Genomic DNA, 230,686 nt, shown 5'->3' with positions numbered 1-230,686 from the left:
TTGAAGGATTTGAAGCCCTCTGTGTTTGAAGATATTATTTCCGTTCTGGCCTTGTACCGTCCAGGTCCGATGGAGTTTATACCTAAATATATTTTTGGAAAGCACGGACAGATGGAGGTCGTCTATCCGCACCCCACGTTAGAACCTATCCTTCGAGATACGTACGGCATTATCGTCTACCAAGAGCAAATTATGCAAATTGCCTCATCAATGGCAGGTTTCAGCTTAGGCGAAGCAGATTTGTTAAGACGAGCGGTGTCCAAGAAGAAGCGGGAAGTGCTGGATGAAGAACGGGCACATTTCGTTTCGGGCAGCTTGCGTCAAGGTTTTAACGCCGATGAGGCTAATCATGTGTATGATATGATTGTGCGTTTTGCTGACTATGGTTTCCCGCGTGCGCATGCAACGGCTTATGGGGTGCTGGCATTCCAAACAGCTTATTTAAAAGCGCACTATCCGATATATTTTATGGCCTCTATGTTAACGGCTGTCATGGGGAATCATCGGAAGGTAGCCGAATATGTGGATGAATGCCGGCGGGTGAAATTGGCTGTGCTGCCGCCTGATGTCAATGGCAGCGGAACGGTATTTACACCGGATCCTGCGGCCGGGGCGATTCGTTTCGGACTTGCTGCGATCAAAAATGTAGGCACTCAAGCGATTGATGCTATTCTTAATGAACGGAAGCAGTCACCATTCGAGAGCTTGCTTGATTTCTGCAGACGTGTTGATTTACGCGTATGTAATAAGCGAGTAATTGAATCGCTCATTCAAGGTGGAGCTTTTGACACACTAGGCGGGCATCGAGCTCAGCTGATGGCTATTCTCGATGAAACCATCGCCTCTGCAACCAAATGGCGCAAGGAACGGGATGATCTGCAGCTTCACCTCTTCGGCTTCGTTGAAGAACCGAACTGGGAGGTTGAGGTTCCGAACATTCCTCCGATGCCGCAAAGTAAACAATTGGAGCTCGAGAAGGAACTTCTTGGCATGTATATATCCGGACATCCGCTTGATGCCTATACGGAGCAACTAGCGGAGATGGAAGCGGCTATGCTTCATCAGTTAGCCGAGCTGCCAGATAACAGTGAGGTTCTTGTAGCGGGGATGATTCTCTCAAATAAGACAATCGTCACCAAGAAGGGGCAGCCCATGGCGTTCATGGAGCTGGAGGATCGCATCGATAAGGTCGAGGTAGTCTTGTTCCCCGAGACCTGGAAGAATACGGCTCCCCTCGTGCAGAAGGGCAGACTCGTCCTCGTCCGGGCGAAGCTGCAGCTTCAGGACGAGGACCCGCCCAAGCTGCTCGCGGAGCAGCTTGTCGCGCTGGACGACCCTGCGGGCGTCCAGCGGCTCCGCCGGCAGCCAGGGGCGCATAGGCGATCAGCTGACGTAGTCAGCGATCCGCCTGCGCGCACGGCTGCCGTCTCAGGCGGCGCACGCAGGGCCGCCGCTGTAACACAGGCGCCCCCTGTGACGGGCCGCCAGGAGTCCCGCGCTGCGGCGCAGCCGGCGCGCGGGAACGCTGCGGAGCCGAAGGCGCAGCGGGTGTTCGTCAAGATCTCGGCTGACTGCGAGCAGCCGGATAAGCTGCTGCAGCTGAAGGCGCTGCTGAAGCTGCATAAGGGAGGGCTTGCGGTTGCGCTTTTCTACGAAAGCAGCAACAAGCTCTTGGCCCTGAGCGACCAATATTTGGTCGATCCTTCGAAGGATTTGTTCCGTATGATTGAGACCATCATGGGTAAAGATTCGGTCAGAGTGAAATAAAGATTGCATCCTCCGCATATGAATAGGAACCCGGCATTTCAGGGGCTTATTACATGCGTAGGAGGAGACTTATGACCGAACAACATATGATCCAGTTGCTGCAAAGACGTGGTGTAACGGTAGAGCAAATCTCTGAAATTGTGTTCAAGCTGCAAAAGCCCTATAATGATCAACTTTCGCAAGAAGAGTGTATCGAAAGTGTGCTGGCTGTTCTCGCCAAGCGGGAAGTGCAGTATACGCTTTATACGGGCATTGCTCTTGATGAATTGGCAGAGAAAAAGCTGTTACCCGAGCCTTTGCAATCGATTCTTGAAGCGGATGAACCTCTGTTCGGCGTCGATGAAACTCTGGCCCTAGGCATTGTTCATGTATATGGGATGATTGGCTTAACTAGCTTTGGCTATTTAGATAAGGAAAAAATGGGTATTATCCGAACATTGAATGATGATCGAAGTTCTGTGCATGTTTTTCTGGATGATTTGATCTGTGGTTTAGCAGCAGCCGCTTCTGCCAGAATCGCTCATCAGAATGAGCATGCGCCTGATTATAGCAGTAAATTACGTCTGGACTAGCTCAAATAGTTCAGACTTCACTTTTTTTAATGATCGTGCTCTGTTGCGGGCAAAAGAGAAATTATGATATCATTATTCCATTGTGTGCGCCTATGCTTATGTAGGATGTTAATGATCATCGTTACTAACTTGCCCTAATCCATGTAGTTGCACGTCATAGGAGGTTTTTTTTTCATGTGGACGGTGATATACATAGCTCCTACCGCGAAGATTGCAGAGCGGATTAAACAGAGGCTGACGGAAGAAGGATTTCTCGTACAAGTTCGGGGTATCTCCTTATCCAAAAATCAGTTCGAAATCGTCGTACCAGAAGGCGAAGTAGAGGAAGTACAGGAAGTGCTCAATTCTATTTTACATAGATAATGAAAAGTAGAAGTAAGTAACGTGGCTTGTCAGAAGTTCAAGATAATAGCCAAGTAGAGGTGGAAATGTGCTAAAGGATTTATTTCAAAAGCGTAAATATGCAACGATTCCTTCTGAGAAAACAAAACGGGATATTCCCGAAGGTTTAATGAATAAATGCCCGAAATGCGGTACGATCCAAACGAGCAAAGAGCTTGAGAAAAATCTAAAAGTTTGTACAGCTTGTGGCTATCATTATCGATTAAGCGCGCCCGAACGTATCCAATTAACGCTCGATGAAGGTCAGTTTTTGGAATACGACGCAGACATGATCTCCGAGGATCCTTTGGAGTTCCCTGATTACGTAGAGAAATTAGATAAAGCGAAGAGTACAACGAAATTACAAGATGCAATTATGACCGGGGAAGGTACGATTGGTGGCTATCCGGTTATTGTTGCGGCTATGAGTTTTGACTTCATGGGTGGATCACTAGGCTCCGTTGTTGGGGAGAAAATAACCAGAGCGATCGAAGCTGCAATTCAAAAGAAAGTACCAATTATCATTTATTCAACATCAGGTGGAGCTCGTATGCAAGAAAGCATTCTAAGCTTGATGCAAATGGCGAAGACAAGCGCTGCTTTGTCCAAGCTCGGCGCGGAAGGCGGATTGTTTATTTCTATTATTACAGATCCGACTTTCGGCGGTGTTTCTGCGAGTTTTGCTATGCTAGGCGATATTATTATTGCTGAACCGGCTGCTCCATTTGGATTTACGGGGCGTCGTGTTATTGAACAAACGATTAAACAGAAACTGCCGGACAATTTCCAGACATCTGAATTCAATCTCGAGCATGGTCAGCTCGATAAGGTCGTAAGCCGTAAGGATATACGTCCTACGTTAATCAAGCTGTTAGACATGCACGGAGTGAAGGGGGAGGCGACTTATGGCGGGTGAAATGCCGTTTGAACAGCCGCTGGCGGAACTAAAGAAGAAGATTGCGGAACTGCGTACTTTTGGCGCTGAGAAGAAAATTGACTTTTCAGAGGAAATCCGCCGTTTGGAAGAAAGATACGTTGAACTCGAAGTTGAGCTTTATGCGAATATGTCTTCTGCTGAGAAAATGCAGTTGGCCCGCCATCCGCAAAGGCCGACAACGATTGATTATATTGGCACCATTTTCACAGATTTCATAGAGTTTCATGGTGATCGCCTTTATGGAGATGACCTTGCGATTGTAGGTGGATTAGCCAAGTTGAACGGCATTCCAGTTACGGTTGTCGGTCATCAAAAAGGGAAAGACACGAAGGACAATATTGCTCGTAACTTCGGTTGTCCGCATCCGGAAGGGTTCCGTAAAGCGCTGCGTTTGATGCGTCAAGCGAACAAGTTCAAGCGTCCTATTGTGACGTTTATTGATACCAAGGGGGCATTCCCTGGGAATGCTGCAGAAGAGCGCGGCCAAGGAGAAGCGATTGCCAGAAATTTACTGGAAATGGCCTCTTTTCGTGTGCCGATCATCTGTATTGTTATTGGGGAAGGCGGCAGTGGCGGCGCACTCGGCTTAGGTGTAGGTAACAAGGTGTTAATGTTGGAGAATGCTATCTATTCGGTTATTAGTCCCGAAGGCGCGGCTTCCATCTTATATAAAGATGCTTCCAAAGCTTTACACGCGGCAGAAGCAATGAAAATTACTGCGGATCATATCTTGGAGCTTAAGGTGATCGACGGTATTATTCCAGAGCCTAAAGGTGGCGCACACCGGGATTTAGCAGCACAAGCAGAATTGATCAAAACAGCTATCTGGGAACAGCTTCAGCATTTGCTAAGTATGAACGAACAGGAGCTACTCGAGGACCGTTACCGCAAATTTAGAGAGATCGGCCGGTTCACATTCACTCAGGAGGGAAACCATGCGTAAAACGAAAATTGTCTGTACCATTGGACCTGCAAGCGAATCACAAGAGAATTTGAAAAAGCTTCTAGAAGCGGGAATGAATGTTGCCCGTCTTAACTTCTCCCACGGAGATTTTGAGGAGCATGGCGCACGTATCCGCAACCTTCGCGCTGCATCCGCTGAGACAGGCAAAGTAGCTGCTATTTTGCTTGATACCAAAGGACCGGAAATTCGTACGGGAAAATTGAAAGAAGAGCCGATTGAGCTTGTTCAGGACAAGCACATCATTTTGACGACAGAAGAAATTTTGGGCGATGCTGACCGTATCTCGGTTACGTATTCGAATCTGCCGCGTGACGTTGCTGTTGGATCTACCATTTTAATCGATGATGGTTTAATTGGTCTTGCGGTTGTTGATGTTCGTGGAACAGAAATCGAGTGCCGCATTGTTAATGGCGGAACGATTAAAAGTAAAAAAGGCGTTAACGTGCCAGGAGTGAAAATCAGTCTTCCGGGTATCACGGAAAAGGATGCCAACGATATCGTCTTCGGTATCGAGCAAGGCGTAGATTTCATCGCGGCTTCTTTCGTTCGTAAAGCAAGTGACGTTATGGAAATTCGTGAATTGTTGGAAAGACACAATGCTTCACACATTCAAATCATTAGTAAAATCGAAAACCAAGAGGGCGTTGACAACTTAGACGAAATCCTTGAGGTATCCGATGGTCTGATGGTTGCTCGTGGGGATCTAGGGGTTGAAATTCCAGCTGAAGATGTTCCTGTTGTCCAAAAACAGATGATCAAAAAATGTAACATCGTAGGTAAGCCGGTTATTACGGCAACGATGATGCTCGACTCCATGCAGCGTAACCCGCGTCCAACGCGTGCAGAAGCAAGTGACGTAGCCAATGCGGTATTCGACGGAACGGATGCAGTTATGTTGTCCGGTGAAACAGCTGCAGGTAAATATCCGGTTGAGTCCGTTCAAACGATGGCCCGTATCGCTGAACGTGCGGAAGAGGCATTGGAATATAAAGAAATTTTCCTTCGTCAAGCTCAAGCACAGCAAGTTACAGTAACAGAAGCGATTTCTCAAGCTGTCGCTAACTCTGCGTTGGAGTTAGGTGCAAAAGCGATTCTTACGGCAACGGAAAGTGGATACACGGCAAGAATGGTATCCAAATACCGTCCGAAATCGCCGATCATCGCGGTTACTCCTAGTGAGCAAGTGATTCGCCGCTTGTCTCTTGTATGGGGTGTTATTCCGGTAATGGGTGTGCAAGCGAAAACGACGGACGAGCTGTTCAACCTTGCGGTAGATAGCAGCATTAAAACAGGTATCGTGTCTCTTGGGGATATCGTCGTTATTACAGCAGGCGTTCCCGTTGGACGCTCCGGAACTACGAACTTGATCAAGGTTCATCAAGTAGGCGAGATGATTGCCAAAGGAACAGGTATCGGCATGCAAACGGCAAGCGGTATCGTAGTAACGGCTCGTACACCTGAAGAAGCCAATGCGAAAATGGTTGACGGTGCTGTACTTGTAACCGTAACGACGGACAAAGAATATATGCCAGCTGTACAAAAAGCTTCAGCGTTGATTACCGAAGTTGGCGGAATCACTTCCCATGCGGCAGTAGTCGCTTTAAGCCTTGGAATTCCAGTCATTGTAGGCGTTGAGAACGCAGTGGAATTAATCAAAGACGGCACAGAAGTTTCGATTTATCCAGAAGTTGGCGTTATCTACTCTGGTCAAGCGAGCGTTCTGTAGGTATAGCAAAGAGTGTAGCGAGATTATTCTCGCTTCACTCTTTTTTATTTTAAACTAGCACCGAACGGAACTTACGCACTCAAACCCGCACTGAGTACACCTTCAGCATTACCCATCCCTAATCCTAGCTGTGCTATAATTGTTCTAAGACTTGTTACTGGAGGAATACATCATCATGACTCAGGAGCGCTGGCATCAGCATCAGTTTCGTGTGAGATATGAAGAAACGGATCAAATGGGGGTTGTGTACCATGCCAACTATTTGACGTGGTTCGAGATTGGGCGGACCGAACTTATCAGGGAGCTTGGTTACCCTTACCGGCGAATTGAGGAGAAAGGGCTATTGCTGCCGCTTGTTGAAGCAGAGATTAAGTTCAAGAAGCCTGCTCGTTATGATGACTTGGTATGCGTGAACACGCGTGTGATTGACAGGAGCAGTATTCGGCTCCATTTTGCCTATGAAATCCGTAAAGTTTCGGAAGAAATGATGGCTCTAACCGCAGATTCTGCTGCACAACCTACCGGGGAATTACTTGTGACTGGAGCAACACATCACGTTTGGGTGAATCCTTCTTGGAAGCCAATACGTATAGAGAAGGAAGCGCCAGAATTATGGCAGCTGTTAGCTAAGTATTCATAAAAGGGGCTGAGCTTATGTTTCGTATCATTCTTGCCATTTTTATTCTAGTGCCTGCCATAGAAGTTACGCTTCTCATCACACTTGGGCATTTTGTAGGGGGCTGGACAACTTTCGCGCTTATTATTATAAGCGGCTTCCTTGGTGCTTATTTCGCCAAGCGGGAAGGACGCAAAGTGCTGGAGTATGCCAAGTTTGAGTGGTCTCAGGGCCAACTGCCTACACAGCATTTGTTGGATGGAATCTGTATTTTCATCGGAGGCATTTTATTAATTACACCGGGGTTCATCACGGATATTTTCGGATTTCTACTTGTATTTCCTTACACGAGACCGATTTTCAAGGTTATGCTGCTTGCACTGATTCAAAAGCAAATCGGCAGAGGCGGAATTAATATCATAAAACGTAGATAAAGAACAAAGGCTCGTTCACTCCGCTTATTTGGGAGGAACCGAGCCTTTTTGTATGTAAGCCGCCATATCATGAAAAATTCTTGCGCGATAGAACGCTGCAATCAGAATGAGAGTCACAGGACCCACAATAAGCCCGAGGAGTCCGAATAGTTTCAATCCAACGAACATGGCGATTAACGTAGCCAGAGGGTCTAATCCTACTGAGGAAGCGAGCACCTTAGGTTCCATGATCTGTCTGGCAATCACGATGACGCCATACAGTACACTGAGGCCGATTCCGAGAAAAAAGTCTCCTTGCGCAAAGAAAACATACAAAATCCAAGGCACCATGACTGCACCTGTCCCCAAATACGGCATTAGGTCTGCTAAGCCTGTTAATAAACCAATGGTTATGGCATAGTCAACGCGCAAGACCAGCAAGCCAATGATGACCACTAGAGCGGTCAGCGAAACAAGAATCAGTTGGGCGCGTATGTAGCCGAAAAGTGCTTTTTGCAAATCCGTCCGAATCAATTGGGTTGTCTTCACAATCATGTCGGAGAAGATTCCTTTATACCGTTTGATAAGCTGATACCAATCTTTACTAATGAAAAAGGTGGCCAGCATTACAATAATGGTGATGGTTGCGATATTCGGCAAAGAAGTTAGAAATCTTTTCAAAGTATCAAATACATAGCCAATAATGAACTTACTCACGTCTGCAATGGAGCCTGCTGTCGAAGATAAATTGTTGTTGACGGTTTCTTGATATTTCGGGTTATTTTCAAAAAACTGATTAATACGTTCAATCCAATCTTGGAAAGCTGTAGAATTAATGAAAACATTGAATTGCTCCACCCAAAGGTTAATTTGAATCTGTAAGGTATCCGCAAGTGAACCTAATTCTACGACTATATTCGCGACTAGCAAGGTTATGGCCGTAACCATGGCACCTAGAAATAACAACATGGATAAGGTAACGGCAAGCCAGCGCGGCAATTTCACTTTGAATTGGAAGAAGTTCACAAGAGGATTGAGCATAAGAGCTAGAATCCAGCCGAAAATAAATGGGTAAATCAGTGGGATTACATAGTAGAAAGCGAGTCCGATTAGAACAATAATTAGCGCCACCCAAATGCCCCTGAAAATCTGGTGAACTAAACGCGGATTCAGGATACCCATGGTTTTTTCTCTCCTTGTTTCAAGTCTTTTCATTGTAACATGATCATGGATAAATACGGAAATAACATCACCTTTACAAAATCTTCATATATTAAAACAGGGGATTCTGCATTGTCGGTGTAGAGCACGCATAGTACAATGATGATATATGGCACAGATAGAAAACATAAGAAAATATAAGTGGAGGCTTTATGAGTATTGCGCGCGAACCTGATTTGAAAGAAGTTAAAGAGCTCAAAGAAGTCAAGGAAGTCAAAGAGATTTCGACCAAGTACTTAAACAGGGATTTAAGCTGGATCGAGTTCAATTGGCGTGTTCTAGAGGAAGCGCAAGATGCGAGCACTCCGCTGCTTGAGCGTGTGAAGTTTCTGTCAATTGTATCCAGTAATCTCGATGAGTTCATGAGTGTTCGTGTCGCAGGACTGAAGGATCAAATCAAGGCTGGGTATACCAAGAAAGACTTCACAGGCTACACCCCTGCCGGCCTTATTAAACGGATTATGAAGCGCACAGCCAAAATGGTAACAGAACAGTACAAAACGTATCGTGAAGTAACGAGACTGTTAACCAAAGAAGGCATTGTGTTTACGGAATTTGAAGATTTGAATACGACACAGAAAAAAGCCATGGATGCTTATTATCATGATATTATTTTTCCCGTATTAACGCCGATGGCCGTGGATCAAAGTCGTCCATTTCCACTTGTACATAATCAATCTGTTTATTTAGCTGTCTTGCTTGTGCGGGAAGGGGATGATCTGGATGATGAGCCTTATTTCGCCATCGTTCAAGTACCTAGCAATTTATCCCGTTATATTCCTGTGCCAACACGGCCAAATAGTAAAAAAACAGAATTTATTCTTCTTGAAGAATTGATCGAGCATCATATAGAATCGCTGTTCAGTGGATACATCCCGATTTCCGTGCATGGGTTCAGGGTGACTCGAAACGCGGATTTAACGCTCAATGAGGAAGGGGCGGAAGATCTGCTAGAGGAGATCGAGAAGGAGCTTAGACGCAGACGCTGGGGCTCTCCTGTTCGACTTGAAGTACAAGAGGGCATTCATCCTTATGCGCTTGCACAACTTCAGGATGAGTTCGAGATTGAAGAACAAATTTTTGAAATTGACGGACCGCTGGACATCACATATTTCATGAAGCTGGCCGGTACGTTGAATGGCTATGAAAATCTTCGCTATCCGCGTATTGCTGCCAAATATCCCATAGAATTTGAGGATACGACTGACTTCTTTGAGGTTCTAAAGCAAAAGGATGTATTGGTGCATCATCCCTATGAAACGTTCGACGCAGTAACAGACTTCATCATCCATGCTGCCTATGATCCGAAAGTGCTCGCGATCAAAATGACACTGTATAGAGCGAGCGGAAACTCGCCAATTATTCAAGCGTTAGCCAGAGCCGCGGAGTCCGGGAAGCAGGTCACGGTTGTAGTTGAACTGAAAGCTAGATTTGATGAAGAGCGAAATATTGCATGGGCAAGAATGCTTGAAAAGTCAGGCTGTCATGTGGTTTATGGACTTGTTGGGCTCAAAACGCATGCCAAGATAACACTCGTCGTTAGACAAGAAGAGCAGACACTCCGCCGATATGTTCATGTGGGAACGGGGAATTATAACGACAGCACAGCCCGTCTTTACACAGACGTAGGGCTATTCACTTCAAATAGTGTGATTGGAGAGGATGCCTCTGCGCTTTTCAATGAAATTACTGGCTATTCCGCGCCTCATGATTGGCAGTCTTTCGCTGTGGCTCCTACGGATTTGAAGGATAAGCTATTCGAGCTTATCGAACGTGAAGCTGAACATGCTAGAGCGGGCAGACCAGCCCGAATTATTGCAAAAATGAACTCATTATCCAATCAAGAGATGGTAGATGCCTTGTATGCGGCGTCGCAAGCAGGTGTGAAGATTGAATTAATTATTCGCGGCGTATGCTGCTTGCGCCCAGGGGTGCCTGGGATTAGCGAGAATATTACGGTTCGGAGTATTGTAGATCGTTTCTTGGAGCATTCCCGCATTTATTATTTCGAAAATGGCGGATTAGTTGATGTATATTTATCTTCAGCTGACTGGATGACACGTAACTTGACACGTCGTATTGAGCTGATGTGCCCTGTTCTTGATCGGGAAATGAAGAAAGTGATGATTCAAATTCTGAATGTCACTCTGCATGATAACGTCAAAGCAAGAGAATTGATGCCCAACGGGATGTACAGTCGCATAAAAAATGAACTGACCCCTTATCGGAGCCAGTTCGAGGCGATGAAAATTACTTCATGGAAAAAACTCCGGCTTGAGTCTTAAGCTTCAGCCCCCAGATTTTTTCGAAATCTTTGCTTATAGCCGCGAGTTCCTTTAGCTCCATAATTGGGTTGTGGATACATAATAGCTTGAGAGTTAAGGTCGATTCGGTTTGCGTTGTTTGCAGCTCTTGAACTGGCTGTGTCTCACTATGATCCAAAGCTATTGCTAATTTAAGCAGCGTACCTAACTTTATAATTAATGCCGCGTCGGATTCCATCAAAAGGTCCTTGTAAGCTAGGACTTGTTGGTGGGTCCGGCTTTTTGTTTTGTAAGAAGCAATGAAAGAGCAAATAACAATTTCTCGATGACTGAGACCGTCGATATGCGCCCCTGTCATCATATATTCTGTATGTTTGAGGTAATGGTAATAATGGACACTGGCTCCAATTCGATGCAAGAGGGCAGCGGTATGCAAGTATCTTTGGCTTCGATCTTCCGATTCGGGCGGAGCGGTGAGTGTATGATAAAGCTGCATGGCAAATTTATCTACATGAGAGACATGTTTCACAGCGGCGTTCGGATGGAGCAAAAGCAAATTATGGATACTTGCTTCAAGAACATCCTCCTTGATTGGGTGTTTAGGATCAAATGTTTCGTAGAAGAGGCCATCACGAAGCCCTGATCCGCTGATAATGCACGCCGATGAACCCGCTGCTTCGAATATGGTGTCCATAATGATCAGTCCCGGAACCATAATATCTGCGCGCTCTTTGGAGAGACCATCTATTTTTTTTCGTTTTTCCAATGGCATGGAGAATAACAATAGGAGGAAATCACGAAGCTCCCCAGGCTTCAACGTGTAGTTGTGGGCAAGCTGAAGCGAGTATTTGCTGCGTTTTTGGCTTATTTTCCCAAGGGTTCGAATCGTTCCGCCTAGACCAATCATAGGCAGATTGGGAGAACCGGCAATCCAAGGATGAGCCAAAATCGCATCTTCAACCATCCGACGAATATCGCCCATTTCCTGCTCGGTCAGATTCCCGTTTTTCATAAATTGGCGTGTGGTGTTCACTGCACCGAATGGAAAGGAAACGCTGTGCAGCAATTTCCGGTTACGAAGCAATGTGACTTCCGTGCTCCCTCCGCCAATATCAATGATCAGGCCGTCCCGGATATCGATTGTATTGATTACACCTAAGTAGCCATAACGGGCTTCTTCGGTACCGCTCAGAACTTCAATACGAAGTCCAGTCTGTTCTTGGAGAATTCGCACAATTTCAGCTGAATTGGCCGCGTTACGTATGGCTGCCGTTGCTACGGCCCTTATTGTCTGAACCTCATGAACTTTGCATAACAGAGCGTAGTGGGATAGAATGGGGACAATAGAAATAATATCTTTGCTATATAAAATGCCATCGGAACCGATGCGCTCGCTGAGCCTAGCGGAATCCTTATGCTCACTGACAACGCGATATGCCCCATGGGCATTAATTTCGTAGATAACAAGTCGAATCGAGTTGGATCCGATATCAATGATGCCGATACTTTTGCTGCTGCTCATGTATTTGCTCCTTTTTCAGAGAGAAATCACTTTTACTTTGCCTACATTGTATCAATCTCAACACGACTCGACAAACTTTTCCTGCTGGGGTGCATAATTCGGGGGAATTAACAAAAACTTGTATCGTGTGTTTAGAAGAGATGGCTCAAATAAACAGTGACGATTTCCGCCAAAAAGATTCTTTATGATAGTGATAATGAAGTTTTATGTCTGCTTTTGTTCACTTACTAAGCAAAATACTTTATTATTAAGTTAGGAAAAAAGCAATTTTTTGCTAATAGAGTAGCTAAGGAGAGATTCCCATGTCTGCAACCAAAGGTTTAGAAGGAATTGTAGCCACGACCTCGTCGATCAGCTCCATTGTAGATGGTGTGCTAACGTATCGCGGGATTGATATTGATGACCTCGCAGAAAATGCGACATTTGAAGAAGTTATTTATTTGCTTTGGTTCGGCAAGTTGCCTAATCAAACTGAGCTTGAGAAACTGCAAAGCGACCTGAACGCTTACAGCAAGGTGCCTGATGCGGTTATCAACCAGATTAAAGCATTCCCTAAAGATGTTAATTCCATGGCTGCTCTTCGTACAGCAGTATCGGCTCTTGCACTGTATGATGAAGAAGCGAACGATTTGAGCCCTGAATCCAATGTGCGTAAAGCAATCAAGCTGCAAGCACAAATTCCTGGCATTATCGCAGCTTTCGCTCGTATCCGTGAAGGTAAAGAACCTTTAGCATCCCCAGGATATGCTTCTGTTGCTGCTAATTTCTTGTACCAACTAACAGGTAACGAACCGGATAAAATCGCTATCGAAGCTTTGGACAAAGCATTGGTTTTACACGCTGACCATGAGCTGAATGCATCCACATTCGCTGCACGTGTTACTGTTGCAACATTAACAGACATCTACTCCGGTATTACTTCAGCGATCGGCACGCTCAAAGGACCTCTTCACGGCGGCGCGAACGAAGCTGTTATGGCGATGCTGGAAGAGATCGGTACTGTAGAGAACGTTGTTCCTTACATCAACGATAAATTAGAGCGTAAAGACAAAATCATGGGCTTTGGACACCGTGTTTACAAAAACGGAGATCCGCGTGCGAAGCACTTGCAAAAAATGTCCCATGAGCTTGGTAAACTAACTGGCAACCTCAAATGGTACGAAATGTCCATTAAAGCAGACGAATTGGTCACTAGCCTCAAAGGCTTGAAACCAAACGTTGATTTCTACTCAGCTTCCGTTTACACAACGTTGGAAATCCCACGCGACCTGTTCACGCCGATCTTCGCGATCAGCCGTACATCCGGTTGGGCTGCCCACATCTTGGAGCAGTACGAAAACAACCGTTTGATCCGCCCACGCGCTGAGTACACAGGTCCGGTTAACCAAAAATACATTCCAATTAGCGCACGCTAATTGTCACTTTAACTCCATGTGCGGGCAGTTCGGTACCCGTCCTCGGCTAACTCCGGGGGAGTACCGCAACTCCCGTCACTTTTTGTGTGTTTACCTACTTACATCTACGGTGACGAGTTAAATTTGCTTTTAAATGTACCTCGTTACACCTAAGTAGCTAAGTGGAGTGCTTGGCAGTGCCTGGAGAAACGTAGTGCCCGCCTTTAGAATCGTGTCCATACCATAAAATCAATTCAATTGGACAGGATGATAACAGCGGTCGGAAGGCATTGCCAAAAGCACGCAACGTAATGCACTACATGTTCTCACGAATCATTTTAAACAAATCTAAGGAGGAACTAATCATGCCACAATTCGAATCCTACGAACTTCCAAAAGAAGGTCAAAAAATCACCATCGAGAATGGTGTTCTGCAAGTACCTAACAACCCAATCATCCCTTACATCGAAGGTGACGGTACAGGTCCTGATATCTGGGCTGCTTCCGTACGCGTTCTGGATGCTGCAGTTGAGAAAGCATACAAAGGCGAGAAAAAAATCGCATGGTATGAAGTTTTTGCCGGCGAGAAAGCTTTTAACAAATACAGCAACTGGCTGCCTAACGATACATTAACAGCTATGCGCGAATACATCGTGTCCATCAAAGGACCTCTTACGACGCCAATCGGTGGCGGTATTCGTTCCCTGAACGTTGCACTTCGTCAAGAATTAGATCTTTACGTTTGTTCCCGTCCAGTTCGTTATTTCGATGGCGTTCCTTCACCAGTTAAACGTCCTGAGCTGGTTGACATGGTTATTTTCCGTGAAAACACAGAAGATATCTACGCTGGAATTGAGTGGGAAGCTGGTTCCGACGCAGTTAAGAAAGTTATTAAATTCCTTCAAGACGAAATGGGCGTTAACAAAATTCGCTTCCCAGAAACTTCAGGAATCGGCGTTAAGCCAGTATCCTCCGAAGGTACTGAGCGTTTGGTACGCGCTGCAATCGAGTACGCGATCAAACACGGCCGTAAAACGCTAACTTTGGTACACAAAGGTAACATCATGAAGTTCACAGAAGGCGCGTTCAAAAACTGGGGTTATGAGCTTGCTGAGCGTGAATATGCTGACAAAACATTTACTTGGGCACAATACGATCGCATTAAAGAAGCTGAAGGCGCTGAAGCAGCTAACAAAGCTCAAAAAGACGCTGAAGCAGCTGGCAAAATCATCGTAAAAGATGCTATCGCTGACATCGCTTTGCAACAAGTATTGACTCGTCCGACTGACTTCGACGTTATCGCAACATTGAACTTGAACGGTGACTACCTGTCTGATGCACTTGCTGCACAAGTTGGCGGTATCGGTATCGCTCCAGGAGCAAACATCAACTACTTGACTGGTCACGCAATCTTCGAAGCTACGCATGGTACAGCTCCTAAATACGCTGGTCTTGACGTAGTTAACCCAGGTTCTGTAATCCTATCTGGCGTTATGCTGCTTGAGCACCTTGGCTGGTTGGAAGCGGCTGAATTGATCTACAAAGGTTTGGAAACATCCATCAACAACAAAACCGTAACTTATGACTTTGCTCGTTTGATGGAAGGCGCGAAAGAAATCAAATGTTCCGAGTTCGCGAACGAAATCATCAAAAACATGGCTTAATTTTTTGCGAAAAAGTGGATCTACTAAAAACTATTAGGAGGTACATCTCAAATGGCAATTCGTCGTAATAAAATTACCGTTGTCGGCGCAGGTTTCACGGGAGCAACAACTGCTCTTATGTTAGCTCAAAAAGAACTTGGTGACGTTGTTCTTCTCGACATTCCACAACTGGAAAACCCTACAAAAGGGAAAGCGCTTGACATGCTCGAAGCAGGTCCAGTTCAAGGGTACGATAGCCAAATCACGGGTACTTCCAACTATGTGGATGCTGCTGGTTCCGATATCGTTATCATCACAGCAGGTATCGCTCGTAAACCGGGTATGAGCCGCGACGATTTGGTAAACACGAATGCAGGAATCGTGAAATCCGTATGTGAGAACGTGAGAGAAGTAGCTCCTGATTCCATCGTTATCATCTTGAGTAACCCTGTTGACGCGATGACTTACGTAGCATTCCAAGCACTTGGCTTCCCAAAAAATCGCGTAATCGGTCAATCCGGTGTACTCGATACAGCTCGTTACCTGACGTTCATCTCCCAAGAGTTGAATGTATCTGTTGAGGATGTTAAAGGTGTTGTTATCGGTGGACACGGCGATGACATGGTTCCACTCGTTCGTTACACATACGCTGGCGGCGTGCCAATCGAGAAGCTGATCCCAGCTGACCGTATTGAAGCGATCGTTCAACGTACACGTACTGGCGGCGGCGAAATCGTTAACCTGCTTGGTAACGGTAGTGCATACTACGCACCAGCGGCTTCCCTTGTGCAAATGACAGAAGCAATCCTTAAAGATAAAAAACGTATCATCCCAACTATCGCTCTTCTTGAAGGCGAATATGGCTACGACAATCTGTTCATGGGCGTTCTAACTGTACTTGGTGCTAACGGTATCGAGAAGATTCTTGACATCGAGCTGACTGAGGAAGAGAAAACAGCTTTGGACAAAACAGCAAACTCTGTTCGCAACGTAATCAAAGTTGTAACGGGTTAATACGCTTTAAGATGAAGGATCAACTACCTATGCGAATAGTGGTTGGTTCTTTTTTTTGTTCATTTTATTGTGGCGATGCACAATTTTTTGTTAATTTTGTAAATTGTTTTCCAACTACTATTCCCAGTTAATGGTCTATGCTACGATAGGCATAGGCCAGCACAATTGGCTAAAAAATCCATGGGATGGTGGGATTTGATGTTGAAGAATAGCTTGCTAGGAACAAGAAACTGGAGAAGATTCTGTTTAACCGCAGCATTATCCGTATCATTGTTAGGCATTGTTCCACAAGCTTTTGCGGAAGGTCCGAATGACCCCGCGCCATCGATAACGCCGACAACGGCGAATGGCAAAAAGGTGCTGTTTGACAATACGCACGGTCAAACGGCAGGTGCGGCTGATTGGGTTATTGACGGCGGTTTCTCTGATTTTGCTAGCGCATTAGGAAATGCAGGCTATTTTGTAAAAGAACTGCGTAAGAGTACAGCGATTACACTCTCCGATTTAACAGCGTATGATGTGTTCGTTATTGGTGAGGCTAACATTCCATACAAGACATCTGAGCAAAGCGCCATGCTTGAGTATGTGCAAGGCGGCGGCAGTATCTTCTTTATTGGCGATCATTATAATGCAGATCGTAATAAAAATCGTTGGGACGCCTCGGAAGTGTTCAATGGCTATCGCCGCGGCGCGTGGACGAATCCAGCTTCAGGTATGAGCACAGCAGAAGCAGCTTCGGCAGCGATGCAGGGTGTTGCAAGCTCTGATTGGTTGTCGGCCAATTTCGGTGTGAAGTTCCGTTATAACGCATTAGGTGATATTACAGCGAATAATATCGTGAGCCCCTCTCAGGCTTTTAACATTACGAGTGGTGTCTCCACGGTCGCTATGCATGCAGGCTCGACTTTAGCGGTTACAGACCCGAACAAAGCCAAAGGTATTGTTTACCTGCCAGCGACGACGACCAAATGGGCTAGTGCTGTGGATCAAGGGGTATACAACGGCGGAGGTGTAGCAGAAGGTCCTTATGTTGCTGTTTCCAAAGTTAGTGCAGGCAAAGCCGGTTTCATTGGCGATTCCTCACCAGTTGAAGATGCGACGCCAAAGTATAAGAGGGAAGAGACAGGCGGTACGAAAACTACGTATGCGGGATTCCAAGAGCAGAATGACGCTTCTCTTTTAGTAAATATGGTGAACTGGTTGGCAACCAAAGAAAGTTATACAAGTTTAACGCAGGTGACAGGCCTTACATTGGATTCAGCAACTACACTCTACTCATGGGAGCAGCCGGCTAATACAACAGAGCCGCAGGCCGAGCCTTGGGCAGCACCTGCAGCTGGTTATAAGTGGTGGGATCCATCAACATTTAAAGTAGGATCTTACGGATATAGTACCGCCACGAATACGACAGATCCGTTTGCTTTTGTCCATCAAGCGCAACTGCCTAATCAGGCCGTTTTTCAAGTGAAGATTATTCTAAATGGCTTAACAGCAAATTCAACAACAACCGGCTATAATATTGGCATATATAATAGTTCAGGTACCCAGGTCGCTAAGGTTCAAAATAGCAATGGTACATGGCCATCCACCTACGGTTACAGCACGAGCTTCTCATTAACAGCTGATGCAAGCGGTCATGCGGAGAAGATTGTGAGTATTCAAATTAATCCGAGTATCTCCGGTTCTGCTAATATGCGATTGAGACAGAACACGACTGCCAAATTTACAGAGGCGGTTACGATCGCTAACGTTCCGGCTGAGCCACTGCCTTAAAACGTTATGAGGACAGTTAATCCGGTTTGACTCCATTTACTGAACGAAGTGAAGTACCCCAACGAACTCATAATAATATGAGTTCGTTGGGGTACTTCTATTTTGCAGCTGCTTTTTTGCGGTTTTTTGAAAGAATAAGCTGATTCTTCATAGAAAATATCTACTTATGTGATAGCCTCATCGCTTTTTTATTATTTTCCTGACTGATCATGGGGTACTGTTACTGAAGCAATTGCATCTGTCTTGTTTCCTGCCTTATCAGCAGCTGTATATTTGACCATATAGACAAGGTCCGTTTTCCCACTCGCTTTTTTCGCCAGTAAAGTGAATGAAGTATCCAGAGTTCCATATTGAGCCTCTCCAATGATCTGTCCGGTTCCGTCATCAGGAACGCTCGGCGTAATTGAAGTCAGTACGATCGAATCGATCTGCGACAGATTATCGCTCGAATAAACGGTTGCCGTTACAGTGACAGGTTTATTGTTGGCGGGCCACGGTGTCGTTTTATCCAGTATGAGCTGAATCGATGGTGCCGTTTTATCCAGATGAAGGGAGAGGCTTTTCTTCTCCTCCGCATTACCGGCATGATCCACACTCCAATACACAAGAGTATGAATCCCCTCAGAAGAGATGGTAACCGTATTGCCGGTTTGTGGAGTACTGCCATCGATTTCGTAATAGGTTGCGGCCACACCTGAGCCCATGTCGGCGGCAAGAAAGCTCACCGTTATATCCTTGTTTACCCAGCCTTTCGGAGCATCGTCGATTGTGATCGGTGCCGTTTTATCAATGTTATTGACGGCTGCCATTATACTGCCTGTATTCCCGGCAGCGTCTTCAAACGTAAAGGTAAAGCTTCCATTTTGACTAAATGTATACTGAGTAAGCCCGTTATTGTTCGTTACTAAAACAGATTCACTTGGGATAACCGTCACGACCACATCTTGGTAGGTCGGATTGAGAGCGCTATAGCTGACGGTTGCGGTTGGTGCAACGGTGTCAATGATAAGGCTTCGATAGGCCCATTCCGACCATGCTCCGTGTCTGTCTTTGGTTCGAACTCTCAACGCCCATTCCCCGTCGGTTAAAGCCCGCATTGTATACAATTCGGAAGCATCTGCAATTTCTCCGTTGTCTGCTGAAATCGTGGTCCAATTATCGGAAGAAGCTTGAATCTGAAAGGCGGTTTGGATGTCACCAGCATCCGGATCGTTAAAAGCCCATGTCATTATCGGCGTATTCACATTTAAATACCGGCCGTTGGAGTAAGAAGTGATCACAGTCGTCGGTGCTGTATTCGGTAAGGGAATGGACACGCTTGCTTCAACGGATTTGGCGCTTTCCCCGTAAGCGTTGGACGCGGTTATCACATAGTAGTAAGTTGTTCCTCCATTTAATGCCAAGTCAATAAACGTGTTTGCAGTAATATGATCCGCGATTGCCGCATACGGGCCATCATGACTGATGCTGCGGTAAACGTTGTAGTAATTCGCTCCATCCACTGTGTTCCAAGTTAAAGAAACTTGACCGCTGTTGTCAGTAGAAGTACTAGCCGACAACCCGGTTACTGCCGCTGGAGGCGCAGACTCGATTGGAAGCTCAGTCAACAGCCATTTTTCCTTCGACCAGTTCAGCTTTCCTGCTCCGGCGCCGTTATTAGCCAAAAGCCGGCTTCTCAGAACCGACGGGTCATCGTTGGCATAGCTGTATGGCAAAGTCGTAAACCCGTTCCAAGCGAAAGGAATTATCGGTGCCGGAACCGGCGAAAGCGGACTATTCGATTCATTACTGTTACCTCTAAACGAAGTTCCATCTAACGAGTACATCGTATCCAGCGCAAAAATTTTGCCCGTATATGCCGGATTATTGGGATCGGCTTGGTTGTTCCGCAATGGATAATAAATATCGATAATCAGGGATTTTTCAATAAGGACGGCTCCGCCCTCGGTTGAAATTGCCCCATTGCTGGTTACTCCGAAATGATAACCCTTGGCGCTTATCGCAGCTGCAAGACTATCGGAGATAAGTTTCTTTGCTCCCCAATTGCCCGAACTGTCCATCACAATATTGTAAGCATGGGCATTTCCGCCCCGAAGACGAGGTAAACGATCCTGCATATCTTTATAGTAGTTATGATGCAGAGTCACCTGCAGATTTGCATTATCTGATGCGAATTCGGTGGCACCGACAAGATGCTGTTTCTTTTGTCCGGCAGACACCGCAATAATATCATCCGTACTCAAACCTTGACTACGAAGATAATTGTACATGGCATAAGCCGAGCGATTATTTTCCAAAGCGTTAATTTGCTGGGTGACCCAGCTGTTTGGACTTAGGTCATCCCCTTTAAAAAAGGACCACGAGATGGTTACGCCGGAAGAACCTTTTTTAATATCAACACCGCCATCATAGGACTTATTGAAGGTACAATGATCGATCCAAACCTTCGAATCATCCTCAACGGTTAAGAAATCCCAATCGTTTTTGTCGTAATCTCCTTTGGTAGCTTCATCCCATTCCCACAATTCATCAAACTCCAAGTTGCGAAGGATAGTGTTAGTGCTATGCTTCAAAATAAGCGAAGCATGTTTTAGTTTGGAACCGTTCGCTGAAAAAATGGTCACACCGTTAAGCGTATCGAGATACACTTTACTCACACCGGTTTGAAGCAGAACAGGATGAGTTTTCGGTGCGTTGTGTGCGACCATCAAAGATCCCGCCGTTGTTTTCGCTTCCGCTGAAAGTTCATTCCAGCCAAGATTCAAATCATTCATGATCTCAATTACTTTATAGCCTTTTTTCCTGTTGATGGCATCGGCGAAATCTGTTGCGGTATACACTTTTTTGTAACGAGGGTCAGTCTCGGGAATAGTACCTCCGCCAGTGTTTCCGTAGGAGAAGCCCGTTAAGTTATATTCGTTGTAGGAACCTGCCGGTAAGGGGGACGGTGTAGGATCAGGTGACGGCGTTGGGTCCGGTGTCGGTGTGGGTGTGGGTGTGGGTTCCGGCGTTGGCGTAGGCACAGGGTTCGTTCCGGAAGATCCGATTAAAGCACCGATGTCCATACCGCTAGGCGTGCCGGCCGCCTTTAAATCACTGCTTACTGTAAGTACCAGAAAATTGCCTAAATTAGGGGAACCGTCCGCGTTGCGGCTTACTGCGGGACTCAGATTTACAAAATCCGTATCGTCGGCAAGCAAGCCATTTGCATTGGTGCTTTTATTGTTTTTCCACCAAACGTTTGTGCTTTGAACATCCGTACCGTTTGTTTTGTCACTAGAGGCTCCCTTATAAGATAAATTATTTGTAAAAATATGAGTCCCGATGTCAAAAGCAAAGTTGCTTTGTCCGTTACTATAGGATGTATTGTTTGTAATGGTTATGGTGCCTGGATTGCTGTTGTAGGTAAATCCATGCTTTTTGTTTTGGTAAGCGACCGAATTGATCACAATGTGATTTACGGCAATTTGTTCCCCGCCAAGCTTGAAGCCGTTGCCGTCGCTGTTTGTTGTCGAGCTTCCTTCCGATGTTTGACCATTATGGTGGGCAATACTGTTTCGGATGGTTACAGGACTAATCGGGCCGGTTTCGGTTTTGCTGTAGAGATCCCACCCGTCATCGACGTTATAGGCCGAAATGCATCCATCAAACACATTTCCCGGACCTACAGTCAGTTTGGCCGCAAAACCATCGGCATCTTCACCGTTGTCAGGATCAAAGTTATCGCGGGAATATACGTTGACTATTTCGTTGTAGCTGGGCCACTCGCTTTGTGGAGCGGTTGAAGCATATCTGCCTATTTGCAAGCCTGTGTCCCGGTTGTGGTGAACCTCCGAATTTTCTATACGGTTATAATTGCCTGCAACATAAATTCCGTTATCAGCCGACCCTTTTACTTCTAATTCTTTCACATACCAGTAGTTCCCGTTGATTTGCAGACCTCTCGCGTTGCTTCCGACATTGGCTGCGTCGTAGGTTTGAGACGAGAAATCAAGCACCGGTTTTTCGGAACCAAAAGCAAAAATTTGTTTTTTTGCAGTAGGCGTACCGCTGTTATTGCGGTCAATTGTAATTTGAGCAGAATAAGAGTAAGTCCCTCCACGCAAATAAATGATTTCGCCCGGGGCCACATTCGTTATAGCAGATTCAAGTGTGGTCGGACTGCCAATCGTTCCCGGATTGCTGTCCAAACCACCCGGAGCAACATAGATGACGCCTTCCTCCGGGGTTGATGATACAGCGGTCGGTGTTGCGTTTACTACATTCGAGTTCGTACTCTCTCCGGCTTCATTCATTGCGGAAACAACGTAATAATACTTTGTCTCGTTGGTTAATCCATTGTCCGTAAAAGAGGTCGACGTTAAACCCGTTTGTATGTTCGCAAACGATATTCCGTCTGTACCGCGCTTCACATTATAGTGGGTTGCGCCACTTACGGCTGTCCAGGTCAAGTCGACTTTACTATCCCCTGCAGCGGCGAACAATCCGGTCGGCGCTGACAGAGGCGTAGTCGCGGCAGCTTCCACAGACATCCCGCTCTCTATGCTGCCGGCCTGAGCGCTGACTGTGTAAAAATATGGTGTATTTCCGGCAGCATTCGAATCGGTGTAGCTGTTAATCATGCTTGTGGCGATTTTGGAATACCCGCTGCCGGATGCCGTGCTGCGGTAAATGTTGTAGCTGCTCGCACCGCTTGCGGCCGTCCATTGCAGGGTCACGCCACCTGCGCCGGAAGATGCCAACAAATTCGTCGGAACGCTCGGAGCTTGGACGCCGGCGTTGGAGTCGTAAACAAGTCCGTTTTGATAAATTTTGACGTCGGTGAATTCGGCGCTGGCTGCCGCAACCGCTAACCCGACATAAACGCTTCCGGATAACAAACCTGCAGTGTCGGAGTCCGTCTTGAGAGGGTTTGTCGTCGTGCCATTTCCAAAATTAATTCCGTCTTTCGAATAATATGTTTTAAAGTCTGATCCTGACCGTTCCAATTTCATGTAGAGAGCGGCATTTGGATCCGGAACCGTAAAAGAACTGGAGCCGGTTGTCGACAACCGCCGATAGGAAATCAGGGTATTGGCGGAGCTATTGTAGCCCAAATTATATCCAGGGGATGTCGCTCCGTTGTTAATTGGATCCTTCTTGACCATCAGTAAGGCCCGGTTATTGCTTGTGTTAATTGCAGTGGAAGTCACTTTTGCCGTTATGGAAAAGTCCCCCGCACTTACAGGATAATAAGTATAAAGTGCGTTATCGTCGGAGCTCTGTATTTTACCACCTGTGGCGGAAAGCGCAAATTTACCGTTGCTGAAACCGTAACTGATGGTGCCTAGTGAGCTTGAAGCGGAAACATCCGCCGCTTTCCATCCGGCGGGTAGTGTTCCATCCGGCAGCATACCCGCTGCAGCTGCAATTTGGTGTATAAAAACATTTGGAAATAGAGCGAGAATCAACGCATACACCAAAATCGTACTTATCCGCTTCTTTAGTGAATTCCTCATGTAAACCCTCCTTTTAAAATCGAAAGATTGCCAATTCCATTCTGGTTGGACAATTCAATATCACTGTTACTGCGGAAAACCTCCTCTGAGTTGATATATAGAAAGGGCAAGAAGCCCTTAACTATCCTGGAATTGGTGTTTTCGACCAAGTAATGGATGCGCTTACATAATGGCCATGCGTTTTTAAACCATGACCATTTCATTTGTTATCGTAGCTTAGAGAAAAACATTCATCAATAATCAGTGGCTTAGATTCAGTGCTAAAAGGCACTTTTCATTAAGTAACTGAGATAATGATTATCGCCGAACGTTATAAAATGCTTATGTGGATAAGCAGCATATCGAGAAGCCTAATCATGATAATCATTGCAACACATTTTTTGAATTACGTCATTATTGACACAGCATCAGAGACAGTGATTATTTACATAATAGTCCTTCAGTCCTTATGATCAAGTTATGATTTGAAAGTGCTATGACGAAGAATCTCCCATAAAAGGAGGGGGTTAAAAGCGTATATTGAAAGCGTCACCATTTTCGATGGTGGGAAGCAAAATTGCAGAAAGAATGATTACTCAGGAGGTTGATGGTAGTACATGAACAAGAAACTTATTCGAAATAATTTGGCCAAGCTGCTAATCCGCATGATGTTGTTCACAACGCTTGTACCGTTTAGCGGTACGGAGAATGTTGAGGCGGCCACTGCTTTGCCTATTGGCTGGTCAAATGTTGATATGGGAAGCCCGTCTTCTGCTGGTTCAAGTTCTTATGATAAATCGACAGGAACCTTAACTATAACAGGTACAGGTAACGGAATAGCAGGAGTCGGTACACCACAAATGCAATACGCTTATACAGAAGTCAGCGGTGACTTTACGATGATCGCACGTATTTCCTCATTGACTGCAGCAAGCGGAACTCTACAAGCGGGTATAAGGATTCGTAAAGATCTAGATACCGCTAGCCCTTATCTGGCAGGTCTACTGACATCAAGCGGAGCATTATACTTTAATGCTAGAAAGAGTGATGGTGCTAGCGCCGGGACCTCAACACTTGCGTCATCTGGTTTCAGCGCCCCACAATATATAAGAATTCGAAGACAAATAAGAACGGATGTAACTCCAATCAGATCTGATATCTATATGGCCTACGGTACTCCTAGTGGAGATATAATAACTTGGACAGAACCCAAAGCAGATCAATTCCCTGGACTTTTGAACACAGTTTATCTTGGATTGATTGTAGGTGGAATAGGAACAGCTTCATTTGATAAAATGACAATTCTCAAATCGAATAACAATGCTTCTACCACAAGTATTTCGTCTTTAACTCAATCATTGCCGGTATCACCTTCCTCGCCTTCGGGTTTGAATACAGTCAGCGGAGATGCGCAGGTGAGCCTTACCTGGGGCTCGGTATCAGAAGCTACTTATTATAATGTAAAGCGAAGTGAAATTAGCGGGGGATCATATTATCAGCTCAATACTTCGAATATTACCGACACTAACTTCACTGACACGACTGCTGCAAATAGCCATACTTACTATTATGTCGTGACAGCAGCTAATGCCGATGGTGAAAGTACGGTTTCAAATGAGGCCGTAGGAAAACCCTTGGCACCGGCGGCATTATCTTTCCCAACCAATTTAAGTTCATTGTCTGGTAATAATCAGGTTGATTTGACATGGGACAGCTTAACTGATGCTGCTTATTATAATATATATCGAAGCCAAACAAACAGCGGACCTTACACGAAAGTGAATAATGCGAATGTGATAGGTACCCGTTTTACCGATACAACCGCTGTGAACGGCAATACGTACTACTATGTGGTAACAGCAGCGAATACGACGAAAGAGAGCGGATACTCGAATCAAGTAACTGCTGCACCTATAGCTCCAGTATTTCCATCTACGCCAATTTTGGCTGCTTCGGCTGGAGACTCTCAAGTCAAACTTTCTTGGAGCAGCGTGTCCGGGGCCACTTCTTATAAAGTAAAACGAAGCCTGACAGCAGGCGGCCCGTACGAGATGATTGACGCTAACGTGTCAGGAACCAGCTTCACTAACACCGGATTAACCAACGGAACCACCTATTATTATGTGGTGAGTGCCATTAACTCGGTTGGAGAAGGTGCTAACTCCAGCGAGGTTTCAAGCAAACCGGGTGTTTTCCTGATCAATGACAACTTTGAAAACAGTACGCTCGGCGATGTGCCGGCAGGATATACGCCGATTGCCAATGCAAGTGATGCGAATATTAATAATGTGACGGTTATTAACAATAGCAATCTGACAAACAAATATTACTCGCCAACAGAAGTTTCACCTGCAAAGAATATTTCACCTGCGATTCCGGGAAATTCGACCAATGTATTATGGATTAATGACAATGCAAATGCTAGTCGCAGAGGCGGCTATACGAATGCCTTTGCTTCGGTATCGGGCAATAACGGTGTAACTGCCCAACTGGATTTTATGCAGCCGGTTATTATCGGCGATTCCTATCCGCTAGAATTGCTCAATAGCACGAGTAATACGCCGGTACTTTCATTTAGTGTTACTAATCTCAAAACGCTTGCGACTATCAATGCAGGAACCTGGTATAATTTGAAATTTGTTGCTGATACAGGCACGAATTCTGCGGAAGTTTATATTAACGGAGTATATAAAGGGAACTTCAAGTTCAGTATAACAGACACCAACATCTCCAAAATTCAGGCAAGAACAGCCGGTTCGTCCACAGGCAGTATGTATGTTGATAATGTTAAGGTATACAAGCAAATCGTGACAACACCGCAAAAACTGACGACCGACGGCGCAAACAATACCACTGTGTTGAATTGGAACGCGGCAAGCGGAGCAGATTCATATAACGTATATCGAAGCGAAACAACCGGTGGTCCCTATGCTTTCATTACCAATGTAACCTCGCCTATATATACGGATACGGGTCTGGTGAATAAGAAAAATTACTATTATGTGGTCACAGGCGTGAATGCTAATGGAGAGAGTGATTTCTCTAACGAAGCTCTTGGCTATCCGAATAACGTGAGTGCGCCTGCAATAGCACCAGCATTCCAGCAAATGGATATCAGAGACAGCCAGCTTACCTTGAACTGGACCTCTGTGTTAGGCAAAGACGAAGATGGCAGCGCCGTTCCTTCTTACTATACGCTTGTTAGAAGCACGACACCGAGTGGACCTTTTGAAACAGTAGCCCAGAAGCTTACCGGCACTACGTATATGGATAAAAACTTGACTAACGATACGGAGTATTATTATCAAGTAACCGCCGGAAATATGGGCGGGCTAAGTCCGGGCTCCGAGCTTCTTAAAGTAGCTCCTGCCGAGCCGCTAGGAACGCCGACGTTATTGAAAGCAACAGCTGGCAATAACATGGTTGACTTGAGTTGGTCTTCGGTTGCGAAGGCAACCACTTACACTGTAAAAAGAAGCACGGTGAACGGTGAAGCTTATACGAAAATAAAAGAAGTTACCGGAACCAGTTTTTCGGATACGGAAACGGTCAACGGAACGACTTATTATTATGTAGTTTCCGCAGCCAATGCGCCCCAGGAAAGCATGATCTCCAATCAGTTGAAGGCGGCGCCTTATACTCCTGTACCCGGTGCACCCAATAAACCATCAGGCTTAAATGCGATTGCTAACGAAGGCAGCGTAAGCCTTTCCTGGAACACGGTATCTGACGCAACTGCTTATCATGTGAAAAGATCGACTGCTATCGGAGGTCCATATGATCTGTTATCTTCAAGCAGTTCAGCATCCTATGAAGATACGAATGTAACAAATGGAACCACATACTATTATGTTGTTTCCGCTGTAAATGCGAGTGGCGAGAGTCCGATTACGGATGAAATTATTGTGCTTCCGGCAAAAGTACTTACCGTTGATAAGAATGCCACTGCGAATGGTACAACAGTATTCAACACCATACAAAGCGCTGTCAATGCGATTCCGGCAAACAATACAGCGAGAACGATCATTTATATCACTTCTGGAACATATACAGAAAAGCTTACAATTAACCGCAAATACGTTAGCTTGATTGGGGCGGGAATGAATGAGACCAAGATCGTGTATGGTGATTATGCCGGAACCTCAGCAACGACCGGTCAGCCAGGCCACACGGGAAACACGTTTCTAAGTCAAACGGTCGAAGTTAATGCAGATTATTTTACTGCTTCTAATTTGACGATCGAGAACAGCTCATCTCCACGATCTGCTGTTGCGCAGGCGGTAGCTCTGTCACTCAAAAGCGATAAGGCTGTCTTTGAGTCGGTCAAATTAGTAGGCTATCAGGATACTTTGTATACCGGTTTGAACAGTGCTAGTAAAGGTCGTCATTATTTTCATAACAGCATCATTCAAGGTGATGTCGATTTCATTTTCGGAGAAGCACCAGCTGTTGTATTTGATAATGTGCAGATGGTTCTTGTCAGCAATTCTGGCGGTGGTGGACATATCACGGCAGGAGCGCAAAAAAATAGTACCGACATGGGTTATGTGTTCCTGAATTCTCAAGTCATTGATGATCCTTCTGCGCTTGGAACCTATGACTTGGGACGTCCATGGAAAGATAATGCCAAGATTCGCTTTATCAACACCATGATCGACTCTGAGAAATTCCTTCCCAGCGGCTGGGTTGCTGCTTGTGCAGGAAGTTGCCTCTCTTACTCGTTTGCAGAGTATAACAGCTACGGTCCGGGAGCGAACCCATCTGAACGGCAAATAGCTACACAGCTGACAGGTTCGGAAGCAAGCCTGACGATTCCGCAAATTTTTAGCGACCCTACAAATACAGTAGTCGCGGATCGAACATGGGATCCTTCCATTCCGGTCATGATGCCAAAAATCAATTATTTGCCAACCATATCCGTCACGTCTTCCACCTTTGATAAAAATAGTACGAAGCAAGCAGATATGAATATGACAGTACAAAATAAAGGGTACGCTTTGACCACTATTAAGAACGGTGCAGAAACTCTTGGCTCGTCAGATTATTCCGCTTCGGGCAACGTTGTTGTTCTTACCAAAGCTTACCTCGCTGGGTTGCCAGAAGGTACAACAACGCTAAGCTTCAACTTCGGTTCCATCTCAGTACCATTAACTGTCTACATCATCAATTCAGACGGATCGGATATTGGTAAACAGGTACTTGCGGTTAATGATGGCTGGGCTTCCTTTACAACGGGAACCAAAGGCGGATCTGCTGCTGCACCGTCGAATATATATACAGTGACTAAGCGCAGTGAATTGATTCAAGCGCTCGGCGGAGATAACAGCAAGAATGCTGCGAATTCCACACCGAAGATTATTTACGTAAAAGGTACGATCGATATGAACGTGGACAATGATGACAATCCGGTAGGATTCGATTATTACAAAGATCCGGCTTATGATTTCAATGCCTACCTGGCAGCGTACGACCCTGCTGTATGGGGTAAAACAACAGTACCTTCCGGTCCATTGGAGACGGCTCGTGCGGCTTCAGAGACAAAGCAGGGTAACCAAATCAAAATTAATGTCGGGGCTAATACGACGATAGTAGGGTTACCTGGTTCTAATGCCAAAATTCTCAGCGGTAACCTGATGGTTCAAAACGTGGATAATGTCATTATTCGGAATATTGATTTCCAAAACGCGTTTGACTATTTCCCGCAGTGGGATCCAACAGACGGAGATGTCGGCAACTGGAACTCTGCTTTTGACAATATTACGGTTAAAAGCGCTACGCATATTTGGATTGATCATAATACGTTTAGTGATGGAAGCAACCCGGATGACTACAGCATTAAATACTTCGGACGTCACTACCAGCAGCATGACGGAGCTATGGATATAACGAATGCATCTGATTTAGTCACCGTCTCCTATAACTACTACCATGATCATGACAAGACAACTCTTATTGGTGGAAGTGACGGGTTTACCGGCGATATCGGAAAAGAAAGAATTACGTTCCACCATAACTATTATAAAAATATTGTACAGCGCGCACCACGTGTAAGGTATGGTGAAGTGCATATGTATAATAACTACTATGAAGGTACTGTCAATCATGCGAGTTATCCATTCCTTTACACCATGGGTGTAGGGTACTCCTCGCAAATTTATGCGCAAAACAACTACTTCAAAGTAGATCCAGGTACAAAAGAATCTGCTTTAATAGGCGTATTTACAGGAGGAACGACTTTCACCGATATTGGATCTGTTCTCAATGGTGTTGATGTGAATATTGGACTAAATATGAGTATTAGCCCTGTTAGTTGGACACCTACATTGTTTAAAACGATGGATCCGACAAGATCTGTACCTAGTGTTGTATTGTCTAGTGCCGGTGCAGAAAATACGGTAACGTTGCCCCCAATTGACAATACGGTACCTACGACTATGGATAATGCTCCTGCTGGCTGGGTAAACAATGACGTTACAGTCACGTTCACCGCCACCGATAGCGGATCCGGTGCAGCTGAAACCTACTACACGGTAGACGGCGGGACCCAGGAACAAGGCACTTCCGTTGTTATCACGACAGAGGGCAAGCATACGATCTCCTACTGGAGCGTTGACAAGGCAGGTAACGTTGAATCTCCACATACAGTGTTTGTGCAAATTGACAAGACGGATCCAACGCTTAAAGTTGATTTGGATAAAACAACTTTGGGGCCGCCAAACCACCAATGGATTACAGTGCATGCTGCTGTCAATGCTGATGATAGCCTTTCCGGAATTGCGTCCGTCGTTCTAACATCCATTACCAGCAATGAACCGGACAATGGGTTAGGTGATGGAGATACGGAAAGTGACATTCAGGGAGCGCAAATCGGTACATTGGATACTGAATTTATGCTTCGTGCTGAAAGATCTGGTAAAGGTAGTGGACGCATTTACACCATCACCTATACGGCTATAGATCAAGTAGGTAATAATACGACCAGATCAGCAATCGTTAAGGTTCCTTATAACCAATCTGGTAAGTAATTAGGATCATGCAGCTTTCAACCGCTTACATTTGTAGAAATGGTGAACTGATCGAATGTATGGGATCGCTTTCTTGTCGGGACTGTTCCAGTTCGGTTATACTTAGGAAAACCATTACATAAAATTGCGGAGGTTGTCCAAATGTATCCAGTTATGATATTTTTACATGTCGTTAGTGCTTTACTGCTTGGTGCGTATGTCATGTTCCCATTCTTAGTTGGACGAGTTGCAACTTTGTCTGGAGCTGCCCAAGAGAGTTTTGTCGGGGTGATTGCTACGATCAATCGCATCGGCCAATTTTCATTGATTGTGACCTTCCTTACAGGTGGCGCAATGGTAAGTCAAGTAGATCCGATGCCTTCCGTCCTATGGATGATCTCTTCCGTTGTTCTTCTTCTGATCGTAGGAGCAATCACGGGTATGATCGGTGGTAGAATTAAAAAGCTGATTGCGAATAGCAAAGCAGGTAAAAGCACGGCTTCTGATGCTGCCAAAATTAAAACATTCAGCTGGATCGCAGCCGTCGCTGTTATCGTGGCCGTATTGATTATGACGAATCCGCAGCTACTGTCGTAATTATTGGAAATTGAAAGAGCATGCTCATCATTGATGATGGCATGCTCTTTTTTACGTCGATTCATCCAATGTGATTTCATCTAATGTTTTCTCGAACGATGCACTCATATGCTCGAGGAAATAATCAACTTCAGGCATGTTCATTTTCTGTAAGCTTTTCAGAACTTGCTGCTTCGCGACGACGAATTCACGATTGCCTGTGGAGAGCTCGGTTAAGCATTTGATATAAGCTTCGAGCAAGTCGGCGGCTTTCACCCAACGGTAGAGCTCGGGGTCAGGATCTTGAATTAAATTGCGGTAGATGCCGCTGATTTCAGGTGGAATAGTTTGAATAAGTCGTTCGACTGCGACATCTTCGATCTCACGGAAGTTTCGCAGTATTTGCTCATTGTTATGCTTCACAGGCTGAGGAATGTCCCCTGTTAGTACTTCGGAAGCGTCGTGGAACAATGCAATGGATACCACGCGATCCGTTGGCACGTTGCGTCCATATACTTCGTTGGCAATGGTGCATAACATATGCGCAATCGTAGAGACATAGAAAGAATGCTCTGCTACGTTTTCTCTGCGCATGTTCCACATGAGACTCCATCGATCAATATATTTAAGTCGATATAAGTAAGCGAAAAAGTGATGATTCATCGGGTTAACTCCTCTTCGTTCTAATCCTTAAAAGTAAATAAAACGGCTTATTTGACGCTCGGTGTTACCCTCAAAGCCACCTTCCCGGTGGCTGGAGTGTAGACGAGCGGTTGCCCGATCATCGCGCTAAGATCATCCAGCGCGATTGTGACCAGCCCGTGCTCGCGCAGCACGGGCTGCCGCAGCGTGACGCGCGCATTCCCGCGCGTCGCTGCTTTCGCATTCACCTGCAGGGTGAATGCCTCTTGCCCGAGGCGGAGGCGAAGCACTCCGCCATCCACATCAGCGCTGCCGCCGAGCTGCGCTGCGGCAGCAGCCGCGTCCACGCGCAGCGGGGCGCTGCCCGGCTGCGCCAAGACCCGGCGCTGGATCGAGCGGTGCAGCAGCTCCGGCGTGATGCCGGGGCTGCCCGCGTTGATCCGCGGGATCAACAGGTGATCGGCGCTTCGCGTCGCCATCTCCGGTGAAATCGTGAAGGCGTAGCGGATGCCCGCCTTCGCTACTTGCTCTGTCGCCGCCGGCGACGTGATGCCGAATGGGTACGCCATCGTGTCGAGCGGCGCATCGGATAAGCCTGCAAGCTTGCCGATGCAAGCTTGCGTATCTTTGTAAACGCGCTGCGTATAAGCATCATCGCTCTCCGCATCTAATTTTCCTACCAGCGCTGCTTCACCACTTGGAAGCTTGTGGTGAAGATTGTTGGTATGGCAGCCGATATCAATGAAGTTCGTGGCATGCGTCATCTCACTGATTTGCTCCTTCGACATGGAAGGGATGTAGGACCCTAGCGGATTCGTTAAGTCATTGGTAATAACGAAGTTCACAGCGGGAATTCGCAAGCTTTTCAAAATCGGATAGGCCGCTGTGTAGAAGCTTTGATAGCCATCATCAAACGTAACCAGCACGGCATTGGATGGAACGGTAGCGCCCTCCATATACTGTTTGAACTCTTCTAAGGAAATGAAATGATAGCCTTTGCTTAGTAGGGATTGAAGCTGATTTTGAAAAAGCGAGCTTGTAATTGTGCTAGAGCTGGTGTCCTTTTCATGCACATGATGATACATAAGAACGGCCACTTGGTCCTGGTAGTAAATATCCCCGGAGCGCTTAGCCTGCAGTGGCGTAAGCAAAAGGGTGAGCCCAATCAGACTAACTAGAATCGAAATAGCGATTCTTTTGTACATGTCAGCGAATCTCCTTGTTTTCCTCACAAGAACCATCGAACTCTTCATGGGAGGTATGTTATAATAGTTTGTAATTATTATTATGTGTGTATTTGAGAGAGGAGCCAGACCTAGTCATGCAGCATTTTTATCAAAGCGTCTACGATTTGATTGTCGAAACTTCCACAAACCTTCCCGGTGATGTGCGCCGTGCGGTACAAGCCGCTCAGGAAAACGAGGACAAAGGCACGCGTTCTGCGTTATCTCTATCTCGCATTGCGGATAACATCCATATGGCGGAATGCAATGTATCCCCAATTTGTCAGGATACGGGTATGCCAACGTTTATTATACACTGTCCGGTTGGGGCAAACCAAATTATCATGAAGAAGCAAATCCTAGAAGCTGTTGCTAATGCTACGAAAGCTAGCAAGCTTCGTACAAACTCAGTAGATTCACTTACAGGTGCCAATAGCGGAGATAATCTAGGCCCTGGTACGCCAGTTGTTCATTTTGAACAATGGGAGCGTAACGATATTGAAGTGAAGTTGATTCTAAAAGGCGGCGGCTGTGAGAACAAAAATATTCAATACAGTTTGCCTGCTGATCTTGAAGGTGTAGGTAAAGCAGGACGTGATCTTGACGGTATTCGCAAATGTGTGATGCATGCGGTTTACCAAGCGCAAGGTCAAGGATGCAGCGCGGGTTTCATCGGCGTAGGTATTGGAGGCGACCGTACAAGCGGGTACGAGCTGGCAAAGCACCAATTATTCCGTCATGTTGACGATGTGAATCCAAATCCAGAGCTGCGCAAGGTTGAAGAGTACGTCATGGAGCATGCCAATACGCTTGGTATTGGAACAATGGGCTTCGGCGGTCAAGTGACATTACTTGGCTGTAAAGTTGGCGTAATGAACCGTTTGCCAGCAAGCTTCTTCGTTTCCGTTGCTTACAATTGTTGGGCGTTCCGTCGTCAAGGCGTGGTCTTGAATGCTGAGACTGGCGAAATTAATGGGTGGTCCTACCCAAGAGGGACAGAGGTTTCTTTCCAAGAGGCTTTTGAAGCAAGTGCTGAAGAAGCTAAGAATACACCAAAAGAAGAGCGCCGTGAGATCGTATTGACAACGCCAATATCGGAAGAGCAAATCCGCAGCCTCAAAGTCGGTGATGTCGTCGTCATTAATGGTACGATGCACACAGGACGCGATGCGCTGCATAAATATTTGATGGATCATGATGCGCCGGTAGATCTGAATGGGGCTGCTATTTATCATTGCGGACCGGTGATGAGTAAGGATGAAGCTGGCGAATGGCACGTTAAAGCGGCAGGACCGACGACAAGCATTCGCGAGGAGCCTTACCAAGGTGATATTATCAAGAAATTCGGTATTCGCGCAGTCATCGGTAAAGGCGGAATGGGACCGAAAACGTTAGCAGCTTTGAAAGATCATGGCGGCGTCTATTTGAACGCTATCGGTGGTGCTGCGCAATACTACGCACAGTGCTTTAAGAAGGTTGAAGGCGTTGACTACATGGAATTCGGAATTCCGGAAGCGATGTGGCACTTGGAAACAGAAGGATTCGCTGCAATCGTAACGATGGATTCACATGGCAACAGCTTGCATGCTGACGTAGAGAAGAATTCACTCGAGAAGCTGGCAGCTCTGAAAGAGCCTGTTTTCAAATAATTTTCTAGGCATGCACTTAACCTTCATCTTTACTAAAAAAATACTGGATTAGGCACGGAAGAAAGGGTTACTATGTAGAGTAGCTCTTTTCTTTTTGTTTTTAATCATGAAAATGGACAGACTGAAACCATCGGAGGCTTAGAATCAGATGACCAAATTCCGTGCCAAACTAACTTTTATTTTGATTTTATTGATTGGTTGTTCGATGCTGATTGCGGGCATTTTCATGGCAAAGGTGCTTGAGAATTCTCACATAAAGTCTTTACAAGACAATATGGAACGAGAGCTCCAAGTTATTACGGCAACTGGTGATTGGAACCGAAAAGGTACCGATGCAGAGTTGATATCTTACTATTCTGTTCAAGCCAAACGCCTTAAAGAAGCAACGAATGAGAGATTGACGTATGTTCGAGCGGATGGGAAAGTACTAGGGGACTCCGATCAAAGACCCGAACAGATGGACAATCACTTGAATCGACCGGAGATTGTGTCGGCAGCAGCGAATGGAATCGGCTACATTACGCGTTACAGCGATACGTTGAAGGAAAATATGCTGTATGCCGCTATTCCAGTGAAGAATGAAGCACAGGAGACAACAGGGTTTTTACGTATATCCATGAGCTTGGAACAGGTAGGGAAGTCGATCCGCAGCTTATGGTATTTCCTGATTTCTGGGTTAATCATTTTGTTCCTGATTGCAGGAATCGTTAGTTATCGGATTGCGAAAGGGATCACTCATCCTATTGAGAAGATGACGAAAGTAGCCCAGCAAATTACGAATATGAACTACGAATCTCGCGTTCCGGCTTACAGTAATGATGAGGTTGGACAGCTGGGTCAGGCGATTAATCGCATGTCCGAAAGTTTGCAGCAGCAAATGGCACGAATTCAGGAAAATGAACGCAGGCTTCAAGGCGTTATGGAAAATATGATGAGCGGAATTATGATGATTGACCGTGAAGAGCGGATTATGCTTTTAAACCCTGCTGCGGAATACATCTTAGGTTTCTCCTCACAGGAGCTTCTGGGGAAGAAATATAATGAAGCCAAGCAGCAATATGAGTTTACAAAGTTAATACAAGAATGCATAGAGACACAAGATCCAATTCGCGATGAGATGGTTTTCTATTATCCGGCAGAGCGAATTCTCGATATTCATTTGAGTCCAATTGCCCATGAAGATGAGGAATGGTCGGGTGTTCTTATCGTTATTCACGATATTACGGCTGTACGCAGACTTGAACGGATGCGCAGTGAATTCGTCGCGAATGTATCGCATGAATTGAAAACGCCAATTGCCGCCGTTAAAGGCTTTGCCGAAACGCTGCTGGCTGGTGCTCTAAACGATAAGGAAACGGCAGTGTCATTCTTACAAATCATTTTTGATGAGAGTGAGCGGTTGAATCGATTGATTGGGGATATTCTGGAGTTATCCAAAATTGAATCGAAGCGGATTCCGATGAATTTTTCGCCGATCTACTTGCCTGAATTTCTGGAGAGATCGTTAAGTGTGTTGCGAAAAGAAGCGGAGAAGAAGCATATTGAACTGAGTATGCTGGTCGATGACGATATTTATATCGAGGCGGATGAAGATCGATTACGGCAAATTATCATCAATCTGCTTTCCAATGGTATTGCGTATACGCATGATGGAGGCAAGGTAAAAGTGCGGGTAGAACCACTTGATATGAATGCTGATGGGGATTATGAACGGCTGCGGCTAATTGTTTCGGATACGGGGATGGGGATACCTAAGAAGGATTTACCTCGAATTTTCGAGAGGTTCTATCGCGTAGATAAAGCACGCTCCAGAAGCTCAGGCGGAACAGGATTAGGATTATCGATAGTGAAGCATTTAGTTGAGCTACATAAAGGAACGATTCGGGTCGATAGTGAGGTTGGCGTCGGTACGAGGTTCACGATTGAATTACCTGTCATACACTAATTTACACAGCGATGATGAAACATTTACATTGTTTTTACAATCATGTGGTAAAATGAGGTTGTGCAATGTAAATATACTGTAAACGCGGGGGATCCCATGGCACAAAAAATACTAGTTATTGAAGACGAGCCAACTCTAGCTCGATTGCTGTCGTACAACTTATCTCAAGACGGGTATGATACGAAGGTTGTCGATCATGGTGGCGATGGGCTTCAAGAGGCGTTGCAGCAGACTTACGACTTAATTATACTGGATATTATGCTGCCTGGACTGAATGGATTCGAGGTATTGGCGAAGCTAAGGCAGAAAGGAAACAGCACACCTGTAATTATTTTAACGGCACGTAATGCCGAGGATGAAGTGGTGCAAGGTCTTAAGCACGGTGCTGATGATTATATAACGAAGCCCTTTGGGGTAGCGGAATTGCTTGCCCGCGTCTCTGCCGTTCTACGAAGAACACAATCGGAGGACGTGGCAGCGGACAAACTTAAAAGCAATGAGAAAGTGATTCAGGCGGGTGAATTGTACATTTATCCGGAGAAATATGAAGTCGTTCTGAATGGAGATTCCATTCCGTTAAGACCGAAGGAGTTTGAGGTTCTGCTTTATCTCGTACAGCGCCCAGGCGTTGTCGTTACAAGAGACGACCTTATGAATATCGTTTGGGGATTCGACTATATTGGCGGTCAGAGAACCGTAGATGTTCATGTGAGCTCGCTTCGTAAGAAGCTGGAAATGAATCAACAATCTGTTCAAATCGATTCAATCCGTGGCGTTGGCTACAAACTGGTAGCAAGTATGGTCAAAAAATAATGAGCCTTGGGTGCTGGTTAACAGCGGCCCAGGCTCATTTTTGTGCGTAAACAACGTAAATGCTGTTCCCCAATGGCTCCGATTTAACTTGACTTGTGTGAGAAAGTAACCACTCTGTTAGATGGGTATGCGTCATGTAGAGATCGACCTGCTCATGCATCATAGGCAGCTTAGTAGACTTAGACGAGATGAGGTTGGCTAGAAATGCATCTGCTTCATTTCGATCTTGCATCATATAATCGGCTAAACATACGACTCCTCCCGGCTTCAAGACCCGCAGCATTTCACCCCAGGCGAGCTCCCTTTGCGCTTCTGTCAAATGATGAAGGGCAAACGAACTGACAACATAATCAAACGTTCCATCCATGAACGGAATGGCCAGTACATTACCGAGCTTGAGTTCGATGTCAGCATATTTGGCTGCGCAAAGCTTGAGCATTTGCTTGGATTGGTCGATGGCGGACATAGTTAGGCCGATATGCTGCAGCTTGCCGGCTAAGTTGCCGGTGCCTGTTCCTACATCAAGCCCCTTAAGGCCATGAGCGGGGGAGATAAGCTCTGCGATTTTGTCTAAAGCTGCCTCGTAGCTTGTATATACGGGAGGGCTGCTCATATCGATGTCGTTCAGCGGGCCGTTTTCTGTGATATCTACAAACGAGGAAGCAGGCTGCAGCAGTTCATCAAACTGTTGGGCCTTTCGATCGAAATCCCAGTGATCGCGCCAGCTTCCCCTTAGGTCACGCAGCTCCTTGCTTTGCTGGGCTAACTCGTAAAGCAGTTCAGTCGGCAGTATGCTGCTTCCTTGTGCGGCTTGGATCATCTGATCCATTGTTCCAATGATTTGTTTCATTTCTGTCCACTGTTCAAACAGCATTGAACGCTGCATCTGCAGAGCGCTTAGCACTTCCTCTTGTTGATTTAAATCGGTTTGGGCTAAGGTTTGACGAATATCTTCAAGTGTCATTCCGACTTCCCGCAGAGAAATAATGGTTTGTAATCTCCACGCATCTTGTTCCGTATAGGTTCGATAGCCATTCTCTTTCTGCTTCGCAGGCTTTAACAGTCCTTTCTGCTCATAGAAGCGAATGGCTCTGGCCGTGATGCCGAGTTTGCGGGAAATTTCGTTAATAAGCATGTATGATCCTCCATCATGGCACAATTGCATACAATTTTCGCCAGATCAGAAATTTTATTTTTGTAGGTTTTTGTTATACTCTTATATAGTACTAGCTATGAGCAATTGTGAGAAGCCTAACGGTTATACATATCTAAGGAGGATCATCATGTCAAAAACGTATCGTATAGCAATTATTGGATGTGGAGGTATTGCCAATGGCAAGCACATGCCAAGTTTAAACAAATTAAAGAATGTAGAAATGGTTGCTTTCTGTGACATCATTTCTGAAAAAGCGCAGGAAGCTGCTGCTAAGTATGGCAAAGAAGACGCTCGTGTCTATGAAGATTACCGCGAGGTCCTGAGAGACAGTTCCATTGACATCGTTCATGTCTGTACGCCAAATGATTCACATGCGGAAATCACGATTGCTGCATTAGAAGCAGGCAAGCACGTCATGTCAGAAAAGCCGATGGCCAAAACAGCTGCAGATGCACGCCGCATGGTGGAAGCAGCTAAGCGCACAGGTAAGAAGCTGACAGTTGGTTACAATAATCGCTTCCGTGGCGATAGCCAACATTTGCACCAGTTATGCTCGGAAGGTGAGCTAGGTGAGATTTATTTCGCTAAGGCTCATGCGATTCGTCGCCGCGCGGTACCTACTTGGGGCGTTTTCCTTGATGAAGAGAAGCAAGGCGGAGGCCCGCTGATCGATATTGGTACGCATGCACTTGATTTAACCATGTGGATGATGAACAACTATGAGCCGAAGGTCGTACTGGGTACTTCTTATCATAAATTATCCCAACGAGAAAATGCAGCTAATGCTTGGGGACCTTGGGATCCATCCAAGTTCACCGTTGAAGATTCCGCATTTGGTATGATTACAATGAAAAATGGAGCTACGATTATTCTTGAATCGAGCTGGGCGCTGAATACACTTGAAGTGGATGAAGCGAAGTGTACACTAAGCGGAACTGAGGGCGGCGCTGATATGAAAGGCGGTCTTCGCATTAATGGTGAGAAGCACAGCCGTCTATACACGACAGAAGTTGAACTGAATGCAGGCGGCGTAGCCTTCTACGATGGTGAAACAGAAAGTGCACCGGATTTAGAAATGCGCCTATGGATTCAAGCGATCGAGAATGATACAGATCCAGTTGTAACCCCTGAGCAAGCTTGTGTCGTGTCCGAAATCTTAGAAGCTATTTATGAGTCAGCAAAAACAGGAAAAGCCGTTTATTTCGACTAGTTTCGACTATTTCCTGGGAAATGAAAAATCCCTTTCTTCGATATGATTATCGGAGGAAGGGATTATTTGTGCTATATAACGCTCTTGCTAGCTTTGCGATGTTCACCAGGTGTAGAGCCCGTTCTTTTTTTGAACATTTTGGAGAAATGGTGTAAATCAGCAAAACCGCAATAGAGCGCTATAGATTCGAGACTAAGATCTGTGTTTGTGAGCAATTCCTTGGCGTGATTAACCCGCATGTTGATTAAATACTGGTGAGGCGAGATACCGTATCGCTGTTTGAACATGAAGTTGAATCTGGAAACGGATAGGCTGGCTCGATTCGCCATGTCCTCTAATGAAATGGGTTCGCTTAGATGATTGGAAAAGTAAGAAGTAATCCAGTTGAACGAATGTACAGGTGTCCGTGTCGCCTGGAAGTAAGTCTCTAGTAAAGAAATGATAATTTCCGTAACGAAATATTGGGTTTTCAACTGTATGAGCGGATCCTGCTGCTGGGCATACTCAATAACCTGAAAAAGCGTTTCTTTCAATTTAGTTGGGTTAGAGGGATGAACATGAACCGGCATTTGAATCCCATATAGATCATTGATTGTTGGCTGCATCAGGTTCATATAAGCCGATAAATCAATCTGACCGGGTCGGGTAGGGAAGCTGTTTTCACGTTCGGAATTATAACATAAATCAAAATGAATATAAGGCGTAACTGTGTTAGTCAGCCCTTCGAGTGTTAGCAAACTTCCCGGTTGTACGAGGCAGAATTGACCCGCTTGAAACATATACTTCTTATGATCTACCCAAAAACAGCAAGTGCCTTCTTGAATATAAACGAATAGGTAATCAAGCAACCTACGCTCCGGATATATCCACGGCTTACGAACAGCAAACTCACTTTGCCTAACAAAAGGAACAATCGAATGTTGTTTCAATAATTCGGTGAGCATGCCGAATCCTTTCACTTACCAGTAATTTTTTCTTATGTCTTATTGTAGTACTTCATTGAACAGATAATCCAGTTGTTTTTGACAATAATAAAAGCTTGTTTGACAAAGATTTCGAACTATTTGGCACCTATAATAAAGCTGTAATTATACAAAAGAGGTGAGCAGAGTATGAGCATTCAGGAATCATGTAATGTTAATGAGTTACCCTCTATGGAAGACAACTATGAATTGTCTGCACAGCAGAAAGAAAGCTATCAGAAAAAAGGACACATTGTTCTTAGGCAGGTGGCAAGCAAGTCAGAAATCTCTTCCTATGAGCCCGTTATTAGCCACTGGGTGAAGGAGTTGAATAAGCAAGACAAGCCACTTGAACAGCGAGATACGTATGGTAAGGCCTTTATCCAAATTTCAAATCTGTGGGAGAAAAGTGAAGCGATCCAGCGATTCGTGCTAGCTAAACGGTTTGCCAAAATCGCGGCTGATTTAATGGGGGTAGATGGGGTGCGAATTTATCATGATCAAGCCCTGTTTAAAGAACCTCACGGAGGTCATACCCCGTGGCATCAAGATCAAATCTATTGGCCGCTCGATACAGACAAGACGATCACCATGTGGATGCCGTTAGTTCCCATTTCTCAAGAGGTGGGATCAATGACATTTGCATCGGAGTCCCATCTTCTGGGCTACATTAATAAAATGGTCATATCCGACGAATCCCACCGAACGCTTGCCGGATACATTGAAGGCAAAGGCTTCGAAACGGTGTCTCATGGCGCCATGGAGGCAGGTGATGCAACGTTCCACTCCGGGTGGACACTGCACAGCGCGCCTGGAAACCCTACGGACACCATGCGTAAAGTGATGACCGTGATTTATTATGCCGATGGAACGCGAGTAGCCGAGCCAGATAGTAAAGTGCGTGTGAATGATTTGAAAGCGTGGTTTCCCGGTATTCAAGCAGGCGATTTGGCGGTAACTGCGTTAAATCCATTGGTTTACAGCCGTTCCGCAGATTAAAAAAGCTCGCTCCCCCTCATATTTATGAAAAGGGGAGCGAGCTTTTATATAGACGAAGTCACCATCTGCTCCCTTGCGGAGCTGGGCAACGGGCAGCGGTCAGTTTGGCCTTGATGGCCATGAGACAACCGCACCAACGGCATGTTGTTCCAAATTGATAGTCATTGCAGCCCTCGCATATCGTGATCCGCCGATCATACTCCTCTTCCGTAGTCAGCTTAAGATTACGTACTTTGAGCGTTTCGCCGAAAAGCTTGGTTATTTCTTCAGGCGTCACATGTACCGTTGCTGAACAACCTTTGCATGCAGGCATAGCTTCCATTTTGCTATCCGGGCTTTGCATATCGGACATGCTCCTTAAGAAAGACGAAGCGTGACAACAGATTTGGCAGGAAGTGTAACGATGAGCTGGTCATTTTCAAACCTGTAGTTGGTAAAATCCGTTAGTTTTACTGTTTCAGGTTCATCGAATGTGTTATGTGATTGAATGGTGTCTGAGGTTAGAATACGGCCCTCGACTGATCTCACCTGACGCCCACGAACGTCACAGTTTACTTCAATATGGTCCGAATGGTGCAAATTACATAGGGAAATATGCAATTGGTTAGCCGTATCTAAAGATGCGGATACGCTGAGTTGATCGATTTTTTTACCATCCATCTCATAAGAAGGGCTTTCTGCATGAGTGCTAATGAGGCTAGCACCTTGATGAACCTTGTACATGTCAAAGACATGATAAGTAGGTGTAAGAAGCATGTCGGCGCCTTCGGTTAAAATGACGGATTGCAAGACATTTACGACCTGAGCAATGTTGGCCATGCGAACACGATCACTATGCTTATGGAAAATGTTCAAATTAATTCCGGCGACGAGCGCATCACGCATCGTATTTTGTTGATATAAGAAACCAGGATTCGTTCCGGGCTCTACATTGAACCATGTTCCCCATTCATCGACTATGAGGGCAACTCGTTTCTCAGGATCATATTTGGTCATAATGGTATCATGGCGTGTGATGAGTTCGTCCATAAATAAGGTTTTCTCAAGGGTTTGGAACCAGTCCTGCTCACTAAAGTCTGTAGCCGACCCTTTATCCTTCCAATTCCCTGTAGGAATGGTGTAGTAATGAAGACTTAATCCATCCATATACTTGGCGGCTTCTCTCATTAATACTTCCGTCCAGTTGTAGTCGGCACTGTTTGCACCACAAGCGATTTTGAAAATACGGTTATCCCCATAATTCCGTACGTAACACGCATATCTGCGGTAAAGATCAGCGTAGTATTCAGGACGCATGTCACCGCCGCAGCCCCAGTTTTCATTCCCTACACCAAAATAGGTAAGCTTCCACGGTTTTTCACGCCCATTTTCCTGACGCCAGTTCGCCATGGGTGACTCGCCATCGAAGGTCATATACTCGACCCATTCGGACATTTCAGCTACGGTACCGCTTCCAACATTTCCGCTAATGTAAGGCTCCGCTTCAATCAGCTCGCACAAACGTAAGAATTCATGTGTCCCGAAATGGTTGTTTTCCAAGACACCGCCCCAGTGCGTGTTGATCATCCGCTTGCGTTTCTCAGCAGGTCCTACGCCGTCTTTCCAATGATACTCATCGGCAAAACATCCTCCTGGCCACCGCAAAACAGGAATTTGAAGTTTTTTCAAAGCTTCGATCACATCGTTCCGCATACCTTCCGTGTTAGGAATCGGAGAATCCAGACCAACCCAGATTCCCTCATAAATACAGCGTCCCAGGTGTTCAGAGAAATGACCATAAATATTGCGATCGATCGTGCCTTTCGGTGAATCTGCGTTTATTATCAGCTTAGCCATAGTGAGTATCTACTCCTTTAATAGTTTGATATTGGCAACCGACTCGCGACTAATGTAAGCAGCCGAAAGTACGATTTGTTCCCTAGAATCAGTCTGATTGGAAAGGTTCCGATGAATCGCTGAAAGCAGCTCCTCAACTAAATGCTTAGCATCTAAACTAAAAGTCGCAAGTCGTGGAGAAATTTGAGCGGCAAGTGGAATATCATCGCATCCGATAACGGAAACATCCGCCGGGACTTGATAACCATTTTCGCGCAAGCCTTGTATAAATCCAGCAGCCATCCAATCGTTGACGGCAAAAATGGCATCTGTAAGTCCGACTGAGAGCAAAGTGTCGGCTGCTCGCCGCCCGCCTTCCCAATTCATTTTCTCGGTAATGACCTGCACATGGACACCTTGCTGCTGGCAATACTCTAGAAAGCCTTGTTTTCTTAAACGCGACGAGTCGTATTTATCTGGACCTCCGAGAAGAGTGAAGGTACGGTGACCACTATCGTAAAGCGTTTTGGCTGCTTTGCTGCCGATGCGATAGTCATCAAAGTAAATTTGGATAATATCATCGCGATGCGCATAACGTTGAATGGAAAATAACTGGCCGGATGATGCCTTGAGCTCATCTAATGTCTCATCATCGATCTGACCAATGATGACAAGCGGACTAGGAATAGAAGACTCCATAGGATGCTCTGGGTTCACCATAGAGATCTTAATGGCTTGTTTGGCTGCCAAGTTGGTGATTTCAACAAGGAAATTCGTATAAAAGGGGTCATTTCCTTTAATATCCTGAGAGCATAATACATACAACGTGTCTAAAAGGACAGAAGGGACAATATATGTTCCTTTGCCGCGCAGCTGGACTAAGAGACCCTCGTTGACGAGAATTTTAATCGCAGCACGTACGCTGACTCGGCTAGCATCAAAGCTTTCGGCCAAATCACGCTCAGAAGGTATCTTAACAAGTTGATCGGTTTGTAAAGATTGAATTTGATTCCGCAGCTGTTCGATCAGTTTTTCTTTGACAAGCGGAGATTTTTCCATGCAAGCAGGACCACCATTCAATACCAAATTTGAAACTATTTAATACCAATAAGATACCACATGATGCAGAGTCAGTCCATCTTTATTTTGGAGGTGTTAATTGTAATTAGTTATGTCGGTAGTTGGAAGATAAAATGGCATGTACTTGTAACATGAAATGTCGTGTTTAAGAAAGCCTGAACCTACGTGGTTCAGGCTTTTTTGCCTATTATTAATGATTTACCTTAGGTTTAAACTTTTTCACTTCGTGGAATAATTGAGGAGAGAAGGTTAATCAAATATTGATAATAAAATGGCGCTTATAAGGAGGAAGTTACTTGGATTGGAAAAGTAAGAATTCATGGGTTCAAGAGGATTCAATGTACTCACCCAAACGAAAAGTAAATAACAAAGGTAGTAGGGAGCATGAACACATTATTGGTTCGATTCCTAGTCTAAAAATGAATCGGAGTATTGGTTATGAGTCATTCTGGGGAGAGTGCTTGTTTTATTACTTACTTGAAATTGATCCGCTTACAGTAAGGTACTATGAGCAACCAGTAGAAGTAATTTATACGGAGATGAATGCTCAATATGCACTTGTAGAAAAAGAACATGTTCCTGATACTTTGGTGTTCCGTCAGAACTATCGTCCTCATCTGTTTCAGGTGAAAGGAGGAAATAACTTTGTTGAGCAAAAACCTCACTTGTTTAAAGCTTCATCTAAATACGCTCAAGAGCATGGGTGGAGTTACTCAGTTATTTATCCTAAACTCATACCTTCAAAAGTTCAATCAAATCTTATTCTCTTAATGAACTATATGAAGCCGCGCGAATATCACGATGCTTGGATTCAAGAAATTTTGAATAAAATGTTATATCTAAAAAATCCAACTGTTGAGCATTTAGCAAAAAGTTTTAGTGCAAAAATAGATCATCGAGATATCCTACCAATTATTTATCACCTCATCTTTAGAGGGGACTTACGCACTGATATTTTTATTCCAGTAAATAATTGTAGTGTTCTGGAGCTCGGAGATCTATCTAAAGATTTAATTACTTATTTCCATTTGGAGGGTGGTCCATTTGTTGCGTCTATGTAGTCTTAGAATTGATGATTCCTTTTTGTGGTGTGGAACAAAGTTTATCGTGCATAACATCGAACCTCCCAATATTTTAATATTCAAAGAAGATGGGGAAAGGAAAATTAGTAAAGTTAATTATTACTCATTAATTAATGATGATACCTTTGAAATAATTTCTGAAAGTCATAAGAAAGTGGAAAAGAATATCGCGAAAATAGAATCAAATCAGCGATCACTCTTAGATACTTTACCAGAGGATCGACAAAAGTTGGCGACTAAAAAATTAAACTGGATTAAACCAATTTTAACTTTTGAAAGTGCCAAGAGTGGGGATATGTATGCTGTTATTGCTTTTAACGAGCACTATAAAAAGTATCTAAAAGAAGGAGAGACCGTACAAACATTAAGTAAAAAAGAGTTACTTAAGCGGATCTCTGAGGATAAAGATTGTGGTAAATCTACTCGTCAACTTGAAAGATATCTGGCTGCTTATCTTGAAAGTGAAAGTCAACGGGATAATCATGGGGTCGAAGGTTTAGTGTCAAAAGCTCATTTAAATTCCCATGTTCGAAGTGATGACTTACCACTAGAACTTTGCCATCCTAAGAAGAAAGAGCTAATACTTGATACCATTTTTGTTCGTCTTCATAAAGACTATATACCAATTCTTAAAACAGCAATTGAAGATTACTACTTAGGTAAGCGGCGAAAAAATGTTTCAAAGCTTCATACAATAATTCAGCTTAAGTGTATAAATGAAAAAATAGAGCCGCTAGAATATGATACAGTCTACAAGATTGTCAACCGTATCAATCCATATGTTCTTGAGAAATTAGCTTATGGAGATGGGGGTACAGATCCCAAAATTATGAACACAAATGCAAATCAAAGCTTTGCAAAAGTACCCCTACAAGTAATAGAGATTGACCATGTACGATTACCTATTACTGTTATTGACGAAAATACTGGATATAGTGTCGGTGAACCTTGGCTTACTCTAGCAATTGACGTGTACACTAGAAAGGTATGGGGAATGGATTTATCTCTGCATGATCCATCCGGGTTTAAAGTAATGAATTGTATATTTAATGGGATATGTATGAAAAGGACAAAGGAGAAGTATGGAACTATAAATGATTGGGATTTTCATGGAATACCGACGGTTTTTCACATGGATAACGGTTCAGATTTTACTAGTACTTATGTTAAAAGCATGATTGAAGATGTTTTACATTCAGAAGTTCGTTATCGGCCGATCGCTACACCTCGATATGGCGGAATCATTGAGAGATACTTTAGAACAATAAATCAAGAGTTCTTGGAGGATTTACTTGGTTTTCGTTATAAGACAAATCCTGATAAAAATGATCGTAAAGAAGCTGCTAAGGATGCTATTTTGACCTTAAACAATCTTCGTGAATTACTTGTTCACTATATCACCGATATCTACCACCACGATGTGCATAAAGGACTTCCGCTGGAATGTAATACACCGTGTGCAAGATATTATCAGGCCATAGAAATTATGGGTAATCCTCCCTTTATTAAAGAAGAGGATGAGCCATACTACAAGATACAATTGCTTCCTTCAGATATGAAATCGTATAAAAACGATGGAATACGGGAAGAAAATGTGAAATATGCTTCACCTGAAACTACTAGATTTATTAGTAATAAGAGGAAAAAAATTGCAAGATAAAATTTGATATTGAGGATATTTCTAGGATTTATTTATTAGATCCTGAATCCAAGTCTTATATTGAAGTACCCTCAATATATCCACCAGCAGATGAGATTGCTGGAATGAGTAGGAAACTATACCAGATCATTAGGAAACTACTTATTGAAAAAGGTGAAATAACAAAACAACAAATACCAGGATCGGCCAATATTATTAAGGGTAAAGAACTATTGGCAGCAAAATATGACGCCATGGTAAAGACTAATATGCCAATAAGAAGATTGGCTTTAAATTCTGGATTAAATCTCACTGTAAATGTACCAACGTCACATATTGATACCACAAAGCCTCCTTTAAGTAGAAGGCAACAGCTACTTGCTAATTTGAACAACGAAAAGAAAAAAAACGGCTAGTAACATTTTAAATCTCAACGATGTGCATTAATAATTGAGAAGGAGCGTTAGCTAATGGAAGAGAATGAAAACGGTTTAAAAAGCTTTCAAGAACGTGTAATGAACTTGTATGTTGAGCATCCTGAGGTAGTTCGTATTTGGAAACGATTGGATAGGAATAGATGGCTTATGCGAATGGGGGCTGACAGTGACGATTCACCAATTCATTTATTTATTGAAGGTAAACCAGGTGCTGGTAAAACACAGCTCATAAAAAAATATTTACGTCGCAATCCGATTATCATAAAAATAGATGAAGAAGGAACTGAAATCGATACGAGGCCTGTATTGTATATGACATTACCTGTGCCATTTACGTATAAAGGTTTTTATAACAACATATTAAAAAGTATGGTTGTGGTGCAAAGCTCTAATTCATGATAACGTAGTTGATATTGAAGTCATGGGATGGAGCAACTTGCTTTGGAAACGAAATTGGATATATTTAAATGGAAGCAATATGAATCTGCAATCATTTTACTAACGGTGAGATGGTATTTGAAATATAGTTTAAGCTATCGAGATATAGTTGAAATGATGAGTGATCGAAGGATTTCCCATACGACGATCATGAGATGGGTGCATGAATTTGGACCCGAAATCGACAAACGAATCCGCCCTTTTTTGAAGCCTACAAACGACTCGTGGAGGACTGACGAAACCTACATCAAAGTTAAAGGTCAGTGGAAGTATTTATACAGAGCCGTTGATTCTATTGGGAAAACCATTGATTTTATGTTATCTGAAAATCGGGATATGCAGGCAGCTAAGCGCTTCTTTACAAAGGCTTTGTCCTCTCCACATACTCAAATCCCACGTGTAATCACTTTGGATAAAAATCCAGCCTATCCACCTGCCATACAAGAATTAATAAATGAGAAATCCTTAGCAAAAGAAACCTTGATTAGACAGACAAAGTATCTAAACAATATTGTGGAGCAAGATCACCGGTTCATAAAGAAAATCACAAAACCAATGCTTGGTTTCAAATCGTTTCTTACAGCGGATCAGACGTTAAAGGGAATTGAGGCTTTACATATGATAAGGAAAGGGCAGGCCGATGATAATTCGACTGTCCTCACTGCTGTTGAATGGCTAAATAAGATATTTGGTTTAGTGGCATAGACAAAGTATAGTTTGTCAGGTAACTGCGAACTTTTTTAAATCCTTGCACCAGAACCGTTGAATGAACTGTCTGCTTTTATTTGTGTCAGAGGTACTTCAAAACTTAATTGTTTTTTAGTTTTTTGAACACCACAACCACTTCAAAACTTTATTTGTCACCCAACAACAACATCAATCAATTATCGGGTTACAAAACAAATAAGTTTTGAAGTAGACAATAAAGTTTTGAAGGCAGTGGTGTTTTTTTTAATGAAAGGGCAGTTTACTATGATATGTGGTATTAATCATAGAAGCGAAAGACGGCTAAAGTCGTTATATGCATAGGGATATGTCGTCAAAACAGTAGCGAATATATCTAGGAATCCCATATGATTATGATGGCATACTAATGAATAAAGTCGGACTGCTGAGAGGAATCTTGGCAGTCCTTTTAGATTTCCAGAAGGGAGAGACATTGGATGGGACTGCGGCTTCCGCATATATCTTGGAATTCCATTCGGTTCAAGCTGGTAGCCGGGCTGCTCATTGTGACAGTTCCTCTCATCACGCTGCTGATCTACAATAATTTCTACAGCATTCATGTCGTACACAATCAGGTGGCGTCGTCAATTAAAAATTTAATCTCTTTGTATGAGGGGCAAATTGATACCCAACTGCAAGATGCGGATCGAAATTTGCTCAGCTTAGTAACTTCGGATTATGATATCCGTTCGATGAATACTCCTAATTCAGAGGACGAATATCAGCTGGCCAAGCATAGCGTTTCAGTTAAACTATCAAGCGATATTGTTCTTTACAAATCGGTCGATGCTTTTTATGTGTATTCACAGTCAAGACAGGATTTGTTGGACGTTTTCAAAGCATCGGTTACATTTCCGGAGAGGGATCAGGTTGAGCAATATTTACAACGTTTGCTGAGCGAACATCCTAACCTCGCGGAGATTCGCGGCAGCTGGTTCGTTCAGAAAATCGGACAAGACTATTACATGCTGCGCGTCATTCAATCGGGTGATCTCTATATCGGGGCATGGGTCAACGCTAAGACGCTGCTCATACCGTTGAATCTAATTAATTTGGGCAACGAAGGGAGCGCTCTTTTTGTAACAAATCAAGGGGAGTTGATGGTTAGCACCAATCCATTGGTTGATGAAAACATTGATTTCTCGAAAAGCTTTCAGCAGTTTTATATATCGGGAAGCAAGAATAACTTGCTTATTGTCGGGGAGCCCTCGCAAAAAGGTGACTTTAACCTGGTAGCGGTTATTCCGGACAAACAAATTTTACAAAATTTGCCTAGTCTGACGCGTATCATAGAGGTGATTTCACTTGCCTCCATTGTGCTTATACCGATAAGTCTTTTTTTTCTCCGCCACATTCTGCTCGTTCCGCTTAAACGGATGATTGCAGTTATGAGAAGGATCAATAATGGAAACGTGAATGTTCGAATCGAGTCTTATCCGGCTTCTGATGAATTTCTTTTGGTCAACCAAACCTTTAACCGCATGATGTCGCAAATCGAAGAGTTGAAAATCAATGTGTACGAAGAACAGCTTAGTAAGCACAAAGCGGAGCTTCAGCACTTGCAGCTGCAGATTAACCCGCATTTTTTCATGAATTCTTTGAACATCCTGTTTAATCTGGCTCAAGTGAAAAACTACGAATTAATTCAGGAAATGACGTTATGTCTTGTCCAGTATTTCAGATTCATGTTTCGAAGTAATTTGACGTTTGTTATGTTGCGGGAAGAATTGCAGCATGTCCGAAACTATATTCGGATTCAGGAGCTCCGGTTTCCAAACAGCTTAACTTGTACGATTGATTCACCCGATTTCCTGGAAAATATTCCGATCCCCCCCCTGGTGATTCAAACCTTTTTGGAAAATTCCATCAAGCACAGTGTCACGCTGGACGAATCCGTGCATATTTCCGTTGCCATCGATTTGATGGAAACCGGACTGGAGCCCTATATCGAAATCGTCATTCGCGATACTGGCAAAGGATTTTCGGAGGATGTATTAGCCGAGATTCGTTCTGGAAACCGCGTGGTCGACGAACAAGGCGAGCATATTGGTATTTGGAATGTTCGTAAGCGATTGCAACTGTTATATGGAGAGCATGCGGCCATATCCTGTTACAATGGTTTCCCTAGCGGCGCTGTTATAGAAATCAAGCTTCCATATCAATCGGAAAGATAGGAAAGGGGATTCCTAGTATGCTTCAATTATTGATTGTAGACGATGAAATTCATGCTGTTGAAGGAGTCCGGTCGGGAGTCGATTGGCAGAAGATTGGTATAACCTCAGTATTCTCGGCTTTTACCGTAAAACAAGCGAAAGAGCTGTTCGAAAATGAGCGAATCGATATTATGCTCTGCGATATCGAGATGCCGCAAGTATCGGGACTGGAACTGGCGGAATGGGTTATGGAACGATATCCGAGGACGGCGATGATTTTCTTGACCTGTCATGCTGATTTCAAATATGCCCAACAAGCTCTCCAGTTAGGGAGTCTGGACTACATTCTCAAGCCGATTCCTTATGAGGAGTTGGAAAAAACGATCCTCAAAGCGGTTGAGAAAATCAATAAAGATTCGGAATTAGTTGAATTCCGCCAATATGGCCAATTCTGGTTCCAACATCAACCAATGCTGATTGAGCGGTTCTGGCTGGATATCATCAACCAGACGATACCGCCCAGAGCGGAGTCGGTAAGTCGAGCCGCGGCGGATCGCAACATTCCTTATGCCGATAAAATGACATTTGTCCCGGTACTAATTAGCGTGCAGAGATGGCACAAGCATGTGACGATGCGCGAAGAGAAGATATTGGAATATGCGCTAACAAATACGGCTGAGGAAATCATTCTGGGGAACAAAAAAAACGGACAAATAATAACGTTAAACAGCGGAAGATTACTAGCTATCATATCTGCCGAAAGTTATTCCGACATCGAGCTGTTGTTGAAACAATCTTGCGAACGTTACATTGACGCCTGCAGGAAGTATTTTTACTGCGATCTTTCCTGTTATATTGGTGAAAAAGTACACGGTCACGAAATGTTTGGGATGGTAAAACGACTTGGTGAAAATGAGAAAAACAACGTGGCCTATAACAATAAGATTTTCCTGCTTTCCGGGGATCAATTACAACCTGTTAGTAGACAGCTCCCCGACATGAGCACATGGTCGATTATGCTGAAGGAGGGGGAGTTCGCTAAAGTATTGGAAGAAGCAACCTCTTTTTTAGAGCTGTTGTTGCGGCAGAATGGCTTGGATGCAAACCTGCTCCGCCAATTTTACCAGGATTTTCAGCAAGCGATGTATTATATGCTCCAGATGAAAGGTATTCAAGCTCACCAATTGTTTAGCGATACCATCTCGCTGGAGTTTTCCGCAAACGCGACCCGCTCAGTAACCGATCTGATCGCATGGATGAACCACGTTGTAAGCAAAGCGATGGAGTATGTGAATACAGTTGAACAATCCTTCAGTGTTGTCCAAAGAGTTATTAGTTATATTAAGCAGCATATTGCAGAAGACTTGTCGAGGGAAGAGATCGCGAATCACGTGTTTTTGAATCCGGACTATTTGACGCGGATCTTTAAAAAGGAAACGGGCATGGCCGTATCGGATTATCTGTTTCACGAACGGCTCAAGCTTGCCCAGGAACTGCTCGCGAAAACCGATATGCAGATCAGCGCCGTGGCATCGCATATCGGGTATGCGAATTTCTCCCATTTCTCCCGGATGTTCAAGAAGCATACCGACCTGAATCCGATTGAATACCGCCAACTTCATCAACCAGTTCAAAGTGAAAGGTAGTCGGCAAATGCACAGCGAAAAGTCGTGAGCGGAGCAGAGCCGAATCTGCAGTAAAAGTAAAATAAAGATATGCTTGCTGAAGATTTCCGAGTATCGCAAACAGTCTCAGTAGGCAAACGCCAAATTGTAAATGGGGGAGTACCATGAAGAAAAGATTCATGTTGGCAAGCGCACTCATCATCGGGTCAATGCTCTTACTATCCGCGTGCGGCGGCAATAGCGGAGGAGCGGCACCAGCCGGGGATAAAGAAGTTAAGCCGGAGGAAAAACCGACGGAACTGACTGTTGCTTTCCCGATTTTCGGTGCAGTGCCTAAGGATTTGTCCTTGGTGCAGGATTCCATTAATCAAATCGCACAGAAGAAGATCAATGCTACTGTGAAGTTGACGCCGATCAGCTTTGGGAACTGGGATCAGCAAATTAACCTGATGCTGAGCAGCAGCGAAAAGCTGGATTTAATGTATGTAGGAGGCAACAACTACAGCAGCTATGTTTCAAAAGGTCAAATTGTTGCGCTTAGCAAACTTCTCGAACAGCACGGCCAAGGGATTGCAAAAGCGATGGATTCGTCCTATCTCAATGCAGCCAAAATTGCTGGATCAATCTACGCTATTCCTACCATCCGCGACTTTGCCGCGTATAATGGTCTGACAATGCGGAAGGATTTGGTCGACAAGTATCAAATCGATGTTAGTAAAATTCGTACGCTAGACGATGTAGAGGCCACATTGAAAACGATCAAGGAGAAAGAGCCAAATGTGACGCCATTGATTCCAGGCAATATCGGTAGAACGATACTCGATTCGTACCGTACGTTTGACATGCTTGGGGATTCACTTGGTGTTCTTCCGAATTTTGACAATAATCTCAAAGTAGTCAATTTGTACGAAACGGAGGAATATGCTCAGTTTACCAAAAAGATGAGAAACTGGTATACATCTGGCTTGATTCTGAAAGACGCCGCAACTAATAAAACTTCTCAGTTTGATTTGATCAAGTCGAACCGCGGTTTTGCCTATTTCTCCAATATGAAGCCAGGGTTTGAGCAGCAAGAATCGAAGAGCAGCGGTGTGCCTGTGGTCACGGCAAACTTGCTTCAGCCTGTTTCTACAACTACTAACGTCACAGGTGTCATGTGGGGGATACCAATTAACTCCAAGACACCGGAAAAAGCGATGGATTTCCTGAACCTTATGTATTCAGACAAAGATATCGTCAACCTGTTCGATTGGGGTGTGGAAGGGAAACACTATGTCAAATCGGGTGATGTTATCGACTATCCTCAAGGCGTTGACACTAAATCCTCCGGATACAACCCGAATACGGGATGGTTGTTTGGAAATCAATTCCTCTCCTATGTATTTAAAGGAGACGATCCGAAAATATGGGAGAAAATGGACCAATTCAACAAATCGGCGTTGAAATCCAAGGCGCTCGGCTTTACGTTCGACGCAAATCCGGTTAAGGCTGAATATGCCGCGGTAACCAACGTGGTTACGCAGTATAAGCTTCCGCTTGAGACGGGAAGCGTCGATCCGGAGAAAGTCTTGCCAGAGTTTATCTCCAAGCTGAAATCCGCCGGAATTGATAAAATTATCACAGAGAAACAAAAACAGCTCGACGAATGGGCGAAAAGCAGTAAATAATTCATTTCGGCTCCAATTCATTTGCCCCGATCAACATCTCAGTTGGTCGGGGAATTTTTTGACAGGGATTCTGTCATTTCAATCGACACCGAAAAGGGGTATATATAGATGCTAAATATCATGCCATTAAACGATCAATGGACATTCACGAAAAATAATAATCCCGCCTACATACTTGAGTCCATACAAGACGGCCAGTCTGTCACACTGCCTCATTCCTGGAACGATACCGACGGTCAGGGTGGTAGCGAACAGTACTACCGGGGGCAATGCTGGTATCAGCGGATTTTGGATATTACCCAAGAGGATTTGACAAAACGCATCTATCTGGAAATCGGCGCCGCCGGGAATATGGGTCATGTTTATGTCAACGGCAGCTTGGTCGGGGACAGCCGGTGCGGATATGCCATGTTTAGAGTCCCTTTAACCCCATACTTGAAGGAGGGAGAAAATCTTATCGCCATTATGGTTGACAACAGCTACGACAACTCAGTGTTCCCCCTAATGGCCGATTTTACCTTCTATGGCGGATTGTACAGGGAAGTGAAACTTCTTGTTATGGACGATATCCACTTTGACGTCATGGACAATGGACGGGATGGTGTCTATTTGACGCAACGGAAAATCGCACCAGAAACGTTTGAATTGGCCGTACATGGTCAAATCGTGAATGAATCCTCAATTTCCAAAGAAGGAATCCTTCAGATACAGCTTAAGGATGAATTTGGAAAAACAGTCATGGAGGAAAGTTCAGAACTTGCTCTTGGAAATGAAGCAAAATTCAGGATAAGAAGTGAAATCGTAAATCCGATTCTTTGGGACGGCTTAGATCAACCCTATCTGTATACGGTAGAGGTATCCGTGGTCATCGAGGGACAAGTCTGCGATTCTCGGCAAATCACGTTAGGATTTAGGACGGTTGAAGCGACAACGGAGCAAGGCTTGCTCTTGAATGGCAAACCAGTCAAGATTAACGGCGTATGCCGACATCAGGACTTCGCTGGTGTGGGTAATGCCATTACGAAAAAGCATATGGATGAAGATATGGCCTTGATCCGGGAAATCGGAGCGAACAGCCTTCGTCTTGCCCATTACCAGCATGATGACTATTTTTACAGCTTGTGCGACCGTCACGGTTTACTGGTATGGGCCGAGATTCCGTTTATCAGCATTCCTTCCACCCAAGATCCGGAAAACCGCAATGCGGAAGAACAGCTGGAAAAGCTCATTAAACAGGCTTACAATCACTCCTCTATCTATTGTTGGGGTATACAAAACGAGATTACGATTGCCGTAGAAACGGAGCAAACTTATACAACCATCAAAAAACTGGAAGCTTTGGCCAAACAATTAGACCCTAGCCGCTTAACTGTTCAAGCCAATATTAACGGTGTTGAGAATGACAGTATAATAAATAGCTTTACTGACCTGATCGGATACAATTTATACTACGGCTGGTATTATGGTGAAATCAAAGACTTGCAAGTACGCCTAGATGAGTTTCATCAAGTTCAACCTCAAATTCCAATAATCGTATCCGAATACGGGGTGGATACGAATCCCAAGTACCATTCTTATAGGCCTGGGGTTCAAGATTATACGGAGGAATACCAGCTTTTATTCCATCACAATGCCCTGGAAACCTTCGATAAGCGATCGTTTGTATTAGGCGGTTATGTATGGAACATGTTTGATTTCGGCAGCGCAAACAGAAATGAAGGCGGTGAAACAGGAAAGAACTTGAAGGGACTTGTTACCATTGACCGGAAACTCAAGAAGGACGCCTTTTATCTTTATAAAGCTAACTGGTCTAAGGTTCCTTTCGTTCATTTAGCCGGCCGACGATTTGTGAATAGGCACCAAGAGCTCAATGATATTGTGATCCTGTCTAATTTGCACGATGTTAAAGTTTATTTAAATCATACCCTTCTTACCGAAATTAAGAGCGGCGCACCGATGAAAATCATAAAGGATGTACCATTGATCGCAGGGGAGAATTATGTAAAAGTCGAAGCTGCGGATGAATTTGGCGTCATCCATACGGATGAGATTGTGCTTCATCATGCAGCGGAAATTGACCCTAGTTATATCCATGTTAAACCGGAAAAAGCAAAATATGTCGTCAACTGGTTCGAAAAATTTGATCTATCCAATGCTGAGCCCATCGAATTAAAAGACGGATACTATTCTACATTTGACACGATTGAAGACCTCTATAGCAATGAAGAAACGAAAGCGGTATATCTTAAATACTTTGGAGATATGGCCAATAATCCGTTCTTTGAGGTGATGAGAGGGGTTATGTCCATTCAGAAAATGTCCCAACTGGTGCAATTTAATATTGTCCCGGAATTGTTGGCAGTCATTAACAAAGAACTGAATGCGATAAAAAAATGATTACTGTATTGTCCCTGTCAACTTTGCCTGTTGACAGGGACAATTTTTTGAATTAGAGGTGGAAGGCTAGTCGGCAAAGTGCAAACTAGAAGTCGTAGAAACGGTAGTGGGACGAACGGAATTTCATTACTATGAGAGTACAGCAAGATACCATACACCGCGATAATGGAAAGGGGAACTTTCGGAATGACAAAACGTACGCATAGCAATGCCAGGAAGAGAATTTGGAAATACAGCCCGCTCTATCTAATGATGCTTCCAGGAATTGCATACTTGATCATCAATAATTATTTACCAATGTTCGGTCTCACGATTGCTTTCAAGGACATCAATTTCGCTAAAGGAATATGGGGGTCCGATTGGGTTGGTTTTCAGAATTTCAAGTTTCTGTTCCAAACATCTGACGCTTACTTGATTACCCGCAATACGATTCTTTATAACGCAGCTTTCATTGTGATCGGCCTCGTCGTTGCGGTTGGCTTCGCCATTCTGCTGAACGAAATCAAGAGCAAGTTTGCGTCCCGTCTGTATCAAAGCATTATCATTCTACCATTTCTGATTTCGATGGTATTGGTCAGTTATCTCGCATTTTCGATGCTGAGCATCGAGACCGGATTCATGAATAAGACGATCCTGCCGGCGCTGGGCATCGAGCCGATTTCTTGGTACAACGAGCCGAAATACTGGCCGGTCATTCTGACCTTGGTTCATACTTGGAAGGGCGCAGGGTACGCATGTATCATTTACCTGGCTGCAATTATCGGCATTGATCCGGAATATTACGAAGCGGCGAAGCTGGACGGGGCATCCAAGTGGCAGCAAATCCGCACGATTACAATACCGCTGATCACTCCCGTAATCATCATGCTGACGCTCCTGGCGATCGGGCGCATTTTCTACTCCGACTTCGGCCTGTTCTATCAAGTCCCGATGAATGCAGGAGCCCTCTTCAGTACTACGAACGTCATCGATACGTATGTGTTCCGCGGTCTATTGCAGCTTGGTAACATAGGCATGTCATCAGCCGCTGGCTTCTACCAATCGATAGTCGGATTCGTGCTGGTTATCGTCTCCAACTATGTGGTTCGAAAAGTCAACAAAGAAAATGCGCTGTTCTAAGGGGGATATACATGAATAATGAAAATCGTGTTTGGCAGTGGGCCGCACATCTTGTGATGATCTTGTTTTCAATCAGTTGCCTGCTTCCGTTTGTTCTTTTGACAATGTCGTCCATAACAGACGAAAAGACAATCCTGCAGAATGGGTATTCTTTGTTTCCAAAACAGTTCAGTTTAACCGCATACGAATATTTGTGGCAGCAATCTTCGCTCGTTTTTAACGCTTACGGGATTACAATTCTCATAACCATAATAGGGACAACGATAAGTCTATTAATCACATCGCTGCTCGCTTATCCTTTATCGCGCCGCGATTTGCCGGGCGGAACATTCTTCGCCTTTCTGCTGTTTTTCACTTTGTTGTTCAATGGCGGCCTTGTTCCAACCTACTTGATTTATACACAATTATTCCATATCAAGAATACGCTGTGGGCTTTGATTATTCCGGGACTTTTAATGAATGGCTTTAACGTGCTTCTCATGCGAACGTTCTTTATGACGACAGTTCCGGTTCCGGTATTGGAATCGGCCAGCATAGACGGTGCAAGCGAATTTAAAATGTATTACAAAATTGTGCTGCCACTTTCGCTGCCGATTCTGGCCACCGTCGGCTTGTTTCAAGGATTGGCTTACTGGAACGACTGGAATAACGGATTAATTTATGTGACCAACCCCAAATTGTTCAGTCTACAGAACGTACTCAACCGGATTATGAGCGACATCCAGTTCTTGGCTAGTAACAGCGAGATCGGCTCGCAAGCTGGGGAGAGCATTGCGCAGCTGCCTAGCGAAACATTTCGTATGGCGATTGCGGTTATTGCCGTGATCCCGGTTCTGATCGCATATCCGTTCTTCCAGAAATACTTCGTTAAAGGTATGACCATTGGTGCTGTTAAAGGTTGATTACATTACATTAGGAGGATAACCATGAAAAGAAATATTCAAGAATTGATTTCACAAATGACTTTGGAAGAGAAAGCATCTCTCTGCTCGGGACTTGACTTTTGGCAAACGAAAGGGATTGAGCGGCTCGCCATCCCATCCGTCATGATGACGGATGGGCCACATGGACTGCGAAAACAAAGAGCATCCGCCGATAACCTCGGCTTCTTCGATAGCGTGCCGGCAACATGTTTCCCGTCAGCTGCGGGTCTTGCGTCTTCGTGGGACCTCGAGCTGATTGGCAAGGTCGGAATCGCGCTTGGGGAAGAGTGCCAGGCTGAAGATGTCGCAATTCTGCTAGGACCAGGCGCCAATATCAAGAGATCGCCGCTGTGCGGGCGCAATTTCGAATACTTCTCGGAAGATCCCTACTTGTCTTCCGAAATGGCAGCCGCACATATCCAAGGGGTACAGAGTCAAGGCGTCGGCACATCGTTGAAGCATTTCGCGGTTAATAATCAGGAACACCGCCGGATGACGACTAATGCGGTTGTGGATGAGCGTACACTGCGGGAGATTTATTTGGCTAGTTTCGAAGGAGCGGTAAAAAAGGGGCAACCGTGGACGGTCATGTGCGCCTATAACCAGCTTAACGGCGAGTACTGTGGGGAAAATGAGCGTCTACTTACAGAAATATTGAAGGACGAGTGGGGACATGAGGGCTTTGTCGTTTCCGACTGGGGCGCAGTGAACGAGCGTACAGACGGTTTGGCGGCAGGACTTGAGCTGGAAATGCCGTCTTCTGGAGGCGCGGGTGACCGTAAAATCGTCGAAGCGGTGAAAAACGGCAAGTTGTCCGAGAATAAGCTGGACGCGGCTGTTGAACGGATACTGAGCATCGTCTTCAAGGCGGTCGACAGCAAGAAGCCAGAGGCTTCCTATGATCCGGAGGCCCATCATCAGCTGGCACGAGAAGTCGCGCGTGAAAGCATGGTGCTGCTCAAAAACGAGGACGGCATCTTGCCATTGCCGAAGTCAGGTAAAATTGCCGTCATCGGGCAACTTGCCAAGCAGCCGAGATATCAAGGCGGAGGCAGCTCGCATATCAAGCCGACCAAGCTTGAGGATATCAGCGAGGAGCTTGCCAAATCGGCGGGAAGCGGCACGGAGATTGAGTACGCCCAGGGCTATGATTTGAACGGAGACCAAACGGATCCACAGCTTTTGAAGGAAGCGCTCAAGCTCGCAGAAGATGCATCGGTTGTTATTCTCTTCGTCGGTTTGCCTGATCGATATGAATCGGAAGGATTTGACCGCGAGCATATGAACCTCCCGCTCAATCAATCGGAGCTGATTGAAGCGGTGACCGCGGCGAAAAAACAGATAGTAATTGTGCTTAGCAATGGGGCCCCGGTGGAAATGCCTTGGATTGGCAATGTAAAGGCTGTGCTCGAGGCTTATTTAGGCGGCCAAGCGCTAGGCGGTGCGATTGCCGATATACTGTTCGGTGATGCCAATCCTTGCGGCAAGCTGGCCGAGACGTTCCCTGTTCAGTTGAGCGACAATCCATCTTATTTAAATTTCCCGGGTGATGGAGACCTTGTGGAATATAAGGAAGGGATTTACGTCGGTTACCGCTATTATGACAAGAAAAAGCTACGGCCACTGTTCCCATTCGGTCATGGGCTTAGTTATACAACTTTCGAATACGGCGGACTTGTGGTGGACAAAGATACGATGAACGACAGCGATTCGGTGCACGTCTCAGTCAATATAAAGAATACCGGCAGCAGAGTTGGCAAAGAGATCGTGCAACTGTATGTGCGGGATGTGCGCAGCAGCGTGTCTCGCCCGGAGAAGGAGCTGAAGGGATTCGTCAAAGTAGCGCTGGAGCCTGGAGAAGCGAAAACCGTCACCTTTATGCTTGACAAGAGATCCTTTGCATATTTCGATGTGGAAATGAACGATTGGCATGTTGAGACAGGTGAGTTCGAAATTCTGGTCGGAAAGTCTTCAGCGGAGATCGTTCTTAAGAGGACCATTCGAGTGAATTCGACGGTATCGATAGCGAAGACGTATACTCGTAATTCGACTGTTGGCGATCTGATGGAGAACCCGCGAGCCGCTACGATCGTAACGGATTTGCTAAAGCATTCGCCATTCGGCTCTTCTAACGGAGAAGGGGAAGGGATGTCCGAGCTGATGACCGCGTTCCTGAAATATTTGCCGCTTCGAGGTTTAGTTGCATTCAGCGGAGGCGGACTTACGGTTGAGTCTCTTGATTCATTGCTCGAGCGGCTGAATCAGGGAGAAAAGGAGTAGCTTCATACCAAAAGCGGTGGAATAGACATTATAAAGACGTTGCCTATGATCAAGGCAGCGTCTTTTTACATACTTATTGAAAAGAATATCAAACACGGTCAACTATTTTATTACTTCGTCCGGATAGTAGATTACGTTTTTTTTCGGTGAGAGCATATTGATAATCCACTACTTTCCAAAATACAAAGTATAATGGTAGTCAAATGAGACCTGTAGACAGATATTATTTGTAAAATGTTACGTAGAGGAGGAAATGTTATTAATTCTCTAGGAGACAAAATACATAAAATCATTGCAGCATGGGATCCATTTGATTTAAAGATCTACGGTATCGAAAGTTATGAAATACTAAAATGCATTCACTATAGCGGGTCTAGGGATCCTGAGCAAATAGCTGGTTATATTGAATCTATGCTTCGACATTTGGATCCTTCGCGAAAATTAAATAAGTGTGAATGCTTATTAAATGCTAAAAAAATTATTGAGATATTGGAATAAATTTAAGTCATTCCGCTAACTGAGAACGTTAGTGAAATAGCGGTTGCTTCGGCAGCCGCTTTTGTTTTCTAAGCTAACGGGCAGTAGAGCGTGGTGGCAAACGGCTATTTTCACTAGGGCATGAAGGGGAAGTAACAACAGATGTTCAATGAAAATAAAGTATTTGACTGAAAAATAAAGTGTTAACTAGGTTAATATAGTTGTAGACTGAGAAAATAAAGTATTAGACTGCCACCGCGGCATTAAGCTCCCATGGAAATTAAGTCTTAGCCGCTGTAAGAAAGACCGATAAGGAAACCTACATTCATCATCTGTGGTGCGGCGCTTGCGCTGCATGTGTGGACGGGCAGATTAACGCAACAGTATTCTGGAGCAGTAGCCTTAGATTCAGGTTATTTAACGCCCCTAATTTGCAAAGACCTTCAAGATCGAAATACACGCGGTATGTGTGTCCGCAGCAGCAAGAATTGCCCTACCGAACTACGGATGGACGGAGCACCTTAGAGTTAGCAAAAGAAACCCGAAGTCTCATAAAAGACTTGGGGTTCTCGTCAATCTGAGTAGCCTTTAGGACTACTTTTTAGTTACTAATATTAAACCAACCCGGCATGGCTTGAATTACATTCCAAAGTTTTTCTGGAATATTAAGCTGGTCGAGTTTTAAAACGTTCAACTCAGAATCTACCTCGGCTTCACGTCCATTTGCGACCTTTTCAACCCAATTAGGATCCATAATTAACGCATGCCCAATGGCGACTAGCGGCAATCCTAATTCCACAGCTTTAAGAGCATCATCCGGTGTTATTATGGAACCAGCAGCCATCACAGGTACCTTACCGTTTGCTCTTTCAAGAATCAATTCAAGCCGTGTTTTTTCATCTTGACTATCTACTGGCTTTGAAGACACATTATCTAATGAAGCATGTATATAATCTAAATCTTGTTCAACAAGGATATCAATTAATTCATACGTATCTTTCATGCGTAATCCGTCCACTTTGGAGGACTCTTCAGGGGAAAATCGGAATCCTAAAATGAATGGTTTTGTAGCATGTTTTTCAATGACATTTTTGATTTCTTCAATAATCGCCAATGGAAAACGCAAGCGATTTTCAAGTGATCCTCCCCATTGGTCCGTCCGTTGATTTGTCGCTGGCGACCAGAAGTTTTGAATTAAAAATCCATGAGCCCCATGAATTTCGATGCCATCAAATCCTGCTTCAATCGCTCTTCTCGTTGTGTCTCCAAAAGCATGTATAATCGACAGGATTTCCTCATGTGATAGCTCTCTTGTTTCTACAGTTGGGCCAAGAGCAGTAGCCTCAGATTGCAATGCACTCGCACTAACTGCATCCAATCCAGGCAAGGCTTTATTGCCAGCATGGAAAATCTGTAGGATCGCAGGAGAGCCTCCACTTTTCGCTGCCTCAGCTAATTTTCGTAAACTTGGAGTAAATTCATCATTGTACCCAGCGAATTCATTCGTAAAACCCTGCCCATTAGGTGTAACATGAGTACACCCTGTAATTACGAGTCCTACCCCGTTCACTCTTTGTTTGTAATACTTTACTTCGTCATCCGAAATGGTAAGATCGTCATTACTTGACCAGGTTGTCATAGGTGCCATAACGATACTATTCTTTATTGTTATTCCACTTCTGAATGTGAAGGATTCAAATAACCTACTGTATTTTTGATTCATTTCTTTAACCTCGCTATCATATTTTCTTTTCTATTTCAGTGTAATTGGTTACCGTTACAGTAAGTAAAGGATTTATTTTTATATGATTACAAATAGAATAGTTGTCTTATCATTCTCCATATGATATATATTTAGTTACAGTAACTGTAACTAAAGGTGGGACAAGTAGATGTTGTATTCAATGACATATGTAGTGGAGAATTTAAATGTATCTGCAAAGACACTTAGATTTTATGAAGAGCAAGGGATATTACCAAATATATCTCGTGACGAAAAAGGCCGTAGAGTTTATAACAAACAACAAATAGACTGGATTTCTTTTATTCGTTGTCTCAAAGAGACAGGAATGCCTCTTTCAAAAATCAAGGATTACAAGGAACTTTATGAATTAGGAAGTCCTACCTTCTTGCAAAGAGAAGAAATGTTGATGCAGCATAAATTGGAAGTGCAGAAGAAAATTGACGAAAGTCTAAAACACTTGGAAGAAATAAACTATAAAATAGCCATGTATGAACTTCAGAAAGAAGAGGTTATGAAAAATCCCAACTATAACTTTAAATGTCACGGTTACTTAAGCTAACGAGGAACGATAGTTGAATGACGAGGAAGGGGAAGACCCTCTTATGAGTGAATTTACGCAAGGCACTTTGTTAAAAATTGGGCATGTTTCGGACATTTTACGTCTTCGACGTCAATTGGATATGAACTGTATCATTCAAGTGTTGAATAGTAATTGGGCAGTCTTTTTTTATCGCGAGCAAATTTCAATTCCTTATGTTGAACAATTTCACCTGGTATGCTCTCTGTCCTTCCCACTGCTCGCCTTCTATAATTTCGAGGATCACGGTTGGGGATTTACTGTCTATCAAGACGGCCAAACTTACCATAAGTTTGATATATCCTACGAAGAAATCGATGGGAACTTGCAAAAGATCCCACCGAAATTATTCAATTCTTTCGGTTTCACTGCCCAAGAGTTGCTGGAAATAGCGAATTCCCTCAATCGAGCGGATGTTGAGCGCTTCAAGCTTGCAATGGGTTTCCCAGAGATGTCATGGCTTTCTTATGATTATGCTGTGGGAGACATTGAGGATGATGATAGTGAAATAGAGGTGCTTCACGAACCGCCACTTAGTTCACCTAACCCTCCTTCGGACAAGCTTTTCAGAAGCTCAAAAGACACACCTGTTTACGGGCCAAACGATAAAAGTGGCTTGACGCCGTTTCAATCCAAAGGGCTTTCTGGTTTTTTCGATTCACTCGGGGAGGTCGCTATTCTTCCTGTTTTTCAACAAGTCCAATATTTCACTGATGGGTTAGCCGCGTTCAAGCGTGACAACCGATGGGGATTTATCGACGAAGAAGGTGCCGAAGTAATTAGGCCGTCCTTCGACCGAATCGGTTTCTTCTCAGAAGGAGTCGCACTAGTCAGCACGGAACAAAATAGCCTGCTCATAGATCACAGCGGTCAAGTTCTACAGAAATATGAGAATGTATTCGAAGAGAAACCATTTCTTAACTGCTTCGTTGAAGGGCATGCAATCGTCACAGTTAATGGTCAGTATGGTCTGCTGGACCGGAACGGATCGTTTGCGTTAGACCCGGTTTTTTCAGCAATTAGACAGGTGTGCAACGGTTTCGCAGTCGTACAACAGAAGGGGATGCCTTCGTTTCTTTGGCGGACAGACGGTACGCGGATGGAGGCGCCGAAGGGCTACACAATAGCCGGCGGCTTCTCCGAGGGACTCGCCCCTGTGCGGTCAGAAGGAGACCGGCATTATTTCTCTTTCATGGATCTGAATGGCGACATCGTCCTGGAAAATATGCCAATCATGTTGCTTTCTCAAGGCTTCAACAGCGGGCTCATGCCAATCCCTGGCCCCAAAAAGAAGTATGGGTACATGAATACCAAGGGCGAGATCGTCATTGAACCGAAATTCGATACCGCCCTTGGATTTATCGGAGATGCTGCTCTCGTCGAGAACCGTGGTAAAACGAGCTTTATTCGGCTAGACGGCACCCCCTATTTCAAACCTAAGGAACTGCGGAACCTGTCACAATGGAGTATTCGTCTTCACAACCCTTTTGTCGCACTCGATATTTTTAATTCAGAATACATCAGCAAATACACAGGGGAGCTTTTTTTTTCGAGCAAATCTCACCATCAATAACTCAGTAATCGACTATACCTATACTGGAGGACAGTAAGTATCTATAAGCGATTTGTTACAATGATGGATCACGATCTAGAAAAGTGCATACCTACCAGTATCAAAAAACAACCGCTGACAAACATCCATTTCTTCAAATGAGATACCTTCTGAAGCAGTTGTCTGTATTTTATAACTAGTATCATACCTGTTTTGTTTATTTTTGGAATTGAACTAACGGAAACGATAGTGGAAGTGGAGCTGCCTTGAGGTGGCTTCTTTTTGGCTTTCATTCAAGTAACGGGCAGGATACAAAATGTTAAACATATTGCCTTAGGGGCAGTTTACAGTAAATTGGGTTATATTATTCGCTAGAAAGCTTATTTTATTGGACATAAATTTGAAACAATAATCATTTTTCCCAGTAAAAGGAAACCTTTTACGAATTTCTCTGTCTAATTTAATGAATGGGGCGGGGATAAATGACACTACTCAAGGACAGTGAGGATGCTGAGAAGATCAGATTGTTACATAGTGATATGGGGAGGGAAGTTCAATTGAAGCATAAATGGTCTTTGCTCACAATAGTAATTTTTTTAATGGTGGTAGGTTGCGACGTAAGGAATTATAGTACAGCTACACAAGACGGACCTTTAATAGAAGAGTCAAATCTAAATTTATTGACTACTCCTACTGAACCCAATAATTCGGGTCAAATTGGTGAAACAAAAGAACAAGTTAGTGATATCTCAGCAATTATCAATAAACTCCTGGATGTGAATCATAGATACTCAGCTTTAGAAGGAAAGATCGTAATAACATTTGAGGCTACTGGAGAAAAGGAACTAGTTGAACTTGTTATCGAAGAGCCTAGCCGATTCTACGTGAAGCACATATTTGATTCTAAAACACCGGGTCGATTTGAGGAGTCAATAAATGATGGAACAAATGTTCAAATTAAAGGACCTGATGCTAAAATACTTCAATTAAACCCAGCAAATAATGGAACACTTCTACCTATTGGTGGTGTAAACGAATTACTGAATCCAGGAATGTTTATTTACGATGCCATTAATAGTGGTCAAACGATGTTAAAGGGCGGAGAAAAGTTCCTTGATCGTGATTCTACAGTTATAGTTATAAACCGTAAAGAGGGGAAACTAGGAAATAAGCTAACTATTTGGTTTGATAACCAAGCTGGAATTATCCTGAAGATTGTAACTTTGGATGGTGATAAGCCTCTACAAACTATTGCTTTTGACCAGATAAAATTTACCGATAAAGCTAATGAAGAAAAATTTAAGGACATAAAGTTAAAAAACAATAATACGAATTGAAAAAGAGTATATAGTGTGGCAGTGTTCTGCTTGGATGCGAGAAAATAGAGAACATTTCAAAGAAGACTTTGATAAAGGTTGTTTAATGCGTGTTTTAAAGACACCCATATACCGGAGCAGTTTACGTATGAATCTGGCGTATTAAAATGATTCAATTGAATGGGAAAGGAGAGCTCACTAACAACAGGAATAGACAGCCAGTCTAAGTGGATCGGCTGACTTTTCTTAAAATGAGGAATCATTTTCTTCAAGTGTAAAGGAGGGATCATCAATGGTAAAGTTTGTTCGTGCAGTATTGTTACTGTTTATCTCAGTCCAGATTTTAAGCGCTTGTTCAAAAGATACGACTGCAACCACAAAAAGTATTAAGTATGAGAATGAGGAGTATAAATTTATCCTTATGTTACCATCCAAATGGCGCAATAATTATGATGTTGTTGAACTCAAGCATGAAGATATCATGGCCTTCAGATTTACCACAAAAGTTGGAAAGGGCGAATTATTTAGAGTTGAGGTTTGGCCTAAGGATCAATGGGAAACTAAAGGGATCGAATTAGCTAAAATTATTCACATTTCTAAAATTGGTGAGCTAGGTGATGCAGTTTATGCATTTGACACCCCAACGGACGTGCAATACGATCCCAACAACCAGAAAGATAAAGAACAATACACCTTGTTGGAACAAGATGTTGAACAGATAAAAGCTAGTTTTGAGGTTAAGAAATAATCCTTTACATCTATCAGGGTGTTCTCGATACGGGGGTTGCTGCGGCGATGTTCGGTAGTCTCGTTAAGCTAAAGGGCGACCCTAATAATCGAACTATTAAAGTGATAAATGCTTTAAGAGATGATTTAGAGAATGCAATAAGACTGTTTAAGGAGTTGGTGGTTATGAATAAAAAATCGGAAGAATTCTTGAGAATAATGTTAGATTTCTTACCGTCAACTGATGATGCGTATAGAAAATCAATCGCGGATAACGGTGAGGTGCTAGAAACTGTGATAATTGAGGACATCTTCATGCCTGAAATAATTAAACTATTAAGTGAGGAAAGAAACATCGATTTGTTAAAAAGTATTTTTAAATATTTTGAAGAAGTATCTAATGACGAAGATGCTCACATAAAGAACACTTTTTCAATTACGGTGTTGGAAATACTTGGGAACGATAGAGCGATTCTAGGGACTGCACAGAAATACATGGGAACTAAAACGATACAACTTCAAATAGAAGCTGATAGAGCATTAGGTAGAATCTAGTCAGCACAGACTCCTCTGGTCTTCTATTCACCAGCGGAACACTCAAATAAATAAGTCAGTGTTGAGCTAACGGTGAACGATAGTTGAGAGGCTTGTTTCGCGGCAGCTCCTCTTTTGTTTATTAATGTACCGGGAGGACATAATGATCGATCGAAGGAAAAGGAAGCTTTTTAATCATGAAGTTGAAGATGACCTGAAATACTCATTAATTTCAGTAATGCGCTAACTAGCTTGTACCCCTATTTAATTCACGTTAATGCATTTGCCTACGATGCGTGGGATGACATTGTAGTCCCATTATTTTATGAGATGGTTTATCAGTCTTTTTCCTATAAATACGGCATAACATTGACTCCAAAAGATGTACATGCGTATGAATTTACTCTTTCCTCATATCATGGAAAATGCCATATTGAGTGCTTTCCGATCAAGGAATCTTTAGCAGTCTTCACTAATCTTGAGTGGGTGAGTGTAAGTAAGGGAGATTTTGAAGGGAAGCTCTTAATTTTAAAATCATTCGGTGACGGTGTCAACTTTTTAACTGGCGGCATTAAGAAGGAACAAGCAGCACAAGTCCATTTTAATTATGCAGAAATTGAAATTGTGAGAGAGGAAACAGGTAGCAAAAGTGGCAGTGAGTTTGAAACCATGTATATACCAGTAAAAGATCTGAATTTTGTATTCATTGCTGATGATTAACCGAACAACGGACTACGCTAACGAGGAACGATAGTTCAATTAACCGCCTTTTTTCAAGAGGCGGTTTTTTTGTTGAAAACCAAATTTATAGAATAACAAAACCTTGAATTTAAAGGTAGGTCTCGATCTGCTAAACAATAAATTCCTCGAAAACAGGCAAAGAATAAAAAACGCCTCAAGGCGGCGAAGAATACTTACATCAGTTCGCTCGACGATGGTTATGTTTAGCTTTAATGATGCGGTAACAGAGCTTTAAAGGATTCGGAACGGAAAGTGCTTTTTCTAAAAGATAGGAGAACGCTGAACTATTTCCTCGTTTCGTGTTGCATTCAATGCAAGAAGCGAGTAAATTTTGGGGAAGATCTGAGCCTCCTTTGCTTGAAGGGACAATATGATCTACAGTCGTTGCGGGACGTCCACACCACAAACAAGTGTAATGATCCCGTTTTAATGCAGCTTTTCTATACTCTCGAAATGAGAATGGGTTGTAAAGTAATTGGATTGTCTGCTCGTCGATCCAGACGGCACGGGCTCGATTAACTTCCCTCCAAGCCCGGTGAAGTAAACATGGGGTTAGTTTTTGGCCATCCACATTGAGCACTCTTATCATAGTTAATCGCCTCCTAAGGCTAAAGTTAGTATAACCACACACAATTTGATTATTTGATACGTAGATATGTATGTTGAAGACGAGAGGAGTATCGGATATCTTTAATACCTTAACAGTTCGATAACGTCGAACAAGCCTTGTATGGGAAAGCTGAAGTGCACCCTTTAGAATAGACATTGGAAAAACCCTAGGGTTAAACCGATGAAATTCTAGGGGGTGTTTTTTTATGGCTTTGAAAGGGCAAAAGTTTAAGCATTATCCTGAATCACTTAAGATGGAGGCAATTCGTCTTCACACGGTGGAGGGCTGGAGTCAGAGGTCCATTGCTATTCATTTGGGAGTTCAGGATAAAGATCGAATTAAGGTATGGGTGAGGAAGTATCGGGAAGTTGGAGACACCGCATTTAAGGATGGTCGGGGAGATCCAAAACGAACGGAGACCGAACAAGAGCGCGAACTCCGTAGGCTACAATTGGAGGTAGACGTGCTAAAAAAGTGGTTACAAATCTTGAATCAGGAGGTGCATACTGTAAGCACATCGTTGTCGACCAAATGAAGAACAGACAAAGCATAAAAGGATTATGCCAATACCTTGGCATCAGTCGTAGTGGATACTATAGCTATCTGAAAAGAAGCAACCATGATCCTGACGAAGATCTGAAACTGCAAATTACAGCCATATTCGAACGGCGTAACAAGACTGTCGGCTACCGACGCGTACAGGATGAGTTGTACCGCCAGCATGGCCTTGTGGTTAATCACAAGAAGGTATTGCGTTTAATGCAGGAGCTGGGCATTCAGGCTGTTATCCGCCGCAAATATGTTCACCGTACAAGTCAGCAAGCAGCCGTAGAGGATGGCCGAATCGCAGAGAATCTGTTACAACGGAATTTCAATGCAGACGCCCCCAATCTAAAATGGGTAACCGACGTAACCCAGTATCGGGTATTGGATGAAAGAATCTATCTGTCAGCCGTTAAGGATCTCTGGAATAACGAAATCATTGCCTACCATATAAGTAGGAACAACGACAATCCACTTGTTCTAGAGACCTTTAAGAAGGCATTCAAAAAACATAAAGACGTGACTGGATTGATCATTCACAGTGATCAAGGAAGCCAGTACACGTCTCATGCTTATCACGACATGCTGCCACAGGTTGGAGCCCAAATCAGCATGTCACGCCGAGGAAATTGTTATGACAACGCCTCGATAGAAAGCTTCTTCTCTCATCTTAAAGTCGAAGCACTCTATCCCTATGATATACGATCTATTGATGAGGCACAAAGGCGAATCGAGGAATTTATCCAATTTTACAATGAAGATCGTGCTCAACGAAAACTAAACAAGCTGACACCGGTTGAATACCGGCGCCAGCTTGTTGCATAGGGCTTTTTCCAATGTCCACTAAACGGGGTCTTGACCAAGCATCCCTGCAAGGCTTTTTTTGATTTTGGCTCTGTTGAAACTCGATGTTGATTTATCATTAAGCTAAAGGGCAGGATTGCGTGGAGGCAAAAGTGGGTTTTTCGGGCTATTGGGCAGCGTAGTTCAATATTTTTATTCCGTGATATAATGTAACCATAAATTTAGCAGACCTAAAAGGATGGGTTATTCCATGGAAATAAATGAACATCTTTCTTTTAATTCAGATTTTACATTAGTGGATTTTATCCAATTGCTTAGAAAATCCTTAAGTTTAGATGAATTTCAATTTGATTATGAAAATGAAAATAATTGGGGATGGACGTATGATGAAGATCGTATAGAAATCAATGTGTCTAAGCCATTTGAGGAAGATAAATTATATGAATGGGATTCTACTGTACCGAGAGGTTGCAACTTTGGCATATCTCTCATGAGTAATGATAGTAATTTCAATTATGATCCTCATAAGTACCATCACGACTTTGTAATAAATAAACTCATAACTAAGTATATAAGTGCAATTGAACATATAACAAAAACAAAAATCTACTATCATCGAGGCAATCATCACATATAAACCTATTTGTGTCTGAACACTCATTACGTTAACGGGAAACTATAGCTTACACCGCGACAGCCGACCATTTACGATTGGCTGTGTTTCTATGCTAACGGGCAGCATTTGTGATAATAGCTAATTATTTACTTTTGATAGGGTGGCGAAGCAATGATAAACCATGAAGTTTTTGGAGAAATAGAATTCGACCTTCATTGGCATAGAAAAATTGATATAACCATTTTTGGGGTTGAAAAAAATGTGATATTGAGCATCGATGGAACAGAAGAAGGGGATTTCACTAACGATCAGTTTGATGCCTATTTGAATTTTATAAATGAAAAGGATAGATTTATATCCGTGGCTGAAGATGAAATGTATTCCTATTATCAAAGCGTATGTACGGAATACAGGGAGCGATTTGGAGCTGGGCAAGCGAATGTCCTTGCTCCAATAATTTTTGAAAAATCTCAACTAGAAGATTTAGTATCGTTAACCCATGTAGTGATTCGTATGTTCCCAAGAAATAGAAGGACTGTTGGGTTGTTATTTGATTCAAAATGAGAATCCTCACTTGGAGTAGCGGTAAAATTCGAAAATGAAAATCTGTCAGAAGTAGGTTTCCAAGATATCGTGCTTTAGAATTTCTCACTTCATTACGGTCCCTCGGGAAACGTTAGTTGAAAAATAATGGAGCAGTTTGCCGCGCCGGCAGCTGCTCTTTTTCATTGAAATAATGGGCAGTTTAGTGTACCAAAAGTTCCTAAAATCGCGTACTGGGTACATTCTTGATTCAGAAGTATGAAATTTAAGAAAAATTTTATAAATACCCCACTTTTTATTAAACAGTTTTCCTTACCCTTATTAGAAGAGGTAAGGAGGAGTGAAGACGAGAACAATGAATCTAACGAAACTAATGAATCGCCTTGTGGTGCCAGGACTGTTTGCCTTATACTTGCTTACATTATTTAGAGTCATTTTATTTAAGTACGGCTCGATTGATATAGACTTTCTTTGGCATCGACTGCAGAAAAATCTGGAAAATCCTGAGTATAGTATGCACCGAATGCAGTATGGTAATTTTATTCCGCTTAAAACAATTTCCGATACCGTTCTAAGTCCGTCAAGTCATGAAGTAATCAATTTGGTCGGGAATATCTTGGCATTCATGCCGTATGGAATTTTCCTTTTATTATTGTCTAAAAGCAAAACGATTTCGCTTTTTGGAGTATTTATCCAATCACTGGGAATGAGCATACTCTTGGAATGCTTGCAGGTCTTTTTTTCCATTGGAAATTTTGATGTGGATGATCTGATCCTGAATACCTCTGGAGGCCAACTCGGGTACTGTGTTTTTAGGTTGTATGGCAAGTATGTTGGAATTAAACAATTGTAAGGCTCTCGTCTTAAGTCATTAACCTAACGGCGAACTATAGTTCAGGAGCTGCATTAATGCGGCTCCTTTTTATGATTTCATTAAGCTATCCGGCAGGATACTAAAGTAACTTGTATTGATATTAGTATTGGATTTTCAATAGCCAAGACTCCGATTTCCGAAATATGGTAATATAGAAATTGGATAAATTTAAAAGGCGAAAGGAGTTTAAATTTTTGAAAACATCTGCTCGTAAATTCATATGTATATTTAATTTACTTCTCTTCTTGTTAGTTCCGAACGTATATGCGGAGGGTTCCCAGCCAGTGATTACCGTTTTTTTAAATGATGAGCAAATAAAATTTGATCAAGATCCAGTTCTAGTTGATGGGAACACCTTAGTTCAATTCCGACTTATATTCGAAAAACTCGGATACTCAGTTGAATGGGAAGAAACAACTAAAAGAATCACCGCTCAACGTCATGGGAATAAGATTATTATGGTCATTGGAGGTATCACGGCTTCTGCAAATAACATTTCCTATATTCTTGATAAGTTACCGCAAATCATTGACGGTTCTACTGTTGTACCCCTCAGATTTATTGCAGAAGCATCAGGTGCTGTTGTGACTTGGGATCAAGATAAACATCAAATAAATATAAAAGCAGATAGAAACGAAGCACCGGAGCTGAAAATTAATAGATTAATTGAGGGTTATGCTTTTTCAAATAGTACTCACGATTTCGTAGGTGCAATTACAAGAAGTAATGGCACAAAGTGCAACGGATATGAGGTAAAAGGAGTCTCATTTGAGAACAAGGGGAAGGTAGCTATTGTTGATTACACTTTAGATTTTTGGGTTAGTCAACCAAAGCTAATAAATAGTGAAACTACCAATAAAGAAAGTATGAATATAACTGTTGAAATTAAACAAAAAGTCATTTCAGATGAAGATGGTAATTGGCATCTTTCCCCTATAATCAAAGATAGGGAATATCTTGTTGTACCTAAATAAGGATGTTGTAAAAAAGTCATTTTTCGCGGCTTTTGATATTTTCATTTATTTAGTTCTAAATCACGTTACAACATGGGAAATAGTGAAATTGTTTGGAGCGGTGGTGGTAACAATTAGAACGCCTGAACTTTATGAATTAGAGTACTTTTTTGAGTGTGATGCAAAATATGTTGATGAAGGGGTACCTTGGCAATATACGAGTGTTGCAAGTCGATGTGGGGGTTAAGAATGTATCTTGTTAAAAGATTACGAAAGCCTAATTCTTTAATTTGACAATGAGAATTTTGTTGTTCTATTGGAATTACAAACCAAACCGACAATCAAGATTACATGGGGGACATCATTAGAATTACACAGGTAATTATTAAGCTAAAGGAAAACGAGAGTTGAGGAGCTGTGTAAAATGCAGCTTCTCTTTTTCATTTAAGTAATAACAGGATAAAGTAATTATATGGATAATATGTATATAGAACAAAATATCTCTTGGAATGGGAGTATGTTAATGAAAAAAATAGCAGTAATAACCGATATTCACGGAAATAGCCCTGCATTAATGGCGGTGCTTCAGGATATCACTTCCAAGAGTGTTGATCACATTTATTGTTTGGGGGATGTAGTTGGTATTGGACCCGATTCCAACGAAGTTCTTGAATTACTATTGTCACGAACTGATGTTTCATTCGTCGTGGGTAATCATGACGTAGCGGTAATGGCCGCTTTTTATGGAGATGACGCTCCGAAAGGACATCAAAATGAACGGCACCATCACCAATGGTTGGCAGATAGAATTAACCCCGAGTACATCGAAGCGATGAGTAAATGGCCAAAACAATTAATCGTCAATCATTTCAATAAAGAACTGCTATTCACTCATTATCATCTCAATCAAGAAGGCTGGTTTTTGTCTATTGAAAAGAACCCGTCAACGGAGAATTTAGATCAACTCTACAAAGAAACCAAGTATAAGATGGTATGCTTTGGTCATCATCATATGATTCACCATTTTGTTTCTAGCAAAAGAACTTATTTTAATCCTGGTGCATTAGGTTGTCACGATAAACCGCGCGCTAGATACGGCATTGTTTCGTTAACGGAGAAAGCAATCAGCGAAGAGTTAATTGAAGTGCCCTACGACAATAAGGAGTTTCTGCAATCTTATATTCAGTTGCAAGTTCCTGAACGGGAATTTATTCTGAAAATTTTTCACGGTGGGCAATTAACTTATTAGGAACGATTTGTTGAACTAACGCAGAAGTACGACAAGTTCTGCCATAAGCACCAAACAGTGTGAAAAGCAGGAGATTACAACAAGTAATCTTAACTTTACAACCAAGGATGGGAATGACGGATCCATGTATCCCGAAACCATCCCGCCAATACTCCTGCACGCGTCATATTTAACAGAACATGAGGTGTGAAGTACAGGTAGATTCGGCAAAACGAAGGCTGAAGCCATTCTAATAGAAAAAGGTATGCCAACGGATATGTCGCGTGGCTGAAAAACTGAATATGGTGAGAATGCTCGTACAGAAACGATCTGACGAACTTCCGAATGTACAGGTCTAAAGTTAGAGCATGCGGAAACGTATGTACCATCAGACGATGGGGTGAGTGGCGTAAAGTAAACTTTCTGCTATGAAATACGCTATGCCGAACTATGGTGGCATCATTCTCACAGGCTTAGAGGAAGCACCTAAGTTCAGAACGGATAGCTAGGTTGCAAGGGACTTGGAAAACAAGGGACGTTGCAGGAAGGGCTGTTACCCGAAACGGTTGCAATAAGGCACTTGCCGAAATGGATTTATCCTTGTGAGGGCAGGGGCACGACTGATGAAGCCTCTGTAATGGAGGTGGAGGAACAGCCCCAAGTCTAATTGAAAAGAACGATTATTTTCCATACGTGAATTGCACCGATCAGGTAGGAATGTGGGGACATCGCTTCGTCAAGGAGGGGTGCCACAGTGCAAACTTTACGAAATTGGGAGTATTACGGCATGACGGAATCTTTTACGGACTTGTACGCTAGAGCGGTAAACAAGGAAACTTTTTCACATCTCTATGAGATCGTCACATCCAGAGAAAATATTTTGCTTGCTTACCGCACGATGAAGTCCAATAAAGGATCAAAGACACCAGGAACAGATGGACAAACCATCAAAGACATCGAACAACGACCCGAACAAGAACTAGTGAGTGAAATCCAAAGCGTACTTGAAAACTACCGCCCCAAGAAAGTCAGACGGAAGCTTATCGAAAAAGATAACGGTAAAATGAGACCGCTTGGCATCCCATGCATCCTCGATCGCATCATTCAACAGTGCTTCAAGCAAGTCCTTGAGCCCATAGCTGAAGCCCAATTTTACAACCATAGCTATGGTTTCAGACCCCTTCGATCGACACACCATGCCATGGCAAGAATTCAATTTCTCATTAATCAGGCGTCGATGCATTTTGTAGTCGACATCGACATATTGGGGTTTTTCGACAACGTCAACCATACCTTGCTCGTGAAGCAACTTTGGAATTTGGGCATTCAAGATAGAAAGGTTCTAGCATGCATCTCTAAAATGCTAAAAGCTGAAATCGACGGGGAAGGAATACCTTCAAAAGGCGTGCCTCAAGGGGGCTTGCTATCAACACTGCTCTCGAACATTGTACTGAATGACCTCGATCACTGGGTGGCTGGTCAATGGGAACTCTTTCCGCTGACAAAACCTTTCAAATCAAGAACTGGCGAAAGGGCTGCGAAAATACGGTCTAGCCTGAAAGAAGGCTATCTGGTGCGCTACGCCGATGACTTCAAAATCATTTGTCGCGATTGGAAGTCCGCCCAGAGGTGGTACCATGCGGTAGTTTTGTATCTCAAAGACCGTCTGAAACTCGACGTCTCACCAGAGAAATCGCAAATTATCAATCTGCGAAAAAGAGAGTCAGAATTTCTTGGTTTTACAATCCGAGCAAACAAAAAGGGTCAAAAGCGAGTGGCGCATACGGGCATTAAAGCAGGCAAAAGGCGGAAAATCAGAAGCGAAGCCAAGAAACACATTCTCAGAATGAGGACTTCGCCAACGGCTCTAAATGCTGCTCGGTTCAACAGCTTCGTTTTAGGAATTCACAACTACTTCAATCGGGCAACACATGTTAGTGTTGCGTTCTCACGTCTTGCCTACGATCTGCGAGCTTTCATGTACAATCGTCTCAAACAAATCGGGAAATACGAGCATCCTGCAAACCCACCGCCAACGTACAGTAAATTTTACAGCTTGGGTTACAGGACTTTTAAAGTAGCAGATGTCTATTTATATCCTCTAGCGAATGTGAAAACAAAGAATACGATGGGCTTCAGTACAGGGCTTTCGCTCTTTACCACAGCAGGCAGAGAACAAATACACAAAAAGCTTCGACCGGATTTACGTCAGGAAATTTACTTACTAACAAAATCTAGCATCCCGAATAAGAGTGTTGAATATTTGGATAATCGGATTAGTCGGTACATCATGAAAATGGGGAAATGCGAAATTACAGGCATGTATATCTTCGCATCCGATGTTTACTGCCACCACTATATCCCCTTGCACTTAGGTGGAAATGACAAGTTTACTAATTTGCGTATCCTCCATAAAGAGGTCGGGCAACTTATTCCTCAAACACAAAAAGAGACGATTGAAAAAGAGACGATTGACGTACTCAAGAATAAACTGGGTTTAACGGAATTGATGATGAACCAGATCAACAAATACCGTGAAAAATATGCTTTAGAACCAGTTTAACATATCCCAAATCAATGAGTAACGAGGAACTTATGATCTAGTAAATTCATTTAGAGGGAACGCGGAGTACTGGGAAACCGTGCGCCATGTCATTCCTGACCTGGAATTATTCGAATATCGGATCAAAGCTCTTGGAAGTGCTTTGAGAACAACCTCCTTACCTAGACTCGAAAGGGCGAGGGGACAAGAGCATGGAGGGAACGCAGAGAATATTTGAAAGCTGTTTAAGGTATTGCTTTGCTAGTTCTGTACAATATGGTTAAAGCTAAATTGCTTGAACTTCAATCACCAGTGATGGAACAGTACATTCAGGGATACACAGCTTAAATACTCCCTGCCCCAATATACTCAAATACTAGTTTCGTTTGAGGAAATCCAAGATTGAGGGACGTTGAGCAATGAGCTCAATTAAGGTAATGAGTGAAGAACCTAAGTTGTACTAACGTTTCGGATAGGAAGAACATGGGATTCCCTAAGGGAGGCGACTCCTATGGGAACGGAGTTTCCGTAGTACCCAATGTAGGTCTGTAATGGATTCTGCACAGATGGACTGTAATATGTGCCATTGACTCAATTACTGAGTAGGGGAAGGGAGACAGGTAATTATGATATCAATTCTTGGAGGTATGCGAAATGCAGGAAGCCGAAAAAGTTTTGAATATCATCAGCGACAGAGGTAAAAGGAACCTTCCACTTGAAAGAATCTACCGCATGCTTTTTAATCGAGAACTTTATCTAATTGCATACCATAACATCTATTCAAATAATGGTGCGATGACCAAAGGAGTCAACAGTGAGACCGTTGATGGAATGTCACTAAAGAAAATAGATGACATTATATCAAGACTCCAAATGGAAACGTACAAATGGATGCCAGTTAGAAGAGTTTTTATTCCAAAGAAGAACGGAAAAATGCGTCCGCTAGGTATGCCATCATGGTCAGATAAGCTTTTACAAGAAGTTATTCGATTGATTCTCGATGCTTATTATGATCCTCAATTCAGCGACAGGTCGCATGGTTTTCGTAAAAACCGAGGTTGCCAAACCGCACTCGAAACAATTCGAACTAACGGTTGGAAAAGTGTTAAATGGTTTGTAGAAGGAGGATATTAGTGACTGTTTCGGGAGCATAGATCATGATATCCTCATTCAGATCATTGGCGGAAAGATTCTAGATAATCGATTCCTTAGATTAATCAACAACCTATTGAAAAGCGGATACATAGAGGAATTTAAACACCATACCACTTTGAGTGGCGCACCGCAGGGGGGCATTCTTAGTCCATTACTATCTAACATCTATATGGATCGCTTAGACCAATTTGTTGAAACTACGCTAATGCCTGAGTTTACAGTTGGTGTTAAACGTACTGAGAACAAAGAGTACGTACGACTGAAAAACCAAATCAGGAAATTTCAAAGACATAAAGATTGGCAAATGGTAAAGCACATAAGGAAACAGTTTCAGGCTATGCCTTCCAAAGATCCGAACGATCCGTACTTTAAGCGACTTTACTACGTACGGTATGCTGACGACTGGTTATTAGGAATTTCAGGAAGTAAGGAAGAAGCGATAATGATAAAAGAGCGAATTCGTGAATTCCTTATTAAAAACTTGAAACTATCCCTTAGCGAGGAGAAAACTTTGATCACCCACGCTAAGACTGAAAAGGCTAGATTCCTTGGATATGACGTACACGTATTGCATTGTGATGCAAAACATGACGATCGTGGACAGCGTAGTATAAACGGCGCTATTGGCTTAAGTATTCCAGATGAAAAGATTAGAAACAAGGCTAAGAATTATATGTCCAATGGGAGAGCAACACACCGCAAAGAACGAACTATTAACGGGGATTTCGACATTATCAGTCAATACCAATCTGAATTCCGCGGTTTCGTTCAATATTACCTCTTGGCGTACAATGCCCATAAACTCGCGAAGTTAAAACGGACGATGGAACTTTCTCTTGCTTACACGTTAGCTAACAAGCATAGAACCACTATTAATAAAGTCTTTGCTAAGTATGGAAAATATCGCAAGACCAAAGATGGTGAATACAAAGTGCTACAGGTTGTTGTTGACCGTGAAGGGAAGAAGCCATTAGAAGCATACTTTGGAGGCATCAGGTTAGGTTACCAGAAAGACATTCGTATTGAAGATGCCCCATTGATTGGCAAAATCTTTGTGAAGAGAAGCCAGTTAGTGCAGCGACTTCTTAATGACACTTGCGAACTTTGCAGTTCGAAAGGAAACATTGAGATACATCATATTCGAAAACTAAAAGACCTAGCCCAAAATGGTAGAAAAGATAAACCAGAATGGATGAAACGTATGATTGCTATGAGTCGGAAAACACTAGCAGTTTGTGGTACATGCCACATTTTAATCCATTCAGGTAAATACCAAGGAAAGAAAATCGCTGATTTATAATTACTGGCGAGCGGAGTGCATAGGAAACTTGCATGCTCCGTTCTGGGAGGGGATGTTGGAAAAGTGCTATCTTCGGGTGGTAACTCGCTGGCTTCCTACTCTACAGTACGCTCCGTGTGGAGCAGGTTGCGCCTTGAAAGCTCAAGAAACACGTGTTGCCTGAGAAGGCAACCAGAATAAAGCCTAACCAGCAGTTCTGCACCGAGTCTTGCGTGGTGCATGGTAACATGTACGACGAAGCGTAGACAGGAAGTGAGTAGGCCGGAATCAAGTGAAGAGGACAATTAGCCCCGAAATACACGAAATCGAAGCAGCCGATCTTATCCTGCTTTGGAGAAGGCAGAAACAACATTTCCGTTAATGGTGAGGAAATGTTGTTGCTTCCGGGGTTCGTACCTACGGCATGCTACCAACGGGTTTCTTGGGAACAAGGGAGGTCCGGCGGTTTCCGTACCAATGTGCGGATAGGGTTGAACAAGCCTACAAAGCGAGGGATACTTGATGACTTGCCGGAAGTCTTACTGACTGATAGTACTCCGAGGTAGGGAGAGCCTACTACATGGGGAAGCGGTCAGCAGAAATGGAATCTTTCTAAGGCAACATGGGCTCCATATAAAGGGAGGACTCAGGCCTTCATACAACGGAAGGGAATACCTAGTCATGACAACGGGATTGGAAAGAATAACAGCAAAAGCACGAGAAAATGCGTCACTTCAATTTACTTCTCTTACTCACCATATTTCTAAAGAACGAATCTGGGACTGCTTACGACACATTCCCAAACGAACAGCACCGGGAGTAGATGGAATTACTCAAGAGGAAGCTATGAAAACCTTTGAGGTCTGGGGAGATGAAATGCTCACAACCATCCATCGAAAGGGCTACCGCCCACCTGCTGTACGTAGAGTTTGGATACCGAAACCGGGAAAAAAGGAGAAGCGGCCGTTAGGTGTACCGGCTGTAGCTGATCGCGCATTACAGCGATGCACAGCCGAGGTACTATCTGCCATCTATGAACAGGACTTCTTGAATTGTTCCTTCGGAGGTAGACCGGGGAGAGGACAACACAACGCTCTCGCGACGTTAAACGAGATCATAAGCGGAAAGAAAGTAGGGTGGGTACTCGAGGCAGACCTTAAGAACTTCTTCGGAAGCTTAGATCATGAATGGATGATGAAATTCGTGGAACATCGGATCGGTGATCCGCGAATCCTCCGTCTCATTCAGCGTTGGCTTAAAGTCGGTGTTTTAGAAGACGGAGTCATTCATACTAGCGAAGAAGGAACTCCACAGGGAGGCTCGATCAGTGTTCTATTAAGTAACCTATATCTACACTACGTGCTGGATCTTTGGTTTGAGAAAGCGATAAAACCCCGCTTAAAAGGTGAAGCCTATCTTATACGATATATTGATGACTTCATTGTCTGTTTCCAATACCGAAGAGACGCTATCCGATTTCAGGAAGCACTTGAGAGAAGGCTCTGCAAATTCAAACTCCAACTAGAACCGAGCAAAACCAGGCTAATTGAATTTGGGCGGTTTGCAAGCAGACATGCTAAGGAAAGGAGTAAGAGAAAGCCAGAAACGCTTTACTTTCTAGGATTTACGCATTATTGCACGCGAAACCAGAAAGGCAATTTTATGGTGGGACGTAAAACGGAGAAGAAGCGATTGAAGCGAAGTATTGGGAAAGTGCAGGAAACAATGAGGTCAATTCGTCATGAACCTATGAAGACCCAAGCAGCCAAGGTTAACCAAATATTGCGAGGACATTATGCCTATTACGGTATGACAGGCAACATAAGGTGCCTTATCAAAGTGTACCAAGCAGCTGATAACTACTGGAGACGAATGCTAAGCAGTCGAAGCCAGAAAAGTTATGTATCTTGGGAGAAATTCGATCAACTAAAGTTGAAGTTTCCACTGTTGCGACCGAAGATTTTTATCCCGTCTGATCGGATAAAAGCTTACGCCATGCTGTAAAGCCATTTCTGAAGAGCCCGGTGCGGGAAATCCGCACGCCGGGTTCTGTGGGGGTTCGGGCCACCAGTTGGGTGGTCTCTCTACCCGGAGGAAAAGCTGGAGATTACATCAAATGCTTACCTATTGCAACCGATAGTTCAAACACTGGGATCAGATTGCCTTGGCAGCTGCTCCTTTTGTCATTAAGCTATTGGGCAGCTTAGTTCAACGCTCATTTGTGGTAAAATGAGACTGTTGGAATAATGGTTATCACTCGAATATGGAGAGGAGAGGCGATCATGCTCCAAGAAACAGATATTATGCAAAAGGCGCCGCTCTCATGGAGACTGTTTTTTGGGTTAAAGCTTGTATTTGATTTAGCACTGACCGGTTTTTTTTATTATGAAAATTCGATTACGATTTTTTGGAGATTAAGTTTTTTAGTCTTTTCATTGGTTGTTTTTCTGGTAGTTAACCAATTCTACTCGAAATTGAACAAGAGGAAAAATTGGCTTTTTCATCTACTCATCATTGATTTCTTAGTGTCAGCTTCGTATGGTTATGTCTATATTAGCGGGGATTTCCCCAATCACCTATTTGTTGGCATTACGGCGTTGGCCATTTTAATGTTTTTAAAAAAGATCCGCATGCTCATCATAGCTTGTATCATGTTACTCATCATCTATCTTATTACGATGGGCAGCATTGATTGGTATCTATATCAGCAATTGGATAAGACCAGCTATTTTATTACCTGTTCATTTATTGTTTTCGCAGGTATCGTGAGTTCTTTAATTAATTTTTATCAACGCGCACGCAAGGATACGGTGCAGTTGTATGAACAATTGAAGCAATCCCATGAGCAGCTGCAGAAATTCGCCCTCAAGACGGAAGAGTGGGCCGCCGCGAGGGAACGTGTGAGAATTGCACGCGATATTCATGACACGGTAGGTCATAAATTAACGGCTTTGCTGGTTCAAATGCAAGCGGCTCGCAAGCTAAGCCGAGTGGACCCACAACGAAGCGAACAAGCCTATCTGGAGTGTGAGGAATTGATAAGGTCCTCCTTACAAGAGTTACGTCTTTCAGTAAGGGCCATACGAGATGAACCTATACAATCTACTTCTTTAGAAGAACGTCTTCAAGCGCTCGCGGAGGAGTTTATCAAATTTGCAAAGGTGCAGACCGTCTTGGAAGTGGAAGGGAGACCTGTCACACTCCCAGGCGATCTTCAATTAACTGCTTATCGAATTGTACAAGAGTCCCTCACGAATGCCCAAAAACATGGACAAGCGAAACATGCATTCATCGTGTTGACCTACTCTGGTGAAGGATTTACTTTATGCATTCGGAATGACGGTGAGCTGCCTCACGAACTGAAACCGGGATTTGGTTTAATGAATCTGCAGGAAAGAGTGCGGGAATGGCATGGCGATGTGCATTTCCGGATGGATCAGAGAACCGGCTTCGCTGTTGAGGTGCAATTCCCTTATTCTGTAACAGAAATGGAGCGAGGATTCATTGAAAATTTTAATAGTTGACGATCAACGGCTAATGAGAGAAGGACTTGCGACCATCATCGGTTTGGAACCAGATATGGAAGTGGTGGGAATGGCCGTGGATGGGAGAGACGCCTACACCAAAGCAGCCGAATGGCGGCCGGATGTGGTGCTGATGGACATTCGAATGCCTGGAATGGATGGTATTGAAGGATCGGAATTAATCCTCAAGCACTTTCCGGTAACGAAAGTATTGATTCTGACCACATTTGATGATGCGGAGCTAATCATGAAGGTTCTGGAGAAAGGCGTCCATGGCTACTTATTAAAAGATATGCCTTCGGAGGCGATCGTAAGCGCCATTCAAACGGTTTACAATGGCGGGACTGTTTTTCAACACGAGATCACGGCAGTGCTGCTGAAAGAAATTAAAAAAATGACGGTAGAGCATCTGAACAAGGTAGATTCCGTTCAACGTACTGAGCCTGACGAGCTGGCGCTTTTAACGGATAGGGAGAAAGAGGTATTAGCTCAATTGGGTCAAGGCCTAAATAATAAAGAAATTGCGGGCTTGCTTTTTGTTACGGAAGGCACTGTGAAAAATCATGTTTCGAATCTTATCGCCAAGCTTGGGCTGCGCGACAGAACGCAAGCTGCGCTATTTTCAGTTCGTCATCTTTTATAATTAAAAGGGCATGACTTTTGGCATAGAGCATGAATTTTACCATGCTTTATTGATCAAATGTTGTGCCTTTTTTGGTGTAAACACATGACTTTCCACAGGTTTGCTTGCGCGTAATTCTTGTTAAAATCCAAGTAACGAAAAAAGGAGGAGGATAGACGTGAAAAAATTTGCTTTGACGGTGCGTTTCATCCTTGTTGTTGTTATTACATTAGTGGTTGGAACTTTGTATGAAGTAAATTGTTTTCTGAACTATTAAGAGCTAGTGTTCGTGCCATCCCAAGATGTACCGCGGAGGTGAAAGGTAACTTGAAGATAATAAACCGCAAATTATTGTTACTGCCTATAGCGCTGCTTGTCTTTATGGTTTACTCCTTTTTCAGTTCTAATCACAAAAAAGAAATCGTGAATGCTCAAGCTGCGATGACAACAGCGAATGAAGTTTCGAACACGTCCTACGAAACTGCTATTTTTGCAGGCGGCTGCTTCTGGTTGATGGAAGAGGTATTTGAGAAGCTTGATGGTGTGTCAGGCGTTGAAAGCGGCTATACGGGAGGCCATAAGGAAAATCCTACTTATGAAGAAGTAGGTTCTCAAACGACCGGACATCTCGAATCGGTGGAAGTTCGATATAACCCGAATCAGATTTCGTATGATAACCTTCTGCAGGTTTTCTGGCGAAACGTTGATCCAACGGATGCAGAGGGGCAATTTGCTAATCGCGGCAGCGAATATCAAACCGCCATATTTTATAAAAACAATGAACAAAAAGAGTTGGCTGAGGCGTCCAGAGAAGCTTTAGCAGCTTCAGGAAGGTTCAAAAAACCGATTATCACGAAGATTGAATCTGCTTCGACGTTTTACAAGGCGGAAGAAGAGCATCAAAACTTTTTCAAGAATAACCCGATCAGTTTCAAAATCAATTTGCTCGGCTCCGGCCGCGATGCAAGCTTAGATAGAATCTGGGGGAGTGACAGAAACGTGAACATTCAAAAAGGTTTTGATAAGGAAGCAAAGCTGAAAACGCTGACCAAGCTCCAATATGAGGTCACTCAACATGGGGTGGATGAAGAGCCGTTTAACAACGAATACTGGGATAACAATGAGCCAGGCATTTACGTGGATATCGTTTCCGGCGAGCCGCTGTACAGCTCAAAGGACAAATTTGATGCAGGTGTAGGCTGGCCTAATTTCACCAAACCCTTGGAGCCAAATAATCTGATTGAGAAAAATAGCCCTGGTTTTGTGTCGGTAGCTCCCGTGGTTAAAAGTAAGAATGCCGATTCCTTTCTAGGTCATAAGTTCAAGAGCGGCCCCTCACCAACGGGAGTTCGTTACTGCATTAATTCTGCAGCTTTACAATTTATACCCCTGCATGAACTTGAAGAGAGAGGTTACGGTTCGTATGTCAAGCTATTTGATGAGGAGGATTATAAATGAGAGAAGAATTTGTATTCCATTCTTTTAACAAACAACAAGACGCATTTATTGACTTAGTTAACAAATGTCCCATTGACAAACGTAATGTTGTGCCGACAGGCTTTGAAACTAACCTTCTATGGCATGTCGGGCATGTGCTTGTCGTTACTGAATTCCATGTGTTTTGTCTTGCAGACTTGCCTCGAGTTCTTCCGGAAAACTATCAAAACTTGTTTGCATACCGTACCAAAACTTCAGATTGGACAGAAGAACCGCCAACCTGGGAGCTAATAATTGCTCAACTGAAAGAACAACGTTACCTGATACATGAGTTGAAAGATAAACTGGAAGTACCTGTAAAAGAGAACTTTCTGAAGGCGGACAATATTGGAGAGCTAATTCTCTCAACATCTGAGCATTTAGCCACTCATATAGGTGTCGTCTCTGCTATGATCAAAATTCTAAAAGATGAATAGAAAGGGAGAACAGCAGTCCTTGATGGCTGCTGTTTTGCCGTGTTTAGAGGGTTTTTCAAGCTAGGTAGACAAACCTTTCTTGCTTCATTAGCAGGGCATAAATCCAGTGATGCAGTTTGTTAACACTGGCGATGAGGGTAGCGCGACTTTTAGACTTCTAGACGCTAATTCAATGTAAGGGATTCCTCTCCATCTTCTCAGGATAAATCGATGGGAATTAGAGTTACGCTGAAGTAACGGGTAGATTACACGAATGATGCATCGTGATAGAATTAAAAGTATGGGGGATGGATTCCTTCTAATAATGATATGTATAGTCTTACTAATGGCGTTGCCTCGCGTATTGTCGAATACGTAAAGAAGAAGGTGAATGGGAATGAGTAGAGATTTTGAGGGGAGAAAGTTTCAACTTTGGCATTATAAAGTTAGTCATGGTGAATTACTTATCAGAAGCCCAAAGAATGATAAAAATTATAAGAATATCGATATCATGTTTTTTGATGTTAAGTATATAGAAGTACCTAGGTTTTTACCTAATATAAAAATAGAAGTAGTTAATGAAGATGATATCAGCTATGTATGTGATAAACTTACTAAAAATGTTGCTAAGGAAGATATATATATATATCATAAAATCAAATAATATCCGATATATTGTTGTTGCTGGTGCAATTAATATTGTTGAAAATGAATTGGATTTATTTGAGCTTCCGTTTAATTGAGTAGGGTTTTGTCACATCAGTATCTTAACTATTCAGGCTTTATATAAGTGTGAAGGATTGGTATGAAGGACTGCCGAAAGGCAGTCTTTTTTCTAATTTATAGTGCAATGAACACTACTATTATAGGGTGACAAGAACAGTAACTTATTCCCGACGGAGGTACACTGTACGCTTAGTGAAATCCTTTGCCATTCAGCTATTCCAGCTAATAGCTTGTCAATATTTTATTATTAATGGCGGATTCATGAGGTGGTATACTTAAAAAAGTGCATGGGAAAGAACCGTCCCATAAAGCACGGAAAGACATTCCATATATTTCTATTTCTTGCTACTTACTCTAAACGGAACGATTCCTTAGTAGTCAAGATGGCAAAAATCCAGTGGATGAGTTTATTCACACAAGCAATTATCGCTACTTTGAACAGCTTTCCTTCAGCACGCTTCTTATCATAATAAGCTCTTAGTTTTTTATTTCTATTACTACGAATACCACATCGTACAGCTTGATATAGGGCAGTACGAAGCCTCCTGGAACCGTGCTTAGTTATTTTATTTATGGTTGCTGTAAACTTGCCTGAAGAAAAAACACTCGGATCTATACCAGCAAAGGCAACAAGTTTCTTTGCGTGATTGAACCGATCGATTTCCCCGATCTCAGCTAAAATTGTTGCAGCAATTTTAGTGCCAATCCCGGGTATCGATTGGATTAAATCATATTCAAGTAACGCTTCAGCTAGGGCCTCTATCGATTTATTAAGGTCTGCTAGATGGTCCTGGTATTGAAGAAGCAATTTGATGAGCAGCTGCATGGAGATCAAATGGCTTGAAAAAGCCGTTTCCTTAAAGGGGTTTCGCTTTGCTGCAGCCCCTAGGATTTGAGCGCGTTCCAAGCACCATGAGACGGATCTGCCGCGTCCAGTAAGACGCCCGATTGCAGTTGTAATCTCCAACTCGGACATTTCTAGGACTTCTTTAGACGTTGGGTGTAAAGCCAGAAATCGAAGGGAAACCTTTGAATAAAGGTCACCAAACACGCCATGATATTCTGGAAAACTTGATCCAGAATAGCCTGAAACTGTAGTTTTGCTTGGACATACATACCCGTTAAAGATTCATGTTGGCGTGTTAGATAGCGTAAATTCATGAGATGCTGACCCCGCTTTTTGTAAGGTTCAAACTCTTCTTTATAGAACAGCGTCCCTAATAGATGGGCATCAGCGGCATCCGTCTTCAACCGTCGCAAATTGGTTTTCTTGGCGTTATGTGAGATTAAAGGATTAATGACGATGTTCAAATACTGGTGCTCATCCAGAAACTGAACAACGGGGCTAGATAATGGCCTGTTGCTTCCATAACAATGGAGGGACGCATCCCTGCAGCTGATTCCACTCCTCTCATATAATTTAGAAAAGATGCTAACCCTTCAAGATCATGATTAAACCAAAGATCTTCCCATGAGGTACTCCACGGTCTAAAGAAGCTTGTGCATGGCTCTCTCCCTTTGATACATCCAAACCAATGACTGGAATTCATAACTTCACTCCTGTAGTATTTTCACCGGCAACCCCTAACCTTCTTGTCTTCCACACTATCGCATGTGATACGGGATTCATGTCCCAACCAGCCTAACCATGGTTGAACAAGTAGGGGGGATGAACTGAATAGCTCTCGGGATCCAAGTCCCACGGGCAGAATCGTTCGATCCCCGGCTACCGTTATCTTACGGCCTCAAAAAAATGAGGTCGACCAGAAATATCTGGTGACCTCATAATACGAACGGGCAGGTTGGACGACGCGCCTTCTCTCCATTCTAACTGCCCTTTTTTGAAACTAGTTTTCATTTACTACCATTTCCAGATCATACAGTTCTCTGTTCCCTTTTTCATTCCTTCAGCTGCCTTCTAATTCCGAAAGGTTATTAAATGGTAGAGTCGATCACCTTCAGCCCCTCATGGGCTTTCTATGCGCCTATGTTATGTTCTGCGAGTCCTGCAGTTATTCTAAAAATAAGAGGAATGGAAAAGACCATCGAAATGGTCGGGTCGTCCGGTCTGACACGCGAGAGCATTGTGTTTGATGTCGGTTTATTCGAGGGTATCGCGTCATGGGACCGGTGGCCTATATTCGCAAACGCCTTGGAGGTTCAATTCTTAAGAATACTCACTTTATTCTTAAAAAACAGCATATGACTTGCTTCCTCACTTTGTTACTATGAAGTTTGTCGAGGTGTCGCTGAACACATAAGCCACGGGCGGACTGTGCTTGCCCGAAAACGATGCGTTTTGCGTCTGCCTAAATAAACGGTGGAAAGGAGATGTCGTCGGACATCACTTTGCAGGCAGGCGGAACAAGGGGATTGGGAAATTTCCCCGAGTTGGAGCATCCATTCGGGCTGCGCGACGGCGATAATTCGTTTATATGGGCCATGGGCGATTTCTTTCCTTTATCGTGATAACCGATGGCTTGCACCACTTCTTTCACTTCTTCTTCGCTAAGCAACGTTTGCACGAAGTTCGTAAATGGGGCAATCTTTTCATGAGAGGTCATCTTTTCGATTCGTGGTGTCATGATTACCGATTCTACTAAACGCAAAGTCTCTTTTCATATTTTATTCCCTGTTAATGGATAATCAACACACCTGATGTCCGACATCTGTCTGCAACGTTATAGACGAGGGTACCGTCAGCGCGCTCGAGGCGCAGTGAGCGTTATTGACATTCTGTCAACTCGCGGGCATCATCAAGCGAATCCCAATGACCGAGATGAGCGCAAAGGACTTCCGTCAGGTCATCGACGTTGACTTAAACGCGCCGTTCATCGTGGCAAACGCTTTCAAACAGTCGATGATAAAGAAAGGCGGCGGCAAGATCATCAGCATCTGTTCGAGGTTGAGTGAGCTGGGCCGCGAGACAGTCAGTGCCTATGCGGCAGCCGCCCCCCTTCAACCAGTTTATCATCAGCAAGATGCCCGCGGCCCGTTGGGGCACGCCGGACGATTTGCAAGGTCCAGCCGTGTTTCTGGCCTCGCCCGCATCCGATTTTGTTAGCGGTTACATCCTGTATGTAGACGGAGGCATTTTGACTTACATTGGAAATAAGTCACAGAATTGCGTTATTTAAGAAAGGAGAGCGATTATGAAAAAGCATTTGAAACAGGTCTTATCGTTATTGTTATGTGTACCAATAATATGTATGCCGACGCTTGTCCTGGGATCAACAGCGAATGTTGCTGCCGCGGCTGAGAACGTCACACTGGGTGATCCTATTGTGTCTACCGGTCCCAAAGGCTTTACCACAAGGATAGAGGCGGAAGATTTTTATAAACATACAGGCAATATCTATATAAGGGACAACGGAAATACGGTACCGGGATCTGCCGCCGCGGATGATGTCGTTTTAACAGGCGCCTCGGGCGGCAAATTTGTGGATTTCAGCGACCCTGTCGCCAACTATAAAACGGGCAGCGGCTCTAATAATAACACCATTCCATCGGGGCAGGACAAGGCCAGCTGGAGGGTGATTGTACCTGCGGCGGGCGTTTATGAATTAGCTTTTAAATATAACAACCCAGCCACAAAGGTGGGCGGTTACCGAAATGTCCGCGACGAGAGGAATAGCCGCATTATTATCAACGATGATGAACCGGATTTTACGAATACTATGGATCCGCATTGGGCGGGCTGGATGATTTTCAATATGTCCGGATACATTGACAGTTATAATCCGGAGACCAACACATCCCTGACTCCGCAGACGGACAATGACTATGCAAACGTAAAAGGCAATACGGCTTGGAATAACAACTATATGAACGTCTGGCTGGAGAAGGGTGAAAATACCGTTACTTTGGGAATGGAGGCGCCTCCGGGACAGGCGGTTTACGACGGACCCAATTTGGATTATTTCGATGTGACCTATATTGGAGACCAATATGTCAGCAAGGACACGATCCCCTATCTGAGCGACGATTTCGTCTTCCAACATCCGGGCGTCTATTTCACACTGGAGGACCTTGATAACATCAAGGCAAATAAAAACAACTTGGATACAGTATATGGAAAGGGATATCAGGAACTCGTAAGCGCCACTACCTGGTTCGATAACAATAAGGTTAATCTGGCGCCTGTGCTCGATGTGGGTCCTTACAACAGCCCCAATATCGGAGGTACCGAATTTACCCGCGGCGGCAGCAAGGCGCTCTATTACGCTTTACGGTACTATTTGGACGGAGACGTAGCCTACGGGAAAAAAGCGAGAGACGTCCTCAATGGGTGGGCCAACACTCTGAAGACCCTCGGGCTCGGAAACGACTTGAAGCTGCGCATCGCCATCGTGGGGCCGGATTTCGTGAACGCCGCCGAGATCATAAGGCAAGTCTACAATAACGATCCCTCCGTTGCGCCGACGGACAAATGGCAGAAGGCAAGCATGGCCGAATTTGAGACTTTCCTGCACTTGCTGCTGTCCAAGACCTACGATTTTTATCCCCAGGCCAATGGCAACTGGGATGCTATTCTCGGCGACTTCAACATGGCCACAGCGGTCTATTTGGAGGATGTTGGCTTATTTAACGATGCGCTGAAGCAGCGGTATCTCGGCACTTACAGGGAAGGCAACACTGTGTCCATGGGAAGCCTGCCCAGCTATATTTACCCGTCCGGCGAGCAGCAGGAAAGCAGCCGCGATCAGACACACGCCAGGATGGGCATTACGGGTCTTGCTTCTCAGGCGGATATCGCCTGGAACCAGGGTATCGATCTTTACGGGGCCTATGATAACCGCCAGCTTAAAGGCACGGTGTACAGCGCGAGATATGCAGTCGGCGAGGAAGTGGAATCGGCTACGTTCATTTCCGACAAGAACAGAACGCAAAGCGGTATTGAGGCCATCGGATACGAGATCGTCGGCAACCACTATCTCAACCAGGTCGCGGACGTGGCCGCTGAGGGAGAAACGGATTTAATTTATGAAGCGGCGAAGATGCGTCTGCGTACGGGCTCAATAAATAACGAAGCCGGCCGGAAGGCTAACTATTACGGTGCGATGATTTTCACAGATAAGCCTTACGATGTTGCAATGACTTTGAGCGCCAACAAAAACGCGTTGAGCTCCGTAGGCGATGAAATCGTCCTAACGGCCAATGTGCAGACGGATTCCGGCATCAAGCGCGTAAACTGGGATATTCCGGAGTCGCTGAAGCCATACATCGATTACGAGATCATCAGCGACACGATGCTGAAGCTGAAATTGAGGGAGATGCCTGACCTTTATGAGATCGCCGGCGTCATCAAGGCAACATCCGTCAAAAAGGCCACCGTCAGCGCTACCTTCTCCATCTCAATCGACAAGAAGCCGCCGGTGACGACGGCTGCTGTCTCACCAGCTCAGCCGGACGGGCTTAATGGGTGGTATGGACACGCTGTAACAGTTAACTTTAACGCTTATGACAATCTGTCGGGCGTAGCCAAAACAGAGTACAGTTTGGATGACGGACACACATGGCAGGCTTATACATCGGCGTTAATGTTCGACAAAGATGACAAATATACCGTGAGCTACCGTTCGACGGACAACGCCGGCAATGCAGAAGCGGTGAAAACGATCGGCTTCAATCTGGATTCGACGCTACCTACAATTACGGTTACCGGACTTGTGTACGGCACGTACAGCGATTCTATGGATATTACGCCGATCCTTACGTTCAGCGATAACTTGTCCGGAGTCGACAGCAGCAAGACAACGGTCACGATAAGTACAAATGGTGAACCCCAAACCGTGCAGCAAGGAGCCACTATTCCGCTATATACGCTGCCGCTTGGTTCGCACACATTTATCGTAACGGCAAGTGACTTGGCAGGGAATACGAGTAGTCAAACCGTATTGTTCCAAACTACGACAAGCGTCCAATCCTTGCAGGCATTGGTCACACGCTTTATGAATACCGGATGGATCGATAACGCGGGCATTGCCAACAGCTTGCAGAGCAAATTGGCCAAGAACAACCTAGATACTTTCGTGAGCGAAGTGCAGGCCCAAAGCGGCAAGCATATTTCTGCGCAAGCCGCAGGCTACTTGCTTCGGGATGCCCAGTATTTGTTGTCCAAATAGTAAGAGGGTATTGCCTGCTTCCGTTAACTGACGTATCAAAGCTGCATAATTTAATAGCCTATTGTAGATCAGCCCCTCTTGTGCAAACGGAATGTAGATAAACTTCCATAAATGTACAAGAGGTTTTTTTTATCGTGTACCAGGGATGTTTAAGTTAACTAAAGCATACCCTGAATCGGCATGAAAAGTTTCTCTCATGCAGATTTCAATAGGGAAAAAATCTCAAGTATACGGAGAAGGAACGGGCTGTACTCATGGACCATTTCTGGCTTACATAACCACTTTTCAAAATATGTTCTAGATATATATAAATGGGTGTCGGAAAATTTACCTGGTTCGTATGGATTGTTATATGTTCATAACGATGAGGATTTCAAGGGTAAAGACGATAACAGTAACAATTTTATAGTCTGGAAATTAGCAAGGGGTAATTTAACTCAAGAGAAAGACAACTACCTATCACCATATATACCAGTAGTTGAAGATGAATACGATCCAAGTAAGAATGACTAAATAAAATACTGTCACTATGCTTAACGAGAAGCAAGTGCTGAGTAAACAATTACATAAGCTCATTCCGCTAACGGAGAACAAGTGTTAAGTAAATGTAACATGATTGAAATCTTATTTTCATGTGGCATTAATGAATCAAGCCTATAATAAAAGTCGACCCCCCTTTAAAATATAAACTTAGACCCTCAGCCCGTTGCTGTGGGTCTCTTTTTGCTATTAAACTAAAGGGCATTTTAACGCAACATTTGAAAGTTTATTAGTGAAATCTAAACCAAGCGAACCATCCTTTTTCTTTATCCTTTACTACATAAATTTGACCATGAGAGGCATCATATGCTGGCAAAAATTTAGGGAAAAGTATCTCAACAAACCAATAATTTTTTGCCACTTAGGAAATAACTGAAACAAAAACCTATAACCTGTTGTTTGGAACCGTAGATAGCGAGATCGATATTGTTAATATTTACCACCCAATATACAACCGTACTTACAAATCCGTCAACAATAAATATGTTTGTTGTATCAAGAATTTGATAATGTTATACTTGATATATCAACAATATTACAGGTGAAGGATTGATAGGTCATGTCGTTATACGAGAAGATATATAGTCATTTGCTGGATGAAATCAAGGCAGGTAGGCTCAAACCTGGCGATCGCATTCCTTCGGAAAACGAATTGTCTACTCAGTTCAGCGTTAGCCGCATTACGTCGAAAAAGGCGTTGGAGATGCTTGCACAGCACGACTGGATCGAGAGGTTGCAGGGAAAGGGATCGTACGTCGCCCAGAAAATTCTCAATTACCACGAACAGCAGGAAGCGGTTCCTTCCGGCTGGGGGGAACGCGATCACGCTGCGGGCCCGAGGATCGTCAGCCTCATCTTACCCGACTTTGATCATTCCTTTGGACTTAAGATGGTACGCGGAATTGAAGAGCGGTGCTCGAGCTATGGTATCCCGCTTATGCTGAAGCTGACTTATGATAAACAAAACGTGGAGGAGGAGGCGATCCGTGCATCGATTCGGCAGGGTGCTTCGGGTTTGATTGTTTTTCCGGTACACGGAGAGCACTATAACGCCGAACTATTGCGTCTTGTTCTTAACGGGTTTCCGGTCGTGCTGGTGGACCGCTATTTGCGCGGGATTGCCGCAACGGCCGTGTATACGGATAATCGCAAAGCCGCGCAGGAACTGACCGAGTATCTTCTCGATCAAGGTCATCGGGAAATCGCCTTCGTTTCGCCGCCGTCCGAAAACACCTCGACGATTGAGGACCGCATTCAAGGGTACTTGTCGGCATTTACACAGCGCGGGATTCCGGCAAATCCGGACATGATCGTGACGAACCTTTACAGCACGCTGCCGGTCGGCGGGACGAAAGAATACATCTCGAACGATTATGGAACGCTGCAATCTTTTATCGAAAGGCATCCGGGCACGACGGCCTTCCTGGCTTGCGAATATCTGATGGCTATGCGCATATCCGAGTGGCTGAACAGGATGGGCAAGCGGGTTCCGGATAATTATGAAATAGTCTGTTTCGATTACCCTGAAGATTCGTTTGGCCCGCCGGAGTTCACGCATATTCGGCAGGACGAATGGAGTATCGGACAACGTGCGTTGGACTTGCTAGCAGCCAAATGGGCAGGTGAAGTGACCCCGGAAAACCACCTGGTTGAGCACAAGTTGATTCGGCGGCAAAATAAAGAGTTGATATAATAAGATTAAACTTGGTATATAAATAGTATATTGACATTATATTATTCGAGATGTTATATTGATACCATGAAAGGAAGCGATTACAATCTGAATAGGAGAGTGGTTATGTATAGTTCGGTTTATCGGAAAATTGAAGAAACAGCGGTTCGACTTCAGCGGATCGACCCGGGACTTTCTGAAATCTTTCAGAAATGCTATCCGAATACGTTGGAAACGACCGTAGAACTGTTGGACGACGGGACGTCCTTCGTCATTACCGGAGATATCCCGGCGATGTGGCTCAGAGATTCGTCCGCCCAGGTTCGGCCTTATATTCAGCAGGCAGGCGACGATCCGGATGTACAGCGGATGATACGCGGGGTAATCGAACGGCAGGCCCGATACCTGATGCTCGATCCATACGCAAACGCATTCAATAAGGAGCCGAATGGGAAAGGGCATTCGGGAGACCTAACGGTCAAAGGACCTTGGGTTTGGGAACGGAAGTACGAATTGGATTCACTGTGTTATCCTGTTCAACTGTGCTGGGACTATTGGGAAGCTACTCAAGACAGAATGGTATTCAGTGAAACGGTACATACGATGTTTCATCGGATTGTTGAAATCATGCGCGTAGAACAGCGGCACGACCGAGATTCCGAGTACGCTTTCGAAAGAACGGGCTGCCCTCCTTCAGACACGCTGCCTTTCAGCGGAAGAGGCACCCGAACCAATTATACCGGCATGATCTGGTCGGGCTTCCGACCGAGCGACGATGCCTGCAAGTTCGGATTCCTGATCCCTTCGAATATGTTCGCCGTCATCATCCTTCGTTATATTGGACAGTTGGCCAAGGAGATGTATCATGACCACGGCTTATGTGAAAGCGCTTACAAATTATCTGTAGAAATCGAATTCGGTATCGAGACATACGGCAAGGTCAAGCATCCTGAGCACGGATGGATGTACGCTTACGAAACCGACGGCTTCGGCAACTACAATCTGATGGATGACGCCAACGTTCCGAGCCTGCTTTCGATTCCTTACCTTGGTTACCGAGACGCGAACGACCCGGTCTATAGGAATACAAGAAAGTTCGTTCTAAGCCCGGATAACCCGTATTACTCGTCGGGCCTCTTCGCCCAAGGCGTCGGCAGCCCGCATACGCCGCCCGGTCACATTTGGCCGATCGGACTCATCATCCAAGGGCTGACCTCGATCGATCCTATTGAGCGGGACGATCTGGTACGGATGTTAGTTTCCACTACCGCAGGCACAGGCTTTATGCACGAAAGCTTCCATACCGACAGACCGGATACGTTCACAAGAGAATGGTTCGCTTGGGCGAACAGTTTGTTCGGCGAGTTTATTTGCCGATGGCTCGAACAGAAACCCGAATAAAGAAAGGTGGTCGGAACTTTTGATTGCAGCATCCCGCAAGAGGGTTTACCGCCAATGGATCAAGGGTTATTTGTTCATCCTCCCCTCGATTATCGGTTTCAGCGTATTCGTCGCCTATCCGTTAATCTCTTCTCTTTATTATGCGCTTACGGAGTGGGACGGCATCAACAAGCCTAAGTTTGTCGGATTCGATAACTTCACTTATATGTTTACAGTCGATCCGGCTTTCTGGAAGTCGCTCCGAGTGACCTTCTATTTCGTTCTGCTCAATGTGCCTTCATCACTCATATTCGGCCTAGTACTGGCCATGCTTCTCAACCGCAAGCTGCCGGGCATCAAGTTTTTCCGGACTGCCTTTTACTTGCCGACGGTTATCCCAGCGGTGGCAACCTTGACCCTATGGCTTTTCATGTATCATCCGCAGTATGGATTGGCCAATCAGGTGCTCAGATTGTTCGGCCTGCCGGCCGCTCCTTGGCTCACGAGCGAGAATACGGCTCTTCTATCCATCATCCTGTCCGGCTTGTGGCAGGTCGGTTCGGGGATGATCATCTTCTTAAGCGGACTGCAATCCGTACCGCAGGATTTGTATGAAGCTGCGGAGGTGGACGGGGCCAGCGGATGGACGACGTTCTCCCGTGTGACGCTGCCGATGATCACACCGATTCTTTTTCTGCAGCTCATTTTGGGTATTATCGGCTCCTTTCAGGCCTTCACCCAAATTGTTGTCTTAACTCACGGCGGTCCCAACTTCTCGACGATGCTGCTCAATTATAAGATTTATGGAGATGTGTTTAACGGTAAAATGTTCGGATACGGTATCGCTGAGGTTTGGGTTCTGTTCCTCATCATCATGTTCTTCACTCTGCTTACTTACAGGTATTCCAATCGATTCGTGTATTACGAAAATGACAATAGGGGGTGAAACGAATGGCTATGTCCCAGTCTGCGGTAATAGAAAATTCCCGGACAGCCGACCGTGTATCCAAATATCCGTTGAAAGATACGGTTCGTTTCTTGATTCTTCTCGTCGGCTCCATCGCCATGCTGTATCCGCTCCTCTGGATGATTACGATAGCGCTGAAAGGGAATGAAGAAATATTCAAGATACCGCCCGATTGGTACCCGAAGGAGTTTCATCTGGAAAACTTCGTCAAGGGAACGCAGACTATCAACTTCTGGAGGACGTTCGGCAACTCGATGTTCATCGCCGTCGCCAGCACGATTGGGCAAGTCGTCAGCTCGGTCCTCGTCGGATACGGAATCGGCAGGCTTCGTTTTCCGGGACGTAAAATGTGGTTTTCGTTCTTCGTTGGCAGCCTGATGCTGCCGGGCTTCGTAGGGCTCGTTCCGATCTTTCATCTGTTCACCTCGCTCGGCTGGTACAATACTTATCTTCCGCTGATTGTACCGGCATTTCTCGGCAATGCCACCTTTACGTTCTTGTTCATCCAATTCACGAGCACGATTCCGAAATCGTTCGACGAGGCATCCAAGATCGACGGGGCCGGAGACTTCCAAATCCTTTGGTATGTGCTTGTTCCCATGTCGCTGCCAGTCATCGTCACCATGATTATCTTCGCCTTTAACGGAGCATGGAACCAATACCTGGAGCCACTCATCTATATTGCGGATCAAAGCAAATGGACGCTATCGGTAGCTCTTGCCTCCTATGCATCGAATTGGACGACGCAATGGAACTACTTCATGGCCGCAGATTTAATCTATATGCTGCCCATGATCATCATCTTTTTCCTTGGCCAAAAGTATTTTATGCAGGGTCTCGGGTCGGTCAATTCCGCCGGCTTGAAATAAATAATTCAAGGAGGTCCATAGAAATGAAAGCGATTAAATTGGTGAGTCTGGCAGGAGCGTTAACTCTGGCATTGGGGACGGTGGTAGGTTGTTCGGAAAGCACGAGCTCAGGCGGAGGTGCGACCGCGCCGGCAGCTACATCCGGCAACAGCAGTAAAGCGACGTCCACGGAGGTCACGCTGATGACTTGGGAATCCCAAGCGATGAATGATAAGATCATGGCTTCGATGAAGAAGTTCGAGGAGCAGAATCCGGGCATCACCGTTAAGCTGCTTCCGGCACCGCTTCAAGATTACGGCATCAAAATCAACGGGATGATGGCAGCCAAACAGGCTCCTGATATTTTCATGACCGGCAACGACATGACGCTGCAAAACGGCGCGAAAGGCCTTCTTTACGACTGGTCGGCCAAAGCAAGTTCGGATCAGGAGTATATGAATGGATTTTATCCGGGTGTCGTCGACAGTTGGAAATCAAATAACAAGCTTTACGGGTTGCCGGGCCTTCTAAATACGTATGGTGTTTTCTACAACAAAAAGCTGTTCAAAGATGCCGGGCTTCCAGAGCCGAAGCAGGGTTGGACGTATGATGAGTTTTTTGGCGCCATGGCCAAATTGACATCTAATAAAGGCGGCATTCAGCAGTATGGATATTATGGCCGACCTGATGCATTTAACGTATCGCTGTACTCGGTATCGGCCGGAGGCGCTCCTTTTACGGATTCGATCGTAAACCCGACGAAGGTGGAAGTGAGCCCGCAATTTATCGAGGGCGTGAAGAAGTATCAGAAGGCGATTGCCGACAAATCCATGATTCCGCCGACGTTCGACCAATCGGGCGTTATGGCGTCATTTAAGGACGGCAAAGTTGCGATGACGATGCAAGGGCAGTGGGTGGCAGACGACCTGATCCGCAATGCGCCGAACCTGGAATGGGGATATGCTCCTCAGCCTGTCGTGAAGACGCAATCGGAGATTTATGACGCCGTCGGTTGGTGCAGCCCGGCCACTATCAAGAATCCGGATGCGGTCTGGAAAGTGCTGATGTATCTTGATTCGTCAATGTATCAGGAAGTGCTGCCGTCCACACCGGTCGCTCCCGCCGCTTACAAATCGGCCGCAGGCGCTTATTTCGACACGCTCAAGAAAGCGGGGCATCCGGATTTGGCGGACGGTATCGATTATATTCTAAAATCACCGAACATTCAGCCGGTACGGTTCCTTACGACCTGGTCCGGGAAAGCAGGCCCGTTCATCGACGCCGTCTGGAATAATGTCTTGAGCGGCAAAGCCGGCGAAGCCGAGCTGAAGGATACGGCCGACAAGGTGAACAAAGTGATAGCGTCATCCAAATAATCCAGGGAGGTAATGTAATGGTACTGACAAAAAGGAGCCGCTCTAAACTTTTACTGTTGACAACGGCGTTTGCATTAACTTTCACATCATATTCTGCCCTGGGAAGCCCAAAAGCGAATGCATTTACTTCGTCGGACGGAGATACGGCCATACAAGCATTTAACGCGAAATTTTGGGACAGCAGCGCAAAGTTATTTTGGAAAAATTCGAATCGCGGCAGCAACTATATGGACTTTTGGATAGAAGCGGAGCTTTGGGAAATGGTCATGGACGCCTATCTTCATACTTCCGATGCCGGCTTGAAAGCGCAGCTTCGAACTCAGATTGACGACATTTTTGACGGTACGGTAGCGAAATACGGGGAGGATTGGACGAACAATCATTTCAATGACGACATCATGTGGTGGGCGATGGGTTCAGCAAGAGCCTACGAAATAACGAAGAATCAAAAATATTTGGATAAAGCCAAGTATTATTTCGACTTTGTTTACAATACGCAATGGGATGACAGCTTTGCGAACGGCGGCATCTGGTGGATGAATACGGATCACTCTACGAAGAATGCCTGTATTAACTTCCCCGCAGCCGAAGCGGCCGTTTATCTGTATAACATCACGAAGGACGATCATTATTTGGATGCGGCCACCCGCATTTACCGATGGAGCAAGACGATGCTTACGGACGGTAACGGGAAAGTGTTTGACCGCATCGAGATGGAGAAAGGCGCCGTCCCCGATGCGACTCATTACAATCAGGGCACTTTCATCGGCGCAGCGGTAGGATTGTATCAAATAACCGGAAATACCGTGTATCTTGACGATGCTGTGAAAGCGGCGAGCTTTACCAAAGATCATTTAGTCGATGAAAACCGCTTGTTGCGCTATGAAGGACCGAACCACGACCTAAAAGGCGGCAAAACGATCCTGCTTCGCAATCTTGCCTATCTGCAAAAGACCGTCAACGAGCGAAGCGAAAGCACCTACAAGCAATTCGCTGCGGACTTTAATTACTGGGTGGCTTTCAACGCCCAAACGGCATGGAACAATCGAAACGCCGACAACATCGTCGACGGCAACTGGTCAGGGCAGCTGCTTTCCGGAACTTTTGAGGCTTGGGCATCATCCGGCGCAGTAGAAGCATTGTCCGTTTTGCAATCGCAGGACGTCGCACTCGGCGGGTATGCCTCCAAAAATCCTTTTAATAAGGTAGAAGCGGAAAGCTATAACGTCGGTACCGGATTTGTTATGGAAGGTAGCACGGATGGCTCGCTGCAGCTCGGCGGCATACAGCCCGGATACTATGCGGCGTATAAAAATGTCGACTTCGGATCTGAGGGTGCCATTGGCTTTATAGCCAGAGCGGCAAGCGGAACTCGTGGAGGGAACATCGAAATAAGACTCGACTCCTTGAACGGTACAAAAGTCGGAACCTTAAACGTTGAGGGGACAGGAGGATGGAACAATTTTACGGATGCCGTGACCGTCCTTAAAGACGATCAAGGGAACCCGAGCAAAGTAACCGGCGTACATAACGTCTATCTTGTCTTTACGAAGACGAACGATCAATATTTGTTTAATTTGAACTGGTTTAAATTCACAACAACGGATCCGACCAAGTCGGACGCATACGCAAGGCTGAAGGCCGGTCATTTCGACAGCAGCTCGGGTCTAAGCAAAAATGCAGATTGGGGCTTCCTGGACGGCATTAAAAATAACGCTTACGCCTCATATAAAGGCATTGACTTTGGATATGGTGCGGCCGGCGTTACCGTTCATGTGACCAGCGGCAATCAAGGCGGCACGATTGAGGTGAAGCTAGATAGCCTGGACGGGCCAACCGCAGGTGTGATCGGAATTCCGGCTTTGGGAAACTGGAATAATTGGGTGGACTTGATGGCCAACATTGACGACACCAAGGCAGTTGGCGTTCACGATGTGTATCTCGTATTCCATGGCACAAACGGAAGCGATGCGCCCTGCAATTTGGATTGGTTCACCTTTACGACAGTGAAAGGGAAAGCAAGGGATGCTTATGGCAAGCTGGAGGCTGAGAATTATACCAGCGGCGTAGGCTTCGGTACGGAAAACGGCGGCGGTCAAACGTACTTGGCGGGAATATACGGTCCCAATAAGCCGAATGCCATGTACAATTACATTGACTTTGGAACTCAGAGTCCGTCTAAATTTTATGTTAATGCGGCAAGTGCAACCGGCGGAGGAACGATAGAAGTTAGAGTCGATAGCGTGAGCGGCCCGGTTATCGCAACCAGTTCGGTTTCAGGAACCGGCGGATGGCAAGATTTCAAGGTTACCTCGGCGGACGTCACCACTCCTGTGAACGGAAAACATATCGTGTTCATGCTGTTCAAAGGCAACGATTGGTTATACAACTTCGATAAATTTACGTTCGGTGACCCGGCCGTGCTTACGGCACCGACTCCGCCGCCTGTGACTTTGCCTGATCATGTACCTCCGGGAGAGGTAGAGAACGTGCAAGCGATTCGCGGCAACGATGCCATGACATTGTATTGGGACGGCCCTTATGACATCGACGGTCAAAAATCACAAATCGCGGTATTCAGCAACGGCCAACCGGTCGGAAACGCAATCGACGTCGGTCGAGGCATACAAACCGCCGTTTTACCGGGACTTGACAAGAGCCATAACTACACGATTTTAATCAAGAACGTGGATAAATCGGGGAACGTATCGAAAGGAATCACCGTAGACAGCAAAGATTTGCCTTCCTTTGCTCTAACCGCTAACGGAATTATTATAAATGACGGTGATTCTTTTGAAGACGATACCGCTCTGAACTTCAAAGTATGGGATAACTTATCGGCGATCACGACAGCAAAAGTCGCAATTGACGGTAAGGAATATACGATTGATCCGACGACGCAGCAAAGCATTGACATCGATATGGCCGGAAATCTAGGAATGAAAAAGGCCGCTATCACCATTGAGGACGCTTCTGGAAACAGGCTGGAGAACACAAGGAACGTCAGCGTGACGACCAGCGTCTATGCCATGCAGCATTTAATAACCCGCTTCACGAATTCGGGAGAGCTGAGCGGAGCGATCGTCCCTCAGCTGACCAACTCTCTTAAGCAGGTTCAGCATCAGCTTGACAAAGGCAAGCAGGATCAAGCGGTAAAGCATATTCAAGATTTTATCAAGCACTTGAATAATGAAGCTTTAAGCGGCAACGTACAAGCTCGTGCAAAGGCGATTCTGAATACGGATGCTCAATTCCTCATTGATACTTGGCAGAAAAGGAAAGAGGGCTAACCGTAAAAATAGGTAGGTCGACCGCAGGTCGACCTACATTTATACATAGAAGAGGGGTCAAGCGTGATTAGATAGGGGCTACACTGGATGGCGCCAGCGGCGAATTCATTGAATAGGGGTGGGTTATGAAAAAGCTTATCGTCCTGCTTATTCTTGCAGGCATCTTCTGGACGTCCTATGCTGGAAACGCTTTCTCGGCTTCCTCGGTAACTCTTCAGGAAATCAAGGATAGCAGAGCCCGGGATACCGTCGAAATTTCAGGACGCACCGATCTGGAGACGATCACGGTCAAAGTCTTAAGACCGAATCTAAGCATCCTTTATGTGAACGTTTTAAATGGAGGGGAATTCAGCGACTCGTTCACCTTGCCGGATGATTCCGTACCGGGCACCTATACCGTAATTGCCGGAAGCGGCGCCGTGCAGGATGTTAAGAAATTCCAAGTTATCGCGCCGAGCCGTGGAGAAGACGGCGGGAGCTCGGGCGGGGGAACGGTTCCTGCGCCGGCTAACCAGTCGCCAACGCTTAAGCCTGTCATACAGAACGGCATCGCATCGGTTCAGCCGGAGGCGGGCCAAAACACAGCGCTGATAGCTGTTGAGGATTTTGCGAATATGCCGCTGAAGGTGCGATTTCGCGACATTTACCTCACGGTAGGGATGTCCGAAGTGCAGGCCTTACTCAAGCGGACAGCCAACTCGGAGGGGGCGGTATTGCAAGTCAAAGCGGAAGCTACCACAAGCACGGAAATGGGGCGTCTGACCCGCCAGAACGGTGCTCAATTGCAAATGGCCGGCGAGATTTTTGATGTCAAGGTGTCGCTGATTTCGAAGGACGGCACTGAAATTTGGGCCGTTCAGCTTGCAGGGGACATGGAGCTGTCTCTGCCTTACGATCCGAAGGCCGATGAACGCTTACTTGGTATCTACTACCGCAACGATGACACTAAGCAATGGGAATACATTGGCGGCACGGTGGATAAGAACTCGGAGCGGATACAAGTCAAGCTTAAACATCTGAGTTCTTATGCGGCTATCGCGTATAAAAAATCATTCGATGACGTCCCATCCAGCCATTGGGCAAACCGAACGCTGGAATTGCTGGCTGCGCGGCATATCGTATCGGGCAAAACCGAAAACTTGTTCCAGCCTGACGACCATACGACGCGGGCGGAATTCACGGCGATGCTCGTGCGCGTATTGGAGCTGCCGACCGGCAAAGGAAGCACTCCCTTCTCGGACGTAAGCGCTGATGCTTGGTACGCCGATCCCATCCAGAGAGCCTATGCGGCCGGGTTGATCTCTGGGCTAACGGATGCCGAGTTCCGTCCCGATGCCGCCATTACCCGCGAACAGATGGCTTTGCTGCTCGTGAAGGCTTATGAGGCCAAACGCGGGAGCATTCATGCGGGGCAGTCTTCGCTGCCGGTCTTCAAGGATCAGGATCAGATTTCCGGATGGGCCCGGGAAGCTGTGAACCAAGCATGGACCGCGAAGCTGATGCAGGGCATCGGTGAGGGCACATTTGATGCTCAATCCGCAGCTACGCGTTCACAGAATGCTCAAGCGATCTACAATTTGATGCAAAACCTTTTGCCCTAACAGCAGTTGGGCCAAACCATGAATCAGGAGGAGAGTACGCTTGCATAATAGACGCTATTTGCGGCCAATTGCGGCCAAGTTGTTTTTGATGGTTTGCTTGCTGTTTGGCAGCTTGCCTTTCGGATTGCCGGGAACTGTCGTGGCCAATTCCGTGCAGCTTCCATTCACGCACAAGACATTCGATGAAGGAACTGGTACGACGGCAACGAATGCATCGGTGACCGTGGCGACCTATAACGAAAGCTCAACCGCCCTCGTTGTGAGCGATGTAGTATACGCGTCCGACCTGAACTGGGTCAGCATGGAATCGTACTGGAGCGGCGCCAAAAAAGATAAGTCGCTGGACGGCAACACGCTGACCTCGGCGGGGAAAACGTACAATAAGGGCATCGGGGCGCATGCAAATTCCAAAATCGTGTACAATCTCGACCCAGCCTACAAGCGCTTTACGGCGGTTGCCGGGATTGACGACGAGGTCAAATCGAACCCGGATCATGTCAAGGCCAAGACCAAATTTCACGTCAAGGCGGACGATAAGGTCATCGCCAGTTCGCCGGAATTGAAATTTAACGAAACTTATACATTCCAGGTCACGATTCCGGCCGGGGCCAAGACACTGACCCTGATCACCGATGACTTGGGCGACCCGACTTGTGACCATACGGATTGGCTGGACGCCCGGTTCCTGTTGACCGACGGAAATGGCGGCTGGTCGCCTTCCGAGCCTGTCGCTATCGCCAGCCCCGGAGGCCAAGTCATGAGTACGATTGAGCAGATTGACGGACGCTTGACCTATTCCATGAAGTTTAACGGTGCACCTGTCGTTGAAAAGTCGGTGCTCGGCGTCATTGTGGACGGCCACGATATCGGCGAGCGGGTGCTCTGGGACCGGACTCAGGCGGTTAGTGTTTCTCCGGACGCTTTCACTTATCCAATAACCGGCAACCATTCCACAGCCAGGGATCATCACACACTCACAACGATTCCGATTACGGACGTGAACAGCGGCATGACCTACAAGCTCCAAGTCAAACTGTTTGACGATGGAATCGCTTTTCGATATGTGATTCCGCCGGGAACCTCGGACCGCGTGTTCTCGGGCGAGAGCACCAGCTTCCGGCTCCCCGCGGACAGTACCGTGTGGTATCAGCAAAATACAACCAATTATGAAGGTCGCTTCACGAAGCAGGGCGCCCAATCTGTTCCTGTGAATACGAAAATCGGCCCACCGATGACGATTAAGCTGCCGGGCAGCGCCGGGTATGCCGCAATTACCGAGGGAGCGCTCGTTCAATATGTCGGCATGACCTTGAATGCCGAAGGCGGCGCCAACTTCAAAGCCAATTTCATCAACAGCGGCAACTGGACCTTGTCCGGCGAGGTTTCGACGCCCTGGAGAATCGTAACCGTAGCCCGTGACTTGAACGGTCTCGTGAACAACGACATCATGACCAATGTGAGCCCGCCGCAAGCGCCGATCTTTGACAACAACACCGATTGGATTAAGCCCGGCTCTTCCACCTGGTCCTGGGTTGTGGACGGCGATGTCAGCAAACGCAACATGCTGCTCTATATCGACTACGCCGCCGAAATGGGCATTCCGTACAATCTGATTGACGAAGGATGGACGGACTGGGCATCAACGCCTGAAGAGTATTGGGCCGCTGTCAAAGAAGTCGTGGACTACGGCAAATCCAAGCATGTCGAAAGCTGGCTATGGAAATCCGCTTCCGATCGCTTCGGCATCAAAGGCCTCTTCAACCGCGAGGATCGGCTCGCCTTCTTCGAAAAGGCCAAAGCGGCAGGGGTAATCGGGGTCAAGATCGATTTCATCGACGGCGAAGAGCTGTTCAAGATGAATTTCTATAAAGACACGCTGGAGGACGCCGCAAAATATCACCTGATGGTCAATTTCCATGGGGCCAATAAACCGACGGGCATGTCGCGGACTTATCCCAATGAATTGTCCCGCGAGGCCGTGCACGGTCTGGAGCAAGGCGCGCCGCCGGCCGATCATAACGCCACCTTGCCGTTCACCCGCTACCTGGCAGGTCATGGAGACTATACGCCAATGTCGCTCAGCAACCGGATGGGCAAAAGCTCCTGGAGCCATCAGGTGGCCACGGCGCTAAGCCTTACCTCGCCGATTCTTTCCTTCGGGGAGCATCCGGAGAACATGCTGCTGAATCCGGCAGTAGAGCTGTTCAAAAGCATGCCGACGGCCTGGGATGAGACGATTGTATTGCCCGGCAGCGAAATCGGAGAGGTTTCGGCGATGGCCCGCCGCTCCGGTACGACCTGGTATGTGGCTGTCATGAACGGACTGGAGGAGCGCACGATGGGTCTGAACCTGTCGTTCCTCGGCAGCGGGAAGTACAATGCCAGCATCTATGCAGACGATTTTACGAAGCCCAACACTTACAGTCTTGATAAGCAGATTGTATCTTCAGGCGCCGTGCTAACCATGAAGATGCGAGGCAGCGGAGGCTATGTTGCCAAATTCAGCCAGCTTGACATGGAGCCGTTCGGCGGGGGATTTCTGGATCAACGTACGGTTCATTTGAAAACATCGGACAGCTCGAGCGAGATTCATTATACGCTGGACGGTTCCGAACCGAAGGCTAGCTCTCCGAGATACGAGAAGGAAATCGTGATCACCGATTCCGTCGTCCTTCGTGCGGTCATCACGAGCGGGGAAGGAGCCGGCAGCACCGTCACGGCCCGATTCAACAAGACCTTGCCTATCATAAAGATCCTGTACGACGGGGATCGGAACTGGGTCAATCCAGGCGGGAAAGTAAGGATACAGACCAATGCGGAGGGAAGCGACTTCGAAATTCGCTATACGCTGGACGATAGCGAACCGAGCCAATACTCGCTGCTGTATACGGGACCTTTTGCTCTCCCTGTAAGCACGGCTAAATTGAAAGCCAAGCTTTTTGTGAAAGGACAACCGGGCTCAAACGCCGTATCGAAAACGCTGTACACCTTGGAGCATAATGGCCCTGTGCCTCCTCTTCCGTCGGTTTACCTGGACGAACTGAATTGGGTCAGCGCGACGTCCGGCTGGAACAACATACCGAAGAAGAAGCTATCGATTGACGGCAATCCACTGAGAGCGGGCGGTAAAACGTATGAGCGCGGTTTGGGGACTCACGCCAATTCCGATATCGTATACACGATTCCCAATGGGGCCAAAAGATTTGTCGCTATTGCCGCTGGGGACGACGAGGTGAAGGAAGAAGGCGGATACGCAAGCATGCTGTTCAGCGTGTATGTGGATGGGAAGCTTGCTGCCGCCTCGCCGCTCATCGGCAAAGGCATGTTGTGGAACTTCAACGTCACGCTGCCGGACGGAGCCAAGCAGATTCTCCTATCGCTGAACGATGCGGGCGGCAAAAACTTTGACCACGGCGATTGGCTGAACGCCGGTTTCTTGACAACGGCCATGACGGCACGAGAATTGGCGGCGAGCATCAAGCAGATCGCAAATCCTTCACCAATCGACACTCGGCTTAAGCTGCCAATCGTACCGAATGGATTCCGCATCGCGATTCAAAGTTCCAGCGATCCTAGCATCATTGCGCTGGACGGAACGATTCGGGCGCCAAAGGCGCGAACGACTGTACAGGTGGTTCTGGAGATCACCGACTTGTCGGACGGCAGCAAAGCTACGACCGAGGCGATTTCCGTTCTCGTCCCGCAGGCCAGCGGACTGGCGCCATATACACTTACGACCACAGGCGTTCTCAAGCGCCAAGGTGGCATCGAGGCCCAGGTTAGTGTGCAGCCGACTCCGGATGCGGTGAAAGGTCCGGATGAACAGGTCATCGTCTTTCAACTGATGAAGGGCAACACGCCTGTAGGGATCGTGGCTGTGCAATCCGACAGAATCGAAGCCTCCAAAGCCTTTACTGCCTTCTTCAACACGGCAGATTTTGACTCCAGTCTGTACACGGTTCGAGCCATGGTGCTGGATCGCTTCAACAGCGATTTGATGTCTCCCGTCAATTTGGCGGCGTTGGTTCAGCTGAAATAGACTGCGGCGCAAGGAAACCTGTCGACTAAAAACCACAATAACCGTTCTTTCTGACTAGGGAACTTTCTCCCCTGAGAAAGAACGGTTTTTCTGTATGCCTCAGTTGTGCTATAGGGGGGCTCAATGTTTTTGTAGAATTAACTTTCTTCACGTCATAATTAATTCCTAATTTCAGTTAATTCGACAAACATTTTAAAATACAAGTGATAGATTATTCGTGTATTAAATCATAGAAAGGGTGAGCGCATTCACTAGCGTCAGCAAACTGATTTCCATTCGAACTATTCTGCTATCTGTTTTACTTCTGTTTATGATTTCCCCTTTGGTCGTAATTACCTATATTACATACAAAAAGGAAAATAAATTATTTCAAACACAGATGAGCCAGTATTTGTTGCAAACGGTTGCGCAAACTCAGAGGGCACTGGATGCCAATCTGTCAGAGATTGATCGGCTCACATGGACATTGTTATATGAGCAGTCGCTTGATTTTATTAACGGTCCCTTGGATTCCCCGTATCGATTATTTGATGCGAATCAAAAATTTAAAAGCATGGTGTATTCCAATCTGTTTCGGGGCAGGCTGGAGCACATTCGCGCGATTTATTTCGTTACATCGAGTAAAGATGTTCTTTCGACAGAAAATTTATTTTATTCATTTGAGCAAGTTAATCGAGTGAATTATCAATTCATGACGGATCAACTGGAGAAGCAGCCCTTAAAGATGAGCTGGTTCAGCGACAATAGAGCGATATACCGTCCAAAAAATAGCTACGAATCCCCAGTTCGCGCTTCGGTTACAGCATCAAGACGTCTCATTGACAATAATACAGCAAAGCTTCGAGGATATTTGTTTATTCATTTCAACGATCAATTTATTAGCGATTATCTCCGGGAAGTTCAAATTGGTTCAACAGGTTCCTTATTGGTCTCGGACGCGTCGGGAGATGTGATTTATCAGCAAGATCCGCAGCTGGCGCAAAACAACAAAATAAGCGCTGCGATAAAGACACTGCCCTCTCAAGGGCAAGGGCTTAAGATCGTTGACGGAAAATGGATTCTTGCCTCGGATACCTCCCAAATTAGCGGTTGGAAAATGACTGCGGTAGTCCCGATTGATGAACTAATTGGTTCCAATCAAAAAATACTACGCTACCTGCTCATAATGGCGGCAATTGGAGCTCTTATCTCGGTCATTGTCTCGTTTCTGCTGGCTACTGCTATCTCTAAACCGGTTATGAACTTGGCTAGGTTAATGGTTTTCGCTGCGCAAGACAATCTTCATGTCCGTGAAACACTAGGACATATTCAAGAAATCAGCCTTTTACAAGTTAGCTTCAACCGCATGATGGATCGCATTCAAACACTGATCCAAGAGAATGAGAGGCAGCAGAAAGAGAAACGGGAAGCACTGCTTCAAGCTCTGCAAATGCAAATTCATCCTCATTTTCTATACAACACGCTCGACATGATTTATTGGATGGCCAAGAAGCACAACGCTGATTCGATCAGTAAGCTTGTTACTGCGCTGGGACGGTTCTTCCGGTTTACCTTAAATGCAGGACAGGAATGGACAACGCTTGGAAAAGAGCTTGAACACGTTGAAAACTATTTGCAAATTCAGTCCTTTCGCTACAGGGACAAGCTCTATTATGAAATCAATGTAGATCCCGACATTTCATCGGTCATTGTGATGCCGCTTATCCTGCAGCCGCTCATTGAAAATGCTTTGGAACATGGAATATCGAAAAGTCCGGAAGGCGGTACCGTGCAGATCAATGCCCATAGATTCGAAGAACGAGTTTATATCTTCATATCGAATACGGGTAAGCAAATCGATCTTGATCGTGTTCGCCTTCTGTTGCAGGATGATTCCTCCGACCATGTCGGACTTCGAAACGTCCAACAGCGAATACAGACGGCTTTCGGTCCCGAATACGGCATCGAGCTTGTGGCAGGTATGGAGCAAGGAGCGCTGGTCAAAGTGACGATCCCTTATCGGTTATCAATGTCGGATCAGGTCCAAGAGGAGGCGGGGGGCTAACCATGAACTACTTAAAATACAATGGGCTGATGATTATTTCGGTCGTCCTGCTTCTGGTCTGGGCGCTCAGCAGTTTAATTTTATTGGAGCGGGTGACGATTGATCCGCCCAAAGCAATGGCAAGTTCGAAAAAAATTAAAGTGCTAATTCGAACAGGAACGGAATCCTCAGCTATGCGTCAAATTTCGCAGACATTTGAGAAAAACACTGGAATTCAAGTTGAATTTATTGAATTAGGAAGGGACGTGTACTTTACTGCTGTAGGTACACAACTGCTGGCAGGGACCGATACATTTGACATCGTTTCCATTCCCAACACATCGATTGCTCAATTTGCCTCTGTTCATGCGATTCTTCCGTTGGACGGCTTCATGAAGGATACGAATATAACCGATTTGCAATCGTTTGATGTAGACGATTTTTTTTCCATCTACCGGTACCACGGGGCGACATATGCGCTGCCAACCGATATCAGCACCCACTTTCTTTACTACAGGAGCGATTTAATCCCAAGTCCGCCTGAGACTTGGGATGAGTTGTTCGAGGCTTCCAAAAAGTTTTCGAAAAGTAAAAACCCAGCATCCCCAACCACTTGGGGATTGGGGATGCCAGCTGTCGTGCCGGAGGAAAGATCCAAAATCTTTGCCTCGCTGCTATGGTCATTTGGGGGTGACATTCTGAATGAAGAAGACGGGAAAGTATTTTTGGATAATAAAGAGTCGATTCAAGCCGGTCAATACTTGGAGAAATTGGTACAAGAGAAGGTGGTGCCACAGGATTTACTGAGCTGGGATTTTGCGAGAACCCGTGACGCGTTAATTGCGGGGGAGATCGCCATGGCGGCTCCTTATTGGAATGCGGCTTACCCGATGATCAAGCAAAATAGTGACCCCAATAAAGAATCGATTAAAATTGCATTAATTCCAGGCACCAAAGATCAGAATGGACAAATACAGCGCGTCCCGTTTCAGCATGGCTGGACTCTCGCCATTAATGCGAGCTCCAGAAATTCAGTTGATGCCTGGAAGTTTCTCGAGTATGCGACTGGCAAGAAGGGCGGGATGATCTATGCACAGCAAGGTGGTGTGCCGGCAAGACGTTCGATTTTGGACGATCCGTCCTTTTTAGCAACAAGACCGGATTTTGCTTTAATTTTGAAGAGTATGGATATCGCCAAAAATGAACCTTCCATTAGCTATTATCCGGATATGGTCGATATTGAAGAAAGGGCTTTAGCTAAAATCATTACGTCATCTGACAAGCCGCAAGAAGCCTTAAGAGAAGCAGCAATTGAGTTGCGCCATCTGTCTCAAAAAATGAATATGAATTCTCAATAGGATGGAGGATAAATCGATGACTGCTTCCATTTACCGTGCCGTTATTATTGATGACGAAGCCTGGATTCGGGAAGGCTTAAGCATGCATATCAATTGGGAGTTAATAGGAATAGAGCTTGTGCGAGTATTTCAAGACGGTCTTGAAGCAATAGATTATATACAAAATCATCCCGTCGACATCATTTTGTCGGATATTCGTATGCCCAATATGACCGGATTAGAGTTAGTTGCAAGATTACGCGAATTGGAAAATGAAAATCACTTGCTATCAAACATCAAGGTCATATTCCTGAGCGGGTATGGTGATTTTAAATATGCGCAAGAAGCGCTTCGGTTAGGCGCGGTAAATTATCTGCTTAAGCCTACGGAAGTCGAAGATATTGAAGATGCATTACAAAAAGCTAAGCAGATGTGCGCCAAAGAAGCCATGCAAACCAACAAACAACCTGTCGAACCAATAGTATTCGAGGAGCCCAGTTCGTACTTGATTAAAAAAGCGCTGCATATCATGAACGCAAGATTTACGGAGGATATTCAACTCAATCTAATTGCCGAGGAATTGTTTGTTACCTCCAATTATTTAAGCAGGTTGTTTCGTCAGGAAACAGGCAAATCGTTTAGTGATTATTTATCGTACCTGCGCATCGAGAAGGCCTGCGAGCTGCTGGCAGGCAGCACCCTCAAAATTTATCAGATCGGCGAGGCCGTGGGCTACCCCAATCCCCGGTATTTCAGCGAGTGGTTTCAAAAACAGATGGGAATGTCACCTGGCGACTACCGTTCCCGACTTTCCTAATTAATAAGCCCAACGGTGTTTGTGCAAAAAAACGGAAGAAAAGATAGATTTACCTCATTAAATGAATTTCCAATAATAAGTAAAATGATAGATGTAAAGCGGTTTCAAACATAGTGACTGAAAGGGGAAGTACTGTGAAACGCAAATTATCTATCATTCTTACGACGGTAACCGTAACGGGATCGCTTCTTACTGCTTGCGGCACGAGCACAAAGGAGGCGACAAACAACAGCCCGGCTCCGAGTGCGGCTGCAAATACGCCAGCGGCTACAGCAGCTGCATCGGCGACTTCGGCACCGGCGGCGACCAAAAAGCAGGTGGAAATCTTTAGCTGGTGGACGGGTGCCGGTGAAGAAGCGGGACTCCAAGGACTTATTAAATTGTTCAAAGGCAAATACGCTGATATCGAAGTTATTAATGCTGCCGTAGCTGGGGGAGCCGGTACAAATGCAAAAGCAGTACTCGCAAGCCGCATGCAGGGCGGCGATCCGCCATCCGCTTTCCAAGTTCATGGCGGGGCCGAGTTAAATACCGGTTGGGTTGCTGCCGGCAAGGTCAGCCCCTTAAATGATCTGTACGATAAGGAAGGCTGGAAGGATAAGTTTCCGAAGGACCTAATCGACATGGTTAGTAAGGATGGCAACATTTACTCTGTACCGGTCAATATCCACCGTGGAAATGTGATATTTTACAACAAGAAAATTTTTGATCAAAACGGTTTGAAAGCGCCTACTACATTTGATGAGTTCATCAAGGTAGCGGATGCTTTGAAAGCCAAAGGAATTACTCCGCTGGCGCTCGGCGACAAAGAGCCTTGGACGGCGACGATGCTGTTTGAAAACGTTTTGCTGGGTGAGCTTGGCGCGGACGACTATAAAAAATTGTGGACTGGCGAGATTCCATTCGACGATGCGCGCGTGAAAAAATCGCTCGAAACCTTTAAAAAGATGCTGACTTATGTGAATAAGGATCACGCTGCCCGTAACTGGCAAGATGCTGCGCAATTGGTTGCCAAAGGCGAAGCGGCCATGAACAACATGGGTGACTGGGCTAAAGGCTACTTCACGACCGATCTGAAATTGAAAGCGAATGAAGATTTCGGTTGGGCGGCATCCCCGAATACAAACGGAACTTTCATGGTCGTGACGGATACCTTCGCGCTTCCGAAAGATTCTAAGGATCAAGCGACAGCCAAAGAATTCTTGAAGGTTCTTGGCTCCGTGGAAGGTCAGGACGTGTTTAACCCGCTGAAAGGATCTATTCCGGCAAGGGTTGATGCGGATGCTTCCAAATACGATATTTACGGGAAAACGACGATTGAGGACTTCAAAAAGAGCAAGCTGACGCCAAGTATGGCACACGGTTCTGCGGCACCGGAAGGTTTTACAACTCAGGCTAACCAAGCGATCAACATCTTCGTTACACAAGGCAATGTTGAGCAAGCGGCTAAAGCGCTCAAAGCGGCGCAGGATGCCAACGGTATGAAGAAATAAGGAAAAATCGGCAGGGCCAGATGGCAGGTAAGGCATCTGACCCTGTTTCTCTGGAGTGTGAATACATGAATTCATTCCGTTCAAGCGCTCGACTGGGTACTGCGCAATCCAACACCAACACTGAGTTACGCCGGCGCCGCGTATGGAAGTCAGAGAAGTATGTCCCCATCCTCATGCTGCTGCCATCATTAGCGGCGATTGCCATTTTTGTGTATGGATTTATCGCCTGGACCGGATACGTTTCATTAACCCAATGGAACACCCTTGTCAAAAACCTTACATTTGCAGGATTCAGCAATTATCAGTTTCTGTTCAATGATTTCCGGTTTCAATCGGATTTTAGAAATACGATTGTATTTACGGCTCTTTTCATAGCTGGAGGTATGATTATCGGCTTGTTTCTGGCGGTTATGGTAGACAGGAAGGTGCGCGGAGAAGCTTTTTTTCGTAATATTTTTGTCTTTCCTATGGCGCTTTCGTTCATCGTAACAGGTGTTGTGTGGCAATGGATTCTGAACCCGACGACAGGGATCAACCTGCTGCTGAAGTCACTTGGAGTTTCTAACGTACCGAGCTGGTTTGTAAGCACAGAGATTGTACCGAAGATTCATTTCGGTCAAATTGATATGGGTATCCCTGTAGCTATCATTGCCGTGGCAATTGCCGCCATCTGGCAAATGTCCGGATTCGCAATGGCGATGTACCTGGCCGGATTGCGGGGTATATCTGAGGATCTGCGGGAGGCTGCGCGCGTAGACGGCGCGACCGAATGGCAGGTGCTGCGCAAGGTCATCCTGCCGCAGTTGAAACCGATCACGATGAGCCTAATCATTATTTTGGCACATATTTCGCTAAAGATTTTCGATCTGGTCTATGCAATGACAGGACCGGGAGCCATGTTTGTGACAGATGTACCGGGCGTTTATATGTTCGAAACGACGTTCCGTGGGAACCATTATGCGCAGGGTGCCGGTATTGCAATGATCATGCTGCTTCTCGTTTCCTTGCTCATTGTCCCTTACTTGATCTTAAACATGCGCAAGGAGGAGAGTTAAGATGCCGCTGGAGCGCATAAATCGTACTCTGCTGTATGTGGCCCTGATCGTTTTGGCGATTGCTTATCTGATCCCGGTTTACGTGATGATCATTACGAGCGTCAAAGGCCTAGACGAAATCACATTGGATAGAATGTGGGCGCTGCCCGAAAGTTTTAACCTGAAGGGCTATCAAGAGGCGTTCAAGAAGCTGATCCCCAACTTGACAAACAGCTTTTTGTTGGCCATCCCCGCTACGTTGTTATCAGCTTTGTTTGGATCTTTAAACGGGTACATCTTATCCAAATGGAAGTTTAAAGGCGCAGACGTTCTATTTACGCTCATGCTATTCGGGATGTTCATTCCGTACCAAAGTATTCTCATCCCGCTCATTCAATTCTTGCAATCCATTAAACTGTACAACTCGATTCCCGGGTTAATTCTCGTTCACGTCGTGTACGGACTTCCGATCTGCACCTTGATGTTTCGTAACTTTTACATAGGGGTTCCTACGGAAGTGCTAGAGTCTGCCAAAATCGATGGAAATGGATTTTTTGGTATTTATCGATACATCATCATCCCTCTTTCCTTAACTGGGTTTGTGGTTGTTGGTATCTGGCAGTTCACCAGTGTATGGAATGAATTCCTGTTTGCAGTTACACTTACGACACAGAAGCAGCAGCCGATCATGGTTGCCCTGCAGAACTTGTCCGGCAGTCAAATCGTACAGTGGAACGTGCAGATGGCAGGGGCCATACTAGCAGCTTTACCTACACTTCTCGTCTATATTTTCTTGAGCCGATACTTTATCCGTGGCCTACTCGCAGGTTCAATTAAAGGATAACGCTAACGAAAAAGTTATAGCCCACTTCAGTAAATGAATTTATTGGGAAGGAAGAGCATACATGCTGCGCAAACTTTTGACGATGAACTTGGCCTTAACGATTTGTATACTTCTGCTTCCCATATCTGCATGGGCAGCAAGCCAGGCTTCTTACACGCTGACCATTTCTAATGATAAACCAGAGGTAGGTCATGAGGTTCAGATCATTGTAAAGGGACAGCATCTCGAGGATGTATACGCTTATGAAGTCAATTTGGACTATGATCCTAGTCAGCTGAAGTTCAAGGATGCGAAAAGTGCTATAAAGGGATTTTCTATTCCACCCATCGTAAAAAATAACCGGATTCAATTTGCGAACACTAAAATTGGCAAGGAATCCGGGGAAGGCGGAGATGTAACCTTGTGTACACTGACCTTCACGGTTATTGGAAAAGGGCAAGCCATCGTTAAGCTCACGGATGTGAAGCTCGTTAGCAGCAGTATGGTCTCCACTAAGCAGAACGCCGGTGTGCAGATTGCAGCAGAAATCCACGGTGATTTGGCACCGTTTAGCGATATTTACGGTCATTGGGCTAGAGAATCGATAGATAAAGCAGCTAAACTCGGATTTGTAAGCGGATACGAGGACGGCACCTTCCATCCGCAAGGACTCGTCACACGCGCCGAGTTTGCAGCGATGCTGGCGAAGGCACTTCATTTGCCGATTAACGGGAACGGACAGCTTGCTTTTGCAGATCTGGAGCAAATCCCAGACTGGGCGAGATCAAGCATCTCAGCAGTTACGACGGCAGACATTGTGACGGGTTATGAAGATCATACCTTCCGTGCGAATCAAATGATCTCACGCGCCGAAATTACGACGATGATTGTTCGCGCCCTCGGCACTAACGTGAATTCAGCAAGCGTATCGACCTTTGCCGATGTCGATCAAATTCCGGATTGGGCGCAGGCTTTCGTTTCGACTGCAGCTGGGTTGGGTATTATCCAAGGCAAAGGGGATAACCTTTTCGTACCTAATGAAAATGCGACCAGGGCAGAAGCAGTCACGATCATCCTGTCTATGCTTGCTCAGAAGCATTGATTAGAAGTTAGTTATATATACTAATTTATTTCGTGAGAGAGGAAGACAGGCAATGAGAATGAGCAGAAGGAAAAGTGAGTTCATTGTACTTTCCATCCTCATGCTTTTGTTTATCAATCTATTTGCGGAACCGCCGATTGCTTTGGCTGAGCGGACCAAGTCCGGTTCATTGCGATCAGTCAAGGCGAAGCGCATACCGTCAAGAGCGACGAAGATTTGCTGACTCTGCATTGGGCTGCCAAGCAGCTTGCCAGTCCATCCGCAGCTATGGTTTCGATCACTAATCTCGTGATATCTAATGCCGAAGGTGTGGAACTAACCGGGGGCGGCGCTTCGCATACGATTCAAATCACTGTGGGTAAGCCCGGTGATCTGAACGGCGATAACCAGTTCACCATAGGTGATTTGGCCATTGCTGCTAGAGCTTACGGTAAAACCTCGGAAGACCCGGATTGGTCGCAGTACCGGAGAGCAGATGTTAATCATGACGGCAAGGTGCTGATTGAAGATCTTGTGATCATAGCAAGAGCGATTTTTGATCGAGATACGACTGCGCCGAATAAACCGGTTTGGACCTCGGAAAAACGTTTGACGGTAACTAACGTTACGTATTCCGGAATGACATTAACCTGGTCTGGAGCTGTTGATTCGTCCGGTGTAACTGGCTTTAAAGTTTACCAGGAGGGCCGTGAGATCGGTTCGGTTACGGATAGTGTGTATGCCATTAGGCGACAACAAGATCTCTGTAAGCGAGCTGGCGATCATTGCGTCGGCTTACAGCAGAACTTCGAACGATCCAGAATGGGCGAAGTATGTAAGAGCAGATGTCAATCACGACGGTAAGGTGGATATTGAAGATTGTGCTGTCATTGCCGGATTACTTCTTCGTTAAAGGCTCAAATGGGTGAATGTGATACTTTTTCGGAATTGAAAACAAAACAAATAGGAGGTTTTCTGGAATGAGTAACCGGAAAGCTAGGAAGTTTCTGGCAATCGCAACAAGCTTTACGATTCTAACAGGGGCTTTTTACATTCCTTCAAATCAAAGGGCGTCAGCAGCTGGTAAAGCAGCTGATTTTTTCTCGTCATTTGAGGCAAGTGATCCCAGTGTGACCTGGGAGAATACCGTTGAAACAGACGCAGATGGAAACCGTCTGATGTCGGGTATCGACGGAAATACTCCCTTTACCGGGATACCAGGCAGCATTACAAATAAAGTCGTTGAAGTGACGGCAAAAGGAGAAAACGCCGGTGCCGGTGAAGTGCCCATCAATCTGATTGACGCAAACTCGAATTCCAAATGGCTGGATTTTGAGTCGACAAGCTGGTTAAGATTCAAGCTTTCCGAACCAACTGCGGTCGTAAAGTATGCCTTAACCTCTGCCAACGATGCTCCAGGGAGGGACCCTAAAAACTGGACGCTTGAAGGCTCCAGTGACGGCAGCACCTGGACGACGCTGGATACGAGAACGAACCAATCGTTCAGTGAGCGTTTTCAGACCCATGAATATGACTTCGTAAATGAAACCCCTTACTTATACTATCGCTTTAACATTACCGCAAACAGCGGTGATTCCATTATCCAATTGGCAGAGTTCCAACTTTCCAATGGCATTGTGCTCCCGCCGCCACCTCCATCGGAAATGAAGTCGAATGTTTCCAAAGGTCCTTCAGGGCTTTATAACGCGAAGTCAAATGTAGGCTGGACCGGGTTAAAAGGATTCATCTATTCAGGTATCCACAAGGTTGACGGTAGAGCATACTCCTACAATAAGGTTTATGATGTTGATATTCTCGTGACGCCAAATACCGAGTTGTCTTATTATATTGCTCCCGAGTTTACGGATACAGCGAAGATGGATTACGCCAGTACCTATGCAGCGGTTGATCTTGCATTCTCAGACGGCACGTATTTGCATGATCTCGGCGCAGTCGACCAGCACGGCGTTAAGCTGAACCCTCAGGATCAAGGAAATTCCAAAACGCTGTATAACAACCAATGGAATTTCAAAAAAACGAGTATTGGCACAGTTGCAGCAGGTAAAACCATTAAGCGCATCCTCATGTCTTACGATAACCCTACGGCCGCAGCTGAAGCAGGATTTAAAGGAACTATCGACGATTTGAAAATCGAAGGTAATCCCGTTCCTAAAACGTACAGCCGGCTTTCAGAATATGCAAACATCCTGAGGGGCACGCAATCAAACGGTTCTTTTTCCAGAGGGAATACGATCCCTGCCGTTGCCGTACCTCATGGTTTTAATTTTTGGATACCGAAAACAAATGCAGGCTCGGACTGGGCTTATAACTACAACCAAGGTAATAACGCGAATAACCTCCCGACGATACAGGCTTTTGCTTTAAGCCATGAGCCGAGCCCTTGGATGGGCGACCGCCAAACATTCCATATCATGCCTTCCGACATAGCAGGAACTCCAAGTATCAGCCGTACAACACGGGCACTACCGTTCAAGCATGCAAATGAGATCGCGAAACCCCACTATTACGGTGTCACCTTTGAAAATGGTCTCAAAACGGAATTCACGTCAACAGATCATGCCGCCATGTTCCGATTCACGTTTGCAGGAAATTCGTCTAACCTGATTTTTGATAATCAGAGCAATAGCGGTGGGATTACACTCGATGCTGCCAACCAAACCATCTCAGGCTATTCGGATCAAAAAAGCGGGCTTTCCACGGGCGCAACACGCATCTTCATCTATGCGACTTTCGATAAACCGGTCACTGCAAGCGGCAAGCTTACTGGCAGCGGCGGCGGTGGAACGAATGTGCAGGCTTACTACAAATTCGATACTACGACCGATAAAGTAGTGACGATGAAGATCGCTACTTCTCTGATCAGCTTAGATCAAGCGAAGAGAAACCTGGAACTTGAAATCAACCCTGCGGATACGATCGAAACGATCAAAGAGAGGGCACAAACGCAGTGGGATCAGCAAATGGGTGTTATTCAAGTGGAAGGTGCTACAGAAGACCAGCTAGTTACCTTGTACTCGAACATGTACCGCTTATTTCTTTATCCAAACTCAGCGTTTGAAAATGTCGGCACCAAGGAAGCGCCGGTATACAAACATGCCGATCAAACACCTGTTACAACCTGTTCGACGAGTACGGCAACGAATACATGCACTAAAATTGCAGACGGTAAAATTTATGCTAATAATGGTTTCTGGGATACGTATCGAACAGCTTGGCCAGCATACAGTTTATTGTCGCCTACGAAAGCCGGAGAATTTATCGATGGATTCGTTCAGCATTATCGGGATGGAGGTTGGATCTCCAGATGGTCTTCGCCAGGCTATGCCGATTTGATGGTAGGAACTAGCGCGAATGTGGCTTTTGCAGATGCTTACCTGAAGGGTGTCACGAACTTCGACGTTCAAAGCTTCTATCAATCTGCGTTGAAAGACGCAGCCGTCACACCGCCTAATTCGAATGTCGGAAGAAAAGGAATGTCCACTTCCGTGTTCGATGGATATACCAACACAGGTACTGGAGAAGGACTGGCGTGGGCGATGGATGGATATATCAACGATTACGGCATCGCGAATCTGGCTGATGCGTTGGCTAAGAAAAACGACTCAAGCGATCCATACAACACGCACTACAAGGACGATCAACAATATTACATCAACCGGGCGCAAAATTATGTCAATATGTTTAACCCGAATTTGAAATTTTTTAACGGAAGGACTGCAAGCGGAGCTTGGCGTTCAACACCTGAAGATTTCGACCCTAGAGATTGGGGTAATGATTACACGGAAACGAATGCTTGGAATATGGCTTTCCACGCACCGCAAGACGGCCAAGGTTTGGCTAATTTGTATGGCGGAAGAGAGAAGCTGGCCGAAAAGCTGGATCAATTCTTCAGCATACCGGAGCCTGCTTCCACGGATAATGCGGGTTCATATGGCGGTGTGATTCACGAGATGACAGAAGCCAGAGATGTAAGAATGGGACAGTATGGACACAGTAATCAGCCGTCGCATCACATTATTTACATGTATGATTACGCTGGAAAGCCGTGGAAAACACAGGAAAAGGTTCGCGAAGCGCTTGACCGTCTGTATCTGGGCAGCGAGATCGGCCAAGGCTATGCGGGCGATGAAGATAACGGTGAAATGTCCGCGTGGTACATTTTCGGATCCTTAGGCTTCTATCCGCTCAAAATGGGAAGCCCGGAATATGCGATCGGCGCACCATTATTCAAAAAAGCGACGATCAATCTCGAAAACGGCAGTAAACTCGTTATCAACGCACCGAATAATAGCAAATCTAACAAATACGTTCAAAGCTTGAAGGTGAATGGCGATGCGTATTTGAAAACATCTCTGCCGCATGCAGTCCTTGCAGCCGGCGCAACGCTGGATTTTGACATGGGGCCGGCACCATCCGCATGGGGAAGCGGCGAAAACGACGTGCCTGCCTCCATTACTCAAGGCTCGGTCGTTCCAACTCCGCTAAAAGATATGACGGATAAAATGGTTTCTCAAGGATTTGCCAAAGTAGCGGATAGTGCAAACAGCTCCACAATTGGCAATCTGTTCGACAATAATTCTTCTACCCGTGTTACGTTCAACAGTCAAACGCCATGGATTCAATATCAATTCATCGGCTCGAAAAAGCTGGCTAAGATGTATACGCTCACTTCCGGCAATACCGAAGGAGATGCAAAAAGCTGGACGCTGAATGGCTCGAATGACGGACAAAACTGGAGCGTATTGGATGAAAGAACGAACGAAACCTTTGCTTCGCGTTCATTTACTCGTCCATTTACGATACAGCATCCGGATAAATACGCTTATTACCGTTTAGAGGTTAGCACAAACTCCGGCGCTGCTACCACTTCGTTCGCTGAAATCGAGCTCCTTGGCTACCCGGTACCTGCTGCAAGCGATGAAGTCGCCGTAGCGGAAACCCTGCAAAGCCTGGATTTGGGCGACACGAGCGCAGTCACCAAAAAGTTGAGCCTGCCTAACGAAAACATCGAGTACGGTACGACAATTACTTGGGAAAGCTCCAAACCGTCAGTCGTGAGTAAGGAAGGGAAAATTTTGAAACGCCCGGATTTAGGACAGCCGAACGAGAGCCTAACGTTGACGGCAACGGTGCAAAGAGGAAGCGCACATGCAACGAAAACAATAAACATTACAGTGCTTGCGATCACTGCAGCAGATCTGCATTATGGCGCCGGCATTGATTTCAAGACGGGACTGGAACCAGGTGATGTTATGCCGACTTGGGAAAACCATACAATTGATTCCAAGAACATCAGTGAATTCTGCTGTGGTATCGGAGGCATGGAAACGAAGGCCGGCACACCAGGCCGCAATAGCAGCTCAACGGCGATTCTGTATTCAGGCAATGCGACGAATGCGGCTGAGAACTATGCATACAGTCAGATGTTTGATGCTGAGTTCGACATCAAGCCTTCCACCGTGCTTTCATACTGGATCTATCCGGAAGGCAGTGCCGCAACTGTGCTTCCCGGCAATGTAAGAACAACGAGCCAACATTATGCGGTTGACCTGCTCTTCACTGACGGCACTTATTTGCACAATTTGGGTGCCACCGATCAGAATGGCATCGGCCTCAATCCACTGGCTCAAGGAAATGGCGGTAAGCTGATTGCCGATCAATGGAATTTCGTTTCATCCAACATCGGAGCAGTGGCAGCTGGGAAAAGGGTGGATAAAATCCTCATTTCCTTCAACGGTACAGGGAAAACTGGATATTCACGCGGACTTTTCGATGATATCGCGATCGAACACGCTCAAAGCGAGCCTGGTGCAGTAGTATCAGGAAGCTCGACTGTTGTGGCGGGCCAAACCTTTGATTTGATCTATGGACTGGGTAGTGTGACTCAAAGTGTATATGGCCAGGATATCACCGTTACGTATGATGCCGACAAATTTGACTGGCAATCCGGGGAATCCTTGAAAGATAACGACTTTGTTATTGTGGATAAAAAGGCAACGCCAGGCCAAATCCGAATTCTTGCGGTTCATGTAGGACCGAGCGCTTCGAATCCGAATGGAGCCTTGTTGAAGCTTCATTTTCAAGCTAAAGCAGCTGAGCTTGGAGCAACCGGCACAATAGCCGTTCACCATGTTGTTGTGGCGGACGGAGAAGGTGTGGAGGCGGAATTGCCGGGCGCTTCGAAAACGATACGTTTTTCAAGCGTAGATAAAACGGCGCTCAACAGCTTGATTGCCGAAGCACAAGCTTTTCATGATACGGCAGTTGAAGGCAGCAAATACGGCCAGTATCCGGCAGGTTCGAAAGCAGCGCTGCAAACGGCTATCAATGCTGCTAAAGCCGTAGCTGACAGCACGCAAGCCACGCAGAATGAAGTTGACTCGGCGGGCATTCAGCTGAATACAGCGCTGCTAACGTTCAAGAACTCCATCATCAGCACGGTGGACAAAAAGGCGCTTAACGCTTTGATCGCACAAGCGCAATCGGCGCATGACGCTGCAGTAGAAGGCACTGGCATCGGTCAATATCCTGCTGGCTCCAAAGCGATTCTGCTAGCTGCTATTCAAACGGCTAGCCAAATTGCTGGCGATACTGCGGTTACGCAATCGCAAGTCGATCAGACGGTGACTGTATTGAATACGGCCTTGGAAGGCTTCCGTGCCTCCGTGAATACACGTATTCCAGGAGATGTTAACGGCGACGATAAGGTCAGTATCGGTGACTTGGGAATAATGGCCGCCTACTATGGCAAAACATCCGGCGATACGAATTGGAACTTGTACAAGAAAGCGGATCTGAATAACGATGGCGTGATCGATATCGTCGACCTTGCGCTCATAGCAAACAAGATTCTTGGTTAAAGCTTTGCGTCGGGAGGATAGCATCGTTATCGGCGAGAGGCGTTCGTCAGTTACCCGGACCATGTGCTTGTCTACCGGCTCGAGACTGATTGCCCGGCAGGAATGAGACTGCGTGCCCGTTTCGACCGAAAGAAGGGGAAATATGTTGACTATACGGGCAAGCGAGGGGACACCGGACTCGTGATGCGAAACAGCTGTTACGGAACGGGCGGAACCGACTATGCCGTCATGGTTAGAGCTGTTTCGGAGACAGGGACGATAAGAACCGTCGGTGAGCATATCGTCGTAAAAGGTGCCGGAACCGTTGAATTTAGGGTCTCGATTGCTACAACGTTTCGATATCCCGATGCCGAGCAGGCCTGCCTGGACTTGTTGGACGCCGTATCGCAAGTTCCCTATTCGGAATTGTTAGCCCGTCATACGGCCGATCATCGGAAGTTGCTCCAGCGGGTTATGCTTCAATTGCGGGATGAGCACAGGAAGGAGAAGTCAGCCCTTTCAACGCCTGAGAGATTGGAACTGGTGAAGCGGGGGGATGACGACCCGGGGTTGGTTGAATTGTATTTCCAGTTCGGCCGATATTTGCTGATCGCGAGCAGCAGGTCCGGCAGCTTGCCGGCCAACCTCCAAGGAATCAAATTGTAAGTATCTAGTAATTGATAATTCAGAAAATCTATTAAGTTCGCGTAAATTATGTAAAAATCATTTCTTGCTATCTTAGGTGCATAGTTGTTGAAAATTTAAACACGTGCCAATTTGGTATCGTGTTTTTTTGTGTTGAAAAACATAGTTTTGCGACAATTCATCTTACAATAACTATGCGAAACGACAAAACATAATACAGAAGGCGCCAAAAACAAGTTGCAATATCACTAAAATAAGGGCAAAAAAACGACAAAACAAGCTACAATTCACAGGGGAGGAGTGTTATTGTGAGTAAAAACTTACAAACGATTCTTTTCCTGCTGTCGGAACTTGCCTGGTGGTACCTTCTTCTCTTCCATAAAGGTACGAGAAAAATAATGGACAGAAGAAAAGCCGGTCACTTCGGCAATTTCTTTAATTGAAAGCTCGCTTGTCAGAAGCAAGTGGGCCGCTTGGCGTATGCGTTCGCTTCGAATGAAGTCGGTAAAAGTCTCGTGTATGCCCTCAGAGAACAAGCGTGATAGATGACGTTCTGAGACGTTGAGATAACCAGCAACATGTCCAAGATGAAGCGGCTGGGATAAGTTATCACGGATATAAAGCTTGGCGCGCTGCAGCAGAATATGTGTATTTTTACGGTGAAAGTAAGGTTTAGTCATGTCTTTTCCGAATAACGAAAGAAAGGATACTAGAAGTGTGTAGGCAAGCGAGGGAATCGCAGCAGGCGGCAAGCTCCCCTTCCCTTCTCGAATCAAGAGTGACTTCCACAAGTGGGCAGTAGGGTGATGATCGGCTTCATGAATGCAAACCTCGGCATGCTCAGCTAAATCGCTGAAGGCTTCACGCATGGTGTCGTCGCTTTGTGATTCATCTAATTCGAATGCGACAAAAACGATAAATAAACCCTCTTTCGTACGGATTTGATGATTAATTCCCGGTCTCGAACAAAAGTGTGTACCTGCCTTGAGTGGGTAGAGAACCCCTTTTTCCGTATACTCACCCTCACCATCAATGATAAAGCAAACCTCAAAGAAAGAATGCTTATGGGGCTGATTGTCAAACAGGCAAGGGTTAACTCCCCAATATTGAATTTTGAAGCAAGCAGCGGGTCCATGAATGACGTTCAGGACTTCATTAAGCATAGAATCGGTTTCTTTACATAGATACATAGGCTTCATCCTTGATATTGAAATGTCCTTATTCTGCAAAAAAGTGTCCTTTGGAGAAAAAGACAGAATCCATTCACTTTCCTATAATTATAAGTAAGAAAGCGATTAAATAACAACTGGATAAATGGAGGAATGGCCTGTGATCGAACAAAAAGATGTAGATTTTTATAAAGAATATGGGTATTTACTGGTTAAGGGAGTTTTCAATCAACAGGAAGTTGAAGAAATGAGACAAGGCGTAGAGGGGATCATTAGCCGTGCTGCACAATCAAAGGCTGATCATAATTCAGCATGGCAGGGCGACTTTCTTCCGGCAGAGGAGCTGAAAAAGCTCGTCTTAAAAGGTTTTCATGATGTTCATTATCACGATGCCGCATTTATGCGAGCAGTGATTCATCCAAATATGGCTGCTGTGCTGACGCAGATTATTGGTCCTAACGTGCAGCTGCATCATTCCAAAATGCTTGTTAAACCGCCAGAGAATGGCGCAGCTTTCCCGATGCATCAAGACTATCCTTATTTTCCGCACGAAAAGCACACCATGTTAGCTGCAAGTGTGCATCTGGATCATGCAGATGAGGAGAACGGTTGCCTGCGTGTCATTCCAGGTTCGCATCGCACCGGCTCTTTGCCACATGTTGGCTCTTATTATTTGAATCATAAGGAATATCCGATTAAAGAGGGGACGCCTTGCGTGGCTGAAGCGGGTGATGTTCTGTTCTTCAATTACTTGACAATTCACGGCTCAGAGTCGAATAAGAGCTCTAGAACAAGAAGGAATGTATTGTTCCAATACCGCGACGCCAGTGATTTTCCGACCGAAAATACACATTTTGACTGGGGCATGGGTCTTATGGTTAGCGGGAAGAATCCGAATTTCACAAAGGTGAAACCTGATTATAAAATCATCTAATAGAAGGAAGTAGAAGGCGCCCTAGGGTGGCCTCTTTTTTTCTCATTGCTTCTGTTTGGAATCTGTTTTTGGTTCAAAGTTCATACAGGGCTTGCCAGAAGATGAAAGTACACTAAGACTGGGCATTGTCTGTGTTTTGAAGCTGTATGCTTTGCAGCCTCTTGGGAAATTGGCATCCCATGTAATGTAGAAATGTTGGCATTTCATGCAGTTAATACGTTGTGAATCCGTCATATCTGTCCCTCTTATTTTAAGATAAGTCTATTATAACCTATTAAAATGACGAATTTAAATAGGATTGGATCTGTCGACAAGAAGAGGCAAACCTCTCACAGCCATTAGGGTAGTATTATCCATGATGGAAGTCACTGTGAGGAGGGAATGGGAGTTGAAAACGTTTGATGTCATCCTTATTGGGAGTGGCCACAATGCTTTAATTACGGCTGCCTATTTAACACGTGCTGGAAGGAGCGTACTCGTTCTGGAGAAAAATGATCGCCCAGGAGGATTCCTTCGTACGGAGGAGCTTACTTTACCGGGGTTCAAGCATGATGTCTATGCTGCGGCACATCCTCTGCTATTGACAGGTCCGGCTTATGCCGATCTTGGTGAAGCTCTAGAGGCTCGCGGGTTACGCTATTTAAACACGGATCTGCCAACTGGAGTCTCCATGGAGGACGGGCAAACGGCTGTATTCTCGCGATCGTTCGAGGCGTTAATTGCAGAGGCCGAACGGCTTGCTCCTGGCGATGGAGCTGCTTTAGCGGCTATGTTCGAGGCATTTAATCCTTATGCAGCGGATGTTTTTGCTTTATTTAATTTGGATCTATCACGCTCCAAAGCCTCAACGATCATCGAGAAACTATTACATAATAAGGGAAGTAAAGGATACTCCGAATTTGCGGTATCGATCTTCTCGACCGCACGTAATACCGTAAGTTCCTTTCAATCACCTGTACTCCGAGCTATGTTGGCGCCGTGGGTATCTCATCTTGGGCGTACGCCTGATGAAGTCGGCAGCGGGATTTGGGTGCCTCTCACTGCAATGGCATTAATGGGAGGAGGAATGCCAATTCCCGAAGGTGGAAGCGAAAAGCTTGCCCAAGCACTGGCCCAGCTTATTCAGGACCAAGGTGGTATCATCCTCACGGAACAGGAAGCGGAGCGAATTGTAGTGAAAAACGGACGCGCCGTTGGTGTACGGACTTCGAAGGGAGAGGAGTATCGGGCGAAGCAAGCAGTCGTTGCGTCAACAAGTCCAGATCGGCTATATCTCTCACTTTTGGCTGATGCTGAGATTAGTCCTCCGCTGCTCGAACAAGCGAAGCGGTTCCGCTATGGTAGGGGCTGTGTACAGATCCATCTTTCTCTGAGTGAACCGCCGCAATGGCCAGATGCTCGCTTTGCCAAGGTCGGTCAGCCGCATTTAACTGATGGGCTCGATGGATTCACCCAGGCCATTGCACAAGGAATGGCGGATTTGCTTCCAGCAAAGCCAACTTTCACTGTGGATTGTTCCACGAATCTGGATCCGTCTCGCGCGCCTGAAGGAAAGGCTATCATGCGTATTCAGGTGCTCGAAGTACCTTGCCGTCCTCGCGGCGATGCGGCTGGTCTTATCGATGTCGGTGATGGCAGTTGGACGCCGGAGCTTACAGAGCGTTTCACTGATCGAGTACTTACGATTGTAGGAAAGCATATCCCTAATATCCCGAGTGCCATTATTGGCCATGCCGTTGTCACGCCAGACACGATTGCCAGATTCAATCCTAATTCCGGTCCAGGTGATCCATATGGCGGTGCACATGATTTGGCGCAAAGTTACCTGTTTCGGCCACTACCGGGGCAGCCGAGCCATCAAACGGAAATTCCGAACTTGTATATGTTGGGTGCGGCCACCTGGCCAGGGCACGGGATCAATGGAGGATCGGGTTATATAGTCGCCCAAAAGCTGCTGAAATAAAGATAAAAGGCTAAGTCTCCTGTGGGTATTCCGCTATTCTAGTTTCTGCGGTACGATAGGTGGTAAATAAAGTAAGCATAGGGGGAGATAGCTTGTATTGGACGCGTAGAGATTTAAAAATCAGAGCTAAAAATGTTCTGCGGACATCGTATTGGAAAGCTTTTCTGGTTAGTTTGGTATTGGCCGTAGTTAGTGGCGGGGTATCAAGCTGCTCATTTAATTCGGGTGGAAGTACTTCGATGAGTCTTCCTGGGTTTAGCGGCGGAATGGGCGATATCTCCGACGGAGCGGGTCTTGCTATTATCCTTATCTTTGCTTTCTTGGCAGTCGTGATTGGACTCGTGGCGTTAGCTTTTAATATCTTCGTTGTGTCTCCGCTAAAAGTGAGCGTACAGCAATATTTTAAACAGGCTGCACAAGATGATGTAAACATGAACTATCTCGTTTATTCGTTTACGAAAGGCAATTACCTAGCTATTGTTAAAGGTATGTTTTGGAGCGGCCTACTTAATTTTTTATGGTTTTTACTGCTCATTATTCCAGGTATCGTGAAGTCGTATGCATACAGCATGACGCCTTTTATTTTGGCGGACAATCCTGGGATTGGGATGAAGCGAGCTGTTGATCTAAGCAATCAAATGACACGCGGGCAGAAGTGGAAAATGTTTGTGTTGGATCTTTCCTTTATTGGTTGGTTTATTCTAGGAACTTTGGCGCTGGGAATAGGCGTTTTATTCGTACTGCCTTACTATAACTCAACCAAAGCGGAGCTTTACTTGGTCATTCGACAACAGGCGTTGCATGATGGGATAAGCAGCAGCGCGGAGTTGAATTTGCCTTATGTCTAAACAGGGATACTTGTGAGGGAAATAGCAAAAAGGAGCCTGTCGATGAAATCGATAGGCTCTTTTATTTTTATTAAGCAGATTCCATTGGATATTGTGCAAACAAACTAAATATCACCCTTCAAAACACCCAGCAATTCAGGTAATGTAGCGATCTCATAACTTGGGCGATTGTGAATCGGCGCCGTGCGGTTATGATGATTGATCCAAACATTCCGCATGCCAACCCCTAACGCCCCTCTAATATCCGTATCTAAATTATCGCCAACCATGATGGTTTCTTCCACAGTGGTACCAAGCAGATTCAAAGCATGCTCAAAAATAGATGGATCAGGTTTCCCTTTGCCGAAGGAGCCGGATATAAGAATATGATCAAAGTAAGCTGCTAAAGCAGGAATGCTGTCTACTTTTTCCTGCTGCAAGTCTGGAGCGCCATTCGTCATTAGCAGTAATTGATAATTGTGATGCAAAGCATTCAAGACCTCGAACGTTGTCTCATAAACCAAGGGACGCTCTCTTCGCTCACGAGCAAATCGCTTGGCAAGCTTCTCACCTAATAAGGGATCATCGATGCCTAAGTTGAGTAAGCCTTGTGTCCATGAGTTCTTTTGATAGATAGGGGCAAACTGTTCCAGCTCCAGAAAGGATGGATGCTCTTTCGAATCGAAGCGTCCCCAGAGTGCTTCTAAGTGAGTAACCTCAATCATTTTGGCAAATTCATAACAGGCCATTGTACGAAATAGGTGCTCAGATGATTCACGTACTGCACTTTCAAGTGCTTTAGGATCAACGTTGGCTGACTCAGAGGCTGCTTGGCAGGTTACCTGAAAGGCTTCATTAATACTTTTTTCATCCCACAGTAACGTATTGTCTAAATCAAAAATAATCGCTTTGATAGGTTTCATTGCCAATAAACCTCCCCTATGCCCTATATTTAATTTGCTCCATAAATAAAAGGAAGTCAATCGTAAAGTAAGGGGAAATCATTTAAATAATTGTAAACAAACAACTAAAACAAGCCTTGTTGGATGTCATATCCATTATTCTGTCTATGTCATTAGCTATGACATATAATATATGTATAGAGACAAATTTGAGGAGATGATGGGTTTGTCAGTCCTGGTACCAATGCCGCAATCGAAAACGAATATCGGTAATTTCAAGCATACGATCACGATGTTGATGGGGATGTGGCTTATCATTGGTTTGTTTATTGATGGCTTTGCTCATAACCACGGTGCGGTTGAAACTTTTTTTACGCCTTGGCATGCCATTTTGTATTCGGGGTATCTGGCATGTGCGGTGTGGATTTTCTATTTGACTTATCAGAACAAATCTAGGGCCAATCATGCAACTTGGGTGCAGGCAATCCCGACAGGTTACAAGCTTGGCGTGGCAGGGGTGATTGTCTTTTTCTTAGGCGGTCTTGGTGATATGTATTGGCATACGGTGTTTGGAATTGAGAAGAATATCGATGCTCTTCTGAGCCCCACCCATTTGATCTTATTGACAGGTGCACTTATGATCCTGACAAGTCCGTACCGTGCGATTAGTCACGTTGAAGATGAGGTATCACCTGCTTTTCGCCTATTGCTACCTGCTTTGACCTCGGTTGCATTAACTTTTGCTGTCATGGCCTTCTTTCTCATGTATGCTTGGTCATTCCGTCAAAATCTATGGATGGCGAGGGAAGAAGATGCGGTCGCAAGAGCCGTCGTGGATTTCCTGATTACAACGATGCTGTTAGTCCTACCAGTCATGCTGATTTTAAGGAGATGGAAGATCCCATTCGGTACCGCCACTTATTTCTTTGTTTTCCAGGCGGTTCTTATGGCGATACTTGATGGCTTTACTCATTACGGATCTATTGTGATTCTACTGATTAGCGGGATTGCTGCTGATTTGATGTTTAGGTCTATTAAACAGAGGGAAGCGAGCGATTGGCGATATAAGGTTGTTTTCTTTGTTATTCCTGTTTTAATCTGGGGCTTATATTTTGCAGATTTGAGCATTTATCATACATTGGATTGGGCGCCGGAGCTTTGGGGAGGAACGATGTTCATCTGTGGGCTCTGTTCACTGGGGTTAAGCATTCTCGCGGCTCCAATTGTGCAAAGAAGAAAATGATGAAAAAAACGGTAATTATCCATATAGGTATGATACTCCTTTTAACGGCTTGCGCTACGCAACCCACAAAACATGACATGATGGGGATGCCGATTGCGACTTCTTCTCCTTCAACACATGTCCACCAAAATGACGCGATTGCTCATTTTTCAGTCGCGTCAAAGCAATATTTGCCTAATGAGGATGCAACTGTGACGATTCTCATCCAAAATAAATGGAATAAACCGATTGATAAATTCGACATCATGCATGAAAAGCTGCTGCACCTGATCGTTGTCAGTAAAGATCTTACCTATTTTGACCATCTTCATCCCGAATACGTCGGTGAAGGTCGATTTGAAATCAAGACAAAGTTCCCGGCAGGTGGCCACTATCAGCTGATCGCCGACTTCACGCCGCAAGGCATGGGTGAGACGATTCAAACGCACTGGGTAACGATTAACGGGCAGCAAAAAAAAGAAGAAAAGCTTCTACCTGATACGAATCTTACGAAAAGAGTCGGCGACAAAGAAGTAAATCTTTCCTTCGACCATTTGATGGCTGGTATGGATTTAAAAATGAACTTTATCATTAGAAATGCTGTAACGAAAGAGCCTGTAACTGATTTGCAGCCTTATCTAGGCAGTCTAGGTCATGTGGTGGCTATAAGTTCAGATGCCAAGGAGTTCGTCCATGTGCATCCGAATGATTCGAAAGCTTCTGGACCTGATGCAGCGTTCACTATCCACTTTCCCAAAAGTGGCATCTACAAAATCTGGGGTCAATTTCAGCATCATAATGAAGTGTTCATTGTCCCTTTTATCATAAAAGTATAATTTGTAATCAAAAAGAAATGTGTTATTCATCTGGGCTTAATGAAACAGGCTTATAATAGAACTCGACCCCCTTTAAAATATATATACTTTAAGACCCGCGGCCCGTTGCTGTGGGTCTCTTTTTTTTGTCCTGAACTATTTTTTTTGTATTTGTCGGGAATCCGACATTCTATCACGTTATCATGTGGTAATATAACTATAACACATCGGAATACTCAACATTAAAACATAGCGTCATAGGAACTTGGCAAAGGGGTTTTCACTTATGGACCAATTGAATGAACTTGCCGATCTTCAGGAGAAGGACCCTACCAAGGAAGTCATGATTGAGGCATTTCGTAAACATGGGGCTATCCAGACCTACAGGAAAAACGAGTTTGTTTTTCAGGAGAATGATCAACCCAGCGGTGCTTATTATGTCGACTCGGGATTAATTAAGATTTCCCAATCCTCTGAGGAGGGGCAAGGGATTACCTTATTTCTACGCTATGAGGGCGAAATATTCGGTAATGCGGAAATTTTGACGAACATTCGTCGGAAACGTTATGCCAAGTGTTTGGTAGACAGCCAAATCATTACGCTAGATGGGCGGAAATTTATCGAATTGGCCAAGGAGAATGCCGAGTTTTCTTATTCTGTTGCCGTTCTCGGAGCTCGCAGACTTCTGCAAACACAGAAGATGGTTGAAACGCTCATTTCCCGCCCTGTCGCTTGGAGGCTAGCTTGGTTCCTCATGCAGCTTGGCAAACCGACGGACGTTAAGCTTGAGGTTCAGGTGCCGCTCAGTCATGAAGAAATCTCTTATGTCATTGGCTGCAGCAGACAAACCGTCACAGAAACACTCAATAAATGGCGCGATAAAGGGCTCATCGACTACGCCAAAAAGAAGATCGTAGTTTATCATCCGAACCGTTTTTTCACAGACATATGACGGAGATTGGCCTGGAGGGCATTCAAATGATTACGATAAACAATGTGAATAAATCTTTTTCACAGCGGAAAGGCAATTCCTATACGGCGTTGGATCAAGTTTCTCTCACGATTAAGAAAGGGGAGTTCGTCTCCGTGGTAGGCCCTTCAGGCTGTGGGAAGTCAACGCTTTTGAACCTGATAGCAGGGTTTGAAAAAGTGAGCAGCGGAACGATTACCGTGGGTGGGCAAAAGGTTACGGCTCCGGGGGCTGATCGGATCGTTGTTTTCCAAGAGCACGGCCTGTTTCCTTGGCTTACGGTTCTTGATAATGTGGCATTCGGTTTGAAGCAAAAGGGGCTATCGAAGAAAGAACGCTATGCACTCGCTTTTGAGCAGATTAAAGCCGTTCACTTGAGCAAGTTTTTCGATCGTTATCCACACGAGCTATCCGGGGGAATGAAACAAAGAGTAGCCATTGCCAGGGCGCTCGTTATGGATCCCGACATTCTGTTGATGGATGAACCTTTTGCGGCATTGGATGAACAAACGCGATTTATTTTACTGAAGGATTTAGAAGAAATTTGGCTTAAAACAGGTAAAACGATTTTGTTTATTACACATAACATTCGCGAAGCCGTCATTTTGTCAGATCGGGTTATCGTTATGGCGACGCAGCCAGGTAGGGTCAAGAAGGAATTTGCCGTACAAGCAGCAAGGCCTCATCAAAGTGGCGATCCGCTCATCCACGCATTGGAAAATAAAATAATGGAAGCTCTGACGGATGAGCTCGAGAAGGTAGTCAGAGAGGAGCTCGGCCATGAATACAGCCTTAAGAAGAACAGCATTTCTAATTCTTCTGCTGATCATATGGGAGTTGGGATTTAGGGTTTTTCAGTGGGGGTGGAAGTTTCCTTCACCGCTGCAAACCTTCCAAGCCTTCTATGATGGCTTTACGCAAGGGCATCTCCTTAACGCAATTATAGCTAGTCTTCGTCGTTTACTCATTTCATTCGCGATTTCAATTGGGCTTGGGACGATTTTGGGATATTTATTTGCACGTTATCGGTATTTTGACGAAACTTTCGGCTTTGTGGTTGTTGCCCTTCAGACAGTACCGAGTATAGCGTGGCTTCCTTTCGCGATTATTTGGTTTGGACTTAATGACACTTCCGTGATTTTCATAACAACGATAGGTGCGACATGGACGATGTCCATGGCGAGCAGGACGGGGATTTTAAATATTTCACCGATTCATCTGAGAGCTGCGCAAATGCTTGGAACAGGCAGCGGTTACCGATTGTTCTTTCAAGTGCAGCTGCCGGCGGCATTTCCCCATTGGATAACAGGAATCCGAGTAGCTTGGGCCTTTGCTTGGCGGGCACTTGTAGCAGGGGAGCTTATTGCTAAGGGAGTGGGTCTCGGGCAAATGCTGCAGGATGGACGCGGCCTTGGAGATACGGCATCCATTCTGTGCGTGGTCATTATTATCGCCGTTATAGGTACAATTTCGGATCATTTCTGTTTCAAACAGCTAGAGGATAAAATCGTGCTTCGCTTTCAGCTTAAGAAATAAATAGCGTTTCATAGAACAAATAAGGGGGGATTATTTTGAAAAAATTAGGTTGGGTCATGGGTTTGGTGTTAACCGGATCACTGCTATTATCAGCTTGCGGACAGAGTAAAGAAGCACCTTCAAGTGCTGCTAGTACGACGGTGAAAATTGGTATTTTGAAAAATGTTACCCACGCTCCGGGATTTGTAGCACTGCAAAATAACTACTTCCAGCAAGGCTTTGGCCAAAATGCCAAGATTGAAGTCACGGCTTTTGACAACGGAGCGGACTTCGCAACGGCGATTGCGACAGATCAGATTGATCTTGGTTATGTAGGTCCGGGACCGGTCATCAATCAATATTTGAAAAGTAAAAATATCAAGGTGATCTCTGGAGCAAATAACGGTGGAGCGGTATTGGTGGCACGTAAGGATGCTGGCATCCAATCTGTTAAGGATCTCGTAGGTAAAACCGTGGCCGTTGCTGCCAAAGGTGGGACGCCTGATCTATCACTTCGCCTGCTGCTGAAACAGGAAGGATTAAAAGTATCCACAGATACTTCCGGTGTACAAATTGTTACACGTGCTCCGGCAGATACCTTGGTTGCGATAAGGCAGAAAGAAGTGGATGCTACATTAATTGCAGAACCTTGGGGGACACAAATCATTCAAGAAGGTTCTGGAACGATTCTAGTAGATTGGAATAAAATTCCGCCAAAAGACGGGAATTATCCATTAACAATTCTCGTAGCGAGCGATAAATTTCTCAAAGAGCACCGTGATTTGGCCAAAAAAGCCGTGAAAGCAAACAAACAAGCCATCGAATTCATTCAGCAAAACCCGAGCAAAGCCTATGGTCTGATTAGCGAAGAATTAAAGCAGTTAACCGGCAAAGGGATGGATCCGGCGCTCATTAAAGCGGCCATCGATCATTTGAAATTAACGGAAGATATCACCTTAGATGATATTAACGAGCAGGCTAAAGCCTCATTTGAGGCTGGATATTTAAAAGTGAAAGCGGAAGAACTAGACTTCACTAAATTCCTGGATTTAACGCTTTTGAATGAAGTGAAAAAAGAAAAATAAGCTAGCTTACTTAGGAGGTCATTCATTTGCACATACAACCGCAGGAAAACCTATTGCCGGATTTTCATGAGCATATCAAAGTAGTGATACTAGGTACAGGTACACCGAGGGCCTTTTATGGTAGAGCCAAAGCAGGCGTCGCCATTCTCGCAGGGGATAAAACCTTTCTGTTCGACTGCGGTGGCGCGACCGTTGATCAACTAATTAAGGCGGGGATCATGCCGCAGCGGATTTCGGCTATCTTTTTCACCCATCATCATAGCGATCATAATTCCGGATTTTTCGATGTATTCATTACGAGCTGGCGTACACATGTGATCGCGGATCGGGTATTTGAGGGGCGGAAAGGTCCAATGAATGTGTACGGGCCAACGACGACGAAAGCGATTATTAGTAAAATGAGAGAGTCTTTTGATTTCGACGTGAATCTTCGGGTGAATGTTAATTTCTCAGCTGGGGCAGGGGCGGACATTCAATATTTTGAAAGCAACGAAGGTATTGTTTACGACCAGGGTGGTGTTAAAATCACCGCTTTCGAAGTGGATCATAAGCCTGTTTATCCAGCTATTGCTTATAAATTCGAATACAACGGCAAATCGGTTGTCATTTCGGGGGATACGATCCCTGTTGAAAATATGGTTAAACAAAGTCAAGGTGTCGATTTACTTGTGCATGAATCTTACAATAAAACATGGCTAGACGCGCTTATTGCCAAATTTCCAGAGCAGACTATTGGCTTATCCAATCCTGCAAAGTATCATTCAACTACGCTGGAAGTCGCCGAAATCGCACGAGCAGCAGGGGTTGCCCATCTGGTGCTCACCCACCATATACCTGCGCCTGCAGCTAATGATGAGGCTGAGGCCGATTACACGGAAGGCATGCGAGATATCTACTCGGGTAGAATCACGATGGCTAGAGATTTAATGGCATTTGATCTTTCATAGTTAGATTGAAAAGCCGCCTCGAGTATTGACTCGGGACGGCTTTTTCGCGATTTTTGCAAGGCTAAGTGAGATAGTGGATATGCATAATATGTTATACAACAATTTAGCCAGTTTTTAGGCTGTAGAGCTGCCTTAGGCTTGAATTGTTGTATTTTCAAGACCGTCGAATTATTCGGCCAATGAGGTGTCTTATTCTTATCGGTATACATCGTCATACATGCTCTCTTGAGGTTGCAAGATGAATGAATCTATATTTTCGGTTGAAGTGATGTTGTAGAATGTACAACAATTTCTGCCAATATCCCGCCTCTCCCCCTTCATTGTTGCATATTGTACAACAATTGGGCCCGATAAAGGCGATATTGCAATCAATGGGCTCGAAATGTTGTACGGACTTCAACTTCAACTTGCAAAATAGCCTTTAGGCGTGTGAATTGTTGTAGTAATTACAACATTGGTAACCGTTTTAGCCCATACACGGAGAAGCAGGTTAAGCGCATTTTCCGAACTTAATCTGGATGGATGCGCGGGACAGTCTGCCGAGAAGTCGATTTCCGGCTTCTCGGATTCTGTGGGCGAGCTTCGGCTCGCATAGCTCTCGCTGTAAGCACGGTTTTCGCGCTTACAGCGAGGAATCTATTCCTTCCGCTTATAAAATAATCTAGAAATACCAACACCAATGGCTCCAAGTCCGATAAACAGGATAGCGCGAACAGCTGTAGATACATCAGGTAAATCGATGAAAATAATTTTGAGTAAGGTAACAAATAAGAAAATGATGCCCACTAGCCTTGCTTTAGGCTTATGGACAATGAGTCCAAAGACAATGAGTAGAATGGCATAAACAACCCACACTGCTGAAAGTATCAAATGCTGGTAATCGTATATGATCGTTCGCGTCAGGGAATTGGTCAGTTGTGTGAGATAAACAAGTAAGAGAATTAACTCCATCCATAGCAGGATGAGACTAATTTCTGTTCGAGCGCGGCCTTCTTCAATTATGGAACGGTAGAAAGCATACAGACCGCCAATAGTTGCCAAGAGTACAAGCCACGCAAAGGATTCGGCTGATAGTATATCACGTATCGGATGAGTTAGGACGAATAACATCCCTATGAAATAAGTGATAGCCCCGCTGATTTGTTGCAGTTTGCTTTTGAATTTAGCACCTAAACATAGCGCAATTGCACCCTCTACAAGAATGGCGGAGCCGGCTTGATCCGCGTGCAGCACGTAAATGAGCCAAAGGAAAACGCTGAACGTTGCAATGGATAGCTGAACGGAAAAAGCTCTCTTTTGACGATAAAGCCAGAAAGAAGTACCGCTATAGAGAAGCGACCATATCGCTAGCATCCATTCATAGAAGACACGATCTTTGGAACCGCCATATAGGCCGTACGTCCACGCCGCGAGCAGGCCGAAGCTTAGGAATAAGGTGATTCGCTGCCCAATCAGGCTGTCTTTGGAACGGAGAATAGATATCGCAAAGAGGAGCAAATGCTGCAAAATAACGACAGTAAGGATCGCTGGTCGGCTGCCTATGTCATCTACGAACAGAGTTGAAAAGACTAATGGAAGATGTAGAACTCCAAACGCAGTAAAATAAGCGCCGCGAAAGGAATAACGCAACGATAACAAGATCATGACCATTGAAAATAACCCTTCATAGCCTGCAAATACCCAAATATTTGGTTTGGCTGAGTCGACTAGGAAAGGCACTAGATAACCAGCGAGTAGCGTAATGATCATAAGTGCCTGGGACCGGTGACGGACCGCCGTAAATACACTTATAGCAATAGAAACGACGTATAGAACGAACGAAAGTGTGGATGGAATCAATGCGAATAGCATATGTGCTGCGAAAAGAGATAGAATAAGGACCCCGCTGGATCCGCCAAGCAGCACTTGCCCCAGAGCCATGCGTTTCCGGCGAATTTGGATTTCTCCTTGCCAATACATGAAGCCAGCGACGATAACGCCCAGTATGCAGCGAACAGGTTCGGTGATAATCCCCGCATTAACGGCTGCTGTAAAGCCCCATAGGACACCTAACAGGAAGACGACGATGAAAATCCGCGGCAGCCAAACGCGAGCGATCAAATGCTCCCAATCTCTTGGAGGCGCCGGTTGCTGAACCGGTATTGTTACCTCATGTTGAAGAGGCTGCTGCGTCGATTGTAGTTTTTGATCTGATATTGGTTGTGTCGTAAGTACTTTCTGAGCTTGTGATTTGGTTTCTCTTTCAAGCAGGATGCTCAGTTGTTCTTCGAGTTCTTTGACCCTCATTTCCAACGCATCCACACGTAAATCCAAATTCATACAAGCACCCCCTTTTATTTAAAAAATCCTAGGAATGTTTTTCCATCACCTATATGTTAACTATACTTTAAACCTAATCATGATGTGAAACAATTTAGAATCCATATCTTGTTAATGGTTTATGGAAATATGGGAATAGTATCATTAAATGGAATCACTAGGTGAGGGAATTATGTTGAAAGACATTAAAATATCCGTGCGTCAATTTGCTGTACTTGTGATTATATACACAATTGGGACTACAATCTTGGTTATTCCATCGGGGCTTGCTGTTGATGCCAAACAAGATGCCTGGCTCGCAGCTATAATTGGAGTTGGCTTAAATTTGTTAGTCGTATGCTTATACAACAAGGTTGGTGATTATTTTCCAAACTTGACCCTGGTTGAATATAATGAAAAATTATTTGGAAAATGGCCAGGGAAGATGCTCTCACTCGTATTTCTTTTCTTTTCTTTTATCGGAGCAGCCACTGTCTTGTTTTATATGGCAAATTTTATAAACACACACGTCATGCCGGAAACGCCCATTCAAGCCGTCAATAGTATATTTGCCATCGTTGTTGTCATGGGTGTGCGTCTTGGACTAGAAACCTTAGTCCGTGCGGCAGAGATTTTTTTCCCGTGGATCATTATGCTATTTATTATTTTGGTCGCTTGTCTTTTACCTGAGATTCAAGTTGAAAAGTTGCAGCCCATGTTCTCAGTTGGCAGTAAACCTCTGATAAAAGCGGCTTTATCCGTTGCCGGTACTTCTTCACTTCCTTTTATCGTGCTCTTCATGGTGTTCCCTGCTCATGTCAATCATTTTCAAAAGGCAAAAAAAGCTTTCCTGATTGCTACCCTAATAGGCGGAGCTTGTTTCGTAATTATCACCTTTTTATGCATATCGGTATTGGGAACTAAAATGACGGAAAGACATATGTTTCCAAGCTATGTTTTAGCCAAACAGATTAACATTGGTAATTTTTTGGAACGTGTTGAAATTCTTATAGCAGGGATATGGTTTCTAACGGTTTACTTCAAGACAACCTTTTATTTTTATGGTTTCGTTACGGGACTAGCTCAAATTTTGAAGATAGAAGATTATCGCCCGCTCGTTTGGCCCTTAGGGATGATTCTGGTTGTTTTTTCGCTTGTTGTATATCCGAATGTTGCTTATATGGCGGAATTTGATACCAAAGCTTATATCCCCTACGCTTTAACCATTGGACTGCTGTATCCGATCCTCATAATAGGGGTTGCCGCGATCCGAAAGTCAATGATGAAGAACTAAGATCACTTGAAAAGGTGGTAATACCATGAAGTTCATCAAAAAAATTCTTCGGAATAATTATAACAGCGTAACAGACGCACGGCCCAATCAGACTGGCTTATTGATCCCAAAGGAAGCTCTTGAGGAGTCACTAGATCTTAACTTTGACAAAGTCAAAAAAGCCTTTGGAAACAGTAATGATATCATCACTCAGACTATACAACTGAATGAAGCAGATCCAATACAAATTGGAGTCATTTATATCAATGGACTGATTAGTCCAAGTTCTATTCAAACCATGCTAAGCGAAAATTTAAAAGTTGATTCAAGTGAGTTCCCGTTTAATGCATTAAGAAATTCAATGAGCATACTTGGTCAAGTTCGCGAAATTACCGATTTTGAAACCTTATATCAATCTATTTTATCGGGATTAACGGTTATTTTAATGAATGGATATGTACAAGGGTTGGCGGCGAATACACAAGGCGGGGAGTATCGTTCCGTTGAAGAACCAACGACTCAATCAGTTGTAAGGGGCCCCCGTGAAGGGTTTACAGAGCTAATAAGCACAAACACCTCACTCATCAGACGAAAAATAAAAGATCCCAACCTATGGATGGAATCCATGACAATCGGTCGTGTGAGCAAAACGGAAGTCGCCATCATGTATTTGAATGGAATTGTGAATGAGAAGTTGGTGGAGGAAGCAAGAATTCGGCTCGGGCGCATCGATATTGATGCGGTTTTTGAAAGCGGCAATATCGAAGAGTTGATCCAAGACGAAACATTCACCCCGTTCCCAACCTTGTACAATACGGAACGTCCCGATGTTATTGCTGCAGGCATAATGGAAGGGCGTATCGCTATTCTTGTCGATGGCACTCCCTTTGTGCTTATGGCACCTGCTTTATTCACTCAATTTTATCAATCTGCAGAGGATTACTACCAACGAGCGGATTTTGCAACACTACTTCGTTTACTTCGTTACGTATGTTTTTTCATATCTTTGTTGGCTCCGTCCCTATATATTGCCATAACCACCTTTCACCAAGAACTGCTGCCCGCGTCTCTTCTGATCAGTTTAGCTGCTCAAAGAGAAGGGATCCCTTTCCCTGCTTTTATCGAAGCTGTCGTCATGGAAATAACCTTTGAAATCCTTCGAGAAGCCGGTGTGAGGCTGCCGAAGACTGTCGGACAAGCCGTTTCAATTGTAGGGGCACTAGTCATCGGTCAAGCAGCAGTAGAAGCAGGTTTGGTGTCTCCTGCGATGGTTATTATAGTGGCTATCACTGCCATCTCCAATTTTGTCATTCCTTCCTTCAATATGGGGATTACGATTCGGATTTTGAGATTTCTTTTAATGCTTATCGCGGCTTCTTTTGGTTTATTTGGCGTTACAGTTGGGCTTATCGCGATCGTTCTTCATTTGTGCAGTTTAAGGTCCTTCGGAATTCCTTACATGTCTCCAATGGCGCCGTTCATATTAGCGGATCAGAAAGATACGATTTTTCGCTTCCCGCAATGGGCTTTATATGCAAGGCCTCGGCTTATCAGTCAAAAAAATAACATTCGAGAGAACAATGCTTCTTCGAATAAGCCTGAAACCAAGCCCTAGATAAAGGAGTCAATCGTAATGCGAAGATATGGAATGCTGCTCGTCGCCTTGTTCATCATAATTGGATTACTCACGGGATGCTGGAGTCGACGCGAGCTTAATGATCTCGCCATATCGATTGGTATGGGTTTTGATAAAAAAGATGATCAAGTGCAGGTGACGATTCAAATTGTTAACCCCGGTGAAGTGGCTTCAAAAAGAGGAGGGACTGGAATGACTACACCTGTAAGCACATTTCAAGCAACATCCCAAACTATTTTTGAAGCTTTAAGAAAAATTTCCAAACAAAGTCCAAGAAGAGTGTACTCTTCCCATCTTCGGATTCTTGTGATCAGTGAAGAATTGGCCAGAGAAGGGATTACGCCGATTTTGGATGGGATTTCAAGAAATCATGAGATGCGAACTGATTTCTATATCGTTGTTGCCAAAGGAACAACGGCTGAGAATGTATTGAAAATTCTTACGCCTATCGAGAAAATTCCCTCAAATAAATTGTATACCACTTTAGAGTTATCTGAAAAGGTTTGGGCACCTACGGTAAAAGTAAAATTAGATACTTTAGTTTCTGATCTGCAAACAGAGGGAAAAGATCCCGTATTAACAGGCATACAAATTAAAGGTGATCCAAGAAAAGGTAGTGATATGAGTAATTTGGATCGAATAGCCCCTTCTTCCTATTTACAATATTCGGGTGTAGCGATTTTTAAAAAAGACAAACTTATCGGTTGGCTAAATGAAAAGGAAAGTAAAGGCTACAATTATATTATAGATAACGTTAAAAGCACGATCGGACATATACCTTGCCCCACAGGCGGCATTTTAGCAGTAGAAGTGGTGCGAACTAAAACGAGAATGAGAGGAAAAGTGGAGAACGGCAAACCGCAAATCTTTGCTGATGTTTATCTTGAGGAGGATGTGGGTGAAGTGCAATGTAAGATCGATCTCATCGATCCTCAAAGCATAGAGGAACTGGAGAAAGCAGCGGAAAAAGAGGTGCAAAGCATTATGGAAGCCGCTATTCAAAAAGCAAAAAAATACGATGTAGATATTTTCGGCTTTGGTGAAGCGATTTATCGTGCCGACCCCAAGTATTGGAATAAAAACAAAAGTAACTGGAAGGAGCAATTTGTTGATTTACCCGTACATGTGAAAGCAGAAGTCAAGATTCGTCGTTTGGGCACTGTAAGTGATTCTCTGTTACAAAAAACAAAGGAATGATAAAAAATGTGGACAATTGCTGCGATACTTTTGGCCTCTACAGCTATCGCGATACTAGAGATTCCAGCGCTTATAAAGAAAAGGCTGCATAAAGAATTTGTTATTTTCTGCTGTTTATTGTTGCTGGGTACAATACTGAGCATTGCCCAAAGTTTGCAAATGAAACTGCCCAACCCGTTAGATTTCATCACCTTTGTTTTTCAACCTTTCAGCAAGTTCTTACTTGGGCTTTTGAAATAAAATGAGATAGAACGAGAGGAGGGCGTAGCAAGGAGATGGAAAATGGTATTATTGGTATCCGACAATTCACCATTCTCGTTACGCTATTTACGGTAGGAAGCTCGATATTAATAACCCCCGCCGGCCTCGCCGCGGAAGCAAAGCAAGATGCATGGATATCCGCCATTCTGGCAGTATGTCTTGGTTTGCTAACGGTCTATTTATATCATGCATTGGTAAGGCAATTTCCTAACCAAACTTTAGTGGAGATGTGCGAGGGAATATTCGGCATTTGGATAGGTAAAATAGTTTCTTTACTTTATTTCAGCTTCTTCCTCCTCCTCGCTGCGCTTGTATTGCGGAACATCGGTGACTTTATGACAACCCAGGTTCTCCCAGATACGCCGCTTCAGTTTATTATCATAATCTTTCTCGCTGCTGTTATTATGGCAAACTGGCTCGGTCTTGAAACCATTGCACGTGCCGGGGAGATTTTTTTCCCTTGGGTTATGCTATTCTTTTTTGCTATGGTCATTTTCCTGCTGCCGCAAATCCGGCTCATTCAGCTTAAACCTTATCTTGGCGAAGGCATCATGCCTGTTATCAGAGCGAGCTTAACTTTAATCGGAACGCCCTTTATGGAACTTATCGTATTATTGATGGTTATTCCTTTTGTAAATTGCGATAAAAAAGCTATTAAAGCTTTTCTTGTGGGAACGGCGATCGCTGGATTCATATTGATAATCATAACCCTGATATCGATTCTGGTTCTTGGTGCAGCTATGACCGCAAGGCAAATGTATCCAAGCTATAACTTAGCGAAAAAGATCAGCATCGGAGGATTTCTGGAAAGATTGGAAGTCATTATGGCGGGGATCTGGTTTATCACGATCTTCTTTAAGCTTACGATTTGTTTTTATGCTTCAGCCCTTAGTTTCGCTCAAATCATGAAAATGAAAGTAATTCGTCCCCTGCTTCTCCCTTTAGGGATGATTCTGATTGTTTTATCCATTGTTTCATACCCAAATACAAGCTATTTCCTAAATTTCGTTTCCAAAATATGGTTCACCTACGCATTCACATTTGGATTTCTGCTGCCTGTATGCATGATTGGTGTAGCTCTCTTTCGAAAGAGAGTATAATTTAATCACGGACAACACTATGCTACAATAGTCTTAAACAACCATTAGGAGATGACATCACATGACGGAGCAATTAAACGAACAAGAGCTAATACAATTCATAGTAGACAAATCGAAGGCCGATCCTGAGCAAATTCAGCTGGTATTGAAGTATGAGAAGGATTATATTGTCAAAGCGGAAGAAAATGCCAAAGGGGAAGTTGATATTGACAGCGATGAACTGATCGATCATATTCTGGGCAGACCCGATGTGAAATTGACAGAACTGGCGGTAGATACCATTTTGGAAGCTGAGATGGACTATTTAATGAAAAAGGGATTTGCCGGATACATCGATTAAATATGTGGTAAAAAGGAAATGGACACCTCTGAGAAGAGGTGTTTTTGCGTTACTTTTAAGTTAATTAAATAACGCATATTGACATTATGGGAGCTTGATATGATAATAATTAAGAGTTATTTATGTTATTTAGTTAACTTTTAAATTAATTATATGGAGGCAACGATTACTGATGGCCAACCAACCACGAGCTGAGTACCCTAGACCTCAATTTGTAAGAGATAGCTGGATCACCCTGAATGGCGAATGGGAATTTGAATTTGATGATGATCGTGTGGGAAGTAAAGAGAAGTGGCATTTGGGGGATAGAAAGTTATCCAAAACCATTCAAGTGCCATTCGCTTTCCAAAGTAAATTGAGCGGCATTGGGAGCAATGAGTTTCACGATGTTGTATGGTACCGCCGAGATCTAACTTTACCCGAAGCTTTTCAGAATAAGCGGATTCTGCTTCATTTTGGAGCGGTGGATTACGAAGCTTCGGTTTGGGTGAATGGGGTGCTAGTTGCTAAGCACGAAGGTGGACATACCCCTTTCCATGCAGATATCACGGATGCGCTTCGGGTTGGGACGAATAAACTGGTTGTCAAAGCGGTCGATTACAGTAAAGATGTTACGCTGCCGAGAGGTAAGCAATATTGGCATACGGATTCCGCAAGTATTTTCTATACGAGAACGACAGGCATTTGGCAAACCGTATGGATGGAAGCGGTATCTGCCGACGGCTACTTGGACAAAGTAAAAATTACCCCGGATATCGATGAGAAACAAGTGGAATTCCAATTCTTTCTCCAGGGTTTTGACTCAAACGCCAAGCAGCAGCTGAAAGTAGAGATTTCATTTAATGGAGAACTCGTTTCGGAAGATACGTATGGGATGCGCAGCAGCTCCGGGGCGAGAAAAATTCGTCTGAATGATTTCAACGATCATGGACTCGGTGCATGGTGGACACCGGAGCATCCGAATTTATATGATGTCACGTTCACGCTGCTGGTTGATAATAAAGCTGTAGATGTGGTAACTAGTTATTTCGGGATGCGTAAGGTATCCATCGAGGACGGTAAATTATGCTTGAACAACCGCCCTTATTTTTTGAAAATGGTTCTGGATCAGGGATATTTCCCAGATGGCAATTTGACGCCGCCAAGTGATGAAGCGATCAAGCAAGATGTCGAGTTAACGAAGGCAATGGGATTTAACGGCGCGCGCAAACATCAAAAGCTGGAGGATCCAAGATTTCTTTACTGGTGCGATAAGCTCGGATTAGTCGTTTGGAGTGAGGCGGCTAACGCTTATGAATATACGGAGAAGTATGTTAGTCGTTTTACGAATGAGTGGATTGCTTCTATCGATCGCGATTACAATCATCCTTCCATTATTGCTTGGGTTCCCTTGAATGAGAGCTGGGGAGTGCCTAATATTCAAATCGATAAATTGCAGCAGCAGCATGCTCTGACCATGTATCATTTGACTAAATCGCTTGATCCGATGCGTCCTGTTGTGTCTAACGATGGTTGGGAGCTTGTGAAAACGGATCTGTTCACCATTCATGACTATGAATGGCGTGAAGATGTGCTGGAAGAGCGCTACAGTTCTAGCGATAAAGCTGTTCATGCGATGCCAGCGAATCGCCGCTTATTTGTTGAAGGCTTCCCTTATGAAGATCAGCCGATTCTAGTTACCGAATTTGGCGGTATTGCTTACAAGAAAAGCGAATGGGAAGGTTGGGGATATTCCGGGGCGGATAATGACGAGGATTATGAGAAAAAGCTGCGCGCCGTCATACGTCCTCTGCTAAACTCCGGCGTTGTACAGGGTTACTGTTACACGCAGTTAACCGACGTCGAGCAGGAAATTAACGGCCTTCTAACATATGACAGAAAGCCGAAAATTCCAGTAGAAATCATTAAAGCAATTAATGATCGTAAGTAATCTGGCTTACACGGATTAAGATGGGGCTGTCCTAAAAGTAGGTAAAATCTACTTGAGGACAGCCCCTTGCTTGTGAGATGTTGTATGGAGGGAATTTTAATCATGTTGACAGAGGAAAATAAAGGAAATAGAATTTAGTTGTATATGTCTAATGGACATATCTAATAGACATAAATGGAGGTGTCCATCATGCAGGACAAAATCATTCTGGGTTTGCTGCTGGACGGGGATAAGTCGTCCTATGATCTTAAGAAAAGCATGGAGGCAAGCACCGGATTTTTCTATAATTCCAGTCAAGGTAGCATACAGCCAGCCTTAAAGAAACTCGTTCAGAATGGGCATGTTCATTTAACGGAAGTGCGTCAGGGGGGGAGGAACAAGAAGGTTTACTCGATCACCGAAGATGGAGAAAAGGAATTCTTGAGTTGGGCCAGTGAGCCGATCGCATTAGACAAACCAAGGGATCCGGCACTCGTCAAAATGTTCTTCTTCAACTACGTCGAAGATCCCAGAAAACTTGAACTCATTGAAACGTACTTGAATGAGATCGAAACGGTCCGGTCTACTTTGAAGATGTTTCAGCAAATGAATCGGGAACAGCTCGGGAAAAACCAAGAGCTTCTCAACAACCCGAAGGTGAGAAGCAGGCTGGATACTTTGGAATTCGGAAGTGATTATTATGATTTCTTGAAAGCGTGGTACGAGAAGTATGTTCAGAAAATAAAAGAGGAGCTGGGAGCTTGAAAATGAAGGATAACAAAACGCTACGCAACGTGATTATTTTCTCGCTTGTTGCGTTAAGCTGCGGCTGGATCGGACGACTGGTTGATTTGCAGGCCGGAACGGATGAGAATGGCAGTCTGGGGCAATTGATTTGGATTGTGTCTCCCCTCCTGACGATGGTCATTTTGCGCAGTTGGATGGGAGATGGGTGGAAAGATTTCAGCATCAAACCTCGAGTCAAAGGAAACGCATTTCTCTATTTATTCAGCCTGTTATTCTTTCCCTTAATGACCATGGTGATTGTCGGAATCAGTTCAAGCTTGGGGTGGACGAATATGTCCCCAATGTCTTCTCACTATTTGACGGCAGTCGGTTTAGCTCTTGTGCCAAGCCTCATCAAAAACATATTTGAGGAATTTGCATGGAGAGGCTATTTGGCTCCAAAGCTTTATACGCTTGGTTATCATCGTTTTATCGTTCATATTGCCGTGGGGTTAATTTGGGGCGTGTGGCACTTTCCTTATTTATTTCTGTTCGTGGAGACCACGGAAAGCATGATCACCTATATCCCTCGCATGATGCTTGGCGTGATCGTCATGGCGGTTCTGTACGGTGAGATTCTGCTGATGACTCGAAGCGTTTGGCCAGCCGTCTTCATGCACATGGCTGGAAATGCCTTCATTGATACATTGATTCTGAAAAAGTTCGTTCTCGTGAAAACGGAATTTAGTTATTTGGCTATGCCCAGTCCGGAAGGAATCATCGCCATTGTCTTAACGGCACTTGCCGGTGTATGGATGTATAAAAGAAGAAAAAGAACGACACTCCGGCAAGGACCTCCTGGATTCCCAAAACAGCCGCAGTTCCCCGTGTAAAATTGCGCAGGGTGTGGCTTGTTTTTCCCTGTCTGGAAGGGGCTAGAAGCTCAATCGCATTGGAGGATTCTCAGATACGACGGCCCCCAGCAAGCTGAGCGAGCCGAAAGTGACCGCTCAGCTGGAAGAGGCCGCCAGAATGTTCGGAGGCTGTACTGAGAGGTCCTCAAACGACCGCTCAGCGGAAAAAGACGTATCGTCGTCACCTCGTTGAAGAGGCGAACGGCGATTTGTTTTACCCTTTGACAGCGCCAATCATGACGCCTTTGACGAAATACTTTTGCACGAATGGATACAAAATAAGAATAGGCACCGAAGCTACCATGATAGTTGCATATTTGATCGTTTCCCCTATTTGAAATTGCTCGGCCGCATTAGCCCCTGATGACATGGAATCGGTATTATTCGCTATTAATATTTCTCGCAAAGTGAGCTGGAGCGGGTAGAGGTCACGATCCTTTAGGAAGATGGACGCATAGAACCAACCATTCCATTTCTCAACGGCATAGTACAAGATCATTACGGCAATAACGGGCATGGAAAGCGGGATAATGATACGAAAAAGAATCACAAAATGATTGGCCCCATCCATTTTAGCAGATTCCTCCAAGCTTTCTGGGACCGCCATGAAAGCTGTGCGCATGATGATCAGATTAAATGTGTTGATGGCAAAGGGCAAAATGGTCGCCCATAGGGAGTCGATTAAACCGACGCCTTTTACAACGAGATAAAGCGGTATAAGGCCACCGTGGAAAAACATCGTTAATACGACAACGAAGATGAATACGCGGTTCCACATGACATTTTTACGGGAGAGCACATAAGCGCCTAAAGCAGTAACAATAAGGTTCGTAATGACACCGAAAAAGAGGATAAACAACGTATTTCGGTAGCCTTTTAGAATAGCAGGGTTATTAAAAACACTTTTGTAAGCTTCTAAACTGAAACCCAGAGGCTTAATCAGGAACCCTTTATGCGTGATCAATTGGCCGGCATCGCTAAACGAGGCAAATGTGACATAGAGAAGTGGATACAGGGTAACGACGACAAGCATGAGTAAAAAGACATGGATTAAAGTGACGAATACTCTGTCCGAATAGCTCGTTTTCATTTCAACACCACCTCCATCACCATAAGCTGTTTTCACTTATCTTTTTACTTATTTTGTTTGCTGCAATGAGTAAGGCTAGATTAATCACAGAATTGAACAAACCAACCGCAGAGCTGTAGCTCCAACCAAATTCTATGAGCCCTTTGCGATAAACGAAAGAAGAGATGACGTCCGCCGTATCGTAGGTGCTGGGGTTATAGAGCAAAATAATTTTCTCAAAGCCAACGTTCAATAAATTCCCCATACGTAAAATGAACATGATCGCAATGGTTGGGAGAATACCAGGTAAGGTAATATGCCAAATTTGCTTGATTCTGTTGGCACCGTCCATTTTCGCCGCTTCGTACTGCTCCTGGTCAATGCCCATGAGTGCGGCAAGATAAATAATGGATTCCCATCCGATTTTTTGCCATATTTCAGATAAAATATAGATTGTTCGGAATAATTCCGGTTTCTGCAGCATAGCCGTATCATTGAAGCCAAAATAAGTCAGAAAGTTATTAATTAAACCGCCGTTATTCGTAAAATCTTTGATCATTCCGACAATAACGATGAGCGAAATAAAATACGGCATGTAGGTGACCGTCTGAACGAAGCGTTGAAACTTTTTATTCGTAAGCTCATTAATAAGAATCGCCAAAATAATCGGAGCTGGGAATTCAAAACATAGCGAGTAAAGGGAAATAATGACGGTATTCTTGAGAATTCGCCAGAAATAATAACTGCTGAAGAAATCATTAAAGTGTTGGAAGCCAACCCACTCACTGCCCAGAATGCCTTTATTGGGGGTGTACTCTTTAAACGCAATCAAGGCTCCATACATCGGCGCATAATGGAAGATAAAGTAATAAGCCAGAACGGGAACCATCATCAGGTATAAATATTTATTCAGCAGAAAATCGCGCTTGAAGCGTATTTGGAAGGTTGCTTCCCCTGCTTTACGCATGATATCTCTCCTTTCGCCGCGGGATTCTAGTAAAGTGGGGAGAGCCGCTGCCCTCCCCCTGGCCTGTCATCTACCTTTTGTTATAACGATCTAAGGATGCCTTTTTAATTTCGAGAGCACGGCTTAGCTTAACGGATTTGAATTTTTCCATGTATTTATCAAAGCTATCCACTGGCTCTGTTCCCAAAATAATTTTGAGCGTCATTTCATCGACTAGTGTATTGAGGTCAGTCATGATTTTGGCAAGCTCTGTGCTTTCTTCCGGTGTAGCTGTAATAGGAGGCAGTTTGTGTTTATCAACATCCGTTTTCTGCCAAGTGGAAACGGCATCGCGTTGTGTTTGCAAAGCCAGATACTGCTCGATATAACGTTTATCCTGAACGAAAGGACCATTATAGTTACCGCGGATGTACAGTGACAGAGCTTGTGCCGGTGCCAATTTATCCGGGTTTTTCATGAGAAGGTCCGTATATTTCGGGTAGCCGTTCTCTAATTTATGAGCAACGCCTTCCGTTCCGAAATTGAAGAACGTATGACCTTCTTCGGAGTAGCCATAGTCAAGAAGCTTCGCTGCGGTTTCAATATTTTTGGAAGACGCAGTGATGGCCACCATACCTCCGGGCGCATTAGCTGGATCCTTCTGGCCGTACATCGCGATGTCGCCTTTCTTGAGAACCGGATATGGAGCCCCGATGAGAACGCCTTTAGGATCTTTAGCTGTAATTAGCGGCTGCCATTTACCGATGCCTCCACCGGCATTCTGTACGGTCACACCTGTCGCGCCGGAAGCCATGTTGGCGTCTAAGGATTTGCCATCTGCTGTTGCGAAGTTTTTATCAATCAGCCCTTCTTCGTACCATTTGTGGAAGGTAGCCAGGAAATCTTTGTAGCCCTTTTCAGCTGGGCCAAACTTAATTGTGCCATTGTCGATGAAGAAATCACGCGTCACACCGAAGGCACCTGCAAAAGCGCCGTTTGCTAACTCGTTGAAAGGTCTGGGAACACTCACGACGGAGAAGGCCGCCGTTGCGCCTTTTTTCTCCTTAAAGGCTTTGAGTGTTGTGTACCACTCATCGATGGTTTGAGGAACAGGTAGACCCAGATCATCCAGCCAATCCTTCCGAATGATAGGACCTTGGAAGACACGCAGGTAATCATCGCCGCGGATGAAAGGGAAGACGTAATAGCTGCCATTGTCGGTTTTTACTTGTTTATCAACTTCTGGATGCTCTTTGAGGAACTTCTTCAAATTCGGTGCAAATTTATCGATCGTATCATTTAATTTTAGAATGTATCCGTCTTTGATCGCTTTTTCAGGACCACCTGGGAATTTCCCCTGCCAATCATACTCGATCATATCAGGTAAATCACCTGTAGCTAATAGGACATTAATAGCTTGATCTGCTTGGTTTGTGGGAGGAGCGCTGAACTTCAGATTAACACCCGTCTTCTTCTGCCAATCTTGGAAAAATGGTACATCTGCGTGGGCTGCTTTTACTCCCGTTAGGTTACCTGAAAGCTCGCCCCAGTAAGTTAGTGTTTTGTCCACTTTTAGAGGATAAGTGACAGCGGCGGCACTAGGAGCGGTCGTTCCACCGGCAGTTGCTTTGGGACTAGCGCTGTTGACTGTAGTCGGGGTGTTGGATGAACATGCAACGACTAAGCTCCCCATCAATGATGTTGTAACCAGCATGGTGAACATTTTTTTTCTGTTCTTTTTCATAGGTTGACCTCCTAAAAGTTTTTCGCCAGAAAAACTGGCAACGAAAGCGATACTGAGTTTTTCGCCAGAAAACTGGAATTGTAAGCATTGCCGAGTTTAGAAAACGGCTATCGAAGCGATACTGAGTTTCCCTGGAAAACTGTTTAAGATTGTGTGAGGTGAGTAGCGGTATGTCTAACCTAACTATATGACAGCGCTTCCATTTTGACTATCTGCAAAATATCCAATTGGTTCTCGAATTCTGTGCGTAGACTCTACAAAATATCCAATTGCTTCATCAATTTAGCCAATATTCGCTTGCAGCCCAAAAATAAATGAGGTGATTGCCTCACCCCATTTATTTTTCAATCAGCTCTTTGTATTTCCCCGGTGTGATGCCCTCCACCTTTTTGAAAACACGAATAAAAGCATTAATATCATTGAAGCCCACCCCGTAAGCCGCATCGCCGACCGATTGCTCTTGCCGCCCTAGCAGCAGCTTGGATTTCTCAATTCTGACTTTATTAATGCGATCGAGCAGCCCCTCTCCCACATAATCCTTGAATAGCTTCGATAGGTAGGTGGCTTTGCGGTTAAAGTGGCTGCCAATCATCGTGACATTCAGATTAGCATCTGTGTAATTATGTTCGATATAGGCCGTCACTTCATTTACCAATTGCTGAAGGGCTTTCTGTCGTGTAAGTGAAATCGTATGCTGCCGTTTGGCTGACGTGAAGACACACACTTGCTCGAGCATATCACTGAGCTGGAGCTGCATATCTTGAACGGTTTTACTGCATAGAAGGCGGTCGAGAAGTTTTGGGTTGCGTATAAAGAAGCTTTCCTGGATATCTCCGGTTTCGCTAATGCTTTTCATCATGGTGGTTACCAGATTGAGCATAAGACACTTCGTTAAGGAAACCGAAATGCCAGGATTATCAAAGTTTTTACTCATAATCTCAGTAAGAATCATCTGCGCTTCTTCAAGCTCCCCTAGCTTCACAGCATACATGAATTGCTGCTCAATCTGCGCCGGATAATAATAGCCGGAATTAGACTCGCAGGTGACATTTGCTTGCAAATCGTCATACGATAGAATCTCTGGTCCACCCATAACAAGCTTAAAGGCCATGGAATCTAGAGCTTCTAAGAAAGCTTGAGGTACATCAGCGATACGTTCATGGATACTGCTTATAGAAATTGTTAAGTTGATATCGTAAGTGGATGAGAGGAAAGTTTGCGCTTTGTCTGCGATTCTAAGTAACTCCAGCTTGGAGCTATATCCATCTTCCATGGTTAAATTGACTAAACAGGCGAGGGTATCATCAATCTCAGCAGCATACCCACGGTGCCTTTCAGATAATAGTTCCTCCACGACATTCATAATAATAAATTGAAGAAGCTTCCATTTATCCCCTTCAGGCGTATGGTTAATTCGTTCAAAGAAGGGTTCACTCTTATCGACAACAAATAGCATGACGGCAAAATCCTGACGGTCTAGCTTCATTTCAAAGGTCGTTAAGGCCTCATCGATAGGAATCTGGCTGTCCAGTTTTCCTTTCAGCAGCTTTTCGATAAAGTGGGAGCGGACAATGTGCCGCTGCTGCTCCATTTTATTTTTGAAATCAGCAATTTCGATTAATGTACTGTCCACGGCTTCTTGTAAGAAATGAAATTCATTGTATCGTTTACTAGATTGTAAAGTCTGTTTTTTGGAAAATGCATGTACCAACCGACGAACGGGGTTGTAATTTCTTCTTAGAAACACATAAGTCAGGATACCTCCGCCAAGCAAACTGATCGCCATGCTCAAATAAGTTAGGTTACGAATGTGAGCGGCTTTTTTCCAATATACGGTGCTGGGCATCATAGACACATATTTTAGTTTGGAACGTGGTGACTGAATGTTGAAAACTTCATATTTCTCGCCACTAGAGTCGGTGTAATAGAAGTTAGACGAGCTATCTAATTGATCAAAAGGAAAATCGGTTGGAAGCGAATCTGTGGAGTTGGAAGCCAAAATTTGATTTTCATTATTTAGGATGAGTACGTGACCTTTGTTGAAAATTTCCATATTTTGAATGGCGCCAATAATACGAGATTGATCGACCATAATGACGTTAGTAGCTAGCGGTTTATTATGCTCTTCGGGGTATGTGCTGATGTAGGCTACCGTTTTTCGCAGCTTATTATCGTCGCCAATCCGGTACATGGGAATAAATCCTTTGAAATTGCTGCGGGTCACAATGGCTTGCCATGATGAGAACGAGAAAGCATCGCTCATATGTAAAGTTTCATAGGCAAAGCTATTTGTTCTAACGGTGGTAGGAAGAATAGCAGATTGATCTTTATTCAAATAAATATAGAAAGAATCGATCAGCGGGTAGGAGGTTTTGTACATAGATAGTATACGTGCGATTTGATAAGCATCATATCTATATTCTTTGGGAAATGCGTCATATTTATTCGAATAGAGCAACTCCTGAACGCTTACATTCCAAGTAATCTCGAAATTCAGCTGTTCCATGGTTTTAAACTGATTATCCATAATTTCCCGAACTTGTTTTAAAAGAGAATCATTGGCTTGCTGAATTTCTTCTTTCAGTGTTTTACTGGATTCCATATACAACAATAAGCCGATTGCCACGGGTAAAAGTAGAATGACGATATAGGAGATCATCCACGTTAAGACGATACTTTGTCCATTAATGAAGATTTTATTCCGCATAAGCAAATCCCCTCACAATCGATCATCGATAATGAGCACCAGGATCTTGAAATGAATGCGCTCTCATTTATTGTATTTCCTTTCCATCGTTCAAGTCAACGATAGAAAGAACCCATTTTTTACCACATAAGAATTTATAAGTTTCCGATTTAATCGGAGAACGAAATTCTTATTGGCGAATAAACCTAATATAGGGATCTTTGGTCGTAGACCAAAGTCTCTCCTCTCTAAGCGCGGTCGCTCATCTTCGAAAGACCTCGATAAAGGTTTATCTCATGCGGATTCATCAACGGGTTTAAACCGATTTTTCCCGAAAAAGAAGTAGAATAAATAGGAGATTACTGTATAGACTACAGCTGTGATGCAGAAAGCATACGCGTAGCCGTAGTAAGAACCATAACGGAAAACAAGGCCCGTACTTATTGGAGAAGCAAGGAACCAGCCTAGATGAAAAACGGCTTCCCCTGAACTGGACGCTAATCCCCGGAGTGATCGGCTCACGTAGCTCATTTTGATCGAATTATAAAAAGGATTAGCGGCGTTCATTAAGGCTTGCCGGAACAAGTATCCACCCGAAGATAAGTAAAAATTAGCAGAAAAAGCGGTTAGGAGGAGAAATGGAATTGAACATAACTGCAGGTATACGACAGATTTAACTTCTCCGAATCTCTTTGCAATCATGGGTCCAATGAGAAAAGCAATCGCTGTTGCGGCTTGACCTAAAGCTACAACGATACCAATTGCGGATTTCGAAGCGTCAAAACGATCTTCAAAATACACATTTAAATAGGGGACAATCATGCCCCCACCCATGGATGACAACAAGCCTAATAAACAAAAAATACCAATAACCTGTAAGGAAGGTTTATGTACGCTCCACACTTGCTTCCACTTTAGTGATTCGCTACGCGGCTGTATTTCTTGCTCACTTTTCTTGAAAAAAGCCATAGGTATAAAACCAAGTGCTGCAATACCGACTCCAATTAATAAGGTAAATCTCAAGCTTCGAATTTCGTCTAAACCGATAATGAATTGAAAAAGATCACAAAGAACGCCCCCCAGTGCAATACCAACGACATTCGCAAGCATGACAAGAGCCATGTTAAAGCTGAACAGGTGAACTCGCTGCTGTGGGGTGGAGTTGTTGGCCATAAACGGTAGAATGGTTGCTGAAACAACAGCAAGAGCCATACCGCCCAAGAATGACGAGATCAGCATACCCTCTTTGGCTTCAATAAGGGAGCGAGCAGTCAAAGTTACGATGGTAAGAATAAGACCAAATGTAATGACACGCTTAGGTCCGAAACGATCATTCATTAAACCCGCGGGAATGAGAATAATGGCCGCTGCCAGTGACGCCATACCAACCATGCTGCCAACAGCCGTTTGGTCATAGCCGAGACTTCTGACATAAAGGTTATAGACGAGACCAAACATACCTAAACCTAAGTTCCATACAAAATTAAACCAAAAAAACAGCAAAATATTTCGGCTGTAGCCATGGAATTGTGACTTCCATTCACGTAGTAAGTTTGTCATTAATTATTCCTGCCTTTGTATTCTGTGTCTAAATTGCAACCACCTTTTCTATTCTACCACCGGTAAATAATTTTGAATACGAGAAAGACTTGATATTCGATCTGATCTGTATAATAATAAGTAGTCTAATCTACGAAGCAGGGAGCACATAATTGAATGTCTACACCAACGAGTACCGTTACGGAAGAACAAAAGCCGGAAGTCGAACAGATTGAAATTTGGAAATGTAAAGAGACAGATTGTAAAGCATGGGTTCGCAAAGAATTCGTTACGGAAGCTTTACCGACTTGTCCATTATGTAAAAATCAGATGGTGCGCAGCTATAAGCATGTGCCTGTGACAGTTAAAAAAGGAAATAAAAAGTTTTTAGTTGGGAAAAAACGATTCTAGTAAAATTCAAAAGACCAATAGCATCTTCGCCCTAGCGTGAAGAGAGATGCTCTTGGTCTTTTTTTTGGAAAGAATAGCAGTGTCCAAGCATACGTTAATAGAGAGGGGGAGTGCCTAATGCAATGGCCTGAACTTAATCTAAGTGACGATGCGATCAAGATACTTTACAAACTTCGGGATAGAAAGCAGGAATGGGATAAGCTCAAAGATACGCAACCTTTATTCGCCATTCTAACAGGTGGATTGATTCTCTATTTCATTATCTCTTTCTATCGAAAGGTAATGATAGTTTCAGGCGGCAATGCGTTAGCCATTCTAGATTTGCTTATTTCTAATAAGCTTCTATCGGGCTCGCTTCTGGCTTGTATATCATTGTTCTTATTTACAAGAAATCGCGTGACTAGGATTGAAAAAGCGAAGACGAAATATGAGAATTTAAGAATGGAAGTCATTGAGAAGTTGGATGCTTCCTGGTTAAAGGACGTGAAGTCGGAATCTCGGGATCAAATTTCTAGCTTTCTACATAACGAATATGATATTAATATTGTATATAAGAGTTAATAGGGAGCGAGGATGACGGACCGAATGAGATATGAATGTCGATATGTAGATGCAGAGAACGGAATATTGAAGTGGGAAGATATTGAGGTTGAGGACCCTTATTTAAGGGATGTTGTAACGGGAGAGAAGCCGCGGCTCAAGACTCGTTTTCGCGCGTGTTGGACAGCTGATGCACTGCATATACGATTCGAATGTGAGGATGATCATGTCGTGGCAACGATGGAACGTCGAGATGATCCTATTTATTTGGAAGATGTGGTTGAGGTATTTATTGATAAAAGCGGTACTGGAGCGGTGTATTACGAGTTCGAAGTGAGTCCGCGCAATGTCGTATTTGATGCATTGATCCACTATAACGGTGGGGATAAAGAAGTTGATGTTGCATGGGATGCGAAGGGAATATATACCCAAGTTTCGGAAGGGGCCGATGGGTGGAGGACTTACGATCTGCGGATTCCTTTTGCTGATTTGGATTGGGAGCGGGGGCAAAACTTTACACCCCATCATGGTGCTGAGTGGCGCTGGAATTTATATAGAATCGATGATGATGTAGAAGGGAATCGACATTATTGGGCATGGTCACCTACAGGTAAAGTCGATTTCCATATGCCGCACCGATTTGGGACACTTGTTTTTGTGAAAGAATAGATAGAGTAGAATAGTTGGGTGCTGTAACGATGTTTTTCATCGCTGGAGTGGCAGAAGTGCGCAAAAGTGGCTCAATAACGATGAAAAGCATTCTTAAAGTAGAAGGAAAAGCCGATGCCCTCAGAAATATGGGCTGAAACGATGTTTTTCATCGTTAAAGTGGCATAGGCGCGCAAAAGTGGCTCAATAACGATGAAAAGCATTCTTAAAACAAAGCCCTCCAGCTTCACAAAAGCTAAAGGGCTTTTTATACTTGATTGCTAAGCTTCTTTCAGCACATCATTTACCTGCTGCCAAGCCCAATCGAGCTCTTCCTTCGTAATCGTAAGAGGCGGAGCCAAGCGAATAATGTGCTCGTGTGTTTCTTTGCACAGTAGACCCTTCGCTTTCAGCTCTTCACAGAACGGACGCGCTGAAACCTTAAGGTCAATGCCAATGAACAGCCCCCGGCCGCGAATCTCCGTAATCTGCGGAGATTGAATTTCTTGAAGCCGCTTCAGGAAATAAGCGCCAAGCTCATCCGAGCGCTCTGCGAGCCGCTCGTTAAGGGTGACCTCCAGCGCCGCGATGGCGACGGCGCAGCCGAGCGGATTACCCCCGAACGTCGAGCCGTGGGAGCCCGGCTCGAAAACATCAAGAACCTCTCGATCACCGGCGACCGCCGAGATCGGGAACACGCCGCCGCCAAGGGCTTTGCCCATGATGTACAGGTTCGGCGTTACGCCTTCCCAGTCGCAGGCGAAGCGGCGACCCGTACGGCCGAATCCCGTCTGGATTTCGTCCGCGACGAACAATACGTTATTCGCCTGACATAGCTCATAACATTCCCGCAGGTAACCGGCCTGCGGAATCACAATACCAGCCTCGCCTTGAATAGGCTCGAACAGGAAACCCGCCGTGTTCGGCCCGATGGCCTCACGCAGCGCCGCCGCATCCCCGTAGGGAATAATGCGGAAACCCGGCGTAAAAGGCCCAAAGTCGCGTTGATATTCCGGCGACGAGGAGAAGGAAGTGATCGTCACTGTCCGTCCGTGGAAATTCCCTTCACAGACGATAATTTCTGCTTGATCGGCGGGGATTCCTTTCACTTCGTAGCCCCACCGACGAACGGCTTTTACAGCGGTTTCGACCGCTTCGGCCCCAGTATTCATCGGTAAAATCATCGGCTTACCGGTGTAACTCGCTAATTTTTCATAAAACGAACCTAATGTCTCGCTATGGAAAGCTCTAGATGTCAGTGTAACCTTCTCGGCTTGCTCATGAAGCGCTCTCAGAATGTGAGGATGACGATGTCCTTGATTTAAGGCGGAGTAAGCGCTAAGCATATCCATGTAGCGGTTGCCTTCCGGATCCTCGACCCATACGCCTTCCGCTCTCGATATCACGATAGGCAGCGGATGGTAATTGCGTGCCCCGTATTTTTCCGTTTTTTCAATAATCATCGAACTCGTCGTATCCATAAGTATTCCTCCCTGACGTGCAGCTTGTAAGCCAAACTCGCCGGCATTCTCTGTATCTTTCTAATTGTCTCACATAGCGAGCTTGTTTAATCCATTGTATTCGTCAACTCATGAACGTTGCAATATAAATCCTATGAGGTAAATCCCCTATGCGTTTGTGCTTCTCTTAGCATATATAAATACATAGCTTTAGACAGTGATACAAGTCTTCACGAAATTGGCCAAGTTCAATCATTATGTGCAAATCCTTATGAATTGTTGCGATTATGAGAAGACTTGAAATGTCAAAATAGGAAATATTATTAGAAGCGGGCTAAATTGATCAGTGGTCAAAAATTTATTACAGAACATGTCAGATATGTGCAGGATTCTTGAAAGCGGTCGCGAATTCTTCAGTTGAGCGCTTATGAATGCCATACATTGCGTTCAGTTGGTCTAGCGGCAGAAAGTTAGAAGGATTCTCGGAACACCTACTTCGCAACGTCGAGCAATATACTTTGTAGAAAAAAGGAATGGTGTGTACGATGACTCATCGCATTGAAAAAGACTTTATAGGTGAAAAACAAGTTCCATCCCAAGCATATTACGGCATTCAAACGATGCGCGCATTAGAGAATTTTCCAATTACGGGAGTTAAAATTCACGCGGAGCTCATTACAGCTTTGGCAGAAGTAAAAAGGGCAGCTGCAATAGCGAATATGGAAACACATATGCTGCCCAAAAAAATCGGCGAACAATTAGTCAAAGCAGCCGAAGAAGTGAGACAAGGTCAGTTACTTGAGGAGTTTATTGTTGATTCTATTCAAGGTGGAGCCGGAACCTCCATCAATATGAACATGAACGAAGTGCTTGCTAACAGGACGTTGGAGCTGCTTGGGGAGGAAAAGGGAAATTATTTCCATTGCAATCCGAACAATCATGTCAACATGTCGCAATCCACAAACGACGTTATCCCTACCGCCATCAAGATTGCCGCTTACCGTTTATCTGAGCAATTGATAGAGACTATGACTTCACTTCAGAGTGCTTTTGCCCGTAAGGAAACGGAATTTGATGATGTTATTAAAATGGGGCGAACGCATCTACAGGATGCAGTTCCTATTCGTATGGGCCAAGAATTCGGCGCTTATGCACGTGTCCTCCAGCGTGATATCAACCGTATTCGCCATGCTTCTAAGGGGCTTTTGACCGTTAATATGGGGGCTACTGCTGTAGGAACGGGGCTTAATGCGAAGCCTGAGTATGTGGAACGCGTTATGTTTCATCTAAAAGGGCAGGTGGGAATACCCATTGAACTAGCCGAGCATTTGGTCGACGGTACCCAAAACATGGATGCCTACACGGAACTCTCCGCTTCCTTGAAAGTATGCGCCGTAAACCTTTCAAAAATATGCAATGATATTCGATTAATGGCTTCAGGTCCACGCGTCGGCTTAGGGGAGCTGAAACTGCCGCCGAGACAACCCGGATCTTCCATTATGCCAGGTAAAGTCAACCCTGTTATGCCAGAGGTTGTGAACCAAGTGGCGTTCCAAGTCATTGGCAACGATCATACCATCTGCTTGGCCTGCGAAGCAGGTCAATTCGAACTTAACGTAATGGGGCCCGTACTTGCGTTTAACCTTCTACAATCGCTGAAAATACTGCGGAACGCGGCTGACGTGTTCGAGCGCTTTGCGATTGAGGGCTTGGAAGCCGACCGCGAGCGCTGCGCGACTTACGTCGAGCAAAGCTTTGGCATCGTCACAGCCTTGAACCCGCATCTCGGCTACGAAGTCGCCGCGCAATTAGTGAAAGAAGCTGTGCGCACTGGCATGACGCTCAAAGAGCTCATCCTAGAGCGCGGGCTGCTCACACCTGAGGAGATTGAAGAGATCCTCAATCCAATTCAGATGACCACGCCGGGCATCGCAGGCGAGAGATTGCTGCAGCCTGCCGACTAGGGCTGGGTGAAGGAAGTCTCGGTTTGTATAGAAAAACGCCCCGACTTTTTGAGTCGAGGGCGTTTTTTGGGATTTCAAAAAGAATCGTCTAGGGAACGTCTGCGCGGCCATATGAATCAAGAGGAACGACGATGCCTTATTTATTTAAATATGTACCTTTTTTAAGCTTATTCCCAAACGGATCCGTGATGCAGACTTCTCTGGTATACCTTGGGCTCTTTTCAATACCGGGGCGAGAATACTTATATTTCTTTTTCAATAAACCAGTATGAAAAGCTACTATGTCCACGATTTCTATCCGAACCGCTGCACCCGGGCTGCAATCCCCATAATGCTCAGACAAGTGTAATTTACATTCGCCTAAACTGACCTCCATGTAAAGCGGCATCTCACTCTCAAAGCGATGCTCCCACGCTAACGAAAACCCAAGTAATCGATGTAGAATTCCTTTGCCTTATTCTCATCGAACATTCTAAAAATGGGCGTGACTCCTTTAATAGTTGTTATAACAATCATATCCTTATTTTTTCGTTTGTGTAAGGACCTGAATGTCTTGAGCCGCCTATGGCATTTACGAGTACATAAAAGGTTACGTAAACCGTCATGATAACAAATCCGACTAATAAGCAGAAAACGAAGGCTTCTAGATGCAGAGTATTTCGTAGGATATCCAGTATTCCGCTTTTGAGTAAAGCGTCCCAACTGTTTAAGCGATATTCTCTTCCCAAAAGTATGCCGTACCCGGATAGAAGCGCGGTCAATGCGATGATGAGCCATGAAACAAAGTGATTGAATCGCTCTTTCCATATTTCTTGAATCATGTACATGGAGCTGCATCCTAGCAATAGGCCATTCCATGCAAATAAGAAGATGATAAAAAAATCATACCAATATTTAAAGGAGAGCGTTCCTTTTTGTACATAAGAGTCCTTCAAAATCGTTAAATGAATGAAATCCGTAATGACATACGGAGAGTTAGGCAGGAATAACAACCAGGCTAAACCGATCATGATCAAAATGAACTTTTTCAAGATCGTAGGTTTTCGAGTATGTATAAAATAGGCTGCCGCTGAAAGAATGTACGGAATCCAAGCAAGGAATAAATTCCAAATTAGAAATTCAAAGTAGGTTTGGTTTTTGAACAAAAAGTAGACCCCGATTGTGGAAAGCGAGAGCAAGATCAGAAAGAGATGCAAGTACCAGTGATTCAAGGTTTTCATTGTAGGCTCCACACTTGGTCTATGTATTTGGCAATGAGTGATGCCACCCCACCCAAGATTATGTCTATATCTTACATTTATTTACTACCTGTAACAAGCAAATAACCCGTTATCCTCGCAATTAGCGGAGAGTAACGGGTTTATTTCATTCGACGTGTGGTGAGCCTCGCGAAATCATCTGTCAATTGTTTCAACTTATAGAATCTGCTTGCCCAACAAGGAGCTGATTAAGCCGACGGCTAAGTGGGATGTTTTGTTATTATCGTCGAGAAGAGGATTCACCTCAACGAATTCGGCTGAGGTCACAATGCCTGCTTCATGCAGCATCTCTACGGCCAGATGAGCTTCGCGGTAATGAAGTCCACCTTTTACAATCGTGCCTGTTCCAGGTGCTTCAATCGGATCCAGAGAATCGACGTCAAAACTAACATGCACGCCGTCTGTTTTCCTGCTTATATAGTCAATGGCATCTTGCATAATGTAAGCCATTCCTTTGCGATCAATGTCATACATGGTATAGCATTTGATCCCCAAAGAGCGAATGAGTTTCTTCTCGCCCTCATCGAGGGAACGTGCTGCAATAAGGACGATATTCTCTGCTTTCACTTTGTCATGATTGCCCATAATGCTGGTTAATAAGGGATGCCCCATCCCTAGACTGACGGCCAATGACATCCCATGAATATTACCGGATGGACTTGTATCGGCTGAATTTAGGTCGGAATGAGCATCGATCCAGATGACGCCCAAGTTTTGATAATGGCTGGATAATCCAGCTAATGTCCCGATAGCTATGCTATGATCGCCGCCAATGACGAGAGGAAAGCGTCCTTGCTCCACAACCTGAGAGACTTGCTCAGCAAGAAGAGTGTTTACCTCGACTACCTCCGCCAAATACTTGAGGTTGGTTTGATCAACTTCAGCTGCCAAAGGAGTCGCTTTATCGTCCGGCAGACGGATATCAGCAATATGATCGATTGTGATATCCATTTGCTGTAGACCTCGTATTAAACCTGCTTGTAAAATGGCTTTCGGTCCTTTACTGGCTCCGCGTCGACCTGCTCCAAGATCAAATGGCACAGTAATCGCAGCAATTGTCGGCTTGATACTCATGCGATCAGCTCCTCTTGTTCGGGCTTCAGATAAAGCTTCGTTTGTAATTAGATTATCATAACCCAGCTCATAATTGGAGATTTTAATTTGGTTCCTGTGGCAATTGCTGCCGTAAGCAACAGCTTAACTCTTTTATAAAAAGATATGTTAGAAAATATAACATCATATGAGCAAAAATATAATAAATGCAAGTGTAAATAGCCATTTTTTATCATCAAAAACAAAGTTAACGTGATATATTGTTTGTTATTCTAAAAGATGAGGCTTTTAGTGTTATGTATATTGACATTAAATCTTATTTTCATTACGATCATGGTGAATTAAACAATTCATCAGGGGATTGGAGAACAGGTCCTTATGTTACAAGCAAATGAACTAGACATGTATACCGCAATTAAGGATGCCATTATCGAACAAAAGCTTCGTCCCAATATGCAGTTAGTCGAAGAAGTGCTGGCAGAATCTTTTGGAGTGAGCCGCACACCTGTACGCAATGTACTCCGCCGACTGGCGAGTGAGAAGTTAGTAACCGTCATTCCTTACAAAGGTACTTTTGTTGCTTGCCCATCCACACATGAGGCTAAAGAAGTGTTCGAAATGCGCAGAGTGATTGAAGCGGCGGCGATCCGCAAAGTGTGCGGTACGTTGACAGACGATCAGTTTCAACAATTAAAAATAATGCTGGATGATGAGCATGAAGCGCATAAGCAGGGTGATCTACTGGGAGCTCTACGAATTACGGGTGATTTCCACCTCCGCATTGCTGAATTAGCGAGCAATTATTACTACTATCATTATTTGGAAGAATTGATTGCACTCACTTATGTGATTATCGCCTTTTATGGGATGAAGAAAAATAGGTATTGCCATGATCATGAGCAAATTTTAGCGGCCATTAAGCTAGGGGATGCGGATTTAGCTGAACGATTGATGGTTGAACATTTAAGCGAGATTGAAGCATCTTTGGATTTCGAAGAACATGGTGCGAAGCCGCATTCACTTACAGATATTTTTAAGTCCAGAAGTTATGCAGCCGTCAAAAGATAAATGAGTTGTAACCTTTTTTTAAGGAAGATTGTATACAATTTTGTGTGTGATTTTGAGCGTTAATTGCATACAACATGCGAATGCTTCGAACAAAGTTGAGAGCTATGGAAGGGGCGATGGAATGAAATTAACGGCGAAGCAAGTGGGGAAGAGCTTTGGAGATCGCGTCGTGCTTAAACAAGTTGATTTAACGGTGAATTCTCATGAATTTATTTGTATCTTAGGGCATAGCGGTTGCGGTAAATCAACACTTCTCAATATGGTGGCCGGATATTTGCTCCCTGATGAAGGTGAAATAAAGGTCGATGGTGAGATGATAAAAGGCCCATCGAAATCAAGGGGAATGGTCTTTCAGGATCATGCTTTGTTCCCTTGGTACAATGTTCTCGAAAATATTTCATTTGGGCCTGAAGTACAAGGCGCGTCCAAGGCAAAAGCCAAAGAAATCGGCAAGGAATTCCTGAGTCTGGTTGGACTTGAAGCCTATGCGAATCATTATCCAGCCGAATTATCTGGCGGTATGAAGCAGCGAGTAGGAATTGCTAGAGCACTTGCGAGCTCACCAGAAATTTTATTGATGGATGAACCATTCGGTGCTCTCGATATTTTGACCAGGGACATGATGCGTAGAGAGCTTAGGCGCATATGTGCAAAGCTTAGACCGACTATCCTATTCGTTACACACAGTATTAGCGAAGCAGTCTATCTAGCTGATCGGGTGGTTGTGATGAAGGATGGCGAAATTGCAGAGACGTTTTCCATCGAAATTGAGCATCCACGCACGTTTGAATCTCCTGGATTTAGTAAAGCGATGCGCAGCATCGAGCGGATTTTGATGGAAGATGAAACAGAGGAGGCAATCTGATGAGTGAAACATCGGTAACGGTCGTTGCTGACAGTGATTTGCTTCCAACTGGGACTAAGCATGTAGAGCAGCTGAAGAAGCGCAAAGGGTTCAAAGAAAGTTTTATGCAGAGATGGAACATCATGCCGTTCGTTACCTTTTTCGTTCTTTGGGAAGTGTTTTCTCAGTTAAATGGTAGATTTGCTTGGTTTAATCCGATATTCCTACCTCCACCAACCCTGATTGTATCGGATGCCTGGGTACTGGCGAAGACGGGGATCGTGTTAGAAAGTTTAGTTTCCAGTTCTATTCGTATTGCTTTGGGATTCGTCATTGGCTGCTTATTCGCTGTATTGTTCGGAGTGTTAATGAGCAAATTCCGAACGTTTGAACGCTGGATGTCGCCAATTCTCAATCTCGTAAGTCCGATTCCAGCCTTGGCTTTGCTGCCGCTATTCATCATCTGGTTCGGTATCGGAGAGTTTCCCAAAGTTCTGCTAATAGCTTGGACAACATTCGTTCCTGTACTTGTTTATACGGTTGACGGTTTTAAGTCAGTGCCATCTACACTCATTCGATCTGCCCTTAGTTTAGGCGCTTCAGAGCGGCAAATCTTTACCCGGGTTATGATTCCATCGGCGATTCCGAATTTTATTGTAGGTGCGCGGGTCAGTCTGGGTCTGTCTTTCTCGGCTTTAATTGTCTCTGAAATGATGGGCGCGAAATCAGGGCTTGGTTATATCATCGTGGATGCCAGAAATTATTTCAAAATTTCCAACATGTTTGTCGCCATTATTTTAATTGGCTTGTCATACAGTTTGTTTTCAGGCTTAGTGAAAATTTTGGAAAGGAGGGTCTTGGCGTGGCGTAAGGGTGGCATGAGAGATGCTATTGAGAAATAGAAGCAAATGATGACCCAAAAAAAGAGAAGAAAAGTGGAGGGAAACACATGAAAAACAAAAGAATATGGGCTCAATCTTTCTTGGTATTCGTTACGGCAGCTATGGTAGTGACAGCATGTAGTTCCAAACCAACGACGACAAGTACAACGGCTCCCGCAGCAACAACAGCTGTTGCAGCGACAACAACAACACCTGCAGCTACGGCTGCCGCGGCGGCAGTTCCGGAAATGAAAGATATTACGTTAGTCGGCGTACGTGATGCACAGATTTCCTCTCAACAAATTATTGCAGATAAGCTTGGCTATTTCAAAGAAACTGGATTAAATGTGACCAGTCAACTGATTGAAAGCGGACCGGATATCGGACCGATGGTTGCCGGCGGCAGCGCGCCACTCTCGATTCAAACGAATTTTATGGACATTATTCTAAAATCATCGAACGTTCCTGTGAAAATTGTTACACCCCTAGCGCAAATTGCGGGTACGCAAGCTGTCGTCGGTTCCAAGAAATTAGAACTGAAGACATCCAAAGACTTAGAAGGCAAGACGATTGGGATCCCCAACGGAGCAGACGTGAAGATCGCAATTGATAATATGGGTAAAGAGCTTGGTGTAGATGTAAGCAAAATAAAATACGTCAATATAGCGCCAAGTGATGCGGTAATTGCTTTGCAAAAAGGTGATATTGATGCCCTGGCTTGTTGGGAACCGTTCATTACCAAAGCGATTCAAGGTGGAGGCAAGTTCTTGTTCAGCGGAACAAAGAGTGAGCTGCCTGACAAAAAAGGCGACGTGAAATGGATGAGCGTTCATACAACGATGCAGGTTTCTGACGATTTTATTAAGAAAAATCCGAATACGATTAAAGCTGTGCTTGCTGGTCTCAAAAAGGCGACGGATTATATTAACAAGAACCGCGATGAAGCGATCAAGATTCTTGCTCCTGAGCTTCACTTAAGTGTTGAAGAGCTGACGCAAATTATGAGCCGAAATGTATACTCGATGGAAGTAGATGACACTTACGTAAATGGCAGTAACGGTGCGGCCGTAGGTGAATATCTAAAAACTGTAGGTAATATTAAAACCATTCCGAAACCAGATACTTACCATGATTTGAGCTTGTTGAAAGCTGTAGATTCATCACTTGTTAAAGTTGAATTCAAATAAGTAAGTTCATGTTCAGGGCCGAGACAGCATGCTTGTTTCGGTCCTGAAGATTATGAATGTAAGTACAGTCGAGGTGAACAGGGTGAGCGAATTATTAGATGTGATCATTCGAAACGGCTCCGTTGTTTTGCGAGATGAAGTCCGTTTTTTGGATATAGGTATTAAGAATGGCAAGATTTCGCAATTAGATGAGCGGATTACGCTGGAAGCAGAGCAAGTTGTTGATGCTTCCGGCATGGTCATCATGGCTGGTATGATTGATGTCCATGTCCACTTGAATGAACCCGGAATGGGGGACTGGGAAGGATTCGCCACGGGTTCTGCCGCATTAGCCGCAGGCGGATGTACCACATACATCGACATGCCGCTTAACGGCGTTCCGCCAACAGTTACCGTCTCCGCGATGGAGATGAAGCTGGAAGCTGCTCGCGAACAATCATCGGTCGATTACGCCATATGGGGTGGACTGGTGCCGGGGCATCTGGGTGATTTGGAGGCCATGAGTGAAGCTGGTGTCATTGGCTTCAAAGCTTTCATGTCTTCGCCGGGTGACCCGGACGAGGATGCATTTCGTGAGGTAGATGACCTCACCTTGTGGGAAGGGATGAAGCGCATTGCGCGAATGAACCAAGTGCTGGCGCTTCATGCTGAAAGCGAGTCACTTGTTTCACGCTTAGGGCGGGAGAAGCAAGAAGAAGGCAAAGTCACGGCCAAAGACTATACGTCCACACGCCCGATTCTTGCTGAGCTCGAAGCAGTGAATCGAGCACTCTTTTATGCAGAGCAGACAGGGTGTCCCCTGCATTTCGTTCATATCAGCAGCGAGGCTGCTGTGAAGATCATTATGGAGGCGAAGAGGCGTGGGGTTAACGTGACGCTGGAGACTTGTCCGCACTATTTAATCCTAACGGAGGATGACTTAGAACGAATAGGGCCTACGGCCAAATGCGCGCCTCCACTGCGTAGTGAAGAGGAAAAGGAACGGTTGTGGGAAGCTTTGCGCCGGGGTTATATTGATATGATTTCATCGGATCATTCCCCTTGTCCAAGTACATTGAAGGAATCTAGCAATTACTTTGAAGCATGGGGTGGCATATCGGGAGCGCAAAGCTCACTAGAACTTATGATTGATGAAGGACACTTGAAGCGGGGGATCGGGCTTAGTCAGTTAAGTCATATGCTGTCCTACGCGCCGGCTGAGCGATTCGGTCTTCTTCCTAACAAAGGAGAGATCCGTCTAGGCGCCGATGCAGATCTTGTGATGATTTCACTGAATACCCCATATGTGCTGCAAACGGAACACTTATTGTATCGCCATAAGCATAGTCCTTATGTAGGGAAGGAATTGGGGTGCAAAGTGCGGGCTACCTGGAGCAGAGGGAATCTTGTCTATGAAGAAGCGAAGGGGATCAGTGCTGTGAAGGCTGGCAAATGGTGTCCAAGGAAGATATAGTAGGTATGTCAAATAAAGCAGGCGCCGCGGCGACCTGCTTTATTCATTTAGGTATTATATCATTGGCTTAATCCGAGAATGCAATTGCATTGAAACTTTCGATTCCAATACGAGTGGCTTCTATTGTACAGAATAGAAACAAGGTATATATGAGTTCATTTGTTGGAGGGTAAGGAACATTGTAATCGGAAGCATTGATTGTGACGACTTGAATAGGAGAAACAGTGTTTCCAGTACCATAAATAGCATTAGCGACTGGCACGCCAGTCAAATCTGTTCCGCGAACAATAATAATAACCATTACCGTATCTATTGTTAATGGCTCTGGGAGTTTAAGTTCAGCAATTCCTGTGAATTGTACTCGGATGACTCCACTTGCCCCGCTGACATTTAAGCCAACTACCCCGATAGGCGTCGGTGTATTAGCTGGTAATATTGTCGTTGATTCGAGGTCGCTGTAACTTTTATTTTGAGATGTTCTAGCATCCAATAATTGTGTCATTAATAGATACCTCCTTTTTAGTAGAATACAACATTGTATGAGTACAAGCAGGATACAGCTTGTGTATATGCTGATTTCGTTGTAAAACAATGAAATTATTGACGATATTACACGAAAATGGGTTGTTGAACGAAGATTGCGGCATCACGAAAAAACATGTTTAAGTAAACTTGACATTCAATGAAGTTGATGTAAAAATGTATTAATTGATGTTCTTAATTAATGTAAATTCATTGACGAGTACGAGTACGCTAATCCCCTTGATTTCCAGAGAGTTGGTCTAGAGCTGAAAGCCAACATTCAAGACTTAGCCGAAAATCCCCTCCGAGAAGGTAAGCTGAAGGAAGATTAGTAAGCTGACCCGGGATCCCGCCGTTACAAGGGCCGCGTATGATAGTACGTAGAACGAGAGCTATAATGATCATATCCTTATGATCATTACGGAACTAGGGTGGTATCGCGAGATGTAATCTCGTCCCTTACGGGACGGGATTTTTTTGTTTTTTACAACGTTTCACGATTAGCCGCAATCATTTTATTAGAGGAGTGTGTGTTACACATGAGAAAAATTGATGTGAAAGAAAAAGCGAGAACCCGCGAACTGCGCGTTCTTGAACAATGGAGAATGAATAGTACATTCCGCAAGTCGATCGAAAATCGCAAAGGCAAAGCGAACTTCGTTTTTTACGAAGGACCGCCGACGGCAAACGGATCACCCCATATCGGACACGTGCTTGGGCGTGTTGTGAAAGATTTCATCTGCCGCTATAAAACAATGTCTGGGTACCAAGTCATCCGCAAAGCTGGTTGGGACACGCATGGCTTGCCCGTCGAGCTTGGCGTGCAGAAGCAGCTTGGTATCTCGGGAAAACAAGAGATTGAAAAATATGGAGTAGCCGAATTTGTTGAGAAATGCAAAAGCAGCGTATTTGAATATGAAAAGCAATGGCGTGAACTGACCGAAGCAATCGCATACTGGACGGATATGGATAACCCCTATGTTACGTTGGATAACGACTATATCGAGAGTGTTTGGCATATTTTATCCGAAATCCATAACAAAGGACTGTTATACAAGGGGCACCGTGTAAGCCCTTATTGTCCAGACTGCCAAACAACGCTCAGTTCTCACGAGGTTGCGCAAGGCTATGAAGACGTGAAAGATTTAAGTGCCACTGTGAAATTCAGGAGTAAAAACGGACAGGAAATCTTTCTGGCTTGGACGACGACTCCATGGACACTACCTGCAAACGTAGCGTTGGCCGTAAATAAAGACATGGATTATGTCAAAGTGAAACAAAATGGTGAAGTGTACATCGTCGCGAGAAATCTTGCAGAAAAAGTATTCAAACAAGACTACGAAATATTATCAGTGCATAAAGGATTGGAATTCGTCGGCACCGCCTACGAGCCTCCTTTTGGCTATATTAGCCCAACCAAAGGACATATTGTTGTAGACGCTGACTATGTTATGGATACGAGTGGTACGGGTATCGTCCATATAGCTCCTGCGCATGGTGAAGATGATTACCGAACTGCCCGCCGACACGAACTAGATTTTGTGAATGTAGTGAACTTGGCAGGACGTTACAATGATCAGATCACTGACTTCGCTGGACGCTTCGTCAAGGATTGTGACGTCGATATCGTGAAAAACTTGTCTGAACGCAGCTTGCTATTTTCCAAGGAGCGCTATGAGCATAGTTACCCTTTCTGCTGGCGCTGTAAATCCCCGCTGCTCTATTATGCGATGGAGAGCTGGTTTATCAAAACGACCGCAATTAAAGAGCAATTGATCGAAAACAACAGTAAAATCGACTGGTATCCTTCCCACATCCGCGAAGGGCGCTTCGGCAAGTTCCTTGAAGAGCTGGTTGATTGGAACATCAGCCGTAATCGTTATTGGGGTACTCCGCTTAACGTTTGGTTATGTGGGGATTGCGGAGCGGAATATGCACCGGGAAGCCACAAAGATTTGCGGGAAAAATCAGTAAAGCCAATTGACGAAAGCTTGGAGCTGCATAAGCCCTACATCGATGAAGTGAAACTGCGCTGCTCATGTGGAGGCGTTATGGAAAGAACTCCTGAAGTGATCGACGTTTGGTTCGATAGCGGATCTATGCCTTTTGCGCAGTACCATCATCCATTCGGAGATGAGACGTTGTTCAATGAGCAATACCCTGCGGATATGATCTGCGAAGGGATTGACCAAACAAGGGGCTGGTTCTTCAGTCTACTTGCTGTTTCAACGTTGTATAATGGCAAATCGCCTTACAAAGCCGTTCTTTCTACCGGACATGTACTGGACGAGAACGGACAAAAAATGTCTAAAAGCAAAGGTAACGGCATCGATCCATGGGAAATCATAGATGAGTTTGGTACGGATGCATTTCGATGGGCCCTGCTGTCAGACAGCGCACCTTGGAACAGCAAACGTTTCTCTAAGCAAATTGTTGCCGAAGCGAAATCTAAAGTGGTCGATACGATTAATAACACACATGCTTTTTATGTGTTATATGCAACGATTGACCAATATAAACGCGAAGATCATCCAGCTCAAAAGCACGCGAATGAATTGGATCGTTGGATATTATCAAGACTAAACAGCACATTGCAAAATGTATGTAAGGGCCTGGAGATTAACGACTTCTTAAATCCGGCGAAGCAAATCGAAATGTTTGTGGACGAGCTGAGCAATTGGTACATCCGCCGCTCTCGCGACCGTTTCTGGGGCAGTGAAATGACAGTTGATAAAGTGTCAGCGTATCAAACACTGCGTGAAGTGCTGCTAACACTTTCGCGGATGATAGCACCATATGCACCACTCATTGCCGAGGACATATTCGGTAACCTCGGCGGCGAAGGCAGCGTGCATTTGGCGGACTATCCGAGAGAGATCCATTCAGCAATCGATACAAAGCTCGAAGGTGAAATGGAAACCGCACGGCAGATCGTTGAGTTGGCTCGAAATATTCGGAATGATACAGGTATCAAGACCCGGCAGCCTCTCTCGGAGTTGATCGTTTCGCTTGATAGCAATTTCGATCTAAGTCGTTTCGAGGAAATCATTAAAGATGAAATAAACATCAAAGAGATCCGCGTAGAACAAAGTGACAGCGGCATTATTGACTTCAACGTGAAGCTGAATCTTAAGGTGGCCGGGAAAAAGTATGGCAAATTCGTTGGCCCTCTGCAGAACCACTTGAAGCAATTGTCTGCCTCGGAAACCAAACAAGCGGTCGATAACGGTTTTCTTAAAGTAATGATCGACGGAGAGGAATTCCATATCACAATTGATGAGATGCTTGTGGAAAAACAAGCCAAGGAAGGGTTTGCTTCTGCTTCCAGTAACCAGATCACGGTAGCCTTAAACACATCCATAACTGCAGAATTGGAACAGGAAGGTCTTGTACGGGAAATCATACGTGCCATTCAGGATTACCGTAAAAAGCTGGAGCTGCCTATTGATAAGCGAGTCGATCTTGTTCTCGATGTCAATCTGGCGTTGAAAGAAGCGTTGGAGCGTTTTAATCATGTTCTGCTAGAGAATGTACTGCTTGCCAGTGTACGATATGCGAAAGAAGAAAAAATGGAATCCATCTTGATTGGGGACAACAATTTCCGCCTGCTTATAGAGTAACTGAAAAAGGGGTAGTACCTGGAGACATGGTTAACATGACTCCCGGTACTACCCTTTTTTAATTTCTAGAATGCCCAATTCCCCTTACGGAAAATGGGTTCAATCGTGCCATCTGCATGTTCGCCGTCAATATCCATTTCGGCAGAGCCGATCATGAAGTCAACGTGAATCAGACTGTTGTTAAGGCCAGCTTTCTCTTGCTCTTCCTTGGATAGCGAAGTTCCGCCTTCGATGCATGTAGGGAAGGCTCTGCCAAGGGCCAAGTGATTAGAGGCATTCTCATCATACAGAGTATTAAAGAAGATCAAGTTGGAGTTCGAAATAGGTGAAATATGCGGCACGAGTGCGATTTCACCCAGATAATGTGCTCCTTCATCCATTTCAATCATCGCTTGAAGCGACTCGAAGCCTTGTTCTGCCGTGTAGTCAACAACACGTCCGTTATCGAAGGTGACTGTGAAATTGTTGATCAAATTACCTTGATAGCTCAATGGTTTCGTGCTGCGCACAGTACCCTGAGTACCCATTCGATGAGGGGAAATAAAGACTTCCTCCGTTGGGATATTCGGGTTGAAATCGAAGCCTCCCGTCCCATTCGTGGCGGAACCGCCTCGCCATATATGATTAGCAGGCAGCTCGACCGTTAGCTCTGTGCCTGGGGCCTGGTAATGGATCTTACGAAACTGTTTCTCGTTAAGCTGTTCTCTTTTGCTCCGAAGGATCGCATTGTGCTCGATCCAAGTTTGCACCGGATTTTCTTGATCTACGCGAGTGGCTTGGAAAATCGCGTCCCATAGAGCACTGATCGCGGCTTCCTCTTCCAAATGAGGAAACACTTTCTTCGCCCAAGCAGAAGAAGGCGCGGCGATGATCGACCATGTCATCTGATAGGAGGACATGCTTTCTCTCCATTTAACTAATTTCGCGCCTGCGGCTTTGGAATTTGCAGAAATGCGACCTGGATCGATATCCTTCAGCAATTCAGGATCATCAGCATCGATCCATAAATAGGCGCCGTTATGATCGACTAGCTCTTCCAGCGCTTGCGCTCTCCATGATGGATACTCATGAAATGCTTCATCAGGCGCGTAGGTATATTTGATTTGTGTGCAGATTTCATCCTGCCATTCAATATGTACATGTTTGGCTCCAGCTTGATAAGCTTTACGGGCAATGAGTCGAACGAATTCGGGATGATGAATGGGGGCATTAATCCAAAGCGCTTGGCCGGATTGAATGTTCAAGGCGACGCGGACGGTTAGCTCCGCATATTTATCAAGATTACTTTCAAAAGACATAGGAATCCTCCTCTTTTTTCTAATCTTGCTTGCAGTTTATCCTGCCAAGAGTCAACTGTCAAATAAATTTTACCGTCGTTCTTTCATGAATGTACTTGGGTTCATGCCATGCCATTTGCGGAATTGATTGGTGAAGTGATTATAGTTTTGAAACCCCACATCATAACAAACCTCCGAAGCGCTCCGTCCGGTATGTTCTAGCATTAGCACGGCTTGTTGTATCCGCATCCGATTGAGCGTATCAATAATGGAATACCCTGTGCTGGTTTTGAAAAGATGGGACAGTCTCGAAGGGGAGAGCCCGACAGTCTGAGCCAAATCTTCAATCCGAATAGGTTGACGCATCTGTTGGGACAGCAGGTGGAGAACCTCCTCGATTCGTGCATCAATTTTTTTATTTGTTTTCTGAGCCATGATAAGGAGAATTTCCCGTAAAGAGCTGCAGCATAGTTCGAACCAATATTCACCGCGCTCTCGGGAATCCTCCAGTATGCGTGTGAAAGCTTGGTGGATGCGTTCGCGAATCGACTCACTTTCGATGGTAAGGATAAGCGGCTCTTCATCCGGCAGCAGATTGGTTTCTGTGAAGATCGAAGGGAAGTGTACCCAGGCAAAATGCCAGGTATGATCTTTTTTCGTTCCGTAGTGCTGCGGTATTCCTGGTTTCAGCAATGTGAGGTCTCCCGGCCTGCAGTTTCGTTCATTGCCTGAATGGTTAATGTAACCTTCACCTTCAAGTGTGAAAGTAAGGAGCCAATCGCTTCGTCCCTGGGGCCGCTTTGTTACATACGTATCTTGCTCTAGGTATTGTCCGGCTAAGAAGGAATTATCATCGAATTTCATATCGCATGGTCCCTTTCGTCATTTGCATAAATTTACTACAAGTATATCAGGAAATAGCAGGATTGTATGAGTAGTTAGCATCATCCTTACTTCAATGTCTGCGGAGCTTTCGATATGATTATGTCATAAGGGAACACAATCCTAACTTACTCATGGAGGGGACCAACATGGACAATGCTTAAGCTTTCAATTGAACAAAAACAGCAATTCGAATCGGAAGGTTATTTAATCGTAAAAGGATTGTTTTCGGAGCAAAATTTGGCCGAAATTGATGATACTTTTGAGGGGATTAGCCGCCATACGGTACCGGGTTTATTTGAACCGGATTTACAAGCGGATGGATCCGATCCGTTAAAAAGATATCCGCGAGTCATGCATCCACACCGCTTTAATGAGACGGCAAAGAAATATATGCTGCACCAGCCAGTTATGGATGTATTAGCAGATTTGTATGATGAAGAATCGCTAGCCGCGCAAAGCATGTTTTATTACAAGCCACCGGGCTCTCGCGGCCAAGCGCTTCACCAGGATAATTTCTATCTGCAGGTCGAACCGGGTAATTGCATAGCAGCGTGGACGGCCATTGATGCTGCAGATGAGGAGAATGGCGGCTTACTCGTTGTACCCAAAACGAATGCATTCGAAATCGCTTGCCCGGATATCGCGGATGCCAAAGAATCATTTACGACTCACTACGTGAAGCCGCCGAAAGATGAAAAAGCGATGCCTGTCATCATGCAGCGAGGCGACGTTCTCTTTTTTAACGGGAATCTTATCCATGGCTCTTATCGAAACAAAACGAAGGACCGATTCCGTCGAGCGTTCATTTGTCATTATGCGAACCAATCGGCAACCCATATTAGCGATCATTATCGTCCTTTGTATCGGCAGAATGGAGAGACTGTTGATTTAGAGGTCAACCCTAATGGGGGGCCATGCGGCGAAGAATTCCAAGCGGTATATCCTCACTAATCTTTCATCTAGCCATAAGGGATCGATCTGACATCCACGGATGTTGGTCGGTCCTTTTTTTACATAGTATGGAATCATTTCAATTGTTTACACTAGAGGAGGGGGTGATGGCGTTCATGAGTTATAGTTGGATACTGGGTTTGTTGCTTCTTGCGCAGCAGAATGAAGTGCCATTTCGAATAACGAATGACAATATGGGTCATAGCTTAGCGAATGTACAGAGGGAATCGTATACAATCAATCTTCTGGATATGCCAATCATTGATAATGGACGATTAGATCAGCTTACGAATGAACTCGATAAGAACATGTATCGTAAACCGATCAATGCAACCATTAATGCTGAGGGGGCAATCGTGAAGGAGATTGCAGGTTCAAGGTTGAATCGTCAAGCTTTTGTTGAGCAATTTTATGAGCATTATTATCGTGAGGGTCCGATGCAATTTGAAGTGCCCCAGTTATCTGTATATCCCAAAGTAGACAGTGAGCTGCTAGCGAATATTCGTGTGCGTCCTATTGGTTATTATGTAACCTATTTTAATTCGAATAATAAATTTAGATATACGAACATCAAGCTTGCCGCTCAAGCGATTAATAATTATGTTGTTCAACCGAATGAAACGTTCTCTTTCAACCGTGTTGTTGGCGTTCGGACGCGAGGAAAGGGGTATATGCCGGCAAAGATCATTGTAAGGGGGGAATTCTCTGAAGGGATTGGCGGAGGCATTTGCCAAATTTCCTCTACGCTGTATAACGCGGTGGATCGCGCGGGTCTCAAAATCGTAGAAAGATATTCGCACAGCAGATCTGTCCCCTATGTTCCGCCGGGCAGGGATGCTACTGTAAATTGGGGAGGTCCTGACTTCACCTTTAAGAACAACTACAATCAACCTATCTTGATAAGGGCTCAGGCATTACCTGGCCGGGTCTTCGTTACTATTTCGTCCTCTGATGTCATTAACTATAAGCCGCGGCATGTTCCAAGTGCATCTGATAATCTGCCTGAGGAAATACAAGCGGGGACAAACGTAGGTCAGCCTGTTCCGTAAATGATAAGCTCCGTTCCAACGTGATTGTTGGTGTATGGGGCTTTTTGTTTGTTTGAGACTGAGTTATGGCTGAGATGAGGTCAATATATGCATATTTTACAAAATGAAAGCAAAAAATCACAAGATTTTCGGGTCACCTTTCGCTAGAATAGAGGGCAGATCATTCAGCTTGAGAAGGGTGGAATTTAGCTTTATGAAAACATTTTTAGATGAGAATTTTATGCTTACCAACGATACCGCGGTTCATCTATTCCACGAATTTGCCAAAGATCTGCCGATTATTGATTATCACTGCCATCTGAGTCCTAAGGAAATTTATGAAAATAAACAATTCAATAACATAACGGAAGCTTGGCTGTACGGCGACCATTATAAGTGGAGAATGATGCGTGCCAACGGTGTGGAGGAAGCGAAAGTCACTGGTGAAGCTAGCGATTACGATCGTTTCTTGGCATGGGCTGGAACGGTTCCTATGGCTATAGGCAACCCGCTGTACCACTGGTCTCATATGGAGCTTCGAACATATTTCGGTGTTCATGACATTATTAACGAACAGAACGCGCCTGCCATCTGGGAAAAAGCGAATGTTAAGCTGGCAGAGGGCGGTTCACGCGCCAGAGATCTCATTACGAATTCCAAAGTAACCGTCATTTGCACGACGGACGATCCGGTGGATTCATTAGAGTATCATATTAAAATTAAAGAGATTAAAGATTTTAACACACAAGTCTTACCTTCTTACCGTCCTGACAAAGCACTTGAAATTAATCGCGCGACTTTCCTACCATGGATCGGTCAATTGGAGCAATCCTCTGGCATCACGATCAGCTCCTACGATAACCTGCTGGCAGGATTGGAGAGCAGAGCGCAGTTTTTTGATTCAGTTGGTTGTAAAGTTTCTGACCACGCCTTGGATTATGTGCCGTATGCGGCTGCAACCAAAGAAGAAGTGGATCAGATTTTTAAAACGGCTCTGGCTGGTAACGCGGTTAGTTTAGAAGACGAGAAGAAGTATAAAGCGTACACATTGCTGTTTTTAGGGGGCGTGTACAAGAAGCTGGATTGGGCAATGCAGTATCACATCAATGCTTCCCGCAACAATAACGGACGAGCTTTCGCGAAGCTGGGCCCGGACACCGGATTCGATTCTGTTAATGATAGCCCGGTAGCGAGCGCCTTAACAGGTTTGTTATCTTCTCTTGCTGTTGCTGATTCGCTGCCTAGAACGATTCTGTACTCCTTGAATGCACGCGACAATGAAATTCTCGCTTCCCTTATGGGCAGCTTCCAAGGCGATGGTATTCCCGGCAAAATTCAATTAGGATCCGCTTGGTGGTTCAACGATACCAAAGATGGTATGGTTTCACAGATGAAATCGCTAGCGAATTTTGGACTGCTTGGCCGATTCGTAGGTATGTTGACTGATTCCAGAAGCTTCTTGTCCTACACAAGACATGATTACTTCCGCAGAATCCTCTGTAATATGTTAGGCGAATGGGTCGAAGCGGGAGAATTCCCGAACGACGAACAGCTGCTGAAACAGCTGGTTCAAGGGATATCCTATAATAATGCTAAGCAATATTTCGGCTTTTAAAATAGAAACCTTCGTGCGGGTTATTACCTGCGCGAAGGTTTTTTTTGTTGTGTAAGAATTTATATGTTTGGGTTTGGGGTATGCAAAGCTTACCCTTATTTGTTCGGGCGCTCCAGATTAAGATCGTTTTTCGCGCTTAATAGTTCGGGCGCTCCTGGATAAGCGCGGTTTCCGCGTTTATTCAGAGCGGACGCGCAGGATGGTCTGCTGAGAAGTGGATTTTCAGCTTCTCAGACTCTGTCGGCTCGGCGAGCTCTCACTGAAAGCGCGTTTTTCGCGCTTAATAGTTCGGGCGCTCCTGGATAAGCGCGTTTTTCGCGCTTATTCAGAGCGGACGCGCAGGATGGTCTGCTGAGAAGTGGATTTTCAGCTTCTCAGACTCTGTCGGCTCGGCGAGCTCCCACTGAAAGCGCGTTTTTCGCGCTTAATAGCTCGGGCGCTCCTGGATAAGCGCGTTTTCTGTGCTTATTCAGAGCGGACGCGCAGGATGGTCTGCTGAGAAGTCGATTTTCAACTTCTCAGACTCTGTCGGCTCGGCGAGCTCTCACTGAAAGATCGTTTTTCGCGCTTAATAGTTCGGGCGCTCCTGGATAAGCGCGGTTTCCGCGTTTATTCAGAGCGGACGCGCAGGATGGTCTGCTGAGAAGTGGATTTTCAGCTTCTCAGAATCTGTCGGCTCGGCGAGCTCTCACTGAAAGCGCGTTTTTCGCGCTTAATAGTTCGGGCGCTCCTGAATAAGCGCGTTTTTCGCGCTTATTTGTTGTGGGGGAAACCATGTTGGCTGCAGAGAGGTATATAGCTGGGCGTGAGATAGGCTCGAAAATCGAGCCTAAAGTAGGCGACAACCACGGGGGAGTTGGAATCTTCAGGCTGAGAAGACGATTTCCGAGCTTACGATAGTGGTGAGTAGTGGGCGTAGGTGTGTAAGCTCGGAAACCGAGCTTACGGCAGCGGCGAGTAGTGGGTGTAGGCATCTCAGCCCTTTTACACGCTATGGCGCATCAATTTGCGGCATTCCAGCGGCGTCTGTGAGGTCACTTGTTTGAATACGCGGCCGAAGTGAGCGACACTATCGAAGCCGGATTGCTCGGCAATATGGATGACTTTCAACTTCGTTTCCCGCAGCAGCCGCTGAGCCTCGCGAATTCGAACGTTGTTCAAGTATTCGATGAACGAAAAGCCGGTCGTTTCTTTGAAAGAACGGCAAAAGTAGCTTGGACTGATATAAAAGGTTTCGGAGATCGAAGCTAACGTCAAACGGTTTCTATACTGTTCGTTGATATAAGCGACGATCTCGAATATTTTGGGATTGTGTGCTTGCGGGTGTTCCTGAGCGGAGCTTAACTTATCTGTGAGACGTGAGCAGAGAATAAGTAATTGCGTGAGCAGGGCTTTGCTGTTTAGCTGCCAGCCGTCTAGAGTCTGCTGCTGCTCGCGCAATAAACTGAATAGAAGGTTCTCAACTAGAGTGCGATTCGTACCTGTTAGGGAAAAGATATGCTGTTTTTGTTGAAAAGGAACGAGTAAATGTGTCGATGCGTCCTCATCAATAGAGCGTATCCAACTATCATCAAAGCTGAGTAGAATCCGCTCATGATGGTGGACATCCGCATTTCGTGTTTTATGAAGCTCATTTTTATCGATAAAAACGAGGTCGCCCTCTTGAATCAGGTAAGAGCGGTCCTGTATGAAATAGTAGCGTTTCCCGCTGAGTAAATAATAAATTTCATAGTGATCATGGAAATGATTCACTGTCATGGAGTAGGGGTGATCTCTGCGCAGTCTTTCAATTTCGTAGAGTACCAAAGTGGACACCTCTTCGTTCGGTCTTTTATGTCTTATTATATAGCAAAATATGCAAGGAATAAAAGCTATTAGGCAATATTTGATTAGAAACACAACAAATATTGTATTAATCTTGAGATAGGACATTCGAACATGAAGACATATCCAAACTCGAGAGGGGTTCACTTTTTATGAAAAAGCGTTATGCACTAGTCGGTACCGGAGGAAGAGCGGAATTTTTCTATGGCGCCATTGTGAAGGATTTTCAAGAAACGTCAGAGCTAGTTGCGATTTGCGATATAAATCAAACGAGAATGAATTTTACAAATGGCTTACTCGTCAATAAATATGAATATAACGCTGTTCCCACGTATAAAGCGGATCAGTTCGAGGAAATGATTCGCAAAGAAAAGCCTGATTATGTCATTGTTACCTCCGTTGATCGCACGCATCATACCTATATAATTAAAGCGATGGAGCTTGGCTGCGATGTCATTTCGGAAAAGCCGATGACTGTGGATGAAGAGAAATGTCAAGAAAATTCTCGATACCATTAAACGCACAGGGCGGCAGCTTCGTGTGACATTCAATTACCGTTACGCTCCGCACAATACGAAAATTCGTGAGTTAATCATGGATGGCACGATAGGTGATGTTCATTCTGTTCATTTCGAGTGGCTGCTGAATACTGAGCATGGGGCAGACTATTTCCGCAGATGGCATCGCGATAAACGTAATGGCGGAGGCTTACTTGTACACAAATCAACACATCATTTTGATCTCGTGAACTTCTGGTTAGGGACGCGTCCGGAGACGGTATTTGCGATGGGCGGCTTGATGTTCTATGGTAGAGAAAATGCCGAAAAGCGCGGCGTGACCAACTTTTATCAGCGTGCGACTGGGAATGAAAACGCGAAGGGTGATCCTTTTGCTCTTCATTTAGATAAAAATAAAAACCTCAAAGGTCTATATTTAGATGCGGAACACGAAGATGGCTACCAACGCGATCAGAGTGTTTTCGGCGATGGAATTAGTATTGAAGATACAATGGGAGTTATGGTCCGATATAAAAACAAAGCCATTCTCACCTACTCGCTTAATGCTTATATGCCTTGGGAAGGCTTTAGTGTACAAATCAATGGCAGCAAGGGTCGAATTGAAATGAAAGTTGTTGAGAAATCATACGTAAATTCCGGTGGTCTTAAAGAGGATGAAGGTGCATTGAAGGAAAAGACGATCAGGGTATTTCCGATGTTCGCGGCTCCTTACAAAGTAGAAATTGAAGAAGGTGTCGGCGGTCATGGCGGCGGCGATCCTGTTCTCTTGAAAGACATTTTTGATAAGCCATCCGATGATCGCTTCGAGCGAGCTGCTTCTCATGTTGATGGGGCGATGTCGATTTTGACCGGTATTGCCGGGAATATTTCCCTGCGTACGGGGCAACCGGTTGCGGTGGATAAGCTTGTTACTTTTTAAAAGGTAGACGGAGGTGGGGATGCTTGTGGAATCCAGATTCAATCATGGAAAATCTCTATCAATCCTACGAAAATAAACGTCTGCAGCAAAAGCGAGACGAGAATGTCGAACAGACGAAGATTAGGTTGAAGCGGCACCTGGTCAAGTCTCTAGATATAGCTTTGGAAGAACAAGATGAGCTTCGTCCTGTTCTCCTGGAGCGCACTGAGCTCGAAGATCATTTTCGGGAGCGTATCGAATTCGGTACGGTCTGGGGATTTCGAGTTCCAGCCTTTGTGCTTTTGCCTAAAGGCTTGACTGAACGAAGAGCAGCGGTGCTGGCTCTGCACGGACATGGTTACGGTAGCCGGCAGATTGTTGGACTCCATCCCGATGGGACTGAAAACACAGGTAAGCCGGATCTTCATGGCAATTATGCCTTGGAATTAGTAAAGCGCGGCTTCATAGTGGTCGTACCTGAGATCATCGGATTCGGTGATCGAAGACTGGCTGCGGATCAGAAGGATGGCCAAGTCGGAAATTCTTCCTGTCAAACACTTGCTTCACATCTGCTTTTATATGGCATCTCATTGGCAGGATTGCGCGTGCAAGAGGCGCGGCGGGCACTCGATTATGTGTTGTCACGCGAGGATGTGGATCCAGCAAGAGTGGGATGCTTCGGTTTCTCGGGTGGCGGACTTGTCGCCGCATATACCGCAGCGATAGATGAACGAATCAAAGCCACGGTACTGTGTGCCTTTGTGAATACATTCAAAGGAAGCATTATGCAGATCCGTCATTGCATCGACAATTACTTGCCAAGTGTTTTGGAATATTCGGAGCTCCCCGAATTACTCGGGTTACTTGTTCCTCGTCCACTGTTCATTGAATCAGGCCAGCAGGATCCTATTTTTCCGATAAAAACAGTGGAAACGGCGATTCGGTATTTGCGGCAGGTGTACGCTGAAGCAGGGGCGGGTGAAATGCTGGGGGTTCATCTCTTTGAAGGTGTTCATGAAGTGAATGGGAGTCAGGCGTACCCTTGGCTGGTTGAGGCTTTAGAATCTTAATGGTATAGAAAAAGAAGAGCTGCGGCTCTTCTTTTTGCTGATCTTGTCTAACATCCGCGATCATTTATTCCGTCCCGTTCATTCTCAATGTATCATATTTACGGATCTCTTCACGCCAAGCGAGAAATCCGCTCTCCATGGCCTTAATCAACATTTCAGCAGTCGCTACGTTTGTAGCGAGTGGAATTTTCTGAACATCACATAGGCGAAGCAATGCCGTAATATCGGGTTCATGCCCTAACGCTGTTATCGGATCGCGAAAGAATATTAGCATATCAATGTCGTCCATGGCAATCATAGCACCGATTTGTTGGTCCCCGCCGAACGGGCCTGAGCGCAATCGGATCACCTCGAGTTTAGCTTCCTCACTTATCCTTCTTCCTGTTGTCCCTGTTGCAAAAAGCCGATGCTTCTGAAAAATATGCCTATAAGCAATAACAAAGTCTACAATTAAGTTTTTATGGACATCATGAGCGACCAATGCGATATTCATTAACTCTCCACCCTCCATCTTATGTTATATTATCTAACGTATGTTTCTCTGTTGAATACAGTGTAGTTCATTATTCCTACAAATTCAATCATTATTTTGGGGTTTTTGATCAAAGTCCACATTTTAATGTTACATATACGGACATATAAGTGACATTAAATGATTCAAATTTGCATTTTATAACCGCTTTCTTTATATCGAGGCATATCTATGTTAACCTGATAGATAGAGTTAACAAGGTGGTGTACCTCTTTTGAAACGAGTCTTAATAACGGGTTATAAAGCATCAGAGCTGGGCATTTTTTCATTAAAGCACCCAGGCATTCCGATTATCAAAAAAGCGATCAAAAAGAGACTTATCGCACTTATGGATGAAGGTTTAGAATGGGTCGTTGTGAGTGGACAATGGGGGGTCGAATTGTGGGCGGCTGAGGCTGTGCTTGACCTTAGAGGAGGCGCCTACCCAGAGCTGAAATTAGCTGTCGTTACCCCTTTTCTTGAGCAAGAAGAAAAATGGAGCGATGATAAGAAAAATAGCTATAATAGCGTCATGGAACGTGCAAATTACGTGAACAGCGTGACAAAAACCAAATATGAAGGACCTTGGCAGTTCAAGGAACGAGACAAGTTTCTGCTCCGTAATTCGGACGGCATCATTCTTGTTTATGATGAAGATACAGAGGGATCACCCAAGTTTATGAAACAGCAGGCAGCGCAGATTGCTGCGAATCATGCCTACCCGATTATCACGATTAATGCCTATGATTTGCAAAATATCGCCGAAGATGAACAGGGTGACCAGTCGGGAGATCTGGCTGGAGACTTCGATTTCGCCGACGCTAGTAACCATACGGATTTTGAAGAAATATAAACAATAAATAGCCGTCTCAAAAGGTTATAGACCTTGGGAGACGGCTATTTATTGATAATGGTGTATAGCTTACTTTTTAAAAGAAGTCTTTGACTCACGGCATCTCATGATGTAATTTCTAATCTTCAAGCAATATGATAAAATATACATATCATAGCACGGTTGTCGGGAGAACTTTGTATTTGGTCGTTCAGTCATCAAGCATCAGGGGGTAAACACATGGCATTTTCCTGGAAACGTAATCTCATCACTTTATGGATCGGTGTATTTTTCTGCGGCATGGCGTATACGATTTCTATTCCTTTCTTACCTATCTTTCTGCACACGGAGCTCGGCATTGATAAAGGACTGGAAGCATGGTCAGGTATTACGTTTGGCATCACCTTTTTGGCTAGCGCTTTAATCGCGCCTTTTTGGGGCTCTTTGGCGGACAAGTATGGCCGCAAACCGATGCTTATTCGCTCAGGCTTCAGCCTAAGCGTTCTTTATTTTGCGACCTTTTTCGTCCATGATCCTTACTTATTTCTTGTTGTTCGGATTCTTCAGGGGCTGCTTGCCGGTTTTGTTCCTGCTTCCATTGCCTTAGTGGCCACGAACACGCCTGAAAAAGAAGTGGGTTATGCGTTGGGGGTTATGTCAACGGCAGGAGCCGCCGGAAGTGTCATCGGTCCTCTGGTAGGCGGATTCGTCAGCCACTGGGTGGGAAATCGAGAATCGTTCCTAGTCTCGGGGTGTGTCGTCTTAGTCGCAGCCTTTATCGGGCTGTTTGGGGCTAAGGAAACGAACTTTAATCGCTCGGCTGCGAGGTCGGGTGTTCTGGATGATTTGAAGTCGGCTGCTCATAATCGGCCTTTCATGATGATTCTAGGTGTCACCATGTTGGTAGCAACTTCGGTCATGATTGTAGAGCCGCTGCTTACCATCTATGTGCTGCAAATGGGCGGCAGCCAAAGCTCAGCTTCGCTGAGTTCAGGCATTATTTTCTCTGCGGTGGGCATCGCAACCGTCATTGCAGCACCGAGATGGGGGAAACTCGGCCAGAAAATCACCTACTCGAAAACACTGTTCATCGGCCTAATTGGCGGAGGAATAGGGAATCTGCTTCAATTGGGTACTCACCACCTGCTGGCCTTTGGCATTTTGAGGTTCAGCTATGGGCTGTTTTTTGCTGCCGTCTACCCGGCGTTAAACGCGCTCATCGTGAAATTTACGGATTCCAGCTTTAGAGGCCGAGCGTTTAGCTTAAATCAATCCGCTACGCAGCTTGGAACCATGAGTGGTCCGATTATCGGTGGCTTTTTGGGCGGCTGGATCGGTATTCCGCTCGTTTTTGTCATCAACGGCTTGGCGCTTATTTGTGTGGCCTTCTTCTTCAAATATCGCGGTCCCAAAGTGGCGGCTGTTTCATCATCACCGGAGTAAGGGCAGACCTAAATATACTCAGTCATTCCTTTTTCCTTCAACAGGTCGACAATATCTTTAACAGATTGTGCTTTGTCTTTTGGACATATCAAAAGTGCATCCCCAGTATCCGCAATAATGAAGCCGTCTACGCCAATTGTTGTGATTAGTCTGCCATTTCCGTAGATGATCGAATTTCGTGTATCTATGCCCATATGATTTGCTTTAATAATGTTTCCCGATGGATCCGGAGGGAAGATCGCGCCGAGCGCATCCCAGCTGCCGATATCATTCCAGCCAAATTGACCAGACAGAACAACGACTTCATCGGAGCGCTCAAGGATCCCGTAATCAATCGAAATGTTTTGAAGCGTCGGATAGATGTTATTAATGATTTCCTCTGCCTGATCCGTGCCCAGATAATCGCTGATTGGAAGCATTGTCTTATACAGCCGAGGCAGGTAACGCTTGAAATTATCAATAATGACGGATGTTTTCCAAATGAATATGCCGCTATTCCATAAATAATTACCTGATGACAGATAGCCTTGCGCTTTCTGAAAGTTAGGTTTTTCTACAAATTCAGCTACTTCGTATACGGCAACAGGATTTGAAGAAATGGGTTCCTTGTCAAAGGCGATATAACCGTACCCGGTCGATGGAAATGTCGGTTTAATACCGATGGTAACGATTTTGTCCGTCTTCATCGCGACCGTACAGGCTTCGTCTAACGTAAGCCGAAATTGTTCTTCATCGGTTATATAATGATCGGAAGGCAATACAACCATTAAGGAATCACCGTGTGATTTTTCTATAGATAACGCCGCGAAAAGGATGCTTGCAGCCGTGTTTCTGGCAACGGGCTCGATCAAAATGTTGCTTTTCGATACACTGCTGTGCATGATGCTCTCCAGCAGAACCGCTTGAGAACGATTCGTAACAATAACGGTATTTTCTTGTGGGATAATGCCTTTGAATCGTTCGATCGTATCGTTTAGCATAATATCATTTCCGCTAATATTTAGAAGCTGCTTTGGAATCTCTTGTCTAGACAATGGCCAGAAGCGGGTTCCGCCCCCGCCTGCAAGAATGGTAGCAAATTTATTCATGATGCATCACCAAATGGGCAATGGAGAAGGAAATGATACTCTCAGAGCCTTGATTAAGGTTCAGCCCTGTGGCATGGATGCCATCATAACAAGCACCTGTTTGAGGATCAATGAGAGAGATTTGTAATGAATTATGGCCTAAATACCATTCATAGCATAAGGCTGCTATCTTCAGATAAGCTGGGTCTTGGAGAACGATCGCGGCTTCTTTGCATGCAAGAAGCATTTCACAGGCTTCAATCGGCTGTTCGTCGTAAAGAGCGGCCTTTTCGTCTCGCAACTGCCAGCCATGGCTGCCAATCGGCTTATAATATCCTTCTTTAGCAAAGGTTTTGGATACTAGAAAATCCAAGCTTTCCTTAGCGGTTTCCTTCAAACCAATGTTATCTGAAATATTTGTTGCTTTTAAAAGTGCCCATGGCAGCATGGAGTTTCCGTAAGTAAGGCTGTCTTCAAACCAATTCCAACCGTTTCCCTTATTGCGAGCATATTGATTGTGCAGTCGGACCGCTATTTTTTCGATCAGATTGATGATGAATGCTCTTGGTAGAAAAGCCTTTTCTTCTGTGGTGCTTGGCGTATGGAGATAGGGGAAGGAGTAAGTTAAAGCATTAGGGGTTTCTATTAAATAACTTAGACCGATTATCGCATAGGCTGCAGCACGAGGAGAACCTAGTTTATCGATATGCGGTAATGCCTGATTGATTAAATAACGACAGGTATTAAGTACATTATCGGGCAGCAAGGAGGAATGAGCGAGAGCGAATCCTAATGCCCATAGTGTGCGTCCTTGACAATCCTCAGAGCCGCTATCCTCTATGAATGAACGGTTATAATCCATAAAGTTTCTAAAATTACCATCTTCATTCTGTGCGTGGTGAATGAAGGAAACATAAGTGTGAATGAGATCTAACGTGCTGGAATCTTTTTGGCTGCTGTACAATAAAACGGCTGCGATTAATGCCCGTGCGTTATCATCCGTCGTATAACCTTTCGAACGGTCGGGTACTCCAAACTTGGTATGTTGAAAAATGCCTGTATCGTCTGTTATCCTGCGCATATAATCGGACTTAAACTGCAGTATCGTTTGTACTTGCATTAAATCACTCCTAAGTGTTTTACTTTAGCAAAACTGGCATCGTAAGCCTTTACTTTTGTTGACTCTGAATCTAGTATTTTTTCTTGGAAGACGGCGGCATAGGTTTTGGCAATTTCGTTCCACAGCATGGTTCTTCCGAGTTCGAGTGTACGATGTTCCATCTCTGTTATTTTAGTAGGGTCGTTTAGTAATTGAAGGATGCAAGCTTCCAAGGAGGCTGAATCGCGGAAGTTCGCCAGTAAGCCTCGGCCCTCTGCTAGCATTTCCTCGGCATAGCGGTAAGGTGTGGAAACAATAACCCTTCCATAACCGACTCCATATGCCAAAGTTCCGCTAACAGCCTGATCCTTGCCTAAATAAGGAGTCATATAAATGTCTGACATGACCAGAGATTGAATGACTTCATCCTGCGTCAAAAGCTTGTCGACGAAGCGAACGTTATGCGTTAAATCAAATTCTTCCACAAGACCCATCAGCTTTTGTCTGTATACCTCGCCTGTTTCTTGTTTAACGACCGGATGTGTTTTCCCCCAAATGATATAGAGAGAATCCGGGTGCTGTTTGACCACACCGCGCATAGCCTCAATGCTGTATTCAATTCCTTTGCCAGGACTTAAAAAGCCAAAAGTGGATAAAATTTTTCGATCTGCAAAGCCATATTGCTCTTTAAGCTCTGATCTTGATCCAGTTTGGACATGGGGTACGCCATGGTGAATGAAAGCGATTTTGGCGGCATCAACGCCGTAAATGGAGATCAAATCAGTTACAGTAGACTGCGCCATCGTGACAACTTTAACACTTAGCTCTGCAACTCGATTCATGATATGACGCTGCTTGGCAGAAGGTTTCGTTAACACGGTATGAAAAATGACGACATACGGAATCGTCAGTCTCTCGACGAATGGAATCAAGTATTCACCGCTTACTCCGCCGTAAATTCCGAATTCATGCTGGATAACGAGAAGATCAACGTCTGACGAGCTAAGATAATCGGCCATTTCTGTATAATCTGATAGCTTATGTTGGTCAATTTCCCTCATCACTTGCTCTTGATAGTCGTAAGTTTCGTTGTTATTGATTGCAATGATACGAGGCTTGTTAAAGCCTTTGATGTGCTGGAGTTCATCTAATAAATCTTGTGTAAATGTAGCTATGCCGCATTCTCTCGGCAGGCTAGTGCCTAGAAAAACGATATTCCGATTGCTGCTTGTATACTTCATATAATAAGCCTCCATGTTGGTTCGCGATTTTTGGAACACAAAAAAAAGAATCTAAAGATAGGTCTTTAATTCTTTTGGGGGAAGGGGTATTTTATTTTCAGAAAATTCCAAATTATTTCCTGTTTTCACTATAACATGACCATTTTTTCTTGTCAATTCATTGACTCTCCACCGTATACCCTATATATTTATGAAGGAGGTGTATGTGTGTCAGTCATACGCAGTAAACTAAAAGAAGTCATGGAAAATCACGACCCCAAATTATCGATACGTAAGCTCGCTAAAGAGATTAACTACCACTTTGACTCCGTTCGGCGTATGTATAAGGATGAGATGGTACAGTATCCTAGGGATTTATTGCTGAAGCTTTGTCTGTATTTTAATGTCCAGCCTGGACAGCTCATTGGCATCGAAATGGATGAAGAAAGTGATTGGACGATAGATGCATCGATGGATTATCAGGAGGACGTAAATGACAAGGAAATCGATAACAACAGAAAGCTGTAAACAGCTTCTGGAAACCTTTTATGCAAACCCCAGAATTACAAAAGTGCAGAAACTAACTTTCTCTGGGGTTGGAAATCGTGATGTGTATAATATAACGGCCCCGTTTCAATACGACGGGGAGGAAGTCATCTTAGGAAGAGTTGAGGAACGGGATAGCGAGTTCTCTCAAGTCTTCTTTTTTACATGCAAGAATCAGGTTTGGAGTCCCCGTGTACATACACACACTTATAATTTACAGGATCCATGTATAACTATCATCAAGGGCGAATTAATTGTTGGCGGAGTTGAAGTCATCACTGCTGCCAATAATCCGAGCAAAATTGTGTCATGGGTCACTCAATTTTATCGCGGGTTTAAAATCGATTCATTATGTCACTTCTCATCTGGACCCGGTACGATGAAAGATATTCGTTTAATTGAGCTTAACGATGGTAGAGTAGGTGTTTTTACTAGACCGCAAGGAGCAAGAGGTGGAAGAGGGCAAATCGGATTTACAATCATTAACTCGCTGGAGGAGCTCAATGTGCAAACCTTCATCAATGCGGAAATTCTTAGAGAGCAATTTGTCTCCGAAGAATGGGGCGGTGCGAATGAAGCACATTTACTCAAGAATGGTCATGTAGGCGTTCTAGGACATATAGCCTGCTTTGATTCCGTAGGAAACAAGCATTATTATTCCATGGTCTTTTCGATAAACCCTGAGACCTGTGAGAAAACACCCATGAAAATTATTGCGGCAAGAAGTGATTTTCCAAGAGGCCCTGGCAAACGTCCTGATCTTGAAGATGTTATTTTTAGCGGTGGGCTTATACGGTCAGGCAATGGTCGAGCTATCCTTTCTGTTGGCGTTAGTGATGCAGAGGCTTATCAGATTGAGATTCCTGATCCATTTATGGAGTATGAATAGAACGAGTGGGTTATCATCAAAGTTTGACTAGATTTTATGGTCATGTTATAATCGGTTTGACAAGAATTTATGGTCAAAGAGAGCAGGAACAAACAAATGAGTAAATTTATTCAATTGAACAAGCGCACTGGTGAAACAAAGTCCCACATGAATCAAGCAAGAAAACAGGGACGCATCCCGGTTGTGTTGTATGGGATTGGTAAAGATACTTTATCATTAGAAGTAAATGAAAAAGAAATGCTGGATATTTTGAAAAAAAATCCACGAGCTATCCTGCAAGGCAATACATCCGATGAAAAAGTAATTCCGGTTATTGTTCAGAGTGTCCAAAGGGATGCTATGTCCGGCAATCTGCTGCATATCGACTTTCATCATGTGAACATGACTGAAATCATGGACAGCAAAGTTACCATCCAGTTTTCTGGAGAGGCAATCGGTGTGAAATCCGGTGGGGTTCTGCAGATCGAAATTTATCAAGTAGAAGTCCGTTGTATGCCTGGTGATTTGCCGACTTCCATGGAAGTGGATATCAGCGGTCTTGATACTGGCGACAAGCTTCTTGTTTCTGACCTGATTTTCAAGGATGGCATTGAAGTGTTGACGGATCCGAATACGGTTATGATTCAAATCAAAACCGTGCATGAGGAAGTCGAAGCAACAGCGTAAAAGACTCGATATATCATATATGTAAATCCCCTGCTAGCAGAATGTGTGAAGATTCATGATTCCATGAATTTAATCACGCTGCTAGTAGGGGATTTTTTTATTTTCTAGGGCGATAAGCGTACCGCGATAATTACGCGAGAACATCTTTAGCTGTAAAATGTGCACCTAATTTCGCACCAATGGCGCTTTTCAGCAAATTAGCTGCATTTCCTACATTTAAATGTGCCAGAAAGGTAGGATTTGAGCTTTTTGGCTGGATTTAACTGCACTTTTTGCAGCAAAATCCCCCAAAAGCCACTGAGGATGCATATGAACTGCACAAAATGCAGTTCATGTATCACGGGTGTCTTCCAGCACAATTGCGAGCAGCCAAAAACGCGGAGAGCAGCATTTTCTTCTGTTCTCATTATGTTTGTTTTATACCCGTTTCATTTTTGTTTCCACTTTCTTTTCTAATTATAACTGTGTTACATCACATTTGTGTATTAAATTCTTTGAAACAAAAATAAAAATAAGTATTCAAAAATAAACAAAGATATGTTAGGATGGATCCATCAAGAACAAACACATACTCATGGGATGTAAAACGGAGACTTTGAGCTACACTCAAAGATCCCAAAGCGGAGAGACTTTGAGCTACACTCAAAGATCCCAAAGCGGAGAGACTTTGAGCTACACTCAAAGATCCCTATATTAGGAGGATACGTATGGTTGCGAATTTGTGGGAAGCGGAAAAAGCGAATGCAGTATCAAAAGGCGTAGAGGAACTGGTGTACCGTTCCAATTTATTAGGGACAGACCGTGCAGTTGCCAACTGGGGCGGCGGTAACACTTCGTACAAAACAATCGAGAAGGATTTCCGCGGTCGTGATGTAGAAGTGATGTGGGTAAAGGGCAGCGGTTCTGACCTTGCTACAATGAAAGCAAAGAATTTCACAGGTCTTCGCATGGAAGATATTCGTCCTTTGTTCGAGAGAGATGAAATGTCTGACGAAGAAATGGTTGCTTACCTTGTGAATTGTATGATCGACAGCAAACATCCGCGTGCGTCCATTGAGACGCTTTTACATGCATTTTTACCTTTCAAAAACGTTGACCACACGCATCCTGATGCGATTATCGGTCTCTGCTGTGCACACAACGGACGTGAGTTGGCCAAAGAAATTTACGGGGACCGTTTCGTGTGGGTACCTTATGTACGGCCTGGTTTTACACTTTCCAAAATGATCGCGGAAGGCGTTAGAAACAATCCAAAGGCTGAGCTTGTATTGATGGAGAAGCATGGTCTAGTTACTTGGGGCGAAACGTCAGAAGAGAGCTACCTCAAAACGTTGGCTATCATTCAAGAAGCAGAAAGCTTCATTGAAGCTCGTGTGAACGAGAGCAGCCTTTATGGCGGAGCAAAGTACGAGTCCCTCTCTGAGTCAGAGCAAAAAGATATTTTGGCACAAGTCCTGCCTATCGTTCGCGGAGCAGTGAGCAATGAGAAGAAAATGATCCTGACCACTGACAGCGCGGATGATGTTCTGAAGTTCGTTAACAGTAAAGATGCTGCTGTGCTATCCCAAGTAGGTGCTGCTTGCCCGGATCACTTGGTTCATACGAAAATGAAGCCTCTTTATATCGATTGGAATCCCAACTCCCGTGACGTGGCTTCCTTAATTGAAGCTTTAAACGCTGGAATCGCGGCTTACAAAGAAGAGTACAAGGCTTATTTTGACCGTAACAAAAATGAAGGCGACGTCATGAACGAAGCGGCACCTCGCGTTATCCTAATCCCTGGTATCGGGATGATCAACACTGGCAAAAGCTGGTCCAATGCACAAGTAAGCGGAGCGCTCTATCACCGTGCGATTGCCGTAATGAGAGGGGCAACGGCTCTCGGAACGTTCGTTTCCTTAAGCGAAAATGAATCCTTTAATGTCGAGTACTGGCCTCTTGAACTTTATAAATTAACTCTGGCTCCGGCTGAAGCGGAGTTTTCCCGCAAAATTGCTTTCATCACAGGCGGCGCAGGTGGAATCGGAAGCGTAACGGCTCGTCAATTTTTAAAAGAAGGTGCGCACGTCGTTCTAGCTGATCTGAACCTTGAAGGCGCACAAAAATTAGCAGACGAACTGAACGGGCAGTATGGCGAAAACAGAGCCATTGCCGTTAAAATGGATGTAACGAAAGAAGAGGAAGTGGAAGCCGCGTACCGAGATTCGATTCTTAGCTATGGCGGTATCGATATTATCGTGAATAACGCAGGTCTTGCGACTTCCAGTCCTTTTGACGAAACATCACTCAAAGAGTGGAACCTGAACATGAACGTGCTCAGCACAGGTTATTTCCTTGTAGCTAGAGAAGCTTTTAAAATTATGAAAAAGCAAAGCATCGGCGGCAGCATGGTATTCGTCGGCTCCAAGAACTCGGTATTCGCAGGTAAAAATGCCTCCGCCTACTCGACAGCCAAAGCGGCTGAAATTCACTTAGCACGCTGTATCGCTGCTGAGGGCGGGGAGTTCGGCATTCGTGTGAACTCGGTATTGCCAGATGCGATTCTTCAAGGCTCCGCGATTTGGAATTCCGGCTGGCGCAATGAACGGGCTGCAGCTTACGGTATTGAACCGGATCAACTGGAAGAGCACTACCGTAAAAGAACGACGCTGCTCGTAAACATTTTCCCGAAAGACGTCGCGGAAGCTATCGTATATTTCGCTTCTTCCAAAGCAGACAAAACGACAGGTTGTATGATCACAGTTGACGGCGGTGTTCCGGCTGCCTTCACTCGCTAATTACTTCCACATTCAAAAGGAGATATAATCCGATGAGCGATAAAGCATACGCCTTGTTCGAAGAGCTGCAAGCGAATAGAGGTATTGATCTAGCAGCTGTTAAAGCTAAGCTAAAAGCCCTTAAAGTAGAAACCCCTTCATGGGGCTACGGGGATTCAGGAACTCGCTTCAAAGTCTATAAGCAAAACGGTGTTCCGCGGAATCCCTTCGAGAAATTCGAAGATGCTGCACAAGTTCATAAACTGACGGGTGTTTGCCCGTCGGTTGCTATCCATATTCCTTGGGACAAAGTGGACGATTACGCAAAGCTGAAACAGCACGCAAGTGATCTCGGTGTTTCTATCGGAGCTGTTAACCCTAACCTTTTTCAAGAAGATGATTACATCTTTGGTAGTGTGACGAATTCAAACGAAGCTATTCGCCGCAAAGCGACGGATCATTTGCTAGAGTGTGTGGATATTGCTAAGACTGTAGGTTCTGATGTGTTGAGCCTATGGTTCGCAGACGGTTCCAACTACCCTGGTCAAGTCGATATTCGAGCTCGTAAAACATGGATGTATGAAGCGCTTAAAGAAATGTACGGAGCAATGACACCAAACATGCGTATGCTGATTGAATACAAGTTCTATGAGCCTGCGTTTTATCACACGGATCTAGCGGACTGGGGAATGGCATTTAATTTGGCGAACAAATTGGGGCCTCAAGCTGAAGTGCTAGTGGATACGGGTCATCACCCGCAAGGAACGAACATTGAACATATCGTGACTTACTTGTTAGATGAAAATAAATTAGGCGGCTTCCACTTCAACTCCCGCAAATATGGAGATGATGATCTGATCGTTGGCTCGGTTAATCCGTATGAGTTGTTCCTGATTTTCTACCAAATCATTGATGCAGCGAACGATAAAAATCCACAAATCCGTCAGGCTGCTGACAATATTGCCTATATGATCGATCAAAGTCACAATATCGAGCGTAAAATTCCAGCGATGCTGCGTTCCGTGCTAAACGTTCAAACACAGTATGCAAAAGCATTGCTGATCAACCTCGATGAAGTTAGAGACGCACAAGAACGTCAGGACGTTCTAGGTGCAGAAGACGCTGTGCGTAAGGCATTCGAATTCGACGTTACTCCGCTTCTGCAAGCTGTTCGTGAAGAGATCGGTGTACCCGTAGATCCGATGAAAGCTTACCTAGAAAGCGGCTACGACGAAAGCATTAATGCTCGTGGCAAAGGCGGTGCCAGCTGGTGAGTAAGCCCTCCTGCGTACTGGCCTTTGATTTGGGAGCAAGTAGCGGCAGAGCGATCGTCGGACGACTTGACTCCGAAGCGGGCCAAGTGACGATCGAGGAAATTCACCGCTTCTCGAATGATCCGGTGAAGGTGGGTAACCACCTTCATTGGGATATTTTGAGATTGTTCCATGAATTGAAACAAGGTATTTTACAGATGAAGCATCTGGGTTATACGGATATCGAAAGCCTGGCCATAGATTCATGGGCGGTGGATTTCGGGCTGCTCGCGGCAAATGGTGAGCTTCTCGGTAATCCCTACCACTATCGGGACCATCAAACGGACCATGTCATGGATAAGGTCATTGATCTTGTTGGCCGTGAAAAGCTGTATGCCAAAACAGGTCTTCAGTTCCTTCAATTTAATTCGATTTTTCAACTATATGCGTTAAAAGAAAGAAATCCAGAGCTTCTGCAGCGTGCAGAAACGTTCTTGATGATTCCTGACTTGCTCAGATACTTTTTAACCGGAGAAAAACACAGCGAGTACACCAATTCCACAACGACGCAGCTTTTTAATGCAACAACGCTGACGTGGGACACGGAGCTCATAGATCAGCTTGGCCTTCCTGGTGAACTATTACTGAAACCGGTTGCGTCAGGGACTAGAGTTGGCGCCTTAATCAAAGAGATTTGTGATGAACTTAATGTTCCTTCGATTCCTGTCATTGCCGTAGGCGAGCATGATACAGCATCTGCTGTTGTCGCGGTTCCCGCTTTAGAAGAAGATTTCGCTTTTTTAAGCTGCGGTACTTGGTCACTGCTCGGGACTGAGACGTTGGCGCCGGTGCTAAGTGAAGAGGCATTAGCTTGGAATTTCACCAATGAAGGCGGCGTTTATGGTACGAACCGATTGCTTAAAAACATCATGGGCTTATGGTTAATTCAGGAATGTAAGCGTACATGGGACAAAGAAGGCAAGAACATCAGCTTTGCTGAGTTAGTCAAGCTTGCCGAGCAAGTGAAGCCTTTCCAATGCTTCATCGATCCGGATGATGACATGTTCTTGAATCCTGAGCATATGCCGAAGCAAATTCAGCAATACTGCCGGGATACGGAACAGGTTGTACCGCAAACAGAAGGTGAAATTGTTCGTTGTATGTTGGAAAGCCTGGCTTTGAAGTATCGGTTTATTTTAGAAAGAACGGAACAGCTAACGGGGAAGAAATATCAAGGTCTTCACATTGTTGGTGGCGGCATCCAGAACGAGCTGCTTTGTCAATTCACGTCAAATGCTATACAGCGCGAGGTTTGGGCCGGTCCTGTTGAGGGTAGTGCCTTAGGTAACCTTGTAGTACAATGGATATCACTAGGGTATATCGCGAATTTGCGCGAAGCCAGAAAGCTGATTCGGAATTCGTTCCCGGTCAAAACTTATCTCCCTCAAGATGGAGCGGGTTGGCAGGAAGCGTATGCAACATTTTGTCAGGTGGCGTCCCGATCGACGGTGAAATGAGGGAAGTACGATGCTGGTAGCGGAAAGATGGCAGAGAATCGTTCAGTTGGTGAATGAAAGAGGAAGTATTCGCGTAACGGAACTCAGCGAGCTGTGTCAAGTAACAGAAGAAACGATACGACGTGATTTGGACCGGTTAGAAAGCGAAGGCAAGCTGATGCGCAGCCATGGCGGCGCTGTCAGTGTGAAGGAAGCGCAGTCCGAAGTCCCTTTCATGGAAAGGGAAACGGCGCAGTCGGATTTCAAGAACAGCATAGCGAAAGAAGCGGTATCGCATATTCGGGAGCATGATCGGATCATTTTAGATGCAAGTACAACGGCTTGGTATATGGCCAAAATTATTCCCGATATGCCGCTGACGATCATCACGAACTCGATGAAGGTTGCGCTTGAGGTGAGCGGTAAGGAGAAAATTCAGGTCATATCCACAGGTGGACTCCTTTCGCCAAAATCGTTGTCCTATGTAGGACCACTCGCGGAAAGATCCTTGGACATGTATCACGTTCATAAGCTGTTCTTGTCATGCAAAGGGGTTCATATCCAGCGTGGAATTAGCGAATCCAATGAGCTGCAAGCGCTCATTAAACGCAAAATGATCAGTATCGCTGATGAAACGTACCTGCTTGCTGACCATAGTAAATTCGGCATGCAGTCTTTGACGCAAGTAGCCGGCTGGCCTGAGATCAAGCACTTGATTACAGACGGGCAAACAAACAAGGAGGATGTGGACCAGATTCGCGATAAAGGTGTGCACGTCCTCCAATTAGATAAAGGTTAAAATCATTGTTCCTCCCATCACCAGTATGTTCTCTCTCGTACTGTGGATGGTTTTTTGGTCTCTGAGGAGGGAACGATTAAGGAAGGGAGTTAGCTGCAATCATGAAAGTATCCTTATTCATTACTTGCTTGAGCGATCTTGTTTACCCCAAGGTTGGTGAGTCTATGGTTCACTTACTTGCAAAATACGGAGTCAAGCTAGATTTCCCTGCGACTCAGACTTGCTGCGGTCAACCTGCCTTCAACAGCGGCTATTGGGACGAGGCGCGAGGTTCCGCGATGACACTGCTTCAAGCGTTTGAAGACAGTGATTTTGTGATATCACCTTCGGGTTCATGCACAAGTATGATTCATCATTATTATCCGAAGCTGTTTGAAAATGACCCTATCAATCTAGCAAGAGCTAATCGCTTAGTAGAAAAAACATATGAATTCACGCAGTTCCTCGTGCAAGTATTGGGTGTTACGGATTTGGGAGCCGTGTTCCCGCATAAAGTGACCTATCATCCATCTTGCCACGGCAGTCGACTTTTAGGTGTCAAAGAGGAACCGATGCAGCTGATGAAAAATATCCGTGATTTGGAGCTTGTACCCCTTCCTCATGCGGAGGATTGTTGTGGATTTGGTGGGACTTTTGCGGTGAAAATGTGCGATATATCTGGAGCCATGGTATCCGAGAAATCAGATCACGTGCTGGAAACAGAAGCAGAAGTGCTAGTCGGACTAGATATGGGATGTTTAATGAATATTGCAGGCAATTTATCCTACCGTGGAAAACCTGTGAAGGTCATGCATCTAGCGGAATTACTGGCCGAGGGAGTGAAGCTGGCGCATGAGCGATCATAAACCTAGTGGGACCGTCAAGGAAAGATCCAAAGTCGCGCTGAACAATGACTTTCTTCGCAATGCGGTTAAGTTCACGACCGAACGGCTCAAAAACGGTAAACTGGGCGCCTCCGAAGAGCTTGGGAACTGGGAAGAGTGGCGTGAGCGAGGCAGGCAAATTCGTCTGCATACGATTGCGCACTTGGACTACTATCTTGGCAAATTCGTTGAAAATGCGAGAGCGCAGGGCGTGCACGTTCACTTCGCAGCCGATGCAGCAGACGCTGTTCGTTTGACGATGCAAATCGCCGAGCACAAGAAGGCGAAAAGTGTAGTAAAGTCCAAGTCGATGGTTTCCGAAGAATTGCATATCAACCATGCGCTTGAGCAAATCGGTGTCGAGGCGATTGAAACGGACCTTGGCGAATATATTATTCAGCTGGCAGGCGAGACGCCTTCGCATATTATTATTCCGGCGATTCACAAAAATCGCTATCAGATCGCCGACCTGCTTTCTGAGGATGCAGGCGAGAAGCTTGAGCCGGATACGGGGATATTAGCTGGCTATGTTAGAAGAAAACTACGTGAGAAGTTCCTTGAAGCCGACATTGGGATGACGGGCTGTAATTTTGCTATTGCGGAGACGGGGTCTATCGTTCTTTTCGAAAATGAAGGCAATGCGCGGATGGTTAGTACCATCCCTAAGACTCAAATTACATTCATGGGCATGGAGCGAATCATTCCTACATTGGACGATCTCGAAGTGATGGCGACCCTGCTGCCGCGTTCGGCTACTGGACAGAAACTCACGGTGTATATGTCTGTGATTTCAGGGCCGCAGCGTCAACAGGACGGCGATGGACCGGAAGAAATGCACGTCATTATTTTGGATAATGGACGTTCGTTGCAGCTTGGAGATCCGCAATTCCAGGAATTGCTGAACTGTATTCGCTGTGGGGCATGCTTAAACGCTTGCCCGGTTTACCGTCACATCGGCGGCCACGCTTATGGCGGTGTATATAGTGGTCCGATCGGTGCTGTTCTTACGCCGGCACTTAACAAAAACGTCGACCAATGGGACGATATTGCTAGTGCTTCTAGCCTGTGCGGCGCCTGTTATGAGGCATGTCCGGTGAAGATTCCACTGCATGATATGCTGATTTATCTCCGTCAACGCAAAGTGGAACGCGGGGCGACGGATTTTGTTGAGAAAGTCGGCATGAAGGGCTTTAATTTCTTGATGTCCGATGCAAAGCGGGTTAAAGCGTTAATCAAACTCGGCCGTATTGGGCAGAAATTATTAGTTCGCGATGGTCATATCAAAGCGAAGATAGGTCCGTTAAAAGGTTGGAATTCGTATCGTTATGCGCCAAGCATGGCGAAGAAGACATTCCGTGAATCGTGGAAAGACATTGAGCAGGGACTAGAAGGCACCTTCCCTGAACTAGATTCCGTGATGAAAGCCCGCATGGAGAAGCTTGTGGCTGATCGCAAAGACGGCGGAGGAGGACATCATCATGGCTAAATCAGATGCAGCATTTCTCCAGAAGCTTCACCAAGAAGCCCTGAAGGATCAGGAGGCCTTTTTTGCTAATATTTCGAATCGACTAGGCAGAGCTAAGCCATTACAAACAGCTCCTTCGCATAACACGAAGGGGGCTCCTGAATTTTGGGAGCAGGTGGATCTCCCGCTCGAACAGCGCATTCAGTTGTTCATGTCGAACTGGCAGAAGGCTGGAGGCCATACGAGGCGTCTTGCGAGTATGGCTGAAGCAGAGGAATTCATTGCGAACTTCATCGCAGAGACACAGGCAAAACACTTGATCATTCAGGATCAACCTGAGCTGGAGTCTCTTCGTGATTCGCTTGCAGGCACGGAAATAGACATCACGGTGTGGAACGCAGAAGGTGCTGATGCTGCAGCCAAAGATGAGCTTGTCGCTAAGGCGGCTGGAGCGGACATCGGCATCGTTGCCGTCGAACACGCTGTCGCGTACACTGGTTCACTAGTGGTCACTTCCGATGCGACGAGAGGCAGAAGTGTCAGCTTGCTGCCAACCACGTTCATTGCCATTATCCCGGTGGATCGTATAAAAACAAAGCTGGGTGAAGTATTGCGCCCATTCGATGAACTTGCGGCCAAAGATAGACCGGCTGGCATTCATTTCATCTCAGGTCCGAGCCGCTCGGCCGACATCGAGAATGATTTGACCATTGGTGTCCATGGACCCGGCATCGTTTATGCACTTATTATTGAGTAACCAAAGAGCTGTGAGAGAATGAATTCTCTTGCGGCTCTTTTTTATTTTGAATTTTGAAGGAGGATGTCTTCCCAAAAGTCTAATGATGCCTAGTTTTTACGGTATGTCTTCTGGATATAAGGTGCATATATTATGTGCGATTGGCAGGGACGACGGAGAAATCTTGGAACGGACCAGTTTTCCAACGACAACCCCAAGCGAAACAATAGGGCGTGTGATAAATTTTTTTAGCGGAAAGCATATAGCGGCGCTTGGCGTTGGTTCGTTTGGACCCGTAGATTTGGACCTGACAAGCAAAAGCGTCTATGTAACCGCTATAATGATAGGACTAGATACAGATGCAAAGGGGAAGCTGATATTGAAGCATACGGGTATTTCTATGAATTCAAGACATCATCAAATTCTGATGCTGCTGCTTGACGCTAAGGCCCCAGTTACGTTGAGGGAGATTTCCAATGAGCTGAAAATTAGTATTCGAACCATCCAAAGGGAACTGGATGGACTGGGTCTGTTGGTAAAGACTTACGAGCTGATGCTAGTTCAAAAGCCTGGAGTCGGACTTAGCTTAAAAGGAACGGAAAATGCAAAAAAGCAGCTTTTTCACCAACTATCCGTTATGCATGGGACAAAGATTTTTTCTCCTGAAGAAAGACAGTATATTTTGATGCAGATGCTGCTATCCCTTCGCGAACCGACGAAGTTGTACTATTTCAGCAGCAAACTGGACGTGACAGAAGCGACGATAAGCAACGATTTGGATAAGTTGGAGCCTTGGTTTGCCAAGCATCATATCCAATTAGTTCGCAAGCAAGGATTAGGCGTGTTTATTGAAGGTAATGAAAAGAACATCCGGGAAGCTATTGTTGACCTGTTGTACAAGCATTTTACGCAGGAACAGTTGATGGATATCTTATCATCCTATTCGTATAGCTTTTCGGATAAAGTTAAATTGGAACTATCGATAAGCAACCACCTTCTTCATTTTATAGAGCCGAAAACGATCGATCAAATTGAGAACGTTGTAAAATTAACAAAAAAATTGCACGGATATGAAATGACAGACAGTGCTTATGTTGGATTTGTTATACACATTGCTCTGGCCGTTCAACGTTTGAAAAATGGGGAGAATATTTCAATTGATGCGGAGTCGCTGCAAAAATTAAAAAAAACAGATGAATTTGAGTGGGCGCTGCAAATGGCAAGGAAATTGGATGCTTTACTTGAAATTGAGATTCCTGAGAGCGAAGTAGGCTATATCACCATGCATTTACTGGGAGCCAAGGGAAAACGAGTTTTTTCTTTGCCGATCAGGCAAGAAGATCTCCGTGTAGAACATTTCGTTCAGCAAATGATTCGAATTGTGGAAAATGAACTAAAGCATGAATTAGGTAATGACGTCTCTCTCTTTGAATCCTTAAGCACTCATTTGGAATCAGCCATTCACCGACTTCTTCTGAAAATGGATATACGTAATCCGCTTCTTGATCGTATTCGTACGGAATACCCCGATGTATTCATCGCGACATCCAAGGCAGCGCTTTACTTAGAAAGACAACTGAATTGCCCTGTTCCAGATGAAGAAATTGGCTACTTGGCTATGCACTTTGGCGCTTCTATCGTCAGAAAAACAGGGAAATCGCTTCGCGGCTACCGTATTTTGCTTGCTTGTGCCAGCGGTATGGGAACATCGCGGCTGCTTGCGGCGCAAATCGAAAAGAATTTACCGCATATCCGAATCGTTGATATTGTATCGCTGCTTAATTTGGAGAAATGGCTGCGTAAAAAACTTCCAGTCGATTTAATCATTTCCACGGTTCCGTTTGAAAATGAAAACTATAAGGTTATCGTGGTGAATTCATTTTTGCATGTAACGGATATTGAATTGATTGAGCAATATTTGAAAAATTTGCCGATTTCTGAAAAACCACAGACAGAAGTAGACGAGGAAATCGAGGATACCGTGATGAAAATTAATCGGTATGGCGAAGCTATCCTATTGTTGATGAATCACACGTTCATCGTTTCGGAATTAACCGCATTCTCAAAGGATGATGTGATTCTTCAAGCTTCCGCATTTGTGGGCACTCAGCTTCAAAGTGTGGATGTTCGATTATTAGAAGACGAATTGCGGAAAAGGGAAAAGCTTGGAGGATTGGTTTTTGAAAAGGAACAGTTCTCGATGCTTCATTGCCGCAGCGAGGCCATCCCTTCCGTATGTATTTGCCTCTTTCGGTTGGTCGACGAAGTACAATGGAATAACTTGGAATGTCATACACCGGTTAGAACCATACTTTTGCTGCTTGCGCCGCGCAGCGTTCCCAAGGAGCATATCGAAATGATCAGTGAAATTAGCGCGGCATTAATAGAAGAGGAATTCATAAAAACTTTGATAATGGGTGATGATTCGACCGTTAAATATAAGATCAAAGCCGTTTTGGGTAAAGGTTATAGGGATAAAACTACTTCAGTGTTTCGGGGGTCATGATGAAAACGCTTGATCGTGTTGGCCGTTTTTTAAGTACGATGGTATTTCAAAATATAGCAGGATTGATAGCTCTTGGGATGCTAAGGGTTTTATTTGGATCAAACGGATGGTGGCCTCTTCCAGCGTTGAATGGTTTAATCACACCGATGACCCAATATTTAATACCGATTCTTTTTGGCTATACAGGTGGTAAAATGATCGGCAATCACAGAGGGGGAGTTATTGCTGCTTTTGTTATCATCGGCTTAGTGGCCGGAAATCCATCTGAATATACGATGATTTTGCCTGCAATGATCATTGGTCCGACAATGGGGTTTATCATTAAAAAAACAGATAAATGGCTTGTGAGTCGCATCCCTTTAGGACTTGAATTGTTGTATTACAGCACAATCGCCGGCTTAATTGGCGTATTTTTTGTTTTGATGGCTTATTATTATATTTCTCCAGCTTTTGTGCAGGGATTACATGTTATCGTAACGGGTTCGGGTAAGCTGGTATCATCGGGATATCTATGGCTCATCGCGCTTGTCATCGAACCGGCGAAAATACTGTTTTTTAACAATGTGATCAATCATGGGATTCTGGAGCCTTTGGGTATCAATCAAACAAAGGAATTCGGGAAGTCTATCTTTTTTCTGCTTGAGACCAACCCGGGTCCTGGTTTTGGTTTGTTAATGGCTTATTTTATTCGGTCCATAGGGAAAGAAAAAGGAAATGCTAGGTCAGCGGTTGCTATTCAACTTATTGGCGGCATACATGAGGTCTACTTTCCTTATGCATTAAGAAAGCCGTTGTTGATCCTTCCATTGATTTTGGGTGGTATGGCAGGGGACTTTGTATTCAGTGTTTTACATGCTGGACTTGTGGCTACCCCCTCTCCAGGGAGTATTTTGACTCAGCTGCTGTTGGCGCCTAAAGGCATGCATATCTCTGTATTATTAGGCTTTAGCGCTTCAGCTTGTGTTAGTTTTTTTGGGAGTATCTATGTGCTGTCTAGGGCCGTAACGGAATCAAACGATTCAAAGGATAATAATAAGATGCCTGTCAAACAACAGATCCAGTCAATAACAGAAAAGAAGCCCGTTAAACTTGAGCAAAAAGTTATCTTTGCCTGTGATGCCGGGATGGGTTCAAGTGCAATGGGTGCCGCTTTGCTGCGAAAGAAACTAAAGCAGGCTGATTTACATTTTGTTGTTGATAACTGTTCGGTGGATGATCTCTCGGATGATGCGGATATTGTTATTTCACACATCCATTTAACGGAACGGGCCAAGGCTTCAGCTCCGCATGCGCGACACTTTTCGATAAATTCATTTTTGGATCAAGCTTTTTATGAGGAACTGGTTGTTTGTCTAAAACAAGAGCTAGGCAGTTCCTTTCATGAAGAAACGACCGTTTTGGTGGACATGACCGTCTTTACACCAGAGCATATTATGATTCAATTGGATGCGATAGATAAATGGGAAGCGATCAGTCAAGTTGGAGAGATTCTAATTCGTACGGGTCATGTCGAGGAAGAGTTTATTCAAGAGATGCATCTAAGAGAGCAAATGCTATCCACATATATCGGAAATGGTATCGCTATTCCGCACGGAATGGATGGAGATAGCAAACATATCCTGAAATCTGGCATTGCGATTGCCCAGTATCCTGAGGGAATCGATTTTGGGGACGGGGATATAGCGTATCTGCTCATTGCTGTCGTAGGGCATCATTCTGAAAAGCTTGAGCTTGTTTCTCATATAGCTTTAATGATTGATAATGTTGAATTTGTAAATCAGCTGATTCAAGCAAAGAACAGGAAAGAAATTTATAGCCTCGTTTGCAACAGCTTCGCGGAAATGGATCGGATCAGATAACCAGCCAAACTTATAAAGCCAGCAAGTTAGTGCCGATACTCAGGGGCACTTAACTGCTGGCTTTTTGATTAGTTACGAACGTACCATTCACCAGATACCCAATCGGTTGTTTTCCAACGCAGTACATCGGGGGTGGCAAGATGGGCAATTTCTTTGAGGAACTCGAGCTGCTCCAGCTCAGTCATCGGCTTGAAGCTCTTAGCAATGGCCAGATTTTGTTCCAGCTGCGCCATGGACTCCATCCCGACAATCGCTGTAGATATCGGCAGCGAGAACGTATATTGGAGTGCTTTCTCGTACCAGGGTGCCAGCTTACCGAGCGCCATAACTTTCATGCCGATGATAGCGACACCTTTCTCAACCGCTTTAGGCAAAAACTCATGAGCGAAGCTGTAGATGAGATGATCCGCTGCGGATAAGGCAACAAGCGCGCTGTCGAATGAGTCACAGCGTTCAATCGCTTTCAACTGAACTCTAGGATTCGTGTGGCCGCTGATCGAGATATGCTTGATAATCCCTTGTTCCTTGGCCTCAAGAAGCGCTTCTAGCGCTCCGCCTTTGGCGAAACACTGATCGAGCTCTTCCATTGTCATAATATTATGTAATCGCCATTCTTCGATGTGATCCGTTTGCAGACGCTTCAGACTTGCTTCCAGCAGCTTCAGAGAACCGTCTCTTGTCCGATCATGCGTTTTGGTAGCAATCCATACGTCATTCCTTCGTCCATCGCGTGCTAATGCTTTACCAAGTCGATCCTCGGATTGCCCATCCGAGTAGCTAGGTGCTGTATCGAAATAGGTGATCCCTTCGTCAATCGCACGATTCACAATTTGAATCGCTTCTTCTTCCGTACATTGGTGTTCGTCGACAATGCGCTGAGCACCAAAGCTCAGAATAGGAAATTGCTGTCCGGTCGAACCAAACGAACGTTTCTCCACATGATTCACTCCTCGTATGTTTTCTTCACACTGATATCGGTTCAAGCAGGAATTGGCTCTTCTCAAGTATAAAATAAGTAAGTGAAGGACGCTAGCATTCGTCAAATTATTTGCATATTCACAAAAAATACATGACTTTAGTCCTACTTTTCGACAAAAGATGATTGTATTAAATAATAAATAAACTTATTATATGTACATATACAACTTTTTTGTTGAATTATCGGAGGGTCAATGACAATTGAACAAGGTAAGCCTTATGACAGCCAAGGATTTCATCTTTGGCAGGTTACGAATCTATGGCAAAAAAATCTTCGTCATGCCCTGCATGATTTGGATCTCACGCATGTTCAATTTATTTTGCTGGCAACCACAGAGTGGTTAAATTCTCAATCCCCTCTTGGGGATGTGACACAGGTTCAAATTGCCATGCATGCGCATATTGATCCCATGATGGCATCACAAGTACTTCGTAACTTGGAAAAGAAAGGGTTCCTCATTCGCAAGGAACATCCGACGGATACGCGAGCCAAATCAATCTCTTTAACTCCAGCTGGAGAGAGGTTGATAAACAAGGCAATAGACATTGTCGAGCAAGCCGATCGCCGTTTTTTTTCTAAACTGGGGGAAGATCAGGAAACGTTGGCAAGCTTGTTGAGATCATTAGGAAGCATGACAACTCATGAAAATTAGATCATAGGGAGAGGTGCCTTGAATATGGAGAAGTCATCACTAATCGGAATCGTTTTAGCTTTTATATCCATTGGTGTGGGTATGGTATTGAAAGGGGCAAGCCTGGTAGCACTGCTGAATCCTGCAGCTGCCTTAATTATTTTTGGTGGTACAGCATCGGCCTTATTTATCGCTTTTTCAATGGCAGAAATGAAGAAGATTCCGACCTTAATGAAAATTATTTTTACCGAACAGAAATTAATGCCTAAAAAAGAACTGATCGAGACGTTCATCGACTGGGTATCCATTACACGCCGTGAAGGCTTACTTTCCTTGGAGAAGCAAGCAGAAGAGCTGTCAGACCCATTTATGAAAAGCGGCATGCGCCTCATTATTGATGGAAACGATGCAGATTTTGTACGCGATGTATTGCTCGAAGATATTGCTGAAATGGAATCAAGACATAAGAAATATGCAAGCATTTTTACGCAAGCTGGTACATATGCACCGACACTCGGCGTACTTGGTGCCGTCGTTGGACTCATCGCTGCTCTTGGTAATTTGAGTGAAGTAGATAAACTAGGTCATCTGATTTCAGCGGCATTCGTTGCAACGATGTTCGGGATTTTCCTTGGTTACGTTATTTTTCACCCATTTGCAAATAAGCTGAAGCAGAAGTCTAAGAAAGAAGTTGAAATTAAGCTTATGATTGTAGAAGGGTTGCTCTCCATTCAATCCGGTGTATCTGCCAATTCCGTGAAGCAAAAAATGATGATCTTCGTTGCCAACAATGAACGTGCGGCGTATGACGAAGACTCGAGGGAGGCTGCTCCACAGTGAGTAAAAAAAAGAAGCATGAGGATCATGAAGAACATATTGATGAAACCTGGCTCATTCCCTATGCGGATTTGCTTACCTTGCTTCTAGCTCTCTTTATCATTTTGTTTGCATCTAGTCAGGTGGATTCCAAGAAATACGACTCGATTATGCGGTCCTTGAACAATGCCTTCACGGGGGGAGAAGCACCCTTCGCGATGTCGAATATGGTTCCAATAAATGATGCGGGGAATTCTACGAAAAACAATAATAAGAGCCAAAATCCTCCGCCGAAGGATGAGAGTAAAACCGATAGTCAGCTGGCTGCCAAGCTGCAGAAGGAAGAGAAGGATCTCAAAGAGTTAAAGCAAAGCATGGATGCTTACATTAAAGAAAACAACATGAGTGAGCAGCTGACCACGAAGCTGGATAATGAGAAGCTGACCATTACGATTAGTGACCGTGCGCTGTTTGATTCAGGGTCGGCTACAATTAAACAAGAATCACAAAAGCTGGCGGTTTCGATGTCTAATTTGCTGGGCAGCTATCCAGGATATGAGGTTGAAGTAGCAGGTCATACGGATAATATCCCGATTCGTCGAGCAGACTTTGAAACGAACTGGGATTTAAGCGCAAAGCGTGCGGTCAATTTTATGAAAATACTTCTGAATAACAGTAAAATTGATCCTGCTTCCTACTCTTCGGTCGGATTCGGTGAATACCGGCCGATTGCAGAAAATGACACAACAGAAGGTAGAGCGAAGAACCGCCGTGTTGAAGTGAGCATCTTGCGTAACATTAAAGCGACGGATGAGATTGCGAAATAAGTGCAATTACGCATAAGACTTATTATGAAAGATAGGCTAAGAGTCGCTAGACTCTGGCCTTTTTTTAGTTTAACAACACATTTCGTATCGAGAAATACGGAGTAATTTAACAGCAAAATGGGGATAGTAATGTGGAATTTGCAATGATGAGGAGAAGTTTACATGGAGCATACAGAGCATACATATGAGCATACGTATATCCCGCTAACGACATTATCCAGCGGTGAAGGCAAGGAAATAGCCATTGATATATATGGTTACTGCATTCAGATCGTGAATATTTGTTTCATTGGCAACCCAACAAGCAAAGATAAAGAATGGTTTTTAATTGACGCAGGTATGCCGCAATCGGCAGATGAGATCATTCGTGTTGCAGAGGAGCGTTTTGGAGCACATAAGAAGCCTAGGGCGATCATTTTGACGCATGGACATTTCGACCATGTCGGGGCCATAGAGAGTCTTTTGGAATACTGGGATGTTCCGGTATATGCACATGAGTTGGAAGTCCCTTATTTGACGGGAAAATCCAATTATCCTAAAGGAGATTCTACGGTAAATGGCGGGCTTGTAAGCGAGTTATCACCCCTTTTTCCAAACCACGGCATTGACATAGGTAATCATGTACATCCTTTGCCTGCTAATGGTATCGTTCCTGGACTGACGGGATGGCAATGGATTCATACGCCGGGACACACACCAGGACACATTTCTCTTTTTCGCGCCAAAGATGGTTCATTAATAGCCGGAGATGCCTTCGTTACCGTCAAGCAAGAATCTCTTTACAAGGTGTTCACGCAAGAACAAGAAATAAGCGGACCGCCCAAGTATTTCACGACAGATTGGCAAGCAGCCGGTGATTCGGTTAGAAAGCTTCGAGATTTACATCCATCTTTAGCGATAACGGGACATGGAAAACCGATGAACGGCGAAGAACTAAGTCGCGAACTAGGCCGTCTGGCGGAGGATTTTGAAGAATTAGCGATTCCTAAGGAAGGTCGGTTTGTGCATTAGCAGTAATGATTGGATGGTCCTCCAGAAGAGGGCTATCCTTGCCATTTATATAATTAATCAAAATAAATTGATTAATGGATTGCTATTTAGCGGGTAATGCTATATATTGTTATTAAATCAAAAATATTTGATTAATGAAGCGGGTGAGATCAGTGAAAACAATAATTCCATTACAAACGATATATACAAAATCCACACCAGACGATTCTTTTTTTGAAACGTATGAAGCAAAATTTAAAGCACTAGCTGATCACAAAAGACTACAGATCATGTATGAGTTAACACAGCGGGGAAAAACTTGCGTATGTGACCTTTGTGATATCTTTGATATGGCCCAGTCAAAACTGTCTTATCACTTGAAAATCCTATTGGAGGCGAAATTAATCACCAAAGAGATGATTGGTACTTGGAGCTACTACGAGATAAACAATTCTGAAGTAAACGGATTGCTTTCAGCAGATCTTTGCTGCATATTTAGACCTACTCGTTCTTAATTTTTTTAATCTTAATATCAATTTTTTTTGATCTATTAATCAAAATTATTTGATTAAGTAATTTTGCGCCGTATTTCTATTAAACGTTTTACATTGAGAGGGAGGTATATAAGATGAATGATATTAAGTTACCGGTGGCTATTATTGGTGCTGGGCCTGTTGGTCTTGCCGCGGCAGCACAGTTAGTTATGAGAGGGGAGCCTTTTGTTTTGTTTGAGGCGGGTGAGGAAGTGGGATCAAATGTACGCAATTGGGCCCATGTTCGAATGTTTTCCTCTTGGGAATACAATATCGACAAAGCTGCTAAGCAATTGCTTATTTCTCATGGTTGGCAAGCCCCTAATCCTTTAGAAATCCCTTCAGGACAAGAGATGGTTGACAAATACTTCAAACCTTTTGTTGAATTGCCTGAAATCAAACCTTATTTAAACCTAAATACGAAAGTTATAGCTGTTAGCCGTAAAGGTCTGAGCAAAGTTAAAACACAAGGCCGTGAAGTTCTTCCGTTTGTCCTGCATGTGGAGATAAATGGGGAACGAATCCTTATTGAGGCTAAGGCTGTTATTGATGCATCCGGTACCTGGTTGAATCCGAATCCCATTATATCAGAAGGGGTTTGGACGACAGAAGAGCAGTCTTTAAACAAGCAAATTTATTATGGGATACCTGATATTTCGGGTAAGCATAAGGAACGATATAGCGGCAAAAAAGTTCTTGTTGTCGGGAGTGGTCACTCTGCAATAAATACCTTGCTAGAATTAGGAAATCTGAAGGATCAAGTTCAGAGCACAGAAATTATTTGGATTTTAAGAAAATCTAGGCTAGCTGATGTTTATGGTGGTCAGGAGCAGGATCAACTTCCTGCAAGAGGAGAACTTGGTACACGTATTCAAAAGCTAGTTGATTCAGGAAAAGTTAAGGTTCTGACGCCATTCCACATTCAAGAATTGAAACAAAAAGAAGATAAAATGGTTGTGATTGGCTCTTTAAACGGATCATTGGTTCATCTAGATGCTGTCGATGAAATCGTGTCGAATACGGGTTCTCGCCCGGATCTATCCTTTTTACGAGAAGTTAGAGTAATTGCCGACCCAACATTGGAGAGCGTTTTGGCGTTAGTGCCACTGATCGATCCGAATATTCATAGCTGCGGTACGGTTAGACCGCATGGCGAGAAGGAGCTGCGCCAACCAGAAAAGAATTTCTATATTGTTGGTTCCAAAAGTTATGGAAGAGCACCAACATTCTTAATGGCAACAGGTTATGAACAAGTGAGATCCGTCGTAGCAGCGCTTGTAGGAGATCAGGCAGCAGCTGAACGAGTTGAGCTGGAGCTGCCGGAAACGGGAGTTTGCGGTATCGGGAGCAAAGAATGCTGCGGTCCTGAAGATAGTCAAAAGCTAGTAAGCAAAACAGAAGAAATTAGTGCTTGTTGTTCACCGGTAACGAAACCGGAGGCAGTGGTAAAATCATCTTGTTGCGGCTAACGGTTACACCAGTGTCGTCTTAGCGTACATTAGAAATTAAATCCCTCTACGCTTCCAATTAGGAGTAGAGGGATTTTTGTGCTAGCTATTATTTTCCTACGAGAACAAGCATTTTGTTCTCTTTCCTAGATTCACCTTTGTTCAGGTCATCCTGTGGTGTTTCCGCTGTTGAGTTATCTTGTTCCTTTTGAAACAAATCCATTTGATTATCATCAAAAACCTCGAAGTGCACCTCATTCATGACATGAATTGTCTCAGATTGAAGATCAATAATCTCCTGATGATTCTTCGCAGCAGTCTCACTAATCTGGAATTTGCTGATCTCTGCAAATAACTGTTGAGCAAGTTCAAGGATATCATCCGACTCTTCGGCAATTCGGCGGATGGATGCATCTTGCTGAATCGAGGTTGAGCTTACTTCCTCGACCCCGGCAGCTGTTTCTTGCGCAATGGCCGCTACGAACTGAACGGAATTTACTAATCTGTCATTCTTGGATTGTACGTATTCAATTTTCACATGGATTTGTTCAATTTGCCCGATTATTCTTTTCATCGATTGTTCGATGCCCTCGAAAGAACCGAGCGTGTCTGCTACCCGATGGTTTTGTGCAACCGCAGAATCGCGAGCTTCGATCAGTGAGCTCTGTAATTCTTTGATTTGCTTCTGAAGCGATTGAATGATGCCGCCGATTGTCTTGGAGGAATCATTCGTCTGCTGAGAAAGCTGACGAACTTCATCCGCAATCACAGAGAAGCCGCGGCCGTGTTCGCCGGCTCTGGCCGCTTCAATCGCAGCGTTCAAGGCAAGCACGTTTGTCTGCGTAGAAATTTCCGTGATCGAGTGAATAATAGCGCCAATTTGTTTGGAGCTGTCAGACAAGGTCATCATGGCAGCATCGACCTTCTGTAGGACAGCCTGGGATTCGTCTGACGATGATTTCAGCGCCCTTACAGATGCTGTCCCTTGTAGTGTACCAGAAGCAGCCTCTTCACTTGTACGCTTCATTTCATACGTATAAGCAGTAATGTCACGAATCTCCGCTTCCAGCTCTGCAATGATCATCGAGCTTTGCTCCGTTTTCATGGCTTGCTCGTCAGCACCAGTCGATATCTCTGTAATTGCCTTCAAGATATCTGTATTTGCCGATGCTGTTAGTAGAGAAAAGCGATGAAACTCATGGGAGTGCTCGGATAAGGAAGAAGCAATCTGCAGCGTAGCATGAAGCATTTGACGAACTTGAATGATCATATGGTCGAAGCTGTTGCTTAGCTTACCTAACTCATCATTGGATTTTGAATTGATTGTATGGGACAAATCCCCTGCGGCAATATGAGATACAGCATTTTGTAAAATTTTAATTGGATGTGTGAAGGAGCTGATGATTAGAAAGGCAATAATAATGGTTACAATAACGACGATAGCAAAGGCAATCAACATCACCCTGCTGCTTTCATTAAGTGCCTTCGTTGAGTTGGAAATTGCATGTTCGGCAGCCTCTGCATAAGTAACATAGAATTTATCAACAAGTGCAAAAATCTTATCCTTCAATTCCTGAGATTCATTATATAGGTAAAGGAGGTTAATTTGCAGATCCGTCGGTTTCAAGTTAGGATCTTGGACCATTTTGGCCGCAGAGTCGAAGTTATTTATGTAATCAACGGAGTATTGAATTAATTGGCTTCGCCACTTCTTTTGATCAGCTGTTGAAGCTGTATCACCAATTTTCTGAATGAAATCGTTATAAGGCTTTCGTTTTGCATTGTATTTTTCGATGTATTCCGATTTCTTCGAAATCTCCAAGCCTGAAGCAATGATATTCATTTCCTGAACCATATTTTTAAGCTCGAGCGCTAGCACCTTTAGTTCGACTTTATCGTTCTGATCCGTCATATGCTTCTTGATTTGATTCACTTGGTTCAGATTAAACAAAGCAACGGCAAGGAAAATGAGAAGTACTCCGCTGAAACTGGCAATTAATTTTAATCGCATGGTCATATTGATTTTTATCCTCTTCATAAGTCATTCCTCCTATATATTACTTGACAATATTCGACTGTTTTCGTGTTGATACTTATTAATATAGGGTACTTCTATTAACTAAAGCATCTAAGTTTGTTAATGATATGTAAATTTAACCAATCTTTTAACGAATGAAAGAAGAAATAAAAGTTTTACATTACGTTTACGTTTCGAGGGTTTGGATTTTACATTCAATTGTTACGATGTTTAAGTAAGTTAGTTCGACGGACATTCAAAAGGGATCGATACTAACCGAATTAGTAACATAAACTCAAAGGAGGACATGCTAACTATGTTTAAGTTCATGTCGAAAAAAGGAATTACATTCACACTTTCCGCGGTATTAATGATGGGGTCATTGGTTGGTTGCGGCGCTAAAACAGATACTAAAAACGCTGCTTCTGCAACACCTGCTGCTAGTGCAGCGGCATCTGCTGCTCCAAAAGCAGAGCTAAGCGGTACGGTTACAGCTTCCGGTTCAAGCGCACTTCTTCCATTAGTTAAACAAGCAGCTACTGAGTTTATGGAAAAAAATCCGAAAGTAACAATCAACGTTACAGCAGGCGGTTCAGGTACAGGAATTAAAAACGTAGCAGACGGTACTTCAGACATCGGTAACTCCGATGTCGAGCCAGCTGCTGAATATAAAGATAAAGGTCTTGTTGACCACCAAGTTGCGATTGCTCCATTCGCATTGATCGTAAACAAAGATGTAAAAGTAGATAATGTTACAAAACAACAAGCGGCAGACATTTACATGGGTAAAGTTACGAACTGGAAAGAAGTTGGCGGCAATGACGCGAAAATCGTTCTTGTTCACCGTCCAGATAGCTCAGGTTCCCGTACGTTAGTTAAACAAATCATTCTTGATGGCAAAGAATTCACGAAAGACGGTATTACACAAGAAAACAGCGGTGCAATGAAAACAGCTGTTGCTGGTCAGTCCAGCTCCATTGGATATGTAGACACACCTTACGTTGATGACTCAGTAAAAGCATTGAAAATTGATAATGTAGCGTTCTCTGAGGAAAACATTAAGAACGGTACTTACAAATTGTTTGGTGTTGAGCATATGTACACAAAAGGTGAAGCGAAAGATCCTACTAAAGCATTCATCGCTTACATCACAAGCAAAGAATTCCAAGGTAAACAAGTTCGTGACTTGAAATTCTTGCCTGCAGATTTGCTTAAAAAATAATAAATAGAACAAACTAAGAGCGCTGGCATTATATGCCGCGCTCTTTTTTTACTTTGAAACATGAAACTTTTACATTCCCTTAACAATTTATTGACGATCCAATTACAATCATGCTCTATCATAAAAGTAATGTGATTTAAGAGAAAGGGGAATTACCCATTGAATTCCGTAGCAGATAAACTAACGAACGCGAAATCAGACGAAAGTCGTCCAATCGTCACGAAATGGACCCAAGGACAACATAGACAAGATAACATCATGAGGTGGGTGTTTGTTGGAAGTGCTGCCTTAGTGTCTGCCATCATTTTTTCTATCATTGTTTTCGTGGGGATGCAAGGGATTAAGACTTTTCAGGGAGTCAGTCCTTTTGAATTTTTCTTCTCTACAGATTGGACGCCAGGTCAAAAAAAATTCGGAGCCCTTCCTTTTCTATACAGCACGCTGCTCATGACTTTGGTTTCAGTTGTGTTTTCAGTGCCGCTTGCTTTGTCAGGGGCATTATTCATGGCTAAAATTGCTCCGAGATGGATGCGTGAAATCATGCGTCCTGCGACGGATCTGTTCGTAGGTATTCCTTCGGTTGTTTATGGCCTAATCGGCTTAACGGTCATCGTCCCTGCACTCGGTAAAATAACAGGCGGGGTTGGATACGGTATTTTACCAGCTTCCATCATTCTCGCTATCATGATTTTACCAACCATTCTCTCGATCTCAGAAGATGCTATCCGTGCATTGCCGAGTCGTCTGGAAGAAGCATCACTCGCATTAGGTGCAACACGTTGGCAAACCATGTGGCGTGTCCTTTTGCCTGCAGCTAGACCCGGTATTCTAACAGCAATTATCCTTGGCATGGGGCGTGCAATTGGTGAAACCATGGCTGTATTCATGGTTATTGGTAACTCGCCGCAAATGCCGAAATCACTCCTTGACTCAACCACGGTATTAACGACCGCGATTGTGAAGGATATGGGGAATACGAATTACGGAAGCACTTGGAATAATGCGCTCTATTTGATGGCGCTTCTTTTACTGGTGATCTCGTTATCCTTAATTCTTATTATCCGTATCGTAGCCAAAAGGAGTGAACTTAAATGAAGAGCAAAACAACGGATCGTTTGGCCACGTTGTATTTCTGGGCATCGGGCATTGTTATTATATTGATTCTGGCTTGGTTTCTATTTCGAATATTAGGTGATGGTGTTCCACATTTATCTTGGAATTTCATCTTCGGGAAGTCTGAGGAGATCAAAGCTGGCGGCGGTGTAGGTCCGCAATTGTTCAACTCCTTCTATGTCCTATTCTTATCCTTGCTGATATCCATTCCAATCGGTTTATTCTCGGGGATATACTTGGCGATATACGCACAAAAAAATTGGTTTACGGATCTCGTTCGTATCTCGGTTGAAGCTCTTGCTTCTGTTCCTTCTATCGTATTTGGATTGTTCGGTTTCTTACTTTTTGCTAATTTGCTAGGTCTGAAGTTTTCAATTATTGGTGGGGCCGCGACGGTTGCTCTGCTTAACTTACCTGTTATGGTAAGGGTCACAGAGGTAGCTATACGTACGGTTCCTGAATCTTATTGGGAGGCAAGCCTTGCACTTGGCTCAACAAGATGGCAAGCCATTCGCAAAGTGCTCATACCTGCATCGCTACCAAGCTTAATTACGGGGATTACGTTGATTGCAGGACGTGCGTTAGGCGAATCTGCCATTCTAATTTACACGGCCGGCTTATCGGTTTCTCGCTTCTTTCCGGATTTCAATCCACTGAAGATGGGGGAGACGCTATCCGTTCATCTCTGGTATATTGGCGCTGAAGCGTTAGTTCCGGATGCCAAGGAAATCGCTAAAGGAAGTGCCGCGCTGCTCCTGATCGTCGTACTCATCTTTAACCTACTTGTCAGTATACCAAGCCGAATTTTACAAAAAAGACTTTCCGGGGGGAAATAAATCGTGTCGACCAAGCATAAGATTAAAGCGGACAAATTAAATTTATTTTACGGAGATAATCATGCTCTCCACGATATTGAATTGGCCATACAAACGGGAACAATCGCCGCTTTGATCGGTCCTTCTGGCTGTGGAAAATCCACCTTTCTGCGCACTTTGAACCGTATGAATGATCTCATTGATAGTGTGCGAATTACTGGAAATGTAGCCGTGGATGGTCACAATATCTATGATTCCGATTCCGATGTTGTTTCACTGCGTAAGCGCGTAGGGATGGTATTTCAACGTCCAAATCCATTTCCGATGAGTATTTATGACAACATTGCCTATGGCCCTCGCATCCATGGTACGAAGAAGAAAGCGGTCCTAGACGAAATCGTAGAACGCAGTCTTGTACAAGCCGCCTTGTGGGATGAAGTAAAGGATCGTTTGCATAAATCTGCTCTAGGCCTGTCCGGCGGACAACAACAGCGTTTATGCATCGCACGGTTACTAGCTGTAGAGCCCGACGTACTTCTTATGGATGAGCCTACATCGGCGCTAGATCCAATCTCAACGCTCAAAGTTGAAGAGTTGACACAAACATTGAAAGAGAAATACACCATCATTATCGTTACGCACAACATGCAGCAGGCGGCAAGGATTTCGGATATGACCTCCTTCTTCCTAAATGGATACTTAGTGGAAACGGACAAGACGGATAAAATTTTCACCAATCCGAATAATCAACGTACGGAAGATTACATTACGGGAAGATTCGGTTAACTACAACTGAGGGGAGAGACGTAATATGGACGCAAGACCTGGGTTTCATCAATCATTGTCAGTTTTGCAAAGTGAATTGCAGGATATGGGGGAAAGCGTTAAGGATTTGATTCTTAAGTCCGTGGAGTCGTTGGCCAAGTTTGATGAGAATGCTGCACGGCAAGTCATTAAGAATGATGATCTCATTGATGATTATTTAACGACAATCGATGAGCTTTGCCTTCGATTAATTGCTTTACAACAACCAATGGCAAGTGATCTGCGAATCATTGGAACGGCAATGAAAATCGCTACAGACTTGGAACGAATTGCTGATCATGCCGTAGATATTGCAAAGATTACGATCCGTCTCGCTGGAGAAGAGCTTGTTAAGCCGCTCGAAGTCATTCCTGAAATGGCCGATATTGCCATTGAGATGCTGCATGAGAGCCTCCTTTCTTATACAGAACGCGATGTTCACAGGGCTGCATCGCTTGCCGAGAAAGATGACCGCGTGGATAAGCTATATAGCTCAGTAATGCAGGAATTGATGGGGATGATGGGTTCGGATTACAATCGTAACCGCCAGTTGACCCATTTATTGTTTGTTGCCCATTTCTTAGAGCGTGTAGCTGATCACACAACGAATATCGGTGAAGGTGTTATTTATATGGTTACAGGGAAACGCAAAGATTTGAATGTGTAAGTTAATCCAATACAGAAGGGACGCTCCTAAGTCATCATGACTTGTGAGCGTCCCTTTTTCATGTGCGTGAGGCTGTAATCGGAAAGCGAATGAGGAATGTTGTTCCTTTCTCACTTGACTGAACTTCAATCGAAGCATGATGCCTGGCAGCTATGCTGTAACAAATAGCTAAACCGAGCCCTGTACCTTCATCTTTGGTCGTGAAAAAAGGTCTTCCTAGCTTCTCCAAATGTTCCTCATTAATTCCTATACCTTCATCAGCAATAAGTAGAACGACGTGTTCTGTCTCGGTGTATGTTTCAATTCTCAGTTTACCGCCGAGGCTCATGGCTTCCAGACCATTCATACACATATTCAGTATAAGTTGACGCATTTCTTTATCGTCGAGTTGAATGACAGGACAATCCTTGAATTGGAAATGAACATGCTTTCCGGACATGACGGCTTCTGCTTGGATGAGGGGAAGGAGCATTTCGATAATACGGTTGATATGTTCGGGCTTTTGGTGGGACTGCTTATTTTTGGCTAGGGATAAGTATTCAGTAATAATTTCGTTCGCTCGGTCCAACTCTTCCAGCATGATGGGGATGTATTCTTTTTGCATATGACGATCGTTCTCGCGAAATAATTGGAGGAAGCCACGAATGGTCGTCATCGGGTTGCGAATCTCATGGGCAATACCGGCGGCCATTTCCCCAACTAGATTGAGTTGAGCTAGACGAGCCATTTCCGATTCAAATCGCAAGCTTTCCGTGATATCGACGGCAACTTCGAGTAAGCAGCTTTCATTTTCAATATCGATGATTTCCGTTGAAAGCAGGGCTGTTCGAATTTCCTTGGACTTGGTTTCGTACTTGACCTTGCAATTATGGATGACATCATTAAACTTGCCTGAATCACCCACTTCAGCTCGTAAGAGATCTAGTGTAGTTCCAATGATTTCATCGCCATAGCCTGTATATTGTTTCCAACTTTCATTAATTTCGAGATAGGTGAGGTCAGATAGACGGCGGATGGCCATCAAAGAAGGAGAGAGCATGAACATTTTCTTGAAATGTTCTTGTGATTTTATCAGCTTTTCATGGGCATCCACTAATTCGGAGGTTCGCTCTTCCACCCATTGTTCCAAAAGAAAATTTTGCTGCTTTAATTTCTCTTCCGCTTCAGCTAACTTGCGATTCGTCTCTTCGAGATCTAACGTTCGCTTATGCAGCAGTTCACTTTGATATTTGATTTTTTGATGATTGAGGTGCATGTTAACGAAGCCGTCGACTTTCATACGCAGCATTTTAGGATGAATAGGTTTGAATAAATAATCAATAGAGCCCACATGATAGCCCTTCAAAACATGCTCGATAGAGGTGCTGAGAGCCGTTAGGAAGATGATGGGAATATCCTGACAAGCTTTCCGCTGCTTGATCAGTTCCGCCGTCTCGAAGCCACTAAGTCCAGGCATTTGCACATCCATCAAGATTACAGCGATGTGATCAGCGGGTTCTTTCAATAAATATCTCAGAACTTCCTCCCCAGATTGCAAAGAAATAACGTCATAGTTGGAAGAGGCCAGAATGCTATTCAGAGCCAGCAAGTTCTCGTAGCGGTCATCTACCGCCAAGATTTTTACTTGTTGTTCCATTTCAAATCCTTTCCGTGCTTGTACAAGCTTGTACGCACCTAACAATCCATCTCTCTCTTTTTCGGGAAAAAGATTGAATTCCCTCTTTTTTTTTTGAAGTCTTTACATACATTTTACATATGGATAATAAAGCCAGTCATTTGGTTTGATAGACTAGTGTAATAAGTATATTCAGGTAAGGGATGATGGACATGAATACTCAGTCAGAAATGTTGGAACAATTCTTTAAAATGATAGATAAAGAGTACATATATTCCGTATATCAACCTATTATCTCGCTGCAGGATGGTCATGTAATGGGGTATGAAGCGTTAACGCGAGGCCCCAAAGATAGTCCCTTTCATTCACCTTTGGCTATGTTTCAATTCGCAGAACAGCAAGGTGAGCTCTATATGCTTGAGCAGCTTGCTCGTGAAAAAGCGATTAAAGGATCCATTTTAGAGCATCCGCAGCAGTTGCTTTTTATCAATATTTCATCCCAAGTGCTTTACGATCCTGGGTTTGTTCCTGGTAAAACGCTTGAGATTTTGCAGAAATACGGACTCCGCCCAAGCAATGTCGTTTTTGAAATTACGGAAAGAAGTTCGATTGAGGATTTCTCCTTAGCTCAAAAAATTCTGGAGCATTACCGTAAACAAGGCTATCGAATTGCCATAGATGATGCTGGTGCGGGGTATTCCTCCCTACAAGCGATTGCGGAACTTCAACCTGATTTTATTAAAATTGATCGTTCACTCATAGAAAATATACATAAAAACAAAGTAAAAGAATATATCCTTGAAACGTTTGTTACTTTTGCTCATAAAATGAATATTTCCCTTATTGCTGAAGGCATTGAACATGCGGATGAACTAACCAAATTAACACGGCTCGGCGTTCATTATGCCCAAGGCTATTTGCTTGGAAAGCCAAATGAATCTCCCGCGAAAGTGCAGGACATCCATAAAATGTTGATTTGGCAGCATCGTAAAGTACAAGGAGGCAGTATGATTTGGAGCATTGGCGACCTGAAAACTCCTGTGAAAGTGTTTGACAAGAAAAAACTGATTTCGGAAGTGGCTGATTACTTCAAAAAAAATCAAGAGGCAGTGGGTGCTGTCATCGTGGATGAAGAAGTGCCGGTTGGCCTCATGATGAGAGATCGGTTATTTCAACAGTTAACCGGTCAATACGCCTTCTCCTTATTCTGGAATCGAACTATTGACAGCATTATGGATGAATCGCCGCTAATCGTGGACGAGTTTATACCTGTTGAAGAAGTATCACAGATGGCTACCTCACGCGCAATAAACCATTTATACGACCTAGTCATCGTTACAAGCAATGGGAAGATGGGAGGAGTAGCATCCATCAGAACGATTCTTGAGAGTATAACGAATGTACGAATGGAATCTGCGCGTGTGGCCAATCCACTAACAGGGCTGCCAGGGAATTTGCAAATCAATCGCGAATTGAACAAGAGGATTAGTGAGAACAAACCGTTTCATGTGGTTTATGCGGATCTGGATTACTTCAAATGGTTCAATGATCGGTTTGGATTTCAAAAAGGGGACCAACTGATTCAATATACAGCGGATGTTATGCAGCAATCCATAGCGGTTTGTGGGACACCGCATGATTTTGTCGGGCATGTGGGAGGCGATGATTTTATCGCGATTTCTGCCACGTTATCTCCCAAACAACTGTGTCAGGAAATCATTCGCCGCTTCGAACAAGGTGTGCAGATGTTTTATGAGGATGAGGATTGGGAGTATGTATGGGATCGGAGCGGCAACAAGATAAAGAGCGAGGGAGTTACGCTTTCGCTCTCTTTAGTCGTCTGTGTCTGCGAATCTCCCATTTCACTCGAACACATTTCCCAAACTGCCGCCTTACTCAAAAAGAAAGCAAAAGCGCATCAAGGAAGTATTTATTATTTCGAAAAAATTGGCTTAAATGGACTTGAATTAGAAAGTGTATAACAATTGTTTAAAAGAACGGATAATAATGACTTTCTGTCTGCCGATTCGGCGCTCGGATATTTTCTTGATATTCCCCGGATGTATCCAAATCGCATCCATGCCGCTTGACGCGGCCCCCACCACATCATTACGCCACGAATTTCCGACCATAACACTTTGGTTTGAAGCCGTGCTCATCGTCTTTAGGGCTCTCTCAAAGATAGCGGGGTGCGGCTTTCGCGGTCCATCCTTCTCTGAACTAAATAAACGATCTTGATCGATCCACCTGGTGAGTTTCATTTTCTCCAAATTGCTCTGCAACCTTTTCCGATTACCGTTACTAATGATAGCCAGTTTATAGTTTTGTGACAACGCCTCAAGTGTGTCTTCAACACCGGGAAAGAGAGCAACAAAGTTATCTTCCTGTTCTTCCACTTGTTCGAAAAAAGACCGTGTAAAAGCAGGACTGACGTTCACTGGCATTGGCTGAAGAGCTTTACGCAAACAAATGTGGCGCAGCTCATCAGGGGATATGGGACTCCGTATCGGTGCCTTTCGGTGACGGCTCCACTCCATCTTATAGCTTTGTAGGGCTTCTTGGGCTGTAAAAAGCATTTCGCCCGGATCCCACCTCGCTGTAAAGTCGTTCATGACTTCAAGGAATGCCGAATCAAAGCATTGTCTGCGATCCAGGATCGTATTATTCATATCGAAAAAAATAACCTTTTTGCGTATTGGTGAGAAAAAAGGGCTCATATGGAGAACCTCCTTCTGAAGACCGGCCCATTGAATAATGGATTCCATACATGTTTATGTGCGGAACCGTTTTTTTATTTTAATTTCGTATGCTATGATGAAGGAAGTATGTCAAAAATCGGGGTGCGAACTTATGGATAAGCTTATTATTATTGATGGTAACTCTATCGCGAATCGAGCTTTTTATGCTTTACCTTTGCTCAGTAATTCTAGTGGTTTACACACGAATGCGGTTTATGGATTTACAACGATGCTGCTGAAATTAATAGAAGAAGAAAAGCCTACGCATTTTCTCGTTGCATTCGATGCTGGGAAAATAACGTTTAGACACAAAGAATATACGGAATATAAAGGTGGACGTGCCAAAACGCCGTCTGAGCTGTCCGAGCAGTTTCCGCTGATCAAAGACCTGCTTAAAGCTTTCAAGATTCCACAGTTTGAGCTGACAGGCTATGAGGCTGACGATATTATTGGAACCTTGACTAAGGCAGCTGATGAAAGAGGCGAGAAGGTGCTTCTCGTTTCGGGAGATAAGGATATGCTGCAGCTGGCTTCCGAGCATGTGACCGTTGCGATCACACGTAAAGGAATTAGCGAAGTTGATCTTTATAATCCTGCTGAAATAAAAGAGAGATACGGCCTCTCGCCTGCGCAAATTATCGACCTCAAAGGGTTGATGGGCGATACGTCAGATAATATTCCTGGCATTCCGGGTGTTGGAGAAAAAACGGCTCTCAAGATGTTACATGAGTTTGGCTCCGTGGAAGAAGTACTGGCCAATTCGGCCAGCCTCAAAGGCAAGATGAAAGAAAAAGTGGAGGAGCATGCGAAGGACGCCATCATGAGTAAGGAACTTGCGACAATTTTCCGCGAAGTGCCGATGGAAACCGAGTGGGATGTTTTCCGCTACGATGGCTTTGATGGACAAGCTTTATCCAGTATGTTCCGCAAGCTGGAATTCAAATCCCTACTTGAAAAGATGGATTTCGGTCCAAGCAGCGAGGCAGAGGATCAGGTTGTTGAGAGTTTGGAAGCGGTTGTTGTGACGGAAGTCAACATGGGCGAGCTGATCGGCAAAATAGGCGATAGCGCCGCGATCCATGTTGAGGCTGTAGGGGAAAATCCGCATCAAGCTGCGGGTGTAGGCGTTGTCTGGTTTACGTATGATGGGGAAATGAATACATCTTACTTCGTGCCCTTAGCGCTGCTGAAGAGTGAAGCTGGCGAGCTGCTGCGTACTTGGCTTAGCGATGATTCCAAGAAGAAGCAGCTTTTCGACCAGCACCGTGCCCAGCTGGTGCTGGCTTGGCAAGGCATCCACCTCAAAGGTGTGGATTTCGATGCTCTGTTGGCCGCTTACTTACTCGATCCGACAGAGTCGAATCTTAGCTTGAGCGGCTTGACGGGCAAATACAGCCTGCCGGGCGTTAAGACCGACGAGGAAGTGTTCGGCAAGGGGGCGAAGTTTCGCTTGCCTGAGCTTGCTGCGCTAAGCGACCACTTGGGTCGCAAAGCGATGGCTATTGCGCGCATCGTGCCGGTGCTGCGCGAAGAGCTGGAGAAGAGCGAGATGCATAGCCTCTTCTACGAGCTTGAGCTGCCTCTCGCTGGCGTACTCGCGGAGATGGAGCTGCGCGGCATTGCTTTGGATGCCGAGGGGCTCAAAGCGTTCGGCGTGGAGCTTGCAGGCAAGCTGGATGCGATCATGACCCGCATCTATACACTCGCCGGCGTAGAGTTCAACATCAACTCGCCGAAGCAGCTTGGCGAGATCTTGTTTGAGAAGCTGGGGCTGCCAGCTTGGAAGAAGACCAAAACCGGCTACTCGACGGATGCCGAGGTGCTTGAGCGCCTTGCGCCCTACCACGAAGTCGTAGGGGAGATTTTGAACTACCGTTCGCTCGCGAAGCTGCAATCGACGTATGTCGAGGGGCTGCTTAAAGAGGTGCGGCCTGAGACCGGTAAGGTGCACACCTATTACCGGCAGACCATTGCCGCTACGGGCCGGCTCAGCAGCCAGTTCCCGAACCTCCAGAATATTCCTATTCGTCTGGAGGAAGGTCGTAAGATCCGCAAGGTATTCGTTCCATCCGAGCCTGGATGGTACATTCTTGCTGCGGATTACTCGCAGATCGAGCTGCGCGTGCTTGCGCACATCTCGCAGGATGACAATCTGAAGGAAGCGTTCCTTCAGAATATGGACATCCACACGAAGACGGCCATGGACGTCTTCGGGGTGGAAGAGAGCGCCGTCGACGCGAACATGCGCCGCCAGGCCAAAGCCGTCAACTTCGGGATCGTTTACGGAATCAGCGACTACGGCTTGTCCCAGAACTTAGACATTACCCGCAGGGATGCAGCTCAGTTCATTGAACAGTACTTTGCTGTATTCCAGGGGGTTCGCAAATATATGGATGAGATCGTGAAGGATGCTCGCAGGGACGGTTATGTCACGACCTTGCTGCAGCGCCGCCGCTATCTTCCCGAAATCACGGCATCGAACTTTAATCTGCGTTCTTTTGCTGAACGAACAGCCATGAATACGCCAATACAGGGTACGGCTGCAGATATCATTAAACTAGCCATGGTCCAGATGGCTGACCGTTTGAAACAAGATGGACTTAAAAGCCGCATGCTGCTTCAAGTACACGATGAGCTCGTCTTTGAAGTCCCAGAAGAGGAACTTGAGACCATGCGCCGCGTCGTACCGGAAGTCATGGCTGCAGCCCTTCAGCTGGATGTCCCGCTGAGCGCAGATGTTGACTTCGGCCTTACATGGTACGATGCTAAGTAAGTAATGCACTTGTACTTAAAACTGTGGCCCCCGATTAAGATTAAACATGTTTTTCAGCGCTAATTCCTATATTTTTGCTAGATTAGGTATGATAACGTTGAATAACAGCGTTAACGGAAACTCTCAGCACCGAGAATCGGTGAACCCGTTGGATTTTACCGCTAAGCGGTCCAAATCTGCGCTCTCAGCGCCATCGGCGAGGCTGCGGGTTGCTGAGAGGAACATTTCGGTCCTCTCAGCATACTGAAATCGGTGAACCCGTTGGATTTTACCGCTGAGCGGTCCAAATCTGCGCTCTCAGCGCCATCGGCGAGGCTGCGGGTTGCTGAGAGGAACATTTCGGTCCTCTCAGCACCTAAAATCGGTCAACCCGGTGGATGTAGCCGCTAAGCGAGCCAATCTGGCACTATCGGCCTCTCCATCTCCCGCTCGGACAATCAACAACACACAAAAGAGGTGAACATCAGTGCCTGAACTACCTGAAGTCGAAACGGTCAGACGTACGCTGAACAATTTAATCACCGGTAAAACGATTGAGCATGTTCAGGTCAGACTGCCTCGCATCATCCAAAAGCCGGACGATATTCATATGTTTGAGGTTCTGCTGCAAGGTCAAACGGTTGAGACGATAGAACGCAGAGGGAAATTTCTGCGCTTCATATTTACCGATTACGTCATGGTTTCGCATCTGCGGATGGAAGGACGGTACGGTCTGTATGACGGTGAAGATCCGTTGGAGCTGCACACCCATGTGTTGTTCCGCTTCACCGACGGCAGCGAGCTCCGCTATAAGGACGTTAGACAATTTGGAACGATGCATCTGTTCCCTAAGGGCGAAGAGCTTACGCAGCCTCCGCTGCATAAGCTCGGACTTGAACCGCTAGATGAAGCCTTCACCTTCGAGGCTTTTCAAGACCGGATCGCTCATCGTTCGACGAAGATAAAACCACTGCTGTTGAATCAAGAATATATCGTGGGTATTGGGAATATTTATGTAGACGAGTCCCTTTTCTTGGCTGGCATCCATCCAGAGCGTGAAGCCTCCTCGCTAAGCAAGAAGGAGCTCGTACTCCTTCACTCAGCCATCATTCGTACACTTAGTGAATCGGTTGAAGTTGGAGGATCCTCCATCAAATCGTATGTGAATGGACAAGGCGAAATTGGCTTGTTCCAGCATCAACTGAACATTTATGGCAGACAGTCCGAGCCCTGTAAAACATGCGGGAGCGAGATCTACAAAACCGTCGTTGGCGGCAGAGGAACGCATATTTGCCCAACCTGTCAACCGTTAAAGCAGACTAGAATCCGAAAGAAGTCAGAGAAATAGGCACGTGAAGCCACCCCTTCCCATATGATATGGAGTACTTAGCCTAGATAAACGGCTTATAAGCTAGTTTCTAGGTAAAACTCTTAGGAGGGGTATTATGCTTCCTGTAGTTTCACTGCTTATTCTTGCTTTCGCAGTTTCTTTGGATGGCTTCGGCGTCGGTGTGATGTATGGATTACGTAAAATACGAATTCCGCTCCTATCCATTGGGATTATATCGCTTTGGTCTGGTATCATTATCTACAGCTCGATGCAGATCGGTGTACTGATGTCTTCCTTCATGTCTCCCTTGGTAGCTAAGCGTATCGGTGCTCTCATCTTGATTGGGATTGGCATCTGGGCACTGGCACAAACGAGACAACAGAAGTCTCAGGATCATCAGGAGCCAGGCGTCTCCTCATTAGATCAAGCATCGGTGAGCAGTGTCCTTCCCTCCCCAGAGGGCGGGCATCCGGGTTCTGGAGAGATTCTCACGTTTGATACTTTGCAGCGAACGAAGGAAATACTGAATATCGAGCTGAAACGCTTCGGACTGGTTATTCAAATTTTGCGAACACCATCCATTGCTGACGTTGACAAATCGGGTAATATTTCAGCTTCAGAGGCTACATTGCTTGGTTTGGCGCTATCTTTAGATGCGTTCGGTGCAGGCATTGGCGCAGCATTAATTGGTTTCGTTCCACTGTTAACGGCTTCCGTCATTTCGATTTCAAGTGGTTCATTTATTGCATTAGGTTTGCGGTTTGGTTTACGGTATGCGGAGATGAATTGGATGAAGAAACTGTCTGTACTTCCGGGATGTGTACTCATTATCATGGGTCTTTTGAAAATGTTATAGCACGCCCTTGTACTAGGAAGACATTCATTTCGTAATCCTTGGGATATGAGAAAGTTTTCCAAGTGGAAAACGATTAGGAGAGATATGCCCATGAATATCGGGTTAACAGGAGGAATCGCCTGCGGCAAAAGCACGGTTAGCGCCATGCTGGTTAGCCGCGGCGCCCTATTAGTAGATGCGGACACCATAGCACGCGATGTCGTCGAGCCCGGCAGCCCTGTTCTTGAACAGGTTGCTGCACAATTTGGACAAGCTGTTCTTCAGGCAGACGGCTCGCTTCATCGCAAGAAGCTTGGCGAGATCATTTTTGGTAATACCGAGGCACGCAAGCAGCTGGAAAGTATTCTGCATCCGCCAATTCGTGCACAAATGCGTGAACAGATGGAAGCCTTTGAAAGGCAATTTCCGGGCAAGCTTGTTGTGGTCGATGTCCCTTTATTAATCGAATCTAATTTATCCTTCATGTTTCAAGAAGTTATGGTTGTATATGTGCCACGTGCGGTACAGTTGAAGCGGCTTATGCAACGAGATGGACTGACGGAAAGTGCGGCGAATAATCGCATAGATGCTCAGATGTCCATTGAGGAGAAACGTAATTTCGCAGATGTTGTCATTGACAACAGCGGTACATGGGAAGAAACTAACGCTGAAGTGGAGCAGTTTTGGCTAGGGAAGGGGCTTTCATGACCTTTTTACGTAAAAAACGAGTTTTTGCCCTGCTTCTTGTTTGTTTTGTTCTAGTTCTCTTTATGAATAGCGATTTTATCGGAAGAAAGCTGTACCCAATCTACTTTGAGCAGGAAATTAGGCAGAGCGCGGCGAAACACAATATAGATCCATTTTTAATTGCTGCGATTATTAGGGTGGAGACGAATTACAAATATCATTTGGAGTCAAGCAAAGGCGCATTAGGTCTTATGCAGCTTATGCCTGACACGGCAGAGTGGATTGTAGAATCCACGAATTTAGGGCCTCATGTGCAGGACGAATTATTAAAAGTGGACGTAAATATTAATCTTGGTTCTTGGTATTTGAGCTGGCTAAAGAAGCATTATAATGGTAATTTAATTTATGCGATTGCAGCTTATAATGCAGGTCAAGGGAATGTGAATAAATGGAAGCAAAATGACGTTTGGGATGGTTCGCAAGAGCATATTAATCAAATTCCATTCGGAGAAACACGTCATTATGTACAGCGGGTGCTCTATTATTATGAGAAATACACGAAGCTATATTCTCAGCAATGGGGAAAGAAAGATTAGGTTTTCTTCTCTCCATAAACAAAGAAGCATTGGACTAGCTCCTTTTGGGGGCTTAGAGTCCAATACTTCCTGTTTTTGAGCTTCAGTAGCTAGGATTCAAGATTACTTGAATTGACCAGCCAAGGATTGCTCAGCGATTTGTACTAAGCGACGAGTGATGTTACCACCAATGGCACCAGCATCACGAGTAGCCATATTACCCATATAACCATCTTGTGGGATGGAGATACCTAGCTCTTGAGCTACTTCGTATTTTAACTGATCCAAGGCTGCGTTAGCTTGAGGAACAACTAAAGTATTGCTGTTACGGTTTTGTCCTGCGCCCATGTCTGTTCACCTCCTTGTCGTTTGGTAATAGTATTGTGTGCATATCTCCTAAGTTCATGACATGTAACATATGGTAATAGATCAAAGAAGAGAAAGAAGAGAAAGGAGAGATAGCGAATGAAGTGTCCGTTCTGTGACTATTCCGGTACGAAAGTTCTTGATTCACGTTCAGCCAATGAAAACAAATCGATTCGTCGTCGTCGAGAATGTGAGAAATGCGCGAGAAGATTCACCACATTTGAGATGGTGGAAGAAACTCCGTTAATCGTGATTAAGAAAGATGGAAGTAGGGAAGAATTTAGTCGAGAGAAAATATTAAGAGGCTTGATTCGAGCATGTGAGAAGCGGCCGGTATCGATGGAGAGGCTTGAGATGATGGTATCTGAAGTGGAAATGCAGCTTCGCACCACGGCTCATGCTGAAGTGGATAGTTTAAGCATTGGCGAAATCGTCATGGAACAGCTGTACCCCGTCGATGAAGTGGCGTACATTCGCTTCGCCTCCGTATACCGTCAGTTTAAGGACATTAATATGTTCCTGAAGGAGCTAACACAAATATTGGGAAAGCATGACACCGGACTGCTCCGGGATAAATAATGCTAAAATTAATAATTTCATCTCTAAATATGACAAAAAATAAGAAAAAGACATCGGGATTCCCGTTGTCTTTTCTCATTTTTTCCCATGAAATCAACAATCATGCGATTAAAATTTATTTGAAAAAAATAAATCTTTAGACATCAACCGACTGTATTTTTGTATGCTTTCGTGCATAATTCCTTTATTGAGTGCGTTTGTCCAGTTCACTTCTGAGAAAATGAATAAACCGAATAGCTTCATCTTGGGTTAAAACGTTGTTATCAAACTTAAAGGAGAACATGTCCAAAAGATCACTTTCTGGAAGATGCAAGTTATCAATCAATTGCTGTACATCCAAACTCATTTTACCATCCATCGTAATTTTTTCCATCATCTTTGTTCCCTCCTAGTCTTACTACATGAATCGGACGGAGGCGGTAGCTGGCTGACATTTTGGACATTCATAGAATGCCATTTTAGTCCCTTTAGCTTTGCGTCACCACCTTTCAGTGGTTTTGCCTTTATCGTACCGATTTATGTTTGTAAGAAAACTATATCATATTTACGGATTGAGTTTCCATTAATTACATTATTCGAAGGATGGTTGAAGCATATGTCCGTCA

At 44.6% G+C, this 230,686-nt stretch carries 178 protein-coding genes, 8 pseudogenes, 1 riboswitch and 1 other annotated feature (2 of these 188 cut by a window edge); of the genes and pseudogenes, 145 read left to right on the top strand and 41 right to left on the bottom strand.

Annotated elements, in window-relative coordinates; translation table 11 throughout:
- The 8 genes from QFZ81_RS26465 to QFZ81_RS26430 form a co-directional block, all read left to right on the top strand.
- Nucleotides 1-1,767: the 3' portion of a DNA polymerase III subunit alpha gene (locus QFZ81_RS26465; protein WP_307605374.1), read on the top strand. It extends 1,863 nt beyond the left edge of the window; the window shows 1,767 of its 3,630 coding nt (coding positions 1,864-3,630); the start codon falls outside the window, past its left edge; its stop codon occupies nucleotides 1,765-1,767.
- Nucleotides 1,768-1,838: 71 nt separating this feature from the next.
- Nucleotides 1,839-2,339 (top strand): phosphatidylglycerophosphatase A family protein, encoded by a 501-nt coding sequence (locus tag QFZ81_RS26460; protein ID WP_057307279.1) that lies wholly within the window; start codon nucleotides 1,839-1,841, stop codon nucleotides 2,337-2,339.
- Nucleotides 2,340-2,513: 174 nt separating this feature from the next.
- The gene (locus tag QFZ81_RS26455; protein WP_029197080.1) at nucleotides 2,514-2,702 is read left to right on the top strand and encodes a hypothetical protein; all 189 of its coding nucleotides are present in this window, start codon (nucleotides 2,514-2,516) and stop codon (nucleotides 2,700-2,702) included.
- Between the two features lie 67 nt (nucleotides 2,703-2,769).
- The gene (gene accD, locus QFZ81_RS26450) at nucleotides 2,770-3,636 is read left to right on the top strand and encodes an acetyl-CoA carboxylase, carboxyltransferase subunit beta (RefSeq protein WP_307439979.1); all 867 of its coding nucleotides are present in this window, start codon (nucleotides 2,770-2,772) and stop codon (nucleotides 3,634-3,636) included.
- Nucleotides 3,626-4,600, top strand: coding sequence for an acetyl-CoA carboxylase carboxyltransferase subunit alpha (locus QFZ81_RS26445; RefSeq protein WP_307439981.1), 975 nt, complete (start codon nucleotides 3,626-3,628; stop codon nucleotides 4,598-4,600). Before accD ends, QFZ81_RS26445 begins: the two co-directional genes overlap by 11 nt.
- On the top strand, nucleotides 4,593-6,347 hold the full coding sequence (gene pyk, locus QFZ81_RS26440) for a pyruvate kinase (RefSeq protein WP_307439983.1): 1,755 nt from the start codon (nucleotides 4,593-4,595) through the stop codon (nucleotides 6,345-6,347). The genes QFZ81_RS26445 and pyk overlap by 8 nt, the downstream gene beginning before the upstream one ends.
- Nucleotides 6,348-6,522: 175 nt before the next feature.
- Entirely contained in the window at nucleotides 6,523-6,987 is a 465-nt protein-coding gene (locus QFZ81_RS26435) for an acyl-CoA thioesterase (protein WP_307439985.1), read from the top strand.
- Nucleotides 6,988-7,001: 14 nt separating this feature from the next.
- Nucleotides 7,002-7,397, top strand: coding sequence for an FxsA family protein (locus QFZ81_RS26430; RefSeq protein WP_307439987.1), 396 nt, complete (start codon nucleotides 7,002-7,004; stop codon nucleotides 7,395-7,397).
- 24 nt (nucleotides 7,398-7,421) lie between these two features.
- Here the strand turns inward: QFZ81_RS26430 and ytvI are convergent, their stop codons facing one another.
- Entirely contained in the window at nucleotides 7,422-8,558 is a 1,137-nt protein-coding gene (gene ytvI / locus QFZ81_RS26425) for a sporulation integral membrane protein YtvI (protein WP_307439989.1), read from the bottom strand.
- Between the two features lie 191 nt (nucleotides 8,559-8,749).
- Here ytvI and QFZ81_RS26420 point away from each other — a divergent pair, with 191 nt between their 5' ends.
- The gene (locus QFZ81_RS26420; protein ID WP_307439992.1) at nucleotides 8,750-10,882 is read left to right on the top strand and encodes an RNA degradosome polyphosphate kinase; all 2,133 of its coding nucleotides are present in this window, start codon (nucleotides 8,750-8,752) and stop codon (nucleotides 10,880-10,882) included.
- Here the strand turns inward: QFZ81_RS26420 and QFZ81_RS26415 are convergent.
- On the bottom strand, nucleotides 10,848-12,383 hold the full coding sequence (locus QFZ81_RS26415) for a Ppx/GppA phosphatase family protein (protein ID WP_307439994.1): 1,536 nt from the start codon (nucleotides 12,381-12,383) through the stop codon (nucleotides 10,848-10,850). The two genes, QFZ81_RS26420 and QFZ81_RS26415, sit on opposite strands and share 35 nt — an antisense overlap.
- A gap of 302 nt (nucleotides 12,384-12,685) precedes the next feature.
- Here QFZ81_RS26415 and citZ point away from each other — a divergent pair, with 302 nt between their 5' ends.
- The 4 genes from citZ to QFZ81_RS26395 all read left to right on the top strand — a co-directional run bounded on the left by citZ (nucleotide 12,686) and on the right by QFZ81_RS26395 (nucleotide 18,207).
- Nucleotides 12,686-13,798 carry a citrate synthase gene (gene citZ, locus QFZ81_RS26410; protein ID WP_307439996.1) on the top strand — a complete coding sequence of 371 codons (1,113 nt, stop codon included), beginning with the start codon at nucleotides 12,686-12,688 and terminating at the stop codon, nucleotides 13,796-13,798.
- Between the two features lie 344 nt (nucleotides 13,799-14,142).
- A complete protein-coding gene (gene icd / locus QFZ81_RS26405) occupies nucleotides 14,143-15,441 on the top strand; it encodes an NADP-dependent isocitrate dehydrogenase (RefSeq protein WP_307439998.1) in 1,299 nt (432 codons plus the stop codon).
- A 51-nt stretch (nucleotides 15,442-15,492) separates the two neighbouring features.
- Nucleotides 15,493-16,434, top strand: a complete 942-nt coding sequence (mdh, locus tag QFZ81_RS26400; RefSeq protein ID WP_307605373.1) for a malate dehydrogenase — start codon at nucleotides 15,493-15,495, stop codon at nucleotides 16,432-16,434.
- Between the two features lie 198 nt (nucleotides 16,435-16,632).
- On the top strand, nucleotides 16,633-18,207 hold the full coding sequence (locus tag QFZ81_RS26395; protein ID WP_307449468.1) for a DNA-binding protein: 1,575 nt from the start codon (nucleotides 16,633-16,635) through the stop codon (nucleotides 18,205-18,207).
- 191 nt (nucleotides 18,208-18,398) lie between these two features.
- Here QFZ81_RS26395 and QFZ81_RS37615 read toward each other — a convergent pair whose 3' ends face one another.
- Complete coding sequence (locus QFZ81_RS37615; protein WP_483874672.1) at nucleotides 18,399-23,705, bottom strand: pectate lyase family protein; 5,307 nt, start codon at nucleotides 23,703-23,705, stop codon at nucleotides 18,399-18,401.
- Between the two features lie 596 nt (nucleotides 23,706-24,301).
- Between QFZ81_RS37615 and QFZ81_RS26380 the strand changes: the two are divergent.
- The 4 genes and pseudogenes from QFZ81_RS26380 to QFZ81_RS26370 all read left to right on the top strand — a co-directional run.
- Nucleotides 24,302-28,804, top strand: a pseudogene (locus tag QFZ81_RS26380) (pectinesterase family protein); the annotation flags it as partial.
- Nucleotides 28,805-28,819: 15 nt separating this feature from the next.
- A pseudogene (locus QFZ81_RS26375) lies at nucleotides 28,820-30,070 on the top strand (pectate lyase family protein); the annotation flags it as partial.
- Nucleotides 30,071-30,118: 48 nt separating this feature from the next.
- A complete protein-coding gene (locus tag QFZ81_RS37520) occupies nucleotides 30,119-30,709 on the top strand; it encodes a chitobiase/beta-hexosaminidase C-terminal domain-containing protein (protein WP_373462737.1) in 591 nt (196 codons plus the stop codon).
- Nucleotides 30,710-30,850: 141 nt separating this feature from the next.
- The gene (locus QFZ81_RS26370) at nucleotides 30,851-31,285 is read left to right on the top strand and encodes a hypothetical protein (RefSeq protein WP_307440002.1); all 435 of its coding nucleotides are present in this window, start codon (nucleotides 30,851-30,853) and stop codon (nucleotides 31,283-31,285) included.
- Between the two features lie 51 nt (nucleotides 31,286-31,336).
- Here the strand turns inward: QFZ81_RS26370 and yfbR are convergent, their stop codons facing one another.
- Both yfbR and QFZ81_RS26360 read right to left on the bottom strand, forming a co-directional pair.
- Nucleotides 31,337-31,927 (bottom strand): 5'-deoxynucleotidase, encoded by a 591-nt coding sequence (yfbR, locus tag QFZ81_RS26365; RefSeq protein ID WP_307440004.1) that lies wholly within the window; start codon nucleotides 31,925-31,927, stop codon nucleotides 31,337-31,339.
- Between the two features lie 47 nt (nucleotides 31,928-31,974).
- Nucleotides 31,975-33,111, bottom strand: a complete 1,137-nt coding sequence (locus QFZ81_RS26360) for a polysaccharide deacetylase family protein (RefSeq protein WP_307605372.1) — start codon at nucleotides 33,109-33,111, stop codon at nucleotides 31,975-31,977.
- A gap of 116 nt (nucleotides 33,112-33,227) precedes the next feature.
- On the opposite strand from QFZ81_RS26360, the gene QFZ81_RS26355 reads away from it, so the two are divergent.
- The 3 genes from QFZ81_RS26355 to QFZ81_RS26345 all read left to right on the top strand — a co-directional run bounded on the left by QFZ81_RS26355 (nucleotide 33,228) and on the right by QFZ81_RS26345 (nucleotide 37,536).
- A complete protein-coding gene (locus QFZ81_RS26355) occupies nucleotides 33,228-34,778 on the top strand; it encodes a fumarate hydratase (protein ID WP_307605371.1) in 1,551 nt (516 codons plus the stop codon).
- 148 nt (nucleotides 34,779-34,926) lie between these two features.
- Nucleotides 34,927-36,723, top strand: a complete 1,797-nt coding sequence (gene pnpS / locus QFZ81_RS26350; RefSeq protein WP_307440011.1) for a two-component system histidine kinase PnpS — start codon at nucleotides 34,927-34,929, stop codon at nucleotides 36,721-36,723.
- A 96-nt stretch (nucleotides 36,724-36,819) separates the two neighbouring features.
- Nucleotides 36,820-37,536 (top strand): response regulator transcription factor, encoded by a 717-nt coding sequence (locus tag QFZ81_RS26345; protein ID WP_307440013.1) that lies wholly within the window; start codon nucleotides 36,820-36,822, stop codon nucleotides 37,534-37,536.
- 34 nt (nucleotides 37,537-37,570) lie between these two features.
- On the opposite strand, the gene QFZ81_RS26340 is transcribed toward QFZ81_RS26345, so the two are convergent.
- Nucleotides 37,571-38,671, bottom strand: coding sequence for a MerR family transcriptional regulator (locus QFZ81_RS26340; protein ID WP_307605370.1), 1,101 nt, complete (start codon nucleotides 38,669-38,671; stop codon nucleotides 37,571-37,573).
- 148 nt (nucleotides 38,672-38,819) lie between these two features.
- Here QFZ81_RS26340 and QFZ81_RS26335 point away from each other — a divergent pair, with 148 nt between their 5' ends.
- Complete coding sequence (locus QFZ81_RS26335) at nucleotides 38,820-39,902, top strand: Gfo/Idh/MocA family protein (protein ID WP_307605369.1); 1,083 nt, start codon at nucleotides 38,820-38,822, stop codon at nucleotides 39,900-39,902.
- A gap of 71 nt (nucleotides 39,903-39,973) precedes the next feature.
- On the opposite strand, the gene QFZ81_RS26330 is transcribed toward QFZ81_RS26335, so the two are convergent.
- Nucleotides 39,974-40,846, bottom strand: coding sequence for a helix-turn-helix domain-containing protein (locus QFZ81_RS26330; protein ID WP_307605368.1), 873 nt, complete (start codon nucleotides 40,844-40,846; stop codon nucleotides 39,974-39,976).
- Between the two features lie 210 nt (nucleotides 40,847-41,056).
- Between QFZ81_RS26330 and QFZ81_RS26325 the strand changes: the two genes are divergently transcribed.
- Complete coding sequence (locus tag QFZ81_RS26325) at nucleotides 41,057-41,863, top strand: phytanoyl-CoA dioxygenase family protein (RefSeq protein ID WP_307605367.1); 807 nt, start codon at nucleotides 41,057-41,059, stop codon at nucleotides 41,861-41,863.
- A gap of 58 nt (nucleotides 41,864-41,921) precedes the next feature.
- Here QFZ81_RS26325 and QFZ81_RS26320 read toward each other — a convergent pair whose 3' ends face one another.
- From QFZ81_RS26320 to QFZ81_RS26310, 3 genes are read right to left on the bottom strand one after another with little or no spacing between them, the layout of a single operon-like run.
- Nucleotides 41,922-42,206 carry a hypothetical protein gene (locus QFZ81_RS26320; protein ID WP_307605366.1) on the bottom strand — a complete coding sequence of 95 codons (285 nt, stop codon included), beginning with the start codon at nucleotides 42,204-42,206 and terminating at the stop codon, nucleotides 41,922-41,924.
- Between the two features lie 14 nt (nucleotides 42,207-42,220).
- Nucleotides 42,221-43,699: an alpha-N-arabinofuranosidase gene (locus tag QFZ81_RS26315; RefSeq protein WP_307440026.1), complete on the bottom strand. Its 1,479-nt coding sequence runs from the start codon at nucleotides 43,697-43,699 to the stop codon at nucleotides 42,221-42,223.
- 9 nt (nucleotides 43,700-43,708) lie between these two features.
- The gene (locus QFZ81_RS26310; protein WP_307440028.1) at nucleotides 43,709-44,737 is read right to left on the bottom strand and encodes a GntR family transcriptional regulator; all 1,029 of its coding nucleotides are present in this window, start codon (nucleotides 44,735-44,737) and stop codon (nucleotides 43,709-43,711) included.
- Nucleotides 44,738-45,054: 317 nt separating this feature from the next.
- On the opposite strand from QFZ81_RS26310, the gene QFZ81_RS26305 reads away from it, so the two are divergent.
- From QFZ81_RS26305 to QFZ81_RS26250, 12 genes are all read left to right on the top strand, one after another.
- Nucleotides 45,055-45,819: a PDDEXK family nuclease gene (locus QFZ81_RS26305; protein WP_307605365.1), complete on the top strand. Its 765-nt coding sequence runs from the start codon at nucleotides 45,055-45,057 to the stop codon at nucleotides 45,817-45,819.
- Nucleotides 45,803-47,500: a hypothetical protein gene (locus QFZ81_RS26300; RefSeq protein ID WP_307605364.1), complete on the top strand. Its 1,698-nt coding sequence runs from the start codon at nucleotides 45,803-45,805 to the stop codon at nucleotides 47,498-47,500. The genes QFZ81_RS26305 and QFZ81_RS26300 overlap by 17 nt, the downstream gene beginning before the upstream one ends.
- A gap of 104 nt (nucleotides 47,501-47,604) precedes the next feature.
- Nucleotides 47,605-47,895 (top strand): hypothetical protein, encoded by a 291-nt coding sequence (locus tag QFZ81_RS26295; RefSeq protein ID WP_307605363.1) that lies wholly within the window; start codon nucleotides 47,605-47,607, stop codon nucleotides 47,893-47,895.
- 54 nt (nucleotides 47,896-47,949) lie between these two features.
- Nucleotides 47,950-48,315, top strand: a complete 366-nt coding sequence (locus QFZ81_RS26290) for a TniB family NTP-binding protein (RefSeq protein ID WP_307605362.1) — start codon at nucleotides 47,950-47,952, stop codon at nucleotides 48,313-48,315.
- A gap of 42 nt (nucleotides 48,316-48,357) precedes the next feature.
- On the top strand, nucleotides 48,358-49,059 hold the full coding sequence (locus QFZ81_RS26285; RefSeq protein WP_373463720.1) for an IS6 family transposase: 702 nt from the start codon (nucleotides 48,358-48,360) through the stop codon (nucleotides 49,057-49,059).
- 458 nt (nucleotides 49,060-49,517) lie between these two features.
- Complete coding sequence (locus QFZ81_RS26280; protein ID WP_307440037.1) at nucleotides 49,518-51,254, top strand: sensor histidine kinase; 1,737 nt, start codon at nucleotides 49,518-49,520, stop codon at nucleotides 51,252-51,254.
- A 17-nt stretch (nucleotides 51,255-51,271) separates the two neighbouring features.
- Nucleotides 51,272-52,879 (top strand): response regulator, encoded by a 1,608-nt coding sequence (locus tag QFZ81_RS26275; protein WP_307440039.1) that lies wholly within the window; start codon nucleotides 51,272-51,274, stop codon nucleotides 52,877-52,879.
- Between the two features lie 143 nt (nucleotides 52,880-53,022).
- The gene (locus QFZ81_RS26270; protein WP_307605360.1) at nucleotides 53,023-54,525 is read left to right on the top strand and encodes an ABC transporter substrate-binding protein; all 1,503 of its coding nucleotides are present in this window, start codon (nucleotides 53,023-53,025) and stop codon (nucleotides 54,523-54,525) included.
- Between the two features lie 108 nt (nucleotides 54,526-54,633).
- On the top strand, nucleotides 54,634-56,922 hold the full coding sequence (locus QFZ81_RS26265) for a glycoside hydrolase family 2 protein (RefSeq protein WP_307605359.1): 2,289 nt from the start codon (nucleotides 54,634-54,636) through the stop codon (nucleotides 56,920-56,922).
- Nucleotides 56,923-57,108: 186 nt separating this feature from the next.
- Nucleotides 57,109-58,041, top strand: coding sequence for an ABC transporter permease (locus tag QFZ81_RS26260; RefSeq protein ID WP_047677910.1), 933 nt, complete (start codon nucleotides 57,109-57,111; stop codon nucleotides 58,039-58,041).
- An 11-nt stretch (nucleotides 58,042-58,052) separates the two neighbouring features.
- On the top strand, nucleotides 58,053-58,943 hold the full coding sequence (locus tag QFZ81_RS26255; protein ID WP_307605358.1) for a carbohydrate ABC transporter permease: 891 nt from the start codon (nucleotides 58,053-58,055) through the stop codon (nucleotides 58,941-58,943).
- 24 nt (nucleotides 58,944-58,967) lie between these two features.
- Complete coding sequence (locus QFZ81_RS26250; protein WP_307605357.1) at nucleotides 58,968-61,244, top strand: beta-glucosidase; 2,277 nt, start codon at nucleotides 58,968-58,970, stop codon at nucleotides 61,242-61,244.
- 1,078 nt (nucleotides 61,245-62,322) lie between these two features.
- Here the strand turns inward: QFZ81_RS26250 and QFZ81_RS26245 are convergent.
- Nucleotides 62,323-63,444: an NADH-dependent flavin oxidoreductase gene (locus tag QFZ81_RS26245; protein ID WP_307440054.1), complete on the bottom strand. Its 1,122-nt coding sequence runs from the start codon at nucleotides 63,442-63,444 to the stop codon at nucleotides 62,323-62,325.
- Nucleotides 63,445-63,613: 169 nt separating this feature from the next.
- Between QFZ81_RS26245 and QFZ81_RS26240 the strand changes: the two genes are divergently transcribed.
- From QFZ81_RS26240 to QFZ81_RS26215, 6 genes are all read left to right on the top strand, one after another.
- Nucleotides 63,614-64,024, top strand: coding sequence for a MerR family transcriptional regulator (locus QFZ81_RS26240; protein ID WP_307440055.1), 411 nt, complete (start codon nucleotides 63,614-63,616; stop codon nucleotides 64,022-64,024).
- A 43-nt stretch (nucleotides 64,025-64,067) separates the two neighbouring features.
- Nucleotides 64,068-65,615, top strand: coding sequence for a WG repeat-containing protein (locus QFZ81_RS26235; RefSeq protein WP_307440836.1), 1,548 nt, complete (start codon nucleotides 64,068-64,070; stop codon nucleotides 65,613-65,615).
- Between the two features lie 536 nt (nucleotides 65,616-66,151).
- Nucleotides 66,152-66,931, top strand: coding sequence for a hypothetical protein (locus QFZ81_RS26230; RefSeq protein WP_307605356.1), 780 nt, complete (start codon nucleotides 66,152-66,154; stop codon nucleotides 66,929-66,931).
- A gap of 271 nt (nucleotides 66,932-67,202) precedes the next feature.
- Nucleotides 67,203-67,658 (top strand): methyltransferase, encoded by a 456-nt coding sequence (locus QFZ81_RS26225; RefSeq protein ID WP_307605355.1) that lies wholly within the window; start codon nucleotides 67,203-67,205, stop codon nucleotides 67,656-67,658.
- 164 nt (nucleotides 67,659-67,822) lie between these two features.
- Entirely contained in the window at nucleotides 67,823-68,191 is a 369-nt protein-coding gene (locus tag QFZ81_RS26220) for a DUF7674 family protein (protein WP_307605354.1), read from the top strand.
- A 231-nt stretch (nucleotides 68,192-68,422) separates the two neighbouring features.
- Nucleotides 68,423-68,890 carry a hypothetical protein gene (locus QFZ81_RS26215; RefSeq protein ID WP_307605353.1) on the top strand — a complete coding sequence of 156 codons (468 nt, stop codon included), beginning with the start codon at nucleotides 68,423-68,425 and terminating at the stop codon, nucleotides 68,888-68,890.
- 199 nt (nucleotides 68,891-69,089) lie between these two features.
- Here QFZ81_RS26215 and QFZ81_RS26210 read toward each other — a convergent pair whose 3' ends face one another.
- Nucleotides 69,090-69,500, bottom strand: coding sequence for an HNH endonuclease (locus QFZ81_RS26210; protein WP_307605352.1), 411 nt, complete (start codon nucleotides 69,498-69,500; stop codon nucleotides 69,090-69,092).
- 226 nt (nucleotides 69,501-69,726) lie between these two features.
- Between QFZ81_RS26210 and QFZ81_RS26205 the strand changes: the two genes are divergently transcribed.
- The 15 genes and pseudogenes from QFZ81_RS26205 (at nucleotide 69,727) to QFZ81_RS26135 (ending at nucleotide 86,760) form a co-directional block, all read left to right on the top strand.
- The gene (locus tag QFZ81_RS26205; RefSeq protein ID WP_307434631.1) at nucleotides 69,727-70,056 is read left to right on the top strand and encodes a helix-turn-helix domain-containing protein; all 330 of its coding nucleotides are present in this window, start codon (nucleotides 69,727-69,729) and stop codon (nucleotides 70,054-70,056) included.
- Nucleotides 70,053-70,889 (top strand): IS3 family transposase, encoded by an 837-nt coding sequence (locus QFZ81_RS26200; protein WP_307434634.1) that lies wholly within the window; start codon nucleotides 70,053-70,055, stop codon nucleotides 70,887-70,889. The genes QFZ81_RS26205 and QFZ81_RS26200 overlap by 4 nt, the downstream gene beginning before the upstream one ends.
- 229 nt (nucleotides 70,890-71,118) lie before the next feature.
- A complete protein-coding gene (locus QFZ81_RS26195; protein ID WP_307605351.1) occupies nucleotides 71,119-71,505 on the top strand; it encodes a hypothetical protein in 387 nt (128 codons plus the stop codon).
- 150 nt (nucleotides 71,506-71,655) lie between these two features.
- Nucleotides 71,656-72,048 (top strand): DUF6985 domain-containing protein, encoded by a 393-nt coding sequence (locus tag QFZ81_RS26190; RefSeq protein WP_307605350.1) that lies wholly within the window; start codon nucleotides 71,656-71,658, stop codon nucleotides 72,046-72,048.
- A gap of 319 nt (nucleotides 72,049-72,367) precedes the next feature.
- Nucleotides 72,368-72,880 (top strand): VanZ family protein, encoded by a 513-nt coding sequence (locus QFZ81_RS26185; protein WP_307605349.1) that lies wholly within the window; start codon nucleotides 72,368-72,370, stop codon nucleotides 72,878-72,880.
- A 215-nt stretch (nucleotides 72,881-73,095) separates the two neighbouring features.
- On the top strand, nucleotides 73,096-73,875 hold the full coding sequence (locus tag QFZ81_RS26180) for a copper amine oxidase N-terminal domain-containing protein (RefSeq protein ID WP_307605348.1): 780 nt from the start codon (nucleotides 73,096-73,098) through the stop codon (nucleotides 73,873-73,875).
- A 502-nt stretch (nucleotides 73,876-74,377) separates the two neighbouring features.
- Entirely contained in the window at nucleotides 74,378-75,103 is a 726-nt protein-coding gene (locus QFZ81_RS26175; protein ID WP_307605347.1) for a metallophosphoesterase family protein, read from the top strand.
- Nucleotides 75,104-75,836: 733 nt separating this feature from the next.
- Entirely contained in the window at nucleotides 75,837-77,645 is a 1,809-nt protein-coding gene (gene ltrA, locus QFZ81_RS26170) for a group II intron reverse transcriptase/maturase (protein ID WP_307605346.1), read from the top strand.
- Between the two features lie 633 nt (nucleotides 77,646-78,278).
- Nucleotides 78,279-80,079: pseudogene (locus tag QFZ81_RS26165) on the top strand (reverse transcriptase/maturase family protein).
- 660 nt (nucleotides 80,080-80,739) lie between these two features.
- On the top strand, nucleotides 80,740-82,062 hold the full coding sequence (gene ltrA / locus QFZ81_RS26160) for a group II intron reverse transcriptase/maturase (RefSeq protein ID WP_307605345.1): 1,323 nt from the start codon (nucleotides 80,740-80,742) through the stop codon (nucleotides 82,060-82,062).
- Nucleotides 82,063-82,340: 278 nt separating this feature from the next.
- The gene (locus QFZ81_RS26155; RefSeq protein WP_307605344.1) at nucleotides 82,341-83,582 is read left to right on the top strand and encodes a sensor histidine kinase; all 1,242 of its coding nucleotides are present in this window, start codon (nucleotides 82,341-82,343) and stop codon (nucleotides 83,580-83,582) included.
- 13 nt (nucleotides 83,583-83,595) lie between these two features.
- Nucleotides 83,596-84,225 carry a response regulator gene (locus tag QFZ81_RS26150; RefSeq protein ID WP_307449473.1) on the top strand — a complete coding sequence of 210 codons (630 nt, stop codon included), beginning with the start codon at nucleotides 83,596-83,598 and terminating at the stop codon, nucleotides 84,223-84,225.
- Nucleotides 84,226-84,645: 420 nt separating this feature from the next.
- Nucleotides 84,646-85,662: a peptide-methionine (S)-S-oxide reductase MsrA gene (msrA, locus tag QFZ81_RS26145; protein WP_307607040.1), complete on the top strand. Its 1,017-nt coding sequence runs from the start codon at nucleotides 84,646-84,648 to the stop codon at nucleotides 85,660-85,662.
- Nucleotides 85,659-86,117: a DinB family protein gene (locus QFZ81_RS26140; protein WP_307440061.1), complete on the top strand. Its 459-nt coding sequence runs from the start codon at nucleotides 85,659-85,661 to the stop codon at nucleotides 86,115-86,117. Before msrA ends, QFZ81_RS26140 begins: the two co-directional genes overlap by 4 nt.
- Before the next feature lie 376 nt (nucleotides 86,118-86,493).
- A complete protein-coding gene (locus tag QFZ81_RS26135) occupies nucleotides 86,494-86,760 on the top strand; it encodes a hypothetical protein (RefSeq protein WP_307605343.1) in 267 nt (88 codons plus the stop codon).
- Between the two features lie 411 nt (nucleotides 86,761-87,171).
- Here QFZ81_RS26135 and QFZ81_RS26130 read toward each other — a convergent pair.
- Both QFZ81_RS26130 and QFZ81_RS26125 read right to left on the bottom strand, forming a co-directional pair.
- Nucleotides 87,172-88,368, bottom strand: a pseudogene (locus tag QFZ81_RS26130) (IS110 family RNA-guided transposase).
- A 763-nt stretch (nucleotides 88,369-89,131) separates the two neighbouring features.
- Nucleotides 89,132-89,407, bottom strand: coding sequence for a hypothetical protein (locus QFZ81_RS26125; protein WP_307440063.1), 276 nt, complete (start codon nucleotides 89,405-89,407; stop codon nucleotides 89,132-89,134).
- Between the two features lie 185 nt (nucleotides 89,408-89,592).
- Here QFZ81_RS26125 and QFZ81_RS26120 point away from each other — a divergent pair.
- The 23 genes and pseudogenes from QFZ81_RS26120 (at nucleotide 89,593) to QFZ81_RS37505 (ending at nucleotide 124,794) form a co-directional block, all read left to right on the top strand.
- Nucleotides 89,593-89,959: pseudogene (locus QFZ81_RS26120) on the top strand (SDR family oxidoreductase).
- Nucleotides 89,960-89,974: 15 nt separating this feature from the next.
- Nucleotides 89,975-92,947 carry an OmpL47-type beta-barrel domain-containing protein gene (locus QFZ81_RS26115; protein ID WP_307605342.1) on the top strand — a complete coding sequence of 991 codons (2,973 nt, stop codon included), beginning with the start codon at nucleotides 89,975-89,977 and terminating at the stop codon, nucleotides 92,945-92,947.
- 180 nt (nucleotides 92,948-93,127) lie between these two features.
- Nucleotides 93,128-93,460: an Imm7 family immunity protein gene (locus QFZ81_RS37515; RefSeq protein ID WP_373463718.1), complete on the top strand. Its 333-nt coding sequence runs from the start codon at nucleotides 93,128-93,130 to the stop codon at nucleotides 93,458-93,460.
- 586 nt (nucleotides 93,461-94,046) lie between these two features.
- The gene (locus QFZ81_RS26110; RefSeq protein ID WP_307605341.1) at nucleotides 94,047-95,180 is read left to right on the top strand and encodes a GntR family transcriptional regulator; all 1,134 of its coding nucleotides are present in this window, start codon (nucleotides 94,047-94,049) and stop codon (nucleotides 95,178-95,180) included.
- A gap of 105 nt (nucleotides 95,181-95,285) precedes the next feature.
- Complete coding sequence (locus QFZ81_RS26105) at nucleotides 95,286-96,560, top strand: glycoside hydrolase family 125 protein (protein ID WP_307605340.1); 1,275 nt, start codon at nucleotides 95,286-95,288, stop codon at nucleotides 96,558-96,560.
- Nucleotides 96,561-96,579: 19 nt separating this feature from the next.
- Entirely contained in the window at nucleotides 96,580-97,485 is a 906-nt protein-coding gene (locus QFZ81_RS26100; protein ID WP_307440068.1) for a carbohydrate ABC transporter permease, read from the top strand.
- Between the two features lie 5 nt (nucleotides 97,486-97,490).
- A complete protein-coding gene (locus QFZ81_RS26095; protein ID WP_307440069.1) occupies nucleotides 97,491-98,375 on the top strand; it encodes a carbohydrate ABC transporter permease in 885 nt (294 codons plus the stop codon).
- Between the two features lie 23 nt (nucleotides 98,376-98,398).
- Complete coding sequence (locus QFZ81_RS26090) at nucleotides 98,399-99,730, top strand: ABC transporter substrate-binding protein (RefSeq protein WP_307440070.1); 1,332 nt, start codon at nucleotides 98,399-98,401, stop codon at nucleotides 99,728-99,730.
- A 17-nt stretch (nucleotides 99,731-99,747) separates the two neighbouring features.
- On the top strand, nucleotides 99,748-103,020 hold the full coding sequence (locus tag QFZ81_RS26085) for a carbohydrate-binding protein (RefSeq protein WP_307605339.1): 3,273 nt from the start codon (nucleotides 99,748-99,750) through the stop codon (nucleotides 103,018-103,020).
- Between the two features lie 125 nt (nucleotides 103,021-103,145).
- A complete protein-coding gene (locus QFZ81_RS26080) occupies nucleotides 103,146-104,621 on the top strand; it encodes an S-layer homology domain-containing protein (RefSeq protein ID WP_307605338.1) in 1,476 nt (491 codons plus the stop codon).
- 40 nt (nucleotides 104,622-104,661) lie between these two features.
- Nucleotides 104,662-108,660 (top strand): NPCBM/NEW2 domain-containing protein, encoded by a 3,999-nt coding sequence (locus tag QFZ81_RS26075; protein ID WP_307605337.1) that lies wholly within the window; start codon nucleotides 104,662-104,664, stop codon nucleotides 108,658-108,660.
- Nucleotides 108,661-109,051: 391 nt separating this feature from the next.
- Nucleotides 109,052-110,704 (top strand): sensor histidine kinase, encoded by a 1,653-nt coding sequence (locus QFZ81_RS26070; protein WP_307605336.1) that lies wholly within the window; start codon nucleotides 109,052-109,054, stop codon nucleotides 110,702-110,704.
- Nucleotides 110,705-110,706: 2 nt separating this feature from the next.
- Entirely contained in the window at nucleotides 110,707-112,041 is a 1,335-nt protein-coding gene (locus QFZ81_RS26065) for an ABC transporter substrate-binding protein (RefSeq protein ID WP_307605335.1), read from the top strand.
- 16 nt (nucleotides 112,042-112,057) lie between these two features.
- Complete coding sequence (locus QFZ81_RS26060; RefSeq protein ID WP_307440079.1) at nucleotides 112,058-112,837, top strand: response regulator transcription factor; 780 nt, start codon at nucleotides 112,058-112,060, stop codon at nucleotides 112,835-112,837.
- A gap of 134 nt (nucleotides 112,838-112,971) precedes the next feature.
- Nucleotides 112,972-114,330, top strand: coding sequence for an ABC transporter substrate-binding protein (locus tag QFZ81_RS26055; RefSeq protein ID WP_307605334.1), 1,359 nt, complete (start codon nucleotides 112,972-112,974; stop codon nucleotides 114,328-114,330).
- 65 nt (nucleotides 114,331-114,395) lie between these two features.
- Nucleotides 114,396-115,385: a carbohydrate ABC transporter permease gene (locus QFZ81_RS26050; protein ID WP_307605333.1), complete on the top strand. Its 990-nt coding sequence runs from the start codon at nucleotides 114,396-114,398 to the stop codon at nucleotides 115,383-115,385.
- A 1-nt stretch (nucleotide 115,386) separates the two neighbouring features.
- Nucleotides 115,387-116,208 carry a carbohydrate ABC transporter permease gene (locus tag QFZ81_RS26045; RefSeq protein WP_307440086.1) on the top strand — a complete coding sequence of 274 codons (822 nt, stop codon included), beginning with the start codon at nucleotides 115,387-115,389 and terminating at the stop codon, nucleotides 116,206-116,208.
- Between the two features lie 61 nt (nucleotides 116,209-116,269).
- Nucleotides 116,270-117,289, top strand: coding sequence for an S-layer homology domain-containing protein (locus tag QFZ81_RS26040; protein WP_307605332.1), 1,020 nt, complete (start codon nucleotides 116,270-116,272; stop codon nucleotides 117,287-117,289).
- Nucleotides 117,290-117,341: 52 nt separating this feature from the next.
- Complete coding sequence (locus QFZ81_RS26035) at nucleotides 117,342-117,512, top strand: hypothetical protein (protein ID WP_307440090.1); 171 nt, start codon at nucleotides 117,342-117,344, stop codon at nucleotides 117,510-117,512.
- On the top strand, nucleotides 117,506-118,132 hold the full coding sequence (locus tag QFZ81_RS26030) for a dockerin type I repeat-containing protein (RefSeq protein ID WP_307605331.1): 627 nt from the start codon (nucleotides 117,506-117,508) through the stop codon (nucleotides 118,130-118,132). Before QFZ81_RS26035 ends, QFZ81_RS26030 begins: the two co-directional genes overlap by 7 nt.
- 116 nt (nucleotides 118,133-118,248) lie before the next feature.
- The gene (locus QFZ81_RS26025; RefSeq protein WP_307605330.1) at nucleotides 118,249-124,149 is read left to right on the top strand and encodes a GH92 family glycosyl hydrolase; all 5,901 of its coding nucleotides are present in this window, start codon (nucleotides 118,249-118,251) and stop codon (nucleotides 124,147-124,149) included.
- Between the two features lie 36 nt (nucleotides 124,150-124,185).
- Nucleotides 124,186-124,476, top strand: a pseudogene (locus QFZ81_RS37510) (glycoside hydrolase N-terminal domain-containing protein); the annotation flags it as partial.
- 42 nt (nucleotides 124,477-124,518) lie between these two features.
- Nucleotides 124,519-124,794, top strand: a complete 276-nt coding sequence (locus QFZ81_RS37505) for a glycosyl hydrolase family 95 catalytic domain-containing protein (RefSeq protein ID WP_373463792.1) — start codon at nucleotides 124,519-124,521, stop codon at nucleotides 124,792-124,794.
- Between the two features lie 299 nt (nucleotides 124,795-125,093).
- On the opposite strand, the gene QFZ81_RS26015 is transcribed toward QFZ81_RS37505, so the two are convergent.
- Nucleotides 125,094-125,963, bottom strand: a complete 870-nt coding sequence (locus QFZ81_RS26015; protein WP_307605329.1) for an AraC family transcriptional regulator — start codon at nucleotides 125,961-125,963, stop codon at nucleotides 125,094-125,096.
- Nucleotides 125,964-126,102: 139 nt separating this feature from the next.
- Here QFZ81_RS26015 and QFZ81_RS26010 point away from each other — a divergent pair, with 139 nt between their 5' ends.
- The 3 genes from QFZ81_RS26010 (at nucleotide 126,103) to QFZ81_RS26000 (ending at nucleotide 129,687) form a co-directional block, all read left to right on the top strand.
- Entirely contained in the window at nucleotides 126,103-126,876 is a 774-nt protein-coding gene (locus QFZ81_RS26010; protein ID WP_307605328.1) for a phytanoyl-CoA dioxygenase family protein, read from the top strand.
- A gap of 388 nt (nucleotides 126,877-127,264) precedes the next feature.
- Nucleotides 127,265-128,839 (top strand): phytoene desaturase family protein, encoded by a 1,575-nt coding sequence (locus QFZ81_RS26005; RefSeq protein WP_307440102.1) that lies wholly within the window; start codon nucleotides 127,265-127,267, stop codon nucleotides 128,837-128,839.
- Between the two features lie 92 nt (nucleotides 128,840-128,931).
- The gene (locus QFZ81_RS26000) at nucleotides 128,932-129,687 is read left to right on the top strand and encodes a DUF975 family protein (protein WP_307440104.1); all 756 of its coding nucleotides are present in this window, start codon (nucleotides 128,932-128,934) and stop codon (nucleotides 129,685-129,687) included.
- A gap of 104 nt (nucleotides 129,688-129,791) precedes the next feature.
- Here the strand turns inward: QFZ81_RS26000 and QFZ81_RS25995 are convergent, their stop codons facing one another.
- A complete protein-coding gene (locus QFZ81_RS25995; protein ID WP_307605327.1) occupies nucleotides 129,792-130,589 on the bottom strand; it encodes an HAD family hydrolase in 798 nt (265 codons plus the stop codon).
- Nucleotides 130,590-130,794: 205 nt separating this feature from the next.
- Here QFZ81_RS25995 and QFZ81_RS25990 point away from each other — a divergent pair, with 205 nt between their 5' ends.
- The 7 genes from QFZ81_RS25990 (at nucleotide 130,795) to QFZ81_RS25960 (ending at nucleotide 137,122) form a co-directional block, all read left to right on the top strand.
- Nucleotides 130,795-131,811 (top strand): hypothetical protein, encoded by a 1,017-nt coding sequence (locus QFZ81_RS25990; protein WP_307440107.1) that lies wholly within the window; start codon nucleotides 130,795-130,797, stop codon nucleotides 131,809-131,811.
- Nucleotides 131,811-132,626, top strand: coding sequence for a hypothetical protein (locus tag QFZ81_RS25985; protein ID WP_307440110.1), 816 nt, complete (start codon nucleotides 131,811-131,813; stop codon nucleotides 132,624-132,626). Before QFZ81_RS25990 ends, QFZ81_RS25985 begins: the two co-directional genes overlap by 1 nt.
- Before the next feature lie 265 nt (nucleotides 132,627-132,891).
- Nucleotides 132,892-133,557: a Crp/Fnr family transcriptional regulator gene (locus tag QFZ81_RS25980; RefSeq protein WP_307605326.1), complete on the top strand. Its 666-nt coding sequence runs from the start codon at nucleotides 132,892-132,894 to the stop codon at nucleotides 133,555-133,557.
- A gap of 26 nt (nucleotides 133,558-133,583) precedes the next feature.
- Entirely contained in the window at nucleotides 133,584-134,423 is an 840-nt protein-coding gene (locus QFZ81_RS25975; RefSeq protein WP_307440114.1) for an ABC transporter ATP-binding protein, read from the top strand.
- Nucleotides 134,356-135,111: an ABC transporter permease gene (locus QFZ81_RS25970; protein ID WP_307440116.1), complete on the top strand. Its 756-nt coding sequence runs from the start codon at nucleotides 134,356-134,358 to the stop codon at nucleotides 135,109-135,111. Before QFZ81_RS25975 ends, QFZ81_RS25970 begins: the two co-directional genes overlap by 68 nt.
- Before the next feature lie 35 nt (nucleotides 135,112-135,146).
- Entirely contained in the window at nucleotides 135,147-136,175 is a 1,029-nt protein-coding gene (locus QFZ81_RS25965; protein ID WP_307440118.1) for an ABC transporter substrate-binding protein, read from the top strand.
- A 26-nt stretch (nucleotides 136,176-136,201) separates the two neighbouring features.
- Nucleotides 136,202-137,122 (top strand): MBL fold metallo-hydrolase, encoded by a 921-nt coding sequence (locus tag QFZ81_RS25960; RefSeq protein WP_307605325.1) that lies wholly within the window; start codon nucleotides 136,202-136,204, stop codon nucleotides 137,120-137,122.
- A 636-nt stretch (nucleotides 137,123-137,758) separates the two neighbouring features.
- Here QFZ81_RS25960 and QFZ81_RS25955 read toward each other — a convergent pair.
- The gene (locus QFZ81_RS25955) at nucleotides 137,759-139,441 is read right to left on the bottom strand and encodes a DUF2339 domain-containing protein (RefSeq protein ID WP_307605324.1); all 1,683 of its coding nucleotides are present in this window, start codon (nucleotides 139,439-139,441) and stop codon (nucleotides 137,759-137,761) included.
- A 172-nt stretch (nucleotides 139,442-139,613) separates the two neighbouring features.
- On the opposite strand from QFZ81_RS25955, the gene QFZ81_RS25950 reads away from it, so the two are divergent.
- From QFZ81_RS25950 to QFZ81_RS25910, 9 genes are all read left to right on the top strand, one after another.
- Nucleotides 139,614-140,714 (top strand): GerAB/ArcD/ProY family transporter, encoded by a 1,101-nt coding sequence (locus tag QFZ81_RS25950; RefSeq protein WP_307440127.1) that lies wholly within the window; start codon nucleotides 139,614-139,616, stop codon nucleotides 140,712-140,714.
- A gap of 25 nt (nucleotides 140,715-140,739) precedes the next feature.
- Complete coding sequence (locus QFZ81_RS25945) at nucleotides 140,740-142,308, top strand: spore germination protein (protein ID WP_307605323.1); 1,569 nt, start codon at nucleotides 140,740-140,742, stop codon at nucleotides 142,306-142,308.
- A gap of 33 nt (nucleotides 142,309-142,341) precedes the next feature.
- Nucleotides 142,342-143,526: a Ger(x)C family spore germination protein gene (locus tag QFZ81_RS25940; protein ID WP_307440131.1), complete on the top strand. Its 1,185-nt coding sequence runs from the start codon at nucleotides 142,342-142,344 to the stop codon at nucleotides 143,524-143,526.
- A 6-nt stretch (nucleotides 143,527-143,532) separates the two neighbouring features.
- Nucleotides 143,533-143,766: a hypothetical protein gene (locus QFZ81_RS25935; protein WP_307440133.1), complete on the top strand. Its 234-nt coding sequence runs from the start codon at nucleotides 143,533-143,535 to the stop codon at nucleotides 143,764-143,766.
- Nucleotides 143,767-143,801: 35 nt separating this feature from the next.
- A complete protein-coding gene (locus QFZ81_RS25930; protein ID WP_307440135.1) occupies nucleotides 143,802-144,887 on the top strand; it encodes a GerAB/ArcD/ProY family transporter in 1,086 nt (361 codons plus the stop codon).
- 61 nt (nucleotides 144,888-144,948) lie between these two features.
- Nucleotides 144,949-145,227 carry a hypothetical protein gene (locus QFZ81_RS25925; protein WP_307440137.1) on the top strand — a complete coding sequence of 93 codons (279 nt, stop codon included), beginning with the start codon at nucleotides 144,949-144,951 and terminating at the stop codon, nucleotides 145,225-145,227.
- Nucleotides 145,228-145,399: 172 nt separating this feature from the next.
- Nucleotides 145,400-147,157, top strand: coding sequence for a glycoside hydrolase family 2 protein (locus QFZ81_RS25920; protein ID WP_307605322.1), 1,758 nt, complete (start codon nucleotides 145,400-145,402; stop codon nucleotides 147,155-147,157).
- A 189-nt stretch (nucleotides 147,158-147,346) separates the two neighbouring features.
- Complete coding sequence (locus tag QFZ81_RS25915) at nucleotides 147,347-147,901, top strand: PadR family transcriptional regulator (RefSeq protein WP_307605321.1); 555 nt, start codon at nucleotides 147,347-147,349, stop codon at nucleotides 147,899-147,901.
- 2 nt (nucleotides 147,902-147,903) lie between these two features.
- Nucleotides 147,904-148,755, top strand: coding sequence for a type II CAAX endopeptidase family protein (locus tag QFZ81_RS25910; protein WP_307449476.1), 852 nt, complete (start codon nucleotides 147,904-147,906; stop codon nucleotides 148,753-148,755).
- 235 nt (nucleotides 148,756-148,990) lie between these two features.
- Here the strand turns inward: QFZ81_RS25910 and QFZ81_RS25905 are convergent, their stop codons facing one another.
- The 5 genes from QFZ81_RS25905 to QFZ81_RS25885 all read right to left on the bottom strand — a co-directional run bounded on the left by QFZ81_RS25905 (nucleotide 148,991) and on the right by QFZ81_RS25885 (nucleotide 156,781).
- A complete protein-coding gene (locus tag QFZ81_RS25905; protein ID WP_307440143.1) occupies nucleotides 148,991-149,866 on the bottom strand; it encodes a carbohydrate ABC transporter permease in 876 nt (291 codons plus the stop codon).
- Between the two features lie 16 nt (nucleotides 149,867-149,882).
- A complete protein-coding gene (locus tag QFZ81_RS25900) occupies nucleotides 149,883-150,812 on the bottom strand; it encodes an ABC transporter permease (RefSeq protein ID WP_307440145.1) in 930 nt (309 codons plus the stop codon).
- Between the two features lie 70 nt (nucleotides 150,813-150,882).
- Nucleotides 150,883-152,535 (bottom strand): type 2 periplasmic-binding domain-containing protein, encoded by a 1,653-nt coding sequence (locus QFZ81_RS25895; RefSeq protein WP_307440147.1) that lies wholly within the window; start codon nucleotides 152,533-152,535, stop codon nucleotides 150,883-150,885.
- A 337-nt stretch (nucleotides 152,536-152,872) separates the two neighbouring features.
- On the bottom strand, nucleotides 152,873-155,242 hold the full coding sequence (locus QFZ81_RS25890) for a helix-turn-helix domain-containing protein (RefSeq protein ID WP_307605320.1): 2,370 nt from the start codon (nucleotides 155,240-155,242) through the stop codon (nucleotides 152,873-152,875).
- A 273-nt stretch (nucleotides 155,243-155,515) separates the two neighbouring features.
- Nucleotides 155,516-156,781 (bottom strand): MFS transporter, encoded by a 1,266-nt coding sequence (locus QFZ81_RS25885; RefSeq protein WP_307605319.1) that lies wholly within the window; start codon nucleotides 156,779-156,781, stop codon nucleotides 155,516-155,518.
- Nucleotides 156,782-156,937: 156 nt separating this feature from the next.
- Between QFZ81_RS25885 and QFZ81_RS25880 the strand changes: the two genes are divergently transcribed.
- The 3 genes from QFZ81_RS25880 (at nucleotide 156,938) to QFZ81_RS25870 (ending at nucleotide 158,380) form a co-directional block, all read left to right on the top strand.
- Nucleotides 156,938-157,171, top strand: coding sequence for a cold-inducible protein YdjO-related protein (locus QFZ81_RS25880; protein ID WP_307440156.1), 234 nt, complete (start codon nucleotides 156,938-156,940; stop codon nucleotides 157,169-157,171).
- Nucleotides 157,172-157,288: 117 nt separating this feature from the next.
- Nucleotides 157,289-157,732 (top strand): DUF2663 family protein, encoded by a 444-nt coding sequence (locus tag QFZ81_RS25875; RefSeq protein ID WP_307440158.1) that lies wholly within the window; start codon nucleotides 157,289-157,291, stop codon nucleotides 157,730-157,732.
- Nucleotides 157,733-157,756: 24 nt separating this feature from the next.
- Nucleotides 157,757-158,380 carry a carbohydrate-binding family 9-like protein gene (locus QFZ81_RS25870; protein ID WP_307605318.1) on the top strand — a complete coding sequence of 208 codons (624 nt, stop codon included), beginning with the start codon at nucleotides 157,757-157,759 and terminating at the stop codon, nucleotides 158,378-158,380.
- A gap of 260 nt (nucleotides 158,381-158,640) precedes the next feature.
- On the opposite strand, the gene QFZ81_RS25865 is transcribed toward QFZ81_RS25870, so the two are convergent.
- Both QFZ81_RS25865 and QFZ81_RS37500 read right to left on the bottom strand, forming a co-directional pair.
- A complete protein-coding gene (locus QFZ81_RS25865) occupies nucleotides 158,641-159,840 on the bottom strand; it encodes an ornithine--oxo-acid transaminase (RefSeq protein ID WP_307440165.1) in 1,200 nt (399 codons plus the stop codon).
- A 166-nt stretch (nucleotides 159,841-160,006) separates the two neighbouring features.
- The gene (locus tag QFZ81_RS37500) at nucleotides 160,007-160,105 is read right to left on the bottom strand and encodes a hypothetical protein (protein WP_373463791.1); all 99 of its coding nucleotides are present in this window, start codon (nucleotides 160,103-160,105) and stop codon (nucleotides 160,007-160,009) included.
- Nucleotides 160,106-160,364: 259 nt separating this feature from the next.
- Here QFZ81_RS37500 and QFZ81_RS25860 point away from each other — a divergent pair, with 259 nt between their 5' ends.
- Entirely contained in the window at nucleotides 160,365-161,783 is a 1,419-nt protein-coding gene (locus tag QFZ81_RS25860; RefSeq protein WP_373463716.1) for an aspartate ammonia-lyase, read from the top strand.
- A 136-nt stretch (nucleotides 161,784-161,919) separates the two neighbouring features.
- Here QFZ81_RS25860 and QFZ81_RS25855 read toward each other — a convergent pair.
- The 3 genes and pseudogenes from QFZ81_RS25855 to rocF form a co-directional block, all read right to left on the bottom strand.
- Nucleotides 161,920-162,299 (bottom strand): annotated as a pseudogene (locus QFZ81_RS25855) (glyoxalase superfamily protein).
- Nucleotides 162,296-163,003 carry a DUF1361 domain-containing protein gene (locus QFZ81_RS25850; RefSeq protein WP_307605317.1) on the bottom strand — a complete coding sequence of 236 codons (708 nt, stop codon included), beginning with the start codon at nucleotides 163,001-163,003 and terminating at the stop codon, nucleotides 162,296-162,298. The pseudogene QFZ81_RS25855 and the gene QFZ81_RS25850 overlap by 4 nt, the downstream one beginning before the upstream one ends.
- Nucleotides 163,004-163,198: 195 nt before the next feature.
- A complete protein-coding gene (gene rocF, locus QFZ81_RS25845; RefSeq protein WP_307605316.1) occupies nucleotides 163,199-164,116 on the bottom strand; it encodes an arginase in 918 nt (305 codons plus the stop codon).
- Between the two features lie 357 nt (nucleotides 164,117-164,473).
- On the opposite strand from rocF, the gene QFZ81_RS25840 reads away from it, so the two are divergent.
- From QFZ81_RS25840 to QFZ81_RS25820, 5 genes are all read left to right on the top strand, one after another.
- Complete coding sequence (locus tag QFZ81_RS25840) at nucleotides 164,474-165,163, top strand: GntR family transcriptional regulator (RefSeq protein WP_307440172.1); 690 nt, start codon at nucleotides 164,474-164,476, stop codon at nucleotides 165,161-165,163.
- Between the two features lie 121 nt (nucleotides 165,164-165,284).
- Entirely contained in the window at nucleotides 165,285-166,028 is a 744-nt protein-coding gene (locus tag QFZ81_RS25835) for an ABC transporter ATP-binding protein (protein WP_307440174.1), read from the top strand.
- Nucleotides 166,028-166,909 carry an ABC transporter permease gene (locus QFZ81_RS25830; protein WP_307605315.1) on the top strand — a complete coding sequence of 294 codons (882 nt, stop codon included), beginning with the start codon at nucleotides 166,028-166,030 and terminating at the stop codon, nucleotides 166,907-166,909. Before QFZ81_RS25835 ends, QFZ81_RS25830 begins: the two co-directional genes overlap by 1 nt.
- A gap of 101 nt (nucleotides 166,910-167,010) precedes the next feature.
- Nucleotides 167,011-168,075 (top strand): ABC transporter substrate-binding protein, encoded by a 1,065-nt coding sequence (locus tag QFZ81_RS25825; RefSeq protein WP_373462739.1) that lies wholly within the window; start codon nucleotides 167,011-167,013, stop codon nucleotides 168,073-168,075.
- 82 nt (nucleotides 168,076-168,157) lie between these two features.
- Nucleotides 168,158-169,528, top strand: a complete 1,371-nt coding sequence (locus QFZ81_RS25820) for an allantoinase (protein WP_307440180.1) — start codon at nucleotides 168,158-168,160, stop codon at nucleotides 169,526-169,528.
- Between the two features lie 67 nt (nucleotides 169,529-169,595).
- Here QFZ81_RS25820 and QFZ81_RS25815 read toward each other — a convergent pair whose 3' ends face one another.
- Nucleotides 169,596-170,030, bottom strand: a complete 435-nt coding sequence (locus QFZ81_RS25815; RefSeq protein ID WP_307440182.1) for a hypothetical protein — start codon at nucleotides 170,028-170,030, stop codon at nucleotides 169,596-169,598.
- 224 nt (nucleotides 170,031-170,254) lie between these two features.
- Nucleotides 170,255-170,513: a binding site (T-box leader), on the top strand.
- Between the two features lie 142 nt (nucleotides 170,514-170,655).
- On the opposite strand from QFZ81_RS25815, the gene ileS reads away from it, so the two are divergent.
- Nucleotides 170,656-173,670 (top strand): isoleucine--tRNA ligase, encoded by a 3,015-nt coding sequence (gene ileS, locus QFZ81_RS25810; protein WP_483874681.1) that lies wholly within the window; start codon nucleotides 170,656-170,658, stop codon nucleotides 173,668-173,670.
- Nucleotides 173,671-173,735: 65 nt separating this feature from the next.
- On the opposite strand, the gene QFZ81_RS25805 is transcribed toward ileS, so the two are convergent.
- Both QFZ81_RS25805 and QFZ81_RS25800 read right to left on the bottom strand, forming a co-directional pair.
- Nucleotides 173,736-174,968, bottom strand: coding sequence for an aminopeptidase (locus QFZ81_RS25805; RefSeq protein WP_307440185.1), 1,233 nt, complete (start codon nucleotides 174,966-174,968; stop codon nucleotides 173,736-173,738).
- Nucleotides 174,969-175,037: 69 nt separating this feature from the next.
- Nucleotides 175,038-175,811 (bottom strand): helix-turn-helix domain-containing protein, encoded by a 774-nt coding sequence (locus QFZ81_RS25800; RefSeq protein WP_307440186.1) that lies wholly within the window; start codon nucleotides 175,809-175,811, stop codon nucleotides 175,038-175,040.
- 174 nt (nucleotides 175,812-175,985) lie between these two features.
- On the opposite strand from QFZ81_RS25800, the gene QFZ81_RS25795 reads away from it, so the two are divergent.
- The 3 genes from QFZ81_RS25795 (at nucleotide 175,986) to uxaC (ending at nucleotide 179,426) form a co-directional block, all read left to right on the top strand.
- A complete protein-coding gene (locus QFZ81_RS25795; protein WP_307605314.1) occupies nucleotides 175,986-176,783 on the top strand; it encodes a phytanoyl-CoA dioxygenase family protein in 798 nt (265 codons plus the stop codon).
- A 116-nt stretch (nucleotides 176,784-176,899) separates the two neighbouring features.
- Entirely contained in the window at nucleotides 176,900-177,832 is a 933-nt protein-coding gene (locus QFZ81_RS25790; RefSeq protein WP_307440190.1) for a VanW family protein, read from the top strand.
- Between the two features lie 193 nt (nucleotides 177,833-178,025).
- Nucleotides 178,026-179,426 (top strand): glucuronate isomerase, encoded by a 1,401-nt coding sequence (gene uxaC / locus QFZ81_RS25785; RefSeq protein ID WP_307440192.1) that lies wholly within the window; start codon nucleotides 178,026-178,028, stop codon nucleotides 179,424-179,426.
- A 984-nt stretch (nucleotides 179,427-180,410) separates the two neighbouring features.
- Here uxaC and QFZ81_RS25780 read toward each other — a convergent pair.
- Nucleotides 180,411-181,232 (bottom strand): helix-turn-helix transcriptional regulator, encoded by an 822-nt coding sequence (locus QFZ81_RS25780; RefSeq protein WP_307605313.1) that lies wholly within the window; start codon nucleotides 181,230-181,232, stop codon nucleotides 180,411-180,413.
- A gap of 170 nt (nucleotides 181,233-181,402) precedes the next feature.
- On the opposite strand from QFZ81_RS25780, the pseudogene QFZ81_RS25775 reads away from it, so the two are divergent.
- Nucleotides 181,403-182,687, top strand: a pseudogene (locus tag QFZ81_RS25775) (Gfo/Idh/MocA family protein).
- A 23-nt stretch (nucleotides 182,688-182,710) separates the two neighbouring features.
- Nucleotides 182,711-183,736, top strand: a complete 1,026-nt coding sequence (locus QFZ81_RS25770; RefSeq protein WP_307440195.1) for a dienelactone hydrolase family protein — start codon at nucleotides 182,711-182,713, stop codon at nucleotides 183,734-183,736.
- A gap of 64 nt (nucleotides 183,737-183,800) precedes the next feature.
- Here QFZ81_RS25770 and QFZ81_RS25765 read toward each other — a convergent pair whose 3' ends face one another.
- A complete protein-coding gene (locus QFZ81_RS25765) occupies nucleotides 183,801-184,229 on the bottom strand; it encodes a methylglyoxal synthase (RefSeq protein ID WP_307440197.1) in 429 nt (142 codons plus the stop codon).
- 253 nt (nucleotides 184,230-184,482) lie between these two features.
- Here QFZ81_RS25765 and QFZ81_RS25760 point away from each other — a divergent pair, with 253 nt between their 5' ends.
- Both QFZ81_RS25760 and QFZ81_RS25755 read left to right on the top strand, forming a co-directional pair.
- A complete protein-coding gene (locus tag QFZ81_RS25760; protein WP_307440199.1) occupies nucleotides 184,483-185,100 on the top strand; it encodes an SLOG family protein in 618 nt (205 codons plus the stop codon).
- 219 nt (nucleotides 185,101-185,319) lie between these two features.
- Nucleotides 185,320-186,522, top strand: a complete 1,203-nt coding sequence (locus QFZ81_RS25755) for an MFS transporter (protein ID WP_307440201.1) — start codon at nucleotides 185,320-185,322, stop codon at nucleotides 186,520-186,522.
- Between the two features lie 8 nt (nucleotides 186,523-186,530).
- Here the strand turns inward: QFZ81_RS25755 and QFZ81_RS25750 are convergent, their stop codons facing one another.
- Genes QFZ81_RS25750 through QFZ81_RS25740 form a run of 3 tightly spaced genes read right to left on the bottom strand, consistent with a single transcriptional unit; the run spans nucleotide 186,531 to nucleotide 189,929 of the window.
- Nucleotides 186,531-187,610, bottom strand: a complete 1,080-nt coding sequence (locus tag QFZ81_RS25750) for a mannose-1-phosphate guanylyltransferase (RefSeq protein WP_029196696.1) — start codon at nucleotides 187,608-187,610, stop codon at nucleotides 186,531-186,533.
- On the bottom strand, nucleotides 187,603-188,709 hold the full coding sequence (locus QFZ81_RS25745) for a glycosyltransferase (RefSeq protein ID WP_307440206.1): 1,107 nt from the start codon (nucleotides 188,707-188,709) through the stop codon (nucleotides 187,603-187,605). The genes QFZ81_RS25750 and QFZ81_RS25745 overlap by 8 nt, the downstream gene beginning before the upstream one ends.
- Complete coding sequence (locus QFZ81_RS25740) at nucleotides 188,709-189,929, bottom strand: glycosyltransferase family 4 protein (RefSeq protein ID WP_307605312.1); 1,221 nt, start codon at nucleotides 189,927-189,929, stop codon at nucleotides 188,709-188,711. The genes QFZ81_RS25745 and QFZ81_RS25740 overlap by 1 nt, the downstream gene beginning before the upstream one ends.
- 207 nt (nucleotides 189,930-190,136) lie before the next feature.
- On the opposite strand from QFZ81_RS25740, the gene QFZ81_RS25735 reads away from it, so the two are divergent.
- The 12 genes from QFZ81_RS25735 (at nucleotide 190,137) to QFZ81_RS25680 (ending at nucleotide 205,742) form a co-directional block, all read left to right on the top strand.
- On the top strand, nucleotides 190,137-190,436 hold the full coding sequence (locus tag QFZ81_RS25735; protein WP_307440211.1) for a helix-turn-helix domain-containing protein: 300 nt from the start codon (nucleotides 190,137-190,139) through the stop codon (nucleotides 190,434-190,436).
- Complete coding sequence (locus tag QFZ81_RS25730; RefSeq protein ID WP_307440213.1) at nucleotides 190,402-191,343, top strand: DUF1861 family protein; 942 nt, start codon at nucleotides 190,402-190,404, stop codon at nucleotides 191,341-191,343. Before QFZ81_RS25735 ends, QFZ81_RS25730 begins: the two co-directional genes overlap by 35 nt.
- Before the next feature lie 96 nt (nucleotides 191,344-191,439).
- Nucleotides 191,440-192,009, top strand: coding sequence for a 50S ribosomal protein L25 (locus QFZ81_RS25725; RefSeq protein ID WP_307605311.1), 570 nt, complete (start codon nucleotides 191,440-191,442; stop codon nucleotides 192,007-192,009).
- A gap of 707 nt (nucleotides 192,010-192,716) precedes the next feature.
- Nucleotides 192,717-194,786, top strand: coding sequence for a bifunctional aldolase/short-chain dehydrogenase (locus QFZ81_RS25720; RefSeq protein ID WP_307440218.1), 2,070 nt, complete (start codon nucleotides 192,717-192,719; stop codon nucleotides 194,784-194,786).
- A gap of 32 nt (nucleotides 194,787-194,818) precedes the next feature.
- Complete coding sequence (rhaI, locus tag QFZ81_RS25715; RefSeq protein WP_307440219.1) at nucleotides 194,819-196,039, top strand: L-rhamnose isomerase; 1,221 nt, start codon at nucleotides 194,819-194,821, stop codon at nucleotides 196,037-196,039.
- Nucleotides 196,033-197,535, top strand: coding sequence for a rhamnulokinase (rhaB, locus tag QFZ81_RS25710; protein ID WP_307449481.1), 1,503 nt, complete (start codon nucleotides 196,033-196,035; stop codon nucleotides 197,533-197,535). Before rhaI ends, rhaB begins: the two co-directional genes overlap by 7 nt.
- Before the next feature lie 10 nt (nucleotides 197,536-197,545).
- Nucleotides 197,546-198,313, top strand: coding sequence for a DeoR/GlpR family DNA-binding transcription regulator (locus QFZ81_RS25705; protein ID WP_307440221.1), 768 nt, complete (start codon nucleotides 197,546-197,548; stop codon nucleotides 198,311-198,313).
- 101 nt (nucleotides 198,314-198,414) lie between these two features.
- Nucleotides 198,415-199,158: a (Fe-S)-binding protein gene (locus QFZ81_RS25700; protein WP_268617673.1), complete on the top strand. Its 744-nt coding sequence runs from the start codon at nucleotides 198,415-198,417 to the stop codon at nucleotides 199,156-199,158.
- Nucleotides 199,145-200,662, top strand: coding sequence for a LutB/LldF family L-lactate oxidation iron-sulfur protein (locus QFZ81_RS25695; protein ID WP_307440225.1), 1,518 nt, complete (start codon nucleotides 199,145-199,147; stop codon nucleotides 200,660-200,662). Before QFZ81_RS25700 ends, QFZ81_RS25695 begins: the two co-directional genes overlap by 14 nt.
- Nucleotides 200,655-201,398 (top strand): LutC/YkgG family protein, encoded by a 744-nt coding sequence (locus QFZ81_RS25690; protein ID WP_307605310.1) that lies wholly within the window; start codon nucleotides 200,655-200,657, stop codon nucleotides 201,396-201,398. Before QFZ81_RS25695 ends, QFZ81_RS25690 begins: the two co-directional genes overlap by 8 nt.
- Nucleotides 201,399-201,561: 163 nt before the next feature.
- Entirely contained in the window at nucleotides 201,562-203,883 is a 2,322-nt protein-coding gene (locus QFZ81_RS25685) for a BglG family transcription antiterminator (protein WP_307605309.1), read from the top strand.
- On the top strand, nucleotides 203,880-205,742 hold the full coding sequence (locus QFZ81_RS25680) for a PTS sugar transporter subunit IIA (protein WP_307605308.1): 1,863 nt from the start codon (nucleotides 203,880-203,882) through the stop codon (nucleotides 205,740-205,742). The genes QFZ81_RS25685 and QFZ81_RS25680 overlap by 4 nt, the downstream gene beginning before the upstream one ends.
- Nucleotides 205,743-205,810: 68 nt before the next feature.
- Here the strand turns inward: QFZ81_RS25680 and QFZ81_RS25675 are convergent, their stop codons facing one another.
- Nucleotides 205,811-206,680, bottom strand: a complete 870-nt coding sequence (locus QFZ81_RS25675; RefSeq protein ID WP_307605307.1) for an aldo/keto reductase — start codon at nucleotides 206,678-206,680, stop codon at nucleotides 205,811-205,813.
- Between the two features lie 234 nt (nucleotides 206,681-206,914).
- Between QFZ81_RS25675 and QFZ81_RS25670 the strand changes: the two genes are divergently transcribed.
- From QFZ81_RS25670 to QFZ81_RS25645, 6 genes are all read left to right on the top strand, one after another.
- A complete protein-coding gene (locus QFZ81_RS25670) occupies nucleotides 206,915-207,373 on the top strand; it encodes a MarR family winged helix-turn-helix transcriptional regulator (RefSeq protein WP_307605306.1) in 459 nt (152 codons plus the stop codon).
- A 24-nt stretch (nucleotides 207,374-207,397) separates the two neighbouring features.
- A complete protein-coding gene (gene motA, locus QFZ81_RS25665; protein ID WP_307440237.1) occupies nucleotides 207,398-208,192 on the top strand; it encodes a flagellar motor stator protein MotA in 795 nt (264 codons plus the stop codon).
- Nucleotides 208,189-208,995 (top strand): flagellar motor protein MotB, encoded by an 807-nt coding sequence (gene motB, locus QFZ81_RS25660; protein ID WP_307440240.1) that lies wholly within the window; start codon nucleotides 208,189-208,191, stop codon nucleotides 208,993-208,995. The genes motA and motB overlap by 4 nt, the downstream gene beginning before the upstream one ends.
- A gap of 162 nt (nucleotides 208,996-209,157) precedes the next feature.
- A complete protein-coding gene (locus QFZ81_RS25655; protein ID WP_307605305.1) occupies nucleotides 209,158-210,006 on the top strand; it encodes an MBL fold metallo-hydrolase in 849 nt (282 codons plus the stop codon).
- 152 nt (nucleotides 210,007-210,158) lie between these two features.
- The gene (locus QFZ81_RS25650) at nucleotides 210,159-210,500 is read left to right on the top strand and encodes an ArsR/SmtB family transcription factor (protein ID WP_373463715.1); all 342 of its coding nucleotides are present in this window, start codon (nucleotides 210,159-210,161) and stop codon (nucleotides 210,498-210,500) included.
- Between the two features lie 113 nt (nucleotides 210,501-210,613).
- On the top strand, nucleotides 210,614-211,987 hold the full coding sequence (locus tag QFZ81_RS25645) for an NAD(P)-binding domain-containing protein (RefSeq protein WP_307605304.1): 1,374 nt from the start codon (nucleotides 210,614-210,616) through the stop codon (nucleotides 211,985-211,987).
- Between the two features lie 88 nt (nucleotides 211,988-212,075).
- Here the strand turns inward: QFZ81_RS25645 and QFZ81_RS25640 are convergent, their stop codons facing one another.
- Complete coding sequence (locus tag QFZ81_RS25640) at nucleotides 212,076-214,004, bottom strand: methyl-accepting chemotaxis protein (RefSeq protein ID WP_307440248.1); 1,929 nt, start codon at nucleotides 214,002-214,004, stop codon at nucleotides 212,076-212,078.
- A gap of 295 nt (nucleotides 214,005-214,299) precedes the next feature.
- Between QFZ81_RS25640 and QFZ81_RS25635 the strand changes: the two genes are divergently transcribed.
- The 5 genes from QFZ81_RS25635 to phoU all read left to right on the top strand — a co-directional run bounded on the left by QFZ81_RS25635 (nucleotide 214,300) and on the right by phoU (nucleotide 218,604).
- Complete coding sequence (locus QFZ81_RS25635) at nucleotides 214,300-215,205, top strand: phosphate ABC transporter substrate-binding protein (protein WP_307440250.1); 906 nt, start codon at nucleotides 214,300-214,302, stop codon at nucleotides 215,203-215,205.
- A 159-nt stretch (nucleotides 215,206-215,364) separates the two neighbouring features.
- A complete protein-coding gene (gene pstC / locus QFZ81_RS25630) occupies nucleotides 215,365-216,300 on the top strand; it encodes a phosphate ABC transporter permease subunit PstC (protein ID WP_307605303.1) in 936 nt (311 codons plus the stop codon).
- Nucleotides 216,297-217,154, top strand: coding sequence for a phosphate ABC transporter permease PstA (gene pstA / locus QFZ81_RS25625; RefSeq protein ID WP_307440254.1), 858 nt, complete (start codon nucleotides 216,297-216,299; stop codon nucleotides 217,152-217,154). The genes pstC and pstA overlap by 4 nt, the downstream gene beginning before the upstream one ends.
- Nucleotides 217,155-217,157: 3 nt before the next feature.
- A complete protein-coding gene (pstB, locus tag QFZ81_RS25620; protein ID WP_307605302.1) occupies nucleotides 217,158-217,919 on the top strand; it encodes a phosphate ABC transporter ATP-binding protein PstB in 762 nt (253 codons plus the stop codon).
- 25 nt (nucleotides 217,920-217,944) lie between these two features.
- Nucleotides 217,945-218,604 (top strand): phosphate signaling complex protein PhoU, encoded by a 660-nt coding sequence (phoU, locus tag QFZ81_RS25615; RefSeq protein ID WP_307440259.1) that lies wholly within the window; start codon nucleotides 217,945-217,947, stop codon nucleotides 218,602-218,604.
- A gap of 58 nt (nucleotides 218,605-218,662) precedes the next feature.
- On the opposite strand, the gene QFZ81_RS25610 is transcribed toward phoU, so the two are convergent.
- Nucleotides 218,663-220,240: an ATP-binding protein gene (locus QFZ81_RS25610; protein ID WP_307440260.1), complete on the bottom strand. Its 1,578-nt coding sequence runs from the start codon at nucleotides 220,238-220,240 to the stop codon at nucleotides 218,663-218,665.
- 191 nt (nucleotides 220,241-220,431) lie between these two features.
- Between QFZ81_RS25610 and QFZ81_RS25605 the strand changes: the two genes are divergently transcribed.
- Nucleotides 220,432-222,201: a GGDEF domain-containing protein gene (locus QFZ81_RS25605; RefSeq protein WP_307605301.1), complete on the top strand. Its 1,770-nt coding sequence runs from the start codon at nucleotides 220,432-220,434 to the stop codon at nucleotides 222,199-222,201.
- Here the strand turns inward: QFZ81_RS25605 and QFZ81_RS25600 are convergent.
- Nucleotides 222,187-222,936 (bottom strand): HAD family hydrolase, encoded by a 750-nt coding sequence (locus QFZ81_RS25600; protein ID WP_307605300.1) that lies wholly within the window; start codon nucleotides 222,934-222,936, stop codon nucleotides 222,187-222,189. The two genes, QFZ81_RS25605 and QFZ81_RS25600, sit on opposite strands and share 15 nt — an antisense overlap.
- A 133-nt stretch (nucleotides 222,937-223,069) precedes the next feature.
- On the opposite strand from QFZ81_RS25600, the gene polA reads away from it, so the two are divergent.
- The 5 genes from polA to QFZ81_RS25575 all read left to right on the top strand — a co-directional run bounded on the left by polA (nucleotide 223,070) and on the right by QFZ81_RS25575 (nucleotide 229,157).
- Nucleotides 223,070-225,730, top strand: a complete 2,661-nt coding sequence (gene polA / locus QFZ81_RS25595) for a DNA polymerase I (protein ID WP_307605299.1) — start codon at nucleotides 223,070-223,072, stop codon at nucleotides 225,728-225,730.
- A gap of 466 nt (nucleotides 225,731-226,196) precedes the next feature.
- On the top strand, nucleotides 226,197-227,057 hold the full coding sequence (mutM, locus tag QFZ81_RS25590; protein WP_307440269.1) for a DNA-formamidopyrimidine glycosylase: 861 nt from the start codon (nucleotides 226,197-226,199) through the stop codon (nucleotides 227,055-227,057).
- 97 nt (nucleotides 227,058-227,154) lie between these two features.
- The gene (locus QFZ81_RS25585) at nucleotides 227,155-227,895 is read left to right on the top strand and encodes an MntP/YtaF family protein (RefSeq protein ID WP_307440271.1); all 741 of its coding nucleotides are present in this window, start codon (nucleotides 227,155-227,157) and stop codon (nucleotides 227,893-227,895) included.
- A gap of 90 nt (nucleotides 227,896-227,985) precedes the next feature.
- Nucleotides 227,986-228,582 (top strand): dephospho-CoA kinase, encoded by a 597-nt coding sequence (coaE, locus tag QFZ81_RS25580; RefSeq protein ID WP_307440273.1) that lies wholly within the window; start codon nucleotides 227,986-227,988, stop codon nucleotides 228,580-228,582.
- A complete protein-coding gene (locus tag QFZ81_RS25575) occupies nucleotides 228,579-229,157 on the top strand; it encodes a lytic transglycosylase domain-containing protein (RefSeq protein ID WP_307440275.1) in 579 nt (192 codons plus the stop codon). Before coaE ends, QFZ81_RS25575 begins: the two co-directional genes overlap by 4 nt.
- A gap of 102 nt (nucleotides 229,158-229,259) precedes the next feature.
- Here the strand turns inward: QFZ81_RS25575 and QFZ81_RS25570 are convergent, their stop codons facing one another.
- Nucleotides 229,260-229,484 (bottom strand): alpha/beta-type small acid-soluble spore protein, encoded by a 225-nt coding sequence (locus QFZ81_RS25570; protein WP_307440278.1) that lies wholly within the window; start codon nucleotides 229,482-229,484, stop codon nucleotides 229,260-229,262.
- Nucleotides 229,485-229,601: 117 nt separating this feature from the next.
- Between QFZ81_RS25570 and nrdR the strand changes: the two genes are divergently transcribed.
- Nucleotides 229,602-230,081: a transcriptional regulator NrdR gene (nrdR, locus tag QFZ81_RS25565; RefSeq protein ID WP_029199331.1), complete on the top strand. Its 480-nt coding sequence runs from the start codon at nucleotides 229,602-229,604 to the stop codon at nucleotides 230,079-230,081.
- A gap of 184 nt (nucleotides 230,082-230,265) precedes the next feature.
- On the opposite strand, the gene QFZ81_RS25560 is transcribed toward nrdR, so the two are convergent.
- Nucleotides 230,266-230,457 carry a hypothetical protein gene (locus QFZ81_RS25560; RefSeq protein ID WP_307440282.1) on the bottom strand — a complete coding sequence of 64 codons (192 nt, stop codon included), beginning with the start codon at nucleotides 230,455-230,457 and terminating at the stop codon, nucleotides 230,266-230,268.
- A gap of 39 nt (nucleotides 230,458-230,496) precedes the next feature.
- Nucleotides 230,497-230,593: riboswitch (cyclic di-GMP riboswitch) on the bottom strand.
- Between the two features lie 83 nt (nucleotides 230,594-230,676).
- Here QFZ81_RS25560 and QFZ81_RS25555 point away from each other — a divergent pair.
- A protein-coding gene (locus QFZ81_RS25555; protein ID WP_261301978.1) for a hypothetical protein crosses the window boundary here: on the top strand, nucleotides 230,677-230,686 show its 5' end (the start). 164 nt of this gene lie beyond the right edge of the window; 10 of the gene's 174 nt are visible here — the first part of the coding sequence; it begins with the start codon at nucleotides 230,677-230,679; the stop codon falls past the right edge of the window.

This window comes from Paenibacillus sp. V4I9, from assembly GCF_030817295.1.
Taxonomy (GTDB): Bacteria; Bacillota; Bacilli; order Paenibacillales; family NBRC-103111; genus Paenibacillus_E.
Note: the sequence above shows the minus strand (reverse complement) of the source record. Positions and strands in the feature narration are given on the sequence as shown.

Excerpts from the sequence above, each read along its gene's own strand:
- QFZ81_RS25635 (WP_307440250.1), top strand. The coding sequence starts at position 214,300 with ATGTTTAAGTTCATGTCGAAAAAAGGAATTACATTCACACTTTCCGCG.
- QFZ81_RS25750 (WP_029196696.1), bottom strand. The coding sequence starts at position 187,610 with ATGAATAAATTTGCTACCATTCTTGCAGGCGGGGGCGGAACCCGCTTC.
- QFZ81_RS26015 (WP_307605329.1), bottom strand. The coding sequence starts at position 125,963 with ATGTATCTATGTAAAGAAACCGATTCTATGCTTAATGAAGTCCTGAAC.
- QFZ81_RS25995 (WP_307605327.1), bottom strand. The coding sequence starts at position 130,589 with ATGAAACCTATCAAAGCGATTATTTTTGATTTAGACAATACGTTACTG.
- nrdR (WP_029199331.1), top strand. The coding sequence starts at position 229,602 with ATGAAGTGTCCGTTCTGTGACTATTCCGGTACGAAAGTTCTTGATTCA.
- QFZ81_RS25705 (WP_307440221.1), top strand. The coding sequence starts at position 197,546 with ATGCTGGTAGCGGAAAGATGGCAGAGAATCGTTCAGTTGGTGAATGAA.
- QFZ81_RS26205 (WP_307434631.1), top strand. The coding sequence starts at position 69,727 with ATGGCTTTGAAAGGGCAAAAGTTTAAGCATTATCCTGAATCACTTAAG.
- QFZ81_RS25860 (WP_373463716.1), top strand. The coding sequence starts at position 160,365 with ATGACTCATCGCATTGAAAAAGACTTTATAGGTGAAAAACAAGTTCCA.
- QFZ81_RS26345 (WP_307440013.1), top strand. The coding sequence starts at position 36,820 with ATGGCACAAAAAATACTAGTTATTGAAGACGAGCCAACTCTAGCTCGA.
- QFZ81_RS37520 (WP_373462737.1), top strand. The coding sequence starts at position 30,119 with ATGGATAATGCTCCTGCTGGCTGGGTAAACAATGACGTTACAGTCACG.
- QFZ81_RS26340 (WP_307605370.1), bottom strand. The coding sequence starts at position 38,671 with ATGCTTATTAACGAAATTTCCCGCAAACTCGGCATCACGGCCAGAGCC.
- QFZ81_RS26320 (WP_307605366.1), bottom strand. The coding sequence starts at position 42,206 with ATGCAAAGCCCGGATAGCAAAATGGAAGCTATGCCTGCATGCAAAGGT.
- QFZ81_RS25940 (WP_307440131.1), top strand. The coding sequence starts at position 142,342 with ATGCTGCTCGTCGCCTTGTTCATCATAATTGGATTACTCACGGGATGC.
- QFZ81_RS26115 (WP_307605342.1), top strand. The coding sequence starts at position 89,975 with ATGAAAAAGCATTTGAAACAGGTCTTATCGTTATTGTTATGTGTACCA.
- QFZ81_RS26195 (WP_307605351.1), top strand. The coding sequence starts at position 71,119 with ATGGAAATAAATGAACATCTTTCTTTTAATTCAGATTTTACATTAGTG.
- QFZ81_RS25730 (WP_307440213.1), top strand. The coding sequence starts at position 190,402 with ATGACAAGGAAATCGATAACAACAGAAAGCTGTAAACAGCTTCTGGAA.
- uxaC (WP_307440192.1), top strand. The coding sequence starts at position 178,026 with ATGAAAACATTTTTAGATGAGAATTTTATGCTTACCAACGATACCGCG.
- QFZ81_RS25570 (WP_307440278.1), bottom strand. The coding sequence starts at position 229,484 with ATGGGCGCAGGACAAAACCGTAACAGCAATACTTTAGTTGTTCCTCAA.
- QFZ81_RS26255 (WP_307605358.1), top strand. The coding sequence starts at position 58,053 with ATGAATAATGAAAATCGTGTTTGGCAGTGGGCCGCACATCTTGTGATG.
- QFZ81_RS26125 (WP_307440063.1), bottom strand. The coding sequence starts at position 89,407 with ATGACACCACGAATCGAAAAGATGACCTCTCATGAAAAGATTGCCCCA.
- ileS (WP_483874681.1), top strand. The coding sequence starts at position 170,656 with ATGAATAGTACATTCCGCAAGTCGATCGAAAATCGCAAAGGCAAAGCG.
- QFZ81_RS26455 (WP_029197080.1), top strand. The coding sequence starts at position 2,514 with ATGTGGACGGTGATATACATAGCTCCTACCGCGAAGATTGCAGAGCGG.
- QFZ81_RS26045 (WP_307440086.1), top strand. The coding sequence starts at position 115,387 with ATGCCGCTGGAGCGCATAAATCGTACTCTGCTGTATGTGGCCCTGATC.
- QFZ81_RS26210 (WP_307605352.1), bottom strand. The coding sequence starts at position 69,500 with ATGATAAGAGTGCTCAATGTGGATGGCCAAAAACTAACCCCATGTTTA.
- QFZ81_RS25905 (WP_307440143.1), bottom strand. The coding sequence starts at position 149,866 with ATGAAAACGAGCTATTCGGACAGAGTATTCGTCACTTTAATCCATGTC.
- polA (WP_307605299.1), top strand. The coding sequence starts at position 223,070 with ATGGATAAGCTTATTATTATTGATGGTAACTCTATCGCGAATCGAGCT.
- QFZ81_RS26445 (WP_307439981.1), top strand. The coding sequence starts at position 3,626 with ATGGCGGGTGAAATGCCGTTTGAACAGCCGCTGGCGGAACTAAAGAAG.
- QFZ81_RS26090 (WP_307440070.1), top strand. The coding sequence starts at position 98,399 with ATGAAAGCGATTAAATTGGTGAGTCTGGCAGGAGCGTTAACTCTGGCA.
- QFZ81_RS25950 (WP_307440127.1), top strand. The coding sequence starts at position 139,614 with ATGTTGAAAGACATTAAAATATCCGTGCGTCAATTTGCTGTACTTGTG.
- QFZ81_RS26150 (WP_307449473.1), top strand. The coding sequence starts at position 83,596 with ATGAGAGAAGGACTTGCGACCATCATCGGTTTGGAACCAGATATGGAA.
- QFZ81_RS26280 (WP_307440037.1), top strand. The coding sequence starts at position 49,518 with ATGGGACTGCGGCTTCCGCATATATCTTGGAATTCCATTCGGTTCAAG.
- QFZ81_RS25700 (WP_268617673.1), top strand. The coding sequence starts at position 198,415 with ATGAAAGTATCCTTATTCATTACTTGCTTGAGCGATCTTGTTTACCCC.
- QFZ81_RS25930 (WP_307440135.1), top strand. The coding sequence starts at position 143,802 with ATGGAAAATGGTATTATTGGTATCCGACAATTCACCATTCTCGTTACG.
- QFZ81_RS25985 (WP_307440110.1), top strand. The coding sequence starts at position 131,811 with ATGAAAAAAACGGTAATTATCCATATAGGTATGATACTCCTTTTAACG.
- QFZ81_RS25880 (WP_307440156.1), top strand. The coding sequence starts at position 156,938 with ATGTCTACACCAACGAGTACCGTTACGGAAGAACAAAAGCCGGAAGTC.
- QFZ81_RS26430 (WP_307439987.1), top strand. The coding sequence starts at position 7,002 with ATGTTTCGTATCATTCTTGCCATTTTTATTCTAGTGCCTGCCATAGAA.
- QFZ81_RS26065 (WP_307605335.1), top strand. The coding sequence starts at position 110,707 with ATGAACTACTTAAAATACAATGGGCTGATGATTATTTCGGTCGTCCTG.
- QFZ81_RS25690 (WP_307605310.1), top strand. The coding sequence starts at position 200,655 with ATGGCTAAATCAGATGCAGCATTTCTCCAGAAGCTTCACCAAGAAGCC.
- mdh (WP_307605373.1), top strand. The coding sequence starts at position 15,493 with ATGGCAATTCGTCGTAATAAAATTACCGTTGTCGGCGCAGGTTTCACG.
- QFZ81_RS25740 (WP_307605312.1), bottom strand. The coding sequence starts at position 189,929 with ATGAAGTATACAAGCAGCAATCGGAATATCGTTTTTCTAGGCACTAGC.
- rocF (WP_307605316.1), bottom strand. The coding sequence starts at position 164,116 with ATGAGTATCAAGCCGACAATTGCTGCGATTACTGTGCCATTTGATCTT.
- QFZ81_RS26260 (WP_047677910.1), top strand. The coding sequence starts at position 57,109 with ATGACAAAACGTACGCATAGCAATGCCAGGAAGAGAATTTGGAAATAC.
- QFZ81_RS25885 (WP_307605319.1), bottom strand. The coding sequence starts at position 156,781 with ATGACAAACTTACTACGTGAATGGAAGTCACAATTCCATGGCTACAGC.
- QFZ81_RS26395 (WP_307449468.1), top strand. The coding sequence starts at position 16,633 with ATGTTGAAGAATAGCTTGCTAGGAACAAGAAACTGGAGAAGATTCTGT.
- QFZ81_RS25680 (WP_307605308.1), top strand. The coding sequence starts at position 203,880 with ATGATGAAAACGCTTGATCGTGTTGGCCGTTTTTTAAGTACGATGGTA.
- citZ (WP_307439996.1), top strand. The coding sequence starts at position 12,686 with ATGTCTGCAACCAAAGGTTTAGAAGGAATTGTAGCCACGACCTCGTCG.
- QFZ81_RS25925 (WP_307440137.1), top strand. The coding sequence starts at position 144,949 with ATGACGGAGCAATTAAACGAACAAGAGCTAATACAATTCATAGTAGAC.
- QFZ81_RS25910 (WP_307449476.1), top strand. The coding sequence starts at position 147,904 with ATGAAGGATAACAAAACGCTACGCAACGTGATTATTTTCTCGCTTGTT.
- yfbR (WP_307440004.1), bottom strand. The coding sequence starts at position 31,927 with ATGAATCATCACTTTTTCGCTTACTTATATCGACTTAAATATATTGAT.
- QFZ81_RS25955 (WP_307605324.1), bottom strand. The coding sequence starts at position 139,441 with ATGAATTTGGATTTACGTGTGGATGCGTTGGAAATGAGGGTCAAAGAA.
- QFZ81_RS26315 (WP_307440026.1), bottom strand. The coding sequence starts at position 43,699 with ATGGCTAAGCTGATAATAAACGCAGATTCACCGAAAGGCACGATCGAT.
- QFZ81_RS25720 (WP_307440218.1), top strand. The coding sequence starts at position 192,717 with ATGGTTGCGAATTTGTGGGAAGCGGAAAAAGCGAATGCAGTATCAAAA.
- ltrA (WP_307605345.1), top strand. The coding sequence starts at position 80,740 with ATGACAACGGGATTGGAAAGAATAACAGCAAAAGCACGAGAAAATGCG.
- QFZ81_RS26270 (WP_307605360.1), top strand. The coding sequence starts at position 53,023 with ATGAAGAAAAGATTCATGTTGGCAAGCGCACTCATCATCGGGTCAATG.
- QFZ81_RS25920 (WP_307605322.1), top strand. The coding sequence starts at position 145,400 with ATGGCCAACCAACCACGAGCTGAGTACCCTAGACCTCAATTTGTAAGA.
- pstA (WP_307440254.1), top strand. The coding sequence starts at position 216,297 with ATGAAGAGCAAAACAACGGATCGTTTGGCCACGTTGTATTTCTGGGCA.
- QFZ81_RS26295 (WP_307605363.1), top strand. The coding sequence starts at position 47,605 with ATGAGTAGGAAACTATACCAGATCATTAGGAAACTACTTATTGAAAAA.
- QFZ81_RS25850 (WP_307605317.1), bottom strand. The coding sequence starts at position 163,003 with ATGAAAACCTTGAATCACTGGTACTTGCATCTCTTTCTGATCTTGCTC.
- QFZ81_RS26250 (WP_307605357.1), top strand. The coding sequence starts at position 58,968 with ATGAAAAGAAATATTCAAGAATTGATTTCACAAATGACTTTGGAAGAG.
- QFZ81_RS26050 (WP_307605333.1), top strand. The coding sequence starts at position 114,396 with ATGAATTCATTCCGTTCAAGCGCTCGACTGGGTACTGCGCAATCCAAC.
- QFZ81_RS25980 (WP_307605326.1), top strand. The coding sequence starts at position 132,892 with ATGGACCAATTGAATGAACTTGCCGATCTTCAGGAGAAGGACCCTACC.
- QFZ81_RS25655 (WP_307605305.1), top strand. The coding sequence starts at position 209,158 with ATGGAGCATACAGAGCATACATATGAGCATACGTATATCCCGCTAACG.
- QFZ81_RS26370 (WP_307440002.1), top strand. The coding sequence starts at position 30,851 with ATGTATCCAGTTATGATATTTTTACATGTCGTTAGTGCTTTACTGCTT.
- QFZ81_RS25865 (WP_307440165.1), bottom strand. The coding sequence starts at position 159,840 with ATGGATACGACGAGTTCGATGATTATTGAAAAAACGGAAAAATACGGG.
- QFZ81_RS25755 (WP_307440201.1), top strand. The coding sequence starts at position 185,320 with ATGGCATTTTCCTGGAAACGTAATCTCATCACTTTATGGATCGGTGTA.
- QFZ81_RS25575 (WP_307440275.1), top strand. The coding sequence starts at position 228,579 with ATGACCTTTTTACGTAAAAAACGAGTTTTTGCCCTGCTTCTTGTTTGT.
- QFZ81_RS26080 (WP_307605338.1), top strand. The coding sequence starts at position 103,146 with ATGAAAAAGCTTATCGTCCTGCTTATTCTTGCAGGCATCTTCTGGACG.
- QFZ81_RS26330 (WP_307605368.1), bottom strand. The coding sequence starts at position 40,846 with ATGCTCACCGAATTATTGAAACAACATTCGATTGTTCCTTTTGTTAGG.
- pyk (WP_307439983.1), top strand. The coding sequence starts at position 4,593 with ATGCGTAAAACGAAAATTGTCTGTACCATTGGACCTGCAAGCGAATCA.
- QFZ81_RS25605 (WP_307605301.1), top strand. The coding sequence starts at position 220,432 with ATGAATACTCAGTCAGAAATGTTGGAACAATTCTTTAAAATGATAGAT.
- QFZ81_RS26025 (WP_307605330.1), top strand. The coding sequence starts at position 118,249 with ATGAGTAACCGGAAAGCTAGGAAGTTTCTGGCAATCGCAACAAGCTTT.
- QFZ81_RS25900 (WP_307440145.1), bottom strand. The coding sequence starts at position 150,812 with ATGCGTAAAGCAGGGGAAGCAACCTTCCAAATACGCTTCAAGCGCGAT.
- QFZ81_RS26240 (WP_307440055.1), top strand. The coding sequence starts at position 63,614 with ATGTTGTATTCAATGACATATGTAGTGGAGAATTTAAATGTATCTGCA.
- QFZ81_RS26265 (WP_307605359.1), top strand. The coding sequence starts at position 54,634 with ATGCTAAATATCATGCCATTAAACGATCAATGGACATTCACGAAAAAT.
- QFZ81_RS25795 (WP_307605314.1), top strand. The coding sequence starts at position 175,986 with ATGCTTAAGCTTTCAATTGAACAAAAACAGCAATTCGAATCGGAAGGT.
- QFZ81_RS25585 (WP_307440271.1), top strand. The coding sequence starts at position 227,155 with ATGCTTCCTGTAGTTTCACTGCTTATTCTTGCTTTCGCAGTTTCTTTG.
- QFZ81_RS26095 (WP_307440069.1), top strand. The coding sequence starts at position 97,491 with ATGGCTATGTCCCAGTCTGCGGTAATAGAAAATTCCCGGACAGCCGAC.
- QFZ81_RS26135 (WP_307605343.1), top strand. The coding sequence starts at position 86,494 with ATGAGTAGAGATTTTGAGGGGAGAAAGTTTCAACTTTGGCATTATAAA.
- QFZ81_RS26325 (WP_307605367.1), top strand. The coding sequence starts at position 41,057 with ATGGAAGACAACTATGAATTGTCTGCACAGCAGAAAGAAAGCTATCAG.
- QFZ81_RS26245 (WP_307440054.1), bottom strand. The coding sequence starts at position 63,444 with ATGAATCAAAAATACAGTAGGTTATTTGAATCCTTCACATTCAGAAGT.
- QFZ81_RS25970 (WP_307440116.1), top strand. The coding sequence starts at position 134,356 with ATGAATACAGCCTTAAGAAGAACAGCATTTCTAATTCTTCTGCTGATC.
- QFZ81_RS26310 (WP_307440028.1), bottom strand. The coding sequence starts at position 44,737 with ATGGAAAAATCTCCGCTTGTCAAAGAAAAACTGATCGAACAGCTGCGG.
- QFZ81_RS26110 (WP_307605341.1), top strand. The coding sequence starts at position 94,047 with ATGTCGTTATACGAGAAGATATATAGTCATTTGCTGGATGAAATCAAG.
- QFZ81_RS26190 (WP_307605350.1), top strand. The coding sequence starts at position 71,656 with ATGATAAACCATGAAGTTTTTGGAGAAATAGAATTCGACCTTCATTGG.
- QFZ81_RS25600 (WP_307605300.1), bottom strand. The coding sequence starts at position 222,936 with ATGAGCCCTTTTTTCTCACCAATACGCAAAAAGGTTATTTTTTTCGAT.
- QFZ81_RS25915 (WP_307605321.1), top strand. The coding sequence starts at position 147,347 with ATGCAGGACAAAATCATTCTGGGTTTGCTGCTGGACGGGGATAAGTCG.
- QFZ81_RS25825 (WP_373462739.1), top strand. The coding sequence starts at position 167,011 with ATGGTAGTGACAGCATGTAGTTCCAAACCAACGACGACAAGTACAACG.
- QFZ81_RS25695 (WP_307440225.1), top strand. The coding sequence starts at position 199,145 with ATGAGCGATCATAAACCTAGTGGGACCGTCAAGGAAAGATCCAAAGTC.
- QFZ81_RS26140 (WP_307440061.1), top strand. The coding sequence starts at position 85,659 with ATGAGAGAAGAATTTGTATTCCATTCTTTTAACAAACAACAAGACGCA.
- QFZ81_RS25745 (WP_307440206.1), bottom strand. The coding sequence starts at position 188,709 with ATGCAAGTACAAACGATACTGCAGTTTAAGTCCGATTATATGCGCAGG.
- coaE (WP_307440273.1), top strand. The coding sequence starts at position 227,986 with ATGAATATCGGGTTAACAGGAGGAATCGCCTGCGGCAAAAGCACGGTT.
- QFZ81_RS25645 (WP_307605304.1), top strand. The coding sequence starts at position 210,614 with ATGAATGATATTAAGTTACCGGTGGCTATTATTGGTGCTGGGCCTGTT.
- QFZ81_RS25945 (WP_307605323.1), top strand. The coding sequence starts at position 140,740 with ATGAAGTTCATCAAAAAAATTCTTCGGAATAATTATAACAGCGTAACA.
- QFZ81_RS26420 (WP_307439992.1), top strand. The coding sequence starts at position 8,750 with ATGAGTATTGCGCGCGAACCTGATTTGAAAGAAGTTAAAGAGCTCAAA.
- rhaI (WP_307440219.1), top strand. The coding sequence starts at position 194,819 with ATGAGCGATAAAGCATACGCCTTGTTCGAAGAGCTGCAAGCGAATAGA.
- QFZ81_RS25975 (WP_307440114.1), top strand. The coding sequence starts at position 133,584 with ATGATTACGATAAACAATGTGAATAAATCTTTTTCACAGCGGAAAGGC.
- QFZ81_RS25840 (WP_307440172.1), top strand. The coding sequence starts at position 164,474 with ATGTTACAAGCAAATGAACTAGACATGTATACCGCAATTAAGGATGCC.
- QFZ81_RS26355 (WP_307605371.1), top strand. The coding sequence starts at position 33,228 with ATGCAGCATTTTTATCAAAGCGTCTACGATTTGATTGTCGAAACTTCC.
- QFZ81_RS26085 (WP_307605339.1), top strand. The coding sequence starts at position 99,748 with ATGGTACTGACAAAAAGGAGCCGCTCTAAACTTTTACTGTTGACAACG.
- QFZ81_RS25935 (WP_307440133.1), top strand. The coding sequence starts at position 143,533 with ATGTGGACAATTGCTGCGATACTTTTGGCCTCTACAGCTATCGCGATA.
- QFZ81_RS26360 (WP_307605372.1), bottom strand. The coding sequence starts at position 33,111 with ATGTACAAAAGAATCGCTATTTCGATTCTAGTTAGTCTGATTGGGCTC.
- msrA (WP_307607040.1), top strand. The coding sequence starts at position 84,646 with ATGACAACAGCGAATGAAGTTTCGAACACGTCCTACGAAACTGCTATT.
- QFZ81_RS25815 (WP_307440182.1), bottom strand. The coding sequence starts at position 170,030 with ATGACACAATTATTGGATGCTAGAACATCTCAAAATAAAAGTTACAGC.
- QFZ81_RS25725 (WP_307605311.1), top strand. The coding sequence starts at position 191,440 with ATGAGTAAATTTATTCAATTGAACAAGCGCACTGGTGAAACAAAGTCC.
- QFZ81_RS26155 (WP_307605344.1), top strand. The coding sequence starts at position 82,341 with ATGCTCCAAGAAACAGATATTATGCAAAAGGCGCCGCTCTCATGGAGA.
- QFZ81_RS26435 (WP_307439985.1), top strand. The coding sequence starts at position 6,523 with ATGACTCAGGAGCGCTGGCATCAGCATCAGTTTCGTGTGAGATATGAA.
- QFZ81_RS25610 (WP_307440260.1), bottom strand. The coding sequence starts at position 220,240 with ATGGAACAACAAGTAAAAATCTTGGCGGTAGATGACCGCTACGAGAAC.
- QFZ81_RS25805 (WP_307440185.1), bottom strand. The coding sequence starts at position 174,968 with ATGTCTTTTGAAAGTAATCTTGATAAATATGCGGAGCTAACCGTCCGC.
- QFZ81_RS25640 (WP_307440248.1), bottom strand. The coding sequence starts at position 214,004 with ATGAAGAGGATAAAAATCAATATGACCATGCGATTAAAATTAATTGCC.
- QFZ81_RS25800 (WP_307440186.1), bottom strand. The coding sequence starts at position 175,811 with ATGAAATTCGATGATAATTCCTTCTTAGCCGGACAATACCTAGAGCAA.
- icd (WP_307439998.1), top strand. The coding sequence starts at position 14,143 with ATGCCACAATTCGAATCCTACGAACTTCCAAAAGAAGGTCAAAAAATC.
- QFZ81_RS25560 (WP_307440282.1), bottom strand. The coding sequence starts at position 230,457 with ATGATGGAAAAAATTACGATGGATGGTAAAATGAGTTTGGATGTACAG.
- QFZ81_RS26040 (WP_307605332.1), top strand. The coding sequence starts at position 116,270 with ATGCTGCGCAAACTTTTGACGATGAACTTGGCCTTAACGATTTGTATA.
- pnpS (WP_307440011.1), top strand. The coding sequence starts at position 34,927 with ATGACCAAATTCCGTGCCAAACTAACTTTTATTTTGATTTTATTGATT.
- QFZ81_RS37615 (WP_483874672.1), bottom strand. The coding sequence starts at position 23,705 with ATGAGGAATTCACTAAAGAAGCGGATAAGTACGATTTTGGTGTATGCG.
- QFZ81_RS25890 (WP_307605320.1), bottom strand. The coding sequence starts at position 155,242 with ATGCGGAATAAAATCTTCATTAATGGACAAAGTATCGTCTTAACGTGG.
- QFZ81_RS26035 (WP_307440090.1), top strand. The coding sequence starts at position 117,342 with ATGAGAATGAGCAGAAGGAAAAGTGAGTTCATTGTACTTTCCATCCTC.
- QFZ81_RS25765 (WP_307440197.1), bottom strand. The coding sequence starts at position 184,229 with ATGAATATCGCATTGGTCGCTCATGATGTCCATAAAAACTTAATTGTA.
- QFZ81_RS25875 (WP_307440158.1), top strand. The coding sequence starts at position 157,289 with ATGCAATGGCCTGAACTTAATCTAAGTGACGATGCGATCAAGATACTT.
- QFZ81_RS26275 (WP_307440039.1), top strand. The coding sequence starts at position 51,272 with ATGCTTCAATTATTGATTGTAGACGATGAAATTCATGCTGTTGAAGGA.
- QFZ81_RS37515 (WP_373463718.1), top strand. The coding sequence starts at position 93,128 with ATGAAAAGTTTCTCTCATGCAGATTTCAATAGGGAAAAAATCTCAAGT.
- QFZ81_RS26175 (WP_307605347.1), top strand. The coding sequence starts at position 74,378 with ATGAAAAAAATAGCAGTAATAACCGATATTCACGGAAATAGCCCTGCA.
- QFZ81_RS26105 (WP_307605340.1), top strand. The coding sequence starts at position 95,286 with ATGTATAGTTCGGTTTATCGGAAAATTGAAGAAACAGCGGTTCGACTT.
- ytvI (WP_307439989.1), bottom strand. The coding sequence starts at position 8,558 with ATGGGTATCCTGAATCCGCGTTTAGTTCACCAGATTTTCAGGGGCATT.
- QFZ81_RS26220 (WP_307605354.1), top strand. The coding sequence starts at position 67,823 with ATGAATAAAAAATCGGAAGAATTCTTGAGAATAATGTTAGATTTCTTA.
- QFZ81_RS25830 (WP_307605315.1), top strand. The coding sequence starts at position 166,028 with ATGAGTGAAACATCGGTAACGGTCGTTGCTGACAGTGATTTGCTTCCA.
- QFZ81_RS25790 (WP_307440190.1), top strand. The coding sequence starts at position 176,900 with ATGAGTTATAGTTGGATACTGGGTTTGTTGCTTCTTGCGCAGCAGAAT.
- QFZ81_RS26060 (WP_307440079.1), top strand. The coding sequence starts at position 112,058 with ATGACTGCTTCCATTTACCGTGCCGTTATTATTGATGACGAAGCCTGG.
- QFZ81_RS26235 (WP_307440836.1), top strand. The coding sequence starts at position 64,068 with ATGAGTGAATTTACGCAAGGCACTTTGTTAAAAATTGGGCATGTTTCG.
- QFZ81_RS25870 (WP_307605318.1), top strand. The coding sequence starts at position 157,757 with ATGAGATATGAATGTCGATATGTAGATGCAGAGAACGGAATATTGAAG.
- QFZ81_RS26415 (WP_307439994.1), bottom strand. The coding sequence starts at position 12,383 with ATGAGCAGCAGCAAAAGTATCGGCATCATTGATATCGGATCCAACTCG.
- QFZ81_RS26290 (WP_307605362.1), top strand. The coding sequence starts at position 47,950 with ATGGAAGAGAATGAAAACGGTTTAAAAAGCTTTCAAGAACGTGTAATG.
- phoU (WP_307440259.1), top strand. The coding sequence starts at position 217,945 with ATGGACGCAAGACCTGGGTTTCATCAATCATTGTCAGTTTTGCAAAGT.
- QFZ81_RS26460 (WP_057307279.1), top strand. The coding sequence starts at position 1,839 with ATGACCGAACAACATATGATCCAGTTGCTGCAAAGACGTGGTGTAACG.
- QFZ81_RS26225 (WP_307605355.1), top strand. The coding sequence starts at position 67,203 with ATGGTAAAGTTTGTTCGTGCAGTATTGTTACTGTTTATCTCAGTCCAG.
- QFZ81_RS26335 (WP_307605369.1), top strand. The coding sequence starts at position 38,820 with ATGTCAAAAACGTATCGTATAGCAATTATTGGATGTGGAGGTATTGCC.
- QFZ81_RS26200 (WP_307434634.1), top strand. The coding sequence starts at position 70,053 with ATGAAGAACAGACAAAGCATAAAAGGATTATGCCAATACCTTGGCATC.
- QFZ81_RS25835 (WP_307440174.1), top strand. The coding sequence starts at position 165,285 with ATGAAATTAACGGCGAAGCAAGTGGGGAAGAGCTTTGGAGATCGCGTC.
- QFZ81_RS25670 (WP_307605306.1), top strand. The coding sequence starts at position 206,915 with ATGACAATTGAACAAGGTAAGCCTTATGACAGCCAAGGATTTCATCTT.
- QFZ81_RS25895 (WP_307440147.1), bottom strand. The coding sequence starts at position 152,535 with ATGAAAAAGAACAGAAAAAAAATGTTCACCATGCTGGTTACAACATCA.
- motA (WP_307440237.1), top strand. The coding sequence starts at position 207,398 with ATGGAGAAGTCATCACTAATCGGAATCGTTTTAGCTTTTATATCCATT.